Annotated in this window: 227 protein-coding genes, 13 tRNA genes, 3 rRNA genes and 1 pseudogene (2 of these 244 cut by a window edge); 126 read left to right on the forward strand and 118 right to left on the reverse strand. The window is 61.7% G+C overall.

Translation table 11 applies throughout. The features are described from left to right. Positions 1-594 carry the 5' portion of a formate/nitrite transporter family protein gene (locus tag MEMAR_RS07935; RefSeq protein ID WP_011844461.1) on the reverse strand. The gene continues 279 nt to the left of window position 1, outside the view, so 594 of the gene's 873 nt are visible here — the first part of the coding sequence; the start codon lies at positions 592-594; its stop codon lies beyond the left edge, outside the window. Between the two features lie 934 nt (positions 595-1,528). Between MEMAR_RS07935 and MEMAR_RS07940 the strand changes: the two genes are divergently transcribed. Next, positions 1,529-3,415 (forward strand): chloride channel protein, encoded by a 1,887-nt coding sequence (locus MEMAR_RS07940; RefSeq protein WP_143706365.1) that lies wholly within the window; start codon positions 1,529-1,531, stop codon positions 3,413-3,415. 14 nt (positions 3,416-3,429) lie between these two features. Here the strand turns inward: MEMAR_RS07940 and MEMAR_RS07945 are convergent, their stop codons facing one another. From MEMAR_RS07945 to MEMAR_RS07960, 4 genes are all read right to left on the reverse strand, one after another. Continuing rightward, on the reverse strand, positions 3,430-4,695 hold the full coding sequence (locus MEMAR_RS07945; RefSeq protein ID WP_011844463.1) for a Coenzyme F420 hydrogenase/dehydrogenase, beta subunit C-terminal domain: 1,266 nt from the start codon (positions 4,693-4,695) through the stop codon (positions 3,430-3,432). 2 nt (positions 4,696-4,697) lie between these two features. Then, positions 4,698-6,761 carry a formate dehydrogenase subunit alpha gene (gene fdhF / locus MEMAR_RS07950; RefSeq protein WP_011844464.1) on the reverse strand — a complete coding sequence of 688 codons (2,064 nt, stop codon included), beginning with the start codon at positions 6,759-6,761 and terminating at the stop codon, positions 4,698-4,700. 103 nt (positions 6,762-6,864) lie between these two features. After that, on the reverse strand, positions 6,865-8,100 hold the full coding sequence (locus MEMAR_RS07955) for a GntP family permease (protein WP_011844465.1): 1,236 nt from the start codon (positions 8,098-8,100) through the stop codon (positions 6,865-6,867). Positions 8,101-8,136: 36 nt separating this feature from the next. Next, on the reverse strand, positions 8,137-8,991 hold the full coding sequence (locus tag MEMAR_RS07960; protein ID WP_011844466.1) for a DNA-methyltransferase: 855 nt from the start codon (positions 8,989-8,991) through the stop codon (positions 8,137-8,139). A gap of 48 nt (positions 8,992-9,039) precedes the next feature. Here MEMAR_RS07960 and MEMAR_RS07965 point away from each other — a divergent pair, with 48 nt between their 5' ends. After that, positions 9,040-9,429, forward strand: coding sequence for a hypothetical protein (locus MEMAR_RS07965; RefSeq protein ID WP_011844467.1), 390 nt, complete (start codon positions 9,040-9,042; stop codon positions 9,427-9,429). Positions 9,430-9,499: 70 nt separating this feature from the next. On the opposite strand, the gene MEMAR_RS07970 is transcribed toward MEMAR_RS07965, so the two are convergent. Together MEMAR_RS07970 and MEMAR_RS07975 are read right to left on the reverse strand one after the other, a co-directional pair. After that, positions 9,500-10,309, reverse strand: coding sequence for a phosphoribosylformylglycinamidine synthase subunit PurQ (locus MEMAR_RS07970; RefSeq protein WP_011844468.1), 810 nt, complete (start codon positions 10,307-10,309; stop codon positions 9,500-9,502). Between the two features lie 2 nt (positions 10,310-10,311). Further along, entirely contained in the window at positions 10,312-13,251 is a 2,940-nt protein-coding gene (locus tag MEMAR_RS07975; protein WP_011844469.1) for a phosphoribosylformylglycinamidine synthase subunit PurL, read from the reverse strand. Between the two features lie 540 nt (positions 13,252-13,791). On the opposite strand from MEMAR_RS07975, the gene MEMAR_RS07980 reads away from it, so the two are divergent. Beyond that, a complete protein-coding gene (locus tag MEMAR_RS07980; RefSeq protein ID WP_011844470.1) occupies positions 13,792-14,442 on the forward strand; it encodes a hypothetical protein in 651 nt (216 codons plus the stop codon). A 289-nt stretch (positions 14,443-14,731) separates the two neighbouring features. Here MEMAR_RS07980 and MEMAR_RS07985 read toward each other — a convergent pair. Then, a tRNA-Thr gene (locus tag MEMAR_RS07985) sits at positions 14,732-14,804 on the reverse strand. A 264-nt stretch (positions 14,805-15,068) separates the two neighbouring features. Then, the gene (locus tag MEMAR_RS07990; RefSeq protein ID WP_011844471.1) at positions 15,069-15,320 is read right to left on the reverse strand and encodes a DUF504 domain-containing protein; all 252 of its coding nucleotides are present in this window, start codon (positions 15,318-15,320) and stop codon (positions 15,069-15,071) included. Between the two features lie 143 nt (positions 15,321-15,463). Here MEMAR_RS07990 and mmp10 point away from each other — a divergent pair, with 143 nt between their 5' ends. Further along, positions 15,464-16,690, forward strand: a complete 1,227-nt coding sequence (gene mmp10, locus MEMAR_RS07995) for a methyl coenzyme M reductase-arginine methyltransferase Mmp10 (protein WP_011844472.1) — start codon at positions 15,464-15,466, stop codon at positions 16,688-16,690. On the opposite strand, the gene MEMAR_RS08000 is transcribed toward mmp10, so the two are convergent. Next, entirely contained in the window at positions 16,678-17,247 is a 570-nt protein-coding gene (locus MEMAR_RS08000; protein ID WP_011844473.1) for a type 1 glutamine amidotransferase, read from the reverse strand. The two genes, mmp10 and MEMAR_RS08000, sit on opposite strands and share 13 nt — an antisense overlap. Continuing rightward, the gene (locus tag MEMAR_RS08005) at positions 17,244-17,924 is read right to left on the reverse strand and encodes a diphthine--ammonia ligase (protein ID WP_011844474.1); all 681 of its coding nucleotides are present in this window, start codon (positions 17,922-17,924) and stop codon (positions 17,244-17,246) included. Before MEMAR_RS08005 ends, MEMAR_RS08000 begins: the two co-directional genes overlap by 4 nt. Positions 17,925-18,129: 205 nt before the next feature. On the opposite strand from MEMAR_RS08005, the gene MEMAR_RS08010 reads away from it, so the two are divergent. Then, entirely contained in the window at positions 18,130-18,321 is a 192-nt protein-coding gene (locus MEMAR_RS08010) for a hypothetical protein (protein WP_011844475.1), read from the forward strand. A gap of 122 nt (positions 18,322-18,443) precedes the next feature. On the opposite strand, the gene MEMAR_RS08015 is transcribed toward MEMAR_RS08010, so the two are convergent. The 4 genes and pseudogenes from MEMAR_RS08015 to MEMAR_RS08030 all read right to left on the reverse strand — a co-directional run bounded on the left by MEMAR_RS08015 (position 18,444) and on the right by MEMAR_RS08030 (position 20,052). Next, positions 18,444-18,528 (reverse strand) — tRNA-Leu (locus MEMAR_RS08015). 247 nt (positions 18,529-18,775) lie between these two features. Beyond that, a pseudogene (locus tag MEMAR_RS13385) lies at positions 18,776-18,922 on the reverse strand (HepT-like ribonuclease domain-containing protein); the annotation flags it as partial. Between the two features lie 118 nt (positions 18,923-19,040). Beyond that, the gene (locus tag MEMAR_RS08020) at positions 19,041-19,361 is read right to left on the reverse strand and encodes a nucleotidyltransferase family protein (protein WP_011844476.1); all 321 of its coding nucleotides are present in this window, start codon (positions 19,359-19,361) and stop codon (positions 19,041-19,043) included. Positions 19,362-19,830: 469 nt separating this feature from the next. Further along, a complete protein-coding gene (locus MEMAR_RS08030) occupies positions 19,831-20,052 on the reverse strand; it encodes a hypothetical protein (protein WP_245526577.1) in 222 nt (73 codons plus the stop codon). A 317-nt stretch (positions 20,053-20,369) separates the two neighbouring features. Between MEMAR_RS08030 and MEMAR_RS13250 the strand changes: the two genes are divergently transcribed. Together MEMAR_RS13250 and MEMAR_RS12765 are read left to right on the forward strand one after the other, a co-directional pair. Further along, on the forward strand, positions 20,370-20,546 hold the full coding sequence (locus MEMAR_RS13250) for a hypothetical protein (protein ID WP_222702443.1): 177 nt from the start codon (positions 20,370-20,372) through the stop codon (positions 20,544-20,546). Between the two features lie 3 nt (positions 20,547-20,549). Further along, positions 20,550-20,948 carry a hypothetical protein gene (locus MEMAR_RS12765; RefSeq protein ID WP_011844479.1) on the forward strand — a complete coding sequence of 133 codons (399 nt, stop codon included), beginning with the start codon at positions 20,550-20,552 and terminating at the stop codon, positions 20,946-20,948. Between the two features lie 124 nt (positions 20,949-21,072). Here MEMAR_RS12765 and MEMAR_RS08040 read toward each other — a convergent pair. The 14 genes from MEMAR_RS08040 to MEMAR_RS08105 all read right to left on the reverse strand — a co-directional run bounded on the left by MEMAR_RS08040 (position 21,073) and on the right by MEMAR_RS08105 (position 31,701). Further along, positions 21,073-21,182 (reverse strand) — tRNA-Met (locus MEMAR_RS08040). A 73-nt stretch (positions 21,183-21,255) separates the two neighbouring features. Continuing rightward, complete coding sequence (locus MEMAR_RS08045; RefSeq protein ID WP_011844480.1) at positions 21,256-22,731, reverse strand: acetyl-CoA carboxylase biotin carboxylase subunit; 1,476 nt, start codon at positions 22,729-22,731, stop codon at positions 21,256-21,258. A gap of 16 nt (positions 22,732-22,747) precedes the next feature. Then, on the reverse strand, positions 22,748-24,496 hold the full coding sequence (gene oadA / locus MEMAR_RS08050) for a sodium-extruding oxaloacetate decarboxylase subunit alpha (protein WP_011844481.1): 1,749 nt from the start codon (positions 24,494-24,496) through the stop codon (positions 22,748-22,750). 53 nt (positions 24,497-24,549) lie between these two features. Beyond that, entirely contained in the window at positions 24,550-25,203 is a 654-nt protein-coding gene (locus MEMAR_RS08055) for a hypothetical protein (RefSeq protein WP_011844482.1), read from the reverse strand. Then, complete coding sequence (locus MEMAR_RS08060) at positions 25,185-25,883, reverse strand: ATP-binding cassette domain-containing protein (RefSeq protein ID WP_011844483.1); 699 nt, start codon at positions 25,881-25,883, stop codon at positions 25,185-25,187. Before MEMAR_RS08060 ends, MEMAR_RS08055 begins: the two co-directional genes overlap by 19 nt. Continuing rightward, positions 25,880-26,551: an ATP-binding cassette domain-containing protein gene (locus MEMAR_RS08065; protein WP_011844484.1), complete on the reverse strand. Its 672-nt coding sequence runs from the start codon at positions 26,549-26,551 to the stop codon at positions 25,880-25,882. The genes MEMAR_RS08060 and MEMAR_RS08065 overlap by 4 nt, the downstream gene beginning before the upstream one ends. Further along, positions 26,548-27,057 (reverse strand): biotin transporter BioY, encoded by a 510-nt coding sequence (locus MEMAR_RS08070; protein WP_011844485.1) that lies wholly within the window; start codon positions 27,055-27,057, stop codon positions 26,548-26,550. The genes MEMAR_RS08065 and MEMAR_RS08070 overlap by 4 nt, the downstream gene beginning before the upstream one ends. Before the next feature lie 133 nt (positions 27,058-27,190). Next, positions 27,191-28,171 carry a biotin--[acetyl-CoA-carboxylase] ligase gene (locus MEMAR_RS08075; RefSeq protein ID WP_011844486.1) on the reverse strand — a complete coding sequence of 327 codons (981 nt, stop codon included), beginning with the start codon at positions 28,169-28,171 and terminating at the stop codon, positions 27,191-27,193. Positions 28,172-28,176: 5 nt separating this feature from the next. Then, positions 28,177-28,611 (reverse strand): DUF2111 domain-containing protein, encoded by a 435-nt coding sequence (locus MEMAR_RS08080; RefSeq protein ID WP_011844487.1) that lies wholly within the window; start codon positions 28,609-28,611, stop codon positions 28,177-28,179. 19 nt (positions 28,612-28,630) lie between these two features. Beyond that, positions 28,631-29,209 carry a hypothetical protein gene (locus tag MEMAR_RS08085; protein ID WP_011844488.1) on the reverse strand — a complete coding sequence of 193 codons (579 nt, stop codon included), beginning with the start codon at positions 29,207-29,209 and terminating at the stop codon, positions 28,631-28,633. Further along, the gene (locus MEMAR_RS08090) at positions 29,206-30,642 is read right to left on the reverse strand and encodes an RtcB family protein (RefSeq protein ID WP_011844489.1); all 1,437 of its coding nucleotides are present in this window, start codon (positions 30,640-30,642) and stop codon (positions 29,206-29,208) included. The genes MEMAR_RS08085 and MEMAR_RS08090 overlap by 4 nt, the downstream gene beginning before the upstream one ends. Before the next feature lie 9 nt (positions 30,643-30,651). Continuing rightward, positions 30,652-31,059, reverse strand: coding sequence for an archease (locus MEMAR_RS08095; protein ID WP_011844490.1), 408 nt, complete (start codon positions 31,057-31,059; stop codon positions 30,652-30,654). Positions 31,060-31,062: 3 nt separating this feature from the next. Then, a complete protein-coding gene (locus tag MEMAR_RS13375; protein ID WP_319638626.1) occupies positions 31,063-31,236 on the reverse strand; it encodes a hypothetical protein in 174 nt (57 codons plus the stop codon). A 150-nt stretch (positions 31,237-31,386) separates the two neighbouring features. Beyond that, the gene (locus tag MEMAR_RS08105; protein WP_011844492.1) at positions 31,387-31,701 is read right to left on the reverse strand and encodes a DUF2551 domain-containing protein; all 315 of its coding nucleotides are present in this window, start codon (positions 31,699-31,701) and stop codon (positions 31,387-31,389) included. A 459-nt stretch (positions 31,702-32,160) separates the two neighbouring features. On the opposite strand from MEMAR_RS08105, the gene MEMAR_RS08110 reads away from it, so the two are divergent. From MEMAR_RS08110 to MEMAR_RS08135, 6 genes are all read left to right on the forward strand, one after another. After that, positions 32,161-33,015: a protein translocase subunit SecF gene (locus MEMAR_RS08110; protein WP_011844493.1), complete on the forward strand. Its 855-nt coding sequence runs from the start codon at positions 32,161-32,163 to the stop codon at positions 33,013-33,015. Then, positions 33,012-34,469 carry a preprotein translocase subunit SecD gene (locus MEMAR_RS08115; RefSeq protein WP_011844494.1) on the forward strand — a complete coding sequence of 486 codons (1,458 nt, stop codon included), beginning with the start codon at positions 33,012-33,014 and terminating at the stop codon, positions 34,467-34,469. Before MEMAR_RS08110 ends, MEMAR_RS08115 begins: the two co-directional genes overlap by 4 nt. A gap of 379 nt (positions 34,470-34,848) precedes the next feature. After that, positions 34,849-35,379, forward strand: coding sequence for a hypothetical protein (locus tag MEMAR_RS08120; RefSeq protein ID WP_011844495.1), 531 nt, complete (start codon positions 34,849-34,851; stop codon positions 35,377-35,379). A 660-nt stretch (positions 35,380-36,039) separates the two neighbouring features. Then, on the forward strand, positions 36,040-36,327 hold the full coding sequence (locus MEMAR_RS08125) for a thioredoxin family protein (RefSeq protein WP_011844496.1): 288 nt from the start codon (positions 36,040-36,042) through the stop codon (positions 36,325-36,327). Then, the gene (gene npdG, locus MEMAR_RS08130; RefSeq protein ID WP_011844497.1) at positions 36,324-36,974 is read left to right on the forward strand and encodes an NADPH-dependent F420 reductase; all 651 of its coding nucleotides are present in this window, start codon (positions 36,324-36,326) and stop codon (positions 36,972-36,974) included. Before MEMAR_RS08125 ends, npdG begins: the two co-directional genes overlap by 4 nt. A 708-nt stretch (positions 36,975-37,682) precedes the next feature. Next, on the forward strand, positions 37,683-38,225 hold the full coding sequence (locus MEMAR_RS08135) for an aldolase (RefSeq protein ID WP_011844499.1): 543 nt from the start codon (positions 37,683-37,685) through the stop codon (positions 38,223-38,225). On the opposite strand, the gene aglJ is transcribed toward MEMAR_RS08135, so the two are convergent. Next, entirely contained in the window at positions 38,196-39,122 is a 927-nt protein-coding gene (gene aglJ / locus MEMAR_RS08140; RefSeq protein ID WP_011844500.1) for an S-layer glycoprotein N-glycosyltransferase AglJ, read from the reverse strand. The two genes, MEMAR_RS08135 and aglJ, sit on opposite strands and share 30 nt — an antisense overlap. A 39-nt stretch (positions 39,123-39,161) precedes the next feature. On the opposite strand from aglJ, the gene MEMAR_RS08145 reads away from it, so the two are divergent. Beyond that, a complete protein-coding gene (locus MEMAR_RS08145; protein ID WP_011844501.1) occupies positions 39,162-39,755 on the forward strand; it encodes an endonuclease dU in 594 nt (197 codons plus the stop codon). Here MEMAR_RS08145 and MEMAR_RS08150 read toward each other — a convergent pair. The 3 genes from MEMAR_RS08150 to MEMAR_RS12480 form a co-directional block, all read right to left on the reverse strand. After that, the gene (locus tag MEMAR_RS08150; RefSeq protein WP_048063805.1) at positions 39,714-40,175 is read right to left on the reverse strand and encodes a universal stress protein; all 462 of its coding nucleotides are present in this window, start codon (positions 40,173-40,175) and stop codon (positions 39,714-39,716) included. The two genes, MEMAR_RS08145 and MEMAR_RS08150, sit on opposite strands and share 42 nt — an antisense overlap. Before the next feature lie 55 nt (positions 40,176-40,230). Next, on the reverse strand, positions 40,231-40,749 hold the full coding sequence (locus tag MEMAR_RS08155) for a type IV pilin (protein WP_187147915.1): 519 nt from the start codon (positions 40,747-40,749) through the stop codon (positions 40,231-40,233). Between the two features lie 61 nt (positions 40,750-40,810). Next, positions 40,811-41,728 (reverse strand): hypothetical protein, encoded by a 918-nt coding sequence (locus MEMAR_RS12480; RefSeq protein WP_011844504.1) that lies wholly within the window; start codon positions 41,726-41,728, stop codon positions 40,811-40,813. Between the two features lie 392 nt (positions 41,729-42,120). Between MEMAR_RS12480 and MEMAR_RS08165 the strand changes: the two genes are divergently transcribed. Together MEMAR_RS08165 and MEMAR_RS08170 are read left to right on the forward strand one after the other, a co-directional pair. Continuing rightward, on the forward strand, positions 42,121-43,059 hold the full coding sequence (locus tag MEMAR_RS08165) for a radical SAM protein (protein ID WP_011844505.1): 939 nt from the start codon (positions 42,121-42,123) through the stop codon (positions 43,057-43,059). Then, positions 43,056-43,847 carry a PP2C family protein-serine/threonine phosphatase gene (locus tag MEMAR_RS08170; protein WP_245526578.1) on the forward strand — a complete coding sequence of 264 codons (792 nt, stop codon included), beginning with the start codon at positions 43,056-43,058 and terminating at the stop codon, positions 43,845-43,847. Before MEMAR_RS08165 ends, MEMAR_RS08170 begins: the two co-directional genes overlap by 4 nt. A gap of 131 nt (positions 43,848-43,978) precedes the next feature. On the opposite strand, the gene MEMAR_RS08175 is transcribed toward MEMAR_RS08170, so the two are convergent. The 3 genes from MEMAR_RS08175 to MEMAR_RS08185 all read right to left on the reverse strand — a co-directional run bounded on the left by MEMAR_RS08175 (position 43,979) and on the right by MEMAR_RS08185 (position 45,171). Further along, positions 43,979-44,500: a HEAT repeat domain-containing protein gene (locus MEMAR_RS08175; protein ID WP_011844507.1), complete on the reverse strand. Its 522-nt coding sequence runs from the start codon at positions 44,498-44,500 to the stop codon at positions 43,979-43,981. Between the two features lie 473 nt (positions 44,501-44,973). Beyond that, positions 44,974-45,046: transfer RNA gene (locus tag MEMAR_RS08180), tRNA-Asp, on the reverse strand. Between the two features lie 18 nt (positions 45,047-45,064). After that, positions 45,065-45,171, reverse strand: a tRNA-Tyr gene (locus MEMAR_RS08185). A 147-nt stretch (positions 45,172-45,318) separates the two neighbouring features. Here MEMAR_RS08185 and MEMAR_RS08190 point away from each other — a divergent pair. Further along, a complete protein-coding gene (locus MEMAR_RS08190; RefSeq protein WP_048063806.1) occupies positions 45,319-46,857 on the forward strand; it encodes a 2-isopropylmalate synthase in 1,539 nt (512 codons plus the stop codon). 36 nt (positions 46,858-46,893) lie between these two features. Here the strand turns inward: MEMAR_RS08190 and MEMAR_RS08195 are convergent, their stop codons facing one another. The 12 genes from MEMAR_RS08195 to MEMAR_RS08245 all read right to left on the reverse strand — a co-directional run bounded on the left by MEMAR_RS08195 (position 46,894) and on the right by MEMAR_RS08245 (position 54,121). Next, on the reverse strand, positions 46,894-47,259 hold the full coding sequence (locus tag MEMAR_RS08195; protein ID WP_011844510.1) for a prefoldin subunit beta: 366 nt from the start codon (positions 47,257-47,259) through the stop codon (positions 46,894-46,896). A 152-nt stretch (positions 47,260-47,411) separates the two neighbouring features. Next, positions 47,412-47,666: a KEOPS complex subunit Pcc1 gene (locus MEMAR_RS08200; protein ID WP_011844511.1), complete on the reverse strand. Its 255-nt coding sequence runs from the start codon at positions 47,664-47,666 to the stop codon at positions 47,412-47,414. Continuing rightward, a complete protein-coding gene (locus MEMAR_RS08205) occupies positions 47,663-48,067 on the reverse strand; it encodes a Brix domain-containing protein (protein WP_011844512.1) in 405 nt (134 codons plus the stop codon). The genes MEMAR_RS08200 and MEMAR_RS08205 overlap by 4 nt, the downstream gene beginning before the upstream one ends. Further along, positions 48,064-48,195: a DNA-directed RNA polymerase subunit P gene (locus MEMAR_RS12770; RefSeq protein ID WP_011844513.1), complete on the reverse strand. Its 132-nt coding sequence runs from the start codon at positions 48,193-48,195 to the stop codon at positions 48,064-48,066. The genes MEMAR_RS08205 and MEMAR_RS12770 overlap by 4 nt, the downstream gene beginning before the upstream one ends. 6 nt (positions 48,196-48,201) lie before the next feature. Then, positions 48,202-48,492: a 50S ribosomal protein L37ae gene (locus tag MEMAR_RS08210; RefSeq protein ID WP_011844514.1), complete on the reverse strand. Its 291-nt coding sequence runs from the start codon at positions 48,490-48,492 to the stop codon at positions 48,202-48,204. Positions 48,493-48,547: 55 nt separating this feature from the next. Next, positions 48,548-49,249, reverse strand: coding sequence for a ribosome assembly factor SBDS (locus MEMAR_RS08215; RefSeq protein WP_011844515.1), 702 nt, complete (start codon positions 49,247-49,249; stop codon positions 48,548-48,550). 11 nt (positions 49,250-49,260) lie between these two features. After that, positions 49,261-49,983 (reverse strand): archaeal proteasome endopeptidase complex subunit alpha, encoded by a 723-nt coding sequence (psmA, locus tag MEMAR_RS08220; RefSeq protein WP_011844516.1) that lies wholly within the window; start codon positions 49,981-49,983, stop codon positions 49,261-49,263. Further along, positions 49,983-50,465: an Rpp14/Pop5 family protein gene (locus MEMAR_RS08225; RefSeq protein ID WP_011844517.1), complete on the reverse strand. Its 483-nt coding sequence runs from the start codon at positions 50,463-50,465 to the stop codon at positions 49,983-49,985. The genes psmA and MEMAR_RS08225 overlap by 1 nt, the downstream gene beginning before the upstream one ends. Then, positions 50,462-51,106 (reverse strand): RNase P subunit p30 family protein, encoded by a 645-nt coding sequence (locus MEMAR_RS08230; protein WP_011844518.1) that lies wholly within the window; start codon positions 51,104-51,106, stop codon positions 50,462-50,464. Before MEMAR_RS08230 ends, MEMAR_RS08225 begins: the two co-directional genes overlap by 4 nt. Before the next feature lie 30 nt (positions 51,107-51,136). Further along, positions 51,137-51,727 carry a 50S ribosomal protein L15e gene (locus MEMAR_RS08235; RefSeq protein ID WP_011844519.1) on the reverse strand — a complete coding sequence of 197 codons (591 nt, stop codon included), beginning with the start codon at positions 51,725-51,727 and terminating at the stop codon, positions 51,137-51,139. A gap of 437 nt (positions 51,728-52,164) precedes the next feature. After that, positions 52,165-52,659: a cyclic pyranopterin monophosphate synthase MoaC gene (moaC, locus tag MEMAR_RS08240; protein ID WP_011844520.1), complete on the reverse strand. Its 495-nt coding sequence runs from the start codon at positions 52,657-52,659 to the stop codon at positions 52,165-52,167. A gap of 58 nt (positions 52,660-52,717) precedes the next feature. Continuing rightward, positions 52,718-54,121 (reverse strand): bifunctional ADP-dependent NAD(P)H-hydrate dehydratase/NAD(P)H-hydrate epimerase, encoded by a 1,404-nt coding sequence (locus MEMAR_RS08245; RefSeq protein ID WP_011844521.1) that lies wholly within the window; start codon positions 54,119-54,121, stop codon positions 52,718-52,720. A gap of 811 nt (positions 54,122-54,932) precedes the next feature. Here MEMAR_RS08245 and MEMAR_RS08250 point away from each other — a divergent pair. The 4 genes from MEMAR_RS08250 to MEMAR_RS08265 are packed head-to-tail and all read left to right on the forward strand — an operon-like array spanning position 54,933 to position 57,817. Then, positions 54,933-56,330 carry a DHHA1 domain-containing protein gene (locus MEMAR_RS08250; protein WP_011844522.1) on the forward strand — a complete coding sequence of 466 codons (1,398 nt, stop codon included), beginning with the start codon at positions 54,933-54,935 and terminating at the stop codon, positions 56,328-56,330. Next, positions 56,272-56,772 carry a PUA domain-containing protein gene (locus tag MEMAR_RS08255; RefSeq protein WP_011844523.1) on the forward strand — a complete coding sequence of 167 codons (501 nt, stop codon included), beginning with the start codon at positions 56,272-56,274 and terminating at the stop codon, positions 56,770-56,772. The genes MEMAR_RS08250 and MEMAR_RS08255 overlap by 59 nt, the downstream gene beginning before the upstream one ends. Further along, entirely contained in the window at positions 56,754-57,095 is a 342-nt protein-coding gene (locus tag MEMAR_RS08260; RefSeq protein ID WP_011844524.1) for a nascent polypeptide-associated complex protein, read from the forward strand. The genes MEMAR_RS08255 and MEMAR_RS08260 overlap by 19 nt, the downstream gene beginning before the upstream one ends. Further along, entirely contained in the window at positions 57,092-57,817 is a 726-nt protein-coding gene (locus tag MEMAR_RS08265) for a methyltransferase domain-containing protein (protein ID WP_011844525.1), read from the forward strand. The genes MEMAR_RS08260 and MEMAR_RS08265 overlap by 4 nt, the downstream gene beginning before the upstream one ends. A gap of 2 nt (positions 57,818-57,819) precedes the next feature. On the opposite strand, the gene MEMAR_RS08270 is transcribed toward MEMAR_RS08265, so the two are convergent. After that, the gene (locus MEMAR_RS08270) at positions 57,820-58,008 is read right to left on the reverse strand and encodes a hypothetical protein (protein ID WP_011844526.1); all 189 of its coding nucleotides are present in this window, start codon (positions 58,006-58,008) and stop codon (positions 57,820-57,822) included. 185 nt (positions 58,009-58,193) lie between these two features. Here MEMAR_RS08270 and pyrB point away from each other — a divergent pair, with 185 nt between their 5' ends. Together pyrB and pyrI are read left to right on the forward strand one after the other, a co-directional pair. Continuing rightward, positions 58,194-59,090 carry an aspartate carbamoyltransferase gene (pyrB, locus tag MEMAR_RS08275; protein ID WP_011844527.1) on the forward strand — a complete coding sequence of 299 codons (897 nt, stop codon included), beginning with the start codon at positions 58,194-58,196 and terminating at the stop codon, positions 59,088-59,090. Then, positions 59,087-59,554 carry an aspartate carbamoyltransferase regulatory subunit gene (pyrI, locus tag MEMAR_RS08280; protein ID WP_011844528.1) on the forward strand — a complete coding sequence of 156 codons (468 nt, stop codon included), beginning with the start codon at positions 59,087-59,089 and terminating at the stop codon, positions 59,552-59,554. Before pyrB ends, pyrI begins: the two co-directional genes overlap by 4 nt. On the opposite strand, the gene MEMAR_RS08285 is transcribed toward pyrI, so the two are convergent. Then, complete coding sequence (locus MEMAR_RS08285) at positions 59,547-60,005, reverse strand: phosphopantetheine adenylyltransferase (protein WP_011844529.1); 459 nt, start codon at positions 60,003-60,005, stop codon at positions 59,547-59,549. The two genes, pyrI and MEMAR_RS08285, sit on opposite strands and share 8 nt — an antisense overlap. 770 nt (positions 60,006-60,775) lie before the next feature. Here MEMAR_RS08285 and MEMAR_RS08290 point away from each other — a divergent pair. From MEMAR_RS08290 to MEMAR_RS08305, 4 genes are read left to right on the forward strand one after another with little or no spacing between them, the layout of a single operon-like run. Continuing rightward, complete coding sequence (locus MEMAR_RS08290) at positions 60,776-61,267, forward strand: gamma carbonic anhydrase family protein (RefSeq protein ID WP_011844530.1); 492 nt, start codon at positions 60,776-60,778, stop codon at positions 61,265-61,267. Then, positions 61,260-62,534 (forward strand): CoB--CoM heterodisulfide reductase iron-sulfur subunit A family protein, encoded by a 1,275-nt coding sequence (locus MEMAR_RS08295; protein WP_011844531.1) that lies wholly within the window; start codon positions 61,260-61,262, stop codon positions 62,532-62,534. Before MEMAR_RS08290 ends, MEMAR_RS08295 begins: the two co-directional genes overlap by 8 nt. A 2-nt stretch (positions 62,535-62,536) precedes the next feature. Further along, entirely contained in the window at positions 62,537-63,598 is a 1,062-nt protein-coding gene (mtnA, locus tag MEMAR_RS08300) for an S-methyl-5-thioribose-1-phosphate isomerase (RefSeq protein ID WP_011844532.1), read from the forward strand. After that, on the forward strand, positions 63,595-64,299 hold the full coding sequence (locus tag MEMAR_RS08305) for a DUF116 domain-containing protein (protein WP_011844533.1): 705 nt from the start codon (positions 63,595-63,597) through the stop codon (positions 64,297-64,299). The genes mtnA and MEMAR_RS08305 overlap by 4 nt, the downstream gene beginning before the upstream one ends. Here MEMAR_RS08305 and MEMAR_RS08310 read toward each other — a convergent pair. Then, complete coding sequence (locus MEMAR_RS08310; protein WP_011844534.1) at positions 64,264-64,674, reverse strand: bactofilin family protein; 411 nt, start codon at positions 64,672-64,674, stop codon at positions 64,264-64,266. The two genes, MEMAR_RS08305 and MEMAR_RS08310, sit on opposite strands and share 36 nt — an antisense overlap. Positions 64,675-65,089: 415 nt before the next feature. Between MEMAR_RS08310 and MEMAR_RS08315 the strand changes: the two genes are divergently transcribed. Further along, positions 65,090-65,359 carry a hypothetical protein gene (locus MEMAR_RS08315; RefSeq protein ID WP_143706368.1) on the forward strand — a complete coding sequence of 90 codons (270 nt, stop codon included), beginning with the start codon at positions 65,090-65,092 and terminating at the stop codon, positions 65,357-65,359. Between the two features lie 264 nt (positions 65,360-65,623). Here MEMAR_RS08315 and MEMAR_RS08320 read toward each other — a convergent pair whose 3' ends face one another. Together MEMAR_RS08320 and MEMAR_RS08325 are read right to left on the reverse strand one after the other, a co-directional pair. After that, the gene (locus MEMAR_RS08320) at positions 65,624-66,463 is read right to left on the reverse strand and encodes a geranylgeranylglycerol-phosphate geranylgeranyltransferase (protein WP_011844535.1); all 840 of its coding nucleotides are present in this window, start codon (positions 66,461-66,463) and stop codon (positions 65,624-65,626) included. A 74-nt stretch (positions 66,464-66,537) separates the two neighbouring features. Next, positions 66,538-66,612: transfer RNA gene (locus MEMAR_RS08325), tRNA-Arg, on the reverse strand. Positions 66,613-66,681: 69 nt separating this feature from the next. Here MEMAR_RS08325 and MEMAR_RS08330 point away from each other — a divergent pair. Further along, entirely contained in the window at positions 66,682-67,797 is a 1,116-nt protein-coding gene (locus MEMAR_RS08330) for a tRNA (guanine(10)-N(2))-dimethyltransferase (RefSeq protein ID WP_011844536.1), read from the forward strand. Here the strand turns inward: MEMAR_RS08330 and MEMAR_RS08335 are convergent. Continuing rightward, the gene (locus MEMAR_RS08335) at positions 67,784-68,899 is read right to left on the reverse strand and encodes an OBG GTPase family GTP-binding protein (protein WP_011844537.1); all 1,116 of its coding nucleotides are present in this window, start codon (positions 68,897-68,899) and stop codon (positions 67,784-67,786) included. The genes MEMAR_RS08330 and MEMAR_RS08335 overlap by 14 nt on opposite strands. Positions 68,900-69,087: 188 nt before the next feature. On the opposite strand from MEMAR_RS08335, the gene MEMAR_RS08340 reads away from it, so the two are divergent. The 5 genes from MEMAR_RS08340 to MEMAR_RS08360 all read left to right on the forward strand — a co-directional run bounded on the left by MEMAR_RS08340 (position 69,088) and on the right by MEMAR_RS08360 (position 73,517). Continuing rightward, positions 69,088-69,162, forward strand: a tRNA-Glu gene (locus tag MEMAR_RS08340). A gap of 58 nt (positions 69,163-69,220) precedes the next feature. After that, positions 69,221-70,429 carry a Bcr/CflA family efflux MFS transporter gene (locus MEMAR_RS08345; protein ID WP_011844538.1) on the forward strand — a complete coding sequence of 403 codons (1,209 nt, stop codon included), beginning with the start codon at positions 69,221-69,223 and terminating at the stop codon, positions 70,427-70,429. Position 70,430: 1 nt separating this feature from the next. Then, positions 70,431-70,583, forward strand: a complete 153-nt coding sequence (locus tag MEMAR_RS13155; RefSeq protein ID WP_011844539.1) for a hypothetical protein — start codon at positions 70,431-70,433, stop codon at positions 70,581-70,583. Then, on the forward strand, positions 70,570-70,962 hold the full coding sequence (locus MEMAR_RS08355; RefSeq protein WP_011844540.1) for a type II toxin-antitoxin system VapC family toxin: 393 nt from the start codon (positions 70,570-70,572) through the stop codon (positions 70,960-70,962). Before MEMAR_RS13155 ends, MEMAR_RS08355 begins: the two co-directional genes overlap by 14 nt. 512 nt (positions 70,963-71,474) lie before the next feature. Then, positions 71,475-73,517: an acetate--CoA ligase family protein gene (locus tag MEMAR_RS08360; RefSeq protein ID WP_011844541.1), complete on the forward strand. Its 2,043-nt coding sequence runs from the start codon at positions 71,475-71,477 to the stop codon at positions 73,515-73,517. A gap of 51 nt (positions 73,518-73,568) precedes the next feature. Here the strand turns inward: MEMAR_RS08360 and MEMAR_RS08365 are convergent, their stop codons facing one another. Beyond that, complete coding sequence (locus MEMAR_RS08365) at positions 73,569-75,113, reverse strand: glycosyltransferase family 2 protein (RefSeq protein ID WP_011844542.1); 1,545 nt, start codon at positions 75,111-75,113, stop codon at positions 73,569-73,571. A gap of 370 nt (positions 75,114-75,483) precedes the next feature. On the opposite strand from MEMAR_RS08365, the gene MEMAR_RS08370 reads away from it, so the two are divergent. From MEMAR_RS08370 to MEMAR_RS08380, 3 genes are all read left to right on the forward strand, one after another. Further along, positions 75,484-76,125: a superoxide dismutase gene (locus MEMAR_RS08370; protein ID WP_143706369.1), complete on the forward strand. Its 642-nt coding sequence runs from the start codon at positions 75,484-75,486 to the stop codon at positions 76,123-76,125. 288 nt (positions 76,126-76,413) lie between these two features. Further along, the gene (locus MEMAR_RS08375) at positions 76,414-77,862 is read left to right on the forward strand and encodes a heterodisulfide reductase-related iron-sulfur binding cluster (protein WP_011844544.1); all 1,449 of its coding nucleotides are present in this window, start codon (positions 76,414-76,416) and stop codon (positions 77,860-77,862) included. Between the two features lie 360 nt (positions 77,863-78,222). Continuing rightward, the gene (locus tag MEMAR_RS08380; protein WP_187147916.1) at positions 78,223-79,707 is read left to right on the forward strand and encodes a sensor histidine kinase; all 1,485 of its coding nucleotides are present in this window, start codon (positions 78,223-78,225) and stop codon (positions 79,705-79,707) included. Between the two features lie 6 nt (positions 79,708-79,713). Here the strand turns inward: MEMAR_RS08380 and MEMAR_RS08385 are convergent, their stop codons facing one another. The 6 genes from MEMAR_RS08385 to MEMAR_RS08410 all read right to left on the reverse strand — a co-directional run bounded on the left by MEMAR_RS08385 (position 79,714) and on the right by MEMAR_RS08410 (position 85,167). Continuing rightward, positions 79,714-81,126, reverse strand: coding sequence for an MATE family efflux transporter (locus MEMAR_RS08385; RefSeq protein ID WP_011844546.1), 1,413 nt, complete (start codon positions 81,124-81,126; stop codon positions 79,714-79,716). Between the two features lie 355 nt (positions 81,127-81,481). Next, on the reverse strand, positions 81,482-81,790 hold the full coding sequence (locus MEMAR_RS08390; protein ID WP_011844547.1) for an ATP cone domain-containing protein: 309 nt from the start codon (positions 81,788-81,790) through the stop codon (positions 81,482-81,484). A gap of 31 nt (positions 81,791-81,821) precedes the next feature. Continuing rightward, positions 81,822-82,502 (reverse strand): ribonuclease III domain-containing protein, encoded by a 681-nt coding sequence (locus MEMAR_RS08395; protein ID WP_011844548.1) that lies wholly within the window; start codon positions 82,500-82,502, stop codon positions 81,822-81,824. Positions 82,503-82,513: 11 nt separating this feature from the next. Further along, positions 82,514-83,611, reverse strand: a complete 1,098-nt coding sequence (locus MEMAR_RS08400; RefSeq protein ID WP_011844549.1) for a geranylgeranyl reductase family protein — start codon at positions 83,609-83,611, stop codon at positions 82,514-82,516. 45 nt (positions 83,612-83,656) lie between these two features. Next, positions 83,657-83,902 carry a DUF3006 domain-containing protein gene (locus tag MEMAR_RS08405; RefSeq protein ID WP_011844550.1) on the reverse strand — a complete coding sequence of 82 codons (246 nt, stop codon included), beginning with the start codon at positions 83,900-83,902 and terminating at the stop codon, positions 83,657-83,659. Next, the gene (locus MEMAR_RS08410) at positions 83,902-85,167 is read right to left on the reverse strand and encodes an MBL fold metallo-hydrolase (RefSeq protein WP_011844551.1); all 1,266 of its coding nucleotides are present in this window, start codon (positions 85,165-85,167) and stop codon (positions 83,902-83,904) included. Before MEMAR_RS08410 ends, MEMAR_RS08405 begins: the two co-directional genes overlap by 1 nt. Positions 85,168-85,304: 137 nt before the next feature. Between MEMAR_RS08410 and MEMAR_RS08415 the strand changes: the two genes are divergently transcribed. The 8 genes from MEMAR_RS08415 to uvsE all read left to right on the forward strand — a co-directional run bounded on the left by MEMAR_RS08415 (position 85,305) and on the right by uvsE (position 97,386). Beyond that, positions 85,305-86,177, forward strand: a complete 873-nt coding sequence (locus MEMAR_RS08415) for a helix-turn-helix transcriptional regulator (protein WP_052291861.1) — start codon at positions 85,305-85,307, stop codon at positions 86,175-86,177. A gap of 369 nt (positions 86,178-86,546) precedes the next feature. Then, positions 86,547-87,353: a UbiA family prenyltransferase gene (locus tag MEMAR_RS08420; protein WP_048063808.1), complete on the forward strand. Its 807-nt coding sequence runs from the start codon at positions 86,547-86,549 to the stop codon at positions 87,351-87,353. A 471-nt stretch (positions 87,354-87,824) separates the two neighbouring features. Then, positions 87,825-88,721 (forward strand): hypothetical protein, encoded by an 897-nt coding sequence (locus MEMAR_RS08430; protein ID WP_011844555.1) that lies wholly within the window; start codon positions 87,825-87,827, stop codon positions 88,719-88,721. Between the two features lie 62 nt (positions 88,722-88,783). Next, positions 88,784-90,247 carry a thioredoxin-like domain-containing protein gene (locus MEMAR_RS08435; protein WP_011844556.1) on the forward strand — a complete coding sequence of 488 codons (1,464 nt, stop codon included), beginning with the start codon at positions 88,784-88,786 and terminating at the stop codon, positions 90,245-90,247. A 97-nt stretch (positions 90,248-90,344) separates the two neighbouring features. Further along, positions 90,345-90,950: a fasciclin domain-containing protein gene (locus tag MEMAR_RS08440; RefSeq protein WP_011844557.1), complete on the forward strand. Its 606-nt coding sequence runs from the start codon at positions 90,345-90,347 to the stop codon at positions 90,948-90,950. Between the two features lie 266 nt (positions 90,951-91,216). Next, positions 91,217-94,996 carry a bifunctional RecB family nuclease/DEAD/DEAH box helicase gene (locus tag MEMAR_RS08445; RefSeq protein WP_011844558.1) on the forward strand — a complete coding sequence of 1,260 codons (3,780 nt, stop codon included), beginning with the start codon at positions 91,217-91,219 and terminating at the stop codon, positions 94,994-94,996. A gap of 565 nt (positions 94,997-95,561) precedes the next feature. Next, positions 95,562-96,446 (forward strand): HhH-GPD family protein, encoded by an 885-nt coding sequence (locus MEMAR_RS08450; RefSeq protein ID WP_011844559.1) that lies wholly within the window; start codon positions 95,562-95,564, stop codon positions 96,444-96,446. Positions 96,447-96,480: 34 nt separating this feature from the next. Then, positions 96,481-97,386, forward strand: a complete 906-nt coding sequence (gene uvsE, locus MEMAR_RS08455) for a UV DNA damage repair endonuclease UvsE (protein WP_011844560.1) — start codon at positions 96,481-96,483, stop codon at positions 97,384-97,386. A gap of 6 nt (positions 97,387-97,392) precedes the next feature. On the opposite strand, the gene MEMAR_RS08460 is transcribed toward uvsE, so the two are convergent. The 8 genes from MEMAR_RS08460 to MEMAR_RS08495 all read right to left on the reverse strand — a co-directional run bounded on the left by MEMAR_RS08460 (position 97,393) and on the right by MEMAR_RS08495 (position 102,602). Beyond that, on the reverse strand, positions 97,393-97,818 hold the full coding sequence (locus MEMAR_RS08460) for a fasciclin domain-containing protein (RefSeq protein ID WP_011844561.1): 426 nt from the start codon (positions 97,816-97,818) through the stop codon (positions 97,393-97,395). Between the two features lie 39 nt (positions 97,819-97,857). Further along, a complete protein-coding gene (locus MEMAR_RS08465) occupies positions 97,858-98,289 on the reverse strand; it encodes a fasciclin domain-containing protein (RefSeq protein WP_011844562.1) in 432 nt (143 codons plus the stop codon). A gap of 111 nt (positions 98,290-98,400) precedes the next feature. Beyond that, positions 98,401-98,829 carry a fasciclin domain-containing protein gene (locus tag MEMAR_RS08470; protein ID WP_011844563.1) on the reverse strand — a complete coding sequence of 143 codons (429 nt, stop codon included), beginning with the start codon at positions 98,827-98,829 and terminating at the stop codon, positions 98,401-98,403. A gap of 186 nt (positions 98,830-99,015) precedes the next feature. Beyond that, positions 99,016-99,462, reverse strand: coding sequence for a fasciclin domain-containing protein (locus MEMAR_RS08475; RefSeq protein ID WP_011844564.1), 447 nt, complete (start codon positions 99,460-99,462; stop codon positions 99,016-99,018). A 156-nt stretch (positions 99,463-99,618) separates the two neighbouring features. Beyond that, the gene (locus MEMAR_RS08480) at positions 99,619-100,188 is read right to left on the reverse strand and encodes a DUF447 domain-containing protein (protein ID WP_052291876.1); all 570 of its coding nucleotides are present in this window, start codon (positions 100,186-100,188) and stop codon (positions 99,619-99,621) included. After that, complete coding sequence (locus MEMAR_RS08485) at positions 100,176-101,000, reverse strand: triphosphoribosyl-dephospho-CoA synthase (RefSeq protein ID WP_048063809.1); 825 nt, start codon at positions 100,998-101,000, stop codon at positions 100,176-100,178. The genes MEMAR_RS08480 and MEMAR_RS08485 overlap by 13 nt, the downstream gene beginning before the upstream one ends. Further along, complete coding sequence (locus MEMAR_RS08490; protein ID WP_048063810.1) at positions 100,969-102,108, reverse strand: methanogenesis marker 9 domain-containing protein; 1,140 nt, start codon at positions 102,106-102,108, stop codon at positions 100,969-100,971. Before MEMAR_RS08490 ends, MEMAR_RS08485 begins: the two co-directional genes overlap by 32 nt. Beyond that, positions 102,105-102,602 (reverse strand): PDDEXK family nuclease, encoded by a 498-nt coding sequence (locus tag MEMAR_RS08495; protein ID WP_011844568.1) that lies wholly within the window; start codon positions 102,600-102,602, stop codon positions 102,105-102,107. Before MEMAR_RS08495 ends, MEMAR_RS08490 begins: the two co-directional genes overlap by 4 nt. Positions 102,603-102,677: 75 nt before the next feature. On the opposite strand from MEMAR_RS08495, the gene cfbA reads away from it, so the two are divergent. From cfbA to MEMAR_RS08555, 12 genes are all read left to right on the forward strand, one after another. After that, entirely contained in the window at positions 102,678-103,085 is a 408-nt protein-coding gene (gene cfbA / locus MEMAR_RS08500; RefSeq protein ID WP_011844569.1) for a sirohydrochlorin nickelochelatase, read from the forward strand. A 5-nt stretch (positions 103,086-103,090) separates the two neighbouring features. Further along, a complete protein-coding gene (gene cfbE / locus MEMAR_RS08505; protein WP_011844570.1) occupies positions 103,091-104,248 on the forward strand; it encodes a coenzyme F430 synthase in 1,158 nt (385 codons plus the stop codon). Positions 104,249-104,250: 2 nt separating this feature from the next. Beyond that, the gene (gene cfbD, locus MEMAR_RS08510) at positions 104,251-105,315 is read left to right on the forward strand and encodes a Ni-sirohydrochlorin a,c-diamide reductive cyclase catalytic subunit (protein ID WP_011844571.1); all 1,065 of its coding nucleotides are present in this window, start codon (positions 104,251-104,253) and stop codon (positions 105,313-105,315) included. Continuing rightward, positions 105,312-106,679 (forward strand): Ni-sirohydrochlorin a,c-diamide synthase, encoded by a 1,368-nt coding sequence (cfbB, locus tag MEMAR_RS08515; protein WP_011844572.1) that lies wholly within the window; start codon positions 105,312-105,314, stop codon positions 106,677-106,679. Before cfbD ends, cfbB begins: the two co-directional genes overlap by 4 nt. A 478-nt stretch (positions 106,680-107,157) precedes the next feature. Further along, a complete protein-coding gene (ilvE, locus tag MEMAR_RS08520) occupies positions 107,158-108,027 on the forward strand; it encodes a branched-chain-amino-acid transaminase (protein ID WP_011844573.1) in 870 nt (289 codons plus the stop codon). Between the two features lie 98 nt (positions 108,028-108,125). Continuing rightward, positions 108,126-108,198, forward strand: a tRNA-Glu gene (locus MEMAR_RS08525). A 1,605-nt stretch (positions 108,199-109,803) separates the two neighbouring features. Further along, on the forward strand, positions 109,804-110,163 hold the full coding sequence (locus MEMAR_RS08530) for an IS5/IS1182 family transposase (protein WP_011844170.1): 360 nt from the start codon (positions 109,804-109,806) through the stop codon (positions 110,161-110,163). An 11-nt stretch (positions 110,164-110,174) separates the two neighbouring features. Next, positions 110,175-110,597: an IS5 family transposase gene (locus MEMAR_RS08535; protein WP_011844169.1), complete on the forward strand. Its 423-nt coding sequence runs from the start codon at positions 110,175-110,177 to the stop codon at positions 110,595-110,597. Positions 110,598-111,117: 520 nt separating this feature from the next. After that, positions 111,118-112,071 (forward strand): TIR domain-containing protein, encoded by a 954-nt coding sequence (locus tag MEMAR_RS08540; RefSeq protein ID WP_222702444.1) that lies wholly within the window; start codon positions 111,118-111,120, stop codon positions 112,069-112,071. A gap of 555 nt (positions 112,072-112,626) precedes the next feature. Beyond that, entirely contained in the window at positions 112,627-112,935 is a 309-nt protein-coding gene (locus MEMAR_RS08545; protein WP_011844578.1) for a hypothetical protein, read from the forward strand. Between the two features lie 135 nt (positions 112,936-113,070). Next, complete coding sequence (locus tag MEMAR_RS08550) at positions 113,071-113,571, forward strand: hypothetical protein (protein WP_011844579.1); 501 nt, start codon at positions 113,071-113,073, stop codon at positions 113,569-113,571. Positions 113,572-113,573: 2 nt separating this feature from the next. Next, positions 113,574-113,951: a DUF3467 domain-containing protein gene (locus tag MEMAR_RS08555; protein ID WP_011844580.1), complete on the forward strand. Its 378-nt coding sequence runs from the start codon at positions 113,574-113,576 to the stop codon at positions 113,949-113,951. 30 nt (positions 113,952-113,981) lie between these two features. Here MEMAR_RS08555 and MEMAR_RS08560 read toward each other — a convergent pair whose 3' ends face one another. Further along, a complete protein-coding gene (locus tag MEMAR_RS08560; protein ID WP_011844581.1) occupies positions 113,982-114,563 on the reverse strand; it encodes a MarR family winged helix-turn-helix transcriptional regulator in 582 nt (193 codons plus the stop codon). Between the two features lie 178 nt (positions 114,564-114,741). Between MEMAR_RS08560 and MEMAR_RS08565 the strand changes: the two genes are divergently transcribed. Next, positions 114,742-115,263: a hypothetical protein gene (locus MEMAR_RS08565; RefSeq protein ID WP_011844582.1), complete on the forward strand. Its 522-nt coding sequence runs from the start codon at positions 114,742-114,744 to the stop codon at positions 115,261-115,263. A gap of 133 nt (positions 115,264-115,396) precedes the next feature. Here MEMAR_RS08565 and MEMAR_RS08570 read toward each other — a convergent pair whose 3' ends face one another. The 9 genes from MEMAR_RS08570 to MEMAR_RS08610 all read right to left on the reverse strand — a co-directional run bounded on the left by MEMAR_RS08570 (position 115,397) and on the right by MEMAR_RS08610 (position 124,567). Next, positions 115,397-116,296 carry a DUF308 domain-containing protein gene (locus MEMAR_RS08570; RefSeq protein WP_011844583.1) on the reverse strand — a complete coding sequence of 300 codons (900 nt, stop codon included), beginning with the start codon at positions 116,294-116,296 and terminating at the stop codon, positions 115,397-115,399. A 68-nt stretch (positions 116,297-116,364) separates the two neighbouring features. Next, positions 116,365-116,817: a phosphate-starvation-inducible PsiE family protein gene (locus MEMAR_RS08575; protein ID WP_011844584.1), complete on the reverse strand. Its 453-nt coding sequence runs from the start codon at positions 116,815-116,817 to the stop codon at positions 116,365-116,367. Between the two features lie 220 nt (positions 116,818-117,037). Then, positions 117,038-117,343, reverse strand: a complete 306-nt coding sequence (locus tag MEMAR_RS13160) for a thiamine pyrophosphate-dependent enzyme (protein WP_187147917.1) — start codon at positions 117,341-117,343, stop codon at positions 117,038-117,040. A gap of 618 nt (positions 117,344-117,961) precedes the next feature. Then, positions 117,962-119,050 carry an outer membrane lipoprotein-sorting protein gene (locus tag MEMAR_RS08585; RefSeq protein ID WP_011844585.1) on the reverse strand — a complete coding sequence of 363 codons (1,089 nt, stop codon included), beginning with the start codon at positions 119,048-119,050 and terminating at the stop codon, positions 117,962-117,964. Continuing rightward, positions 119,047-119,589 carry a hypothetical protein gene (locus tag MEMAR_RS08590; protein ID WP_011844586.1) on the reverse strand — a complete coding sequence of 181 codons (543 nt, stop codon included), beginning with the start codon at positions 119,587-119,589 and terminating at the stop codon, positions 119,047-119,049. The genes MEMAR_RS08585 and MEMAR_RS08590 overlap by 4 nt, the downstream gene beginning before the upstream one ends. After that, positions 119,586-121,202: a hypothetical protein gene (locus tag MEMAR_RS08595; RefSeq protein WP_011844587.1), complete on the reverse strand. Its 1,617-nt coding sequence runs from the start codon at positions 121,200-121,202 to the stop codon at positions 119,586-119,588. Before MEMAR_RS08595 ends, MEMAR_RS08590 begins: the two co-directional genes overlap by 4 nt. Before the next feature lie 248 nt (positions 121,203-121,450). After that, positions 121,451-122,203: a peptidase associated/transthyretin-like domain-containing protein gene (locus MEMAR_RS08600; RefSeq protein ID WP_011844588.1), complete on the reverse strand. Its 753-nt coding sequence runs from the start codon at positions 122,201-122,203 to the stop codon at positions 121,451-121,453. Positions 122,204-122,240: 37 nt separating this feature from the next. Beyond that, positions 122,241-122,981 (reverse strand): hypothetical protein, encoded by a 741-nt coding sequence (locus tag MEMAR_RS08605; protein WP_011844589.1) that lies wholly within the window; start codon positions 122,979-122,981, stop codon positions 122,241-122,243. Continuing rightward, positions 122,978-124,567: a GumC domain-containing protein gene (locus MEMAR_RS08610; protein WP_011844590.1), complete on the reverse strand. Its 1,590-nt coding sequence runs from the start codon at positions 124,565-124,567 to the stop codon at positions 122,978-122,980. Before MEMAR_RS08610 ends, MEMAR_RS08605 begins: the two co-directional genes overlap by 4 nt. A gap of 138 nt (positions 124,568-124,705) precedes the next feature. Between MEMAR_RS08610 and MEMAR_RS13165 the strand changes: the two genes are divergently transcribed. The 3 genes from MEMAR_RS13165 (at position 124,706) to MEMAR_RS08625 (ending at position 126,920) form a co-directional block, all read left to right on the forward strand. After that, positions 124,706-125,509 carry a winged helix-turn-helix transcriptional regulator gene (locus MEMAR_RS13165; protein ID WP_011844591.1) on the forward strand — a complete coding sequence of 268 codons (804 nt, stop codon included), beginning with the start codon at positions 124,706-124,708 and terminating at the stop codon, positions 125,507-125,509. A 135-nt stretch (positions 125,510-125,644) separates the two neighbouring features. Next, the gene (locus tag MEMAR_RS12490) at positions 125,645-126,142 is read left to right on the forward strand and encodes a GNAT family N-acetyltransferase (RefSeq protein WP_081432607.1); all 498 of its coding nucleotides are present in this window, start codon (positions 125,645-125,647) and stop codon (positions 126,140-126,142) included. Between the two features lie 106 nt (positions 126,143-126,248). Continuing rightward, complete coding sequence (locus tag MEMAR_RS08625) at positions 126,249-126,920, forward strand: Hsp20/alpha crystallin family protein (RefSeq protein ID WP_011844593.1); 672 nt, start codon at positions 126,249-126,251, stop codon at positions 126,918-126,920. Positions 126,921-126,925: 5 nt separating this feature from the next. Here MEMAR_RS08625 and MEMAR_RS08630 read toward each other — a convergent pair whose 3' ends face one another. Then, a complete protein-coding gene (locus tag MEMAR_RS08630) occupies positions 126,926-127,648 on the reverse strand; it encodes a uracil-DNA glycosylase family protein (RefSeq protein ID WP_011844594.1) in 723 nt (240 codons plus the stop codon). 96 nt (positions 127,649-127,744) lie between these two features. Between MEMAR_RS08630 and MEMAR_RS08635 the strand changes: the two genes are divergently transcribed. Next, positions 127,745-129,328, forward strand: coding sequence for a DEAD/DEAH box helicase (locus MEMAR_RS08635; RefSeq protein ID WP_011844595.1), 1,584 nt, complete (start codon positions 127,745-127,747; stop codon positions 129,326-129,328). 630 nt (positions 129,329-129,958) lie between these two features. On the opposite strand, the gene MEMAR_RS08650 is transcribed toward MEMAR_RS08635, so the two are convergent. Further along, positions 129,959-131,218, reverse strand: a complete 1,260-nt coding sequence (locus MEMAR_RS08650) for a glycosyltransferase (RefSeq protein WP_011844598.1) — start codon at positions 131,216-131,218, stop codon at positions 129,959-129,961. A 315-nt stretch (positions 131,219-131,533) separates the two neighbouring features. Between MEMAR_RS08650 and MEMAR_RS08655 the strand changes: the two genes are divergently transcribed. Further along, on the forward strand, positions 131,534-132,175 hold the full coding sequence (locus MEMAR_RS08655; protein ID WP_011844599.1) for an FkbM family methyltransferase: 642 nt from the start codon (positions 131,534-131,536) through the stop codon (positions 132,173-132,175). A 147-nt stretch (positions 132,176-132,322) separates the two neighbouring features. Further along, positions 132,323-132,778: an FKBP-type peptidyl-prolyl cis-trans isomerase gene (locus MEMAR_RS08660; protein ID WP_011844600.1), complete on the forward strand. Its 456-nt coding sequence runs from the start codon at positions 132,323-132,325 to the stop codon at positions 132,776-132,778. Positions 132,779-132,782: 4 nt separating this feature from the next. Here MEMAR_RS08660 and polX read toward each other — a convergent pair whose 3' ends face one another. After that, on the reverse strand, positions 132,783-134,513 hold the full coding sequence (gene polX, locus MEMAR_RS08665) for a DNA polymerase/3'-5' exonuclease PolX (protein ID WP_011844601.1): 1,731 nt from the start codon (positions 134,511-134,513) through the stop codon (positions 132,783-132,785). Positions 134,514-134,671: 158 nt separating this feature from the next. Between polX and MEMAR_RS08670 the strand changes: the two genes are divergently transcribed. Next, positions 134,672-135,112 (forward strand): hypothetical protein, encoded by a 441-nt coding sequence (locus tag MEMAR_RS08670; RefSeq protein WP_245526579.1) that lies wholly within the window; start codon positions 134,672-134,674, stop codon positions 135,110-135,112. A gap of 7 nt (positions 135,113-135,119) precedes the next feature. Here the strand turns inward: MEMAR_RS08670 and MEMAR_RS08675 are convergent, their stop codons facing one another. Then, the gene (locus tag MEMAR_RS08675) at positions 135,120-135,386 is read right to left on the reverse strand and encodes a hypothetical protein (RefSeq protein ID WP_011844603.1); all 267 of its coding nucleotides are present in this window, start codon (positions 135,384-135,386) and stop codon (positions 135,120-135,122) included. Between the two features lie 140 nt (positions 135,387-135,526). Next, entirely contained in the window at positions 135,527-135,832 is a 306-nt protein-coding gene (locus tag MEMAR_RS08680) for a hypothetical protein (RefSeq protein WP_011844604.1), read from the reverse strand. A 133-nt stretch (positions 135,833-135,965) separates the two neighbouring features. Between MEMAR_RS08680 and MEMAR_RS08685 the strand changes: the two genes are divergently transcribed. The 5 genes from MEMAR_RS08685 (at position 135,966) to MEMAR_RS08705 (ending at position 140,361) form a co-directional block, all read left to right on the forward strand. Continuing rightward, entirely contained in the window at positions 135,966-136,763 is a 798-nt protein-coding gene (locus MEMAR_RS08685) for an FHA domain-containing protein (RefSeq protein WP_011844605.1), read from the forward strand. Continuing rightward, positions 136,753-138,030: a serine/threonine-protein kinase gene (locus MEMAR_RS08690; RefSeq protein WP_011844606.1), complete on the forward strand. Its 1,278-nt coding sequence runs from the start codon at positions 136,753-136,755 to the stop codon at positions 138,028-138,030. Before MEMAR_RS08685 ends, MEMAR_RS08690 begins: the two co-directional genes overlap by 11 nt. Beyond that, positions 138,027-138,704: a potassium channel family protein gene (locus tag MEMAR_RS08695; protein WP_245526580.1), complete on the forward strand. Its 678-nt coding sequence runs from the start codon at positions 138,027-138,029 to the stop codon at positions 138,702-138,704. The genes MEMAR_RS08690 and MEMAR_RS08695 overlap by 4 nt, the downstream gene beginning before the upstream one ends. A 121-nt stretch (positions 138,705-138,825) precedes the next feature. After that, a complete protein-coding gene (locus MEMAR_RS08700) occupies positions 138,826-139,563 on the forward strand; it encodes an SIMPL domain-containing protein (protein WP_011844608.1) in 738 nt (245 codons plus the stop codon). Between the two features lie 132 nt (positions 139,564-139,695). Beyond that, positions 139,696-140,361, forward strand: a complete 666-nt coding sequence (locus MEMAR_RS08705; protein WP_011844609.1) for an MBL fold metallo-hydrolase — start codon at positions 139,696-139,698, stop codon at positions 140,359-140,361. A gap of 7 nt (positions 140,362-140,368) precedes the next feature. On the opposite strand, the gene MEMAR_RS08710 is transcribed toward MEMAR_RS08705, so the two are convergent. Together MEMAR_RS08710 and MEMAR_RS08715 are read right to left on the reverse strand one after the other, a co-directional pair. Next, positions 140,369-141,220 (reverse strand): mechanosensitive ion channel family protein, encoded by an 852-nt coding sequence (locus tag MEMAR_RS08710; protein ID WP_011844610.1) that lies wholly within the window; start codon positions 141,218-141,220, stop codon positions 140,369-140,371. Next, positions 141,217-141,921: a DUF432 domain-containing protein gene (locus tag MEMAR_RS08715; RefSeq protein ID WP_011844611.1), complete on the reverse strand. Its 705-nt coding sequence runs from the start codon at positions 141,919-141,921 to the stop codon at positions 141,217-141,219. The genes MEMAR_RS08710 and MEMAR_RS08715 overlap by 4 nt, the downstream gene beginning before the upstream one ends. 390 nt (positions 141,922-142,311) lie before the next feature. Between MEMAR_RS08715 and MEMAR_RS08720 the strand changes: the two genes are divergently transcribed. From MEMAR_RS08720 to hisE, 3 genes are all read left to right on the forward strand, one after another. Next, the gene (locus MEMAR_RS08720) at positions 142,312-143,778 is read left to right on the forward strand and encodes a sensor histidine kinase (RefSeq protein WP_245526581.1); all 1,467 of its coding nucleotides are present in this window, start codon (positions 142,312-142,314) and stop codon (positions 143,776-143,778) included. An 89-nt stretch (positions 143,779-143,867) separates the two neighbouring features. Further along, positions 143,868-144,308, forward strand: a complete 441-nt coding sequence (locus tag MEMAR_RS08725; RefSeq protein WP_011844613.1) for a NusA-like transcription termination signal-binding factor — start codon at positions 143,868-143,870, stop codon at positions 144,306-144,308. Then, entirely contained in the window at positions 144,301-144,594 is a 294-nt protein-coding gene (gene hisE / locus MEMAR_RS08730) for a phosphoribosyl-ATP diphosphatase (RefSeq protein ID WP_011844614.1), read from the forward strand. Before MEMAR_RS08725 ends, hisE begins: the two co-directional genes overlap by 8 nt. Here hisE and MEMAR_RS08735 read toward each other — a convergent pair whose 3' ends face one another. From MEMAR_RS08735 to MEMAR_RS08760, 6 genes are all read right to left on the reverse strand, one after another. Then, positions 144,595-145,041: a bifunctional nuclease family protein gene (locus tag MEMAR_RS08735; RefSeq protein ID WP_011844615.1), complete on the reverse strand. Its 447-nt coding sequence runs from the start codon at positions 145,039-145,041 to the stop codon at positions 144,595-144,597. Between the two features lie 46 nt (positions 145,042-145,087). Then, a complete protein-coding gene (locus MEMAR_RS08740) occupies positions 145,088-146,128 on the reverse strand; it encodes a lysylphosphatidylglycerol synthase transmembrane domain-containing protein (protein WP_011844616.1) in 1,041 nt (346 codons plus the stop codon). 216 nt (positions 146,129-146,344) lie between these two features. Beyond that, positions 146,345-146,914 carry a DUF357 domain-containing protein gene (locus tag MEMAR_RS12495; protein ID WP_011844617.1) on the reverse strand — a complete coding sequence of 190 codons (570 nt, stop codon included), beginning with the start codon at positions 146,912-146,914 and terminating at the stop codon, positions 146,345-146,347. Next, positions 146,911-147,663, reverse strand: a complete 753-nt coding sequence (gene dph5 / locus MEMAR_RS08750) for a diphthine synthase (RefSeq protein WP_011844618.1) — start codon at positions 147,661-147,663, stop codon at positions 146,911-146,913. The genes MEMAR_RS12495 and dph5 overlap by 4 nt, the downstream gene beginning before the upstream one ends. Before the next feature lie 145 nt (positions 147,664-147,808). Next, the gene (feoB, locus tag MEMAR_RS08755) at positions 147,809-149,659 is read right to left on the reverse strand and encodes a ferrous iron transport protein B (protein WP_011844619.1); all 1,851 of its coding nucleotides are present in this window, start codon (positions 149,657-149,659) and stop codon (positions 147,809-147,811) included. Next, complete coding sequence (locus MEMAR_RS08760; protein ID WP_011844620.1) at positions 149,656-150,288, reverse strand: metal-dependent transcriptional regulator; 633 nt, start codon at positions 150,286-150,288, stop codon at positions 149,656-149,658. Before MEMAR_RS08760 ends, feoB begins: the two co-directional genes overlap by 4 nt. A 141-nt stretch (positions 150,289-150,429) precedes the next feature. Between MEMAR_RS08760 and MEMAR_RS08765 the strand changes: the two genes are divergently transcribed. Then, complete coding sequence (locus tag MEMAR_RS08765) at positions 150,430-152,112, forward strand: helix-hairpin-helix domain-containing protein (RefSeq protein WP_143706374.1); 1,683 nt, start codon at positions 150,430-150,432, stop codon at positions 152,110-152,112. Next, positions 152,109-152,699 (forward strand): undecaprenyl diphosphate synthase family protein, encoded by a 591-nt coding sequence (locus tag MEMAR_RS08770; protein WP_011844622.1) that lies wholly within the window; start codon positions 152,109-152,111, stop codon positions 152,697-152,699. Before MEMAR_RS08765 ends, MEMAR_RS08770 begins: the two co-directional genes overlap by 4 nt. 3 nt (positions 152,700-152,702) lie before the next feature. Here MEMAR_RS08770 and uppS read toward each other — a convergent pair whose 3' ends face one another. The 6 genes from uppS to MEMAR_RS08800 all read right to left on the reverse strand — a co-directional run bounded on the left by uppS (position 152,703) and on the right by MEMAR_RS08800 (position 157,508). After that, the gene (gene uppS / locus MEMAR_RS08775) at positions 152,703-153,482 is read right to left on the reverse strand and encodes a polyprenyl diphosphate synthase (protein WP_011844623.1); all 780 of its coding nucleotides are present in this window, start codon (positions 153,480-153,482) and stop codon (positions 152,703-152,705) included. Continuing rightward, on the reverse strand, positions 153,482-154,492 hold the full coding sequence (locus MEMAR_RS08780; RefSeq protein WP_048063814.1) for a radical SAM protein: 1,011 nt from the start codon (positions 154,490-154,492) through the stop codon (positions 153,482-153,484). The genes uppS and MEMAR_RS08780 overlap by 1 nt, the downstream gene beginning before the upstream one ends. 165 nt (positions 154,493-154,657) lie before the next feature. Beyond that, complete coding sequence (locus MEMAR_RS08785; RefSeq protein ID WP_011844625.1) at positions 154,658-155,818, reverse strand: KamA family radical SAM protein; 1,161 nt, start codon at positions 155,816-155,818, stop codon at positions 154,658-154,660. Positions 155,819-156,094: 276 nt separating this feature from the next. Next, the gene (locus tag MEMAR_RS08790; protein ID WP_011844626.1) at positions 156,095-156,472 is read right to left on the reverse strand and encodes a Zn-ribbon domain-containing protein; all 378 of its coding nucleotides are present in this window, start codon (positions 156,470-156,472) and stop codon (positions 156,095-156,097) included. A 20-nt stretch (positions 156,473-156,492) separates the two neighbouring features. After that, a complete protein-coding gene (locus MEMAR_RS08795; protein WP_011844627.1) occupies positions 156,493-156,861 on the reverse strand; it encodes a DUF2073 domain-containing protein in 369 nt (122 codons plus the stop codon). A 5-nt stretch (positions 156,862-156,866) separates the two neighbouring features. After that, positions 156,867-157,508 carry an Era-like GTP-binding protein gene (locus tag MEMAR_RS08800; protein WP_011844628.1) on the reverse strand — a complete coding sequence of 214 codons (642 nt, stop codon included), beginning with the start codon at positions 157,506-157,508 and terminating at the stop codon, positions 156,867-156,869. 210 nt (positions 157,509-157,718) lie between these two features. Between MEMAR_RS08800 and MEMAR_RS08805 the strand changes: the two genes are divergently transcribed. The 31 genes from MEMAR_RS08805 (at position 157,719) to MEMAR_RS08945 (ending at position 182,131) form a co-directional block, all read left to right on the forward strand. Continuing rightward, positions 157,719-158,282 (forward strand): CBS domain-containing protein, encoded by a 564-nt coding sequence (locus tag MEMAR_RS08805; protein ID WP_011844629.1) that lies wholly within the window; start codon positions 157,719-157,721, stop codon positions 158,280-158,282. After that, the gene (locus MEMAR_RS08810) at positions 158,279-159,034 is read left to right on the forward strand and encodes a CBS domain-containing protein (protein WP_011844630.1); all 756 of its coding nucleotides are present in this window, start codon (positions 158,279-158,281) and stop codon (positions 159,032-159,034) included. The genes MEMAR_RS08805 and MEMAR_RS08810 overlap by 4 nt, the downstream gene beginning before the upstream one ends. A 38-nt stretch (positions 159,035-159,072) precedes the next feature. Beyond that, a complete protein-coding gene (locus MEMAR_RS08815) occupies positions 159,073-160,020 on the forward strand; it encodes a CBS domain-containing protein (protein ID WP_011844631.1) in 948 nt (315 codons plus the stop codon). Between the two features lie 7 nt (positions 160,021-160,027). Further along, entirely contained in the window at positions 160,028-160,867 is an 840-nt protein-coding gene (locus MEMAR_RS08820; protein ID WP_011844632.1) for a CBS domain-containing protein, read from the forward strand. After that, positions 160,864-161,646, forward strand: a complete 783-nt coding sequence (locus tag MEMAR_RS08825; protein WP_011844633.1) for a CBS domain-containing protein — start codon at positions 160,864-160,866, stop codon at positions 161,644-161,646. The genes MEMAR_RS08820 and MEMAR_RS08825 overlap by 4 nt, the downstream gene beginning before the upstream one ends. Positions 161,647-162,582: 936 nt before the next feature. Continuing rightward, on the forward strand, positions 162,583-163,548 hold the full coding sequence (locus MEMAR_RS08830; protein ID WP_011844634.1) for a deoxyhypusine synthase: 966 nt from the start codon (positions 162,583-162,585) through the stop codon (positions 163,546-163,548). 115 nt (positions 163,549-163,663) lie between these two features. After that, a tRNA-Ser gene (locus MEMAR_RS08835) sits at positions 163,664-163,748 on the forward strand. A gap of 34 nt (positions 163,749-163,782) precedes the next feature. Continuing rightward, the gene (locus tag MEMAR_RS08840; RefSeq protein WP_011844635.1) at positions 163,783-164,232 is read left to right on the forward strand and encodes a 30S ribosomal protein S13; all 450 of its coding nucleotides are present in this window, start codon (positions 163,783-163,785) and stop codon (positions 164,230-164,232) included. A gap of 11 nt (positions 164,233-164,243) precedes the next feature. Next, entirely contained in the window at positions 164,244-164,792 is a 549-nt protein-coding gene (locus tag MEMAR_RS08845; protein WP_011844636.1) for a 30S ribosomal protein S4, read from the forward strand. A gap of 4 nt (positions 164,793-164,796) precedes the next feature. Next, the gene (locus MEMAR_RS08850; protein WP_011844637.1) at positions 164,797-165,186 is read left to right on the forward strand and encodes a 30S ribosomal protein S11; all 390 of its coding nucleotides are present in this window, start codon (positions 164,797-164,799) and stop codon (positions 165,184-165,186) included. Further along, entirely contained in the window at positions 165,186-166,016 is an 831-nt protein-coding gene (locus tag MEMAR_RS08855; RefSeq protein ID WP_011844638.1) for a DNA-directed RNA polymerase subunit D, read from the forward strand. Before MEMAR_RS08850 ends, MEMAR_RS08855 begins: the two co-directional genes overlap by 1 nt. Beyond that, on the forward strand, positions 166,013-166,381 hold the full coding sequence (locus tag MEMAR_RS08860) for a 50S ribosomal protein L18e (RefSeq protein ID WP_011844639.1): 369 nt from the start codon (positions 166,013-166,015) through the stop codon (positions 166,379-166,381). The genes MEMAR_RS08855 and MEMAR_RS08860 overlap by 4 nt, the downstream gene beginning before the upstream one ends. Positions 166,382-166,386: 5 nt before the next feature. Beyond that, a complete protein-coding gene (locus MEMAR_RS08865; RefSeq protein WP_011844640.1) occupies positions 166,387-166,809 on the forward strand; it encodes a 50S ribosomal protein L13 in 423 nt (140 codons plus the stop codon). Positions 166,810-166,822: 13 nt separating this feature from the next. Further along, complete coding sequence (locus MEMAR_RS08870; RefSeq protein WP_011844641.1) at positions 166,823-167,224, forward strand: 30S ribosomal protein S9; 402 nt, start codon at positions 166,823-166,825, stop codon at positions 167,222-167,224. 34 nt (positions 167,225-167,258) lie between these two features. Continuing rightward, on the forward strand, positions 167,259-167,447 hold the full coding sequence (locus tag MEMAR_RS12780) for a DNA-directed RNA polymerase subunit N (RefSeq protein ID WP_011844642.1): 189 nt from the start codon (positions 167,259-167,261) through the stop codon (positions 167,445-167,447). Then, positions 167,448-167,521 (forward strand) — tRNA-Pro (locus tag MEMAR_RS08875). Positions 167,522-167,551: 30 nt separating this feature from the next. After that, positions 167,552-167,719, forward strand: coding sequence for a DNA-directed RNA polymerase subunit K (locus MEMAR_RS12785; RefSeq protein ID WP_011844643.1), 168 nt, complete (start codon positions 167,552-167,554; stop codon positions 167,717-167,719). Between the two features lie 7 nt (positions 167,720-167,726). Next, a complete protein-coding gene (gene eno, locus MEMAR_RS08880; RefSeq protein WP_011844644.1) occupies positions 167,727-168,914 on the forward strand; it encodes a phosphopyruvate hydratase in 1,188 nt (395 codons plus the stop codon). A 1-nt stretch (position 168,915) separates the two neighbouring features. Next, positions 168,916-169,533, forward strand: coding sequence for a 30S ribosomal protein S2 (gene rpsB, locus MEMAR_RS08885; protein WP_011844645.1), 618 nt, complete (start codon positions 168,916-168,918; stop codon positions 169,531-169,533). A gap of 27 nt (positions 169,534-169,560) precedes the next feature. After that, positions 169,561-170,349: an AmmeMemoRadiSam system protein B gene (gene amrB, locus MEMAR_RS08890; protein ID WP_011844646.1), complete on the forward strand. Its 789-nt coding sequence runs from the start codon at positions 169,561-169,563 to the stop codon at positions 170,347-170,349. After that, positions 170,350-171,219 carry a mevalonate kinase gene (gene mvk, locus MEMAR_RS08895; protein ID WP_011844647.1) on the forward strand — a complete coding sequence of 290 codons (870 nt, stop codon included), beginning with the start codon at positions 170,350-170,352 and terminating at the stop codon, positions 171,217-171,219. Beyond that, positions 171,212-171,976: an isopentenyl phosphate kinase gene (locus tag MEMAR_RS08900; protein ID WP_011844648.1), complete on the forward strand. Its 765-nt coding sequence runs from the start codon at positions 171,212-171,214 to the stop codon at positions 171,974-171,976. Before mvk ends, MEMAR_RS08900 begins: the two co-directional genes overlap by 8 nt. Then, a complete protein-coding gene (gene fni / locus MEMAR_RS08905; RefSeq protein WP_011844649.1) occupies positions 171,973-173,025 on the forward strand; it encodes a type 2 isopentenyl-diphosphate Delta-isomerase in 1,053 nt (350 codons plus the stop codon). Before MEMAR_RS08900 ends, fni begins: the two co-directional genes overlap by 4 nt. 34 nt (positions 173,026-173,059) lie before the next feature. Beyond that, positions 173,060-174,397 (forward strand): RNase J family beta-CASP ribonuclease, encoded by a 1,338-nt coding sequence (locus tag MEMAR_RS08910; protein WP_011844650.1) that lies wholly within the window; start codon positions 173,060-173,062, stop codon positions 174,395-174,397. A gap of 10 nt (positions 174,398-174,407) precedes the next feature. Next, positions 174,408-175,373, forward strand: coding sequence for a polyprenyl synthetase family protein (locus MEMAR_RS08915; RefSeq protein WP_011844651.1), 966 nt, complete (start codon positions 174,408-174,410; stop codon positions 175,371-175,373). Positions 175,374-175,377: 4 nt separating this feature from the next. Next, on the forward strand, positions 175,378-177,063 hold the full coding sequence (locus MEMAR_RS08920) for a glutamate--tRNA ligase (RefSeq protein ID WP_011844652.1): 1,686 nt from the start codon (positions 175,378-175,380) through the stop codon (positions 177,061-177,063). A 725-nt stretch (positions 177,064-177,788) separates the two neighbouring features. Then, positions 177,789-178,319 carry a DUF2178 domain-containing protein gene (locus MEMAR_RS08925; protein ID WP_011844653.1) on the forward strand — a complete coding sequence of 177 codons (531 nt, stop codon included), beginning with the start codon at positions 177,789-177,791 and terminating at the stop codon, positions 178,317-178,319. Next, positions 178,303-178,512, forward strand: coding sequence for a helix-turn-helix transcriptional regulator (locus MEMAR_RS08930; protein ID WP_011844654.1), 210 nt, complete (start codon positions 178,303-178,305; stop codon positions 178,510-178,512). Before MEMAR_RS08925 ends, MEMAR_RS08930 begins: the two co-directional genes overlap by 17 nt. A gap of 453 nt (positions 178,513-178,965) precedes the next feature. Beyond that, positions 178,966-180,219, forward strand: coding sequence for a COG1361 S-layer family protein (locus MEMAR_RS08935; RefSeq protein WP_245526582.1), 1,254 nt, complete (start codon positions 178,966-178,968; stop codon positions 180,217-180,219). 17 nt (positions 180,220-180,236) lie between these two features. Then, on the forward strand, positions 180,237-180,908 hold the full coding sequence (locus MEMAR_RS08940) for an ABC transporter ATP-binding protein (protein ID WP_011844656.1): 672 nt from the start codon (positions 180,237-180,239) through the stop codon (positions 180,906-180,908). Next, positions 180,905-182,131 (forward strand): ABC transporter permease, encoded by a 1,227-nt coding sequence (locus tag MEMAR_RS08945; RefSeq protein WP_011844657.1) that lies wholly within the window; start codon positions 180,905-180,907, stop codon positions 182,129-182,131. Before MEMAR_RS08940 ends, MEMAR_RS08945 begins: the two co-directional genes overlap by 4 nt. A gap of 128 nt (positions 182,132-182,259) precedes the next feature. On the opposite strand, the gene MEMAR_RS08950 is transcribed toward MEMAR_RS08945, so the two are convergent. After that, complete coding sequence (locus MEMAR_RS08950) at positions 182,260-182,901, reverse strand: tetratricopeptide repeat protein (RefSeq protein ID WP_011844658.1); 642 nt, start codon at positions 182,899-182,901, stop codon at positions 182,260-182,262. Between the two features lie 84 nt (positions 182,902-182,985). Between MEMAR_RS08950 and MEMAR_RS08955 the strand changes: the two genes are divergently transcribed. Further along, the gene (locus MEMAR_RS08955) at positions 182,986-183,492 is read left to right on the forward strand and encodes a flavodoxin domain-containing protein (protein WP_011844659.1); all 507 of its coding nucleotides are present in this window, start codon (positions 182,986-182,988) and stop codon (positions 183,490-183,492) included. Between the two features lie 123 nt (positions 183,493-183,615). Further along, positions 183,616-185,133: an MBL fold metallo-hydrolase gene (locus tag MEMAR_RS08960; RefSeq protein WP_011844660.1), complete on the forward strand. Its 1,518-nt coding sequence runs from the start codon at positions 183,616-183,618 to the stop codon at positions 185,131-185,133. Here the strand turns inward: MEMAR_RS08960 and MEMAR_RS08965 are convergent. Beyond that, positions 185,130-186,440, reverse strand: a complete 1,311-nt coding sequence (locus MEMAR_RS08965; protein ID WP_011844661.1) for an APC family permease — start codon at positions 186,438-186,440, stop codon at positions 185,130-185,132. The genes MEMAR_RS08960 and MEMAR_RS08965 overlap by 4 nt on opposite strands. Positions 186,441-186,634: 194 nt before the next feature. Here MEMAR_RS08965 and MEMAR_RS08970 point away from each other — a divergent pair, with 194 nt between their 5' ends. The 3 genes from MEMAR_RS08970 to MEMAR_RS08980 all read left to right on the forward strand — a co-directional run bounded on the left by MEMAR_RS08970 (position 186,635) and on the right by MEMAR_RS08980 (position 189,535). Further along, positions 186,635-187,084: a hemerythrin domain-containing protein gene (locus MEMAR_RS08970; protein ID WP_011844662.1), complete on the forward strand. Its 450-nt coding sequence runs from the start codon at positions 186,635-186,637 to the stop codon at positions 187,082-187,084. 102 nt (positions 187,085-187,186) lie between these two features. Beyond that, positions 187,187-187,624 carry a hemerythrin domain-containing protein gene (locus MEMAR_RS08975; RefSeq protein ID WP_011844663.1) on the forward strand — a complete coding sequence of 146 codons (438 nt, stop codon included), beginning with the start codon at positions 187,187-187,189 and terminating at the stop codon, positions 187,622-187,624. Between the two features lie 147 nt (positions 187,625-187,771). After that, positions 187,772-189,535: a formylmethanofuran dehydrogenase subunit B gene (locus tag MEMAR_RS08980; protein WP_011844664.1), complete on the forward strand. Its 1,764-nt coding sequence runs from the start codon at positions 187,772-187,774 to the stop codon at positions 189,533-189,535. 399 nt (positions 189,536-189,934) lie between these two features. Here MEMAR_RS08980 and rrf read toward each other — a convergent pair. The 8 genes from rrf to MEMAR_RS09020 all read right to left on the reverse strand — a co-directional run bounded on the left by rrf (position 189,935) and on the right by MEMAR_RS09020 (position 200,846). Beyond that, positions 189,935-190,056, reverse strand: a 5S ribosomal RNA gene (gene rrf / locus MEMAR_RS08985). 89 nt (positions 190,057-190,145) lie between these two features. Next, positions 190,146-190,217: transfer RNA gene (locus MEMAR_RS08990), tRNA-Cys, on the reverse strand. Between the two features lie 108 nt (positions 190,218-190,325). After that, positions 190,326-193,254 (reverse strand): 23S ribosomal RNA (locus MEMAR_RS08995). A gap of 122 nt (positions 193,255-193,376) precedes the next feature. Next, positions 193,377-193,449, reverse strand: a tRNA-Ala gene (locus MEMAR_RS09000). 66 nt (positions 193,450-193,515) lie between these two features. Next, a 16S ribosomal RNA gene (locus tag MEMAR_RS09005) occupies positions 193,516-194,982 on the reverse strand. The 16S, 23S and 5S rRNA genes sit together here with 2 tRNA genes alongside, the layout of an rRNA operon. A gap of 1,036 nt (positions 194,983-196,018) precedes the next feature. Continuing rightward, positions 196,019-196,771 (reverse strand): segregation/condensation protein A, encoded by a 753-nt coding sequence (locus MEMAR_RS09010; RefSeq protein WP_011844665.1) that lies wholly within the window; start codon positions 196,769-196,771, stop codon positions 196,019-196,021. Beyond that, entirely contained in the window at positions 196,764-200,207 is a 3,444-nt protein-coding gene (smc, locus tag MEMAR_RS09015) for a chromosome segregation protein SMC (RefSeq protein ID WP_011844666.1), read from the reverse strand. Before smc ends, MEMAR_RS09010 begins: the two co-directional genes overlap by 8 nt. 18 nt (positions 200,208-200,225) lie before the next feature. Continuing rightward, positions 200,226-200,846: a DUF7518 family protein gene (locus MEMAR_RS09020; protein WP_011844667.1), complete on the reverse strand. Its 621-nt coding sequence runs from the start codon at positions 200,844-200,846 to the stop codon at positions 200,226-200,228. Positions 200,847-201,102: 256 nt separating this feature from the next. Here MEMAR_RS09020 and glyA point away from each other — a divergent pair, with 256 nt between their 5' ends. From glyA to cofE, 4 genes are read left to right on the forward strand one after another with little or no spacing between them, the layout of a single operon-like run. Further along, positions 201,103-202,374, forward strand: coding sequence for a serine hydroxymethyltransferase (gene glyA, locus MEMAR_RS09025; protein ID WP_011844668.1), 1,272 nt, complete (start codon positions 201,103-201,105; stop codon positions 202,372-202,374). Then, positions 202,371-203,222: a bifunctional methylenetetrahydrofolate dehydrogenase/methenyltetrahydrofolate cyclohydrolase FolD gene (folD, locus tag MEMAR_RS09030; protein WP_011844669.1), complete on the forward strand. Its 852-nt coding sequence runs from the start codon at positions 202,371-202,373 to the stop codon at positions 203,220-203,222. The genes glyA and folD overlap by 4 nt, the downstream gene beginning before the upstream one ends. Next, positions 203,198-204,013 (forward strand): dihydropteroate synthase, encoded by an 816-nt coding sequence (gene folP / locus MEMAR_RS09035; protein WP_048063815.1) that lies wholly within the window; start codon positions 203,198-203,200, stop codon positions 204,011-204,013. Before folD ends, folP begins: the two co-directional genes overlap by 25 nt. Next, a complete protein-coding gene (gene cofE, locus MEMAR_RS09040; protein WP_011844671.1) occupies positions 204,010-204,816 on the forward strand; it encodes a coenzyme F420-0:L-glutamate ligase in 807 nt (268 codons plus the stop codon). The genes folP and cofE overlap by 4 nt, the downstream gene beginning before the upstream one ends. Here cofE and cofC read toward each other — a convergent pair. Then, on the reverse strand, positions 204,742-205,389 hold the full coding sequence (gene cofC, locus MEMAR_RS09045; protein ID WP_011844672.1) for a 2-phospho-L-lactate guanylyltransferase: 648 nt from the start codon (positions 205,387-205,389) through the stop codon (positions 204,742-204,744). The genes cofE and cofC overlap by 75 nt on opposite strands. 275 nt (positions 205,390-205,664) lie before the next feature. Between cofC and cofG the strand changes: the two genes are divergently transcribed. From cofG to MEMAR_RS09070, 5 genes are read left to right on the forward strand one after another with little or no spacing between them, the layout of a single operon-like run. After that, positions 205,665-206,660 carry a 7,8-didemethyl-8-hydroxy-5-deazariboflavin synthase subunit CofG gene (gene cofG, locus MEMAR_RS09050; protein WP_011844673.1) on the forward strand — a complete coding sequence of 332 codons (996 nt, stop codon included), beginning with the start codon at positions 205,665-205,667 and terminating at the stop codon, positions 206,658-206,660. 43 nt (positions 206,661-206,703) lie between these two features. Then, complete coding sequence (gene purC, locus MEMAR_RS09055) at positions 206,704-207,429, forward strand: phosphoribosylaminoimidazolesuccinocarboxamide synthase (RefSeq protein WP_011844674.1); 726 nt, start codon at positions 206,704-206,706, stop codon at positions 207,427-207,429. Further along, the gene (purS, locus tag MEMAR_RS09060) at positions 207,426-207,668 is read left to right on the forward strand and encodes a phosphoribosylformylglycinamidine synthase subunit PurS (protein ID WP_011844675.1); all 243 of its coding nucleotides are present in this window, start codon (positions 207,426-207,428) and stop codon (positions 207,666-207,668) included. Before purC ends, purS begins: the two co-directional genes overlap by 4 nt. 15 nt (positions 207,669-207,683) lie before the next feature. Next, positions 207,684-208,040, forward strand: a complete 357-nt coding sequence (locus MEMAR_RS09065; RefSeq protein ID WP_052291863.1) for a phosphoribosylformylglycinamidine synthase subunit PurQ — start codon at positions 207,684-207,686, stop codon at positions 208,038-208,040. A gap of 10 nt (positions 208,041-208,050) precedes the next feature. Next, positions 208,051-208,329, forward strand: a complete 279-nt coding sequence (locus MEMAR_RS09070) for a ferredoxin-thioredoxin reductase catalytic domain-containing protein (protein ID WP_011844677.1) — start codon at positions 208,051-208,053, stop codon at positions 208,327-208,329. Between the two features lie 295 nt (positions 208,330-208,624). On the opposite strand, the gene MEMAR_RS09075 is transcribed toward MEMAR_RS09070, so the two are convergent. Genes MEMAR_RS09075 through ppsA form a run of 7 tightly spaced genes read right to left on the reverse strand, consistent with a single transcriptional unit; the run spans position 208,625 to position 216,954 of the window. Beyond that, positions 208,625-210,274: an ABC1 kinase family protein gene (locus tag MEMAR_RS09075; RefSeq protein WP_011844678.1), complete on the reverse strand. Its 1,650-nt coding sequence runs from the start codon at positions 210,272-210,274 to the stop codon at positions 208,625-208,627. Positions 210,275-210,317: 43 nt separating this feature from the next. Then, complete coding sequence (locus MEMAR_RS09080; protein ID WP_011844679.1) at positions 210,318-211,487, reverse strand: MFS transporter; 1,170 nt, start codon at positions 211,485-211,487, stop codon at positions 210,318-210,320. A gap of 5 nt (positions 211,488-211,492) precedes the next feature. Next, a complete protein-coding gene (locus MEMAR_RS09085) occupies positions 211,493-212,104 on the reverse strand; it encodes an METTL5 family protein (protein ID WP_011844680.1) in 612 nt (203 codons plus the stop codon). Then, entirely contained in the window at positions 212,101-213,048 is a 948-nt protein-coding gene (dph2, locus tag MEMAR_RS09090; protein ID WP_011844681.1) for a diphthamide biosynthesis enzyme Dph2, read from the reverse strand. The genes MEMAR_RS09085 and dph2 overlap by 4 nt, the downstream gene beginning before the upstream one ends. Beyond that, complete coding sequence (gene hpt, locus MEMAR_RS09095; protein WP_011844682.1) at positions 213,032-213,583, reverse strand: hypoxanthine/guanine phosphoribosyltransferase; 552 nt, start codon at positions 213,581-213,583, stop codon at positions 213,032-213,034. Before hpt ends, dph2 begins: the two co-directional genes overlap by 17 nt. Beyond that, positions 213,576-214,673, reverse strand: coding sequence for a tyrosine decarboxylase MfnA (gene mfnA, locus MEMAR_RS09100; protein ID WP_011844683.1), 1,098 nt, complete (start codon positions 214,671-214,673; stop codon positions 213,576-213,578). The genes hpt and mfnA overlap by 8 nt, the downstream gene beginning before the upstream one ends. After that, the gene (gene ppsA, locus MEMAR_RS09105) at positions 214,666-216,954 is read right to left on the reverse strand and encodes a phosphoenolpyruvate synthase (RefSeq protein WP_011844684.1); all 2,289 of its coding nucleotides are present in this window, start codon (positions 216,952-216,954) and stop codon (positions 214,666-214,668) included. Before ppsA ends, mfnA begins: the two co-directional genes overlap by 8 nt. Before the next feature lie 94 nt (positions 216,955-217,048). Here ppsA and serA point away from each other — a divergent pair, with 94 nt between their 5' ends. The 4 genes from serA (at position 217,049) to MEMAR_RS09125 (ending at position 220,595) form a co-directional block, all read left to right on the forward strand. Further along, the gene (gene serA / locus MEMAR_RS09110; protein ID WP_011844685.1) at positions 217,049-218,632 is read left to right on the forward strand and encodes a phosphoglycerate dehydrogenase; all 1,584 of its coding nucleotides are present in this window, start codon (positions 217,049-217,051) and stop codon (positions 218,630-218,632) included. A gap of 136 nt (positions 218,633-218,768) precedes the next feature. After that, positions 218,769-218,842 (forward strand) — tRNA-Val (locus tag MEMAR_RS09115). A gap of 1,086 nt (positions 218,843-219,928) precedes the next feature. Next, positions 219,929-220,168 carry a hypothetical protein gene (locus tag MEMAR_RS09120; protein ID WP_011844688.1) on the forward strand — a complete coding sequence of 80 codons (240 nt, stop codon included), beginning with the start codon at positions 219,929-219,931 and terminating at the stop codon, positions 220,166-220,168. After that, complete coding sequence (locus MEMAR_RS09125) at positions 220,158-220,595, forward strand: PIN domain-containing protein (RefSeq protein ID WP_011844689.1); 438 nt, start codon at positions 220,158-220,160, stop codon at positions 220,593-220,595. Before MEMAR_RS09120 ends, MEMAR_RS09125 begins: the two co-directional genes overlap by 11 nt. A gap of 51 nt (positions 220,596-220,646) precedes the next feature. Here MEMAR_RS09125 and MEMAR_RS09130 read toward each other — a convergent pair whose 3' ends face one another. Together MEMAR_RS09130 and MEMAR_RS09135 are read right to left on the reverse strand one after the other, a co-directional pair. Next, positions 220,647-221,177, reverse strand: a complete 531-nt coding sequence (locus MEMAR_RS09130; RefSeq protein WP_011844690.1) for an SRPBCC family protein — start codon at positions 221,175-221,177, stop codon at positions 220,647-220,649. A 90-nt stretch (positions 221,178-221,267) separates the two neighbouring features. Continuing rightward, entirely contained in the window at positions 221,268-222,395 is a 1,128-nt protein-coding gene (locus tag MEMAR_RS09135) for an acyltransferase (RefSeq protein WP_245526583.1), read from the reverse strand. 121 nt (positions 222,396-222,516) lie between these two features. Between MEMAR_RS09135 and MEMAR_RS09140 the strand changes: the two genes are divergently transcribed. Both MEMAR_RS09140 and MEMAR_RS09145 read left to right on the forward strand, forming a co-directional pair. Then, a complete protein-coding gene (locus MEMAR_RS09140; RefSeq protein WP_011844692.1) occupies positions 222,517-222,966 on the forward strand; it encodes a PPC domain-containing DNA-binding protein in 450 nt (149 codons plus the stop codon). Beyond that, positions 222,963-224,064, forward strand: the 5' portion of a protein-coding gene (locus tag MEMAR_RS09145) for a YgiQ family radical SAM protein (RefSeq protein ID WP_011844693.1). The gene runs 701 nt beyond the window's last position; 1,102 of the gene's 1,803 nt are visible here — the first part of the coding sequence; the start codon lies at positions 222,963-222,965; its stop codon lies off the right edge, out of view. The genes MEMAR_RS09140 and MEMAR_RS09145 overlap by 4 nt, the downstream gene beginning before the upstream one ends.

Genomic DNA, 224,064 nt, shown 5'->3' on the forward strand with positions numbered 1-224,064 from the left:
GCAGATACCGAGCAGGACAGCAAGGTTGACGAGCCAGTTACAGGCGATTCCCTTGAGGAAGACCGACCACAACGCCGCAGCGCCGACGTAACCCGTCTTTGCGGTCGCTATGCTTACTGCTCTCGCGCCGAACGCCGTGAGCGTCGCGGCTCCTGTGGCGTCGAAGCTGGCATACGGGCCGTATGCCACGATATACGCGAAGATAATCGACCCAACTAGGTTGCCGATATATACCCAGAGCCAGAGGTTGAGCACGCTTGCCCAGCTGACCTTGTGGACGAACGCTGCCATGGGGGCGAGCATCGCGTCGCCGGTGAAGAGCTCGGCACCGGTCATGATCGTGATGATAAGCCCAACAGGGAAGACAGCACCCAGAATGAGCTGGGAGACACCGGGACTCGCGGCACCAAACCGCATCGCAACGTCGGTTGCCTGGATACCGGTCGAACAGATCGTTGCCAGGGCTGCGCCCATCGCGATGAACGCTCCGGACAGGATACCACGCAGGAACATGTTCCAGGCAGGCAGTCCGACCTTGTACTTCCCGGCATCACCTGCTTTTGCTACGATAGCAACTGGAGGATGGAATACCATTTTTCATACACCTCTCTAAACGTCCTACCTATACCATCAAGTAATTCGAATGGATAGGTCTAGTTAATCAGTAATTTAAGAGTGCTATTAATAGGTTTCGAAATGATCGCTGTGCGCGGCGAAGATAACCAAAATTCAGGCGTTTATCCACGCTTTAAGTTAATTCCAGTCGTTAAACACTAAATATCAATAAACGATGCTTTTACTATTACATACGCGCCCACGCGGAATATATGGGGTTTGAAGCGAGTTTTTGGGCAGGTGTGCAGAGGCGGGCGCGCAGATCCCGCATTTTCCACGCGTGTTTATGCCGGGGTACCGGACGTGCGGCAAAATCGCCATAGATGTATGCGCGTCGGGATATGCTTCAAGAATGGGCGTGGAAATGGATTTTAAAGCGTTTTTTTGAGAAAATAGTTTATTTATCCGGTTTAACAGGCCACCCCTCTCCGGATCGTGCTTCCTTTTGAACAGCTCTGAAGATGCCGCGGCACCCATCCCCACCCGTGTGTGCGCTCCGTCTCTCCGGGGTCTGTCCCGATAGCCGCCACCGGGAATGGCGGACACGGGATCTTGTACTGACAGCCCTCAAGAACGGGACGAGCATCTGCCTCTCCCGGAGATGGGTACCTCCGATTATCCATCCGATGTCACGCTTCTCCCGGCGATACGGATATACCGGGCCTCCGCCGATTGTGGGTGCAGTCTGGGACCCCTCGCCCCGGACATCGCGTCTTATAGGGTCACTGTCGGGCTTCTGGTGGCAACCGGTACCCGGACACCCTCGCGGGAGGCCATCGGGCTGTCCGGGAGCGATGCCGATGAAGCAGGCGCACCGGGAAATCCGGCGGACGCACATAACGCTTTCCCATATACTATCGCACTAAGTCAATCAAATCACATAAATGTTGGGCTAACGTATTCACTGTATTCCATGCAGGTCGAGGAAACCGTCACTCCCTACAGGAGAGTTATACTTATCGCCGTCATCGTCGGGCTCATTGCCGGCCTCGGCGCTCTGTTCTTTTTCGAAGGGTTGAAACTGGGAACTGCATTCTTCATGGAAGGGATCGTAGGGTTTCAAATCCCTAAGGAAGGGCAGAACCTCCAGGATATTGCTCAATGGGCTCCTCCCGATAACCTCTGGATGATCCTCCCCGTCATCTGTTTCGGAGGGCTTCTCTCCGGTCTCCTGGTCTACACCTTCGCCCCGGAGGCGGAGGGGCACGGGACGGATGCAGCAATAAAGGCGTTTCATGGAGAGGGACGGGTACGCTGGCGCGTTCCCCTCGTCAAAGCAGTCACCGCCGTCCTGACCATCTCGACGGGAGGAAGCGCGGGGCGTGAAGGGCCGACCGCACAGATGTCGGCCGGCTTCGGCTCGATCGCCGCCGATCTTCTGGGCCTCTCCGCACGTGAGCGGAGGCTTGCTATCGCCACCGGTGTCGGCGCCGGAATCGGCACGATCTTTATGGCGCCTCTCGGGGGGGCGATCCTCGCTGCGGAGATCCTCTACAGGCAGGATTTCGAGACCGAAGCGATCGTTCCTGCGTTTCTGGCTTCTGTCATCGGTTACGCCATCTTCGGCCTGGTTGAAGGCTTTGAACCAGTCTTCGGCCCCGGGGTGACTTCCTGGAACGTTTCCCAGATCCCGTTCTTCATCCTCCTCGGCGTGGTCTCGACTGCAATAGGTCTGATCTACATAAACACATTCTATGGGACAAACAGGATTTTCAAAAAGGTATTCAGCCGCCTGAAGATCCCGAATCATTTCAAACCCCTCGCCGGGGCATTCCTCACCGGCACGTTCGTCCTCGCTCTTGCCGCCCTCTCTCCCGAAGCGGCAATCGTCGGGCTCGGGAGCCTCGGTACCGGATACGGCTTTGCGCAACTCGCGCTCTATAACATGCTCCCTGTCGGGGTGCTGCTCTTCCTCCCGTTTGCAAAGATCCTGACTACGTCGCTCACCATCGGTTCCGGGGGGAGCGGCGGCGTCTTTGCACCGGGGCTGGTGATCGGGGGGGCGACGGGAGGCGCCTTCGGTTCCCTGCTGCACCTCGCCCTTCCTGGGATCATACCCGCCGAATCAGTGCCGGTCTTCTTCATCGTCGGGATGATCGCTCTCTTCGGTGCGATCTCCCATGCACCCATCGCGGTCATGATCATGGTCGTGGAGATGACCGGCGACTTCTCCCTGCTCGTGCCGGCGATGGGCGCCGTATCTGTGGCGGTCATTCTCATCGGCCAGTCCACCATCTTCCGCGAACAGGTGTTGAACCGTTCACAGTCGCCCGCTCACCGCGACGAGTATATGATTGAGATCCTTCAGGATATTCACGTGGGCGATGTTATGGTGCCCCGTGACCGGATTGTGGCCGTTTCGCCCGATGATACCGCCGGACGGGTGCTTCACCTGATTGACAGGACGCTGCACACCGGATTTCCGGTGCTCGATAAGAAAGGGAGCCTCGTCGGCATGATCGCTCTCGACGATGTCAGAGACAACCGGATAAATGGCGAACATGACGAGCTGGTGGAGGATGCCATGAGTTCACGTGTATTCACCGTGCATCACGCCTGTACGCTCCGCGAGGCCCTGGATCTGATGACCGAGCGCGACATTCATCACCTGCCCGTCGTCCCGGCAGACGACCCAAGAGAACTCTCCGGGTTCATCACCCGGACGGATATTATGAAGGCCTATACCCAGAAGGCATCGCGGTCGGCAGGAAGGCGCCACCGTACCGGTTCCGTTACCCTGATCGAATCGGATACGGCAGCAGGAAAGAGTTCCGGCGGCAAAAAAAGGACGGAGGGTTGAGATTTCAGCCCGGGTCATCTGAAGATGTCGAAGATCTGGTCGCTTCCCGTCGCCTCGAGGCGCTTTCTCTCCGCGCTCTCCTCGACCAGAGCCAGCACCGGCGGGGTCATGTCCTCGCCCGGGTGGAACCCGAAGAGTTCCTCGAGATCGGTCTGGATGGCGTGCATGAAGACCGAGTTCGAGATCTCCACGGGGCAGAGTTCCTCGCACTGGCCGCAGTTGACGCAGGAGTCGGAGATGTGCGCGAACCGGATGAGGTGGAACATGAACGGCGGCGGGATCACGCCGGGTTCGACCAGGTAGTCTTTCCTCGTGCTGCACTCGACGCAGTAGCAGATCGGGCAGTTCTCGATGCAGGAGTAGCACTTGATGCACCGGCTCGTCTGCTCCCTGATCTTGTTCAGGCGTTCCGTTCCCTCGCCGAGCGCCCCGAAGTAGCGTGCCCGCCATTTGTCGCCGAGTTTCAGCATCGCGTTCTCGACCTTGCCGCGGATATCGATTCCTTTCGGGTTCGCGGGCTCGGTGGCGACCGCCCCGGTCTTCACGGCAGCGTTGAGGAGGTTTGCGCCCTTCTCGGAACAGACCTCGACGAAGGTGGCGTTCCCGGCTTTCTCCCCGATGACGCCCCAGTTGCCGCAGGCGAGATCCGCCTGGCGCGGGATCTTGATCTTGCACCGGCGGCAGTTGCTCCGGCGGCCGAGGCCCGGGTCCCCGAGGAGATCCTCCGCCCCCTCTTCGAGTTCGTCGATCGAGACGGAGGCGTGCTCGCCGTCTTTTGTGACGACGATGAACTTTCCTTTGTCGATCTCTTCCTTGACGACCGAATCGGGGTCAAGGCCGAGTTTCTCCCGAACGATGATCCGGGCCGTCTCCGGCCGGATGGTGCCGCCGCAGTTGAGGCCGATGATGATGATGTTGTCCAGGTTGACCTGGTTGCGCTTCGCCATCTCGTAGATTGCCTTGACGTCGCAGCCTTTAAGGACGGTTGCGATCCGCATATTCGGCTCGGTGGCAAGAAGGCACCGCCGCATCTGTTTGGGGAGGAGCAGGGTGCCGCAGTGAAGCGACCCGGCAATCCCCCCGATCTCGGCGGGGTCGGTGATGAGGGCCGGCAGCGCATCGTAGACGTCCGCGCCTTTCCTGACCGCAAAGACCGCGTCGACCATGCCGCTCTCGAGGGCGTGACGCAGCAGCGCGGTGACGGCTCCGCCGGTCTCCGCCTTCTCGCGAAGTTCGTCGTCCATCGTCCACGCATAGAGTAAATCGCCTTTTCCTGCCATCTTCAGGCCTCCTCGGTGATCTTCTCAACCTTCACGGCACAGGCCTTGTACTCGGGGATCTTCGCTACGGGGTCAAGCGCATTGTGGGTCAGCCTGTTCGCCGGGTGCTCCTTGTAATGGAACGGTATGAACATGACGCCTTTGATGATCTCGGGGGTGACCCGTGCGGGGATCTCGACCGAGCCCCGCCGGGTGCTCGCCCGGACGACCTCTTCATCCTCGATCCCGAGTTCCTTTGCGTCCTCGGGGTTGATCTCGATCCAGCCGATGGGCGCCTCTTTCTCGAGGCTCCACGACCGGCGGGTCATGGTGCCAGTGTGCCATTGCCAGAGTGTGCGGCCGGTCGTGAGCACGTAGGGGTACTCGGCGTCCGGCACCTCGGCAGGTGGCTTCCACTCGATCGGACTGAAGACCCCGAGCCCGTCGGGCATGGCGAACCTCTCCCTATGAAGGATCGGCGTTCCCGGGTGCTCCTCGGTCGGGCAGGGCCAGTGCAGACCGTCGGGGTCGAGGCGGGCGTAGGACATGCCGTGGTAGGACGGCGTGACGGCGGCGACCTCGTTGAAGATCGCTTCGGGACTTTCGAACGCAAACTGCTCGGGATAACCCATTTTGCTCCCGAGTTCGCAGATGATCTTCCAGTCTTCCTTCGCCTCCCCTGGCGGGTCCTGGGCCTTCTTCCAGCGCTGGACACGCCGCTCGGTGTTCGTCTGGGTGCCGTCCTTCTCGGCGTAGCAGGCGGCGGGGAGCACCACGTCGGCGAAGTTGCCCGTCTCGGTCAGGAAGATGTCCTGGACGACCAGGAACTCGAGGTTCTTGAGCCCTTCCTCGACGTGGTGGAGGTCGGGGTCGGAGAGCATCGGGTTCTCGCCCATGATGTACATCGCTTTGAGTTTGCCGGATTCGTCGGCGAGGACGTTGACCATCTCGGTGACGGTGTAGCCGACTCTGCCCTCGGCAAGCTCGTCGACGCCCCACATCTCCTTCATCTTCTTCTGCGCCGCCTCGTCGGTGACCTTCTGGTAGCCGGAGAAGACGTTCGGGAGGGCTCCCATGTCACAGGCGCCCTGGACGTTGTTCTGGCCGCGGAGCGGGTTGACGCCGCCACCGGGCCTGCCCATGTTGCCGGTGAGCATCATCAGGTTGGCGGTCGATTTGACATTGTCGACGCCGACGGTGTGCTGGGTGATGCCCATCGAGTAGATGAGCGTGGCGACGTCGGCGGTTGCGATCCACTCGGCCGCGGTCCTGAGACTCTCGACGGGGATACCGGAGGTCTTCGAGACGTTCTCAAGGCTGTAGTCGTCCTTCATGACGACCTCCTTGAGGTTCTCGAAGTCCTTCGTGCGGCTCGCGATGAACTCCTTATCCTCCCGGCCGTTTCTGATGATCTCCTGCATCAGGCCGTTTAAGATCGCGACGTCGGTGCCCGATATGAACGGCATGTAGAGGTCGGCCTGCTTCGCGGTGGGGGTGAGGCGCGGGTCGGCGACGATCACCTTCCCGCCGCCCTCTCTCGCACGGATGATGCTCCGCGCTATGAGCGGGTGCTGCTCGAATGTGTTGGACCCGAGGACGAAGACGCACTTCGACTCGGCGATGTCCGTGATCGAGTTGGTCATTGCCCCTGACCCGAAGACCGCCGCGAGGCCCGCGACGGTGGATGCATGGCAGAGCCGGGCGCAGTGGTCGATGTGCGGGGTCTTGAGAACCACCCGGGCGAACTTCTGCATCAGGTAGTTCTCCTCGTTCGATGTCCGGGCGGAGGAGAGGCAGGCTACCTCGTCGGGTTTGTAGGAACCGATCTTCTCCGCGATCAGGTCGTAGGCTTCGTCCCAGGTCGCCTCGACAAACCCGCCGTCCTTCTTGATCAGCGGTTTCGTGAGGCGGTCGGGGCTGTTTATGAATTCATGGGCATAGCGTCCTTTGGGGCAGAGTTTGCCCCCGTTGACGGGTGCGCGCTGCCAGTGCGCCACGTCAAAGACCTTGCCGTCCCGGACGACAAGGTTGAACCCGCACCCGGTGCCGCAGTACGGGCATGTCGTCGATACGTACTTGATTTCCATCATTCTCCCTCTGGCGGGGACTACATACCGCCTGGATTATATAATACGCATGGTCGTGGCCAATTTTTTGATGAATATCGGTGGCAGAATATAGGAGATCCCGTCATAAAACTGCCTGGACGACCAGCGCCGCCGCGAGCGTGACGAGCCCCGCCGCCGAGAGCGGAAGGGTGTAGTTTCGCACGACAGCGGAGAATTCGTCGCCGGTCGTCCGTTTGAGCAGCCAGAAGAAGGGGTCGCTGACGTAGGAGAACATGAACGCCCCCGCGGAGACCATGAGCACCAGGGCGAGCGGGTTTATCGCCGTGACGGCCGGGATCGTGGCAAGAATACTGCCGGTGACGGCCGCGGTCACGACCCTCGATCCCTGTGCCGCCTGCACCAGGGCGGCGATGACGAACGGGAGTATGGTTATGGGAAGGGTGCCGAGTACCAGCGCGGCCACGTCCGCGGGGAAGGTGCTTGCGGCGATGACGCCGCCGAGCGCCCCGGCACCGGCGAGGTCGAAGATGATGATCCCGGCGTTCTTGGTCCCCCGATGAAGCGCCCGCTCCCGGACGTCGCCCGGAACGGTGGCAAGGGCGGCGAAGAGCCCGGCAAGGAGCGCCAGGTTGATGTTCGCGAGGGCGTGGAGGTACGGGATTAACGACCCGATCGCGAGCATCCCGACGATGACGAGGAACGGCAGCCAGGGACGAACGTCCCGCCCGGCCGCCGGCTCTTCCGGAGGTTCGGCCGGGCGGGTGCGGCCCCGCAGGGCGAGGAGGAGTCCGGCGAGGAGAAGGAGGGAGAGGGGGAGGGCGACGAGGTCGATGTCCCAGGGCCGGCCGGAAAGAAGGTCGAGCGTCGTTATGGTGGAGTAGACGACGGGAGCGGGGTAGAGGAGCACGTAGGATATCATCCCGGCGACGCCGGCGCAGTAGAGGAGGGTCTTCGATGCCCGCCCATCGCGCTGGAGGTGCGTGAGGATGGGGGCGAGGATGACGAACGAGGTGATGCCGCACATCAGCGGGACGGAGAGGAGGTAGCCGGCCGTTCCCGCCGTGGCGAGGGGGCGGCGCACCAGTCCCCGGATGTCGGCGACGATATCCGCGATCCAGCCGCTCTCCCGGAGGATCTGGGCGATGCCGACCCCGCAGAAGATGACGACCGCGAGGATGGAGAATATTCTCCCGGCACCGCCGGTGATTGCCGCAATAACCGTCTCCGCAGGCATGCCGGCAAGGAAGCCGAAGAGGACGGATGCCCCGACCAGGGTGAGGAACGGGGGGAGGCGGTACCTGAGCGAGGCGACGGTGATCGCTGTGAGGGTGACGGCGAAGGCGATGAGGGTCTCCATCGGTCTCTCGTTGGGGGTTTGGGGATATAATATCCGTCAGTTCTGTTCTTTCTCGCGGCGCGCTCCGGCGATCCGGCTCTCCGCAATCTCCCGGTATTCCGGGTCGATCTCAAAGCCGATGTAGTCCGCACCGAGGGCGATCGCCGCAAGCGCCGTGCTCCCGATGCCCATGAAGGGGTCGAGGACGAGCATCCCGGGCCGGCAGCCGTGGAGCCGGATGCACATCTCGGGAAGTTTCTCCGGGAAACTGGTCGGGTGCGGCCGCGAGGAGCGGATCGTCCGGTAGGGGATGAACCAGGTGTTCCCCCGGTCGCGGAGGTCGCGCTCCGCCGCTTTCCAGCGGCCGATGTTGCTCTTGTCCTGGTAGGGCACGCCGACGCCGAGTTTGTCGAGCGCGACGTCGCCCCCTTTCGTGAAGTGGAAGATGTGCTCGTGGCACTGGCTCAGGTAGCGGGCGCTGTTCACCGGCTGGTAGTGACCGACGGCGATATCCCCGGTGATGTTCTCGTAGCCGCCCATGTCCGCCTTCTCGATCGCGATCGACTTGACCCAGTGAATGACGTTCTGCAGTTCGAAGTGGGGGCGGAACCGCTGGACGGCGTCGAAGGGGATCCAGGGGTCCCGGGGTTTGCCGCCGATGTTGAGGAAGAACGAGCCGTCGTCGGCGAGGACCCGCGCCGCTCCGGCGGCGAACTCCGCGAGCCAGCCGAGGTAGTCCTCGCGGGGCTTTCTGTCGTCGTAGGAGTTGTAGTCCTTCCCGATGTTGTAGGGCGGCGACGTGACGATGACGTCGACGGAGCCCGCCGGGAGGCGCCGCATGCCCTCGATGCAGTCCATGGTATGGATGGTGTTGACGGCAAGCCCGCCCACCCCTCTCTGCTGTTTTGTCACTCCGATCACGTATCGGTTCGCGGTCCAGGGCAAAAAGGTGAACGAAACATGCTGTCAGGCGCTGTCGTCGGCGAGAGCCTTCTGCCGCATCCGCTCGAGCGCGTCGACGAAGTCCTCGACCTCGTAGGGGTTGAGCCCCTCCGAGCCTTCGGGCTCGAGGCGTATGACCTCGAGGAGCGCGTCCTTGAGGATCTCGAGGCGGCTATCGGGAGGGAGGACGATCTCGAACCGGCGGAAGATGCGGTCGGGGATGCAGACGAAGTTCCCGTGGACGGAGGCGAACGAGAGGATCTCGTCTGCGGCAGGAACGTCGGCCTGGTCGACCTCGACCTCCAGAACCGTATCGGCACTCTCCTCTCCAAAACAGCGGCTGACCCTGATCTTCGTGGCTGCCCCTCCCCCGGTTTGGGCCGATATTCTCCCAGGGGAATGATATAGTTTTATGCCGGGGAAGGGGAGGTCTCCGTCGCGAGTGGAGTTCCGCCCTCCCCCTAAACATCGGGGATGCTTATTTGAAGGAATCGACGATGTTGCGGAAGAACCGCATGTTCATCGATTCGGTGGGCAGGGGTTTTTTCTCGCGCTTCAGCCGCTCTTTTCTCACCGGCCAGTCGTAGAGGTTCACGAACTCCATCGCCCGCTCGGGGTGCGGCATCAGCCCGAGAACCTTGCCGTCCGCCGACGTTACGCCGGCGATGTCCGCGAGCGCCCCGTTCGGGTTGTAGGGGTACTCCCCTCCCGCGGGGGAGAGGTCGTCACGGGAGTAGCGGAACGCGACCATCCCCTCCCGCTCGATCCGCTTTAAGGTCTCCTCCGAACAATAGAAGTTCCCCTCACCGTGGGAGACGGGGCAGTAGAGGTGCGAGATGCCCTTCGTCCAGAGGTTATCCGCAGCAGGCTTCAGGGTGACGAACCGGCACTCCAGCACGCCCTTCCTGTTCGGCATCAGGGCGATCTCGCGGGGACGGTCCCGGTCGAAGGCCGGAACCAGGCCGAGGTTCGCGAGGATCTGGAACCCGTTGCAGATCCCGAGGACGAGGTTGTCGCCCGCGAGGAACTCTTTTACGTCGCTCCAGAGGTTGTTTCGGACGCGGTTTGCGTAGGCGTTGCCGGCACCCGTGTCGTCGCCGTAGGAGAAACCGCCGGGGAAGACCATCAGCCGGTAGTCGGAGAGGGTCTTCTCCCCCGCGATGAGGTCGTTGATGTGGACGATATCGGACGCCATGCCCGCCCGCATCAGGGCTTCCTGCGTCTCCATCTCGGAGTTGATCCCGTAGCCGCTCATGATGAGGGCTCTTGGATTGTTTGCGCGAGCCATGCTCAGTACCCCCCGAAAGGCGCTTTATATGCAGTTTCCATTGCCGTCACCGGCTGTTCTATGAGCGTTTTTCCTGCCGACACCCGGAACGTTTCGCCGCCGACGCTGCCGAGGAGGTGCGCGTCGCCGCCGAAGATCTCCTCGAAGGCTTCGCGATCGCCGGGGGCGACCGTGACAATGAGCCGCCCGAGCGACTCCGAGAAGAGGTAGGTGTCCGGGCGCATCCCGCCGGTGATTGTCAGATCCATGCCGGCTCTCCCGGCGATCGCGACCTTTGCAAGGGCGACGAGGAGCCCCCCGTGGGTGACGGGGAAGGCGGAGGCGAGAAGGTTTTTCTCAATCGCGCCGGTCATCCGGCCGTAGCGCACCTTCGCCGTCTCGATATCGAGGGACGGAACCGTGCCCCCCTCGACACCGAGGTGCGCGAGGTACTCCGACCCGCCGAGTTCTTCCCCGGTCTCCCCCACGACGTAGACGAGGTCGCCGTCGAACTTCGCGTCCATCGATACCGCGGTCGTGACGTCGGGGTGGACGCCGATCGAGGTGATGAGGAGCGTCGGCGGCACGGAGACCTTCACGGGGTTCGAGTCGGCGTCATAGCCGGAGAAGTCGTTGAACATGCTGTCTTTCCCGGAGATATACGGCGTTGCGAACTCTACCGCGCCGTCATAGCACCCGAACGCGGCGCGCTTGAGCTGCCAGAGCCTCGCCGGTTCGTCGGAGGAGCACCAGCAGAAGTTGTCGAGGAGCGCGATGGTATCGAGCGGGACGCCGATTGCGATCAAACCCCGGACCGCCGCGTCGATCGCGGCGAGCGCCATCCGGTAGGGGTCGAGCTCGGAGTAGGACGGAAAGAGGCCCTGCGAGAGCCCGACGCCCTTCATCGAGCCGGGGACGACCTTCGTCAGGGTGGCCGTGGTCTGGACCCGCCCGGCTCCCTGCACCGGCCCGAGGACGTGCCCGCCCTGGACGGTATGGTCGTACCGGGTCGAGATGAACTCTTTGGAGCAGATGTTCTTTCGTGCGAGCATCGCGAGGAGGAGGTCGTCGAGCCGGTCGGGGCACGGGAAGTCTGGCTCGGGATACGCCGTCTCCACGGGCTCTGTCCGGAGGTGCTTCTTCGGGAGGCCGTCGTGGAGGAAGTCGAGGTCGACGTCCATGACGGTCTCTCCGCCGTACTCCACGACGCATCTCCCCGTATCGGTGAACGTCCCGATGACGGTGGCCTCGACCTCCCTCCTCTTCATCAGGTCCATGAACGCCTCGATCTTCTCTTCCGGGACGGCGAGGGTCATCCGCTCCTGCGACTCGGAGATCCAGATCTCCCACGGCGCCATGCCGGGGTACTTCAGCGGAACGCGGTCGAGGAGGACGTGGCACCCGCCCGACTCCCTCGCCATCTCGGCGACGGAGCAGGAGATTCCTCCCGCCCCGTTGTCGGTGATGCTCCGGTAGAGGTCGAGGTCGCGGGCCTCCTTGACGATGACGTCGGAGAACTTCTTCTGGGTGATCGGGTCGCCGATCTGGACCGCGGTCACGGGGCTCGCGGGGTCGAGGGCTTCTGAAGAGAAGGTGGCGCCGTGGATCCCGTCCTTGCCGACCCTGCCGCCGACCATGACGACGAGGTCGCCGGGCAGGGCCTGCTTCTCGTGGAGCAGTCTCCCGTTGTTGGCGCGCGGCATCACGCCGACGGTGCCGGCGAAGACGAGTGGTTTACCGACGTAGCGGTCGTGGAAGTAGCACCACCCCTGCGGCGTCGGGATGCCCGAGCAGTTGCCGCCGACGTCGATGCCGCGGACGACGCCCTCGAAGATCCGCCGGGGAGGGAGGATGGGGTTCGTCCGGTTCTTGCCGCGGAAGAGGGCCGGTTCTGTGTCGGGGTCGCCGACGCAGTAGCCGTAGATGTTGATGCAGGGCTTGGCGCCGAGGCCGAACCCGATGGTGTCGCGGTTCACCCCGACGATCCCGGTGAGGGCGCCGCCGAAGGGGTCGAGGGCCGAGGGGGAGTTGTGCGTCTCGACCTTGCAGGTCACCAGGTGCTCGTCGTCGAAGATGATGGCGCCGGAGTTGTCGGTGAAGACCGAGACGCAGATGTCGTCATCGCCCTTTGCCTCGCGGACGGTGTTGGTGGCCGCCTGGATGCAGGTCTTATAAAGCCCCCGGGGGACGTCGTCCATCGCCGAGGCAAAGATCGTGTGCTTGCAGTGCTCGCTCCAGGTCTGGGCGAGCGACTCGAGCTCGACGTCCGTCGGCTTCCGCCCGAGCCCCCGGAAGTAGTCGCGGATCGCGTGGAGCTGGGCGAGGTCGAGGGCGAGCGGCCCGCGCCGCTCCCCTGTTGCGGGGTCGAGGATACCCTCTTTTCCGATACGTGCGAGTTCCGCGTCGGGGAGGTCGAGGTCGACAGTCCCGGCGGCCTGCAGGTCGTGGAGGTGGACGAAGGGGGTGATTGCGTCCATTCCCTTCCCGGCGTACTCCTCGCGGCTCCTGACGTGCACCCGGTTGACGAGCGGGTTTGCGAGGGCGACGGTGAGCCGCTCCAGGGATTCGGGCGTGAGGTCGCCGGAGACGAGGTAGAGCTGCGACGAGAAGACCGCCTCCCCTTCGCCGAACCGGAACCCGAAGTAGTCCTCGATGGTCTGCTTTGCCGTCGTCCCGGCGTTGTCGGTGACCCCGGGCAGGAACCCGACCTCGATCGCGTAGTCGAACCCGGCCTCGGTCGGCCGGTCTACGGAGTACCGCTGGACGACGGGGTTGCTGAGCTGCGCGCCGATCTGCGAGAGCTCATCGGGGGAGAAGTCCCTCCGGGCGGTCGCTATGGTATAGACGTCGACGAGGTGCAGCTCGCGCAGGGGGAAACCCAGCGAGCGGAACCTCTCGGTACGCGTCGGCAGCCGTGGATCGCGGGTATATTGTACCTCTATCCGGTGGACGTACGAGGCCATGTATAAATATGGGTTGGATCTGGTGAAAAGGACTGCGATGGGGTGGGGGGTGTGGTCAGAGGATCTAAGTTGAGATCTTCATGGTGGCCCTTAGTGAAGCTAATTTGACCCGGTTGCAATAGATTGAGAGTGGATGTGGCATATGATGGGCTTTACTACGCTTATAGCCAGAATTTTTGATACTTCGTTATTTTCGACTGCAATCTCTTTTAAAAAAGTATATAAATTCTCTTGTGATAATGTGGAACAATGGCCCTACTAAGCTCTATGAAATCAGTCTATCAGCGTATCCTCAATAGACAATGTCCTGTTTGCAAAGGGCGCTATCCTTGGCTGAACAACGTTAAACATGGGCTTGTTCCTACAGCGGAGCATGGACAAATTCACAGGTCTACTTCGAGCCTCTAGCGGATCAGCGAAAACAGGAAAAGTGCTCTCAACAGGAAAGAGTAGTGCAAAACACTCCTCATCAAAATAGGGCTGTTATTCACAAGAAGTTTCTCATTTACACCGACAAAAACTCAATCAGGGAGAGTATGCATGGGAATATTTGACAAGTTATTCCGTACCGGGAATGCCTTTGGGGTGAAAGGAGTTAAGGTTCCCAAGGAACTTATCGATGTGGCGAACACGCATGACTTTTGTCACTACACAATAAACACACGGAATGCGGTGACCTCTCCACCTAACCTTGTAAGCACAGAGATCATTCAAAAGTTGCTACCCTTCCCAGATGACGAAGGGCACTTCCGTTTGAACATTCCTCAGTTCAATATGTTTGAGTTGCACTTGACACCGGATAATGATGTGATATTCTGTACGGTATATTCCCTTGACAAAGAAAAGGTTCCAGTGGTGACATTTGCCTCAATGTTGAGCGTGGCTGGCATGGATTATAGTGCGAAGATGATCGTCGATATGATCGCCAGTATGGCTCAAGATCCCGTTCTCGATGACTTCCTCGATGAGTGGATCACGAAGTATAAGTTAGACGAGGTAGACAACCTTTTCCAGGGAGTAAGTCCTCCTGCGTGCCTTGTGTGCCTTCATCCATTCATCACCTGCATCAATCGTGAAACAATGTTACAACTTGTTGATATAGAAAGGACGATCACAAGAGCTTGGTTCACACACTATGCCCTTCTCCATTGCAACCAGTATCAGATGATAGAAGAAATGGGTTTGGGTTGAGTGTATCCTTTCCCCTCACTTACCGAGGTCATCCCAATATTCTTCTGATCATGATACTACATGCCAAGTGAATCAATCCCATGAATGAGTGCTCATATCGCTCATATCAACAGGGAACGGGGGTGCAAGACATCCCTCACATAAGAGGTGATCAGCCCTCAACAAAACCCATGCTGCTTCTCTAAGTTCGTTGTCGGTGAACCATAGATGATGCACACCGAGAGCGCGGGCAGACAATCTCCAATTCCTTGACATATTTTAAAATTAGATTAAGAACCTAGGATCTTCAAGCCCCAGCCGAGATTTGAACTCGGGACCTGCTGATTACAAGTCAGCCGCTCTGCCAGCTAAGCCACTGGGGCATACCTTATATTGTAGGCGGTCTGCGGTAAAAAAGGTGGCGCCGGTTCTCCTCACGCTCCGCTCCTCGAAGACCTTCGGTCTTCTCAAACTCCTGTCCTGCGGACAGTCGTTCCTACCGGAGCGTCGTCACTCGCACCTAGCGGTGCTCGCGCTCCTGCCGCTCGTAGTCGCACCTTGCGGTGCTCAAACTCCGGACGTGCCGTCCGTCGCACTCCGCTCGCGCCAGTCGCGACTCGCACCTAGCGGTGCTCACGCTCCTGCCCTTACGGCCAGTCGCGTTCCCAAACAATTTCCCCATCATACAGTATCCTCCTGACCCGGTGATACGGAATACACGCCACGTGCGTCCCGGCGTCCACCTCCAGGTACTGCGCATCGAGCGCGACGACCCGGTCGCCGTGAACCGTCGAGCGGTCGCCGGGCGCCCCCCGGTCGGCATACTCGACCTCGATTCGGGAGAAGTCGTAGCCGGGGTCGTGATAGAACCGGAGCAGCAGCCGGTGGCTCGTCCGCATACCCTCTCCTCCACTGCAGCCTCGCGCCGTAGAATCATAAAGGTGCGGGATGCGCCGCCGGCCGGCCCGCCGGAGCGAATCGCAGGACGACGGGAACCGGGTCTGCAACGTTCATAACAGAAGAGCACAGAAGTACCATCAGAATGTCGCATCTCACCGTCGATCTCGGAGGCCGGCCCGGTCTCGACTGCCGGGGATTCTGTTCGTACTGCTACTTCAAACACGTCAAAGGAACGACGGCGTTCGGCTGCAGATACTGCCTCCCCTTCCAGAAGGGCTGCGACTACTGCACCCGGGGGGTGCGGGAAGGGTATGAGGCGTTCAAGAGCCTCCGGACGGTCGCCGACGAGACGCTCGCAAACCTCCAGGTGATGAGCGAGGACGTCGACCGGATCACCATCAGCGGCGGCGGCGACCCGAGCTGCTACCCGGAGTTCGCCGACCTCGTCGAACTGCTCGGCAGCATGGAGGTGCCGCTCCATATCGGCTACACCAGTGGGAAGGGGTTCGACGACCCTGCCATCGCCGACCACCTCATCGAGAACGGCCTTGCCGAGGTCTCCTACACGGTCTTCGCCGCCGACCCCGAACTCCGGCGGCAGTGGATGCACGACCCGACGCCGGAAGCCTCGCTCGCGGTCCTCGACCGGCTCTGCGGCGCAATCGACGTCTACGCCGCAACAGTCGTTCTTCCCGGCGTCAACGACGGCAAAGCTCTCGAAGATACCTGCGCCTGGCTGGAGGAGCGCGGCGCAAAAGGGCTGATCCTGATGCGGTTCGCGAACCGGACCGACCAGGGGCTCATCCTCGGCAACGCGCCCATCCTCGAGGGGCAGCGGGTTCACGCCGTCGACGAGTTCCACGAGATGGTGACGGACTTGAACGACCGGTTCTCGATGAAGATCAGCGGGACGCCGCTCGGCGACCCCTCGATCGGCTCGCCGTTCGCAATCCTCCACGAGCCCGACCTCCTCAAAAAACTCCCCCGCGTCCGGAAGCGTGCAACGGTGATCACCGGGAGCATCGCGGCCCCATTCCTCCAGCGGCTCCTCTCGATCCGCGGCTCGACCTCGAGGGTCGTCGCGGTCAAAAAGGAGATCGCCTGCCTCATCACCGCCGACGACCTCGCCGGGGTGAACCTATCGAAACTCGAAGACGTCGTAATCCTCCCCGGCAGGGCGTTCGTCCACGATGCCGAGGCTCAAAAGATCCTCTCCGCCGACGGCGTCGACCGCGAGGTGGTGCGCGGCCCCGAGTCGTTGACCGCCGACGCGGAGACGAGCATGGGCATGACCCGGATGGAAGTCCTCGATAAAGAGATGGAAGGGTTCGCGGCCCTGATCAACACGATCAACCGCTACGGGCTCTGACGGCCGGCCAGCCTAGAGAACCGCTCGACGATCCACTCGTTCCTGACCTCGGGGTGGAAGAGGAGCCCGTAGAGGGGGAGGGAACGGTGCCGGATCGCCTGGACGCACCGGTCCGAGGCGGCGAGCGCTACGAACTCCCCGGGAACCTGCACGGCGTAATCGTGCACCGTGTAGGCGGGAAAGCTCTCCTGCCCGGCAAAGAGGGGGTCGGGCGCGAGCATTTTTACGTCGGTCATGCCGATCTCGCGGCACGGCCCGGTGCCGCCGCCGGACGCCGCCGCGAGCGCCAGCATGCCGGAGGAGATCCCGAGCACCGGGCGCTCGAACGTAAGAAGCCACCGGAACAGTTCCGGGTGCTCCGTATAGCCGGTATCCATCAGCGCCGTGCCGCAGAGGATCGCCGCATCCGCGCTATCGAGGTCCGGTGCGCCGATTGCGGTGTAGTGGCGGGTGAGGAACGCCATCCCGATCCGGCAGAGGAGCCGTTCGACCGGCGCGACGAACTCGTCCCGGGAGAGCGAGCCGTCCCGGTAGCAGAGGTCGACGACCAGGATCATTTCGCCACCAGCCCCGCCCGCTCGATCCGCAGAACGCCGTTGTAGTTCCGGTAGACCTTCGAAGCTTCCTCGATCGCGATCTTCTGAGCGAAGAAGGGGGCGTCGACGACGAACGTCTCGAGTTCGCCCCCTTCGCCGGTGAGGGTGACCTGGTATTTTTGGGCGATCGCCCGGAGTTCGTCGAGGGTGCGGCGGTCGATCTCCCGCCCGAGCCAGGACTCGTCGAAGGGGGAGGAGAAGACGCCCGCGATGACGACCCTGAAGCCGGCATCGAGGAGTTCTTCCATGTATGCCTCCTGGTCGGCGAGCCAGAGCGGGTTGAACGACCAGAGGCCCAGCTCCCGGCAGACCCGCTGCACCCTCGTTGCCTGGTAGACGGAGAGGATCGCCCCGGTGACGACCCCCTCGATCCCGTACTGTTCCCTGGCGGCGAGGAGAGCCCGTTTCAGGTCGCGGAGTTCTTCCTCCTTCTCCCCCGCCGTCTCCACCTCCACGAGAGGGAGCCCCGCCGCTTCGGCCTGCAGTGCGGCGAGGCGGATGTTCGGGGTGTGGAACATGTAACTCTCGGGGTTTTGGGAGACGACCGTGATCAGGCAGACCACCTCCTCTTTCTGCATCGCCTTCCAGCAGGCGAAGAGGGAGTCTTTCCCACCGGAGAAGAGCACGCCGAGTCTCATGAGTGTTCCCGTACTCTTCTCCCCGGTGCACGATAACCCCTGCGGCGGCGGCACCGGAAGCGCCCGGGCGGCAAATGGCCGGATCCGGCATACCGTCCGGGCAAATCGGAGGATTTGCGGCCGCCTTCGCCGGAGGAGGATCAGAATTATATGCTGTCGAATCTCCATCCGGTGTGAGCACCGGAGTGTATCAGGAGGGCTCACTATGGCAGAAGTCGCCCAGCATCAGGAAGAACAGATCGAAGTGGTGGTTGATTGCGTCCTGGTAAACTACCGGGGTGATCCCGAGTTACGGGGCCGGATTGTCCACGCGATCCTCGAGTGGGCAGAGGAGCACCCCGAGGAGTGGGACAAACTGCAGGAGCGCTGCCAGCAATGTCACGAAGTCTTTGCGTAAACCCCCTGGACAGGGCATAGAATCTCTTTTCTCCCCCGATCTCCGGGGGCAACGACCGCTGCATATACTGCCTGAATTGACGGCAATAGAGGACGTAAATAAATTAATTCCGTAAAACCGAATGCGAGGGGTGAGATTCGAACTCACGAACTCCTACGAGACCAGGCCCTCAACCTGGCGCCTTTGACCTGGCTTGGCAACCCTCGCCCGAACGGAGACGGTAGACGCATCGATTGCGTTTTCATGCCCCGTTTACCTCATTTAATCTGTTGTCATACATAAAATACCTTTGTGCGGAGAGTGCGATGGGGGAGGGGCGGATGGTTGCACGCGACGTCGTTTCTGCAGGACGGCGGAGATCACGGGAGCAGAGCGGCGCCTCTTCTTCGGTGTTGATTCCGGGGTGGGAACCGTTGCCGTCACTCCTCATCCTTTTGTAAGACCAAGAACGTGTTTACGGCCGTATGACCGGGCACCTTACGCTGAAGTAACCATGGATCAGTCTGTCCCGCATCCTCGCCATGCCGTTCCAGGGGACATCGGGATACCGTGCCCTGACCCCGGGTGAGAGGTTCTTCGACGCCTCCCCGATGATCTCAAGGCTCCGGAGAACCGATCACTTCATCATCTCATCCTGGACGATCTCCTCGAAGGAACGGTCAGAGAAGTAGGTCTGGAGAAACTCCATCTCTTCAAGGATGTGGGCGAGGTACACGGAGTCACGCTTCACACCAGACCACCTCGCCCTCCACATCCTGCTGGATGAGTGGGTCGAGCCCGCCGACGGTGAGCAGGTCGACCTTCCGCCCGTAGAGTTCCTCCAGGAAATCTGCGAGCGCCATGAAGTTCCGGAACGTGAGGTGGTCCGGCGACAACTCGACCAGCACGTCCACATCGCTCTCCGGCCAGTCATCGCCCCGGGCGGTAGACCCGAAGATGCCGATCTTCGTCACACCGAACCGCTCCCGGAGCAGCGGGAGCACTGCCTCGAGCCGGGTGACAAAGATGCTCTTCTCCTCACACTGTGTCCGGGCCGCCATACGGGTTCTGCTCGCCTCCTGATCGTACCTGAGGGTGAGGAGATGATGAATGTTGCCGTTCCCGGGATGGATAGCTACGCGGTCGCCACCCCGGTACACTGGTCAACGGATACTCCGAAACATTCTCCAGGGAGTTGCGCTCAGTACCCGAACCGGCGATCGTAGCCGGTATGGTCCAGCCACTCGATGACGACCGCAATGATGTCACCGTCGCTGGTCACGGTATACATCAATCTCCAGGATCGAGATAGGTTGTATTTCCAGAGGTTCTTTACCGGAGGATCTCGCTGTCGATATACATCGGGGATCTGCCTCTTTGGAACCTGAACGCCGCAAAAAGCGTTGGCGGATATCGCCTCGAAGGCCCTGTTCAGGAGAGCGACCAGTTCCCGATCTTCTGTTCGGGTTGATGCCGACAGAGCCTCGAAGGCTTCTTTCACCTTCGTGTCGGCAAAGAAGATTGCCGCCCTCATCGGATCCGCAGGTCTTCGCGGGCCAGGTACCACCGGGTAAACTCCGGATCGTAGATCCAGCAGACCTTGCCCTGTGCATCGATGGCGATCTTACCCGACTCCAGGAGGTACTCGATGATCGTCTTGAACGTCTGGTACATAACCTTCCGCGGCAGGCGTTCCCAGAGCGCCCGACGGCGGTATTCGCCGCTGTGCTCCCGAATGAAGTCTTCGACCATTTTGATCGTGTCGAGTGTGGGAGAGTGAGCGGATCCGGCGCTTGCTGACATGATCTCAGGGTTGTTGTATGAATATATATAACAAGTTGATCCGGGTGTGGCTGAACGGCTGCGGCTGCCACGGGAACGGAGCGGTTCTTCCCGGCGACGATTCTCTCCCGTCCGTGATATTTCCAGCTTGAAAAAAAGTGTTTCCGGAGCGGGAACAACAACGAACCGTGGCTGAAGACAGACCCAGAGGACGGTATCACGTCGAGAGGAACGTCCTTTTCGGATCGTATGCCCGCGGGGGACAGGAGTAGGGCAGCGATATCGACGTGCTTGTCGAGTTCTGTTCCGGTGAGGACCCCTTCGACTTCTTCGGGCTGTCGCAGTACCTCGAGGAAAAACCCGGTTCCGGCGTGGATGTCGTGCCGGCAGCGGCACTCCGGCCCGAGATTCGCGGGCGGGTCACCGAGCAGCATAAGGTATTTCCGTTGCGCTTCATATTTTGATACATGGAGATATCAGAAGATGAAAGATTAGAGAGTATAAAGAAGAAAGAAGAGATTGCTGAGTTAACCGCTGAGATTTTTAAAATATATCGTCAACCCGAAAATGTAGCTGAACTTAAAGGCAAAATCCACACGATTTTATCAAAAGTTGCCGTAATATTGAGTTATTCAAGTTCGAAGAATGCAGGCGCTATCACTAGTTCCCTTACCAAGCGTGCAGTTATGATAGACCTGCTTATCGAAAGGGAAGGATGGGGGTGGGATATCGTAACAGGCGAGGTAAATCGGTTTTGCGCTGTAGCAAACGGGATTAGATTTGATTTTACTAAAAGCGGTTTGAATATACAATTACCAAGTATATCAAAGGTTGAAATCTCGCCATTTAAAACTGAATTTTCATGAACTATTTTCCTATAATCTGCACGGAACACACTACAACTGATCCTTTTTTCATGTAGTATGCGATGGTGTAATCTCAAAGAAAAACGTTTCTTTTCAAAATTGGAACACCAACCAACTGTAAGGATGCTGCGGGTGGGATCCGAACCCACGATTTCCAGATGTCCCAGGCTTGGACGCACCGTCTTCTCAAAAACCCTATGAGTCTGGCGCCCTAACCGACTAGGCCACCGCAGCGCACAAAGTGCAGTATAACAATGTTGTATTGCCAAATAAACCTTATGGCTCCCCGGAAAAATTGGATAAAGGGTTACTTCGAGTTTTTCCGGATATAGACGTCGACCGCCGCCGTGATCGCCGCCACGTGCTTCCCCTGGCGGAGCGAGGCGGCCAGCGTCTGCATACGCGCCTCCTCCTCGTGGAGATAGCGGCGCAGGCTCGTCGCGATGTGCTCCTCCTGCAGGAAGTGCGTGTGGGTGTCGCCGGCGATGAAGTGGGCGTTGTGCATGATCGCGTAGTGGAGCGGGAGCGTCGTCTTCACGCCCAGGATGACGTACTCGTAGATCGCCCGGCGCATCCGCTGGATCGCCTCCTCGCGGTCGGAGCCGAGCGCGCAGAGCTTCGAGATCATCGAGTCGTAGTGCGCCGGGATGGTGTAGCCCATGTGGATGCCGGAGTCGACCCGGATTCCCGGCCCGCCCGGGGAGCGGTAGCGGACGATCTTGCCCGGATCGGCGGCGAAGTTGTTCAGCGGGTCCTCCGCGTTGATCCGGCACTCGATCGCGTGCCCCCGGATGCCGATGTCGTCCTGGTCCATCGCGAGGTCTTCGCCCGCCGCGATCGCGATCTGCTGTTTCACCATATCGATCCCGGTGACGAACTCCGTGACCGTGTGCTCCACCTGCAGCCGGGTGTTCACCTCCATGAAGTAGTAGTTCCCGTTCGCGTAGAGGAACTCCACCGTGCCGGCGTTCTTGTAGTTCGCCGCCTTTGCCGCGGCGATGGCCGACACCGTCATCTGCTCCCGGAGGGCGGGCGTCATGATCGGGCAGGGCGCCTCCTCGAGCAGTTTCTGGTGCCGGCGCTGGATCGAGCACTCGCGGTCGTAGAGGTGGACGGTGTGCCCCTTCGCGTCGGCAAGAACCTGGATCTCGATGTGGCGCGGCTTCGTGAGGTACTTCTCCACGAAGATCGTCGGATCGCCGAAAGCGGACTGGGCAATCCGCATACCCGCATCGAGCGCCTCCTCGAGCTCGCCCTCGTTCTCGGCGATGTGCATCCCGATACCGCCGCCGCCCGCGCTCGCCTTCACGATCACCGGGTAGCCGATCTCGGCGGCGACCTTCTTCGCCTCCTCGACGCTCGTCACGCCCTCCGGCGTGCCCGGAAGGACCGGGACTCCGGCCTCGCGCATCATCTTCTTCGACCCGATCTTCGAGCCCAGCGCCTCGATCGTCTTCCACGACGGCCCGATGAACGTCAGGCCCTCCTCCTCGACCAGTTTTGCGAACCCGGCGTTCTCCGCGAGGAACCCGTAGCCCGGGTGGATCGCCTCGGCCCCGGTCTTCCTCGCCACGTCGCAGATCCGCTCCTTGTTGAGGTAACTCTTCGACGGGTGCGCCTCGCCGACACAGAACGCCTCGTCGGCGTACTTGACGTGGAGCGCATTACTGTCCGGCTCGGAGTAGATCGCGACCGTGTCGATGCCCAGTTCCCGGCAGGCACGCATGACCCGGATGGCAATCTCGCCGCGGTTGGCAATCAGGATCTTGTCAAAGTATTTCATCGCGCCAGCCAGCCTCTCACTCAATGACCATCAGCACGTCGCCGTTCTGCACGACGTCCCCGGCGTCCACGAAGATCTCCGAGACCGTGCCGTCGCGGGGGCTCGGGATGGGGTTCTCCATCTTCATCGCCTCGAGGACGATGAGCGTGTCGCCCTTCCTGACGGTGCTCCCGCGCTGGGCCATCACCTTCAGGACCATGCCCTGCATGTTGCTCTTGACACCGCCGGCGACATCCCCGCGGGGGGCCCCCGCCGACGCGGCGGCGGCCGACGCAGCCGCGACCGAGCCTCCCTCGACGGTGACGATCCTAACGGAGAAGATCTCGCCGTCCACCTCGACCTCCATGGAACGGGGGATCTCCGCAACCCCCGCCGGTCCGGCTGCCGCCTTCTCGGGGATCGCCTCGGGCTGGCGCTCGCCCCTGAGGAACGACGGCGCGACGCTCGGGTAGAGGATGTAGGTGAGGACGTCCTCATCCCGGGTAACCAGACCCTGCTCCTCCGCCTCCTTCTTCATCTGCTCGTAGATGGGTTCGAGGAGGTCCGCCGGGCGAACCGTGACCGGCTCCTCGTCGCCGATGATCGTTCTGCGGATCTCGGGGCTGATCGGGGCGGGAGAGCGTCCGTAGAGGCCGCGGACGTAGTCCTTCACCTCTTTCGTCACGTTCCGGTAGCGCTCCCCGTCCATCAGGACGTTGAAAACCGCCTGGGTGCCCACGATCTGGCTCGTCGGCGTAACGAGCGGCGGGTAGCCGAGATCCTCTCTCACACGGGGGATCTCGCGGAGCACCTCGTCCAGGCGGTCGAGCGCATCCTGCTCCTTGAGCTGCGAGACGAGGTTCGAGATCATCCCGCCCGGGAGCTGGTAGATCAGCACGTCCGAGTCGACCCGGTCGGCGATTGAGTTGAAGAGCGGCTCGTACTTACCCCGCATATCGCGGCAGATGTTCCTGACCTTCCGGAGCGGGAGAAGATCGATCCCGGTGTCGCGCGCCGTCCCGGCAACGCTGGCAACGACGCTCTCCGTCGGAGGCTGGGAGGTGCCGAGGGCGAACGGCGACATCGCCGTATCCAGGATATCCACGCCCGCATCGATCGCCGCCTGATAACTCAGGGGCGCGACGCCGCTCGTGCAGTGGGAGTGGAGGCAGACCCTGACGTCCGCCGTCTTCTTGATCCCCGTGATGAGGTCGCGGGCATCGTGCGGCATGATCAGGCCGGCCATGTCCTTGATGCAGATCGAGTCGCAGCCGAGCGTATAGAGTTCTTCCGCCATCTCGACAAACGTCGCGACGGAATGAACAGGGCTCGTCGTGTAGGAGATCGCGCCCTGCAGGTGCGCCCCGACGTTCTTGACCTCCTCCATCGCTTTCTTCATGTTCCGGATATCGTTCAACGCATCGAAGACCCGGAAGATGTCGACCCCGTTTCGCGCCGACGCCTCTACGAACTTCTCCACCACGTCATCGGGGTAGTGCCGGTAGCCCACGAGGTTCTGGCCCCGCAGGAGCATCTGGATAGGCGTGCGCCGGAGCTCTGCCTTCAGCACCCGGAGACGTTCCCAGGGATCGTCGTTGAGGAACCTGATGCAGCTGTCAAAGGTCGCCCCGCCCCAGGCCTCGACGGAGAAGAAACCCACGTCGTCGATGGCACGGGCAAGAGGGAGCATGTCCTCAGTCCGGAGGCGGGTGGCGATGAGCGACTGATGCGCGTCCCTAAGCGTGGTATCGGTGATATTGAGTGAATCTAATTTGGCAGCACACATCGAATTGTACACCTCGAAGGGCTGAGAAGATATCGATAAAGCCTCTCAAAAATTCATCCTACTAATATAAAAACGTCGCGAAGGGGGAGAGTCGATAAAAGGGCGGGTATTATAGCCATTATTGCGGCCGGGACGTCCAGGGGATCCGCCCTGAACCGGGGACAGATCCGCCCTCCGATCGTGTACCCCCGTACCACGAGCAGGCGCGCAACCTCGTCGGCCCGCCGGATCTCCGTGACGATGAGGGTGACGGCGAGCGGAACGATCGAGCGGATACCGGGCCGGATACCCTTCAGCGCCATCGCGATTCGCACCTGCTCGATCTCCCCGCGGAGCACGGAAATGCCGGAAATTCCCATCTCGGCGACGAGCCCGACCTCGAACCCCACCCGGTTCCCGAGAGCCCAGACCGCCACGGCAAGTACTTCTCCATCCTCCGTCTCAGCATACGCCCACGCGGCGAGGAGGAGGATCACGGTCATCCGGAAGAAGTAGGAGAGCCCCGCGCCGCCGCCCCATGCGGAGACGAGCGCCGTTGCGGCGACCATCGCAACGAGGGGCAGAAGCACCCCCGGCCGCGGGAGCGATCGTGTGCGCGGCGTAAACAGCAGCCACCAGACGAGGGCGGCGGCGGCTCCCGCGATGCTCGCAAACGCCGCGAGCGAGAGGACGGCGACGGAAAGAAGCCTCAGCCGCGGATCCTGCATAGCGCCTCCCGGGCGTCGGAGAGCCTGATGTTCGCAGGACGGGCCCCCTGGTCCAGTGCATACCGGAGATACGGCGGGGCGTGCCGCCAGGAGGGGATCGCATCGGGCACGCTGCCGCGGGCGGTCATGTCTCCGGCCTCCATTTCCCAGATTGCGTCCACCCGGGGAAGAACCGCGCGCTCGTGCGAGAAGACGATCGTGATGCCGGAATCGCGCTCCTCGAGCATCCCGCAGGCCTTCCTCTTCGCGGTGCAGTCAAGAGAACTGAACGGTTCGTCCAGCAGCAGCAGGTCAGGATCTCTCAGGAGCGCGCAGGCGAGGGTCAGCCGCTTGAGTTCGCCGCGGGAGAGGTGGAACGGGTCGTCGTCCGCACGCGCCGACAACTCCGCCAGCGCGAGCGCGTCCTCCGGCACAAGTCCCCAGGAAGCCGCCTCCCCGGCGATCGTCGGGGAGGTGATGTGGTGCTCGGGGAACTGCAGCAGGAGCTGCGTCGTCAGAACGCCGTGCCGCCGGACGGCCCCGCGTTCGGGCCGGAGGAGCCCCGCAAGCAGAAGAGCCAGCGTCGACTTCCCGCTCCCCACCGGCCCGCTGACCAGGTGCACGCCTTCGTCGAACGTGCCGCTACCCCGGAGGGTGAACGAATCCTGCGAAAAGACGAGATCCGCAAGTTCGACTCTCACCGGGACACCCTCCAGAGCGTGGGGTAAAAGCACGTCTCCTCGAGCGCGGAGAAGACCTCCTCCGGCGTGCCGTGGTGCCTGACGCGGCCGTTCTCCATAAAGAGAACGCAGTCCGCGGTAGCCGCAACGTCCATCGACTGCGTGCACCAGAGCACGTGGGCTGCGGCGCTCTCCCGCACCACGCGCTGGACGCGCTCCGCGGTCACGCCGTCCAGGTGCGAATCAGCCTCGTCCAGGACGAGCACCTCGGGGTCGCCGGCGCAGGCGGCGGCCAGCGCAACGAGCGCCTTCTCCCCCCCGGAGAGGGCCGCGACCTTCTTGCCGAGGAGGTGGCGGATGCCGACAACCTCCGCAACCGCCCGGACCGCCCTGTCCGTCTCGGGGCAGGGGCGGTGGCGGAACCGGGGCGTCGATGCGATCTCGTCGTAGACCCGGGAGAAGAGGAGCGTCCGGTCGGGGAACTCCCCCACCCACCCGACCTTCACGGCCGACGGCGGACGGTCGAGGAGCAGGACAGATCCTGCTTCGGGCTCCTCGATCCCGGAGCAGACCGAGAGCAACGTCGTCTTGCCGCTCCCGTTCGGCCCGATAACGGCGATATGGCGCGCGTCCACCGCAAGGCCGGGGATGTCGAGCAGCCGGTGCCGGAGATCGGCGATACGGATCATGCCACCCGCTTCCCTATGGCGTATGCGGCTGCAGCCTTCACGGCATCGCCGATGATAAACGGGGCGACGCCGAGCAGGACCGCCTGAAGAAGCGGGATCGAAGCCGAATATGAAAGCCATACGGCGCCAGCCAGGAGATAGATTGCACAGGCCGCGATCAGCCCTGTGATCCGCGATGCCGGCGATTCGTGTTCGTAGGCGATCCCGGCGACGAGGGCGGCGGGGATGAAGCCGATCAGGAACCCGCCCGTGGGGCCGAGAAGCACCCCGAGGCCCGCCGTGCCGTTGTGATAGACCGGGAGGCCCGCCGCCCCGAGGAGGACGTAGAGGGCGACGGGGATCGCCCCGTAGCGCTTCATGACGATCCCGGATAACAGGACGAAAAGCGTCTGGAGCGTGAGCGGTACCGGGGGGAGTGGGATGGAGATCCAGCTCCCGGCGGCGATCAGCGCGATGAACGTACCGCTGTAGGCGAGGATCCGGGCTCGGTGCATCATGTCAACCATTTTATTTTGGATGGTTGACAAGAAAAATCCTGCTGATGCCTGACGAACTGCATCACATAACCCCGGGAGATTTCCGTTCCGATGGGGAGACCTTCTCGCCGATCCAAAAAGTGTATGGGTGTTGACCGGCAGGTCAGAGCTGGAAACAGTCGCCGGCGATGACCCGCTCTATCTTTCCGTTGTCTTTCCGGATGATCAGGGCACCGTGCTCGTCGATATCGATGGCCTCTCCCGAGAAGGTCTTGTTGACGGTCTTGATGGCCACCCGGTGATCGAGCGTCCGGGAGAGGCTCTTCCACTCGCGGATGATGGAGTCGTACTCGCCGTCCTCGAGCTGCTGGTAGCGCAGTTCGAACTCCCGCAGAACCCGGGCAAGGAGCGCCACCCGGTCGACCTCGCGGCCGACCTCGGCCTGGAGCGTGGTCACGGTCTCCCGCAGGTTCGAGGAGAGGTCGTCGAGAGAGACGTTCGCATCGATCCCAAGCCCCAGGAGGGCGTAGTGCACGGTATCCGCCTCGGCAGCGAGTTCCAGGAGCAGACCGGCGACCTTCTTGTCTCCGATAAAGATGTCGTTGGGCCACTTGATGAGCGCACTGATGTCGTACTCCTTGCGGATGGCACGGGCAATCGCGACCGACCCGGCCATGGTGATCATGAAAAGGTGGTCGAGCGGGATCTTCGGTTTCAAAAGGATGGTGGCCCAGATGCCGCCGGCAGGAGAGACCCAGGCGCGTCCGAGCCGTCCCACCCCCCCGGTCTGCTCCTCGGCGATGATCACCATGCCGTGCAGGTTTTCAGGATCGGTCTCGGCGGCAAGCTTCTTCGCGACCCAGCCCGTGGAGGCGGTGCTGTCGAACTGACGGATCTGCCGCCCGATGACCCGGGTACGGAGCATCTTGTTGATCTCGTAGGGGAGGAGCCGGTCGGTCTTCGTCTCGAGGTGGTAACCTTCCACCCGGGACGACGATATCCCGTATCCCAGCCTCCGGAGTTCGCGTATCTGCTTCCAGACGGCCGACCGGGTGATGCCCAGCTGCTCCGCAATCCGTTCCCCTGATACCGGGCCGGGCGATTCTTCGAGAATCTTCAATACGTTGATTGCCGTATCCTTCATGTCCATTACCTTTTCGCTGCAGGCGACTCGCTCGGGAGCGGACACGGGTCCTCGCCGCAGACCTGCCTCCGGATCACCGTGTTCTGCTCCATGAAACCCGCGAGATCAAAGATGCCGGTCACATCGACGATGCCGATTGCGCCGATGGCTCTGCCTTCTTCGTCCCTTACCGGCGCCACCACCACCGGGATCCCTTTGTACGGGCCACTCGGGGGCCTGACCCTCAACGTAGCGTTCTCCTCGAGGACTTCCTCGAGGATGGGGCCCGTATAGCCCTCGTCGACGACCTTCCCGTCCTCGACCCTGACTCCGGGGTGGTCGCGGGACCGTGCCGTAACGGGCAACCGACCAAGCAGATCGTGGATACATACCACGATCGGGGCGAGATCGCGCGCGCTCGAAGACGCAGAGACGATATATTGATCCATGGCCGTATCCATACTGTTCATCACGGTTTATCTAAAATAATGTTTCCCTATCACCGCAGGAGAATTTCTTCAGGAATTCGCGCGACGGGTACTCATGGATGCTGGTCACCAGGATCATCCCGTCGCCGAGCGGCTTCCCGACGAGGAGCGCCTCCCCCCCGGGCGTGGCGGCAAGCGTCTCGCCGCCGTGTGACGGGAACGAGCCGTCGCACTCGACGGCGTCGAGATCATACCCCGAAAAAAGGGAGTTGAAGGTGCTCTCCCCGGCGAACCGGACGGCACGCGGCCCGTAGGCAAACGAGTAGGTCACCGGGAACGGGAGCCAGTCGTAGGCGTCCTCGCGCGAGCCTCCCGCGCCGAAGACCAGCAGCCGGCCGCCGTTCTCGACGAAACGCCGGATACGGCCCTCTGCAGCCCGGAGAGCGGGGAGAAGGTTCGAGTAGGCCGGGTTCGCAAACCCCGTCGGCACGATGACCGAGACGAACCTCCCGCGCCAGAAGGGAGACGCAAGCATGTTCGGGTTGACCGATTCGCAAGCGGCGCCGCAGTCCTCGATGAGCCGCGAGAACATGAGGGGGTTGTCCCAGAACAGCCCTATCCTGCCGGTCACCCCTTGATCACCCCGAGCGGCTCCAGCCGGGCGACGATATCCGAGAGGCCCGCTTCGTGCACCACACGCACCACTTCCCGGCTCGGCTTGTAGACTGCCGGAGCCTCCTCCGCGAGGGCGTTGTCACTGTGGGCACGCACCAGGATACCCTCTCCCGCGAGGCGTTCCCGGAGTTCCTTCCCGCGGACCTCTTTCTTCGCCTTCGACCGGCTGAGCACCCTCCCCGCCCCGTGGCAGGTGCTCCCCCACGTCTTCTCCATCGCGGTCGACGTGCCGTGGAGGAGGTAGGACGACGTCCCCATGCTCCCGGGGATGATCACCGGCTGCCCGATCCCGGCATACTCCCGGGGGACGCCCTCCGCTCCCGGGCCGAACGCTCGCGTCGCTCCTTTGCGGTGGACGCAGACCTCCGTCGAGACCCCGTCGACGTCGTGGCGCTCGAACTTGGCGACGTTATGCGCGACGTCGTAGACGAGCCGCATCTCGTCGTAATCGATCCCGAAGAGGTCCACGAAGACCTTCCTCGCTTCGTGCATGATGACCTGCCGGTTCGTCCAAGCGTAGTTCGCGGCCGAGACCATGCCACCGTAGTAGGCACGGCCTTCCGGAGAGTCGATCGGAGCGCAGGCGAGCTGCCGGTCGGGGAGGCGTATCCCGTACTTCGGAAGCGCGCCCTCGAGCGTCCGCAAATGATCGGTCGCGACCTGGTGGCCGAGGCCGCGTGAGCCGCAGTGGACCATGAAGCAGACCTGCCCTTCGGCGATCCCGAAGGCCTTTGCCGCTTCGGGGTCGACGATCTCCCTCGCCACCTGGACCTCCAGGAAGTGGTTTCCGGCGCCGAGCGTCCCGATCTGCGGCACGCCCCGCTGCCGCGCTTTGGCGCTGACCGCGTCGGGGTCGGCGCCCGGCATCGCCCCCTCGCCCTCGCACCGGACGAGGTCGGCTTCGGTGCCGAGCCCGCGCTCGACCGCCCACCGGGCGCCGTCGACCATGACCGCGGAGAGATCCTTGTTCGAGACCCGCAGGGAACTCTTCGCACCCACACCGGTCGGAACGGCGTCGAAGAGCCGCTCGATCAGTTCCCGTTTCCGGCGGGCGAGATCGGCCTCGGTCAGGGGCGTCGTGATCAGCCGGACGCCACAGTTGATGTCGAACCCGACCCCGCCGGGAGAGATGACCCCTTCGGTCATGTCGAACGCGGCGACGCCGCCGATGGGAAACCCGTATCCCCAGTGGATATCGGGCATGGCAAGCGAGTGTTTCACGATCCCCGGGAGCGTCGCGACGTTCGCGAGCTGGCGGACGGCTCCTTCTTCGAGCGTCTCCGCCAGTGTCCCGGAGAGGAAAAAGCGCCCCGGCACCCGCATATCGGGGACGTATCCGATAGGAACCTCCCATTCGAGGTCTCCGATCTTATTGATTCCGGCAAGCATGGCAACCTCTCAGATATCGAAGATGATCTCCACCACGTAACCCTCTTCTTCTTTAACGATTTCGAGCCCGAAGTAGGATATACCTTTGACAAGCGATCCCGCCGAGTGCCGTGCGGGTTCGAACGGCTCGCCCCTGAGGACGGCGGAGAGCCGGGTGCCCCGGAGATCGACGTTGAAGGTGCAGAAGACGGTGTTCTCGACCTCGGTGACGAAGAGCAGTTCAGAGAGGTAGTCGATCAGAAGCGATTCGAGGTTCTCCGCCTCGATCTCGATCTTCCGCTCGACTCCCCTCTCCTCGCAGGGCCCGTACATCACGTGGAACATCGCCCGGCCCGCCTCGCCAAAGAGCTCGTTCAAGGTCGCGCCCCGCACCCGCATGAGGACGTCGGCGGTGTGCTCCAGTTCTTCGAAACTCATGATCTAGAAGTCTTCATAGAATATAGGAATCATTCCCCTGTGGATGGAATCGATGTAGCGGGCCTGGTATTTCGAGATATAGACGGTGTAATCGCCGACCGGAACCTGCAGGTCGGTCGCCTTCGGCGGTTTGACCGATACCGGCAGGAGGATGGGTCCGCTACAGGATGTGCTCACTCGAAAGTCGCGTTTCCTCTGGAGGACATACGATCGGACGTCCTCCGTAACATAGATGCCCCGTGATCGACCTGGCTCCCCAACGTCGCTCTGCATAATAATCCCCTATATTGGTGCTGGGGCTAAAAAAAGAGGTATGGTTGGCGGGAACTATGTCGTCCCGAGGATCTTTGCCACCACGTCCACGTACTGGTCCTTCAGCTCGTAGATGGAGTTTGTCCCCTCCGCGTTCCGCCTCACGTGCAGGATGCCGATACGGGATGCGATGATGCCTACCATGGACGCAATGGAGTGGTAACTGATCGAGAACTGTTTTTGCAGCTTCTCGTAGATCTGGGGTATGGTGAAAGATTTTACCTTGACGAACAGGTTCAGCAGCTCATGCCGGATTCCATCCCGGTCACGTGAGAGATAACCTTTAAGTCGAGCTTCTATCTCTTTTTTGAGCTCACCGGGCGATCTCATATGTGCTTGTGATTCGGTATTTTATATATATCTTTTCTTTTCATTCATTTAATCGGGTATTCTGCCAGGAGGACGACAATTGTCTGACGAAATGCAATCATGCCGGATATGACGACACCGTTCTCCCAAAAAACGGACATTATAACCCTGATAAGGTTTTAAACGGACATAATCGCGATTCCGTGGCACACACGTTTCACATGCATCTCCACGGCGCGCATATGGATGGACGAGACGCCGAGAGCGTGAACACCGTCAGTGCGACCGCCGGGTGAGCATGCGCCGGAGCGAATCGCATGAGAGAACGCCCCGGGGAAGGAACCCCCTGCCGGCCCCGGACGGAACTCCTCCACACCGGGCAATTCCCGGGGTAGTTCAGCAATATCCGGGCGGATTCCGGGTTCAACCACACATCCATGAGCAACCCTTTAACCTTTCACCATCGTACACTAATACAGCATGGAATTTGCCAGATACGACGTCAACAAATACTCTCCGCGGCAGATGGTAGCGCTGCCCCTCGTTCTCCTCCTCCTTGCCGGGTTGCTGCTGGGCTACACCACGCTCGCCACCGGCCTGCCCATAACCCCGGGCATCGACTTTGCGGGAGGTACGGCGGTCACCGTCTTCACATCCGACAGCAGAGAGACGGTAGAGGCGACCTTTGCCGGGTATCCGGTGTTGTCGGTGGGTGAAGGGATCGGCAATGGAAAGTACATCCAGTTCGGCCCGATGGAAGACGCCCGGTACCAGAGTCTTGTTGGGCTCATCAACGAGAGGTATCCCGATGCGAAGATAGACCAGATCGGCGAGACGTTCGGAAAGACGCTCCAGGGTCAGGCCTTCCTCGCCCTGATCTTCTCGTTCATCGGCATGGCCGTCGTGGTCATGATTGCGTTCCGCAATCTCGTGCCGGCGGGTGCGGTCGTCCTCTCCGCCTTCGCCGACATCGCCATCACCGCCGGGATCATGCAGATCATCGGTATTCCGCTCTCCCTCGGGACGACGGCGGCCCTGCTGATGCTGATCGGTTACTCCGTCGACAGTGACATCCTGCTGACCACGCGCCTCCTGAAGCGCAAGGGGAAACTCGAAGAAAAACTCTCCGGTGCGTTCAGGACCGGGATCATCATGACGACCACGACGCTCATGGCCATCGCCGCGATGTGGGTCGTCGCTACGGCGGGACAGATTCAGATCATCGCCGAGATTGCAAGCGTCCTCATCATCGGCCTCTTTGTGGACATAATGAACACCTGGATGCTGAACGCCGGCATTCTGAAGGAGTACGTCCTCCGGGGGAACAAGAAATGAACGGCGAAACCATCAAGAATCTCGTCAAAGACTGGCGGATCGCCCTGGTGCTCCTGCTGGTCGTCGGCTCCCTTGTCGGTATCTACCTCGCTCCCCCGAGCCCGGAGAAGGGTATCGAGGGGAACCTCCAGTTCGGCCTCGATCTCGAGGGCGGTTCGTGGCTGCAGATGGAGTTCCAGTCCGTGGTCGTGGCATTCTCGACCGACGGATCGGTCGGAGACCTCATGGACGACCTGCGGACGGATCTCGAGACCGAGGTCATCCGCATCGACGAGAACCACCTCGAGATCCGAAAGAGCGTCACCCGTGCCGACCTCGAACCGATCTTTGCGGAATCGGGCGCCTCGATCGTAACCCACCAGAAGGGCGTATCCGCGTTCACCGCAGACGAGGTGAAGAGGATCCTGAACGAGAAGGTGAACGCTCTCGGGATGCAGGACGCGAGGATCAACCTGCTCACCCCGACCGGAAGCGAGTTCCCGCAGTACGTGCGGATAGAACTCGCCGGCGTGGATATGGCGACGGCGCAGGATATCGTCGGCCAGCAGGGCCTGTTCGAGATACGGGTCCAGACCACAGGGAACGAGACCGAGCACGTCCTCTACGGTGACCAGATCACCAGCGTCGGCGTGCCGCAGAGGGATTCCGACGGCACATGGAGCGTCGGGTTCTCGTTCACCGAGACGGGCGCAGAGGCCTTCCGTGAGGCCGCCATCGAATCCGGAGCGGTCGACAACCCGGACGCCCACCACCTCGTGATGATCCTCGACAACGAGACCGTCTACAGCGCCCCCCTCGCCGGAAACCTTGTGAGCGAGCTCCGGGCGGGCCCGGTCAGGTCGCTCTCCGCAAGCACCGGCACCGGCGACGCCGGGCTCGAGGATGCGATGACGCTCCAGATCCACCTGCGGGCCGGCGCACTGCCGGTGCAGGTGGATATCGTCGGGTCCGGTTCCGTCCCGGCGGCGCTTGGCGAACAGTTCAAGATGACGGTCGCCATCGCCGGGCTGCTCGCGCTGCTCACCGTAGCGGTCGTCGTCTACTACCGTTACCGCGAGCCCTCGATCGTGATCCCGATGGTCGCGATCAACCTTGCAGAGATCATCATCCTGCTCGGGATTGCCCGGTTCATCATCCAGCTCGACCTCGCCACCATCGCCGGTCTGATAGCGGTGGTGGGTACCGGCATCGACCAGCTCGTCATCATCACGGACGAGGTTCTCCACGAGGGGCGTGTCCCGTCGCCGAACCTCTACATGAAACGCTACGGGCGGGCGCTCGGTATCATCGCCGTCGCCGCCGCGACGGTCTTCATCGCCATGCTCCCGCTGGCGCTGATGGATCTCTCCACTCTTCGGGGCTTTGCAATCATCACCATACTCGGTGTCCTGATCGGCATCCTGGTCACGAGGCCCGCGTACGGAAAGATAATCATGGCGATCCTCTCAAAATAACATTTTTAGAACCCCATTCTTCGGGTTGTACCTCCCGATGGAGCAACTCTAATCCCGCGAAGCCCAGGATTACTTCTATTCCAATGACGTGAGCAATAATACAGTACTATTGTACCAATCCTGAGAGTGAGATAAAATTCCGCTCAATTGGATTATATAATAGTATCGCAAAAGAGAGCATGCGGCTGGGCTGCCTTTGAACCTATTGCTTCATTGCGAGGTTCCAAAGTGGTGCGGTCGCTCGAACCTGAAGATTTCATCAGATCCTCCACGATGCGATGAAATCTCCAGTACCCGTAGGCAGAATGAGCTTTGTACTTATTGGTAATTAACGTACTCCCTCTTCTGCCTCCTGAAACACTATTCGGAGGAATAGAGAATGAACCTAAACGTTGGAACACGAGCATGTCTCGTTCTTTTTGCAGCACTGCTTGCATTTGCAGCATGTGCATCGCCGGTGAGCGCCGCCTGGGTATATAAAGGCCAGTACACCGACACTTCCGGGGATAGTTATGGTGACTATGTGATTGTGATACAACAGACCACTAAATACTGGTATGACGCCGATCAGGATCTCTGGAAAGAAGAAATTACTGCCGTTGGTGAAGCCAAATATTACAACAACCTGTTTGATACCTGGCAGCCGGCATGGGGGTCGTATGGAGTATACGGTTATGAAGAGGGGTATTTTACGGTGTGGAGTCAATACGGTGACGAGAGTGTCACCTACACAAGTCCGATTGTCGAAAAGAAACAGATGTACGGATCTGGCACAATTTATTCTGGCATCAGGTACACAGAGACTAACGGAGACGGAGACGTAGGCGGGGATTATGTTGCCGTCGGTGTTGCCGGATCAGTTACTTCCTCTGTGGGTGCCCAGTGCTGGACAAGCTGTGGCACCTACTGATGAGTTGGTTGCTTCATCATCTGCTACCAATCACACTTTGGGTGCCGGGTTGCCGGACATGGACTTCGGAGTGAGGATAGAAACCTGATTTTCCGGAGCCATTCAACCCTCTCCTTTTTATCTTTACAGCAAATGTGCTGTGTTGCAGCATTTCCGGCCAGGGAGAATGATACCAAAGATATTGGTGAAACTAAATTATCATGCCATATTGGGTGCAGTGGCGAAATGAACGGAATGTGTATCGCAAAGTTTGGCAACGAAGCTCAGGCGGTGGCCCGCACCGCTTCCCCAAGAATGCATTTGTTGCCGGAAAAAGGACCTCCGATTTTCCAAATGTCAGCCCGTAGCCGGTTAACGGTGACCGTGTCTGCTAATCTCCATTCCACTCATTCTCTAACGCATTCGGCACGACTTGGTGATTCAGTGGGCCCGGCGAAACATCGTCCAGTGTCTTGATGCCGGGAGTATGAGCACGATCATGGGAACTGTCAGGACACGTCCAAACCAATAACCTCTTATCACAGTGATGCGTGTAATCCACATCGAAAACACGCCCTCTGAAGCCGGATTTCGAAATACAGCTGTTATGCCACGGTCGTCTGGTGGACAACAACCTTTATTGCCCCGTTCACACACAATGTTTGAACGGGGTACAGCCTTATGGGAAAACCGGTTTTAATGGACTTTTTCGCCGAGTGGTGCGGTCCGTGCCACCAGCAGACACCGATCATCGATGAGCTCAAAGCAAAGATGGGCGATCAGGTTGATATCCAGAAGATCGACGTCGGTGTCGACTCCGAAGAGACACGGCAATATGCCGCCAAATACGACATCCAGTTCGTACCTACGCTCGTCATCGAGAAAGACGGGCAACTCGTCCAGAAGCTGGTAGGCGTCCAGGACCTCGGCACGCTTGAAAGCATCTTAAAACCGCTGGTGGAGCAGTGAAGATCGGGATCGTCGGGGGAACCGGCGACATCGGGGAAGGCATGGCGCTCCGGCTCTCGCCGAAGTACGACGTGATCGTGGGATCTCGCGAGGAAGTAAAGGCGGTCGCAACCTGCGAGACCTGCCGGGAGACCCTGGAGGTGCAGGGAATGGAGTGCAGCCTCGCAGGCGTCACCAACCAGCGTGCGGTCGATGAGGCGGACGTCGTCGTCCTCGCGATACCCTTCAAGCACGTGACTCCCACCCTGAACACCCTGACCGGGTTCGAGGACAAGATCGTCGTCAGCCCCGTCAACCCGATCGAGCGGACGAACTACTTCTACTACGCCCCTCCGCCGGAGGGCTCGGCGGCGATGATGATCAAGGGGATGCTCCCCGAGAGCGCGACCGTATGTGCCGCGTTCAACAACATCGCCGCGAACAAGTGGAAGATGCTCGAAGAGGAACTGGACTACTCGGTCGCGGTCTGCTGCGACGACGACGGTGCGAAGCAGAAGGTCATGGAGATCGTCAACAACGTCTCGAACCTCCGCGCCTATGACGGGGGACCGCTTGCGGCCGCATCCATCGTCGAGAGCGTGACGCCCCTCCTCCTCAACATCGCCCGGTTCAATAAGATGCGGGACGTCGGCGTGAAGTTTGTATAATTTTTCCTTTTTTGCCCTAGGAGAGGGTTGGTGGCTCGGGATCCGTGCCTAACCCCAGAAGCCGAAGATCTTCGGCACTCGTATTCATTCTACGAAGATCATCTTAGAACTCGGGAGTTCTGTTTATCACGTTCCCGGGCACAGTTTTCCGGTAGACTGCGCACCTAGCGGTGCTCGAACACCTACCCTTGACCTAGAGGCTCACGCCCGTACACCGACTTCCAGTGGATATCGCCGAGAGGGGGGTGGGGACAGGGGAGTGCGAGCGCAGCGAGCTTGAGAAACCCGAAGGGTTTCGAGGGGGGAATACTCCCCCCTCCCCACCTGACGGTGGTCGAGCTCCGTTCCTCCGGAACGTCGCACTCCCCGTCAGCCCCTCCCCCAGGGGCGATATGCGACTGGCCGAAGGGCGGGAGCACGAGCACCGAAGGTGCGCAGCCACCACGGTCCACTGTACCGGGTTTGCTGCGTAAATACTTGGAGCGGAGTTCGAGTGCCGAAGGCTGCGAGTTGTGCAGTGCGACTGGCCAGAGGCCAGGAGTTCGAGTGCCGAGAACGATGCCTCCCAGGTTTGGCATTTCTACAACCCTTTCTTGATTCATACCTGACCGTCCAAACCCATACCGCCACCCCCCCCTCACCGTGCCCCAAGCGGCATGCACATATCCCCGAGCACGCCAAACCATTCTGTACGAAAGGGTGCCGAAAATGCTGGATCGGGAGTTCGAACGGATTGGAAAGAGGCTCTTTATGGAAGGGCTCGTCGGAGCGAATTTCGGGAACATGAGCGTTCGGGGCGAGGGCGGCTTTAACATCACCCGGTCCGGCGCGTACCTCGACGCGAGGGAGATGCCGGTCTTCGTGCCGGATGCGGGCGACGCCCCGCGCGAGGCCTCGAGCGAGTACCGGGTCCACCGGGCGGTCTACCGGGAGACGCCCCACTCTACGATCGTCCACGCCCACCCGGTCCACACCGTCGCCGCCTCGCTCGATACCGACCTCGTCCGGCCGGCCGACAGCGAGGGAGGGGTGCTCTGCCCCGAGATCCCGGTCGTCACCGGGGATCCGGGGACCGACGAGATCGCAGAGAACGTCGCCCGGGCGCTCCGGGACGGCCATATCGTCATCGTCCGGGGGCACGGGACGTTTGCCGCCGGAAAAACGCTCGACGAGGCGTACATCTACACCTCGATCGCCGAGTACGCCTGCCGGATCCTCTTCTTATCGGGGAGGCTTCGGGGGGTTCTGTAACTGCTCGATCTGGCGGGTTGTCTCGCGGTGAAACCCGAGCAGCATGTCGCTGATCACGCCGAACATGAAGATCTGAAAACCCATCGTGATCAAAAGGACCGTGAGGATGGTGAGCGGCAGGTGCTCGATGTTCTTGAGCCACTCGAGGACGACGTAGACGCCGATGGCGCCCCCCAGAAGCGATATGAAGAGACCGATGATCCCGAAGTAAAAGATCGGGTTGTTCATCTTCGCGAGCCGGTATATAGTCGAGAAGATTCTGAGGCCGTCCTGGAACGGGTTTAGTTTCGTGACGGTCCCGGGCCTCGCCAGGTACCGGACCGGGACGACCGTGACCCGCTGTCCGTTCCTCACCGCCTCGACCGCCATCTCCGTCTCGATCTCGAACCCCGCCTCTTTAAGCGTCATCTGCCGGATCGACTGGAGAGTGAAGGCGCGGTAGCCGGAGAGGATATCGCTGAGGGCTTTTCCGTGCGCTATCCGAAACATCACGTTGAGGAGCTGGTTGCCGAGGAGGTTCAACCGCGTGAACGCTCCCGCCTCGGGATTGACGAGGCGATCGCCGATGACGTGATCGAATCCCCGGCCGAGGGGTTCGAGCATCTTCTCCGCGTCGTCCGGCGAGTAGGTGCCGTCGCCGTCGAGCATGAGCACGTAGGGCTGGTCGATGATATCCACGGCCTCGATGATGGCGTTGCCCTTTCCCTTCCCCGTCTGGCTCCGGACGACCGCTCCCGCGGCCCGCGCGATATCGGGCGTCCCGTCGGTACTGTTCCCGTCCATGACAAGGATGTGGAGAAAACCGCGCTGCCGGAACCCCTCGACCAGTTCACCGATCGTCGGGGCCTCGTTTAACGTTGGGATGAAGATACAGACCTCATCTCGCTCGACGCTCATTGGTGTACTATATCCGATTGAGCAACATAAGGACTTCGCATGCACGTAGCCAAATCGGGGCTCCGTGCTCTCGGTATCGCCGAGAGTTATTCAGGGCGGGAGGAGTCCACCCTTGCCGGCGTCGTCATGCGAAAGGACCTCCGGATCGACGGAGCGGCCTTCGCCCGGGTGACCGTCGGCGGATCGGATGCCACCGATGCGGTCGTCCGGCTCTTCACCCGTCTCGCCCGGCGGGACATCAACCTCCTGATGATCGGCGGGAGCGTCATCGCCTGGTATAACATCATCGACCCGGCGGCGGTGCATGCCGCGACCGGTCTTCCCGTCATCGTCGCCACCTACGAGGAGTCGGAGGGGCTCGACGAGGATATCCGACGCCACTTCCCGGGCGACGTCAAGAGGCTCGCGGCATACCGGAGGCTCGGCGCCCGGCTCCCCGTCCGGCTGCGGTCGGGGTATACGCTTTTTGTCCGCTCATGCGGCATCTCCCCGGAAGACGCCGCACGGCTCTGCAACGACTTCACATACGAAGGAAGGGTGCCCGAACCCATCCGGGTGGCGCGGCTCGTCGCCCGCGGCGTCGTCCGGTCGTCAGGATGCGTCGGGTTCGCCCCTGACGACCATGACCGTTGACGCCGCGTGGTCGACGGCGTAGGAACTGGTGCTCCCGAGGAAGAAGCGGCCGAGCCGGCCCTTGCCGTGCGACCCGACCACGGTCAGGTCGGCGCCGAGTTCCCGCGCCAGCGCGATGATCTCCGCTCCCGGGTGTCCCCAGCGTTTGTGGACGGTGAGCGGGACACCGATGGCGGCAGCCTCTTGCTCCACGTCGGCGAGGATCTCGTCGGCCTCCCGGTCGAGCGCATCGAGAAGCGCCTGCTGGGCGATATCGGGAGGTTCGAGCTGGTTGAGGGTCAGCGAGGGATACGTGGCGGTCTGGACGACGTGTACGGCATGCACGGAGGCCTCCATGGCGCGGGCGACGGCCAGGGCCTCTTCGAGCGCCCGGTGACCGATCTCCGATCCGTCGACCGCCACGAGAACTGATTTGAACATAACAGTCATTAGAAGCGTTCCGGTACAAAAACATGGTCTTTGAGAACGATGCGCCTCAGGCCCGCACCGTGTGTTTCGAGATCACCTTCCCGCTACGTTTATCCACCACCTGCAGAGTGACCTCTGCGCCCGGGTAGAAGGTTCCGTCGGTGAGATCCGCCGTCATCGTCTCGCCCGGGTTCCAGAAGGGGGTGCAGCAGCCCTCGCCGCTGAGAGTCTTTACCCCGTAGTGGTGCGACGGGATGAGGAGATGGCCGTTCAAGGTATGGACGATGCAGGCCCTGTAGCCGTTCACGTAGAAGACCGCCCTCAGGCAATCGTTCTCGTATGTCGTGCTCCCGTTGTTCTTGAGGGTGACCCTGCTCGCATACGTCAGTGCTCCGGCACCTGTGTTGACGTGGGAGATCTCGGTGATGATGATCGATGGCTGCGGCGGTTCGTCCCACGAACCGGTGGGGAACATCGAAAGCAGCAATAACAGGAGAATAGCGGCGAGAATGACGGTGACCGCAACCATCAGGAACACGCCGTGCGTGTCCGAAAGAGCGGTCTCGCCCTTAGCGATCCGCCTCACCGGGGCTGCCGGTGAGCCGGAGGGATGCTCTCCCCTCCGCGCAGCACCTGATGATCGGCCCCTAATACGGCATTCCATATGTCTGAGCTAGATTCCGGTAACGCCCGTAGGAATATGAGTCCAGTTTGGGTCCCTCGCTCTGTACCTTGTCCCGTATCTTGTTCCACTCGACGGCATCGGTGTGCTCGCGCCAGATGCTCTCGAAGGAGTCTCCTTCGGCTATGACGAAGACTTTCGGCTTCGACGTCAGTTTCTTCCCGGAATCTCCGTACTCCCCACCGGCATCGGTCGGGATGGCCGGCACCGTGGTCTCGATGAACGCGTACCCCGTGTCCCGGTAGCAGTACTGGTCGGGTGCCCTGATGCCCACGGCCATATGGCTCTCCTGCTCGAACTCGAAGAGCGCGACGCCGTACCCCAGGTCACGAAGGATGTACGCAAGCAGGAGCGACTTCTCGTCGCAGTCCCCGTCCTGGTGGTAGAGCACGTGGTACGGGTACTTGGCCGCCGTATCGAACGAGTAATCGGCGTAAGGGATCTGCTGCACCATGCTGATCGCGGTACGCACCTGGTTGTCGGGCTCGGACTCGGCAGCCCGGATGTTGCCGGCAAGCTGGTGCAGGTATCGGTCCTGGACGCTCTCATTGATAAACTGGAGCCAGTATTCACGTTCGATACGGAACGGGGTAGGATGCCTCGTGGACAGATAGTCGTTGACACCCCGGTAGGCATCGAACCGGATCGAACCCGGCTTGCCGCGGAGAACATACGGATAGTTGATGGTCTTTGGTCCTTTCTCCAGGGTCTCGTTGGAGATCTCCGGTGAACTGAGGCCCGACGCTTCAAGCGTCCCGGTGACCGTCGTTCCTACCGACGAGACGATCTGCCCGCCCCAGATGGCGGCTATGCCGATGATGACAAGGATGACGATCACAGCCCCGAGAGGGAATTTGCGCGGATGGTAAGGGTCGCCGGACATACGATGATAAATTCATTACCGAATATATAAACATTTTCAAAATTATTCGATGCCGTGGAGAGAGGGCCGGAGGTTGTGAGGGGGGAGATCGGCGGTACGGGATTTACGCCGCATCTAAGAGAGCAGATGTAACAACACCGAAATTACAGGGGAAATCGGATCCCGGGGGATTTTCGGCGCCTGTGCCCTCTCAGGAAAAACGGAATCACCGTCCCTCGCGGGGACCGACCGGCCAGGAGTTAAAGCACCAGAGGTGCGTCCGGGGAGCGCAGAGCGCGGACATCGGACCCCCGGCACTCGGGTGACGCGGCCCCGGGATCCATCTCGACGGTTGTAACTCCGCAAGTTATTGCAGGGACAAACTTTCTTCTCCTCCGCACCCAGGGAGGATCATGGCCGAAGCAGAACGAACACAACTACCCGGATACGTGCGCCTATCCCGGAGCGGCGAACTGGAGGAGCGGGCACGGCGAGCGCACGAGGTGCTCCGCGACTGCGTCGTCTGCCCCCAGGAGTGCCGCGTGAACCGTATCGAGGACGAGGAAGGGTTCTGCCGGACAGGTCTTTCACCACGAGTCTCGAGTTACAGCCCGCATTTCGGCGAAGAGTCCCCGCTTGTCGGGAGGAACGGTTCGGGAACGATATTCTTCGCTGGCTGCAACATGCGGTGCGAGTTCTGCCAGAACTACGAGATCAGCCAGTGCGAGGTCGGCTACGCGGTCTCGTGCGAAGACCTCGCCGCGATCATGCTCCGCCTGCAGGAACGCGGGTGCCACAACGTCAACTTTGTCTCCCCCTCGCACGTCGTCCCCCAGATCCTCCGTGCGGTCGCCTTCGCCGCCCCCCGGGGCCTCGACATCCCGCTGGTCTACAACAGCGGCGGCTACGATTCCGTGGAGACCCTGCGGCTCCTCGACGGCATCGTCGACATCTACATGCCGGACGCGAAGTACGGGCGGGACGACGTGGCGCTGGAACTCTCCCACGCCCCCGGCTATACCGGCCGGATGCATGCCGCATTAAAAGAGATGCACCGGCAGGTCGGCGACCTCGAGGTCAGGGACGGCGTCGCGGTGCGGGGCATGATCATCAGGCACCTGGTGCTCCCGGGGAACCTTGCAAACAGCGAGATGGTGATGAAGTTCGTCGCAGAGGAGATATCGCGCGACTCCTACGTGAACGTCATGGCCCAGTACCACCCGGCATGGAAGGCATCCGAAGGAGGGAGGAGCCCGGTGCTTGCGGCACTGCAACGCCCGATAACGGCGCGGGAGTATGCCTACGCCGTCCGCTGCGCACAGGAGAACGGCCTCACCCGGGGGTTCCCGTGAAAAGTGAACGGGAGACCCCGCCACCAAAAGACTATCCGCTCGAACGAAGAGAGAACTCTGGAGTGCAGGTGAGAAGAGAGGCAGGACTCCGGTACGCGGCCCTGACCGATACCGGAAAGCGGGAGCAGAACGAGGACGCGTATTTCGCCGGCCGGATGAACGGGCACTACCTCTTCGCCGTCGCGGACGGTCTCGGGGGGCATGCCTGCGGAGAGGTTGCGAGCAGGATGGCGATCGAGATCCTCGCGGAGGCTGCAGACAGGGAACTCATGGAGAGCGAACCCGCCGAACTGCTCGGAAACGCGTTCCAGCGCATCAACGCCGCAATTCTTGCATATAACAGGAATAAGGGTCTGAACGCAGGCACAACGCTCTCGGCGACAGTCGTCGGGGAGTCGGGCAGGTGCTGGATCGGCACGGTGGGCGACAGCAGGACGCATATCGTCACGCCGGCCTCCGTCTGGCATACGCGCGACCAGACCTACGTCCAGGGCCTGGTGGAGGCGGGAACCATCTCCCCGACCGAGGCGATGCTCCACCCGCAAAAGAACGTCCTGACCCAGGCGCTCGGCCTCTCGGCCCGGGTACGGATCGGCCTCGACGAAAGGGATCTCGCCGGAGGGGTTCTCCTGATCAGTTCGGACGGGCTGCACGATTACGTCCCGGAGGGCGTCATCCGGGAGATCGTGCTCGAAAACGATCCCGATACGGCATGCCGGAGGCTGATCGGTGCCGCCCGGGACGCGGCAAGCACCGACAACACCACGGTGATCGTTGCTAGAGCATGACAGGGCCTTATATTCAGGGTTTACTGTCACAGCAACCAACCGTTCTTCGCGTTCTTCGAACCTGCGGTGCTCAAACTCCAGACTCGAAGCCTGACGGCTTCTCATGCTCCGGACGTCCCGTCCGTCGCACCCTACGGCCCGTCATTCCCTATATCGCGGAGCGCTTCAAGGATTGCCGCACGGACGCCGTCGGTCGCCTCACCCTCCAGGGCGGCACGCAGCGCCAGAACCGCCTCCTCGCCGCCGATCGTCCCGAGCGATCGGGCGACGCTCCGTCGGACGAACTCGTTCTCGTCGTTTCGCATCGGCCCGAGCCGCTCGACCGCCCGGGGATCGCCGAGCAGCCCGAGCCCTTTCGCCGCCATGTAGCGGACGTGATCCTTTTCATCGTCGAGGGCGGCGACGAGGGCCGCATACGCCTCGCCGTCGGCGAGCAGCCCGAGGGCCTCCGCCGCACGATAGCGCACCCTCCAGTCGCCGTCCGATAGCAGGGCGATGCAGGCGGGCACGGCATGTTTTCCAATCGCCACGAGCCCGTGCATCGCTTCCGCCCGCACCGTCTTGTTCGGGTTCGAGAGCCTTGCGATGAGAACCTGCAGGTCCCGGCTATTCGAACGATCGTCTCCCGGTTCAGGAGGTATACTCTGAGTCATGATTCCGTCACATCCGCGGCGTAAGCCGGGGCGTAGATAAACATTGAAGCGGCTGCGTAATAAGTTCTCAGGAGCGCCGGAGCTCGTTGCAGGCACCGAATCCCGGCGGCAACCCCTGCCGTCAGATCAGAGACCCGATGCGTAGAGGACCAGGCCTGCAAAGATAAGAATGAGGATACCGGTCCCGAAGATGAGCGTCCCCAGAATATCGAAAACGGGATCGCTCGCGATCCATTTCCCCAGAGCGTGCATGAGAGCGGATACTTCATCAAGGTATATATATTTTACCTTAAGAATAAAAATAACATTTAACATATAATGGTTTTCAAGAACCGATAATTCCAGAATTTCTGTCTCGCCGGATTATCGGCAAATTCAGGGAGCAATACGGATATTCCCGGCAGCACAAGAGGTTAGTGTTCCGCGGCCGGAGGAACGGCTCCGCTGAGGGCTGGAAAAATGAAAGAAAGTGACGCCCAGGACGGAATTCGAATCCGTGTCGACGGCGTGACAGGCCGTCATGATAGGCCACTACACTACCTGGGCACTCAATGTTCGAGGGGATCCCGCCTCCCGGATTCGAACCGGGGACATCGCGGTAGCCGCGCAGTTCGCCCGAGAGCGAAGACTATACTACAGCCGCGCACTCTACCAGTCTGAGTTAAGGCGGGTCTCTGCTCTAATAATGTTAGATCGAGTTGTTATTAAATATTTCGCAGGATTTGCGGGGAACGGTAGAACACAGACGTTATTCTATATATACAACTTCAGATAACGAGTAGGTATGAACCCTACAAACGCTGAAGCACCTAGGAACGCTGAAGCGTACTGTCTTCTTCACCGATAGCCGTGCGAACAAGAACGTCACTGTTTTCGACACCACACTGCGCGACGGTGAACAAACACCGGGCATCTCGTTCACGCTCGAAGAGAAGCTCGGTATTGCAGAACAGCTCTCCGGAATAGGAGTCCACGCCATCGAAGCGGGCTTTCCCGCATCCTCCGATGCCGAACGTGAGATAGTTCGGGCCATCAAAGGTCTCGATCTTTCGACGCAGGTCTGCGGCCTTGCGCGGTCGCTCCGGGCCGACGTAGATGCGTGCATCGACTGCGGCGTCGACATGGTTCACGTCTTCATCCCGACCTCCGACGTCCAGCGCGAGTACACCATCAGAAAGACCCGCGAGCAGGTCCTCGAGGCAACCGGGGATATCATCGCGTATGCACGCGACCACGTCGACCGGTGCATGTTCTCCGCGATGGACGCCACGAGAACCGACTGGGATTACCTGATAGAGGTATACCGCGTTGCGGTGGACGCCGGAGCGACGATCATCAACGTGCCCGACACGGTCGGCGTGATCACCCCGACGGCCATGAAGCACCTCATCGAGCGGATCGACCGCGAGGTGAACTGCCCGATCGACGTCCACTGCCACAACGACTTCGGGCTTGCGGTGGCGAACACCATCGCGGCGGTCGAGGCCGGCGCCTCCCAGGTGCAGGTGACGGTGAACGGCATCGGCGAACGGGCCGGAAACGCCGACCTCGCGCAGACGGTGATGGCGCTGTCGTCCATCTACGGGATCGATACCGGCATCCGGACGACGGGCCTCGTCGAGACTTCAAGGCTCGTCGCCCGCTACGCGGGGATGAGCATCCCGGCAACGTTCCCGATCGTCGGCGAGAACGCCTTTGCCCACGAGAGCGGGATCCACTCCCACGGCGTGATCACCCGGTCGGATACGTTCGAGCCGGGTATCATGACGCCGGAGATGGTCGGCCACCGGCGCAGGCTGAAACTCGGCAAACACGCCGGGAGGCATGCGGTCAAGCAGATGCTCGCCGACGTGCATATGGAGCCCGCCGACACGCAGCTCGACGAGATCGTCCTGCGGGTGAAGGCGATTGCCGGGAAGGGCAAGCGGGTGACGGACGCGGACCTCTACGAGATCGCGGAGAGCGTCATGCAACTCGCGCCCGACGAGAAGACCCTGGAGCTCCAGGACGTCGCCATCATGACCGGCAACCACGTCATCCCGACGGCGAGCGTCAGGGCGACCGTCGACGGAGTCGAGCACACCTTCTCGAGCATCGGCAACGGCCCGGTGGACGCGGCCGTGCGGGCGATCCTCGGGATCATCCCGGCCCCGGTGCAGCTCAAAGAGTTCAACATCGAGGCGATCTCCGGGGGCACCGATGCTCTCGGGCACGTCACCATCTCCGTCGAGGACGAGCGGGGCCGGGTCTTCGATGCCAGCGCCTCGAGCGACGACATCATCCTCGCATCGGTCGAGGCGGTGATCAACGCGATCAACCTCGTCTGCCGGACGCACAAACTCGACCGCGAGGAGTGAGCACTTCACTCCTTTTTTTACAAAAAAGTTCGGGGATCAGGCGGGGCCGGGAGGCTGCTGTTTACCTTCCAGCGCTCCCCTGATCTGCGAGGATAGCTGCTCGAACCTGCCCTGAAGCGCCTTCTCCTGCTTTTCGAGCGACTTGACGCGGAGTTCGAGCGTCTCGATACGCTCGTTTAAGGACGCGAGCACCTGCTCCTTGCTCTTCTGCATCATGACGCTGCCGACGTTCATGAAGACCGCCGCATCCTCGGGGACGTCGGCCAGATCCTCGACCGCGCGCCTGGCCTCGCGGATCGTCAGTTCATACTGCCCTTTCTGCGATACCACGGTCTGGAGCTGCTGCTGCATCTGCTGGAGCATCGCCAGCTGATTCTGTACTTTTGGCGGGATGTTTTCCATATTCATCTACTCCTCGAATGAGACGAAGATCGGTAACGATATTTCGGGTGGCGGACAGCGGCCTTCCCGGCACCCTGCCCTTTCTCTACATGATAGGGGCGTGAAGGCCTTTAAATGTAAGGGTTCAAAGGAGTGGTTCCCGTCTCGTCCCCCTACGGGGCCGCATCGGACGGGACGGCAAGCTCCCGCATCTCGACGGCTATGGTGACCAGTCGCAGCCAGGTGTTCAGGGCCGCCCGGAGCGCGGGTATATCGGAGGCGGTCACCTCGAGGACGAGCATATCGTCGTCTGCGAGCCTGACCCGGACGGACGACCGGTCACCCACGTCGCCCATCTCCTGGCAGACGGAGAGGTAGAGGGCACGGGCATCGGGGGTCGCGAACCGGAAACGAGCGGTATGCGTCATGAGGCCACCTTCAGGGTGTAGCGTCTCCGCTGCGTTCCGTCAAAGACGATCCGGTGTCCCGTAAGGGACTCCCCGGCAAACACGACGTCGACATGATCCTTGAGCGCCTCGTACACGGGGCGATCCGAGACGAAAAGCCCGCGGGCGATCGCGCCGGGCCGCTCTTCGACGGCAAACGACCTGACACGGATCTCCACCACAGGCTCTCCGCCGTCATATACCAAAATCAGAAAAAAAGGACCGGATTTCGAGACGACCAGAACCGATCCGGCAAGGGAAAAAAGGTCGCCCATGCCCGCTTTGCCGCGGGTGACGTACTCGGCGCCGATCGAGAACGCCAGATCCCGCGCAAGGGTGCGCACCTCGGGAACGGGTTTACGTGACGTCGTGACGACCGTCATCGAGCCTTCAAATCTTTTATTCCGGCTCCGCGTTCCTTGAAGAGAATGCGGTGCCCACAGTAGGGACAGCGTATATTGACGTCGATTTCTACTTTTTGTTTACAGCGAGCGCACTTATAGGCAGCCACGACCGATTAACCCTCCTTCTGCAGCGACCGCTCGATGCTCCGCGCGGCGACGCGCATCGCCGGCGTCTCCGGGACATAGCTGCCGCCTGCAAACTTGAACCCGCACTTGCGGCACGTCCAGATGCCTGTTCCCTCACGCTTGACCGCTTTCTGGTCGCAGCGGGGGCACGCATGGCTCGCGCGGGAGACCTTCTCGATCTGGTTGACTCTCTTCCGGATAAACCGGCCGTACCTCGGGCCGAAACGCCCGGAACTTCCGACTACCCTGCCCTTTGCACTCTGTTTGCGACTTGCCATTTCGCGTACCTCTTGTATGTCCTCTAATTTTTGTGCTGTCGATTAATATAGTTACTCACGACATCCGTTCGACGATCCGGGTCTCCGCATTCCCCTTGGAAACCTTGTTCACCAGGTCGTAGAACTCTTCCTGGATGCCCGCCGGAATTTTGACGACGGCGATCCAGGATCCGTCCTTCTGCCACTCTTCCCGCTCGAGCGATCCTGCGGTCGTGATCTCGTAGGCTCTCGCGGCATAATCCGCCGGGATCTTCACGGCGATCCGGATCTCCTCGAACCGGATGGGGAGGAGCGGGCGGAGCGCCTTGACCACCTCTTTGACCTGCTCCTCGACGGACTTGAAGGGGTCGATGCTCACCCGCGCCTCTTCCATCGCAAGCTCGATGCGCTGCGGGGGGTGAGGGAACCCGGACTGCGGGTTGACGGCGTTCCTCGCGATGAACGTGACGACCCGGTTCCGCTTCTCCGCGATGAGATGGCGGCGCTGTTCGGAGGTGAGGTGGATCTCGCCCTTCCGGATGATCCGGAGCGCCGCCTCTTCGAACTCGGTCGTCTTGAAGACCTTCAGGAGAGCCTCCTCGGAGGCCCGTTCGGCATGGGCAGCGTTCGAAAAGATGGAATCGGCGGCAACGACCTCCTCCAGGTCGACGTCTTCGCCCTGCCGGATGCGCATGGCCAGGTTGGGGTCGACAAGGACCTCGAACCGTTCTCCGTAACTTTCAAGCCGTGCTACTACTGCCTGGTCGAGAGGGATCATACAGATGACGCTCACTCTTCGAACTGGTCGACGTATGCCTTTACCTCATCCTTCTCCATCTTCCGGAACTCCCCGGTCTCGATGGAGACGACGCCGATCTCGATGGCGCTCACGTCGAGCTTGCCCTCCGTCGCGGCGTGCAGGGCCTTGATTCCGAGCCTGATGGCGCCGGAGAAATCCGCATCCTCCTGGTACTCGTCCTCGAAGGTCTTTATGACCGCAGGACGTCCGGTTCCGATCCCGGTCGCCTTGTACTCGAGCAGCGTGCCGCTCGGATCGGTCTCGAAGAGCCGTGCCTCCCCGTCGCTGACTCCTGCGATCAGGAGAGCGGTTCCGTAGGGGCGTGCACCGCCGAACTGGGTGTAGGTCTGCATGTGGTCGCAGAGTTTTTTCGCGAGAATCTCGACGTTGATCGGCTCGTTGTAGGAGACACGGTTGATCTGGGACTCAACTCGCGCCCGATCCACGAGAGACCGCGCATCGCCGACGAGGCCGGAGGACGCAACGCCGATATGCGCGTCGATCTTGAAGATCTTCTCGATAGAAACCGGTTCGAGGAGCCGGGACGTCACCCTTTTATCGACGATCAGCACGACGCCTTCGCTGCACTTGATTCCGACGGCCGTCGTGCCTCGTTTCACCGCTTCTCTGGCGTACTCGACCTGGTAAAGCCTTCCGTCCGGGCTGAACACCGTGATTGCCCGGTCATATCCCATCTGATATTGTGGTTGCATTATCGTTCCTCCAAATCGGCTTCGGTGAAAAACAATGACTTCTGATGCTTAATACCTTTTTCAACCAAATCAACCTTTTGACGCGGATAGCGATAGACCGCAAAATAAGTTTCCCCGATCTTCACTTCCTCGTCTCCGGGAAGCTGGCGGATCGATCTCATCCGGCGCCGCAGTGCGTGAATCGTCCCCGAGGTGGCGACCGTCCGGAGGGCGATCCGCTCATCGGCGACTGCGGTGACCGTCGAAAGCGCGACGGCGACATCCTTCTCGGTTCCCCGGCGGCACCGGACGACGACATATCCCCCTTCACAGAAGACCACCGCGGGCTGCGCAAGACCGGCAGCCGCATCGCCGAGGAGCGAGGTCGCGGCCTCGATGACCGCGAAGTACATCTGCTTCTGGTCTACCCGCGCCCTGTAGGGAAGGATCCGCGCCAGGATGTAGCGCCGCTTCGTCCGCATCGCCGGGGGTCTCGGTCTCATTCGACCACCCTCACGGGCCGGTGCGGCTCGATGAGCCGGCCGATGGACGAGAGCGCTTCGGTTACTTCCGCCCCGGTCATCTCGAAGAGTGCGCAGAGACCGTGGATCTCGCGAATAGATCGCTGCCCGAGTATCGAGCGGGCATCGGACGAAATCGTCAGCGGGAAGCCGTATCGCCGCTGCAATGAGAGGACGTCCGCATACCGCTGCAGCGCCCTCTGGCGCTTCGTCCCGCGAAGGTAGATGATGGGAGCCATCGAGATGTCCACCGCGACGCCCTGCTCGGCCGCCGTCCTTGCGGCGACGTGATCGAAGGCGTTTCTCCGGGTGGCGTGGATGCTCCTGACGACGCTCACCTCTCTGACGGAGACGACCGCCCGGTTGAAGGAGATATCCCCGGCGTCGACGTAGACGATATCGGCCCGCCGGACGGCGGGATCGCGCACCCTCTTCAGAACTTCCTTTACGGACGCGGCACCGATCACGGCACCCCGGAGAACCTCGACGCCGGATGACCGACAGGCGGCATCCCCGATAACGACGGCGCTGTCGAACCCGATTTCTGCCGCTTCGAGCGCCATCCGCGCAACCGTCGAGTCACCGGCAGGATAGGGATGTATACCGGCGTCTGTGATCTTCATCGTAGGTAGGCCGTATGAAAAAAAGGGTATTTATTTGCCGCGGTTCGCGTGGGAACGTATGCTCGGGCGCGTCTTCTCGGTTCCACGTCCGCGCGTCCGCATCCCGCGGCCCTTCATGCCGGCGGAGGTCTTGCCGCGTTCCGCCCGGCCCCGGTGAACCGGGTTCGCCAGCCACGCGAGGTTGCGGTCGCTCTTGATCGAAGGGTGGTGCCCGTCGACCAGGATGACCTCGAACCACTTGGAGCGGCCGTCCTCACCAACCCAGTAGGAGTTCAGGGCCTCCATGTTCGGGAACTTGCGGGATGCGCGCTCCTCGGCCATGCGCTGCAGGCTCTTTGCGGGAGTCAGCCGGCGCATACCCATGCGTGCGGATCTGCGCCCGCGGGTGTACCGGGGTTTCCTCCGGCCGCCGCGGCGGATCTTGACCCGCACGACGACGATTCCCTGCTTGGCCTTGTAGCCGAGCGACCGGGCCCGGTCGATCCGGGTCGGGTGCTCCACGCGCACGATACTCCCTTCGCGCCGCCAGGTCTGGAGCCGCTCCCAGAGGAGGGCTTTCACTTCCGACCGGTCGGGCCGCTTCCATGCCTCGCGTACGTAGGCATACATCGATTTTGCCATGTTTAGAATCACCTCAGGTTCAGCGTTTCCGCCACATTCCTTTTCGGGACGTATCCCGTGGTTCCTAACAGGTTGACGGGAGCGCAAATAAAGGATTCCCCCGGGGTCCCGCGCCCACCGGGGGCTCCGGTATATTGACCCTCCTTATTCTGGTATTTCACCTCACGCGAAGAGCGCGAAGCCGCGAAGTACGACTTTCCCGAAGGGAAAGGAGTTCGAGCACCGCCAGTGCGAAGTGCGACGTTCCGTAGGAACAGAGCTTGAGAAACCCGAAGGGTTTCGAAGTGCGATCTCCCCGTAGGGGAGGGAGGGTGAGAAGCATCAGACATCTCAGGGAATCCGCCAACAGCCAACCGATCTTCGCGTTCTTCGCGGCTTCGCGTGATGCCGGATCCTTCACACGAAGGGGCATGTGGGAAGATCGATCCCGCAGTGCCCTACACGCCCTTGCGTTTCTCCACGACGCGGATGGCATCCATCCGGGTGACCGGATACTGTCCGTTCTCGTCTTTCTCCGCCGACTTGACCATGTCCCAGACGGTGAGAAGGGCGACGGAGACGCCGGTGAGCGCTTCCATCTCGACGCCCGTCCGCCCGTAGGACCTGACACGGGCGGTCGCCTCGATGTAGCCGTCGCCCTCTTCGAAGTCGATGGTGATGCCCCCGAGCGGTATGGGGTGGCACATGGGGATGAGGCGCGGCGTGTCTTTCACCGCGAGGGTTGCCGCCACCCGTGCGGTCGCCAAAACGTTGCCCTTGACCGCGGTTCCTTCCCGGATGGCGCGGAGCGTCTCGCTCCGGAGGTAGATCCTGCCGCTCGCAACCGCTTCCCGGGTGACCTCGCTCTTTGCAGAGATGTCCACCATCTGTGCGCGGTCGTTCTCGATGTGGGTGAAGACCGGGGTCTTGCCGTGTTCGCCGGACTCGCTCATGTGTATCGCAGGAGATCTTCTCTCTTTTAAGGGATAAAAGAAGGCGGCTATCGGCAGTTCATTCGGGTGCGGGGTGCCGGAAGAGAATTTCCGGGATGTAGCCGGGCATATCGGTCGCGAGCATGCCTTCCCCGTGCTCCCCTGCGGCGAGCATGCCGGCCCTGCCGTTGACGTACGCGGCGATGCAGGCGGCCTCGAACGCGGGAATCCGGCAGAAGAGCGCGCCTGCGATGCCGGCTAGGAGGTCGCCCGTCCCGCCGGTGGTCATGGCGGGAGTTCCGGTCCGGTTGAACCTGACCCGCGACCCGTCGGATACGACATCGACCGGGCCCTTGAGCAGGATGGTCCCCGCCGTCGCGGCGGCCTTCGCGCACCGGCCGCGCGCCGCAAGGTCCGCCGGGGGCTCCGTCCCGGTTATCCGGGCGAACTCGCCCGCGTGCGGGGTGTAGATCGTCTCCCTCGCCGCCGGCAGGGGCAGGGCGAGCGCGTCGGCATCGAATACCGCCCGCTTCGCCGCCTCGGCGACGGCGAGCACGACGTCGTGGCTCTCCTTCCCAAGGCCCATCCCGCAGACGACCACGTCCGCCCGGTCGACGAGGGAGAGGATCGTTTCCAGGTGGTCGCCGGTGATCGCCTTCCCTTCCAGCCGCTCGTAGATCAGGTCGGGCATGGGGACGTAGGCGGGTGAGGCGACCCGCACGATGTCGGCCCCGGCGCGGAGCGCCCCCATCGCCGCGATGTAGGGCGCCCCCTGGTAGGGCCCGCCCCCGACGACGAGCACCTCGCCGCCGGCGCCTTTGTGAGCCCCCTCTGCCCGGGCCGGGACGAGCGTGAGGTCTCCGGGGCCGGTGAATATCTCCGCCTCGAGCGGGATGCCGATATCCGCGACGTCCGCGCCTTCCACCTTCGGCCGGTGGAACGAGAGAATCCGGCTCGCACGGATGCCGGGAGTGGGGACGTCGACGGCGATGACGGGCGAGCCGCTCGCGTTCGCCCGGGCAACGAGGGACGCGAGCGGCTCCCGCACCGCACCCGACGCCCCGGTGCCGAGCATGGCGTCAATGATGACATCGGCGTCGTCAAAGAGGCGGGAGAGCCCCTCGACATCTGCGGCGCACCGGACGGGGTGAAGAGATACGGAGCAGTGCCGGAGGAGAGCGAGCTGGGCGGCGGCAGAGGGAGTCGTCGAGCCGTAGTCGGGGTAGACGACGTCGACCGAATCAAGGTGCTGGAGGTAGCGGGCCGCCACCATCCCGTCGCCGCCGTTGTTCCCCCTCCCGCAGAGTACGAGGACGCGGGAGGGACCGCGGGCGAGGACGGCATCCGCGACCGCCCGGCCGGCGCTCTCCATCATCAAAAGCGACGGCTGGCCGAGCGCGACGGCGTTCCCTTCGACCGCTCTCATCCGGCCGGCGTCGATCGTGCCGGTCTCCAGAAATTCCCGCATATCGTTTGTCGCCATGTTCTGTACCTCCAGGAGCGTTGTCTGATCGGTGCTTGGCGTTTCTTTCTTAGATAGTTTTAGTTTCTGACCGGGGATGCGCCGGGGAGGCTGTTGGTTTAAAGCGGCGTCGACAGGCGACACCCACTGGTGCTTACGCTCATTCTCGGTTGCACGTGCCCATACACGGATTCCCACCGGATATCGCCATTGGGGGAACGACCGTCCGCAGGAGCGACAGTTCACTAGAACTGGAGCGTGAGCACCGAAGGTGCGAAGAACCGGCGCTCGACCACCGTCAGGTGCGAGGTGCGAACGGAGTGAGCATGAGAAGACCGAATGTCCTCGAGGGGGAGCATCCCCCCTCCCCTGTCTTTATCTCATAAAACTCTACTTGTGACCCCCACCGCCCGCGCTTCGCGCTCCTCCCGCCCCCAAGGGGGCGGGCAGTGCGTGGCGATACTCCCACGAAATCCGTAACCCCGGAGCGGGCCGGGACGCCGCACTTCCTCTAACATCTTCTCGGACGGTGGACCGTGGGGGTATCGCCGTTGGGGGTGGGGCTGACGGGGAGGGGGCAAGACCCCCTCCCCTGTCTCTACCCGCAAGACTGTACCTGTGCCCCCACTCGAAGGCCTCCGGCCTCCTCCCCCTTCCTGCTGGGCGGGGGCAGTTCCCGGGCGTTGCCGGTGGGAATCCGTGCACAGGTTTGCACGATCAAACGGGCTTGAGCCCCTCCCTCATGGGATCCTGCCTGCATCCACCTCTCGAACATCGTCAACCCCTCACACTCCCATGCATTATTGACCCTTCACCACCCACTACTATGGAGATGAGCCTCGAGAACGATGTGCGGAGAGCGGCGGATCTAATCTGCGATGCGGACTCGGTGACGATCGTCTCCCACATCGACGCCGACGGCATCAGCACGGAGGCGATCCTCGCGCAGGCGCTCACCCGCGAGAGCATGCCGGTCGAATCCGTCTTCGTCCGCCAGCTCGAGCCGATGGCGATGCGCCATGTCCCAAAGGACGGGTCCCTGAAACTCTTCGCCGACCTCGGCGCCGGGCAGCAGAACCTTCTCGAGGAACACGGCCTTTCCGCGGACGAAGTCCTGATCCTGGATCACCACGTCGGCCAGCCCTGCGGCACGGCCTACCCCCAGGTGAACAGCCTCGATCACGGCATCACCCGGATGAGCGCCGCCGGGATCGCGTACCTGGTCGCGAAGGCAATCGACCCGACAGGCATCGACCTCGCCAAACTCGCCGTCGTCGGGAACGTCGGGGACATGATGGCCCGCGAGAACTGCGGGCTGGTCGGCCCGGCACGCGAGATCGTCCAGGACGGCGTGGAGTACGGCAACATCGTCGTGCAGGACCATGACCTGAACTGCTACGGGACGTCCACCCGCCCGGTCCACGTCTGCCTCGGCTACTGCGACGACCCCTACATCGACGGGATCTCGAACAACGCGAACGCAGCACTCCGGTTCCTCGAGAGGCTCGGTGTCGAACTGAAGAACCCGCGGGGCGGGTGGCTCGTCTGGGAAGAACTCCCGTTCGATGACCGGCGCACGATCATCAGCGCCCTCGCCCAGCAGCTCATCGCCCACGGGAGGGATACCGACCGCCTGCTCGCCGAGACCTACATCTTCCCCGACGAGTCGGAACGGACGCCGCTCCGGAACGCCTCCGAGTATGCCACCCTCTTGAACGCCTGCGGCCGGTGGGCGAAACCGAAGGTTGGGAGCAGCATCTGCCGCGGGGAGCGCGGGGAGGCCTACCGCGACGCCGAGCACATGCTCGCCCACCACCGGACGGTCATCCGCGACCTGCTCCAGTACATCCTCGATGCCGGGGTGACCGAGCGGTCCCACCTCCAGTACATCCACACCGGCGACCGGTTCCCCGACACCATCGTCGGGATCGGGGCGGGGATGGCGCTCTCCAAACTGAACTGGAAGAAGCCCATGATGGTGCTCGCCGCGATGGTGGACGAGCCGGAGGTGATGAAAGTCTCGATGCGGACGAACGAGTGGGCGCTCGGCCATGGGGTCGATCTCTGCGAGGCGCTCGTCGAGGCGTCGGCGGCGGTGGGCGGCGCAGGAGGCGGGCACCGGATCGCCGCCGGGGCATTCATCCCCCACGATACAGAAGAGGAGTTTGTTGATGGTGTCAACCGAATACTCAAACGACAGTTCGCTTCGGCGGATCCGAACGATAGCTGACTTCCAGTTCGGTGCCGGGGCCGGGGTTGCGATCTTCCCCGACGAATGTACCTTCCAGTTCTCCACGACCGGGCGCATCCGCCAGGTGCGCCTCGGGAAGGAGAGACTTGCGACCGTTCGCGCACAGGACGGCCGCCTGACCCTCGGGATAACCGCAGCGGCGCTACTTTGCGCCCATCTCGCCCCCCCGGCCTACCGGGTGGCGGTGCAGGAGGACGTGGCGCCGTTCGTCGCAGACGGGAAGAACGCGATGGCAAAACACGTCGTCGCTGCCGACGAGGGCATCCGCGCAGGAGACGAGGTGCTGGTGGTGACCGGCGACGACGTGCTCCTCGCCACCGGGGCGGCCCTGCTCTCCGGGCGGGAGATGCTGGCATTTAATTACGGTGTAGCGGTAAAAGTACGGCAGGGGAGAGGATCCGAATGTTTCCAGGAAAAATAAACCCGAAAAAGATGAAGCAGATGATGAAGCAGATGGGCATGGAGATGGAGGAGCTCGAGGGCGTCGAGAAGGTCGTCATCTACACGCCCGCGGGAAACTACGTCTTTGACGAGGCTCAGGTCGTCGCGACCACCATGCAGGGGGCCACCACCTACCAGCTCACGGGGGAGGCCCGGTTCGAGGAGGCCGTCCCGGAGATCCCCGACGACGACGTCGTTCTCGTCGCATCCCAGACCGGGGCAACCGAGGAGGCCGCGAGGGCGGCGCTCGTCGAGACCCGCGGCGACATCGCCGAAGCGATCCTGAAACTCGCGCAGCAATGATCGAGACAGGCGAACGTCTTCTCCTCGTCGGCGAAGACCGCGAGTACTTCGTGACGGCGGGCGAGGGGCAGTTCTCCACCGACCGGGGGATGATCGATCTCGGGGCCCTCGCGGGCATGAACCCGGGAGACGAGGTCCGGACCCACCTCAACGTCCCGTTCACCGTGCTGCGCCCCCGGCCGACCGACTTCTTCGTCCACGCAAAACGGAGCGGAGCGCCCATGCTCCCCAAGGACATCGGAACGGTGATCGCCTACACGGGGATGAACCGCGAGGACCGCGTCCTCGACGCCGGAACCGGGAGCGGGGTCGCCGCGATCTACTTCGGGAATATTGCCCGCGAGGTGAAGACCTATGAGGTGCGCCCGGAGTTCGCCCGGATTGCCGAGAAGAACATCAGGAACGCCCGCCTCGAGAACGTCGAGGTGGTCGCGGCCGATATGCTCGAGGCGACCGGCGAGTTCGACGTCGTTCACCTCGACCTCACGATAACGCCCGCGCACGTGGAGCACGCCTTCTCGCTCCTCTCGCCCGGCGGCTATCTCTCCTGCTACACGCCGTTCCTCGAGCACACGTTCGTCGCGCTCGATGCCGCAACGCCGCTCTTCCGGGACGTCCACTGCTACGAGTGCATGGAACGGGAACTGACGCGCTCCGCCCGGGGGACCCGTCCGTCGACCAGGGTCGCGCACAGCGGCTACATCACGGTCGCGCGAAAATAGAGTTAGTATTCCTTCAGCGGGCGTTCCCACCCGGTGTAGCCGCAATAGATACAGCAGTCCCCGTCGCAGTGCCTGCACTTCTGCGCAGGCTGCGGCACCATCACGGTGCCTTGTTTGTTACAATACATGCACCCGATCCCCTCGCAGTGGCAGCAGACTTCAGGTGCGTACTCTACATTCTCTTCGGACATGCGTCTCTTCTCCTGAAAATAGTATGAAGCGGGCGAAGGTGACAAAGGTTGTCATGGAAGGTAGGGCACGCACCCGAAAAAAAGGTATTTAGTGGGTGCGCGGCGAACCACTATTCAGGAGAGAAGAGGGGCGGAACAATCCGGACGCCAGCGCCGGATGAAAAGCCCCGGAAGGTAGCCGCACGATGTACCACATTATCTCGATCCGCGATTTTGAAAGGAGCGATCTCGATTACCTGCTTGACCGGGCGCAGGAGTTCGATACCGGCAAGTACCGGCCCGGAATGCTTGACGACAAACTCGTGGCGCTTCTCTTCTTCGAGCCCAGCACCAGGACAAGGATGTCGTTTGCGACGGCCATGGCCCGGCTCGGCGGACGGTCGATCAGCGTCGATTCCGTGGAGGCGAGTTCCATCGTCAAGGGAGAGACGCTCGCGGACACCATCCGGGTGGTGAGCGGCTACGCGGACGCCATCGTGCTCCGCCACCCGAAGGAGGGGGCGGCACGGCTCGCAAGCGAGTTCGCCACGGTGCCGGTCATCAACGCCGGCGACGGCGCGGGGCAGCACCCGAGCCAGACGCTGCTCGACCTCTACACCATCAGGCAGTCGATGCCGGTCGATGGGATCGACGTCGGACTTTTGGGGGATCTCCGCTACGGCAGGACTGCGCACTCGCTGGCGCTCGCCCTCTCCCTCTACGGCGTCACGCTGCATACCATCGCGCCCGTGGGGCTCGAGATGCCGGCAAACATCGCCCTCGAACTCAGGGAGCGCGGCATGGAGGTCGTCGAGCACCCGAACGTCGAGGAGGCGATCCGGGAACTCGACGTCCTCTACGTGACGAGAATCCAGCGCGAACGGTTCCCGGACTCGGCATCCTACTACAACGTCGCGTCCAGTTACCGGATCACGACCGACCTTCTCGACGGCGTGAAGGAGCGGCTGATGATCCTCCACCCGCTCCCGCGCGCAGGTGAGATCGACCCCGCGGTGGACCGCACGCCGTACGCGCGCTACTTCGAGCAGGCGAGGAACGGCGTGCCCATCAGGATGGCGCTCCTCCACGAGGTGATGAAATGAGCGCGAAAGACCCGTCACGGGGGCTGCTCGTCAGCCCCATCAAGAACGGAACCGTCATCGACCATATCACGGCCGGCGAGGCGCTGAACGTCCTGCGGATCCTCGGTATCACCGGGTCGACCCGGGAATGCCTGAGCATCGCGACGAACGTCGAGAGCAAACGGATGGGGAAGAAGGATATCGTCAAGATAGAGAACCGCGAGCTCCGCACGGAGGAGGTCGACCGGATCGCCCTGCTTGCGCCGCAGGCGAAGATCAACATCATCAGGAACTACAAGGTCGTGGAGAAGAAGGGCGTGGAGATCCCGGAGGTCATCAGGGGCGTGGTCCGGTGCCCGAACCCCGGCTGCATCACGAACACGGACGAGCCTGTCGCGAGCACGTTCGAAGTGCTCGATAAAGGGCTGCATTGCCTCTATTGCGACTGGCTGATCAAGGACGATATCGCGAACCACATCATCTGATCAGGCGGCCGTGCCGGTCGATCTCCCCCCGGCAGATCCGGGTGCTCGAGATCCGCCGGCCGTCCTCGGCGAGGACGCACGAGATCTCGTGAAGATCCACTTTTCTTTTCCCGCGCTCGCGCCGGCGTTCGTTAATCTCCACGGCGACCGGGAAGGTCTCCTCGGAGACGACGAGGATATCGAAGTCGGCGTCGAGGGCGCTGCCGTAGCGGTCGACGAGCGGTTCGACCTTCCACGCTGCGGTGTAGCCGTGTTCGCGGATGAACGACGTGATGTTCTCAAGCCGTTTCTCAAAGTTGTGGACGGGATGCACCTTTGCACCGGCAAACTCGTCGGTCGTCAACCCGATGGTCACCTCTCCGTCGGGCCCGGCGAGTTCGAAGGAACGGGCGAGGAGTTTCCGGTGCCCGGCATGCAGGGGATCGAACGTCCCCCCGACCATCACTTTCATCCAGAGGCGTTTGCCGCGAGGGGTTTTATGGGTAGTGATCGGGTGGTGGAGGAGGGTGAGGGGTTTCAGGTAGGCGGACGAGGAACCGCAGGACTAGGCACCTGGCATCTCCGGTGCTCGTGTTCCTGCCCTTCAAATCTGCTAATTCCTTGTGGTTACACATAGCACGGTTTCCGTGGGAGTATCACCATAGGGGGGAGGGGACAAAGGGGAGTGCGAGCGCAGCGAGCATGAGAAACTCGAAGAGTTTCGAGGGGGGGATGCTCCCCCCTCCCCACCTGACGGTGGTCGAGCTCCGTTCCTTCGCACCTTACGGTGCTCACGCTCCGGTTCTAACGAACCGTCGCGTATCGGAACATCGCACTCCCCGTCAGCCCCACCTCGCACCTTCGGTGCTCGAACTCCGCTCCTCAAAGACCTTCGGTCTTCTCGAACTCCTGTCCGAAACCCTTCGGGTTTCTCAAGCTCCGGCCCTGCACCTTCGGTGCTCCTGCTCCGTTCCGTCGGAACGTCGCACCCTGCGGGCCCTCGCATCCTGCGGACAGTCGTTCTCCGGAGCGTCGTTCCCCCAGTCGCGATATCCCCTCGAAATCCGTGGATGGTTGTGAGCGACTGTCCAAAATACAGGAACGTGAGCACCCCCATGCCGGGTCCCGACAATCAATCTCCCGGTCTGCCTCCTCGCCTCCCGTCCCTCACCAAACCCACCCGCCCCTCCCCCACATCGATGGAGAACATTTTGTATCGCCGCAACCAATAGTAGACTCACTATGGAGAGCGGAACGGTTGTGGGGAACCGCGTCTTTATCGCAGAGAACGCAACAGTCATCGGAGACGTGAGCCTCGGCGACGACGTGAGCGTCTGGTTCGGCGCCGTGGTCCGGGGGGATCGGGATACGATCACGGTCGGAGCGGGCTCGAATATTCAGGACAACGCCGTCGTCCACACCACGCCCGGGTTTCCGGTCACCATCGGTGCGGAGGTCTCGGTCGGCCACGGCGCCATCCTGCACGGCTGCACCATTCGCGACCGGGTGCTCGTCGGGATGGGCGCCGTCGTCCTGAACTGCGCGGTGGTGGGCGAGGGTTCCATCATCGGCGCCGGCGCGGTGGTGACGGAGGGAAAGGAGATCCCGCAAAACTCGCTCGTCCTCGGCGTGCCCGGCAAAGTGGTCAGGGAGACGACGCCCGAGCAGCAGGAGAGCATCCTCCACAACGCGCGTGAATACGTCAAACTCGCAGGGAGGTACCGCCATGACTGAGGTCGCCGTCATCGGCGCCGGGGTCGCGGGCATCCAGGCGGCGCTCGACCTCGCCGACCACGACATCCACGTCCACCTCATCGAGCGCGAACCGACCATCGGGGGGCATATGGCCCAGCTCGACAAGACGTTCCCCACCAACGACTGCTCGATGTGCATCCTCTCCCCGAAGATGGTCGAGGTGGCCCGGCACCCGAATGTCACCATCCACACCTGCTCCGAGGTCGAGGGGATCGAGGGCGAGGTGGGGAACTTCCTCATCAGGGTCAGAAAGCATCCGCGCTACATCCTCGAGGACGAATGCAACGGCTGCGGGGACTGCATCGCGATCTGTCCGGTGGAAGTCTACAACCGGTTCGACGCCGGCATCGGGGTCCGGAAAGCAATCTACAAGCCCCATGCACAGGCGGTGCCCGACATCGTCGTCAAGGATAATGAGCACTGCATCGAGTGCGGACTCTGCTACGACGTCTGCGGAAAAGAGGCAATCCTCCGCGAGGACGAAGAGCGTCTGCTTGAGATAGAGGCGGCAAGCATCGTCGTCGCGACCGGTTATGCGACGTTCGATGCCAGAAACAAGACGCAATTCCGCTACCTCATTATCCCCGACGTCATCACGAGCCTGGAGTTCGAGCGGATGATCAACGCAAGCGGCCCGACGGGGGGCAAACTCAAGAGGCTCTCAAACGGCAAGCCGCCCCGGAGCGTGGCGTTCGTCCAGTGCGTCGGCTCCCGCGACATCTCCGTCGGCCGGCCCTACTGCTCCGGGGTCTGCTGTATGTATGCGATGAAGAACGCCATGCTCATCAGGGAGAAGAACCCCGACGTCGAGGTCACCGTCTTCTACAACGATATCCGCGCATACGGCAAGGGTTACGAGGAATATTACGAGCGGGCGAGGAGCCTCGGGGTCAGATTCGTCCGCGGGTTCCCCGGCGAGGTGCTCGAGGAGAACGATCACCTGACGATGGTCGCGGAGAACACCGAGACCGGCGAGGTGGAGACGTTCCACCCGGACCTGGTCGTGCTCTCCGTCGGGCTCGAACCTGCCACAGAAGCGGATGAGGTGGCCCGGATGCTCGGCATCCCGCGGGACGAGTCCGGGTTCTTCGGGGTCGCCGACCAGAAAGTCGGCCCCGTGCTCACGGTGAAGCCCGGGATTTACGTGGCGGGAACCGCCACCGCGCCGAGGGACATCCCCGATTCGGTTGCCATGGGCGGCGCGGCGGCGATGCGGGCGTATCTTGACACGATCAGGGTGGGATGAGCATGCCGGAAGGGGAAGAGCCCTACACCATCGTGTGGGATACAGAGAACGAGTGCATCCTCTACATCGACCAGACCCTGCTTCCCGGCCGGTACGAGCAGATGCGGTGTGCGACCGTCGACGACCTCGCCCGGGCGATCCGGAGGCTCGAGATCCGGGGAGCCCCGGCGCTCGGGATTGCCGGCGCGATGGGCGTGGCGCTCGCCGCCGTCCGGAGCAGAGAGACAGATCTCGAGCGGTTCCTCGACGAGGTCGGCCGGGCGGGGGACCTCCTCAAGGGCACCCGCCCGACCGCGGTCAACCTCGCATGGGGGATCGACCGCGTGCAGCGGAAGATGGCGCTGACCGCATCGGTCGCGGAGGCGAAGTCCATAGCGGTCGCCGAGGCGAACGCCATCGCAGAGGAGGACGAACTGACCTGCCGGAGGCTCGGCGGGTTCGGCGAAGAACTCTTCCCGGAGAAATGCACGGTGCTCACGCACTGCAACGCGGGAGCGCTCGCCTGCCGCTGCTGGGGGACGGCGCTCGGGACGATCCGGTCGGCGATTGCCGCCGGAAAAGACGTGCGGGTGATCGCCTGCGAGACCCGACCGCTCAACCAGGGCTCAAGGCTCACCTGCTGGGAACTTGCCCGGGACGGGGTCGACGTGACCCTCATCCCCGACTCGTCGGCGGCGTACCTGATGCGAAAGGGCAAGATCGACCTCGTCGTCGTCGGCGCCGACAGGATCACGCAGGACGCGGTCTTCAACAAGATCGGGACGTATATGCACGCCGTTACCGCTCATCACCACCGGATCCCGTTCTACGTCGCGGCGCCGGCCTCCACGTTCGACCTCTCCCGCAGGGAAGCGGATGTCACCGTTGAGGAGCGGGACCGCTCCGAGCTCGCATACTGCGGCGACGTGCAACTCGTGCCCGACGACGTAAACGTGCTCAACTACGCCTTCGACGCCACGCCGCTCGGCCTCGTCGATGCGATCGTCACCGAGATCGGGGTGCTGCGGCCGCCGTATACGGAGTCCTTCCGGCTGCTCGGGAAAAATAGGGAGAACCGACCATGAGTCTCTTCGATTCCGAGATCTGGATCCAGTTGATGACCCTCATCGGGGAGGTCACGTTCTTCTTCATCCTCGGGATGGTGCTTGCCGCAATAGCCCTCGCGATCATCGCCGCCGCCTCGATCACCAGGGGCAAGTTCTACCTGCCGAGGATCCTGATACCCGGCATGGTCCTTCTTGAGGGGCTCGTGAAGGCGTTCTGCAAACTCCTCGGGCTGGACGACAAGGATCTCATCACGTTCTTCATAACGCTCCGGAACACCATGAACACGAAGGCCTTCTCCGAGACACCCATCGAGCAGCGGGCGGTCTTCCTGCCCCAATGCCTGCGGTCGGCGCAATGTCCGGCGCACCTGACGCCGGAAGGCCTCAAATGCCGCAACTGCGGCCGTTGTTCGGTCGGGGAGAACGCGGAGTGGCTTGAGAAACTCGGGTACCGGGTATTCATCGTCCCGGGCTCGACGTTCATCAAACGGATGGTCAAGAAGTATCACCCGCGGGCGATCATCGGCGTCGGCTGCCTCATGGAAGTAAAAGACGGGATCGATATGTCCGATCGGATAGGGATCATCGCTATCGGCGTCGTGAACGTAAAAGACGGGTGCGTGGAGACGATAGCGGACTGGACCGCGGTGAGAGATACCGCCCTGCTCGGCATCAAACCCCCGTCAGGTTCCGTAGACTTTCACGGCCCTGCCGAATAGACGCTCGCTCGTGACCTTGCCGTAGACGAAGATCGTCTCGTCGCTGTTCACGGCACCGACATCGACCCCGGGTCGGAGGGTGACGTTGCCCCCCGCCTTGATCGAATGGAGGCTCGCGTTGTCGCAGATGGTGGCGGTCTCCAGAACCCTGACTGGCCCTTTTATCTTGGCGTCATGGCCGACGACGATGCTCTCGGCCTCGACGAACCCGCCGACCGTCGAGCCGGGTCCGAGTTCGAGGCGGCCGGCAACGACCATGTTGCCCCAGATGTGCGTCTCGGGAGGGGTGATGAAATTCCCATCTATCTTCACGTTTCCGTCAAAAAAGGAACCTTTCGGTGCTATATACGTGTCCCCGTGCCGGTAAACTTTCATGAAGATCTCCTGAATAACAGCTCGGCCCGTAACCAGATAAAATTATCAGTGCACAATTCTGGACATTGGAAGGGAGGATATTTTTTTTGCCGGTTCCTATCCGCCGGACACTACTCACCCCGCCGGCCAGGGCCGGAGGCAATGCGTGGCGATAGCCAGGGGAAAGCCGTCCCGGGGGAGCGGGCCGGGACTCCACCCTTTTCCAGTGCCTTCCCATCCAGTGGACCGTGATGGACATCGCCATTGGGGGAGGGGCCGACAGGGAGTGCGATGTTCCGACAGGAACGGAGCTCGACCACCGTCAGGTGGGGAGGGGGAGCATCCCCCTCCCCTGTCTCTATCGCGTAAGGCTCTATCGATAGCCCCCACCCCGCCCGGCCTTCGGCCTCCTCCCCCGCCCCAAGGGGCGGGGGCAGTGCGTGAGGATATCCACAGAAAGCCGTGTACGGTTCTTCCCCAGGTTCTCCCCGTGCAGTGGACCGTGATGGACATCGCCATTGGGGAGTGCGACTGGTCGAAGGGTGCGACGGACAACGTCCGGAGCTTAAGAAGACGCGGAAGCGTCTTCGAGCAGGAGCATGAGAAGAACGAAGTTCTTCGAGAGGCCGACGCGGAGTGCGATGTTCCGACAGGAACGGAGCACGAGAAGCCGTTAGGCTTTGAGGTGCGAGCGAAGCGAGCGTGAGCACCGTTAGGTGCGATTTGCGACGTTCCGAAGCGCGATGGTTCGTAAGAACCGGAGCGTGAGCACCGCAGGTGCGATTTGCGACGTTCCGAAGCGCGATGGTTCGTAAGAACCGGAGCGTGAGCACCGCAGGTGCGAAGGAACGGAGCTCGACCACCGTCAGGTGGGGGGCACCATCCCCCCTCCCCTGTTTCTATCCATCCCGGATATCAATAGTCCCCAATCCAGCCGGATGAAAATATTGAAATACTGAAGTTCCCCCGATCATATCACCGCGGCAATCGCAAAGACCGCAAGCGCGGCGAACATACCTGCTCGCAGGATCGACGTCGCATTTGACTCCCGGACGCAGCCCGGCGTCGTGCATGAAAGACCCCGGAAGGCCCCGAAGAGGATGACGAGATCCACGACCGCGATGCCAGCGAGATAAAAGAGGCCCCACCAGTCGCCGAAGGGGAGAAGGCTTGCCGCAACGGCGCCGCAGGCGCAGGCGAACGCGAATATTCCCGTCTTCCGGACGCCGACGATCATGGGAAGGGTGCGTGCGCCTCCCGCCGCATCCCCGTCGACGTCTTCCGCATCCTTTAGAAGTTCCCGTGCGATGGTCGCGAGGAACGTGATCGCCGCGAGCGAGAGGTTCCGGACGAGCCCCTCGATGCCCGCAAACGCTCCGCCGAAGAGGAAGACGCTCCCCGCCAGGTAGGCGACAGCCACGTTGCCGAGGACGGGGGTGCGCTTCAGCCGGACAGCGTATACGATGAGGATGACTGAATTTATGATGGCGATCGCAAGGCAGAGGGTCGTCGTCAGGGTGGCAATCGCGATGCCCCCGACAAAGAGCGCCGCTGCATACGCCCTTGCACCGGCAAGGCTGATATCTCCTGCCGGTATGGGACGGTCGGGGCGGTTGATCCGGTCGATCTCAACGTCGCGGACATCGTTGATGACGTTCCCGCCGGCGGTGATGAGCGCGACGATCACGGCGAGCAGGAGCGACGGCGGCGTGAGCGTCCCGGTGGCGATGAGATAGCCGATGAGCGCGGTAAGGCCGGCAACGACGGCGTTGTGCGGACGGGTAATCCGGATGAATGCGGAGACACTCATTCTCGAAGAGTTAGGTTCTCGGGGGGAGGATAAATAACCAGAGGATTCGTCCGGAGCAGAATTGAGAGAAACAGCGGGCTTGGGGGGATTTGAACCCCCGGCATTCAGCTTAGGAGGCTGACGCCATGTCCGGGCTAGGCCACAAGCCCATACTTCGGAGTAAAAGTATTGCTCATGAGAAGGTATAAGGGTATCGAGCATCCACCTTTTCGGGAAGCATGGACGTTGTCGAGGTTACCGAAGGGAGAACCAGGTTTTTCGTATCCAGACAGGATCCTCACCTCCAGTTCCCGCCGGGAAGCGGCCAGGTCTTTTACAACTCGCGCATGGAGATGAACCGGGACGCCACCGTCCTCCTGCTCTCCGTTCTGCGCCCGGAGAGTTACCTCGACGCGATGGGCGCATCCGGCGTGCGGGGGCTAAGGGTGGCGCACGAGGTCGGGATACCGGTGACGATCAACGACTGGAACGCGAAAGCGGTCGATCTTGCCCGGCAGAACGTGGAGGCGCTGGGTCTCGTCGCCGAGGTGACCCACGGGGATGCGAACGTGCTGATGAGCGGGAGAACGTTCGATGCCGTCGACCTCGATCCATTCGGGACGCCGGCGCCGTTCGTCGACTCCGCGGCACGGAGCGCCGGGAATTACCTCTTCGTCACCGCCACCGACACCGCGCCGCTCTGCGGGGCGCACCTGAAGGCAGGCATGCGCCGCTACTTCTCCCGGCCCCGGAACACCGAGTACCACGCCGAGGTCGGCCTCCGGACGCTGATGGGATTCGTGGTGCGCGAGGTGATCAAGTACGACCGCGGGGTGGAACCGCTCTTCTGCTACGCGCACGAGCACTTCCACCGCCTGCATCTCCGGCTCCGCTACGGGGCGGCGGCGGCCGACCGGGCGCTTGCGCGGATCGGCTACGTGATGCAGTGTCCAAACTGCCTCTACCGCTCGGAACAGACCGGAATGCTCCCCGAACCGGAAGAGTGCCCGCTCTGCAGCGCGGCCCTCGTGCCGGTCGGCCCGCTCTGGACGGGGGGGATCAACGACGATGCGACGCTTGCCGCGATGCAGGAAGCCCTGCCGTCGGTCACGGCCGGAACCGGAGCGCGGATCGGCCGGCTGCTCGCGACCTGCCGGCAGGAACTCGATACGTCGAGCCACTACGACTACCACGTCATTGCAAAACGCCTGCGGGTTTCTCCCGGCAGGATCGAGACGGTCATCGAGCGGCTTGTAGCCCTCGGCTACCGGGCGAGTCGCGCGCACTACTCCGGCACCGCCCTCAAGACCGATGCGCCGCTCCCGGTCCTCGAAAAAGTGGTCAGCGGCGGGTGACGACGGTGAGGACGTCCCCGTCCGCGAGTTTGTGGGTGAGGCCGACACGCTGCGCGTCGTGTTTGGCCGATTCGCCCCAGACCTTCGCGTAGCGGAACTTGTCCGCAAAGTCCCGGTGAAGGCGATTGCAGACGTCCTCGACCGTTGCCGGGCTCCGGATGATCAGCGGCTCGTCCATATCCGCGGGGCCGCCGACCGGCTTTAAGTAGACCCGCATGAACCCCAGGTTATCGAAGATGGCGTCTTTTAAGTCTTCGATGCGGTAGCCGCTGTGCGCCGAGACCATGATGGGGGGCTCGCCGAACCGTTCGGTCAGTTCTTCCTCGATACCCGCCCGGGTCTTTTCGTCCACGAGATCGACCTTGTTGACCGCGATGAAGGCCGGGACGTAGACCCGGTTCCCGATCATCGCGTCAATGAAGTCGTCCTGGCTGACTTCGTTCCGTATCAGGACATCGGCGTTGACGATCTTGTTCTCCGCGAGGATCGAGCGGATCTCCTCGACATCAAGGTCGACGGCGCCGACGGTGTTCAGCCGGATACCGCCGTTCCCGGCCTTCTTGATGGTGATATCGGGTTTAGGGCGGTTGATCCGGATACCGGCGTCGTGGAGCTCGCGGAGAAGGACGTCCGTATGCTTCTCGTTGAAGACGTCGACCAGAACAAGGATCAGGTCGGCGCTCCGGACGACGGCGATGACCTCTTTCCCGCGGCCCTTGCCCATGGCGGCGCCGGCGATCAGGCCGGGGATATCCAGGACCTGGATCTTCGCGCCCCGGTGCTCCATCGAGCCCGGGATGACGGAGACAGTCGTGAAGGCATAGGCCGCCGTCGCGCTGATATCATCACCGGTAAGCCTGTTGAGCAGCGTACTCTTTCCGACGGACGGGAAGCCGACCAGGACAACGGTAGCGTCCCCCGACTTCTTCACGGAGTAGCCCTCGCCCCCTCCGGCGGAGGCCATGGCCCGGGCTACTGCATCGTCACGGATCTTCGCGAGTTTCGCCTTGAGGCGGCCGATATGCTTGGAGGTCGCCTTGTTGTACGGGGTATTCTTGAGTTCGTCCTCTATTTCCCGTATCTGCTCTTCGACACTGCTCATTGCTGCCGATACACGTATGCTGGGAAGCTACTTATGGGTGTCTGTGATGAAAATCACGAAGCGTTGGGAAAATTCCGGCCCGTACAGGGTTTAGATTGTCCGGCCGCCGGCATGACCGGAGAAGGCGGAGCGCAAGACATGTTTAAATATGATAAAGGTCAATAATTTAGAGCACGTTGGTGCAATGCGCTGCTATAGTGTAGACCGGCCAATCATGCAGGACTCTCACTCCTGCGACTGGGGTTCGAATCCCCATAGCAGCATACTGTTCTAAGGGCAAACGCCCACTTCTGCACCACTACCCGAGATAGAGACGATTCCATGCACCACTCCCCCGCCAGTGACCGGCCGACCCAGCAATACCTCGGGGACCGCGGTCTCATCGTCCTGATTGCTCTCCTCTCCGCCTTCGTCCCGCTCTCGACCGATCTCTACCTCCCCGCCTTGCCCGGCATGGGAGACTACTTCGGCGTCTCCGCCACCCTCACCAACCTGACCCTGATCCTCTTCTTTCTCTTCTTCAGCCTCGGGCTGCTCTTCTGGGGGCCGCTCTCCGACAGGTACGGGCGACGGCCCGTCCTGCTCGTCGGACTGGCCCTCTACATCGCCGCAAGCGCCGGTTGCGCGGTATCGTGGGAGATCTGGCATCTCATCGCCTTCCGCATCCTCCAGGCCGTCGGCGGCAGCGCCGCCTCCGCGGTCGCTATGGCAATGGTCAAGGACGTCTACGACGGGCGAAAGAGGGAGTCGGTGCTCGCGCTCGTCCAGTCCATGGTCGTCATCTCGCCCGCCGTCGCTCCGGTCCTCGGGGCGTTCATGCTTCCCTACACATCGTGGCGGGGCCTCTTCGTGGCGCTCGCCATCATCGGCGTCGTCTCGATGGCCGGCGGCCTCCTCCTCCGGGAGACCATACCCTCGCGGTATAACGGCACCATGGCGCAGTCCGTCCGCCGGCTCGGGGTCGTGCTCAAAAACCCCGGTTTCACCTCGCTCCTCGTCGTATTCTCGCTCGTGAGCACCGCATCGCTCGCGTTCGTCTCCGCCTCGTCGTATATCTACCAGGACGCGTTCGGCCTCTCGGAGCAGTGGTACAGCTTCTACTTCGCCCTCAACGCCGTCGGCCTGATAGCGGGGCCGTTCCTCTACCTCTGGCTCTCCCGGCACGCGAGCCGCCGCTCGATCGTCGCGTCGGGGTTCGTCGTCATGATCGGTGCAGGCCTGCTCGTCTGCCTCTTCGGGGGTCTTGGCCCCCTGGCCTTTGCCCTTGCCCTCTTCCCGGCCTCGCTGATGGGGAGCGCCGTGCGGCCCGGAGGTGCGTTCCTGATGCTCGACCAGCAGAAGGAGGATACCGGCTCCGCATCCGCCCTGATCAACTGCGCGGGCCTCGTCTTCGGCAGCGCCGGGATGGTTCTCGTCTTCCTCTTCGGGAACAGCCTGGTCTTCGGCCTCGGAGCGATCAACGTGGCGGCCGGGGTTGCGTGTCTTTTAGGGTGGGCGGCGATCGGGAAGCGGGGGCTGGTGAGGTTCTGAAATGATCCTGAAGTACACCCCACCGAAGAAGAAACTCTCTGAGATCCTCAAAGAATTCGGGCCGAACCCCGCGCTGGCCGCCTCGGTCGCGGAAGCCTCGCGTGAGATGAGAAGGTCTTCGATGCGAAAGGTCGACTTCGATGCCGACGCTTGACACCTCCCTGCTCGTCGACCTGATCCGGCACGACCCGGAGGCGATGAGAACACTCGCGGCGATGGAGCGGGAAGGGCTGCCGCTTGCAACCACGGCAATCAACGCCCTCGAACTCTACCGCGGCGCGTTCCTCTCGGCATCGGTGCAGGAGAACCTCCGGGGAGTCGAAGCGATCATGAAGGCGCTGATCGAACTCCCGATCACCGACGAGACCTACCGGATCCTCGGTGCACTCGCTGCCGAACTTCAGGGAAGAGGCAGCCGAATCGGGGATTTCGACGAGGTGATCGATGCAATCACGCTCGCGGGCGACGGCGAGATCGTCACCCGGGACGATCACTTCACCCGCGTTCCGGGGCTGAAGGTCAGGACGTATTAGAGTCGGGCCGGGCATTATCTCCCCTTCACCGCCCCAGGCGCCTCCCGGGCAGCCCTTCCACACCTCCGAATCCCGGTCTTGAGCACCGGATGGGTGCCCTATGGATCAACGCTTCGATCCGCTCTATCACAACCGACGGAACCTGTCCCGAACAAGAGACCTGATGAAGGAACAGGTGTCCCGGCCCATTCCGGTCATCCACACCCTGCGTTAAATGTTACTCGGACAGGTACGCCCCCGCCGGAACCTGCTGGAGATCCGGGAAGAATCTCCCTCCAATCCAGGCATTCCAGGAGCGTAACAGCGGTATCCTGAAGGCGGACAGAACCCCCAATCCCATTTGTCATGTAGAATCATTACAAAACCTATAAAACAGATATGATACCACGCTGTAAGGTTCATACCGACCTATTGGTTTAGTTTTCCGGGAGACGGTTCATCTGTCAGGGAACACGAACTGCAAGATCATAGTGATGTTCGAGTAAAGATACTCAAGAGGTGAGGAGACAACCATGGCAAAAAGAATGCTGAGCGAGTTCGAATCGTACGATCTCCTGAAACAGTACGGCGTACCGGTGCCCGAACATGCGATCGTCAAGACTGTTGCAGAAGCAGGCAAGATGGCAGATAAGATCGGTTTTCCGGTCGTCATGAAGATCCACTCGCCCCAGATCGTCCACAAAAGCGATGCGGGGGGCGTTATCGTCAGTATATCCTCAAAGCAGGCTGCAGAAGAGGCGTTCAACAAGATCGTCGCAAACGCGAAGGCCTACAACCCCGAAGCCGAGATCAAGGGCGTCATCGTCGAGCAGCAGGCGGCGCCGGGACTTGAACTGATCATCGGCGGGAAGACCGACCCGGCGTTTGGGAAGGTGCTCACCTTCGGTATGGGGGGCACCCTCGTCGAGCTGATGAAGGACGTCACCCTGCGGATCCTGCCCGTCTCCGAAGAGGAGATCCGGGTGATGGTCAGGGAGATCCACGGCTACCCGATGATCCAGGGCTATCGGGGGTCAAAGCCCCGGGACGAGGAGACCCTCGTTCAGGTCATGTGGGCGATCAACCGCTTCTTCGCCGAGAACACCAACGTCGTGGAGTTCGATATCAACCCGGTCAGGCTCTACGAGTCCGGAGCCTGCATCGTCGACGCCCGGATCTTCATCGATGACGAAGCCGTCGAGAAGACGGCTAAGGAGCGGCCGTTCGTCCCGATCGAGTACTTCACCCCCCGGTCGATCGCGGTCATCGGCGCCTCGTCCGAACCAAAGAAGATGGGCTACGCCGTGATGCACAACCTCCTCCACTTCCCGGGGCAGCTCTACCCGGTGAACAACAAGCGCCCGGAGGTCCAGGGTCTCAAAGCGTATCCCTCCATCCTCGATATCCCGAACCCCGTCGACATGGCGGTCATCACCGTCCCGGCAAAACACGTCCCGAGCGTGATCGAGGAGTGCGGGCAGAAGGGAGTCTCCATGGTGGTCATCATCACAGCCGGATTCAAGGAGATGGGCGAGGGAGGAAAGGCCCTGGAAGACCGGGTTCTCGAGATCGCAAAAGGCTACGGCACGCGGATCGTCGGCCCGAACTGCCTCGGGCTGATCGTCCCCCCGAAGGGCATCGACACCACCTACGTTCACGAATCCCCGAAACCCGGCAACATCGCCTTCATCTCCCAGAGCGGCGCCATCGTCAACACAGTGGTTGACTGGAGCATCCGGCAGGACATCGGGTTCTCCGCCGTCATCTCGGTCGGCAACCAGGCCGACCTCAACTTCATCGACTTCCTCAGGTTCGTGGAGCGTGACCCGAAGACCAAAGGCATCATCCTCTACATCGAGGAGATCCAGGACGGCAAGACCTTCATGAAAGTGGTCAGCGAGGTCTCGAAGACCAAGCCCGTCGTGGCGATCAAGTCCGGTTCCTCCGCGAAAGGCCAGGCAGCGGCCTCGTCCCACACGGGTTCGCTCTCCGGATCCTACGACGTCTACATGGAAGCCTTCCGCGAGTCCGGCGTTATCCCCGTCCACACCCTGACCGGCACGTTCCAGGTCGCGGAGATGCTCTCGCTCCCGAAGGGCTACCCCCGCGGCAAGCGAGCGGTCGTGATCACGAACGCCGGCGGGTTCGCCGTCCTCTCCTCCGACTACGCAGAACGCTACGGGATCGACCTGATCAACCTCCCGCCGAAGGTCCTCAAGGAGTTGAACGACCTCCTCCCCGACTTCTGGAACAAAAACAACCCGATCGACCTCCTCGGCGACGCCAACGAAAAGCGGTTCGAACAGACGTTCAGCGTGCTCGCCAAGCACCAGGACTGCTGGGACATCGCGTTCGTCGTCGGGTTCCCGAACCTCGTCATCGGCTCAGAGCAGCTCGCAAACCAGATCATCCGGTTCTCGGAGAAGACCGAGAACATGATCGTCTCGACGCTTCTTGGCGGGGGATCCATGGACCGGGGCCGCAAGGTTCTCAAGGAGAACGGCATCCCGCTCTTCGACGAACTCGACTTCACCTTCCGGGTGATGGGGAGAATCCTCTGGCAGAGGTTCCGGTAAGGATATCTCCCGAAACTGTTCTTTTTTGTCGGTTCCGGAATGCCGGAACGCTCAGTCGATACCGCCTCCCGCCACAAGCCTGCCGTCTCTTTGCCAGACCACCAGAAACGACGAGAGGACGGCGAGCGTGTAGCAGGCCCAGAAGAGCGGGATCGCCGTGCCGGCATCCGAACCCAGGGAGACCGTCCGCATGATGCCGACGGCCATCGACACCAGGACGGCCGCGATCACGAGGAGAACCGGGGCTATCCGGACACGGGAACGGGAAGAGGGGCCAGGCGCAACCTTCGGCGTCACGACGAACGGCAGGTGCCTTCCGGAGACGGCGTACCAGATTGCCCGGGCGTATACGAAGGCGAGCGTATTGAAGATCGCCTGCGAGAACGCGAGGTCGTACAGGGAGTACTGCCGCTCACGAACGCTGACGATGACCTGGATCGCGATCACCACGACGAGCACCACGGCGAACGTCGGGGGAACCCATACGGGGAGGATCGGAATACCGAAGATCAGCGTGGCGACGGGAAGGAGGAAGAGCACCACGTTCACCCCTCCGAGCAGGTAGATCGAGACCGTGACGAGGAACTCAAGCCAGTGCGTCGCGGTCATGCTCCGGGGCTGCGCCACGAGCTGCCGGAGAATCGTCCCGAGAAGCTGGGTGTTCCCGTATGCCCAGCGGAGTTGCTGCGTGAAGTATGCGGCGAGGTTCGGCGGCCCGACGCCCTCCGCATACACGGCATCGAGAAAGACCCCCCGCCGGCCCTTGAGGTGGAACGTAAACGAAGTGGCGATGTCTTCGGCGATGCACGCCTCGTCCATCCCTCCGATGGCGGCGAGATGGCTCACCCGGAAGATGCAGTTCGAACCCGTCAGCATGGCGGTATTGTTGACGGAGAGCCCCCTGCAGACGTGCTTGTTGTAGATGTGCTGCTGGTAGGAGAATGTGACGCTTATCGGGTCGTGGGGCTCCGAACGGAAGAACTGCGGGGTCTGGATGAAGGATACGGCCGGGTCGGCCTCGAGGATGGGGACGAGATCAGCAAGGATCTCCGGTTTCACTCTCTGGTCGGCGTCGATGACCAGGAGGTACGGCGTATCGCCGCCGAGATGCGAGAGGGCGTGATTGATCGCTCCCGCCTTGAACCCGCGCCTGTGGTCGCGGTGGAGATAACGGAGACCGTACCTCCTGCATATCCCCTGCATCGCCGTGCGTTTCCGCGTATCCGTGGAGTCGTCGAGGAGGAAGATACGGAGGTCGGGGTAGGCGATAGCCGCGCACGCCCGGACACAGAATTCGACCACGTCCGGCTCCTCGTTGTAGACCGGGATGAAGACCGCGACGGGAGAGGTCGGGGCACCCGACCCCTGCGGTGCCGTGGGACGGTAGGCATAGATCGACCGGAGGAGGTGATCGGCATAGCTCACGAACTGGATCACCCCGAATGCCGTGACGGCGACGAGAAAGAGCGAGAGAATCCTCGCAAACAGGCTCCACCCGGCTCCGGTCAGTATGAGGTGCAGGTCACGGAGGAAGACGGCCGCGAGCAGCACCATGAGCGTGGCGGTAAAGAATGAAATGTGTGCTGCCGTTGTCATGAAAATCCACCGCAGTCTGGCTGATATCATGCAGAGACGCCTCGAAGCCGTACTGGCACCCGGAGACCGGCAACCCGGATTCGGTCAGGGTGCAACGGAAAGCGCGAGGCGGCCCGGATACCATCCATCATACCGGCGTACTTAAAGGTTTCGGGGCCGGCCGAACCGCAGCCTCCAGACCCCGGAGTTGCCTTTTCCGCTCTTTTGCCACTACGGCGAGGTGCAGGTGCCGACCCTCCCGGGGATGTATGGCCGGGACGGGACAGGAGCACCGCGGCCGCACACGACGGGAAAAGGCACGGGCAGGCACCATCTCCGGCAGGATCGATGAGCACCGACACAATGAAATAGATCCCTTCCCTTCTGACGAATGATTACTATGGCTGTACAGAAGATGGCACCTGCATCGTTGAAGAAGTACGAGCTGCCGCCGCTGCCGTATGCGCCCGACGCTCTCGAACCCCATATCTCGAAGGAACAACTCTCCCTGCACCACGATAAGCACCACCAGGCTTACGTGACCGGGGCGAACGCCGACCTCGAGAAACTGGAGAAGGCGCGGCAGGAAGGCACCGAAGTGGATATGAAGGCGCTCTTAAAGGAACTCTCGTTCAACATCGGCGGCCATGTCCTGCACACCCTCTTCTGGCCGACCATGGCCCCGGCCGGAAAGGGCGGCGGCGGAACCCCGGGCGGCGCACTTGCAGACCTGATAGACCGGGAGTGGGGTTCCTTTGACCGGTTCAAAGCCGAGTTCACGAAGGCGGCCGCGAGCGTCGAGGGGTCCGGATGGGCAGCACTGGCGTACTGCACCATGACCGACCGTCCCATGATCATGCAGATCGAGAAGCACAACAACCACATCTACCCATCGTTCCGCATCCTGATGGTGCTCGACGCCTGGGAGCACGCCTATTACATCGATTACCGGAACAACCGGGGCCAGTTCATCGACGCGTTCTGGAACGTCGTGAACTGGGACACGGTGAACAAGCGACTCGAGAACCTCTAATCACCATTTTTTCCCAATCCGGGGCGGCTTACCGGAACGGCGAACCGGCTGCACCTCCTGATACACTACGGCAGCCGTCGGCACCCGTTTACCCCGGAAGCGCCGTGCGGCGGCCTCCTATCCAAACCATTAAGTAGTCATCGCAAGAGGTATCGGCGACGTCATCGGTGGGGGAAGGAATGGATCGATACCGCAGACGATATAGTCTAAACTGTGCTCACTCTCCTGGGGAAGGAACGACCGCCCGTTCAGATATGCGTAGAGCAGGGGCGTTCGCAGGGATCGGCCATGCTCGGTAGGGCCATCCCCGAACCGGATCGGGAGGTGATCCGGGACGCGATCACGGACGGGGCCATACGCCACCTGCTCCACGAAGAAGACCCGCGGCTCCGGAACTTCCGGCTCTGCAACGCATGCGGTTCCTGCACGCCGTACTGCCCGGCACGGATCAACGATCCCGGAGCGAACGGAGACCCGGGCTACCTTGCACGAAAGGTGACCGCGGCCCTCCAGGCGGGCAGACGCCCCGGGCTCGATCTTGCCGACTGCGTCCAGTGCTACTCCTGCGAGACCGTCTGCCCGCGCTCCGTCAGCATCGGCGGGATCATCAACGCCGTCTACGAGACAGAACGCCTGCAGCCGGTCTTTAGAAGGATGCTCCTCGACCGGGGGGGCCTTCCACCCCAGGCGTTTCTTCCGCTTTACACCGGCAGGGGCCGCTTCCGGAAGTTCATCGTAAAGGCCGTCCGACACCCGTATCCGGTGGACGGCAGGGCGATCGACGAGGTCAGGCGGCTGCTGCTCCATCCGGTCGACGCGTCGGCCTTCTCGGCCCCCGGACACCCCGCGCAGAGGCGGCCGCTCGCCCGTCCCGACCGGGTCTTTCACCTCAACTCCTGCTGCGCCTTCAACTACCCCGGCGCGGACCTCTCGCAGAAGACGATCCTTGCCGCCCTCGGCGTCCGTTACGAGACCTCCCCGATGCAGACCTGCTGCGGGGGTGCCCCGCACTACATGGGCGGGGCAGGTTTTGCCGACCGGCTGCTCCTCACCGCACGGAACCTCAGCGTCATCCGCGACGCGTTCGAACCCGGCGGCGAGATCGCCGTTACCGGCATATGCCCGACCTGCAGCGACTCGTATGCTGCCGCACTCGACATGCTCTCGCTGAAGGGCAACAGGGAGGTGGTGAACGAAGCGCTGGCGAGGATCGGCCGGGAAGTGAACGATCCGGGGGCGTTTACGGTGGCAAACGTTCTCGACCTCTATCCCCTCTATCTCGAGGAACTGCGGCGGCTCGTCGAGACACGGCTCACCGGGCTCGCCGTCGGGGTGCATGTCAGCTGCCACTACCGGAAGATGAACGGCAGCCTTGCCGTCCCGCCGGGACTGCAGGATCTTGCGGCGGTGACGGGAGCGAGGATCACGAGAAGCGTGATGGAGCACTACTGCTGCGGCGGGGTCAAGAACCTCTTCGACCGGCACCGGAAAGGCCGCCCGGGGGAACTCTCACGGCTGAACCGGCTCGTCCGCCAGGACTTTATGAACCATCGCCTGGACGTGATGGTCGTCGACTGTCCGGGGTGCGAACTGGTCTACGACCACATGGGGGTGCCGGTGCTCCATATCACCGAGCTCCTGGCACTCGCAATGGGCGCCGACCCGAGGGAGACGATCCGCATCCAGGGTCACATGACCTCGCTTTCGGGGGAAATCGGCCGGATAGGGATTCTTTAAGGGGAGACGGATACCGGTGGAGGGTGCGCGATCCCCGTCACGAAGAGCGGCACGGGGCACGGCACCAAACGGCCGGGTGCGGTCTTCGGCATGGCCGCAGCCATGTTTGCGCAACCGCCCGAGACCGCAGGCGGTCCGGCACCTGCCGGGCTGCCACCGTAAATCACTTATTACCGGGGATGTGATTTGTTTATATAATTTTTACAGGATAAAACATCAAGGGGGCAGAACACCCGTATGAATAGAGCGGATTCGATATCAACCATATCTCAAGAGGCGTTTCGGATTCTCGACGAGCCCGGCGCAGGTATTCTCGTGCTCGATCGGAAGATGCAGGTGTTCTGGGCAAATGCATTTGCCATGGATATTCTCTGTGCACGCGAAGAGGAGATCCTCGGATTCGACGCCCGCCGGATCCTCGACGCACGTCTGGCGCCGCTTCTGCAGGAGAGGGACGTTGCCAGGAGACTCCTCGCCACGATGAACAACGGAACCGAGATGTCCGGTCTCGACCTCTCGGTGCAGGACTCACGGGGGGAAGAGCGACGGATCGTCTACTCCAGCCGAAAGATTGAGCAGGGGACGTTCGCAGGGATGTGGGTGCTCTGCATGCGGGACGTCACCGACCGGAGGCCGGCAAACGAAGGGCTGCTCTCTTCGAACAGACAACTCCTGGTCCTGAACCAGATCATGGGAGTATCCGCGTCGTCCCTCTCGCTGGACGAACTGCTCGAAGCGTCGCTCTCGAAGACCCTCGATCTGCTCGGGTTCGACCTGGGGCTGACCTACCTCTTGAACCCGGAGCGGACGATAGCGCTCACGCGCTACCACCGCGGCGTCCCGGAGAACTACCTCGCCCGGAACAGGGCCATCAAAGTTCACCACTGGCCCTGGAACTTTGTATTTGTCGCCGGACAGCCGCGTTACCTCGATCTGCAGGGGGAAGGGGGCACGATCGAGGAGGAGATCCTCGCCTCGCTCGGGATTTCCACCCTCGCCTGCATCCCGATCCTTGCGGAATCGGTCGTGGTCGGCGCGCTCTTCCTCGGGAGCAGGAAGGCCGAGGGGTTCCGGGACGAGGAGCGCCGCCTCCTCGAGGCGATCGGGCAGGAGATCGGTTCGGGTGTTCTGCGGAGCATGCTCCACAAGCGGCTGGAGGCGGCCCACCGCGAGACGAACCTCTACCTGGACGTCATGACCCACGACATCAAGAACGCGGAGAACGTCGCGAACCTCTACTGCGACCTCCTGCTCGATATTCTGGAGGGCGACGCCGCCCAGTATGCACGGAAACTCAAGGGAAGTATCCGCAAAAGCAGCGGCATCCTCCAGAACGTCTCGACCATCCGGCGCATTCACCAGGAACCGCCCGACGTAAAACCGGTCCATCTCGGCCGCGTGATCCGGGCGGGGATCGAGCGCACCCCGGAAGCAGCCATCTCTTTTGACGGCACCACGGCGGAGGTCTGGGCCGACGACCTGCTCCCCGAGGTCTTTACGAACCTCATCGGCAACGCCGTGAAGTTCGGCGGACCGGACGCCGGGATCGCGATCCGCGTGGAGGACTGCCTCGAGGAGGACCACGCGGTGGTGGTGACCGTGGAGGACACCGGCCCCGGCATCCCCGACGAGATGAAGGAGACGATCTTCGACCGGTTCAGGCATGGCAGGAGCCGGGGATGCGGGGAAGGGCTCGGCCTCTACATCGTCGGGATGCTTGTCGAGCGCTACGGCGGCCGGATCTGGGTCGAGGACAGGGTGGAAAGCAGGCCCGACCTCGGGGCGTCGTTTAAGTTCACATTGCGCGAAGTGGTGCACGGCGAGGCCGGCGAGTATGAGGAGTGAGATCCCTCACGCCGCCGTCGCTCCGGCCTGCCTGATCTGGAGCCCTGCCGAGTACCGGCGCGCCCAGGCATACCCGAGCGCCGCGCCGATCGCGTTCCCTGCGGCAACTCCCCACCAGATGCCGGAGAGGCCGAGCCCGAGACCGGCTGCAAATATCCAGGCGAAGAGGATGGACAGGACGACGTTCTGCAGAACCGTGATCGTTAGAGACCGTGCGCCAAGCCCCGTCCCCTGGAAGAACGACGCCGAGAAGAGCCCGAACCCGACCATGGGGTAGACGAGACTCATGACCTGGAGGTAGGTCGTCAGCTCGGGAGCAATCCCGGCGGTGTCGCCCGCCGTGAAGAGTGCGGCAATCCGGGGGGCGAAGGCGAACGTGGCCACGGCAAGCCCGAGACCGATCCCGAGACCAAGCCGTGCGGCGAACCGGAGTGCGGTCTCCATCCGTGCGTACGCCCGTGCCCCGTAGGTGGCGCCAGTGACCGCGACCACCGCCGAGGATATGGCGAGGATCGGCGTCAGACCGATGCTCACGACCCGCCACCCGACCGAGTATACGGCGACGCCGTCGGTGCTCGCTATGAGGACGATGACGCCGTTTAAGATCAGGGCCATCAGGGCGAGTGCCAGTTGCTCGGCTGCGGCGGGGAGACCAACCCCCAGGACGTTCCGTGCGACTGCAGCGTCCGGGGAGAACTCCCGGAAGCGGAGCGAGATGTAGGTATCTCTCTTCACGAAGAGCCAGTAGACCATCGGGACGGCGGCGATGACCTCCGCGAGGATGGTCGCCCACGCTGCGCCGCCGATCCCCATATCGAGCCCGTAGATCAGGATCGGGTCGAGGGCGATGTTCGCCACCGCTCCCGCCGCCATGGCGTACATCGTCCGCTTTGCATCTCCTTCACCGTGCATGAGCGCGTAGGCGACCTCGCCGAAGAGGAGGGCAAACGTCCCCATAAAGAGGATTCGCGCATACTCGGTGGCTAGACCGACGGCGTCGCCCGCTCCCATGAGGACGAAGATATCGTGGGCAAAGAGGTAGAGCGGGATGGTGACGGCGACGGCGAGCACGGTCATCAGGAGAAGGGTGTGCATCGCAACACTGCTCGCACCGGCCCTGTCGCGAGCACCGATCGTCCGCGCGAGCGCCGCTTCCCCGCCGGTTCCAAGGCCGCTCGCTAACCCGATGGTTATGATGAAGAGCGGGAATGCGAACCCGACAGCGGCAAGAGCGTCTGCACCGAGACCCGCGACCCAGAACGCGTCGACGACGTTGTAGAGGGTCATGAGGGTCATCGCGATCATCATCGGCAGGGAGAGCCGGAGGATCGCGGTCTTCGGATCGGCGAGGAGTATCTTTGTTCCTTCTGTTTGGTTACTACTTGCGGGTGTATCGTCTTCCGAGTCACTTGTCGGCATACATATCGCCTGCTGGCGTGCCCACGCCGCGGGCTCCCGGAGAAAACGGGAACCTCATATTATGCGGATTGGGCATCGTGCCAATCTGTGGATTTTGATTGCCGGATGCACCGGGTAAACGTGACAGAACAGAAAGCGGCCGATTAATAGCCGCCCCAATTCTCCAATTTCCTGGCGCCATCGAGCAATACAAGACAAATATGGGCGCGGATCAGTAGATATACCTTCGCACCCGGCGGATCGAAACGGGCTGTCGAACGTTCGTTTCCGGCGGGTACGCCCCCGGTTCGACGGGTATCCGGGCTCCCGGACAGCCCGGCTGATGAACACCGCGGGATCTTGATGAGAAAAAAAATCAGCGGGCAGGCAACCCCACGGCCGCCGCACCGCGTTTCTTGACGGCGCGGTCGTAAATGCGCCAGTTTTCCTCCCACTCCGGGTTCCGGTCATGGAGCTGCTCGAGCACCCGGCGCCGGATCTCGCCGGAAGGCATTCCGTCGTAGGCGATCCGTTCGACGGCTTCGCCGATCGCCCTTGCCTCCTCCGGCGGCGCTCCCGATTTCAGCGCGCTCACGGTCACTTTCTCCCGCACGAACGGCTCTCTCCTGCCGTCGGCCTTGACAACATCGACCAGTTCAATCACCTCGAGGAAGACGGAGGGCACCCGGGAATCATAACCGTTCCGGTTATCCCCGTCACGGGGCAGGCGGCCTGAGAAGTTCCGTTGCGGATGCAACTCCTTTCAGCCCCTCCCTGAGAAAGAGAATCCCGAAGACCGATTCGACCAGCGTCCCCTTGACGTGGTCGACCTTCCGTGTGCTTCGCGGGGTGTCGGGGTCGAAGTGGATCCGGTGCTCATACAGCCCCCAGCGATCGCAGAGCCGGGCGAGGTTCGAGTTCCGGTCGTATGCCTTCCGGTTCCCGGTCAGGACTCCGGCTTTCGCGATATCGGGATCCCAGATTGCCGGAAGAAGACCGATCTTTAGAGCGGCGTCACCGATCCACGCGAGCGCCCCCGCCACTTCGTGGAGCCCCGCGAGTTCCCGCAGGTTCGCATCGGTGAGGGTGCACCAGCAGCCGCTCTGAGCGTGCTCCGCTATCTCGTCGAAGAGGTTGCGGGTGCTCGGGCGGAACATGGCAATGACGAACTGCTCGCGATCCCCGAGCGGGTAGCCGAGATCCGCCTCGACCTCCGGCTGCACCGTCCCCGAGATCACGGCTGCCTTCGCGAAGATCGTCTCGATGTCCAGGACCCAGCGCCGGAACTTTTCGGCGTCTCCCATAGAGAGCGCCGGGGTCTCCCGCACGAAGTCGTCCCTGAGCGTTGTGAGCCGCCCCTCGATTCCCGGCAGGTCCCACGTAAGCGAGCGGTGCATCCCACTGCCCGTCACTCCCGTGGGGCATGAGCCTTTCGGAGACCGCCGTGAATGATGACGTCTGCAATGCCGCGGCCCCCGAGGAGACGCATCGTCCGCTCGAGGAGGAAGTCCGAGCCGAGAATCCGGTCGGCCATCCTCTTCGTCCTTGCGGCGGCGAGAAGTTCACGGCCTATCGCCGAACGCCACTCCCACTCGTAGGCCGCGAGGGGCTCGCCGCGGAGCAGGTGATTCGCCGCCGCAAGCCCGGCAAGCCGTCCGCAGATCATCGCGGGCGCAATACCCCCTCCGTTGGACGCGACGACGTGGCCCGCGGCGTCGCCTACGGCGAGGACGTTTTCGCGGACGGTCTCACGGATAGGGCCGGAGACGGGCACGAACCCGGCCTGGACGTCGCGGGCGGAGAACCCCTGGCTCGCGAGGAACGCTCTCAGGAGAACCGGAACCGGGACATCTCTCTTCTGCACGCCGAGCCCGGCGTTTGCACACCCCCGTTTCGGGAAGACCCATGCGTAGCCTCCCGGGGCGATACGGTTCCCGAAGAAGAACTTCAGGCGGTCGCCGAACTCCCCGTCGACCCGGCAGGTTATGGCGGGGGCGAGCACGGCGCTCCGCTCCATCCCGGCCGAGCGGCATACGCGGGAAAGCGGGCCGTCCGCGGCGACGACGACGCGAGCCTCGACCTCGCCCCGGGTGGTCGTTACCCGGCTGCCTTCCCGGCCGAGGAACTTCGTATCCGGCAGGAGCTCGGCACCCTCACGAACGGCCGCATCCGCGAGATGCCGGTCGAATGCATCCCTGTCGACGGTGTAGCCGGGGAGCTCGAACTCGTACTCCCGGCCGCCGGGAGAGACGGCGACGGCGCCCCGGATCTCCCGCCGGATCAGCCCGGGGTCGACGGGGAAGAGTTCGTCGAGCCCGGAGGCGTTCGGGAGCACGCTCGCGAGGACCTCCGATGACGCGTTGAACTCCCCGCAGCAGACGGGGACGCCGATCGTTCTCCGCTTATCGATCAGAAGGACGTCGAGCCCCGTTTTTGCCGCGTAGCGCGCGGCGGTGCTGCCCGCGGGGCCCGCACCGACGACGACTACGTCGCACCGGTTTTGCATCGGTGCTCTCGTAAGGAGGGATAGGGTATAAAAAAGAGTGGGACGTTACTCCGCGCTTCGCTTCCGCAGCCGCTCGATCCTCTCCGCCACCCGCCGCCTCGCCGCCTCCGTCTCCGCGACGTCCCGGCGGAACGCGACCTCCAGGATATCGCCCTCCCGGGCACCGGGCGGAAGGAGGGAGCGGGGGAGCGTGAGCCGGATCGACTCGTCCTCGCGGAGGAGGAGGACGGCAAGGCCCTCCTCGACGCGATCGAGGCTCACCCGGAAGGCCGACTCATCCTCCGCCATCATCACCGCTCCATGGTGCTGACGACGGTCCCGTTCGCGTCGGCAAGCGTGGCGAGGTCGCCGTCGTTGTTCCAGACCGCGCTTCCCCGGCCCCAGTAGAGGTCGGTCGCGGTATCGTTGCCCGCCCCGGAGTGGACGGTGACGTCGGCGCCCGGATCGAGCGTGTAGACCGGGAAGGTGTAGGTGTTGCGCGTCCCTTCGTCGGTGATCGTCCAGCCGGTGAGGTTGACCGCCGTTTCGTCCGCGTTCGCGACGGCGATCCACTCCTCCTGGAGGCCGAGGTCGCTGATGTATACGCCGGATGAGGGAGCGGGCGTCGCCGTCGCTGTCGGGGTCGCCGTTGCGGCCGCGGTCGTTGCCCCGGCCGTCACGGTGGCGGCGGGTGCCCCGCCGGCGGCAACGGTGAGCGCCGTTCCGTCGGTGGCGACGATGACGGTTCCGTCAAGGTCGGTCCGGTAGATGCGCGAGCCGGTCGCCTCGAGGCGTTCGACCGCTTCCTCATGGGGGTGGCCGTAGTCGTTCCCCTCGCCGACCTCGATGACGCTGATCGCGGGGCTGACCGAGGAGAGGAACTCCGCCGAAGAGGCGTACCGGCTCGCGTGATGGCCGACTTTCAGGACGTCGGCATCGAGGTCGAGCCCGGCCTCCGCCATGCTCTCCTCTGCCGGGGTCCCGGCATCGCCCGTGAAGAGGTACGAGATCTCTCCATACGTCACCATCAGGACGACGGAGTCCTCGTTTATGTCGCCGAGCGGCTCTGCGCCCGGGTTCAGGATCAGGATCTCGAGGTCGGGATCGAGGGCGACCGACTGCCCGCGCTCCGCCGCGGTGTAGGGTATCCCCAGGTCTTCGACCAGGACGAGCAGGTTCTCGTAGGTCGCGGTCGGGTGCGGCTGCGCGGCATCGACGAACCTGCCGACCGGGTAGGCGGAGATGACGTCGGAAAGGCCTCCGATGTGATCGGAGTGCGCATGGGTCGCCACGACCACGTCGAGTGTCTCGACGTTCCTCTCATCGAGGTATGCAATGACGCGCTCCCCCATCCCGCGTTCGCCGGCATCGATGAGCATGGTCTTATCGCGGAACTCGATCAGGATCGAATCGCCCTGCCCGACGTCGATGAAATGGACGACGAGATCGCCGGATAGGTCGGAGCCGATCTCCGGCTGCTGCCCGGAAGGGTTGGAACAGCCTGCGGTGACGAGGCAGGCAACGGTGCATGCACAGAGTGCTATGCAGATCAGGTATCGTGCAGGTATGGACGACATTGCTCTCTACACAAGTAGAGGGCGCCAGGGCTATAAGTGTGCTGAGGTCGGGCATCGGCACCGTACCCGGCGTTCCGGGCATGTGCTCGATCCGCCGGCGGAAGGGAGGGAACAGGGGATGGTGGAAGCGCGCAGGAATGGAAAGGATGATATGCGTCGACCGTCACCCCTTATCAGTAAGGACGATGAAGGAAGTATCACCCCTTGAGATCTATAACGAGTACCACGACGACGTTCAGGCAATTTTCCGGTCGAGACTGCTGACGCAGGTGATGATTGCCCTCGGCAGCGGGAGCAAACCGCTTTCGACCCTTCGCGACATCACAGGGAGTTCGTCGCAGGCGCTTATCCCGAAGATCCGGTACCTTGAGGGCCTGCATTACGTCGAATCGGTGAAGGGAGACTACGCGCTCACCCCCATGGGCAGACTCGTCGAACCGAAGATCGAGCGGGTGGTTATGCTCATGGGAGTGCTCCAGAAGCACAGGAACTTCTGGATTGAACACGATATCGAGGGCATACCCCCGGAATTCCTGGATGAACTTGAACACCTGTACAATATAGAGCTCGTAAAGGATGTTGAGGAGAACATCTTCGCCGTATACACGGTCTTTCAATCCATACTCAGGAAAGCATCGTGGATCCACGGCGTATCATCGATTATGAGCCCGGTTCATGTAGAGGCAATTAAAGAAGCGGCTATAGGCAGCACACCGATCGAACTCGTCGTCTCCGAAGAAATCGCCCGGGGACTGGTCTCCGGGCCATACAACACGGTACTGGAAACCCTGAAGAGATGCAAAAAATTCAGAATTTACGTCGCTCCTTCGCCAATCCACCTCGGGATGACAGTAACGGACGGATATCTCTCGTTAGGTCTGTACAGGCGCGATACCGACAAATATGATACCACTACCGATCTCATCAGCACCGACGCTGCGGCGGTCTCCTGGGGCGAGAGACTCTTCCAGCACTACAAAGCAGACGCCAGACCGCTGAAACTGTCCTGATAGCCTCTTTTTTAGGACCCAATCGCCCGGTGCCCGATAGGACACCCGGCAAAACGCCGTTCCACGGTCCGGGGGATATACTATCGTTCAGGGTTCGGACAATTTTCTCTTCGCGTTCGTTGAGCGGAACGGAGAGGGGGCGAATGCACCGCTCCGGCCTGCTCATTTCTTTGCTGAAATAACGTGTTTAAATACCGCAACGCATCGAAGTGATGAATCTTCGTCGGAGTAATAAATATTCACCTGTTCTCTGAAAAACACTCCATGTTCGGATTTGCAAATAATACCAACCCGATCCAACCAACCCGACAGATCGTCGTCCAACTTTTCGTGTACAGTTCCCTGTATCTATCTATAGCAGGAGTGGCGATGGTGTATATCTCGTGCCTCCTGCACGGCCTCCCCTTCGACCCGGTTGCGGCGGCAATACTGATGCTCGTCGTATTCGCCGTCTACAACCTCAACCGCAAGACCGACGAGGACGAGGACGCCATAAATCACACGGAACGGTATGCTTTCACAAAGGAGTACGAGGTCATCCTCTTCCTTTCCGCAGTCGGCGCTTACATCAGTGCCCTCTGCCTCTCCTTCATTCAGGGCATCGACAGCCTCTTCGTCACGACCGTGCCCCTGGTCGCCGGGATCGTTTATAGTGTACCGCTCTTTCCCGCCCGGCTCGGGTTTCGGCGATTGAAAGAGGTGCCTCTGATGAAGAGCCTTATCGTGGCGTTCTCCTGGGCCGTCCCTCCGGCGCTCCTGCCGGTCCTCCACGCCGGCCTTCCCGCAGGTTTCGCCACCGGCATCGTCGCCGCCTTCTTCTTCTTCCTGGTCTTCATCAACACCGTGGTCTTTGACATACGGGATGTGGAAGGCGACATGGCGTCGGGCGTCAAAACGCTCCCGACGATCCTCGGCCCCCGGAGGACGCTCCTCCTCCTCACGGGGATGAACCTGGCAGCCGGAGCCGCGCTGGTGCTCGTCGGCGGGTTCCTGTCGGGTGTCTATCCGGCACTGTTGCTGGCTGCGGGGATAGGCTACGTTCAGGGTTACCTCCTGTGCTTCCATCGGCTTGTGAAGGAAAAACTCCTCTTTGAACTGTTTGCCGACGGACAGTTCATCCTGCTGGCCATCATCCTCTACCTCCTCACCCTTGCAGTTCAGTATCTCCCGGTATGAACAGCCGTGAAGATTCATTGAAGAGGTGAAAATTCATCGACACAATAAATGTCTGGCAGCCGGAGAGCATCTTAGGGTACGACATGAGATCTCCCCGCGGCAGCGATCCGCTGAAGAGTAACCCCGATGCTCAATACCCCGAGGCACAGGAGCGGGGGATGCATACGTTGCACGATGCAGAAACGGGAGGGCTCTTGCTGCAGAAAGAGGAGAAGCCGCAACTATGGGGATGCACTTCATGCATGTATTATGATCCCGGGTGCGCCTACTGCGCCTACATCCACGCTCCCGTGGACATACTGTTCGTCTGTCCGCAGGTTCTCGACAGGCGCAGGCAGCCCCCGGGGCCTGCACAGTAAGGTTGCGCCGTTCGTCAGGCAATATCTCCAGAGACCGCTCCCGCCGGGCGGAAGGGAGGAGGGATCGGGATCCCCAACGTTTTTGTGGTCCCCCCGCTATAGCCGGACTGTCATGCCGGGTGCGGACTACATCTACCCGAACGTCACGGAGGTGACCCAACGGGGCGGGCTCCTCGAGCGCTGGCGCCTCGCCGAGCCGCTCGGGTGTGCGTATATCGAGATCCCTGCCGACTTCGTCAAGAACAAAACGGAGGTGGAGCGGACGGGGCAGGAGATCGGGTCGATCCTCAACCGATCGTCCGTCGAACTCCTTTACGAGCAGGATACGGCCCTTCCGGGCAACCTCAGATACCTCCTGCACACCGAACCGGCCATCCCCAGGAGAGACCCGCACGGCAGGCAGACGACGGCAAACCTGCGGTGGCGCGACCCCGGCTGGGTGGCTGATTTCGGGGATATGCTCCTTGAGATCGAGGACTTTCTGGGTATCCCCCCGGAGATAATCGAGATTCACCCCGGCGACCGGAGGAACACCCACGCCGATATCGTCACGGCGATGCACGCCCTGATCGCCGCCCACTGGAACGCCTTCGGGACGGAACCGCTGGTGCTGCTCGAGCACCATAAGGACCAGAGCATCTCCACGGGTAGCCAGATACGGTCGTTCTGGGCGACACTCAAAGATATCCATCCCGAGATCGCCGGGCTGGCCGGGATAGCACTCGATCCCTGGCACCTCCACGCCGCCGCGAAAGAGGACTTTCCCGGATCTCTTGGCGAGGTTCCGCCCGATTCCCTGCGGGCGTTTCATATCCACAACGATCTCCGGCCTCCGTCGCCGGAAGACAGGGTGCCCTGGCCGCAGGTCTTTGGGATGATCGCCGACGTCTCAAAGACGCCCCGCATAAAACCCGTGGTCTACCAGAAGAGCAGGGTTCCCGCGGCGATTAACTTCTGCAGAGAGATGCTCGCCGCGCCGCGGGCGGCATACGCCGGGCCGCCTGCATGACGGTTCGGCCCGACCCCGATCCTCGCCAACATTCATAACCTCAAACTGCCACAGGGTGTCGCATGACACCGATAGCCGCGCCTGATTTCCCCCCCGGTCTCGAGTGGCTCAACATCGACCGTCCCCTCTCCGTCCGCGATCTCTCGGGCAGGGTAGTGCTGCTCTCGTTTGCGACGTTCACCTGTTCGAACTGCATGCGGCTGGCACCGGACATCCGGCGGCTCGAGGAGAGGTATCCCGAGCTGGTGGTCGTCGAAGTTCATTATCCCGGGTTTGAATCCGCCGCGGTCGGCGGGAACTTCCGGGAGGCCGTGCGCCGTGCCGGACTGGAGCACCCCGTCGCCATCGACCGCAATCGCCTGCTCTGGCAGACCTTCGGCATCAGGGACTGGCCGACCTTCGTCCTCATCGACCCGGAGGGGAACATGGTCGGGAAGACCGGCGGTGAAGGACTCTACGGGAGGCTCAATCCGAAGATCGACCGTTTAACGACGGAGTTCGGGCAGCGGGGCATGCTTGAGAAAGGACGGCTGTCGCCGGGAACCGCCCCGGAGACGGCGAGGGAAACGAGCCTATATCGTCCCGGCAAAGTCGCGGCGGACAACGCCGGGATGCGCCTCTTCATAAGCGATACCGGGCATCACCGGATCGTCGTCGCCGGCGGGGACGGAAAGATCCTGGAGACGATCGGCTCCGGGGCTGCCGGAAACGCCGACGGACCGTTCGACGAAGCCGCATTCTACCTGCCGGAGGGCCTTGCGTTCGACGAAGAGGCGGGTATCCTCTACGTTGCGGATACCGGGAACCACACGATCCGCCGGGTCTCCTTTACTGAGCGGAGGGTCGCGACGAACGCCGGGACGGGCCTTGCCGCCCCGTCTTTTGGCGAAGGCGGACCGGGCACCGGAACCGCGCTGAACGCGCCGCGGGATCTCGCGCTGCTGGGCGGCCACCTCTATATCGCAATGGCGGGGGCAAACCAGATCTGGCGGATGGATCTCGCCACCTATGAGGTGGAGCCATATGCCGGTTCCGGTCGGGAGGGGCTGGTCGACGGGGCGCTCGACAAGGCCGCCTTCGCCGGGCCTACCGGGATCGTCACCGACGGCGAGGCACTCTTTGTCGCCGACAGCGGGGCTTCGGCAATCCGCCGCATCAAGCGGGGAATGGTCGAGACCCGTATCGGACACTCCCCTGAAGATTTCGGCGATCTCGACACCATCGCCCGGATGGCGCGTATCCACCGACCGACGGGCATCGCTTACAGGGACGGATCGCTCTACATCGCCGACACGGGCAACCACAAGATCAAGCAGTTCGACCCGGAGACCGGGTGGGTCCTCACCCGGGCAGGAGACGGCGACCGTGGTTACCGGGACGGACTCTCGGGAGAAGCGAGGCTGAACGAGCCGGGCGGTCTGGTCGACTTCGGGGGACTCTGGTATATCGCCGACACCGGCAACCATATCGTCAGGGTCTACGATCCCGTCCGTCACATCGTCTCGACCCTGGCGCTCTGGAAGTAGAGTTACCCGTGACCCGAACGCCGGATGCCCGAGACCAGTACTTTATGTAGGAGCAACGAGAGAGGAGGGGCGGAACATACAGTCCCCAGGAGGAACCATGCAAACCAATTGCGCGTTGTTCATAACCGTTCTGGCTATCGGAGCGGCGGTTCTCATCTGCGGCTGCACGGGCCTGCCGGGAGACGACGTCCAGAACCAGACGAACGAAACACCTTCCGAAACGCCGGCCGGCGCAAATCTGACAATCGCCAAGATGCTGGCCCGGGACGGCAACTTCTCGGCGTTCAACCGCGCGCTCGGTGCCGCCGGACTCAAGGGGACGCTCGCCGGGCCGGGCCCCTACACCGTCTTTGCGCCGACGGACGAGGCCTTTGACCTGATTCCGGAGACCATGATGGAAGAACTCTTCGACGATCCGAAGGGCAACCTCGCGGAGACCCTGCTCTACCACATGGCTCCGGGGAGTTATACGGCGGCCGAGATCGCCGCAAGCGACACCGTTCCAACCGTTCAGGGCAATCCAATCACCGTCGACGCCGCCGGTGAGAGCGTGACGGTGGACGGTGCACGGATGATCCGGGCAGATATTCCGGCCGCGAACGGCGTCATCCACGCCATCGATGCGGTCATGATCCCGCCGGACGTGACCCTGTCGCCGACGAACGAGACCCCCGCAAACGTGACGGCGAACACGACCGGGTGAGGGCAAGGCGATCACCCTCTTCCCGGGGGTGCGACAAGGCGTATACGTTGGTATACGGAATGTGCTCGTACCTGCAGGCTTGTTCCTTCAAAGGCGCGGGCGCATTCCCGGAACCACCCCGGGAACATCGGGCGGGATAACCGGTCGAGGTCGATCCGTCGCGAACCTCCATTGTAGCGGATCGTTAAAGAAACCACGAATAACAACTGTTTTCCCACGACCGCACAAACAGAGAATCGCAAAGAGGGTCATCCCAGAGTTCGTCCATGCCACGCTTCAACCTCAGCCCGTCGCTCATCGGCCGGTTCTTCTACCACGACTGCGAACGCCACCTCCGCTACCACGCGACCCCGGAGCAGGAGCGCGCCGGAGCCGGCATCCCGGCGGCCGCGATCGACACGAGCCCGGTGACGCGAGCCCTCCTCGATGCCGGCATCCGGTGGGAGGAGGAGGTGATCCGGACGAAACTCGCGGGCAGGGTCCGGCTCCCGGACGGGGCCGGGCCGATTTCGGGGCGGTCGTTCTCCATCGAAGAGAGTTTTAACCTCTTCCCCGGGCTCTCGCCGGGTGAGGCAATCTACCAGACGACCATCCCGGTCTCGATCCACTTCCTGAAGAGCTACGATCTTGACCCCAGGATGCACCGGTTCTCCCCCTGCCGCCCGGATCTCGTCAGGGTCGATGAAGAAGGTCGCCTGCAGATCATCGACATCAAGGCAAGCGAAGAACTCAGCGTCAGCCACCGGATCCAGGCGACGCTGTATGCCCTGATCCTCGAGCACGCCCTGGACCTGCTCGGGCTCGATCTCCGGGTCGACCGGAACCGGGCGGGGATCTGGCTTTACGGGGAGGACGAACCGGAACCCTTCGATCTAAACCTCAACATACGGGTGATCGAGGACTTCTTCCGCCACCGCCTCCCGGGTATCCTCACCGCCCCACCGGGGGACGTGCCCTGGCACCTCACCTCGCGGTGCGAGTCCTGCGAGTTCTACCACCATTGCCGCGCAGAGGCGGAAGATTCCTCCTCGGTCTCGCAGATCCCGGGGCTCTCGCCCATCGGGCGGCGCTACCTGCGGGAGGCGCCTTGGGACGGCGGGCTCTCGATCAATGCGCTCTCCGACCTGGAGGCGTTCCTCCGTGACCCGGAGAGCGACGGCTGCCTTGACAACTGCGGGTCGCTCGCCGGCCAGGGCGACCGCCTGCGGGCGACCGTCCGGGCACTCACCACAGGGGAAGTCGTTTCGCTCGCCGCGACCTCGCTCGCACTCCCCGTCTACGAGGATATCGCCGTCGTCCTGACGCTCCAGAAAGACCCCGTATCCGGCCGGATATACGCCCTCGGGTTCCGGCGGAGCAGAGGCAAAGCCGTCTACGGGACGCCCTCGCACGAAGAAATCTTCGTCGCGGCGGATCCCGGCGACTGCACCCGGGTGCGCCGGGAGTTCGTCCGGGCGCTCGCCGCGGAACTCGAGGCCGTCGACGAATACAACCGGGGCCGCGACTGGGCCGAACAGGAGTCGGTGCAGACCTACGTCTACGACACCTACGAGGAGGAACTCTTCACCCGGCTGCTCGAAGAGGCGCTCGACGACCCCGTGACCGCCGAGGACGCTCTCCGGTTGCGGTTCTACTACCAGGATCCCGGCATCGCTCTCGGGTCGAGCCACCCGAGCACGTCCGTCCCCTTCCCGGTCGTCGTCCTGACACGGGAGATCCGGCGACTGCTCGCGCTTCCCGTCCCGTTCACGCTCCGCCTGCCCGAGGTTCTCGCGGCAATCCCCTCCTCCCGGTTCGCGTACCGGCTCGACCCAAGCTCCCTCTTCTGGAACGAGCACGGCAACGCCATGAAGAGCGACGCCATCATCATGGCCTGGCACGGGAAACGGCCGGAGGCTACGGACTGGATCCGGCAGGAGGTCTCGCGCCGCCTGCTCGCCGCGGGGAGCGTCCTCGACGGACTCCGCGAACGAACGAAGGAGAGACTCGTGCGGTGGGCGGAGAAGTTCCGGTTCCCGGGTTCGTGGGACGCCGCGACGCCCGAGATATCCCGCCTTCTCTTCATCGCGGAGTACGAGTCGACCATGGGCGCCCGTCGGGTGCAGGAGCTGCGGAGCAGGCCGTGGGCTGCAAGGGTCCGTGACGGCATCAGCATCCCCCTCAAGAAGAGCGAGGGGAACTTCTGGAAGGTGCTCGCCCCCCTGGATCTCTCGCTCTTTGAGCAGTCGCGGGCGTTCAGTCACCTCCTCGTGCCGGACGGCGAGGCGGGCGAGGAGGCGGAACGGGCGTTCGACGACCTCCGCTACCGGAGCAGCCCAAACCCCGGGAACAGCGGGGTCTGCTTCGCAAGAGTCCGCGACACCATCGTCGACCGGACGGCCGGGGAGGTCAGGGGGCTCGTGCTGGAGGTGACCCACCCCCGCGACCACGCACCCTTCTCCGAGGGCGATCTCGCGGTGCTGCACCCCCGGTTCACGGACTTCACCGTCCCGCGCTACGTCGACCGCCTCCTCGCCCTGGACGAGCAGCCGGAGAACGCCTTCATCCGCCTCCTCCGCGACCCGCGGGGGTTCGCCGCACCGATCCCCGAGCCCGGAGAGGTCGTCACCGACGCCGGACGGCTCGCCCGCGATGCCGGGTTCACGAGAAGCCAGAATGCAGCGTTCTCCCACGTGACGGAGAACCGCCTGACCCTGGTCTGGGGGCCGCCCGGGACAGGGAAGACGCATTTCCTCGCGACGGCGATCCTCTCGCTCGTCAAAGCCCGGCGGGCGCACGGGGAGCGGATCCGGGTGGGGGTTGCGGCGTTCACCCACGCGGCCGTCGAGAACCTGCTCGTCAAGGTGCAGGCGTCGGTCGACGCGTTCGGCCTTACTGCAGGCCTTCCGATCTACAAACTGAGGGATATCCGGACGGCCGGCGGGGAGCGGAGCCTCGAGGTGCTGCCCCACGACCGGGCCGAGACCGTCGTCGGCTACCCGGCCCTCCTCCTCGGCGGGACGGTGCACGGTTTCGCAAAACTCGAGAAGTCCCTCCCGTCCCTCGATCTCCTGATCGTCGACGAAGCGTCGCAGATGCGGGCGGCGGAACTCGCGATGGTGCTCCCGATGCTCGGCCAGGGCGGAAGGCTCGTCCTCGCGGGAGACGACCTCCAGCTCCCGCCGGTCGTCCAGGGGGCGTATCCGGCACCGGTTGACGGTCTCCCCGGGCTCGAAGACTCCGTCTTCGCCTACCTCCGGCACCGCGACGACCCCGGCCGCCCCGTCTACACCTGCCAGCTCCAGGAGAACTGGCGGATGAACCGCACCCTCTCGCGGTTCCCGGCGGAGACGCTCTACGGAACCGGGTACGCTTCCGCGACCGACGCGATCGCAGCGCAGCAGCTCGCCCTCGCCCCCGGTTCGCCACTGGAGGAGTGGATGGAATGGGTCCTCGATCCGGCATACCCGCTCGTGCTCTGCGTTCTCGAGGGCGTCCGGACGACCGTGGAGAACCGGGTCGAGGCGGCGCTGGCCGCCCGGCTGGCCGGGACACTCCGGGAGAGGCTCCTCGACCCCGGCTCGGGAGAACGTTACCCGGCGACGGAGGACGGAGATTACCGCTTCTGGCGGCACGGGCTCTTCATCGTCAGTCCGCACCACGCACAGATAGGCGCCATCAAGAACAGTCTCGCCGGGGTGCGGGACTGGAAGTATCCGCCGTTCGTGGACACCGTCGACAAGATGCAGGGGCAGGAGGCGGAGAGCGCGATCATCAGTTACGGCGTGAGCGACGTCGAGACCGCCCTTCGCGAGGCCGAGTTCATCTACAGCAGGAACCGCCTGAACGTATCGCTGACCCGGAGCCGGGCGAAGTGCGTGGTCTTCCTGCCCCGGCCGCTCCTTGAGCCGCCGCTTGATCTGGTGCAGAACGAGAAGGCGGCGGAGGGGCTCCGGCAGATGCTCGACCTCCAGGAGTTCTGCCGGGCGCACGGCGATACGCGGACATTCGACCTCGACGGCGAGGAGGGCGTCCGGCTCACGGTGATGCGGGCGCGGGTGGAGTGAGGGGGTTCGTCGGGTCCCGCTGTGAGAATAAGAGCGTTCTAACGGCTTCCTGCCCGAAAGGATAACTCTTCGCATCGGTAGGCGTAAATCCTGAGCTTGATCAATGAAATTGGTGTCGAGTCTGTAGAAAATCCATACACGGCTTTCCACCTGATATCGCCATTGGGGGAGTGCGACTGGCTGAAGGGCAGGAGCACGAGCACCGTTAGGTGCGAGGGGCTGACGGGGAGGGGGGCTTGCCCCTCTTCCCCTGTCTCCTACTTGCATATCCGGTGCTTTGGATCTGATTGAGGGGCCGTTCCCTTCGTCCCCCACCCCGCCCGGCCTTCGGCCTCCTCCTCCGCACCTTCGGTGCTCATGCTCCGGCCCTATGGCCCCGTCGCACCCCGCCCCGGGGGGCGGGGGCAGTGCGTGGCGATACCCGATGGAAAAGCCGCGGATGAGCGAGCAACTGACCCGAGTTCAACACCCGGGTTTTCATCAATCAAGCCTCCTATTGAGTTTGAGGATAACTCACCCCCCCGGGGGCCCAACCTATTTGCCCCCGTCAGACAGATAACATACCGTGATCGGCAGCCTGGACCCCGAACAGAACGAGCGCGAACGCCGGCTCCTCGACGCCGTCCGGGAGCAGGGGGCGACACCGGAGACCATCGACCTCTTCCGCGACCTCATCCTCTCCTACTTCCGGGCCCACGGCCGCGACCTCCCCTGGCGGCACACCACCGATCCCTACCGGATCCTGGTCTCCGAGATCATGCTCCAGCAGACGCAGGTCGAGCGGGTCGTCGTGAGATACCGTGAGTTCCTCGACCGGTTCCCCGACTTCGCGAGCCTCGCCCGTGCGCCGAGAAGCGAGGTGCTCCTCGCCTGGCAGGGGATGGGCTACAACCGCCGGGCAATCGCGCTCCAGGAGACCGCACGGCGCGTCGTGGAGGAATACAGCGGCGACCTTCCCGCCGACGTCGAGACGCTCGCGACCTTCCCCGGGATCGGGAACGCGACCGCGTCGGCGATCTGCGCGTACGCATTCAACTTGCCGGTCGTTTATGTCGAGACGAACATCCGGCGGATCTTCATCCACTTCTTCTTCCAGGACCGGGAGGGCGTCCGGGACGACGAGATCCTCCCGCTCGTGGAGAGGACGCTTTACCGTGAGAACCCGCGGGAGTGGTACAGCTCATTGATGGATTACGGCACGGTCTTGAAGAAACGGACGGCGAACCCGAACCGGCGGAGCGCCTCCTACTCCCGGCAGAGCCGGTTCGAGGGGTCCGACAGGCAGATCAGGGGACGGATCCTCGCGCTCGTCCTCGAGGAGGGGACGGTCACGGAGAAGGAGGTGATCCTTCGGCTCTGCGAAGAGCCCGGACGGGTGAAGAAGATCCTCGGCGACCTCGCGCGAGAGGGGTTCGTCGCCGAGAGCAAGGGTGCGTACACCTGTAGGTAAGGTTGATGCCCGTACGGGATCACCCGGGAGAGCCATGAAGATCGGCTACCCGTGCATCAACCGGAGCATCGGCTGCTCCTCGGGCCGCACGTTCAGGCTCTCCTCCTACTCCGACGAACGGCTGGAGGAGACCGTCCGGGAGAACCTCCGCTGTCTTTGTGAGATCCTCCGCTTCAACCGGAGAGAATGCATCCTCTTCTTCCGGATCGGATCCGGCCTCGTGCCGTTCGCGTCGCATCCGGTCTGCACCGCCCCGTGGGAGGAGACCTTCGCGGAGACGTTTCGCGGGATCGGCCGGTTCGTCCGCGAGCACGGGATACGAATCTCCATGCACCCCGACCAGTTCGTCGTCATCAACGCGAAAGACCCCGGTATCGTTGAGAAGAGCGTCGCGGAACTCCGCTACCACGCCGCCCTTCTCGATGCCATGCGCCTTGATAGAACCGCGAAAGTCCAGATCCACGTCGGCGGGGTCTACGGCGATAAGAAGGCGAGCATGGAACGGTTTGCGAGCGTATACTCCCGCCTCGACGAGAGCGTCCTCCGCCGGCTGGTCGTCGAGAACGACGACTCGCGCTACACCCTGGCCGACTGCCTCCGCGTCCACGAGGAGACCGGCATCCCGGTGCTCTTCGATGTCTTCCACCACCAACTCAACCCCTCGGGCACCGGGGTGGCCGAAGCGGTCGAACTCTCCGGCGCGACCTGGCAGCCTCACGACGGCATTCCGATGATCGATTACAGCACCCCGATGCCCGGCGGCCGGAAGGGCCGGCACGCGGAAACCCTTGATATCGCCGACTTCGAGCGGTTCCTCGCCGGGACCGTGCCGACGGACATGGATATCATGCTCGAGATCAAGGATAAAGAGAAGAGCGCTCTTGCCGCCGTCGGGATGGCCCGCCGGGACGGGCGGTTCCTCCCGGCACGAGAGCGGTAAGTCCGGTCAGGGAGTGACGATCTCCAGCGTCGGCGGGACGAGCGCCGCGCTGATGGCGTGGCAGATGCCGTTCGTGCAGAACGCATCTGTCTCGACGATGGGGACGCTGTTGACGGTGATACCCCGGTCAGACGACCGTAGGACGAGATCCGTCCCGAGGCTCGACCTGACGGCGCCGATACTCCGGAGATCCTCCGAGGTCAACTGCCCCGGCACGACGTGGTAACTCACGATCAGGAGGAGTTTGTCCGCATCCTGGCGGATCTCGTCCATCCGATCCCTGGGAACCCTCGAAAACGCCTCGTCCGTCGGGACGAAGACCGTGTACGGCCCCCTCTCGCGGAGCATCGGTTCCATGCCGGCAATCCGGACCAGATCGAGAAACACGCTGAGGCTCTCGGAGTCCTCCAGGGTATCGATGATGTTCTTCATGCTGCTCTCTCCCCGCACCGGATTACTTATACGTTCCGGCTACCCGTGTACGGCAACGGCTCTTGCAACGGGCGGCAGGAGCAGTGCGGAGACCGCATGGCAGATCCCGTTGGTGCACCACGCATCGGCCTCCACGACCGCCACGTCGTTGACCAGCACCCCCTCCGGCGCAACCTCCACGGCCAGGTCACCTCCCTGGAGCGACCGGAGCGTCCGTATGCCGAGCAGATCAATCATGGAATGTACGCCGGGGACGATATGGTAGTTCAGGGTATCGCCGAGCCGGTCGGCGTTCCGGCGAATAGCCTCGAGTTCGGGCCGGGAGATCTCATGGAACGCATCGTCGTCCGGGACGAAGAGCGTATAGGGACCTTCGGTGCTCAACCGCTCCTCCATGCCGGCCGTCCGTACGAGGTCAAGAAAAACGTCAAACGATCCCGATTCACGCAGAGTCGCAAGGATACTCTTCATTTGAACCAACTCCCGGCGGGAGTTGAAGGGGCATGAGTATATATAACTACGGATAATTCCGCACTGCTCGGGGAACCGGTCTCCTGCCGGTCTTCGCCGCCGGACAGGAACCTACCGCTTCACCCGCGCCTCGACCGCCCGCGGCAGGAGCACCCTGTCGATGACATGGTAGATACCGTTCGTGCACTCGATGTCGGGCTGGATAACGGCGGCATCGTTCAGCCGTATCGCGCCGGGAGTGCCCGTGATATCCAGGTGATCCCCCTGTAGCGTCCTGATCGCCTCCATCCGCGAGAGCTCGTGCGTGGTGAGTTTGCCCTGGATCACGTGATACCTGATCATCTCCGTGAGCCGATCCAGGTCGGCCGCGACGGCGTCCAGCACCTCCCGGGAAAACACGGAGTACGCCTCGTTCGTCGGAAACAATGCCGTATACTCCCCCCTTTCCAGGAGCGTCTCCGCCATCCCTCCGGCCTGCAGCATCGCAACGGAGGTGCTCAACCGGCCATCTTCCCGGGCCGTCTCAAAGATACTCTTCATGGGTAACTCCCCGGATCATTTGGCCAAATATATAAAATTACGGACATGGTTGCGCGGGCCCGGGGAGAGGGCATCGGCTGAGAAAAGCGCCGTATATTGCTATCATCTCCCGCCGGGAGGAGTCGGAGTACGCCCCATACCCGAAAAAGGGGTTTTCGGCCGGACGGTGCGGTCCCCCGCCCGGACTCACTCGCTCACGGCCATGTAGGCCTCGTAAGCCTGCGAGAGCGTCGTGAAAGGAACGCTGTCGAGGGCATGGATGATGCCGTTCTCCGCCTCGATGTCGCCCTCGAGCACGACGGCCTCGTCCACCTGCGTGCCCCGCTCGGTACTCCTGACCATGAGAGTATTCCCTTCGACGGTCTGCACGACGTTCTTTGAGAGGAGCGATTCAAGCGTGCATTTATGATTGCCGATCGTGAAGAAGTCAATCAGGTGCGAGAGCATCTGCTTGTCGTTCAAGATCATCGCCCGGTTCGGCTCGGGGATCGCATCCCATGCCGAGTCGACCGGAGCAAAAAACGTCATCGGCCCCTCGCCCTGCAGCATCTTCTCTTCGCCGAGGGTCTGGATGATCTCGACGAGCCGGCCGAACCTGCCGTCGTTCTGCAACGTATCAAAGATCTTCGCCATTACCAGGTACCTCCCTGTGGGGCGGTTCGTGGTATGTTCTCATATATAGGGATTATTATATGCCCAATACCATAGAATTCCGGAGAGATACCCGCCTCCCGGGAAGAACAGGGAGTTCCGGCTGTCTCGGCAGTTCGAGCCGGGCATAAAAAAACGTCACTCGCGGGTCAGGTCGGCGATATACCCCTCGAGGAGTTCGAGCGCCTCCCGTTCCCGGGCGCCGCCGCACTTCCGGGCGAGGCCGCTGTGGTGCTCGATCAGCCGCCCAAGCCACGGGTCGCGGTTCCTGACGTAGCGGGTGGCATGGACGGTAGCCTCCACGATGCTCGCAAACCCCCGGTTCACCGGGTGGAGACGGAGACCGAGCACCTCCTCTTTCAAGGGGCTGAGCCGCACGACGATCGACTCGTCGCCCGACCGCTCCACATCGGCGGCAAACGCGGCCCAGGCCTCCGCGTCGCGAAGTCGGAAGACGGCCGTCCCGTCGATATCTTCGGAGACGAATGCGTCGAATGGAAGGTCGCCGAACGCGGTTTTGACGTAGATCACGGGATCGAAGACGAAGTTCGCCACCACCCGGCGATCCCGGGCGATATTCCGGGCGGTGTGGCTGCCCCGGAAGAGAACCATGTGCAGGGAGCCGTTCCGGTTGATGATCCCCATGGGAGCGGCGTTGTGGTCGGTTGTCGCGATCACCTCGTTGATCCCCTCGGTCAGCAGTCCCACTGCCATCCCTCCCCGAGCGCCACGTATATCCCGGCGATGGTGATGTCGGCGATCGAGCCCGGGTTGATCCCGGCCAGGACGCATTCTGCATCGAAGGCGGCAAGGTCGCGCTTCCCGTCGAGCACCTCGGCCGCAGACCGCATCGTCCTCTCCGCCACGGCCTCCCCGTGCTTCTTCGCGATGAAGGTGTCCGGCTCTGTGGCGAGGAGGTCGAGGAACGCCGCGACGACCGACTCCCTGCCGCACCCGTGCGCATGAAGCAGGTCGGCGCACCGGCGGGTCAGGGCAAATCCGTTCGTCCACTCCCGTGCGACCATGTCCCGGGGCGCCGAGTAGGCCATGACGTCGGCAAGCGTCATGCCGCGCTCCCGGATGGCGGCGACCGAGGCCGGGTCGTTCACGTCCAGGTCGTCGCTCTCCGCCATCCGGACGCTCGTGAGGCCGAACGCCGCGTAGAACTCGACCGCGTCCTCGACGTCGGTCGCGGCGACAACTGCCCGCGCCCCGTCGATATCTCCGCCGAGGACGAGGGGGATGAGGAGGAGAAACGCCCCGAAGTGGGTGTTCCCCCCGGAATGGCCGTTCGTGCACTGAACCGCCTCCCGGATGAGGGTCCCGACACGGCCGCCTGTCTTCTCGGCCGCATCGAAGACAGGACGGGCAAGAATGGCCGAAGCGAGGAAATGCTCGAGACGGGTATCCGGATAGTCGTGGCACCTATCCACATTCCCGGGCTTCGGGTAGGCGCAGACCTCGAGCATCATCGCCATCTGCGCATGTTCAGCTCGATTCATCGGCAGATTCTTCTTCATCGAATATCCTGTGCATGATCTTCTCGGAGAGGTGGTGCTTGCACCGCATGTACTCCCGCGCGGAGAGACCTTTCTTCTCGAGCGTCATGTTGCGGAACATACAGGGAGAACTGATCTTGCAGCACCAGGCAAGGCTCCCGAAACAGGTGCTCTTCCCGTCTTCGAGCGGGGTTCCCTTCACCGCCTCCTGCTTGAACTTCAGGTAGTCGTCGCGGGAGAGCCCGACCTTATCGAGGGCCGGGAGGAGCGGGCAGGCCTTCACCGGCATGCAGCAGAAGGTGAGCGCCCTGATGTCCCCGCCGCGGCAGAGCTGTTTCGGGGCGTTGTACCAGCCGCCCTCCTCTGCCGACCGGGTGATGGCGGCATCGAGGCCGGCGAGCGTCCAGGTATCGGACTGCCGGGCAAGCGAGACGAGGTCCGCCCCGTGGGAGAAAGCGTCCATCGCTTTATCGAAGGTGGTGATGGAGTTGTTCGCGATCAGCGTCAAAGGGGAGGCGTTACGGATCTGGCGGACCTTGTTATGCCCGAAGTCCATCAGGTCGACGTGGAGGATATCCGCCCCCGCCTTCCAGACGGTGCGGGCGAGAACTGCGTCGTCGGCAGCGACACCGGCACGGATCTTCACCGAGACGGTCACGTCCTCGGCTTTCAAAGCCCGGATGATCTCGGCGAGTTTTGCCGGGTTTCGGAGGAGATGCTCGCCGCACCCGGCCTCGAGCATCGCCGGCTGCCTGCAGTGGGCGTCGATCTCGTAGACCACGGCGTCCTCGAACGCCCGGGCGACCTCGGCGTAGGAGGCAGGGGTGCTCCCGCGAAGGTTGATGCCCATGACGACGTCACTCTCTTTCAGGGCGTCGATCTCGCGGCCCAGCGCTTCGAGCGGGTCGTCGTACAAAAACTCTTTGCGACCCTCCTCTGCCATCCGCCGGCTTGCCTCGATGGTGGGGGCGTCGATCGAGTAGCCCCCGATGAAAGCCGCCCCGACATGGTCGGCCCGCTCGAGAACGTATGCCGCATCCACGATCCCGGCCATGGATGCTATTGCCACCGGTGTTTTCACGATCCGATCGTTTATGAGGAGTTCAAAACGATCATATGCTTCCATCATACTTCTCCATCAGTTGGCGGTGAGAGAGGATATTGATTTGTGTCGAGTCCCGGCAGGTCGTACTCCTCACCGGAGCGGTCGAGCGCGCAGCAGAGCCGGAAATCGTCTATCGAGATGCCGGGGACGTTGCCGTAATACCGGAGCACCACGTCCCAGGGCATGAGGTATGCCTCCTTCGCCCTCCCCGCACCGAACCGGAACTCCACGGCAAGGAACCCCCGGCGACCGGTTTTTTTTATGAAGTCGCTGATCGCGTCGACCTGGTGGACGTTGTTTTTGTCGGAGTGGAAGTGCTGGGAGAAGTAGAGTTTCTTGCCCGATATCGACTTGCACTCGATGGCCAGGTAGTAGCGGGGGTCGAGGGAGTCCACGAGGACATCGACGTACTGGGTATTGAATTTGCTCTGCTTGAGCCGGTAGGCGAACCCGTGAATCTGCCGGTGAGTGAAGAATCGGTTGATGCAATAGGTGATCTCCCGTTCGAAGTTTGCCATCAGATAAGTTTTGGATCGGGGCCTTAAAAACAATCGGTAATTATTTTAATATAGCATCGTAGTACCTTGTAATATATGGCACTTAAAGGCATGTTACTGGTCGGACACGGGAGCAAGCTCCCCTACAATAAGGAACTTATCGAGACCACCGCCAGGCTCATCGCCGAAAAGACGGGCGATTACATCATAAAACCCGGATTCATGAGCCTCAACACCCCTACGGTGGAGGAGCAGCTCGAAGCGTTCCGGCGTGAGGATATCGAGATGCTGGTTGTCGTCCCGCTCTTCCTCGCAAAAGGCGTCCACATCAACCAGGACATTCCCGAACTCCTCGGCCTCCCGAAAGGAGAGCGGTGCGGAACGTTCCAGCTGAACGGAAAGGCGGTGCCGCTCGTCTACGCGAACCCCATCGGCAGCGACCCGCTCCTTGCCGAACTGATGCTGAAGAACGCGTCCGACGCGATCGCCGAACTGAAACCCTGAACAATATGCGAATCCTGGTGCTGGATACCATCCACGGCGGGGCGGAGCTCGCCGGGGCACTCCGTGGTGCCGGCCACCAGGTGGACGAGGTGGACGTCTACCGGGGGCTGGCCGGCATCTCCATCGAGGAGGCGCTCGTCCGGACCTACGATCTCGTCACCGCACCGGTCCATCTCGATCCCGATCACCCTCTTCTCCGGCGGCACGGCCCCGCAGTCTCGCACCATGAGGCGGTGAAGAGGATTCTCGACGACGACCGGCTCCCACACCCCTTCATCGAGATCACCGGAGCGCGGGGGAAGACCACGACCGCCCACGCCCTCGCAATGCTGCTGCCGGGGCCCGGAATCCTGCACACCTCGACCGGAACCTACCGCTACCCGGAGCGGGAACTGCTCTGGAAGAAGAGCATCACGCCTGCCTCCCTCATCCCGGCGGGGCGCGAGGCCGAACGGATCGGCGGCTGGCTGGTCGCCGAGGAGTCGCTCGGAGTCGCCGCCGCCGGGGACGTGGCGGTGCTGACCTCGCCGGACGACTATCCGGTCGCGGCGAGAAAGAAGCACGCGATCGCGGAGAAGTGCCGGCTGCTCTCCCGGGCGCGGACGGTCGTGCTCCCGCCGGGGATCGACCTCCCCGGAGCGGTCGCGGCCGACAGTATGGTATCCTTCGAGGGGCAGACCTGCCGCTACTCCGGGAACGGGATCGCCGGATCGTTTGAGAACCCGCTCTGCACCCTTCCGGGCTACCGGATGCCGCTCGCGCTCGCGACCGCGACCGCATGCGTGCTCGGGGTCGACCCTTCCCCGCTCGGGGGGTTTGCCGCCCTGCCCGGCCGGATGGCGGCCCGGCGGGAGGGAGGTATCCTGATCGTCGACAATGCAAACAGCGGGACGAACATGATGAACACCATTGAAGCCGCCCGCTACGCAAGGGAACTCTCCGGGAACGCACCCCTGACCATAGTCATCGGCGAGGAGGGCAGGGCGGTCTGCGAGGGGTTCTCCAGGAACGAGATCCTGCGGACGGTATCGACCGTCGCTCCTGCGGAGACGGTCTACGTCGGGGAAGGGCACCCAGCGGCGACGCTTGAGGAGGGGCTCGATGCCGCCAGAGAGATCACCCCGACGGGCGCGATCGTCCTCGCGGTAAAGACGTGGAGATAAGTATGGACTACATTCAACCAAGACCGAGTTCTATCGTCGCGGCGCTGTATACCGCCCGCGACCTGGGGGTGGACGTGGCGATCCTCCACGGCCCGTCGGGATGCTCGTTCAAGCACGCCCGTCTCCTCGAAGAGGACGGCATGCGGGTGCTGACGACGTCGCTTGCCGACAACGAGTTCATCTTCGGCGGGCACGATCCGCTGATGCGGGTGCTCCGCTACGCGGAGGAGATGTTCTCGCCCCGCCGGATGGCGGTCGTCGGGACGTGTGTCTCGATGATCATCGGCGAGGATCTCCAGTCGGCGATCCACGACGCGGGGGTAGCGACCCCGGCGATCGCCGTCGACATCCATGCCGGGTTCCGGGAGAACATCGACGGGGTGCTTGCGACGCTCGAGCCCGCCGCTGCCGCAGGCTGGATCAGCGCCGACGAACTGGAACGCCAGCGATACCTTTTAGCGAAGGCAAACGAGGTGGAGCGGCTGCGGGGAGCGGCATCCCGGGCCTACATCGAGCCGTCCCGCGGCGACCTCAAGCACGTCGCAGCAGAGCGGCTCGTCGAACTCGCCGACTCGGGTGCTACCGGGGTTGCGGTCATGAACGCGAAGAAAGAGACCGCCTACATGTTCGCCGACGAGCTCATCGCGCTCCATGACGCCTGCCCGGACACCGCGGTCACCTACGTCGCGAATCTCGAAGACCGCGGCCTCCCGAAGGTCAGGGAGGACGCCGGGCGGATCCTCGCCGGGATGCGGGAGCGCGGGGTCGATCCCGAACTCCTCGGGGCGCTCGACGAGTACGGGGCAAACGGCCCTGCGATCGGGGAGCGGCTCCGGGAGATTGCTCCGGACTTCGCCCTCATGGTCGGGGTTCCGCACGCCGTTCCGCCGGAGTACACGGAAGGCATCGAGGTCTTCTCGATCACGAACGGCCCCCGGCAGGTGGCGCCGCTCCGGGAGATGGGGCACCGGCACGTCATGGTCGAGATCGACCTGCACCCGAAGACCCTCGGCGTCCGGGATATCGTCGCAAGCGAGTTCGGGGAAGTCCTCCGGAGCATGCGATGAAGTCCTTCCTCGTCGCCGGCGACCGTTCCGGGAGCGGGAAGACGAGCATCACGCTCGCGCTCTCGGCCCTCCTCTCGACCGACCGGGCCGTCCAGACCTTCAAGGTGGGGATGGACTACATCGACCCTTCCTACCTTGCCGGGGTGACCGGGCGGCCCTGCCGGAACCTGGACGGCTACGTGATGAGCCAAGAAGAGGTCCGGGCGGTCTTTGCGCACGGGTGCCGGGGAGCGGATGTCGCCGTCGTCGAGGGAGTGCGGGGGCTCTTCGAGGGCGCAGAAGCGCTCACCGACCTCGGGAGCACGGCCGCTATCGCGAAACAACTCGACCTGCCGGTCGTTTTAGTCGTCAACGCCCGGAGCATCACCCGGAGCGCGGCGGCGATCGTGAAGGGCTTTTTGGCCTTCGACCCGGACGTCGACATCCGGGGGGTCATCTTAAACAACGTCACCGGAACCCGGCACCGGGAGAAGGCTGTCCGTGCGATCGAGCACTACTGCGGTATCCCCGTCGTCGGGGTCATCCCCCGCACGGAGGAGATGGAACTTGCCATGCGCCACCTCGGCCTCGTCCCCTACCGCGAAGGGCAGGAGCACGGGGAGTTCCTCACCCGGATCGAGACGGTGAAGCGGATGATCGCCGATCACGTCGATGCGGACGCCCTGCTCGCGCTCGCCCGGGAGGGCGAGCCGCCGGCGGTGGAAGGTTCCGTCTACGCGGCGGCCGACCCGGATGTCAGGATCGGCGTCGCGCTCGACGAAGCGTTCAACTTCTACTACGCCGATCTCTTCGATATCCTTGCGTCATGCGGGGCCGAAACGGTTCCGTTCTCCCCGATCCACGATCCATTGCCGGAGGCCGACGGCTACGTCCTCGGCGGCGGCTACCCGGAACTCTTCGGCGCGGAACTCGAGGCGAACACCGCGATGCGGGAGGGGCTCAGGGAGGTCTCCCGGAACGGCACGCCGATCTACGCGGAGTGCGGGGGGCTGATCTACCTCACCGACCGGATGGTTCTTGCTCCCGGCTTCATGGACGCGGGCGAGGAGCGATCTTACGACCTCGCCGGAGTCTTTGCCGGCGAGACCCGGATGCCCGCACGCCGGATGCTCGGCTATGTCGTCGGGACGAGCGCGGCAGGGAGCCCGATGGGCGAGGCGGCGTTCCGCGGCCACGAATTCCACTACAGCAGCGTCGACCTCGCGCCGGAGACGCGGTTCGCCTACCGGCTGAGCCGGGGGAGCGGGATCCGGGGGGGGTTCGACGGTGCGGTCCGGGACCGGACGATCGGGAGTTACACGCACCTCCACCCGGTGGCGAGCAGGGGGATGCTCGCGCACTTCACGGACTGCTGCCGGGGCTGACGGGCCGCAGGCGATATTTTTTTGAGACTTCGCATTCTTCGTGGCTCGCACCTTCGGTGCTCATGCTCGCTTCACTCGCACACCGCGTGAGTTTTTCGGTACAGAGGGGCAGTACAACCTCACGCGAAGAGCGCGAAGCCGCGAAGTGCGACCTCCCCCGCGGGGAGGGAGCATGAGCACCGTCAGGTGCGAAGTGCGAGTTTAGCGAGCATGAGAAGCCATCAGGCTTCGAAGGAGAGTTCCTCTCGGATAACCGATCTTCGCGTCCTTCGCGGCTCGCACCTTCAGTGCTCAAGCTCGCTACGCTCGCACTTCGCGTGAACTAGCGGGTGCGGATAGCGATGCAGTAGTCGCACGCGAAATGCAACGTTCCATAGTAACCGAGTTCAAGGGACATCACGCCTCCGGCCATCACGGTCGTCGCCGGACGGTGCACGAAACGCAAAACATACAAGCAAATCGATACTACACTACCCCCATGATAATTTACCTTGACGGCAGATTCGTCCCGGAGGAGGAGGCGAAGGTTTCGGTCTTCGACCACGGGCTTCTCTACGGCGACGGCGTTTTCGAGGGGATACGGGCCTACAACGGCAGGGTCTTCCGTCTCGACGAGCACATCGCACGGCTCTACGACTCGGCGAAGGCAATCGACCTTGCCGTCCCGATCACGAGGGAGGAGATGGCCGAGGCGATCAAGGAGACGCTCCGGAAGAACAACTTGAAGGACGCCTACATCCGCCCGATCGTGACGAGGGGCGTCGGCGACCTCGGTCTCGACCCCCGGAAGTGCGAAAAGCCGACCGTCATCGTCATCGCCGTCACCTGGGGCGCGATGTACGGCGACCTCTACGAGAAGGGGCTCCGGGCGGTCTGCGTCTCGGTCCGCCGCACCCCGCCGGAGTCGATGCCGCCGAACGTCAAGAGCCTGAACTACTTAAACAACATCCTCGCGAAGATCGAGGCGAACTACCGCGGCGTCGACGAGGCGATCTTCTTCGACACCAAGGGCTACATCGCCGAGGGCTCGGGGGACAACATCTTCGTCGTCAAGGACGGCGCCATCGTCACCCCGCCGACTTTAAACAACCTGCGCGGCATCACCCGGGCGGTCGTCCTCGAGATCGCGGAGTCGATGGGCATCACCCTCCTCGAGCGGAACCTCGGCTACTTCGACCTCTACACCGCCGACGAGGTCTTCGTCACCGGAACCGCGGCGGAAGTCGGCCCGATCCGCGAGATCGACGGCCGCGTCATCGGGAACGGCAAGCCCGGCCCCGTCACCCGGCAGCTGATGGCGGCCTTCAAGACCGTCACCCAGAAGGAAGGAAGCCCGATCGGCGAGTGAGGAGAACCGGCCCGCCGACCGGGCCGGCCGGGATTCTCCAGACATAACTTTTTTATCCGCTCACGCCCAAGTTGTATAGCACTTCGGTGCATAGATTCGCTGCTATAGTGTAGGGGCCAATCATGTCGGCCTTTCACGCCGACGACAGGGGTTCGAATCCCCTTAGCAGCATACTGTTCTGACGAGAGAGCGATAAACTTAAAATAATTTCTATTTGGTGGATTGACAGAAATATTGCTCAAGCGCATTAAGGAATGACATGAACGATTTGCTTACCTTTTAAGAATTCTTTGAGCGCATTAATCGACAGACAGTCACAGCGGTCACATCCTGTAGTGGATCTTTGAACAGTACAGTAGGAGTTGTTTACATTGTATGTATTGTAGTTACTAACCACAGTAATATTTGAAGGATCCTGGCTGTTCTCTTTAGAATCCTGAACATAGATGAAAGCAATACTCATAAAAATGATGTAAATTGCCAAAATGAATAGCGTGATTTTTTGAGGAGTGCGATAATTTTCCCCTGAGAATAGATTGCTTGTACTTGCAGACGTGCCATTGTTTTGCGAAAGATTATGGTAGTATGCACTAATCCATCAATTTCCAAGTAGCGACGTGATTATTGCGACGACAACAGCGGCAAAAAAAAGGAATGCTCCTTCTGGTGAAAAGGTCATAATAATTTATGGCATCAACCCCATGTAAATTCTTTCTCATCTTCATGAAACCGTTTTTAGTCTAGAAAGGGAATACAATAGTTTAGATTGTAGATTTAGTCCTTTTGGATATATTATTTTCACAACGCGCGGATCCAGCATATATACTCGGCCGAATTAAATAGAGATTATTTCAGTAATAAGAGGCAAAAATGAAATTCCAAGGATCCATAATCAAAGAGCAAGGGGTGACCTTTGCTATCGTTATTGTAAAGAGACACATTGTTGATAACAGACACGAAGCCGAAAAAGTTATTGCGAGTTTTCAGCCCATCTTTCCAGGAATGCCCATTATACTCATGGCACAAGATTCAAGAGGAAGGCCCACGTATTTCGGGAGACACGACATTGCAAAATTCATGTCGAAAGTCCCTCTTCACGCAGTGCCGTGGAAGGAATATACACTCCATTAACCCCATTTTGTGAGAGTATTCATATACGCCATAAAAATATTCAAATGCGAGCACAGGGACCGCAGGAACCACGCCCCCGCTAACGTCTCAGGGTTCAAAGCAATTCCATATCTTTAGCTCTCCCTCTCGTTTGCAAGCAGATAAAACGCCTCAGAATAAACTCGTCCCTGCACCAGCCTCAGACAGTCTGGTGGTAACGTTCAACATAAAAGGCGTTCTTATACTTGGGAAGCGCTCCAAAGTGGGGTTCACCTTAAAGATTATTAAAAGAGTATATTAAATGCTGTTAGGACGGCCAAGTAAGATGATCACTTTGATAGAATTGCCCTTTCCTTAAACCCAGTCCACAAGTATACTTTTTTCCGGAGAGTCACCATGAGACAGAATAGAGCGATCACTAGCAGGATAACAGTCCACAATAATCCGCTTAAAGCGACATCTTCAGCGTTAAAAGTCAGAATATCTAGGGGTTTAACGTAGGTCAAACCAGAAGCCACGAGTGTTGTGACAACGGAGAGTGCAACAAACCCGAAGCCAAGGACGACGCTAACATCTGTTAAAAGAGTTGTATATAAATTAATTCTATTATCACATATCTCGAGGTGATCCTATAATTATAAGTCTTCTCAGATAAAATTAGAGATCATGGCGTTCCGGGAAATTGACGATGATCTCTGGGACATTGTCCAGAAACACCTCCCCCCAACGAAGCCGCACATCGGTCGACCTCGCTGTGATCCCCGCGGGCTGATCAACGGCGTCCTGTACGTTCTGACCACCGGATGCTCCTGGCTCGATGTACCGGCTAAATACGGCACCAAATCGACGGTTCACCGGTACCACCTCGAACTCTGCGAGAAAGGCGTGTACCAGGCGATCTTCCTCGACCTGCTCCGGTCGGGGTACGAGATCAAAAAAATCGATCTCTCGCACTGTTCCACCGATACTAAGGCTATTCCCGCTAAAAAAGGGGATCAACCGGCTATGATGGCTATAAAAAGGTAAACGGGAACAAAATGAGTGCTCTGGTCGATCGGAACGGTCTCCCGCTTGCCTGCACGGTTGTACCGGCAAATACCCATGATTCCCGACTCTACGAGCCAACCCTTGAAGGATTTGAGATTCCGGAGGTGTCGGTTCGTCCCACGATCATCTCCGCAGATGCGGCCTATGATGCCCGGGAGATTCGTCAGTACAACCGGAACCGGGGAATTAAGAGCAACATCCCGGTCAACCAGAGATCGCGGAAACAGCCGAAACGAGGGAGGCCATTCTGGTTTGATCCAGAACTCTACAAAAAGCGCAGTGCGGTAGAGCGGTTCTTCAGCTGGATTGAAGCGTTTAAGAAGATTGTTCCAAGATACGAGCGGTATGAGCACTCATTCCTCGGCCTGATCCACCTGGCATGCAGCGTCATGATTGCGAGAGTATTGGGATGAGCTCCTCAATAAACTGCTTTAATTCATCTGGATCATAGGTTTTCCTCGAAAAAGTGTCATCGATATGTCGATGAACTTTGGAGAAATCAAGATCGAAACTCCAAAAGAACATGCGAAAAGGCTTTTTTGCTAAAGAATCACAGTCTTTAACCAGATCGTAGACCTTGGACATAGTCAAGCACTGTAACAAAAATCGGTAACGCGGTATATATGTGTTTGTGAAAATAGGTCCGAACAAAAACTGGAAAATTGGTAAACAATCCAGTATTATAACAGTCTTACGAATACTATCACAGTAACTCCCATCGCTCACGCTCTACATACCGATGCAAAGTATATCTCCAATGTGGCTAAGAGTAAAACTGTAAGCAAATATACCCCCTAGAATCACCGCAGTACTCAACATATCGTTTTGAATTGCCGATACAGGAGCCAACCTGTTTCGACAGATTTATTTCAACTGGAAAGTTATGATTTGTAACTAACGAAAGAAGCAATCCAAGAAGAGAATTTATACCAGTTGATTTTCGATCTTAAAGAATTAGTTGCTGATAAAGGGAACAGAATGGCTGATAGCAGAAAGTTTTCATCAGAGGAACTAAGAGCGCTATCGGAGAATTTGAGGGAGCAAAGAAACACAGCTGAAAAACTGTTAAAGGATAGACATGGTGAAGACTTTAATCGACCCCTTGCAAAACAATTTGTTCGTGATTTATTTGGAGGAGCAACCTGCGGAATAGAGGACGCAGAGGTACGCGAGTGGTACAATGAGACACTAGCATTAGTGGACCACGTATTTGGTACGCAAAATTTGTATGTTCGAAGATTCATCAAACTCCAAAAGGAGCATGATGTTGATATTTTCGGTTTTAATTCGTTTTCTACAGGCCGATTACTTAAAGACTCATTCAATATTTTAGAGGATTGCATTAAGCAACTAGAAATGAAGATAAATATAACGAGTAAGCCGAAAAAGCAAGATAGGCGAGTTTTCATCGTTCACGGACATAATGAGCAAACAAAAGACGAAGTAGAAAAATTTCTCACTAAATATTCATTAGAGCCGATAATATTGCACAAACAGGCAAATCTAGGCAAAACAATTATTGAGAAAGTCGAGCACTATAGCAATTCGGTGCGTTTTGCAATAATATTATTGACCGGAGATGATATCGGCGCAAAGAAAAACACACCTCACAATCCCCCAAGTTTCCAAACTAAAAAAGGTACACTCATTGCAAATGACCAATGGAAAAATGCGATCCTAGACAATTTAAAGAAAAGAGCAAGACAGAATGTTATTTTTGAATTCGGCTATTTCGTTGGATTGTTAGGTCGGGAAAACGTAATCATCCTTTATGAGGATGGCGTTGAACTTCCATCAGATACTCAGGGCCTCTTGTACATATCATTGAACAGTGATTGGCAAAACCAACTCGTGAATGAGATTAAAGCTGTTGGAATAGATTGCTAATCGCACCATTATCTGTATAGCTACCTAGATCAATTAAATTAGGATGACCACTTCTCTACTTGAAAACAATACCGATACACGTAATTTTTCTGCGCCAAGCAGGAGATCATGACACCAGGAGAGCATCCGAGATCGAGTTTTGAGAAGACAGTCTTCAAATCGATCTACAGTTGTCGCTTGAACAATCCAAATTACCTTACTCTATTCCTCCCAAGCCTCCTGTTCGACTCCCCTTCGTTACACCCCGGGGTCTACCCACAACCAAAGCCTTCCTCGATGCCGCGATCCTTGGGCCGCCCAACGCGCCTCCACCGTATCCCCGGCTCCGCAACACTCCCCGGTGTTGTCACCCCAGGTTCCCGCGCGTAACTTCCCCGGACTCCCGTATCCCGTCTCGTCCCCATGCCGGCAGCCGATCCCGCCTCTACCCCAACCCGCGACTCCCGAAGCCCCTGTCCCCCGGGAATGCAACGTCGTTCAGCACCCGAAATAGCCGGAGCCCCAAATAGAACATTGATAAAACCATAACGTCAATATCCCATACGGTGCCGCCCAATGAGAGAACGCAACCATCCTACGCCGGAGGGGCCTGACCCGGAAGAGAGAGGAGCTACCTTCCTTGGATGGTTAAAGAAACGCGGCGGCATGAGGAAGGTGCAGGACTGCCAGCGGAAGTGCAGAGAGAACGGCTTTGAGGCGAAATATTTTGTCGATTCAATGGGATCGGATTACATTCGCCTCTACCGTGCCGGCGGAGGGGACAAAGTCATCAAACTTGAAAAGCCCGTGTGGGCGGACCAATGGATGACCTACTACGATCTCGAAGTGCCTCACCACCGGCACTGGACCAAACTGAAAGAATAGATCCTGTATCAGAATATTTTTTTACTATTACTGGCCATTACTCACCACGGGCTACTACGTACTCCCGGTTAGAGTACCAGTAGTGACACGATCGTGGTAGAAATGCAGATACCATAGTTACGCGGAGGAATGATTATGTCAGGACAAGAACTGCCGGAGCTTCCTGGAGAACTCGAAGAATTCCTGGACAAACCCTATGGTGGTCTATTCGGGAATACCGTTCTCGCTCAGGTTGTTGAAGAGATCGTCGCCGATCCGACGATGGATTATCGGCCCGGGTACCTTGAGGAGATGACGGGCAAAAAGGCCCCCAGCATCAGAGAGGCGCTCAAGACGCTCGTCAAACTCGGACTGATCGAGAACGTATCAAGTGACGTCCAGCATCCGGTCTATCGAGTTGTCGTCGAGTCGAAGAAGTTCATTGCGCTCTCTCTGCTGGCCTATGCCGTGCTCGACGACCGGGACGGGACGGACTGCATGAACACGGCAATCCTGGATTACTACAATAGATCGCTCAGAGCAAAAGTGGAGCCGCTTGCAGTCGCGACGAACTATGCCGGCGAATGGACTACCGGAGAAGATTGCTCTGCACGGGAAGCAGAGTCAGAATATTCGATCTTCTCTGTGGGGGCGTAACCATGGAGGAGGAGCAGAAAGAGAAGAAAGATGGAGCAATAGCCGTCGATCTCCGCAAACTCTATCGGTTCGAGCCGGGGGAACTGCAGCTGGATATCGCGCACAGTTCCTACTCAAACCTTGCGTACGTGCAGGTAGCGCACAGAGATGTCTGCATCGACTTTCTGGAGATGCCCGGCGTCCGCCGGGACGGTAGAGCGCGAATAAACGGAACACGCGTCTACATGTCGCACGCCGCCGCACAGAAACTCGCTGAAGCACTCAGTGGAATTCTTGAGAGGGTGCATACGGAGGAAGGCATGGAGAAGTACGTCCCCGGAGGTCTGAGGAGACGACCCTCAACAGAAGTTGAGCGGGAGCAAGAAGACAGACCCGTATAGAGTTCCCACATGCTGCCGATTGGTTGCGGTTCACACTCGATCGCGTAGAAGCCTCCTGTCCCGGCCCCGCTTCACTGCTTCCCGGGGTCTACCACCCGCCGAAGCCTTCCTCGATGCCGCAATCCTCGGCCGCCCCACACGCCTCCACCGTATTCCCGGTTCTGCAACACTTCGCGATGTCATCTCCGGTTCCCTTGGGTAACTTCCCCGGACTTCCGTATCCCTTCCCGTGCCGGCAGCCGATCCCGCGTCCACCGCGACGCGCGATCCCCGGGGCGCCCGTCCCCCGGGAATGGCGACATCGTTCAGAACCCGAAATAACCTCAGACCCAGAGCGGTCGGCTCGTAGAACACCTTCCGCTTATCGGCAAAATCCTCGAGTTTGGCGATCCTCCTTGCCACAAGCCCGCCGTCGACAAGACCTTTCAGAACCGGGCCGATGGTGTTCGGGTTCGCTTTGAACTCCTCTTTAATCTCATTGAAGTACTTCCTGCCCTCGAGCACCAGGGCAATGTACACGGCCCACCGGAGATCGCTATTCAGTTCCGTCACGGCAGCCCGGGCCTCGTAGGGGACTTCGTTCAGGAATTCTTCAACGACTGCCTGCTCCATACCACACCTCAACACGGACATCGGTTACATCCGACTAACTGTTATTAATCCTACCGCCAATATAAGTTAGCATTCTGTAACTAATAGTTATAATATCGCGATGATAATACTTTCTTAATGGCACTCCCGGGGGGGACGCTCGACCAGAGAGAATACAACTCGCATTCGTTTCGAGAGATTGAAGCGAGAACTCCCCATCGGCATTTACGGCTCGTTTTACCGGGAAAGAAAGAACGACCTGCTCAGACTGAAGGATGCTGTCAGGCAGTATGGTTACCACAATGCATGCATATCGGAAGATTTAGACGACAGACCTCAAGAAGCGCGAGATCCACCTGACCCCATCTATGATCGTCACTTGAGCGTACAACTGATCGATCGGAGTGTGGCTCATATCTTCGTCCTCGCAATGCCCGGGGACAGCGAACCGGCTAACCTGATACAATCCGTCTCGATGGAACTGGAACGACTCACCGCTCTCATGGACCATGGAATAAAAGACCATCAGGAGGTCATGCTTCTTGTCCAGAAAGGGCTTATGGACTGCATCGCAGGGAGCGCCGGAAACGTGTGCAAAGGACTGATTGCCGAAAAGGAGTACGAATGGGATATCGAATACTATACACAAATAGATACCACCTTCAAACCGACGATCAACTTCTGTTATCGGTGTATTGAAGAGCGATGGGACCGATTATAGCGAACCCATCCGGGATGATCTGAGGGGCGTTGACGAGGCCAAGGCCCGCCGCGTAGCAGGCCTTCAAACCCTCCGGTTACCGATGCTATCGACTGGTGGAACAGGACGGCCCCCCGACCGGAGAAGACAATCTTTAAGCAAAACCCCCCTCTTCCATCAGCCGGGCGGCATTCCTCAACCCGTACGCGTCCAGAATCATGAAAGCGCCTGCCATGAGCACGATCCCGGCGAGCAGAATGACGAGGAGATCGACCAGTTCCTCAGGCAGGGTAACGGCGAGAATCCCGAGAACCAGCGAACTCAGGCCCAGCCCGAGTGTATACCAGAAGCCGTTCGGTAAATTCCCTCTCTCCCGAAACACCCGGAGCAACGTGACGATGGCACTGGAAAAGAACCAGATCACGAGTGCGAGCAGAATGAGAACGAGATACAGTTCCCAGAAGACGAATAAAACGATCCCTGCGCCCGCCACGAGACTCCCCCGGATTACGTCCTTGTTCGCATGCTCCTGCCTCTTCCTCTGCCGGAGGCCCCTGACGATCGTGAGGAAGCCGAGAAAGAGAACAAGGGAGGGCAGGATCACGGCGAAGACGGATGTAACGTCGTAGAACGCCAGGATGAGAAGGATCGTGGCTATCGCCCACAGGAGCGCTCCAAAGCCCATCCGGAGCTTCCAGCTCATATGCTGATCCGCAAGACGTTGCAGAGGGTCTTTCCGTGTTGCGTCTTTCGCCGTTACGAGAATGGTATCCATAGTCTCGTAAACCATGAGCACCAGGGGGGCATCGTCGATCAGGTGCATGAGAGGGTTCTTCTCGGGATCGTACCGGTCCATGTGGACACGGTACTCCGATACCGTCTCGTGGGCATGGTACTGCCCTCTCCGGTAACTCGCGAGGGTCCCGGGGCTCGGCACGTTGATGGCCGACCGTTTCCAGTCCGGTTCGAGCGGCTCGGTCACCACGGCCTTCGGAACGACTACCTGGTAAACCCCCTGGTGCAGTGCATCGAGATACGACTCAAGCGTGCTCAACCCCTCTCCCCCTCACCACCCCGTCCCGATGACGACACCGGAGCAGCAGTGATCCGGGTAACTCCGAATCACGGCTCCTCCGTGTCCCGGGATGGGGGCGTGCAGTTGTCCGACAGGAAAGAATGCGGCCTTCCTGCCCGGCGTATAAGGTAGTAACCGCAACAAAGAGCGATGATGATCAGCGCGATACCGATGAGCTCGCCTGCAGTCGACGTATCGAGGAGGATGACTTTCCTTGCGATGGCGATGATCGCGACAAGGAGGATGACTTCGACGTGGAACTCTCTCCTGTCCAAGTATGCTTTTATCGTCTCCAGGAGTTCCAGGCCAATGAGAACCAGGAGGAAGTACCCCAGAAGGTTGAACAACTCGTGGCTGCCCAGCCGGTAAACGGACTCCTCGAACAGCCCTGTGGAGACCGTCCACCCCAATTCGACGAGGGTAAAGAACAGCAGCACGATCAGGAATATAATGAGCACGATATAGGTGAAATGCTCAAACCGCCCCACGAAACGGCGCATGAATAGAATTTCATGCGGTTCTGTATAAATAAATGTCGGAGATAGCGCTGTTTCATCCAGACCCAGAGCAGTTAGCCCTAATTGCTTATATTCGGTTCAGGCGGGCCGGTTCTGTCCGGAATACCGGGCCAGGTTCTGCACCCGGATGACCCGAAAGCCGGGATCGCGATGGAAAAAGGGGTTATACTAGACATCCTTTCTCACCCCGCACCGGGATCGATCATCGCATCGATCGCCGCGCCGGGAGGGCCATGGGGAAGACGGCCTCCTCCCGCTCGATCCTGAAATCGGCGAGATATGGGCCGGAGTGCTCGAGTGCGTTCGAGAGCGCACTTCTCACGTCCTCGCCGGCCAGAACGGTCTCGCCCTCGATACCGTAGGCCCGGGCAATTGCCCGTGGAACGGTGCAAAGAACCATCGTCACGCTATCCAGGATCAGGCCCGCTGTTCCCGAACGATCGAGATGCCTGCCCCGCCACCTCCATCCTAAAGGAATGCCGAAGCCGATAAGGATAGCCGTGAACACGGCCTGTTCTGCCGTCGACGCGTCGTGGTTTCCAGGGGTGCCGCTGCTGGTGCCGAAAAACCGCCATCCGCCATTGATAACCGCACAATATTACCATTTATCGCAAAAACGGCGATATCTTCAAAATGACAAATAGAAAAGATTATTGTTAGGCAGGTCAGAGTGTTGTTGGCCTGTAGGCACGGTGTTCACTGTTAGACCGGGTAACGTCCATTAACATTCTCATCGCGGCCCTTCAGGCGATCATTGCAAACTTACCTAATAACAATATCAGATCATGTCTCATTCCATCATAGAACTGGTGTCCAATTACTAATTCGGTTCAATCCACAACGTTACCCCATTTTTAACCTTGCGGGGGGCGGAGCAGGATCTCACCGGTCTCCAGGGCAGGGGACGACACGGCACAATCCAAAAGGTTGTGCCTGACAGGAAGATGTTTCACATCTTCCGTGCCGTGGAGACAGGTTCTCTACATCACGGCGATGCAGGTTGTCAGGCAGGAAGCCATGCCCTTCGTGCGGTAGTCCACACTTCCGTAGCAGCCGCGCCGGATACATCGCTGCCCCGCGATTGAGAAGAAGCGGCCGCCGGGATCATGCCGGAGCCGGCGCAGCCCTACACCCCCACCGATTCCGCCATCCGCACGAGTTCATCTTTGCCGAGCATGTCGGCCGTGAGTAGGCAGGTGTATCCCCCGGCACTCCAGCAGAACTGATCCCGCCCATCGGCGGAGAGGTATTCGGCCTCCCGCCCATCGGCGAGGAGGACGGGCTCGGGCGTGCCAGGCAGCCCCGCTTCCTCCCGGTAGGGGTCGTGCAGCCGCCGCTCAAACGTAAGTTCATTGCTCCCGTCCGTGAACCGGAGTGTAGTATAGGCCCCGGGAAGATGCACCCCTTCTTTGAAGACATAACCTTCCGGGAGGTAGGACGGCATCTCCACACCATAGCGCCGGGCGTCTTGGATGCTCCAGAGGAAGAGCGGTGTGATCGCGGCCGTCGGCATCGGCCGGACCTCGACGCCTGCCGGCGGGTCGAAGACGAAGATGTCGTCCGGGAGCCCGGTGTTCGCCGAGGGATCGGTGTATTCGGCAGAGAGGATCAGGTTCCCCTCGTTGCCGTACATCTCCAGGCCGAGGAGGAGCCAGGTTTCGGCGTCGATCCATACCCTGAAGCGGTGAACCGCCTCCCGGTAGCGGGTGGGCGCCTCGAAGATCTTCGAGTCACCCGTGACCTCAAGGATATAGGCGGTCCGGCCGCCTATGGTCTCGCTGCCCAGGTAGGAGGCGTTCTGCTCGGAAAGCGATCCGGCGACCGTCTCCGCATACCCCCGGACCCCCTCCGCCCAGCCGGGGTAGGGCGGCCCGGAGAAGGCAGCATTCATATACGGCCCCGCGACCGTCAGCGCCGTCCGGGTTGCCGGGTCGTAGCGCCACTTCCGGGTGCCGTTCGAGACGACGACCGTCCCCGCGAGGTCCGCGGGCTCGAGGAACTCCAGCCGGTAGTTCTCGGGGGCTTTCCGGAACAGCCTGACGGTGACGTTCTCGGAACCGGCCGTTACCGCCACGGTGGCGGTGAAGTCCGTCGCCTGCTCCTCTGCCGCGATGAACCGGGCGGCAATCTCGTCCGCCGGCGGCGGATCCGCAGCGGTGTCGAGGCACCCGGCGGTGCAGGCGAGGAGGAGGAGCACGAGTGCTAAATGCTTCATTTACAGGCCGCCCCCGTCACGATGAAGAGCAGTCCGACGAGCGGCATGAGGAGGAGGGTATACAAGACCGCGGCAACCGCCATGAAACCCGGCACAGGTGTCCCGGGAACAAGGGCGCAGAACGCGTTAGCGGCCAGGATGAGAGACAGGACGCTGACAAGGGCGGAGACGGCGATCGGCATCCGCACCCCGTTCCGGCAGTCATCCGGGAAAGAGTAGAAGAACAATGCTGCCGCCGGAGGAAGCAGGAATAGGAATACATGGTTCCCGATATCAGGAACCGTCACGACCCACCTGGTGATTCCCGTCCAGAGCGCAAGAGCGGTGCAGACGGCCGCGAACGGGATGCCCCAGAACCACCGGGGCGACTCGTGCCGCATCGCCCGCAGGAACTGAACCGACCCGGCGAGCGAGACGAGCGAGAGCAGAATTATCACACTCCCGGAACCGATGGATCCATGGGATGCGAGCGTCACCGGCATGACTGCCCAGAGGAAGAAGAAGACCGCGCTCGCGGCGATGAGCGGGGCGAGTTTCATCCCCGCCTCACCCCCCGGCGCAGGAGCGCGATACCGCAGGCGGCCGTCGCCGCGAGCGCCCCGAACCCCGGAGCGCGGGCGGGCGCCGTCCACCCGTTCTCCCCGAACGACCGGGTCGTCCCGGCAAGGACGTAACCGCCGTCGGCCGTCGCAGCGAGGGCCGAGATATCGTCGGTCGCATCGCCGCCGAAGGAACGGGCGGCGGTGACGTCACCCCTATGGTCCACGAGCACCAGCCACCCGTCGTGCGGCCCCCCGGCGTAGACCGTGCCGGTGAAGGCATACTCCCCCGGAGACGGTGCGACCGCCGACGTGATCGGGAAGACGCCGGGAATCTCGGGCGTCACGGCCCAGGCGACATCCCCGGTCCCGCCGAGTCTGGTGAGACAGGGGCCGGGGAGATCGCTTCCGGGGCAGAACGCCCCGCCGGCGACGAGGTAACCGACGGCACCTCCGCCGAGCGGCTCAAGAAGAGTCGCGCCGGTGCCGCCGTCCATCTCATCAAGCGTCTTCGTCCAGAGAACCTCCCCCGTCGGATCGGTCTTGAACAGTCGGATGGTCGCGGCGGTTCCGGAACGTGCCGCTTCCCAGGGGTTCCTCACCGCGGCGAGGTAGCCCCCGTCGACCGGGGTCGATATGACGCTGTCCACAATCCCGGAGTCGTTGCCGCCGATGGTTCGGTTCCACTCCTCTCTCCCGTCGCGGTCGACCCGGACCAGCCAGGCGTTGTTGGTCCCGGTATTCCTCTTCCCGCCGAGGATGAACCCGCCGTCACCGGTCAGGTCGACCGTCGTGAAGAGTCCGTCCCCCGGGAACGTCCGGCTCCAGACCTCCCGGCCGTCCGGCGTGACCTTGAAGAGCCAGGCACTCCGCGTATCCTTCTCCGGCGTCCAGCCGGTGCTCCCGGCGACGACGTAGTTTCCATCACCGGTCGCGACCACGGCACGCACGGTATCCCAGTCCGGCCCGCCGTAGGTCTTCCTCCAGACCTCGTTGCCGTCGGCATCCGTCCTGAGCAGCAGGGCGTCCCGGAACCCCGTGTTCGCGGCGATCAGGTATCCCCCGTCGTCCGCCTGGAGCACCGACGCGACGTCCGCACTATCCCCGCCGGGGTAGGTCCGGTTCCAGGCCTCGTTCCCCTGCCCGTCCGTCTTGACGAGCCAGATGGAGAGGTCGTACCAGGTTGCCTGCGTGCCCGTGGCCGGGGTGGCGAACTCCTCCGCCATCGCCCGGGAGATATCAGCGAGGACGGTGTTCTCCTCGTCGGTCAGGACCGGGTTCTCCCCCGCCGCCGGGTCGAACGCGATCCGGGTCACCGCACCCTCGGTCTCGTGCACCACCGGGTATTTTTCCCAGATCTCGCGGAGAGACTCCTTTAATGCCTTCTTCTCTTCGTTGGAGCGGGGAGAGCGGTCGATGTAGCCGAGCAGGTTTTCCTGCTCGTCATCGGTTCCGACGAGCATGACGTAGTGGGGCGATGCCTGCTTCACCGCATCGTCGATCTCAAGCCGGTCGACGGGGGCCTCCACCGGGCTCTCGGCCGGGCGGGGGGTTTCGGCAGCCGCCGGGAGGATGAGCAGGCAGAGGATGAGAATAACGTGAAGATACTTCATGGGAACACTCCGGCCTCCCGATTTCGTCAAACATCGGTCCGGCACGTCTGCCGGCAGAACGGAAGGCCTATTAATGAGCGATGGGGGAGGGCGCTATATATCTTTTCTGTGCGGATCGTCTATCGTATAGAGCAGCGGTCAGACTTCGAATCTGTGCCGGGCCTCGTAGCGGCGCCACGGGAAACCCATCTCCGAAAGCCCCGCCGCAACGACTGCCAGAGCAGCCGCGCCGAAGAGGTGTGCGCGGTTCACCTCTCCCGCCCTCGTGCCGCTCGAACAGCGAGCAGCCCTCCCGCGAGCGCAAGGATGCCCATCGCGGCGGAGAACCCGGGCGCGGTCCGGGCCTGCGGCGGCCCCGGCTCCAGTTCCAGGTCGAGCTGGTTGGTGGTGTTCTCAAAGACGACATCCCGGTGCAGGGGGAGGTAGCCCTCCTTCTCGACCGATATGTTCTGGGCGTAACCGAACGCGTTCTCGATCAGGTAGCCGCCGTCGCCGGCGGTTTCGGTCGTCACGGGATGGGGTCCCCAGGCGAGCGGGAGGACTGACTCGAACTTCACCGTTGCGTCCGGGACCGGACGGCCGTCGATGTCCCTCACCGTCCCGATCACGTAGATCCGGGGCGGCGGCGGGATATCGACGTTGACGCAGACGTGCAGCACCGCACTCGATCTCGTCCCCAGGCTGTCGATCAGGGTCACGGTGATCGTCTCGTTGCCCTCCGCGACCGGGACGGTGCAGGCGAAATTGGTTGCGTTCCCGCACGAGACCATACCTGCGCTGCTCTCGACCACCACGTCCCGTATCCCGTTCGAGGCCTCGGCCCTGCCGGTGACCGTGACCTCGGGCGGGACAAGATCGCTCCATACCGTCTCGTACTGCTTCGGTGAGATGACCGAGAGGAACGTCGAGGTCTCGACCGGTTCCTCCCCGGCGCTCGCCGGGGCTATAGCCGCAGAAAACAGCACGAGAATACTAAAGATCGTCAGAAGGGTTCGTCTCATTGCCTCGCTCCTTGAAAGAGCGATTGGGGAGGGGGGTTTATATCCTTTCTGTGCCGACCGTCTCCACGTACACAACCCTCTCCGCCAGGGCGATCTCCCGCGGGGCAAAGATGACCAGCGCTTCCGGGATTTCGTCGATCCGGCGAGAAGTCCGGTTATCGTTCGGATCGATCTCCGCAGGCTCGGGGAACGGGTAGATCTCGACGGTGTGCCAGACCTCGGGGGTTGCAAAGGAGATCTCCTTCAAGGGGCGGAGCGTGCCGTCGAGGGCGGCGTAGATGTTCCCGTAGGTGTCGTTGTAGGTCCGGTTCTCCTCGTGACAGAAGATATTCAGGTTCACCCCCCTCTTGCCGTAGGGGACCTCGTCGAACGGGATGCTGTCGACGGCAGTGAGAGCCCCCAGCGGGTGCGGACCGGAAGCGGAGAAATCGATCCGCTGCGATGAGAGGTAGGTGCTCCCGTTTCTGAGGACGAACGCGGAGTGAGCCCAGGGTTCCCCCTCCATATCGGCGGTGAAACTGAACTGGATCACGTTGAGCGACCCATTTGCGTCAAAGCGCATATCAAACAGCATCAACCTCGCCGTTTGGTTATCGAACGGGATCTGCTCTTCCATCGCCTCCCAGATCTCTATGAGCGGGGGGCTGTACTGTTCCACCGGAAGGACGGGGACGGTCTCGTACTTGATCGTCTCGTAGCCGGGCGGGACGTAGGAGGCACGCCAGAGGACGAACACCACCACGATAACGATGCCGAGGATAAGCCACCGGTCTCTCATGCGATCGTGCTCCCGGCAATGAGGTAGCCGCCGTCCGCCGTGCCGATGCCCCGGAACGAGTAGAGGTCGATCGGCTGCGCCTGCCGCCAGACCTCGCTGCCCGCAATGTCCCTGCCGACGAGCGTGACACCCTCATCTGCTGGGGCTACCGAGAGGTAACCGTTCTGCGACGCGACCACAGCACCGCCGTCGTCATCGACGGTATGGTAGTCCGTCACCTCCCCGTTCTCGTCGAGCGTAAAGAGGTAGCCGTGGTTGACCCGTTCGACACCGCCCCAGAAGTTTTCGGGGAAGGTCGTCGACCGGTAGAGGACGGCGAACCGTCCCGGAGCCGTCTCCCGGACACCCAGGAGTTCGTCGAGCCCGTCGCTGCCGAAGTCCCGCTTCCAGAGGACGGTGCCGTTCTCGTCCAGGCGGACAGCCTGCAGGTAGGTCTCGAAGTGATCCCCGGAGAAGACGTGCTGCCCCTCCGCAAAGACAAGGACGCCGCCCTCAGGGGCCGGGTAGATCGGGTGGTACTCGATGCCGCCCGCGGGGTCGAGCGAGGTCTGCCAGAGCCGGGTGCCGTTCGCGCCGAAGCAGGCGACCCTGTCCTCCCACGCCGCGACGTAGCAACCATTTTGAGCAATCAGGGAGACCGGCACCATTCCCCGGCTCTCGTCGACGAACGGCCGTTCCCAGAGCACCTCCCCCCCGGCACCGACCCGGACGAGCCCGGGGGTCTCCGTTGCCGCGAGGAACTCCCCGCCGGACGCCGGGACGAGCGCGGTCACGCGCCCATATCCGGCTTCGGCGATCACCCGGCCGCGGGCGTCCCCGTCTTCATCGTAGGTGAGGATATGCGCCGTGCTCCCTTCCCGGCCGTAATCCGTGACGGCGAGAGCGTAGCCGCCCGGGAGTTCGGCGAGGACGTCGGGACGGTCGTAGGCGGCGATATCCGCCCGCGCCTCCCACTCGACATCCCCGGAGGCGGAGATCTTGAGGACCAGGATATCGGTCTCCGGCGCGGGCTCGCCGCCGGAGTAGGGCGCAGGGGGGATGGCGCCCGCAGCGATTCCGGCCGTCGCAAGGAGCGGCGGGGCGACGATGAACGCGACGGCAACCGCCGCAACCGGGAGAAGGTCGCGGTACGGCCGCTCCGGATCGAGGAGCGACGCAACCAGCCCCCCGAGACCGGCGACCAGCATCGCGCCGCCGACGAGGAGGAGAACCTGCCCCGGGGCCGCGACGAGCGACTGGACGAGATAGGCAGGATCGCCCGCGAACAGCAGCGTCCGGGCGACGATTCCGGCGACCGCACCGGTAAGGAGGGCGGAGAGGAGCCGGGTGCGGCGCGAGGCGGTGCCGCTCGCGCACGCCGTAAGATACCCGGCAAAGAAGAGAACCAGCAGGATCGAGACGAACGTCTGCGTGATCCCCACCCCCAGGAGACCCTGGTTGTAGGCGGAAGGAGAACTCCAGCAGCGCGAGAGCGCCTCCACCACCCCGAGGAAGGCCGCCCCGGCAAGGAGCCCGATGCCGACCGAGACGGCGGCGATCCGTCGCCGCGGCACCGGCGCAGGCGTTTCTTCTCCCGGATCCATCATAATGGGATCTGGGACGCTAAATTATATACGGTTTCTGTGCCGGCCGTCTATTCGCAAGCCCCGGTTTCCCTGAAGCCGGGTAGGAAAGGCTGCCGTCAAAGCGCAAAGGTCAAGAGCCCGCACCCCTATTCCTGTAGCATGCGACGCCGGACGGCTGCCGTACTCCTGATCATCCTTCTCGCCGCTCTCCCCGCCTCTGCGGCCGCAACGGGGTATACGGTCAGCCCTGCCGGGAATTACGTACCCGACCGTCCGCCACAGGATATGACGCCCATCGAGTGGTGGCAGGTTCCGCCTCAGATCCTGATCTCTGAATTCCTCATCGGAACCGCCCCCGAACTCCTGGTCGTCGTCAACGTCCTCTTTCTCTTAAACGTCTGGCTCTTCTTCGGCTACCGCCGGATTGCAAAACGCGCCGCACTCGAACACGAGACCCGGACGGCGATCTACGACCACATCCGCGCCCACCCGGGCATCCGGCTCGGCACCCTCGCCGAGGACCTCGGGATAAACCGGGGAACGCTGCGATACCACCTCGGGAAACTGCAGGAGTTCGGGATGATCGCCAGCACCGCCGTCGGAGGGCAGACTGGATACTTCGAGAACCGGCAGAAGTACTCCCCCCTCGAAGAGAAGGTGCTCATCCACCTCAAAAACCCGAACACGCGGGAGATCCTCTTCACGCTGCTGGAGAGCCCGGAAGCGTCGCGGCCGGAACTTGCCGAACGGCTCGGGATAACCGCGTCGTCGGTCTCGTGGCACCTCCGAAGGCTGAAGAACGACGGGGTCGTGCTCCGGGAGAAGGAGAGAGGAGACGTCCGGTATACCCTCTCGGGAGAGGCTGCGGCGTTTTTCGGGGAGCGGACGGGGGGCGGGGCGGCGAAGTCCGGGGATTGCCGGGACACCAGGCATGAGGGAGCGGGTGCCGGGAGCGGTGGATGAAGGACGGAGAAGCTGTTTTTTTTACCGCATCTGCTGCCACCTTATTTTTAATCAAAACACATTCATGGCAGTGACCCCGATGAACCCCACCGCATCCGCACCGAACGCCTCGACCTGACCCCTGCCACGCTCGAGATCCTCGAGGCCGACCGGGACGACCGTCAAAAACTCGCCCGCCTCCTCTCCGCCGCCGTCCCGGGTTCGTGGCCGCCGCCGCTGCTCGACGACGAGACACTCGGGGAGTTCATCCGGATAACGGCAGAGAACACCGACCCCTGCTTCATAACCTGGTACTGGGTGCGGGACGACCCCGCCGAGGGCGGCCGGGTTCTCGTCGGCAGCGGCGGGCTTGCCTCGTCACCGCTTACCGGTACGGTCTTCATCGGCTACTCGGTGCTCGAGGAGTTCCAGTGCCGCGGGTATGCGACCGAGGCGGTTCGCCACATCATCCCCGCGGCCTTCTCCCTCCCCGGCGTCCGGCGGATCATGGCGACGACCTACCCGGGACTCATTGCATCCATCCGGGTGCTCGAGAAGAACGGGTTTGTCTACGCCGGCGAGGGACCCGCCGGCAGAGGGTTCGAAGAAGGAACCGTCGCCTACGTGCTGGAGAAGCCCGGCGCATCTCTCTGAGGGCAGAGAGAGCGTAGCTGCCGTCCCGCACAGGAACGTATATGATGTGCTCGCACCCTGTGAGCCTGCCGATACCGACAGAAGCGTGAGGCAGGAAGTGGGAACCATGGCATGGAGAAGACCGTCGCGCGAGATCTGGGGCGAATTCGACCAGATGATAGGGGATATGCAGAAACAGTTTTCCGAGGTGATGGAGCGGCTCTCGGGAGCCGCACAGCAGGTGCCTGGAGGAGCCGGAACGGTGGTCGACGTCCTGGAGCACGATACGGACGTCGTGGTCGTTGCCGACCTCCCCGGCGTCGCGAGGGAGGGGATATCCGTCCGGCTCCTTGATGCGAGAACGCTCAGGATCACCGCCCGGCGGGAGGAGGCAAAGGAGGAAAGGCAGGCCGGCTACCACGTGCGGGAGCGGAGGTTCGGCGCGATCTCCCGGACGGTCTCCCTCCCCACCGACGTCCGCGACGAGGGGGCGACCGCCACGTTCAAGAACGGCGTCCTCGAGGTGCGGCTGAAGAAGGTGGCCGAGACCCGCGGAAAAGAGATCTCGGTGAGCGAAGAGGCCGCGAAGCAGCACAGAGAACAGGTGGAGGAAGGATACCGGGAGGCGCGGGAGAGGATCGAGCCGTCCGGGTACCCGCGATCCCGGGACGTGATGGAAGCGGCGGAGGGGATCGAACTCGAGGAGCGAGGGACCCCCAAAGAACAGGAGACGGCCGCGAAGCTCCGCAAGCAGAAGGAGAAACTCTACGAGGAGGGGAAGAGGAAACTCGAGGAGTAAACCGGTCATCCCGTGAGATCCCGGAGGAGCTCGAACCCCGACTCGATGACATCCAGGTACCGCCGGTTGCGTCCGCCCGGGTAGGGCAGACAGAGAAGCCGGCTCTCTTCGAAGATCGCCTCCCGGGAGAGCCCGGTGATCGTTCCGGCACCGGAAAGAACGCTCGCGTAGGGCTCGATATGGCGGAGGCCGGCCAGCGCCGTATTCCCTAGGGCGACAACGAATTCCGGGGCGAGGGCGGCGAGCTCGGGCGCGAGGGTCTTTCTGGCGCTCATCCGGATGAGATCGGCCGGGATGACCGGTTTGCGGTTCTTCCGAAAGACGCACCTGACCGTATCGACGAGGAAGAGACCCTTCGCCGCAAAGATGTCCAGGTTCTCCCGGCGCGAGTTGCCGTCGAGCCCGAGCAGCGAGAAGAGGTTCTCCGCGAGCCCTCGGGAGAGGGGCGCGGCGTCGGGACGGCACGGCGCGTCGTAGCGGTCGTTCCAGAAGTAGGGGTAGCCGGGGCTCCGGCAGTCGGCCGGTTCCGCGACCTCCCGCCGCCCGGCGGTCCAGGGCGGGGACTCGGCGACGAAGAGCACCTTCACGCGGCCGGGTCGCCGGGATGCGGCGTCGCAGGCGTCGTGGGGCAGGAGCCCCGGCAGGAGGATGCCGCACAGATCCGGGCGATCGAGCGCGTAGCGGCGGTAAGCCTCCCGCATCGCCGCTGGAGCATGTCGGGGATCCATCACTGCAGGTTCGCCGCGATGACGGATATGTTTCGCGGGCGGATCCCGGCATGAGATGCGACATATAAAGAGGTCTCGGAACCAAGAATTGGAAGAATGGAGAAGAATATTACCTTCCAGGAACTCAATATCTCGCCAAAGACACTCCGCGCAATAGAAGATATGGGATTTGAAGAGCCCACGCCCATCCAGGTCAGCACCATACCGGCGATACTCGACGGACGCGACGTGACCGGCCAGGCACAGACAGGAACAGGGAAGACAGCGGCGTTCGGCGTCCCGGCGATCGAGCGCGTCGACACCGGCAGCCGGGAGACGCAGGTGCTCGTCCTCTCCCCCACCCGGGAACTCGCCATCCAGACTGCTGAAGAGTTTTCCCGTCTGGCGAAACACCACCAGGGCATCAACATCCTCCCGATCTACGGCGGCCAGCCGATCGACCGGCAGTTCCGGGCGCTGCAACGCGGCGTCCAGATCGTCGTCGGGACGCCCGGCCGGGTGCTCGACCACCTCGACCGGGGGACGCTCTCGTTTGGCGCGGTGAAGGTCGTCGTCCTCGATGAGGCCGACCAGATGCTGGATATGGGATTCCGGGAAGACATCGAAAAGATCCTCGACGATACCCCGCGGGACCGCCAGACGATTCTCTTCTCGGCAACCCTCCCAAAACCCATCCTCGAGATCTCGAAAAAGTTCCAGAAAAACCCCGAGTTCATCTCGGTCGCGCGCAAGGAAGTGACCGTCCCGCAGATCGAGCAGCTCTACCTCGAGGTGCGCAGCAGGGACAGGCTCGAGATCCTCACCCGGCTGCTCGACATGTACGATCCCGACCTGACCCTGATCTTCTCGAACACCAAGAGGGGTGTCGACGACCTGACCACTCACCTTCAGGCCCGCGGCTACTTCGCCGAAGGGCTTCACGGGGACATGAAGCAGACCCTGCGCGACCGGGTGATGGCGAAATTCCGGGCGGGGTCGATCGATATCCTGGTTGCGACGGACGTCGCCGCACGGGGCATCGATGTCGAGGACGTCGACCTGGTCATCAATTACGACGTCCCGCAGGATATCGAGTACTACATCCACCGTATCGGCAGGACGGCACGAGCCGGGCGCACCGGGCGGGCCGTCACGTTCGTGGGCCCCAAGGAGTATTTCAAGCTCCGGACGATCCAGAACTATACAAAAATTAAGATCGCCCGGATCCCGCTCCCGACCCAGGGAGACGTCGAGGAGAGCCGGACGCGCAAACTCATCGACCGGGTACACCAGACCATCGACGAGGGCAATCTTGACCAGTACGCGAACCTCGTCGAGCGGATCATCGCCGAGGATTATACCTCGCTCGAGGTCGCCGCCGCCCTCCTGAAACTGGAACTCGGCGGGGTCGGCCAGGGCCAGCCGCAGGATATCAGGCCTGCCCAGGGGCAGGCTCTTCTCAGGATCCCGGTCGGAAGAGAGCACCAGATCAGGCCGAAGGATATCGTCGGAGCGCTCGCGGGCGAGACCGGGATTCCCGGCAGCGCCATCGGCGCGATCAACATCTACGACACCTACTCCACCGTCGACGTGCCCCTTGACGCCGCCGAGCGGGTCATCGAGGGGATGAAAGGAAAAACCATCGCACGGGTCCGGCTGACCCGGCCGATCGAGATCGTCGAGGCGGCCGGCGGGCGGTAAGAATGCATGGGCCGGCGGCGTGCGGATCCGGAATCCAGAAAACCTTTTTTTCTACCGGGCAGGCGCAGCACGCCGGCATGCTTGAGGCGCACCGGAAGACCTGCAGAGCAGAATGGTCATCGACCCGGAACGTTTTTCCCGAAGCCGAAGCATCGTCCGGTATGAACCGGCGGGATCACCGCATGGCAACCCGGAGGTGCGGGGGGATTCTCCGGGGTAGCGGCACCGGTCCCGTCCGGGGAAACGATTATATATCCTGATGCGTATTCTAGACCGTCTGGGGGGTGGTGGCGTCAATAGGTACGGTACAATCTCTTATCTTCCGGAGTCTCATCGCCATCGAAATAATCGAGAATTATCTGCCCTAAGACCCGCATATTAGTAAATAGCATATTTGCAAGATGGTGTGCTGCAAACTCCTGCTCGGGTTCGGCCGGCCATCTCTGCCACCTGCCCTGCATCGGGGAGCGCAACGGGCCGGGTTGCCCGTCGCGCCCCCTCCGGAAAAATCGGATCCCCGGAAAATTCCACACGAATCTGCCGGACGGGAGCGGTCGTGGAACCGCTTTCACGGCCCGCCCGCCCATAGGTGTATTGGGGGATTGAATTCTTTTTTACGTCCCCCTGCCTTCAGGTATTCAGAACGCCAAGTTCCGTGTTCAGCATGTCCAGATAGTCTGAGAGGAGGCGGGTGATCAGGAAGTTCTGCCGGACGTGCTCCTTGCCGGCCCGGCCGAGCCGCTCCCCGAGTTCCGGGTTCTCGAGGACCTGCCGGATCCTCCAGGCAAACCCATCGGTATCGGTCGGGTCGAGGAGGAAACCGGTCTCGCCATCCTCGATCTGGAGCGGTATGCCCCCGATCCGGGACGCGATGACCGGCCGCCCCTTCCAGAGCCCTTCGGTGACGGTCAGGCCGAACCCTTCGCGGAGCGACTTCTGGAGGATGACGCATGAAACCCGTTGCAGGGCGTTGACCAGCAGGTGGTCTTCGGCGGTGATCAGGATGACGTCACCGGCATCGATGAACTCCCGCGCCTTCTCCTCGACACGGCGGTAGATCGCCCAGCCTTCTGGGTCGTCGGGGGCCATGCTCCCGCAGAGCACCAGTCTGCAGTCGACGTGCTCGCGCACCCGGGCAAAGACGTCGATGACGCCTTCGGGGTCCTTCCACTTGTCGAACCGCGAAATCTGGGTGATCAGCGGCTTGTCGATCGGCACGCCGTACTTCTCAAGAAGGCCTGCGATCTCCGCGTCGGTGAGATCGCGGTTCTTCTCCGAAAGGGGATCGATCGCCGGACGGCAGATCCACTGCTCCATCGACATCCCTTTGCGGTGGTACTCCTCGTGCGAGATAACCATCCGGTCGTAATCAAGAATGAAGTCCTTGAGGAACTCCCAGAGTTCCGTATCAGGGTTCGAGAGATCGACGTGGCACCGCCAGACCCAGGGCTGGGTCTTTTCGTAGAACCGGATAAGGGGCAGGGGCTGCGGGTCGTGGATGACCACCAGGTCGTGGTCGATCTTCATCTGCCCGGAGAAGCATTCGTTCGTCCGGAGATAGAGCCCTTTCTCGTCGTCCGAGAACGATATCGTCTGCCCCTGCAGTGCGTTGTGGAAGTTCTTGGTGATGGTGAAGAAATCACCCTCGCCATTCAGGATATTCCACTGCGTCCTGACCCCGACGTCGTTCATGAGCGGAACGAGCGAGAGGATCATCTCCGCTACGCCGCCGCTCTGGTATGTCGAGTTCACGTGAAGGACCCGCTTCCCCTGGAGGGCCGCCGCCTTGCGGTAGATCCCGGAGATGACATCGTCGCCGACGATGGGCCGGTGGTCCTCGAGCGTCCGGCCGTTGTCGCAGATGCAGGTTATTCCGTCCATATAGGCCATCGCAAATCTCCCCCTCAAAGACAGTCCAGAGACTTATTGCACACAGCATCTGTGCCCTTGGATTAATAAACATATGCATGTGAAAATAATCCATTTTAAGCCATATTTTACCGATAACATGTATCATAGTGACAAAATATGAATTTACGTGATGCAAAACAATGACAACCAGGACGAAAAAAGTTAATAAGGTGAAAAATTTCGGGCCCCGGAACGATGCGGATCTGAAGAGCGCAAGGATCGGGTGGAGCGGCGCGCCACCAAAAAAAAGAAGAAATACCCATATAGAGAGGATTCCCAACACTATACGGTGCGATGTATCGAAAGCACGTCGGGAAAAACGGCATTGAACCCGGGCACACGCCCCTCTTTACCACCTCCGACGGCGTGACCTTCAGGAGGATGGCACACGGGGCCGACGCCGTCTACGTCGTCGGCGAGTACCGCTTCGACGACATCCGGCCGGACGACATCGTCCTCGATATCGGGGCCAACGTGGGCGCCTTCTGCATCCGGGCCGCCCGCCGCTCGAGACACGTGCTGGCCGTCGAACCCATCCTTACGGAGGCACTCCGGGAGAACGTCGAGAGAAACGGCGGAGGGGTCACCGTGGTCGACGGGGCGCTCGGCACGGGGGAGAGCGTCCGGATCGCCTGGGGGGAGAGAACACTCGCCGTGGCGACCCGCACTCTCGGTGAGTTTGCCGCCATGGCCGGAGGATGCGACTTCTTAAAGTGCGACTGCGAGGGGGCGGAATGGTCCATCAGGCCACGAGACCTCGATGGGGTGCACCGGATCGAGATGGAACTCCACATGCCCCCGATCGGGGGGCCGGTGAACAGGACGCTTCTCGACTACATCGGGGAGCATTACGATTTCGAGATAGAGCGGACACCCGGCTACGACGTGAAGGGCGTGATAGGGGTTCTGCACGCCGTCCGGAAGAACGGCAGGTGAATGTCCGGCGGCCGTCGCGGGACGGGAAGATTCAGGTAATCCCGGCCGGGATAAAAGGGCAGGTAAATTCCCCGAGATTCGGCTAACCGCGACCCACCGGCATGCATAAATAGGGATCGGCAACAACGCTCCCGGTGGTGATGCAGTATGGCGCAGGCTAAAGAAGGCGACACCGTAAAGGTGCATTATACAGGAAAACTGGAAGACGGGACGGTCTTTGATACCTCCGAAGAGCGGGCCCCACTGGAGTTCACCATCGGCAGCGGTCAGATCATCCCGGGGTTCGAGCGCGCCGTGGTCGGCATGGAGCCGGGAGAGGCAAAGACAGCCACGATCCCGCCCGAAGAGGCATACGGTCCCCGCCGTGATGAGATGACCATTACGGTGGACAGGGAACAGTTTCCCGAGGATATCAATCCCGAACCGGGCCAGCAACTCCAGGTTCAGCAGCCGGACGGCAGGGCGGCCATCGTCGTCGTCAGCGACGTCTCGGAGTCGAGCGTGACGCTGGACGCGAACCACCCGCTGGCCGGACAACCCCTGACATTCGATATCGAACTCGTGGATATCATCAGCGCTGCGCAGGAGCAGGTAGTCGGGTAACTCCCTACCGCAGCAACCTTCTTAACTCCGGAAGCGGCCGGGTGTTGGCGATATCTTCCGCCGAGAGCCATCCACGGCGGGCGGTCGCGACACCCAGCTCCATATACCGGAGATTCTCCCGGCGATGGGCGTCCGAGGCGAGCGAGAACCGGACGCCTGCCCCGCGGGCCGAACGGGCGTTGACGTCGGAGAGGTCCAGCCGGGCCGGGAACGCGTTGATCTCCATAAGAACCCCGAGCGCTGCTGCGGCATCGAAGACCGCGGCGAGGTCGATCCGGTAGGGTTCGCGGGAGAGAAGTATCCGTCCCGTCGGGTGGCCGATGATCTTGACGTGATCGTTGTGCATCGCCGTGAGCACCCGTTCCGTCATCTCTTTCTCGGACTGCTTGAACCCCGAGTGGACGCTCGCCACCACCACGTCGAGGTCGGCGAGGGTACCATCCGGGAGATCGATCGTGCCGTCCATGCCGATGTTGCACTCGGTACCGGAGAGGAGAGTGAATTCGCCGTCGCTCTCCCGGTTGATCCGCTCGATATCGCGTATCTGATCGGCAAGACGCCCGGGAGAGAGGCCGCGGGCGATACGGAGTCCCTCCGCATGGTCGCAGATGGCGACGTACTCGTAGCCGAGCGTCCGGGCAGCTTTTGCCATCTCCTCTATGGAATGAGCGCCCTCGCTCCAGCGGGTGTGGACGTGGAGGTCGCCTCTGATCGCATCGTAGCCGACGAGGTCGGGCAGTGTCCCGGCCCGGGCGGCCTCGATCTCGCCCCGGTCCTCCCGGAGTTCCGGCTCGATCCAGGCGAGACCGAGGGCACGGTAGATCCCGGCCTCGTCCTCTCCCGCGACCGTCCGGCCGGTTGCAAGATCGGCGAGCCCGTACTCGTTCAGCCGCCAGTTCCTCGCGATCGCGAGCTTCCGCAGGGTGATGTTGTGCTCTTTCGAACCCGTGAAGTACTGGAGGGCGGCCCCGAAATGCCCGTCCTCCACGACCCGGAGGTCGACCTGGATCCCGGTCGAGAGCACCACCGAGGTCTTCGTCATCCCCCGAACGAGGACACGCTCGACCCCCGGGAGGGTGGCGAAGACCTCCATCACCTCCTCCGGACGTGTTGAGGTCGCGAGGATGTCGACGTCCCCGATCGTCTCTTTTCTCCGGCGGATCGACCCGGCGAGGCTCACCTGCCGGACCGAGGCGAGCGAGGCAAGCCGCCGCTCGATCTCCCGGGCGACGGGAAGGATCTGCCCGAGAAGGCGGCGCTCCGTTGCCGTCCGGCTCGCCCGGACGCTCGCGAGGATGTTCGCTTCGGTCTTCTCCCCGAATCCGGGGAGGTCGCGGATCCGGCCGGCCAACGCCTTCGCCTCCAGGTCGTCGACGGTCCGGATGCCGAGTTCCCGGGAGAGGGCGATCGCCTTCTTCGGCCCAATCCCCTCGAGCCGGGTAAGGTGCTGCACGCCCTCCGGGAGTTCTTCGCGGAGAGAGGAGAGGTACCCGAGGCTCCCGGTCTCGAGGATCTCGCGGATCTTTTTGGCGATCCCCTTGCCCACCCCGGGGATCTCGTCGAGATCGCCTTCCCGTGCGACGTCGGCGACATTCTCCGGCAGGGTCTCGATCGCCAGCGCCGCCCGCCGGTACGCCTGCGGCTTGAACCGGACGCCCTTGAGTTCCAGGAGATCGGCGACCTCGTGGAGGATCGTTGCGACCTCGATGTTCGTCACCCGCAAATGGTTCTCCATGACGCTCACCGGAAGGCAGAGATTACGCACTCTGCGATTCAGAATTTATTCATCGCCGGTGCCTACATGAAGGTTGCGGTCTCCGGGCGGTGGAAGAAGTCCCGGCCGGTAAATCCATATGGTCGGAAGGTCTTCCCTTCTCCAGGGATCGGATGGATATGCACAGGAAGGGATCGGTCGCCGAAGTCCTCTTCTCAGGAGTCATCGGGATCGTCGTCTTCCTGATCGTGCTCGGGGTACTCAATATCCTCGCGGACGCCTACGTCCGGATACCGATCTTCCTGCAGGTCGTCGAGTTCCTCAACGCCAACCTCGGGCTGCTCATCATGATATCGGTCCTCTTCCTCGTCGGCGACCTCTTCGGGGCCCTTCCATTCCCCCTGAACCTCCCCGGCCCGATCTTCGGCGCATTCGGTGCCGTATTCCTGATCATGTTCCTCCTTCGGCTCTTTACGCTCGTCGGCGAGATCACCGGCGTCGGGCTTTTCTCAGTCTTCGAGAGGGCGCTTGCGCTCCCGATCTATCTGATCGTCTTCATCATCGCGCTCATCGCAGGGTATATCGGGCTCTTTGCGGACCCGCCGCCAGGCCGGGCATGATCCGGGACTACTCGAACCCTTCCGTCTCCTCGAAGGTGCTCACCATGTGGTCCCGCAGCCTGCCGGTCTTCGGATCGATATGAACCAGCACAAGGAGTTCGTGCTCGCCGTTTTCCCAGAGAGCAAGGGCAGGCCTGTCCTCCTTTGCCCGGAACCCGAGCGCCTCGAGGGCCTCACGAACTTCGGCGTAGGCGGGGTTTGCGGCGAGCGTCTCCCTGATCCGGGCCTTCATGGCCTCCTGCGCATCCCGGTCGATGGGTACCTGTTCCGGCATACAGGACCCATACCGCGTACCCCCGGATAAATCTGACGCGGCGGAGGCGATCGGAACAGCCGGGTTTCGAAGGGTGGACTCCTTTACCAGGCAGTGAAGCCGGCAGACTCTCCTCGCACCTAACGGTGCTCAAACTCCTGTCATTCTGGCAGTCGCACTTCACGGCCTTCCAGGCCGTCGTAGGCGGCCACCCGGTAGCCTGCGTACCCGCCCCCGAGATTCATCTGCAGGAGGACGAAGATCCCGAGATCGGGCTGCACCCATATCGCGACGTCGGCATCGTCCTGCTCCGGTATGAAGTTCAACGAACGAAGCGCCTCCCTGACATCGGTATAATCGGGCGTCGACTGGATTATCTCCTCGATCTCCACCATCACGGCCCGTCGCTGCAGATTCTCGATCTCTCCAAGCATGCCGCCCTCGATCGCCCCCCTCGTATAAAACATGATCCGGGGTACGGTCGCGCATCGGGGTGTGTCGTTGCGGATGTGCCGGCACGGTGCGCCGCCCGTTGAGGGGCACAACCTTCATCAGAGACCTCGTTAAAACATACAGCAACGGAGTCCCGCACGAGAGCCTATGACCGACGAAGACTCAAGGACGCTTATCCTCGATATCGACAACGACGACCTGCAGGAACTCTCCGAATACCTGGACGTGCTGAGCAGCAGCACGCGTTTGAAGATCCTGAAAGTCATCGAACGAAGCCCGAAAGACGTCCGGCAGATATCGGCCGCGATCGAGACGAGTTACGAGAACACGAAAAAGCACCTCGACAAACTGATGAGCATCGGGGTCGTCCGCAAAGAGGCAGGTCTCTCGCGCCCGACCGCAAAGGGAGTACACCCGGTCTGGAAATACTCGCTCGTACCCGGCGGACTCGAAGCGATCACGAGGAGCCTCGGGCTCTTCTCGAACCTGAAACTGACCCTCACGGACTCCGTGCTCGCGAAAAAACTCGCCGGCGTCCGGGAGACGTTCTCGGGAGAGTTCTCCGGGCAGCCCCCGGTCGTCATCCTCCTCGGGGGCGCGGAGGACGGCAGAGTCTTTGCGCTCGCCGGGGACAGCATAGCCGTAGGCCGGGCGGATCCGGGAGTTCCCGGGCGGGCCGCGCAGGCAATCGTCCTCGGCGAGGAGTACGCAGCGGTCACCCGCGTCTCGAAGCCGCACGCCCGGCTCACCCACCGCCGGGACGGCGCCTGGTTCATCGAGGACTGCGGCAGCACGGGCGGCACCTTCGTGAACGGCACGCCGCTTGAAGCGGGCACGCGGCGGGAACTTCACGACGGGGACCTCATCGAACTCGCGAAAGGCGCGCCGGGGGCAACCCTCGTCTTCGTCGTTCCCGGGGGGGTGCCGGTGTCGGATGCCGCCTGACCGGGCCGGGCGGGCTGCCGTCCTGCTCCTCGTCGCCGCGCTCCTTCTCGCAGCCGTCGCTCCAATCGTCTCGGGCGCCGGAGGGCCGCCCGAGCACGCAAACGCCTCCCCCCAGGGCATCGAATCCGCCGGAAAGAACCCGGACGAGGATAAGGATGCCGGCCCAGGTCAGAACAAGGGCAAGGCTACGCCGGAAGAGACCGTCACGCCCGAAAATACCCCGACGGTGGCGACGCCGGGTGCAACGGCAACCCCGACCGCCGGGGGTATGCCCGAAGAGAAGAACAACGCGACCGACGCCGACCCGTTCCCCTGGGCCATTCTGGTTCTCGTCCTCCTCGCAGGGGCCGTCGTTTTCGGCGCCCGGTACCTGACGGGACCGCCCAGAAAGGAGGCGGAGCCCGCCGCGACCATCCTTGCCGATGCATACCAGACAGTGCTCTCCCGCCCGGCAGGGTTCCCGCCCGAACTTGCGGAGCGCTACGACCGGATTGCCTTTGTCGGAAGAGGAGGGCTCGGGCAGGTCTTTTCGGCGGTCAGACGCGATGACCGTCGAACCGTAGCGGTGAAGATCCCGGCCGCCTACGACGAGGCGACGGGAAAGACCTTCATGAAGGAGATGCGGTTCTGGGAAGATCTGGCTCACCCGAACATCGTGACGGTTCACTCGGTCAATATCCTCCCGGTACCGTTCGTTGAGATGGAGTACCTCCCCCGGACGCTGGATGACCTTGAAAAACCCCTCCCGGTGGAGACCGCCGCCCGCATCGCCGCGGGCATCGCCGCCGGGCTTGCCTACGCCCACGAAAAGGGCGTGATTCACCGGGACATCAAGCCGAGGAACATCCTTCTCGACGACGGCCTGACGCCGAAGATCACCGACTGGGGGATGAGCACGACAGTGGCGGCGAGCGGGGATACCGGTGTCGCCGGATTCACCCTCGCCTACGCGGCCCCGGAGCAGATCGCCCCGGAACGGTTCGGCAGGGCCGATGCACGGACGGACATCTACCAGCTCGGCGCCGTCTTCTACGAACTGGTGACGGGGAAGGCGCCCTTTGCCCGCGAGAGTCTCGCCGGGCTGGCCGAAGCGGTCATCCGCGAGCAGCCCGCCCCTCCCTCAGAGATAGACCCCACGCTTGCAGCACTCGACCCGATCATCCTCCGGTGCCTTGCAAAAGACCCTGCCGACCGCTACCAGTCCGCCGGAGAAGTGCTCGAGGCGATCGAGGCCGTGTTCGGCGACGCGGAAGAGGGGAGAGCGTGAAGAACCTTCTCGCCCGGTACCTTGCTCGCGCCAGGGCGATGCAGTTCCACTACCTGCTCGCGTCGCTCGTCCTCCTGCTCGCCGTCTACCCCTACGTGAGTGCAGGGCCGACCGGACCGGCCGCCCTGAAGGTGCTCTCGTCCTTCGTCCTGATCACCGGCGTCTACGCCGTGAGCAACCGGCGGCGGCAGGTCGTGATCGCCGTCCTCCTTGCAGTGCCCGCCTTCGGCCTCGGCTGGCTCCACATCATCACCGGCGACCCGGCACTCGGCAGCGCCGAGAGCGTCTTCACGCTCCTCTTCTACGCCTTCACCGCGCTTGTCGGCCTGTCAAGGGTGCTCGGGACGCGCCGGATCACCACCGACACCATCTACGGCGCGGTCTCCGTCTACCTCCTCATGGGCCTCACCTGGGCGACGGCCTACAACCTTGTCGAGGGTATCACTCCCGGATCGTTCTCGGCAGAGTCAGGAGCGGGTTTCACCTTTCCTGCGTTCATCTACTTCAGTTTCGTCACCCTTGCAACGCTCGGCTACGGCGACATCACGCCGGTCACCGACCAGGCCAGATCACTCGCCCTGCTCGAGACCGTGAGCGGGACACTCTACATCGCCGTCCTGATCGCCCGCCTGGTGGCGGCCGCCGGATGGCGAACCGATGCCGCAGACGAGTGACCGGTGCAGGAATTCCAGAGATAAATGCCGGGTTTCTCGATCCGTCCGGTTAAAGCTACGAAAAATCTCGTAGCTAAAGCAAGATATTTATTTTGACCCAATCAAGAGATGATTGATACTTATGCGAGGAAAAGCAGCACTTCTGGGGATCGCTCTCATGGTCCTCTGCGCCGCGGTGATCGGCAACGTCACCGCACAGTTGCCGGAGGAATCAAAAGACAAGCTGATCCACGTGTCCGGGACGGGCAAGGTGACGACCACGCCTGATGAGGCCGTCGTCGTCTTCGCGGTCGAGACCGAGAACACCGACGTCAAGACAGCACAGCAGCAGAACGCAGAGAGAATGGACGCCGTGGTCAACGCACTGAAGAGGGCCGGCATTCCGGAGAAGGACATCAGGACCGCCGGCTACAACATCATCCCGATAACCGAGACCGACAGCAGGGGCCTGACAACCGCCAGGGTCAAGTACTACCGGGTCATCAATAGCCTCGAGGTCACGTTAAACGACGTGAACCGTGCAGGCGAGATCGTCGATCTCGCGGTAGAGAACGGTGCGAACAAGGTCAACCGGTTCTCGTTCACCTTGAGCGACGCGAAGCAGCAGGAGTTCCGGTCGCAGGCCCTGACCGCCGCGGTGGCGCAGGCACGGGGCGACGCTGATGCCGTCGCCGCAGCCATCGGCAAGACCATCGTCGACGTCAAAGAGGTCAACGTCGGGAACAGCTACATCCCGCTGGTCTACGACAGCCGCCTCATGGGCATGGAGAAGGCAGCCAGCGGAGCGGCCCCGACCCCGCTCGAGGTCGGCGAGATTGATGTGACCGCCACCGTCTCCATCTCGTACATCATCTCGTAACCACACCTCTACCACCTCTTTTCGTCTGCACGTCCGGGGGCTCCGAACCCCGGACCATCACCTCACCTCCCGGTCTGCCTCATCGGGAAGCATAATCTTCGGGGAAGAGAGACCGGAATACCGGAGTCTCTCATGCTTACGATAACCGAAGTCTACAACAACATCCCCTGCCGGGAAGGGCTCACGACGGATTGGGGGTTCTCCTGCCAGATAGAGGAGGCGGGGCTGCTTTTTGATACCGGAGAACGCGGCGACGTCCTTCTTGCAAACATGCAGGCGCTCGGCATCGATCCTCTGTCCATCAGGCATCTCGTCCTCTCCCACGACCACCACGACCATATCGGCGGCATCGCGGCGATCCTGGCCCGAAATCCATCGATGGAAGTATTCGTCCACGACGCCTTCTCCGTGCATACGCTCGCGCTGATCCGGGAATACACCGAACCGCGGATTATCGGGGAATGGACGGAGGTCACGGACGGCATCGCCGTGACCGGCCCGCTCGGGACCGATATCCGGGAGCAGGCGCTCGCGATAACCGTTCCGGACGGCTACCTGGTCGTCACCGGGTGCGCACATCCCCACATCGGCCGGATCGTCGAGAGGGTATCCCGGGAAGGCAGGGTATGGGGCGTTATCGGCGGGTTCCATACCGTCTCCGGCGAAGATATCGACGCCCTTGCCGCGGTGGCGTACCTCTCGGCGTCGCACTGCACCGATAAGATAGCGGAACTCAGAGAGCGCTACCCGGGCTCGTTCCGGCCGGGAGGCGTCGGGAAGGTGCACAGGATAGGCTAAAAAAAAGTTATTCTTTCCTCTCTCCAGAGCCGCCCTTCACCTCGAGCCCGTCCGCAAACCAGACAGTGCGCTGCGGGAAGGGTATCTCGATGCCGTTCTCTTCGAGCGCCCGCTTGATCTTCCAGAGGAGATCCGTCCGGACCTCCCACCAGTTCCGGGCCGGCGCCCAGATGTAGGCGGTCAGGTTGACGCTGTTGTCTCCCAGATTATCGACGAAGACCGACGGCGCCGGGCTCTTGAGCGCGAAGGGGTGGGTCTCGATGACCTCCTTTGCGATCCGGATCGCCTCGTTCGCGTCATCCTGATGCCGGATACGGATCTCGTATGTGAACCTCCGGGCCGCGTTGTGGACGTAGTTCGTGATGTTCGAGGTGAAGACCTTCTCGTTCGGGATCCGGATGTAGATCCCGTCGTAGGTCTTGATGACGGTCGAGAGGACACGGATATCCTCGACACTCCCGCTGACATCGGCGACGTTGATATTGTCGCCGATCCGGATCGGGTGTTCGAACATCAGGAAGAGCCCGGAGATCAGGTTCGAGACGACACTCTGGCTCGCAAAACCGATGACGAGACCGGCGATTCCCCCGGCCACCAGGAGACCGGAGAGGTCGAATTCGAGCTGCGGGAGAGCGACGACGAACGCCCAGATAATGATGGCGTAGTAGACCAGTTTCGCGAGCAGTTCGCGCTCGTTCACGGGCAACCGTTCCGAGAGAGCCCTCCGGACGTTCGTCGCGACAACCTTCGCGAATATAACGCCGACCGTGAGGATAACGGCGAAGTACAGGAGGCGCTCGACGGTGATATCGCCGACGCCGAGGGGTATCTCCAGGACCTCCGTCACGTTGAACGTCATGAGAAACCCCACTCCATCAGGTATCCGCGGTCGATAGCCGGGATCTTGCGGGCCGTGTAGAGCTCGATGGATTTTACCATCCCGGGTCGGAGCGGTGCGTCGACGAAGTCCGTCTCCGCCATAGTCTTGGTGAGAAGTTTCATCGTGGCGGTGGCCGCCACGAAGTCACCGTAGTAGATCTTCATATCGGTACTCTCAAAGACAACCCGGGACACCTCCACCCATTCGCGGCAGGTATTGTGGATGGAGAGTTCCATCACCCCCTCACGGAAGGGATCGACCTGAGGGATCTCCGGGTAGACCGCGCTCTCGTAGTACCGGGCGATGACCCCATTCGTCGGCGAACCGTAGAGCGTGTACTTCTGGGTGCCGAAAGCAAAGACGTCCAGCACCTCGATATCCCGCGCAGACTCCACGAAAACACCGATCTCGACGGGGAACTTCAGGTAGACCGTCCGGGAGGCGCCGGGCTCGATCATCATCGGTGAGAACTCCACCAGCAGGAAGTCCGTGATCTCCTTGGGAAGGTTGACCGGCTCAACCGGATTGATGACCACCTCGCCCGTATTCGAGACCAGGATCCGCTCGAACGTCTGACCTGCGCACCTGCGCCGGTAGGTCACGAGACCGTCGACACTCTCGGCTTCTACCAGAATATCACCGCATTCACGGCGAAAAGTGCCCCTGTAACGTCCGAACATCAACTATGATCTGCAAATACTCAAATATTAACCTACGCGATAGACACGATCCGCCGGGTTCGCGTCCCGGCGCCAGATCCCTGAAGACGAACCAATACGGGCATTTATGCAGATGCTCAAACGAAATAGAGTCGTTGTGGGAAACCGGTCAGATTTAAAAGGGAACGGACTGGGAAAGTATAAATAATAAATCTCTTCGAAAGTATATATCGCAGGAGATAAATGGACACTCTTTTAAGCGGCCGCCCCAGACCTTTTTCCTGTGCGTTCGCCCCAATGGTACTAAGCAGGGGGCATCGTATCGGCCGGCACGAAGGACCAGCCCGGAGATCCGGGTGAGAGGGCCTTCTCGCGGCATTGCGGGACGAGAACCGTTCCCGGGTGATGCGTGTGAAAACAGAGCAGAAACGAGTCAGGGAGTCCATGAATCGCAGCCAGATACCCATGAGCATCTTCAACCACCTCCAGCAGCCGGCGCTCATCCTCGACTGCGAGGGACGGGTGATCGTCTGGAACGACAGCATGGAGCGGTACACCGGCGTTCCGGCAGAAGAGGTCGTTGGAAAAGGCGAGTATGCCCATGGAAAAGCGCTGTTCGGCGAGTTGTGTCCCACACTGGCAAACTGTATCCTGACTCACGGCAAAGCCGGGAGCGGCCATTACCGCCTGCTGCACCACGAAGGCGAAGAGTTACTCGCCGAGTCGCACATCCCAACGAGATCCGGGAGAACGGTCGTCTGCATGGCTGCCCCCCTCTACGATACCGGCGGCCGACAGATCGGTGCGGTCGAGACCATCCGCGACGTCCCATCGGAGAGGACAGCCGAGGAGTCCGGTGGAGTGCCGGAGGAGCAGGTGCGGATCCTGGCGAACTCTCTTCCCGACATGATCTTCACGCTCGATAGGGACGGCATCTTCACCCAGTTTTTCTGGACCGGCGGCTGGAATCAGGGCGTAAACCCGGAAGAAGTCGTGGGCAGGACACCTCACGTTCTATTGCCGCAGGAGGAGGCCGACTTCCTGGCCGGGACCGCACAACGGGTCATCGAGACGGGGGAGGCCATATCGGAGACCCGGTCGTTCCCGTGGCACGGTGAGAAGCGGTCGTTCCAGGTCGCCATCCACCCCCTGCACAACGTTTCCGGGAGGATCGTGGCCGCGACCGGGGTTAGCCGGGAGATCACCCGGGACATCGCCTGCGAACAGGTCAGCCGGCTCTCCAGCCTCTACCTCGACCTGCTCGGCACCGATATCTACAACACCAGCATGGTTGCGGCAACGATCATCGAGATGCTCCGCGACCGCCTCTCCGGCGAGGAGGCAGAACTCGCTCAGAGGGTCAAGATCACGATCGAGCAGGGGATCAACGTCATCAAGAACGTCGAACTTCTGACCGCGCTCAACAAACACAGCATCCGCCTGGAACCAGCCGACCTCTCCGCCGCCATTCGCGACCAGATGCAGCGGTACGCAGGCATCGACATCCGATATGAAGGGGGAACCTGCATGGTCTGGGCGAACCCCCTTCTTGAGCATATCATATCCAACCTGATCAGCAACAGCATCAAGTTCGGCGGCATGAAGGTCAGGATCGACGTATCCGTCATGGAGACCGCAGATACCGTGGTGCTCTCCGTAGCCGATACCGGCATCGGCATACCGGATCACCTAAAGCCGAACATCTTCGATCGTTTCAGCAGTGAGGGCAGCAAAACCGCCTCCGGAAGCAGGGGTCTCGGCCTTCACATCGTCAAGACCCTCGTGAACCGGTACGGCGGACGCGTCTGGGCGGCCGACCGGGTTCCCGGCAAGCCGGAGGAAGGTGTGGCAATAAAGATTATCCTGCAGAAGTGCTAGACTCCCCTCCCCAACGCCCACGGGTACTCAGGTATATATCCCGCGAGCGACTATATCATACCGCATCATTCCCATTGGGGACCGCTTCAATGATACGAACCATATGCTTTAAAGAACGAAGATATATCGAAGAGTTGAGAATTCTAACCCGGGCGACCGCGCTGGACTGCATCATCGACGAGCGCTTCGACCGCATAGTATACCTCATAAAAGAAGGAGACATGGGTCTCGCCATCGGTCGGAAGGGAAGCAATATCCGGAAGATGCAGAGGGTTCTCGGAAAACGCATCGAGATGGTCGAATATTCCCCCCAGATCGAGCAATTCGCGAAGAACGTCTTCAAGCCTGCCGACGTCGTCGGCGTCGCGAAAGGAGACAACGGGAAACTCGCAGTATATATTAACCAGAACGACCTCGGCATCGCCATAGGGAAAGGCGGATGCACCATCGAGAAGGCGCGGCTCTTCCTTGCCCGGTACTTCGATACCGAACTCGGCGAGGTGCTCGCAGGAGTTGATACCCATGCGTGATTGGAACATCCTCGAAGAAGTCTGGCAGGTCATCCAGGAGCGGGCGGAGCATCCGTCTGCCGGGAGTTACGTCAGTTCCGTCCTGACTCACCGGAAAGGAATCGACAAATCCCTCGAAAAGGTCGGTGAAGAGGCGGTCGAGTTCATCCTTGCCGCCAAGAACCAGGTGCCGGAGAGGACGGTCTCCGAAGCCGCCGATCTCCTCTTCCACCTTCTGGTAGCGCTCCAGGCATCGGGCACCGATGTCGGGGACGTGCTCGATGAACTCGCAGCACGCCGGAAGTAATCAGAGGTACTCCTTCAGGTCGACCATCCTCGGGAGATCGTCCTTCTTTACCGCCGCCGTCTCCACGACCGCATCCTCGATCATGATCGGCGCACGGTAGCGCAGAGCGATGGCTATCCCGTCGCTCGGCCGGCAGTCCATGATCTCCGTTCGCGATCCCTGCCGCAGAAGGAGTTTGGCGTAGAAGACCCCCTCCTCCAGGGAATCGATGTGCAGGGCATCGAGAGCGATATCAAAATTCCGAAACACCTCGACGATGAGGTCGTGGGTGATGGGGCGGGGAAGCATTTCACTATTGAGCGCGTTGCTGATCGAGATCGCTTCCCAGAGTCCGACATAGATGGGTATCGTGCTGTCGCTCCCGGCATCCAGGACAACCGTTGGTGCTGCTCCCATCTCGCTCACCGACATGAACACACCCTGCACCCTGCAACTTTGCGCCGTCATGTGATCACCTGACATCAGCCTTCTGATTTTTAAACCTTGGGGTGTATCACCGCTGCTTTTTGACGCGGGCGAGAAACTCACGCCGGACAATGACAAGACTCGAAAGAAGACCGAGAAGGATGTTCAGGTAGTAGAAGATCAGCCGCCAGAGGAGGACGAAAACACCCACGATCGCAGACGGGACGAAGAGGCTGTAGAGCGACGTGGCGCCGATCTCCGCAACGCCCGAGCCCCCGGGGGTGAGCGGGATCATCATGATGATGGCGATGACGAGCTGGACGACGAACGACTCGATGAGATGCGGAGGCTGCCCGAGGCCCACGAGGAGCAGCGATGCAATGACGAACTCCGATATCCAGAAGAGCAGGGTGAAGAGCATCCCCCACACGAGGCCGCTTTTGCCGTGGTTCACGAACTTGACGAGCCCCCGGTTGAAGTTGTCCACCTCGCGGTCGATCGTCTCCAGCAGGTTTTCGAGCCGCTTTAAGTGCCAGCGGCGGTCAATCCACCGCGAGACCCATTTGAGCACCCGCTTGAGATGGTCCGGGTTCCTGACGGAGTAGACGAAGACCAGTACGAAGAAGGTGACGAAGATCCAGGCGACGTACATCATGACGCTCACCCCGCTGAACCCCGAGGTGAGGCTGCTCCAGTAGTTGCCGAGGAAGAGCATGGCGAAGGCCCCGAGTGCCCCGAGAACGATCCCGTCGAGGATCCGCTCCATAATGACGACGGCGGTGGCGTCCCCGACCGGAACGCCCGCCCGGTAGAGTTCATGAACTCTGACCGGTTCCCCGCCCGCCTGGGACGGAGTTACCGCCGCAACGAGCATGTTCGCCAGTACCAGGTTCAGGCAGTGCCGCAGGCGCACCCGGTACCCGAGCGACGCCGACATCTTCTGGATGCGGAGCGCCCAGAACCCGAGCGAGAGGATGTGTAAGAGGACGGCAAGAACCAGGTAGAACGGGTTTATCCGGCTGAGGTACTCGATCGTCGACTCGTCGACGGTGAAATACAGAACGCCCGCCATGACAAGAGCGCTAAAACTTAACGAGACGATCAGCCACTTCCACTGAGACCTCTTCATCCTCTACACTCCCGGGCACGAGGGCGGCACGCAGACAGTCCACCTCACCCCCTGTTGCCGCAGCCGTTTGCGCTCGGCCGGGCAACACGGGGGAGAAACACCCGAATTTTTATTAATAAAATATCGTGCGGCTACTATTTAACGATGGGTTTATCGAAAAATCGATAGAAGCGGGAATCCACGCGATACAGACCAATGGAGCGGGATAACCGGATCCTAGACGGTGAAGAGACCCCGTTCCCCGGTTATCCGAAACAGCCCCGCGCGGATGCCGGCATCGAGCCAGGCATAGCCGTAACTGAACCGGGCGAGGGCGGCGGCAAAGTCGCCCGCATCGAGGTATTCCGTGCCTTCCGCATACCAGGTGCGTGCCGCCGAATAGAACTCCCCCGCCCCTGCGTGAAGCGGGCTCGCCTCGTCCGCTGCCGCCTCGACCATCCCGAGGGCCGCATCGAGCATCCGCCGGTAGCGGTGCGTTTTCTCGTCCAGGTGGGCAGCCTGCGATTCCGGTATGCACGCATCCAATCCAACCGGAGGGTGGGCGATAGAGGGGTCGAGCAGCCCGAGGCACGAGCCCGCGTCGAGCCAGCCGAGCCCGTAGGCAAACGCGGCGAGCGCGTTGACCGGGTCGCCCCCCCGGAGAAACGCGAGCCCGTCGCTGTGGTAGGCGATAGCCATCTCGATCACCTCCCGGGCCGCCCGGTGGAGGAGGGTGCCCTCCGGGACGGCGGTCCTGACCGGGGAAAGGGCCTCTCCACAGAGAGCGCCGTAATCGTCGAGGTTCATAGGCCGGCGAAGGTCTCCAGGTACTCGCGCTCCATCGGGTGGAGGTCCGCCGGAACGGCGAGGATATGGAGCGGAGGACCGAAATCCATCTCTTTGAGGTTCGCACCGGCCCCGGCGGCAACCACCGGGCGCTCCGAACCCGCCCGGGCGATCCCCACGTAGAGCGCAGGCGGTTCGATGCCGCGTTTCTCCGCCATCTCCTCAAGAACGGCGATCGCCTCCGGGACGCGCATGTAGCGGTCGTTCTGGATATCGAGGAAGACAAGCGTATGGAGGTTGAGCGCAAGATTCGCCGCGATCGTCTCGATGGGAGCCGTCGGGAACCAGCCCTTCGCGGGGAACGGCACCGAGCAGGACCTCCCGAACCGGTAGTTCTGCAGGCCCGAGAGACCCGAGACCGCGCTCGATATGGATGAAGCGTGGATGATGGAGGTCTCGATCCCGGCGGCGGCCGCCCGCATCCGGAGATCGGCATGCGTCGTCGAGACCATGGGATCTCCCCCGGTCAGGAACGCCACCCGGCCGGCAGCGGCACACTCGAGGATCTCGCGGGGGGTCTGCTCGACGTCCTCCCGGCCGAGAACCCGGATATCCTTCTCAAAGAACGCTTCCATCGCGGCGGTATCCGTTCCCATCAGCCGCGAAGTATACGCTTCAAGGAAAACGGTATCGGCGTTTCTGACGTACTCGAGGCCTTTGACCGATATATCTCCGAGATCGTAGAGCCCGAGGCCCACGAACGTCAGCATGGGTAACTCACTCCAGGGACAGGGGGCACGGCGCAGCCGCGATACCTCTGCAGAAGTCGCATCGTCATCTCTCAACTATCGGTGCTCCCCCCTCGTAGAGGTAACGGATCGGGGTGAGGCGCCGCTCCCTCCGGGATCCGGCTCCCTACCCCAGAAGATGGAAGAGAAGGCTCCCGATCAGGAGACCGAGGGCAACCGTGTAGGCCGTGATCGCGAGCGTGATCTTTGAACCGACCTCGCGCAGGAGGACCGTGATCGTCGCGAGGCAGGGGACGAAGAGGACGGTCACGACCGCGAATATGTAGAGCTGGAGCGACGAGAGCACCGCCCCGAGGTCGGCGGTGCCCGCGAGGATGGCAAGGGTCTCGAACGCCATCTCTTTACGGAGGATCCCGAAGGCGAGCGCCGTCGCCGAGTAGCCGGGAAGGCCAAGGAGGGCCATGGTATACGGCTCCACGAGCCCCTCGAAGAACGTCATGACGCCGAAGAATTCCAGGAGCCCGAGGACGACACTTCCCGCGAGGAGCAGGGGCATCGCAATGAAGAGGAACTCCGAGAGGCGCGACCATGCCTTCTTCATCACCAGTTTCGGGTCGGGCCAGCGGAGCGGAACCATCTCCATGATCATCCCGAACCGCTCGCCGGGCGTCACGCGGGAGAGGACGAGCCCCGTCGCAAGGATCAGGAGAAAGACGATGGCGTATACACTGAACGCCGCCGCGATGCCGACGAAACTCGCCACGATCCCGGCGATGATGACCGTCCGGGCCGAGCAGGGGACCATCGTGACCAGGAACGAGGCGATGATCCGCTCACGCCGGGAGCGCAGGAGCCGGATGCTCATGATGGCCGGCACGTTGCACCCGAACGCCAAGGTGAGAGGGATGACCGCACCGCCGTGCATCCCGACCCGGTGCATCGCGTTGTCGGCGAGGAATGCCGCCCGGGTCATGTATCCGGAGTCCTCGAGGACGGAGATGATGATGTAGAAGAGGAAGACGTACGGGAACGCTATCCCGAGACCCGCCTGAAGCGCGAGCAGGACGGATACCCCCAGTTCTTCGGCGAGCGGGGGCAGCCCGAGCGCGACGAACGGCTGCATCGCATACACCTCGAAGAACCCCACGATCATCTCTTCAAGAAACGATCCCGCGATGAAGACGAAGAGGAGCATCCCGACGAGGATACCGATGAGGATCGGCATCCCGGGGATGAGCCGCGTCAGGATGCTGTCCGGATCGGTCTGGGGGAGTTCCGTCTCCTCTTTTACGGTGAGGTCGGCGATCTTGTGCGCGAAGTTGTGCCGGTTGGCCGCGATGATCTGGGCGACCGTCATCCGGTGCCGGGACTCGATCTCGTCGGAGATCGTCCGCGCCGCCTCGAGCTGTTCCGGGTTATCGCCGAACCCGAGGAGCGCACGGACGCTCTCCTTCCGATCGACATCGAACATCTTCCCGAGGCTCCGGACGGCCGCCTCGATGTGGTGGTCGTACGGGATCTCGACCATCGACGGGCTCGAGGCGGCGAGCGCCGCCGGGATGATCCGGTCGATGTTCTTCCCCAGCGACGCCGCCGTCAGGATCACCTCGACACCGAGAAGGTCCCGGATCGGGCCGGGATCGATCTCAAGCCCCCGTTTTGCGGCTTCGTCGGCCATGTTCAGCACGACGACCATCGGGAGGCCGTACTCCGCCACCTGGAGGAGAAGGTAGAGGTTGCGTTCAAGGCGGGTGACGTTCGCCACCACGATGACCGCATCGACGTCCTGCTGCTCCAGGAACCGGCGGACCAGGCCTTCCTCGTCCGAATTTCCTTCCAGCGAGTAGACGCCGGGCAGGTCCACGAGTTCGAAGATCTCCCGCTGGAAACAGGTGTTGCCCCGCTGCAGCTCGACGGTGGTTCCGGGGTAGTTGCTCACCTCCACCCCGAGGCCGGTGAGCTGGTTGAAGATCAGCGATTTGCCGACGCTGGGGTTGCCGATCAGCGCGAACCTCATGGACACGACTCCACGACGATTGATCTCGCGATCTCGGGGCTGATGGCAATATCGCAGCCTTTCACCCTGACGACGACCGACTCGTTCGGGAGCTTGCGCCGGATCTGCACGATCTCGCCGGGGAAGATGCCGAGGTCGAGCAGCCTCCGGTGCCGCCGATGACCGCGCATCATCGCCACCCGGACAGTATCGCCTTCCTTGCAGTCGAGCAGCGTGCAGACATCGTGCCCCCGGCAACGTCCCATACGTCCCGGCGGGGACTGGGCGCCGTCCATGTAGGAGGAGAGCCGCTCGATGGTCTCGTCGGATATCCCGTGCTCGAGCGTGCAGGCCTCCCTGCTTGCCGCGTCCTCATCGACGCCGAGCATCTCCGTCAAAAAACACTGGAGAACGCGGTGTTTCCGCGCCACCACCGACGCCACCGACGCACCCTTCCCGGTAAGCCTGACAGCGTCTCCGTCCGCCCGCTCCAGGTATCCTTCCTCGACCAGAGCGGCGACGGTCGTCCCGGCGGCCTCCTTCCCGGTATCGAGGGCTGCCGTTATCTCGTCCAGCGTCGCCGACTGCCCGCCGTTTTCCGTGATCGTGAGGATCGCTTCGAGGTAATCCTCAAACGTGGAAGGAAGCATGCTACATTTTCTTTTACTTCTACAAGTTTATGGATTTGGGTTGTGCTATCGGGATCGGGGTGCAATAAGAAGGAGAACCACGCCACCGCGTGACGGAGACCGGGACCCAGGACAGTGCTTCGCGCGGCGGATATCCTGCACATGTACCCGCCGAGCATCAACGCCTATATGGTTCGGGGACGATCGGTGATCATGGAACCCCCGCAGAGCCAGATCACGAACAGGGATGTTGCCGAACGGCTCGCGTTCATGGCCCGCCTGCTCGGGATCGCGGGGGAGGATCGGTACCGGATCGCTGCCTACGAACGGGCGGCGCGGCAGATCGACCGTCTTTCTTTCCCGGTCGCCGGGCTCGACGAGGAAGAACTCACCCGTATCCCGGGGATCGGAGACCGGATTGCCGGACAGATCCGGGAGATCGCCGCCACCGGAACGTTTGGAGAATTAAAAGACCTCCAGGCGACCATACCAGGATCGGTCGTCGAAATGCTCGGCGTTGCCGGATTGGGGCCCAGGACATTGCACATCCTCTACAAGAGGCTCGGCATCCGGAGCCTGGACGACCTGGAGCGGGCGGTGAAGGGGCACCGGCTCAGGGTGCTCTCCGGATTCGGATCAAAGAAGGAGGAGGCGATCAAGAGAGGCATCGCGCAGTTCCGGCAGAGGTCGAACCGGATGACCCGCCCGCAGGCAGAAGCCGTGCTCGCGTACGTGGCGGCCGCCCTGCCGGATGGCCGGTACACGGTTGCGGGGAGTTACCGGCGGGGGTCGAGCACCGTGGGCAGGCTTGAGATCGTCGTTGCCGGGAATGGAAGCGCCGTCGCTGACCGCATACCCCCCGACGCCGGAGTGAACGTCCGGTCCACCGGAAAAGACCGGTACGGCACGGCGCTCCTCTGCGCCACCGGCTCGGCCGGGTTCCTGGCCGGGCTCGGGCATGTGGCGGCCGCACGCGGCTACCGGCTCACGCCCGACGGCCTCACGGACTCGGCGAACGGGCGGCTGCAGGAGTTCGCAAGCGAGGAGGAGGTCTTTTCGTTCCTCGGGATGGAGACGGTTCCGCCGGAACTGCGCGAGAACAGGGGCGAGATCGAACTCGCCCTCCGGCACGCCCTCCCCGATCTCGTCGATCTATCCGACGTGCGGGGCGACCTCCACGCCCACACCACGTGGAGCGACGGCCGCCAGTCGCTCGAAGACGTGGCGGAGGCGGGGGACAGAAGGGGCTACGAGTACATCGTGATCACCGACCACTCCTCGAAGGTGCGGGCCGAGGCCCTTGCAAAGCAGCAGGCCGAGATCGAGCGTATCAACCGGCGGCACGACTGCCGGCTCCTTGCCGGGAGCGAGGTGGATATCAGGAGCGACGGCACCCTCGGGTACGAGAACAGAATCCTTGCCGACCTCGACCTGGTCATCGCCTCGGTCCACTCGGGGTTCTCCCAGGACCGGGACGTCCTGACCCGGCGCATCCTCACCGCGATGGAGAACGAGCACGTCGATATCATCGGCCACCCCACCGGCCGCCTGCTCGGCCGCAGACCGGCGTATGCCGTCGACCTCGAGCGGATTATAGCGCATGCGGCGGCGACGGGGACGGCCCTCGAGATCAACGCATCGCCCCACAGGCTCGACCTTGAGGATATTTATATCTGGCATGCCAAGAAGGAAGGAGTGAAACTGGCTGCAGGAACGGATGCCCATAGAATCGGCGAATTTGCAAACATGCGCAACGGAATTCAACTGGCGCGCCGGGGCTGGTGCGCTCCGGACGACATCTTAAACACCCTCTCTCTATCCGCGCTGCTGGAGTGGACGTCATGATCTACCGGTTCTACGAGAAGATCCTCCTTCGAGACCTCCAGACGCTGCCGGAGCATATCTGTTTCATGATCACCGGGCAGGATATGCTCGACGCCCCGGGCAACCTCTACCGTGCCGCCCAGTGGTGCCGCGACCTCGGGATCAAAAGTGCCATGTTCCACATCAGCACCCCCGACCCCGCCCGGCTGGAGCGGTGCCTCCCCCGGATCCGCGAGGTCGCCTCGATCGCGCACCTGACCCTGCACTACCGCGACGAAAAGGAGGTCGGCGGCGAAGGCATGGACGTGACGGTGGCGATCGGCAAGAGCGGCAGGGAGGAGATCGCCGGGTGCGTGAGAAGGATGGCCGAGGACGGGGTGGACCCGGAACTGGTCGACGAAGACCTGCTGGAGTCATACCTCACCTTCAACTACGAGCCCGATCTCGTCATCAAGACCGGCGGCGACCACCTGACCGACTTCCTCATCTGGCAGTCGGTCTACTCCGAGCTCTTCTTCCTCGACGTCAACTGGGCGCTGCTCAGGAAAGTGGATTTCCTCCGGGCGCTCAGGGACTTCCAGTCGAGAGCCCGGCGGTTCGGACGGTAACCCTCACGAACCCCGGGCCACGCGCTCTTTCAGGCGCATGCGCTGGTCGTAGACTCGCATCGCCCGCAACAGATCGATCTTCCTGAACGCCGGCCAGAAGGGGGCGCAGAAGTAGACGGCCGACTCGTGACCGTTCGCGAGCCAGGGGAGGAAGTTCGAGGTCCGGTAATCGTTGCCGGTACGGATGATCAGGTCGACGGGGGGTATGGGCGCTCCCCGGTTGAGGTGGGCTTCAACGGTCGCGGGATCGATGGCCGCCGGGTCGATGGCGCCCTGCCTGACCTCATCGAGGATCGACCGGGCGGCGTGGACGATCTCGTTCCGGCCGCCGTAGGCGAGCGCGATGTTGATAAAGTAATCGCTGTAGTCCCGGGTCGCCTCCTCCGCCGCATCGATGGTCGTGAGAAGTTCATCGGGGAGAAGGGATCGATCGCCGATCATCTGTACCCGGATACGGTTTCTATGCACCCGCTTGTCTCTCAGGATCGCCGCGAACTTCTCCCGGAAGAGGAGAAAGAGCGACTCGAGCTCGGCGCTGTCCCTCCGGAAGTTCTCGGTGGAGAAGGTGTAGAGCGTGATGTGCTGCACGCCGAGCTCGCACGCCCAGTCGAGAACCTGTTCCGTGGCGTCCGCCCCGAGCCGGTGGCCGATCGCCGTATCGAGCCCCTGCTCCCGGGCAAACCGGCGGTTTCCATCCTGGATCACCGCGACGTGCCGGGGAACGTGTTTCACCTGCCATTTCAGGTAACGCTCGTAAAGAGGCTCAACTCCCGATCGCAGCATCAGAGCGGTGTCACCTCGACCACCATGCCGCCGTTCGGGTAACGCTCGACGACGTACTTCCTGCCCGGCAACCCGGCACCGTGCTCGGCAAGCACCCACCACGCCATCTCGATCCGCCCCTCAGAGACTGCATACTCATCGTCATCTAAACCCTCCAGGAATCCGTCGGCGGCACCTTCCGGCTCGAGCACCCCGTATACGACGGTTCCGTCATCCGTCACCTCCTCGAACGGACGCGCAGTATTGGCAGCGATCCGCTTTAACCGTTCCCGTAGCTGGACAGAGTCCTTGAAGACCGACGAACAGAAGTGGACTTTCGGGTCGCCGGCAAGTTTCTCCGCCCACTGGCGGGCGCCCTTCACGGCGTTGTGCAGCCCGTCGTCGAGCTCGAGCCCGCGTTCGCGCATGGCGGCGGCGCAGGTCTCGCCCCACTCCAGCTCGTTGATGTTGAGGAAGTCGAGGAGCGGGAGGGCGGCGGCAAGATCCTCGATCCCCGGGAGCGCCGGCACCTCGATGCCGATCAGAAAGCCCAGCCGTCGGGCGAGGACGGCGGAGCGGGCGAAATCGGTCTCGAGGATCTGCGGCCAGACCTCATGAGGCGGGTGCAGCCGGAGCTCGTCGACCAGCCCCTGCAGGCGCCGGAGCGCGGCTTCGTCCGGCGCAAGGCCGGTGTAGAGGTGGATCTGGTGATCCGGGCCGAAGTGCTCCTTGAGAGCCCTGCAATAGTCCACCACCCGCTCGATCTCAAGCAGCGGTTCGCCGCCGGTGACGCCGGTCCCGAGAGCGCTCATGCTCTCCGCAACCTCGATGGCTTCGGACGGCGACGAAACCTGCCGTTCGTTTGCAAACACCACGTCCCGGCCTTTTCGCTCACGCGAGAGCGGGCAGTACCAGCAGGTGCGGCGACACCGGCCGGTCACGAAAAGGACCATCTTTGCTCCCTGGTGGCAGAGGACGCACCCCGGAGAGAGGAACGGCCCGCCGGAGGATACTCCCGACTCCTGCGACATACCTGTAGTATTCATAGGATGGCGGAAGTGAAAAGGTTTGATGGTGACGCCGGGGACGGGAAGAGGCGTAGATGGCGGCAAAAGAGATTGCAGGATCCGCCGTAAAGAGAGGGGATGGCAGGGCAGGCGGTAACAGGGAAGAACAGGGTCGCTCCGAAATCCTGCCTACGCCAGGTCCTGTGGCCCCCTCACCCTTCCTTCGTCCACCAGTTCCGTGTAGTCGTCGAACCAGTAGGCCTCCGGGTTGCTCTTATAGACCATGAACCGCCCGAGGTCCTCCGGGTTTGTCGCCTGGTTATACTTGAAGTAGGTGTACCTGTCCGTCTTCCCGAGCACCTCGATCTTCCCCGTCGCATGGGATATCACGAACCGGGCCCGCTTCGCAAGCCCCGAGCAGATCGACCGGGCTTGCTCGAATATCCGGTAGGACTCCTCCACCGGCACCGCGAACGTCCTGTTGCCGATCGCCGGACGGCACTGGAAGACGTAGTAGGGGTTCGCGCCGATGAACGAGAGTTTGTCGAAGAGCGCGGCAAGCACCTCGGGGTCGTCGTTGATGCCGCGGATCAGGGGCGTCTGGTTCATGACGACCGCTCCGGCCTCCTGCAGGAGAGCGACCGCCCGGCATGCGGCATCGGTCAGTTCCCTCGGGTGGTTGAACTGCGCCATGATGTAGATACGCTTCTCGTCCATACTGTAGTCCCGGATCATGTCGAGCAGCGCCGGATCGTTGATGATCCGGAACGGATTGTATGCAGGCATCTTCGTGCCGATCCGGATGATCCCGACGTGCTCGATCTCGCGGACCTGCCGGACGATGTCGAGCACCCGGCCGGTCTCGAGGAACAGGGGATCACCCCCGGTAAGCAGGACGTTCGTGATCTCCGGATGATCCCGGATGTAGGCAAGCCCCGCGGAGATGTCCTTATTCACCTCGCGTGCCTCCTCGATGAAGAGGCGCTTGCGGAAACAGTAGCGGCAGAGACCGCCGCAGAGGTCGCTGACCAGCAGGAGAGCGGTTTCACGGTATTTATGCTGCAGCCCCGGAGCCCGGGTATACCGGTGCTCCGACGACGGGTCGAGATGTCCCCAGGGCTCAAGCTCCTCAACGGTCGGCACGATCAGCCGACGGATAGGGTCGGCCGGGTCGTCCCAGTCGATCAGCGAGAGGTAGTAGTCGTTCGCACGGAACGCGAAGAGGTCGGTCACCTCTGCGAGGCGGGCGCGCTCCTCCGGATCGATACCGGGTACCGAATCGAGCGATGAAACATAAATCGGCTTTTTGGTGCTCCCGATCGTTTTTCGGATATCGTATGTCGTGTTCATGGAGTACCTCCCAGACGACACTCTCCAGTGCAGGATACAATCCGCTAACTGCCGGGGACAGGTGCATGAGAGATCGAGAATGAAATCCGATCTGCGCAAAGGGTTCATGAGAGTTTCATGTTCTCATGCAGGAAACCGTCGCTCCGACATGCGTCATTGAGTGTCGGATTACGTATTGTACCTCAAAAGGGTCCTAAGGATATTTATATCTTCGGTTGGGGGCGCAATGCTGCAAAAGCAGCGACCGCCCCCTTATTTAAAGCAATGGATATCGGATCACTTCTTTTTCTTGACCATGGAGAGGATATCCACAACGTATTTTCCTTCCTTTTCCAGTCCGACGACGACCTCGTCCGACCGGGCCAGCTTCTCGATATTCAGTTCGTACGATCCGGGACCGAGGATACGGATGCTCTCTATACGCTCGAAGACCTCGATCTCCTCGGTTTTCCGTCGATCCTGCTGGACCTCAAGCACTTCCTCGCCCGTCTCCCGGGCGATCTCGTCGATGGTCTTCTCCTTCAGCACGTCGTCGTGCCGTTCAGCCTCACGGATGTAGAGAAACTTCTTCCCGCCGCAGCTCGGGCATCCTTTCAGTATCTTCGTCGAACCGTCTTCGAACTCTCTGCCGCATTGTGTACACTTGTGAGGCATATATCACCTCTGATACCCGTTCATCTCGACGAGGAGACCCATGCGCTGATGAGATCCTTCTCCTTCTTGAGTGTCTTGAGCTGGTTGGCGGGCCCAATCACGGTCAACCGGGTCTCGGAGCGTTTCCCCCCGAGAAGTTTCGCCAGGAACCCATTCTGGGCATCCCTGATCGGATAGGTCTCCATCTCGATCCCGGAGAATCCGTCCGGCGCGATCTCCCGCATCGTGATCTCGATGAGCTTGCTCTGCTCGTCCGGCGCGAGCCCCTTCTCCAGGATAACGATGTTTCCTTCCATGACGTCATCGAGGATCAGGCGGATCTTCTCCATCGCGGTGAGACGCTCGAGACGTTCCGCAGAAATCAGGTCGATTTGTACACCCTGTATCATCTCCATCACCCGAAATATGACGTCATCTGCTCGTATAACTCTTCCACGTTGTTTCCTTCGAGACCGGATATGGCAATCACGGGGTGCTGGGGAAACGCACTCTTGATCCGCGCGGGAGACGCGTCGGGAAGATCGTTTTTGTTTGCAACGATCAGGACCGGGAGTTTCCGGCTCTCGATGATACCGACAAGCATGATGTTCACCTGCTGGAACGGGTCCAGCGTGGAGTCGAGCATGTAGATGACGCCATCGATATCCTCGCGGAGCCAGTGCATCGCCTCGGCAACACCCTCGGTCGCCTCCCGTGCCCGCTTGACCGCTTCCTCCTTATCGATGCCGTACTCGACGAACTCATTGTAGTCGATCTTGGTCGTCACGCCCGGCGTATCGACGATGTCGATGGTGATCGAACTGCCGTTCTGGCCCGTGATGGTGATATCCTCTTTGCGCCGGACACGCCGGGTTTCGTGAGGCACCTCACTGACCGGGCCGACCGCATCGCCGACCCAATCCCGCACAATCCGGTTCGCAAGCGTTGTCTTGCCGGCATTGGGAGGGCCGTAGATCCCGATGCGGCAGGTCCGCTTCTTAAAGAGCACCTTCAATAGCCCCGAGATCTTTCTTTTCGTACGAACTAAGAATGTCATTAAGCTCCCTCAGATAGGCCAATTTGCCTATACGTAAGTGAGTTGTGGCACTCACAAATAAATATAATTATATGTTCCGTCCGGCACATTCTCCTCATTTTGAAGACAAACAACATTCCCGGAGTGAGAGAATTCTTTTATACTGCTGAAACCTAGATAGACTTGCACCTGGAGAATTGGCTCTAATTGCGGCCAGATTAGGAGAATCCCATGATGAATAATAGCGATGCCATCCGTTTCGAGACACGCATACCAGTCAGGGAGGTCATGCAGAGCCATCCGACAACAATCGATGTTGGTGAGACTGTCGCCCGGGCGGCGCAGATCATGTGCCGCGATGAGGTCGGCAGCTGCATTGTGCTGCAGAACAACCTGCCCACCGGGATCGTCACGGAGGAGGATATCAACTGCAAAGTCGTGGCTAAAGACTTGAAACCGGGTGATATTCGCGTCAGCGAGATCATGAGCACCCCCCTGATCACGATCGGTGCCGACAAGCTCGTCGGGGACGCCGCGGCAATGATGGTGAAACACCGTGTCCGCAGACTCCCCGTCGTTGAAGATCAGATGGTCATCGGGATCGTGACTGTTCGGGACATCCTCACCGTCGCGGCCGAAGTGAACGAGCTGCTGGCGGATCTCATAGAAATCAACCGCGAAGAGGAGTATGCCATGGGGGTCTGCGACCGGTGCGGGAACATCTCCGACGACTTATCAAGGGTCGACAACCTTATGCTCTGCCCCGCCTGTCGGGAAGAGGAGCAGTTGCTATGAAGGTGGCCTCAAACCTGATGGTGGAGATTCCCACCCTGCGCTACGACGATTACGTCACGAAAGCACGGAGCATCCTCCGGGACGACGTCTTTCGCGAACTCTACATCGTGGACGAAAAGAACCGTCTGAGAGGGTATCTCGACATCTCCGACGTCCTGCGAGTCATGGACACCAAGTCGAACGTCACGATCAAAGGGTTTGTTCGGGAGGCGGCCCGGGTCTCCCGGGACACCCCCCTTGCAGAGGCAGGCGTCGCTATAATGAACGCCCGTACAAACAGCGCTGCGGTAGTCAACGAAGACGGTGTATACCAGGGAGGGGTGCTCTTCTCCGAACTCTTCCCCGTCCTGATCTCCCGTCGCACCATCCCCGGCAGGGTCGAGGACGCCATGTCGCGAGAACCCGTCACCAGCACGCCGGACGAACCCGTACACCGCATTTACAGCCTGATCGTCGCGAGCGGGTTTACCGCGTTTCCGGTGGTGCAGAAGAAAGAGACTATCGGCATAGTCTCCCGCCGGGATCTCCTGCGCGCCGGAAGTGTCCGCACATCGGTGAAGAACCAGGCGGACACCACCGTTGAGCGGGTGATGACGACACCCGTCATCTCGGTGACGCCTGGCGACACGATAGCAACGGCGAGCCGGCTGATGGTCGAACACGACGTCAGCATGCTCCCGGTCATCGACGAGAAAAAGCAGCTCGTCGGCGTTATCGACCGTCATGACGTCCTCAGTGGCCGCTTGCCCTGAGGAAGACTCCAAATACCACAATTTCAAAGGAGGATAGGATGCAACCCAACTCGAATAACTCGGATAAGAAACCGGCCGACAGGCTCCTGAAGATGCCGGGCACACGCGAACGCGGGCCGGTCGACTTCAAGACAAAGATCGCCGGGTATGAAGGCGAGATCATGGCAATCGCCACGAGAGACGTTGTTGTGGCGCAGCAGACGACCACGATCATCCAGGCAGTCGGGATCATGACCCGGGAAGGATTCCGCAGGCTGCCGGTCGTCGACGCGGGGACGCGCCATCTCCGGGGGATCGTGACCGTCGGCGACATCATCGACTTCATGGGCGGCGGCGACAAGTTCAACCTTGTTCAGGTGAAGCATGGAGGGAACTTCCTCGCGGCCATCAACGAGGGGCTCCGCGAGATCATGACTCCGCACCTGGTCACCATGCCCATAACCGGAGCCATCGCCGACGCGGTCGAGATCATTGTCAACAAAAATATCGGCGGAATCCCCATCACCGACGCCGAAGGGGAACTGAAGGGCATCGTGACCGAGCGAGACGTGATGAAGGTGCTCGCCACCGAGCACTCGGGCCGCAAGGCGGAAGATATCATGAACGCTTCGGTACGCGTCACCGGTCCCGACACACCGATCGGCAATGTCTGCCGGGAGATGGTGAGATGCCGGTTCAGGCGCCTTCCGGTCGTCGCCGACGACGTTCTCTGCGGGATCGTTACCGCTACCGATATTATGAGTTATCTCGGGAAGGGCAAGGCGTTCGAGCAGTTGACGACCGGGGACTCCGCCGAGGTCATGGGGGCGCCGGTGCGGTCGCTTCTCTCCGGGGAGTTACACACCATCACACCCGACCGGAACATCCACGACATCGCTCTCGAGATGATCCGGCGGCGTGTCGGGGCGCTCCCGGTCATAGAAGACTCGCACCTTGTCGGACTCGTGACGGAATACGACCTTGTAAAAGCATTTTCTGGGGAGTGATGTGAAGATGCGTGCCATTGATGTGATGGCATCTCCGGTGTACGTCGTTGCACCGGAGGATAACGTCGCCTATGCGCGAAACCTCATGCTCAAACACCGGGTGTCGAGGCTGCCCGTCATGGAAGGGGACGAACTCCGGGGCATCCTCACCAAGAAGGATATCGCTTACCGGCTCAGGCAGACGGAACCGATGTGGCGGCGGCGCCCGATCGACCGGATTCCGGTCAGCATCCTGATGGCGCTGGAGCCGATCACGATCGCACCGGAGACCGGCATCCGCGATATCGCGGCTATCATGCTCGATCGAGACATCTCGGGGCTTCCGGTGGTCAACGAAGGCAAGGTGAGCGGCATCGTCACCAAACTGGATCTGATGCGTTCGGCCCATATCCGGGGACTCACCGCACAGGTCAGCGAGATCATGGAGGATGCGGCCACGGTCAACCGGTATCACTCGCTCGACCACGTCATCGACACGATAAAGGGAAAAAACGATAAACTTATTGTCGTTAACGACAATGGAAGCCTTGCCGGCATAATTACGGAGAGTAACCTCGCATTTTACGAGTATCTGGACGAGCGGATGAACCTGCCCAAAAAGGATGTTACTCACCTCAGGAAAGAGGGGCCGGCGGGGCAGAAACGCTTCAGATACGTCGTCGAGGTATCGGCAGTTGCGGAAGACATCATGAGCCGCCCGGTCATCACCGTGTCCCCCGATGCATCCCTCCAGGATGCCGTCGGGCTGATGCTGGACCACCAGATCAACAGCCTCGTCGTCGTGAAGGACGGTGATATCCGCGGTATGCTCAAGAGAGATGATATCATCAAGGAAGTGGCAAAATGAGCGACAGATTTCAGGTACTCGTCAAAGACGTGATGGCAAAACCGATCACCATCGCGAAGTCCGCCTTTGTCAGCGAAGCGCTCGATAAGATGCTTGGCGAAGGCGTCGATCCGCTTATCGTGACCAACAACGGCACGGTCATCGGAACGACGTCCCGCGCGGCAATCGCTGAGACGCTCGGGAGCAGGAAGACCCAGGCGCTGAAGGCCACATCCATTCATGTCGCGAACACGGTCGAGGAAGACTTCACCTCCGCGTATCCCGACCAGAGCATCGACATTCTGGTGCCGCTGCTCCAGCACTACAAGCTGGTCGTGGTCTTCGATGCCGAGCACCGCCTGATCGGGCAGGTGACGGCGGGCGACATCCTGAAGGTGCTCCGCCCGGCGGGCGGCATCCTCGACGTCATGGAGCCGGCGCACACCATTCAGGGCGAGGAACGCGCCGTCCACCTCCGCCGCAGGATGCTTGACGGCGAGATCGACCGGTTCATCGTCGAGGACGGCGACAGAGTCCTCGGCATCGTCACGGAGACCGATGTCGCAAAAGCGCTCCATGCGTTCAAGGATCTCGTGGAGGGGACGCACCAGGACTACCGGATCAGGAACCTCCTCGTGCGTGACATCATGACCGCGCCCCTGATCTCGATGGACGCGGATACGGATGTCTCCGACGTCATCGACCTGATGCTCAAGAAGAACATCAGTTCCGTCCCGATCAAACAGAACGGCAAGATCACGGGCGTCGCGACCCGGAACTCACTCATCCAGGCCCTGTGAAGGAACCTGAAACCAACTCTTTTTCGGCGGGGAGCTTGATGCTCCGGGTTTAAATCTCAAAGTGTAGACTTGCGGGAACTCATTGAAGGGCGACTCATTGGATGTCCTTCAGACCATCGCTCATCGCGTACACGGATTCCCATCGGATATCGCCACGCACTGCCCCCGCCCCAAAGGGGCGGGGTGCGACTGCTGGAACAGCAGGAGTTTGAGCACCGTCAGGTGTGAGTTGCGACGGGCCACGGGGCCGGAGCATGAGCACCGAAGGTGCGATTGAGGAGCGCGAAGCGCGGGTGGGGTGGGGGGTTACAGGTATTGTTGTATCTGGTGGAGACAGGGGAGGGGGACAAGCCCCCCTCCCCGTCAGCCCCACCTCGCACCTTCGGTGCTCGAACTCCTGTCCGAAACCCTTTCGGGTTTCTCAAGCTCCGGCCCTGCGGGCCCTCGCATCCTGCGGACAGTCGTTCTTCGGAGCGTCGTTCCCCCAATGGCGATAGCCCCACGGTCCAGCGTACGGGGCTTTGTCCTTACATCTTGAATATCCCTGCTTCTGCAAGACCATAACCACCTCTCATGCTCTCGCCGCGACCCGCCCCCTCCCCATCCTCACATAATGCTAGTGCCGAAATCTCCATCCGCCCCGTTCGCTCGCACCTGACGGTGCTCGAACTCCTGCCGTTCGTAGGCGCATCTCCGGTGCTCCTGCTCCGCTCCTCGCACCTAACGGTGCTTACGTTCGCTATCGCTCACGCCTCGCACGTAACGGTGCTCACGCTCACTACGTTCGCGCCTCGCACGTAACGGTGCTCACGCTCACTACGTTCGCGCCTCGAAGACCTTCGGTCTTCTCGAACTCCTGCTCTACGGGCAGTCGTTCCGTCCCCCCGGTGCCAATTATTAATACACCATAGCCAGAAACGGTATCTCGATATTTCCATGAAACCAACGCAGCCAGTCAAACCAAACAGCAATATAACGGCCCTCTTAGAGTCCATGAGCAGGACCGGTTTTCAGGGGAGAAAACTCGGGGAGTCGCTCGGCATCTGGACCAGGATGGTCAACGATCCCGACTGCACGATATTCATGGGACTGTCGGGCGCGATGATCCCGGCAGGTATGCAGAACGTGCTCATCGAACTCGTCAAACATCGCTACGTCGACGTCATCGTCTCGACGGGCGCGAACATCTTCCACGACACCTGCGAGCACCTCGGGGTCCGGCACTACCTCGGCCACCACCACGCGGACGACGAGGCGCTCTTTGCGGAAGGGATCGACCGCATCTATGACGTCTTTGCCTACGAGGAGGAGTTCCGCAGCATCGACGCGGAGATTTCGCGGTTCGCCGACACCATGGCGCCGTTCCAGGGTTCGTCGCGGGAGTTCATCCGGCTCCTCGGCAACTGGCTCCGCGAGCAGAAGCCACAAGGTCGGTCGCTCATCGCCACCTGCGCCGAGTACGGCGTCCCGATCTTCATCCCCGCCCTCTGCGACTCGTCGATCGGGATCGGTCTCGTGATGGCCCGCCGGCGCGGGGTCGACGTCGATGTCGACCAGCTCGCCGATACTGACGAGATCACCCGTATGGTCGAGGAAGCGAAGAAGACCGGCGTCATCTACGTCGGCGGCGGCGTCCCGAAGAACTTCATCCAGCAGACCCAGGTCATCGCGTCGATCCACGATCAGAACCTCGGCGGGCACGCCTACGCGATCCAGTACACCACCGACGCCCCCCACTGGGGCGGCCTCTCCGGGTGCACGTTTGAAGAGGCGATCAGCTGGGGCAAGGAAGCGCCGGCGTGCCCGCGGGTCCAGTGCTTCTGCGATGCCACGATCGCGCTTCCCATCGTCGCATCGGGGCTGATCGGGAGCGGTATCGAGCGCGCTCGCCGGTCACCCTGACCACCACAATCATTATTAGGCCATCATACCAAAATTAGTAGGCACAAGTCATAGAATGCTGTGTCTGGAGCAACACCATTGCGTGTTGCGAGTATCGAAAGATGCGAAGTTCTATGTTGAGGTAGCCAAGCCTGGTATGGCGCAGGTTTGCTAAACCTGTGTCCCCCTGGGACTCGAGGGTTCAAATCCCTCCCTCAGCGCTTTCACCGACAAGGTCGATGATGAGGCGATCACATGGATGAAGAAGAGATAAAGTACTTTGTTCGAGTCAGAAACACTGATCTCGACGGCACCAAGGCAGTGCACATCGCACTGACCGGGATCAAGGGCATCGGTCCGCACACGTCGCGCACCATCACCGCCCTTGCCGCCGTGGACCCGCATGCCATACTCGGCAAGCTGGACGACGAATCCGTCGGACGGATCGCAAACGCCGTCGACACCTACACCGAACAGGTGCCCGACTGGATGGTAAACCGCCAAAAAGACGTCTACACCGGAGAGGTCCGCCACCTCCTCGGAACCGATCTCACCATGATGAACGACGACGACGTCAACCGCATGAGAAAGATGCGGAGTTACCGCGGCATCAGGCACGAGACCGGGCAGAAGGTCCGCGGCCAGCGCACCAAGTCCACCGGAAGAACGGGCACGACCGTCGGCGTCAAGAGGAAGAAAGACTGAACGGTGATTGAATGGGATATCCAGGAAAAAACCATAAACAGTACGCGACGCCCAAGCGGCGGTTCGAGAAGACCAGACTTGAGGACGAAAAGCGGCTCATCATCGATTACGGCCTGCGGAACAAGCGCGAACTCTGGAAAGCCCAGAGCGTGCTACGGAAATACCGCGCCGGCGCCCGTGAACTGGTGGCGCTGCGCTCGGGTGGGCTCAGCACGGAGGACTACCTGAAGAAGAGAGACCAGCTCGTCAACCACCTGTACCGCTACGGTCTCGTCGGCGAGAACGCCGATGTCGGTGACGTTCTCGCGCTCAAAGTCGAGCAGCAGCTCGACCGCCGGCTTCAGACGCTGGTTCTCCGCAGAGGGTTCGCACGATCCCCCAAGCAGGCGCGCCAGTTCATCACCCACGGCCACATCGCGATTAAAGGTCGCCGCGTGACCATCCCTGGTTACCGGGTCGAGAGAGCCGAAGAGGCCGAGATCAGTTACTACGGCCCCTCCCCGCTCACGAACGAGGTTCATCCCGAGAGAAGCCGCATCGCCCGCGCAGGAGTGAGGTAAAACCATGGCAGAAGAGAAATGGGGCATCGCGCACATCTTTGCCTCCTTTAACAACACCATCATCACCGTCACCGATCTCTCCGGAGCGGAGACTGTCACCAAGAGCAGCGGCGGAATGGTCGTAAAGCAGGACAGAAACGAGAGCTCGCCGTACGCAGCCATGCAGATGGCGATCCAGGTCGCGCAGAACGCACGGGACAAAGGGATCACCGGCGTCCACGTGAAAGTCCGCGCACCCGGCCGCGGCAAACAGCGGAGCCCGGGGCCCGGAGCCCAGGCAGCGATCCGCGCCCTTGCCCGTGCAGGGATGAGGATCGGCCGCATCGAAGACGTCACCCCGGTGCCTCACGACAGCATCCGCGGCAAAGGCGGCCGGAGAGGAAGGAGAGTGTAATGGAGATAGCGTTTTCTCGACTGGACGAGAGAGTCGCCAAATTCACCCTGAGCGGCGTTTCGATGTCGTTTGCCAATATGTTACGGCGAGCGATGATCAGCGAAGTGCCGACACTCGCCATCGAAGATGTCCGCATCTACGACAATACAAGCGTTCTCTTCGATGAGATGCTGGCGCACCGCCTGGGGCTCATACCACTCCGAACCGACCTGAAACGCTATAAGCCGCGCAGCGAATGCACCTGCGAAGACGCAGGATGCCCGGTCTGCACTGCGACCTATACGCTCTCCGTCGAGGGGCCGAAGACCGTCTACTCAAGCGACCTGATTCCGCAGGATCCCGACGCCGCACCGGCGGATGAGAAGATCCCCATCATCGAACTCGCGCGGGACCAGAAGCTCGTGCTCGAAGCGCAGGCAATCGTCGGCACCGGAAAAGAGCATGCCAAATGGCAGGCGACGACCGCCTGCGGTTACAAGAACTACCCGGTGATCGCCATCGATGAACGGTGCGACGGGTGCGGCATGTGCATCGACGAGTGCCCGAGGAGCGTGCTTGAGACCGCACAGGGAAAAATCCGGGTCGTCGAAGAGCGGCAGGAACTCTGTTCCCTCTGCAGGCTCTGCGAGCGGGCATGCCTTGCCGGCGGCATCGGCACCGAGCCGGCCATCCATATCGGTACCGATGCGGAGAGATTCATCTTCGTGGTGGAAGGCGACGGCTCGATACCCGTCCGCGAGATCATCGAGAGAGCGCTACAATACATCCAGAAATCATCAGACGACCTGGTAGACGTGATGAACGAGATAACGGGAGAGGGGACTGAATGAAGAAGACAACCGAGAATAAATCGAACCCCCGGCTGACCGCCCTCATCGTGACGCTCAAAAATGCGTCACGCGCACATGAGGCGAACATCTGGCGCGAGATTGCAAAGAGGCTGGATGCACCCCGGAAGAACTACGCCGAGGTGAACCTCAGCAAGATCAACCGGTACGCGAATGAGGACGAGACGATTCTGGTGCCGGGCAAGGTGCTCGGCAGCGGCGCGCTCAGCCTGCCGGTGAAGATCGCTGCACTGGACTTCTCCGAGGCGGCGGTGAGCAAGATCACCGGCGCAAACGGGACGTGCATGACTATCGAGGACCTCGTTCGGGACAACCCGAAGGGGAGCAGGGTACGGATCCTCAGGTGAGACGAATGGTTACAGTTATCGACGCAGACGGATTACTGCTCGGAAGGATGGCCAGCATCGTCGCGCAGCGTGCGCTTGCCGGCGAGGAGATCGCCATCGTGAACGTGGAAAAGGCGATCGTCTCCGGAAGCAGGGCGCAGGTGCTCGCGAACTACACCACAAAGCGCGAGCGCGGATCCCGCGAGGGCGGCCCGTTCTTCCCGCGCAGGCCCGACCATATCGTCAAGCGCACCATCCGCGGGATGCTCCCGTACAAACGCGAGCGCGGTATCGCGGCATTCAAGCGGATCAAGACCTACGTCGGCGTTCCGATGGAGTTCGCCGGGATGGAGACGGAGACGCTCGAAGCGGCCCACATCGATCGGCTGGGCAACACGAGATACGTGACGATCGGGGCAATAAGCACCAACCTCGGAGCAAAATACTAAATGAGGTGATGAAATGGCAAAGATCATCAATTCAAGCGGTAAGAGAAAGACGGCAATCGCCCGCGCGACCTTAAAGCCCGGCAGCGGTCGGGTCCGCATCAACTCCGTGCCCCTGGAGATCTACGGGACGGAGTTGCTCCGCCTGAAGATCGCCGAGCCGCTGCTGCTCGTTCCGAACGCGCTCGACGGCGTCGACGCAGCGATCGACGTCTCCGGCGGCGGGACGATGGGACAGGCAGAAGCGGTCCGGACGGCGCTCGCGCGCGGCATCGTGGAGTGGCACAACGACCCTCAGATCAAGGACGCATTCCTTGCATACGACCGGACACTGCTCGTAAACGACTCGCGGCAGAAAGAGAGCAAGAAACCGCACGGCCCCGGTGCACGGGCGAAGTTCCAGAAGTCCTACCGGTGAGCAAAAGAGATATAAGGGATACTGGACCATTATTATGATACCCGTACGATGTTTTACATGCGGTAAGGTCGTCTCTACAGCCTGGAAGGAGTTCAAGGAGCGACGGGATGCAGGCGAGGATCCAAAACGGATCCTCGACGATCTCGGTCTGGAGCGTTACTGTTGCAGGCGGATGCTGCTGACGCACAAGGAAACAGTGGAGGACCTGAATCCGTACCAATGAGGGGTCGTGGGGTAGCCTGGCCATCCTATGGCGTTCGGGATGCTGTGACCTGAGTTCAAATCTCAGCGACCCCATTTTATCATTAATGATTTTGAGGCTGCACGATGGAATCATATACCCGGTATGAACGGGCGCGAATTATAGGGGCTCGTGCTCTCCAGATCTCGATGGGTGCGCCTGTTCTGGTCAAAACACCAAAAACAGAGCCGCTCGAGATCGCACTTGAAGAGTACGATCAAGACATGATCCCTATAACGGTGAAGAGAAAGTAGTGATCAGATGACGACCATCGAACAGATTATCCTGAGAACGATCCTGGATAGCCGCGGAAACGAGACCGTCGAGGCTGAAATCTACACAGATTGCGGCTTCGGACGGGCTGCGGCACCCAGTGGTGCCAGCACCGGAACCTATGAAGCAAAGGTGCGGCCGCCGCGCGAGGCTGTCGAGGACGCGCGGAAAAACCTGATTCCATCGCTCATCGGTGAAGACACCCGTGATCAGATCACGTTCGACGCACTGCTCAGAGAAAATGACGGAACACCCGACTTCAGTTCGATCGGCGCAAACGTTGCCGTAGCGCTCTCGCTTGCATGTGCAAAGGCGGCGGCGGCGTCTCTCGACCTCGAACTCTTCCGCTACCTCGGGGGCACATTTGCCGCCGATACGCCCCTGCCGCTCGGCAACGTCATCGGCGGAGGCGCGCACGCCCCGAACGCCACCTCCATCCAGGAGTTCCTGGTGGTTCCCACCGGGGCTTGTGGCGCGACGGAAGGCGTCTTCGTGAACGCTGCCGTTCACAAGACCGTGAAAAAGATGCTGCAGGAGCAGGGCAAACTCTCCGGGAAAGGAGATGAAGGCGCCTGGGCACCTGCCGTCTCCGACATTGAGGCGTTCGAGATCATCGGCGAGGCAATCGACACCGTCTCCGACGAGACGAACGTCGAGATCAGGATGGGGATCGACGTAGCGGCAAGCGAACTCTGGAACGGCGAGCAGTACCGCTACAAGGACGCGAAACGGAGCCGGGAGGACCAGGTCGCGTACATGGCGGATCTCGTCGACCGCTACAACCTCATCTACATCGAGGACCCCCTCTTCGAGGAGGACTTCGAGGCGTTTGCCGACCTCACCGAACAGGTCGGAGACCGTTGCCTGATCTGCGGCGACGACCTCTTCGTGACCAACGTCGAGCGGATCATGAAGGGGACCGAGACAGGCGCGGCAAACTGCGTCCTGATCAAACCAAACCAGATAGGGACACTCACCGACACCTTCGAGGCGATACGCCTCGCCCAGGAGAACGGTATGGAGACCGTCATGAGCCACCGTTCCGGAGAGACGACCGACGCGACGATAGCACACCTTGCAACCGCGTTCGGGTGCATCTTCCTCAAGACCGGCGTGGTCGGCGGTGAACGGATAGCCAAACTGAATGAACTGATTCGCATAGAGGAGCTGATCTAACTTGACAGGAAACGAACTTGAGATTGAACTGAAAGAACCGCTGTTGCCCGTTGAGGAATACCTCGCGGCAGGTGTGCACATCGGCACCCAGCAGAAGAGCAAGGACATGATGAAGTTTATCTACCGCGTGCGCGGAGACGGACTCTATATCCTGGACATCCAGGCCACCGACGAACGGATCAAGACTGCTGCGAAGTTCCTTTCGCAGTACGAGCCTTCGAAGATCCTGGTCGTCACGTCCCGGCAGTACGGCCAGTACCCGGCAAAGAAGTTCGCCGATGCGATCGGCGGCATGGCGGTCGTCGGCCGCTTCATCCCCGGGATGCTCACTAACCAGCGCTTACATGGCTTAAATAAGTACATCGAGCCCGACGTCGTCGTGGTGACCGACCCCATCGGCGACTCCCAGACGATCGCCGAGGCTGTCCAGGTGGGTATCCCGATCGTCGCTCTCTGTGACACCAACAACATGACGAAATACGTCGATGTGGTCATCCCGACGAACAACAAGGGCCGGAAAGCCCTCTCGGTGATCTACTATCTCCTGACAAAGGAACTGCTCCGCCTGCGCGGCGTGGCCACATCGCTCACGCCCGAAGACTTTGAGACAGAGTTATAAGATCCGAAGCACAAGAGCTCAACCTTGATGGATATGCGCCCATGCAGTGTAGCGGGAATGTTCTATCCTGCCGAGCCCAGGCATCTGGAGCAACTGCTGGAGACATTCTTCCGGAAGAGGGGACCGGGGATAACATCCCGGGGCATCGTCTCTCCCCATGCAGGATACGTATACTCGGGGGAGACCGGAGCCTGTGCATTCTCTACCATACCACCTGATTTTGACGGCACATTTCTGGTCATCGGCCCGAGTCACCGTGGGTACATGACCTCTGCCTCCGCCGTACCGTGGGAGACGCCGCTCGGGATCGTCGATGTCGATACGGAATTCATCGACGCGATGGATATCGAGATAGACGAGGCATCGCACCAAAGCGAGCACTCGATCGAGGTGCAGATGCCGTTCATAAAATACCGGTTCCCGAGAGCAAGGGCCGCACCCGTTCTCATGGGAGAACAGAGTTACGAAGCGGCAGAAAGCCTCGCGGAGCACCTGCTCCAGGCAGTCGAGCACACGAAACGGGACGTTCGGATCGTCGCCTCGAGCGACTTCTCCCATTACGTCCCGGACGAGGTGGCCCGCAAACAGGACCTCTACGCGATCGAGGCGCTCAAAACCCTGGACCTACCCGAGTTTTACCGGCGGCTCCAGGAGACACGTGCCACGGTCTGCGGCTACGGCCCGATCGCGACCATGTGCATCGCATGCCGGTCGCTCGGTGCGACGAGAGGGGAACTCTTGCGGTATACGACCAGCGGCGATGTGACGGAGGATTACAATCAGGTAGTGGGGTATGCGGCGATAGCGGTGGTGTGATTGGCAACGTGGAGCGCGCCGGGCAAAGTATTCCTGTTCGGCGAGCATGCAGTGGTCTACGGAAAACCGGGGGTCGCGATGGCGATCAAACCCCGTGTCTTCGTCACGGTGAGGAAATCCCGCAACCCGACCCGCCCGAAGTCGCCTTACATCGACGAGTGTTTCAGGATGATGGGTGTCCGGGGCAGTGTCTACGTCCACTCCCAACTCCAGAGTTCGTCGGGGCTCGGGTCGTCGGCCGCGGTGACGGTGGCGACGCTCTCTGCGATCAACGATGAGTTCAACCTCGGGCACGCCCGCGAGTACATCGCCGAGACCGCGTTCGCCATCGAAAAGAAGGTCCAGAAAGGGCGGGCAAGCCCCACCGATACCTACGTCTGTGCAAACGGTGGAATGGTGCTCATCACAGGGAACTCCAAGCGGAGACTGCCCCCCGAGAACCTGCAGGTCGTCGTGGGGAACACCCTGGTGTCGCACAGCACCGCAAAGATGGTGGAGCAGGTCGGGAACCTGCGGCGGAAGCATCCCGAAGTTGCGAACCCGATCCTGGATGCCATCGGGGCGCTGACACTTGCAGCTCTCCATAACATCGGCAATCCGAAGGAACTCGGGCAGTATATGGACATGAACCACGCCCTCCTGGAAGCGCTCGGCGTGGGGCACCCGGCGAGCAGTAAACTCGTGCTTGCGGCACGGGCAAGCGGCGCGTACGGCGCGAAGATAACAGGGGCCGGAGGCGGCGGATGCATCATCGCCCTCTGCCCGCGTCGTGCGAAAAGCCGGGTTGCCGGGGCCATCGAGGCCTGCGAAGGAAGAGCAATCATCACGACGATAGATACGGACGGCGCGAGAAAAGAGAAGCATGACTGAGAGAGTGGTACTGAAACTGGGGGGGAGCGTAATCACCGACAAGTCGGGAGAGTGCGCCATCGATCACGCCCGCCTGCGCGATATTGCGGAGGTACTCGCCGCAAATAGGGATACCGCCCTCGTGCTCGTCCACGGTGCGGGGTCGTGCGGGCATCCCGAGGCCCGGCGCTACCGCATCAACGACGGGCTCACTAACGATAACGTCCCCGGTGTCTACGAGACGCATACTGCCGTCTCGAGCCTGAACACGGCGGTCGTCGACGCCCTGCGGGACGCGGGGGTCGAAGCGATCGGCATCCACCCCCTCCACCTCGGCCTCGCCGAAGACGGACGTCTGGCCTCGTTCGAGACCCGCCACATCGCCGAAATGACGGAACACGGCATTGTACCCGTGCTGCACGGCGACGTGGTGATGGACCGTCTTCGTGGCTCCTGCATCGTCTCGGGCGACCAGCTCGTGACCCGTCTTGCCGCCGCTCTCGGGAGCCGGCGCGTGGGCCTTGCAACGGATGTGGCCGGGGTCCTGCAGAACGGCGCGGTCGTCCCGCGTATCGACCGGAGCACGATAGAATCGCTCGATGTCGGCGGATCGGGAAACACCGACGTGACCGGGGGCATGCGTGGCAAGCTTGCGGAGCTCCTGGCACTGGCCGATGCAGGCATCGACTCGCACATCTTCCATGTCTCGAAGATCGGCCGGTTCCTGGACGGCACCGGGCATGGCGGAACAACGATAACCGCAAGGAGTAAACCATGACAGAAGAGACCGCCACGTCCTCGAGAAAACGGGATCACCTGCAGATATGCTGCGAGCAGCCCGTCGAGGCCGGCAACGCCGGATTCGGGGACGTGCGCCTGGTTCATAACGCTCTTCCCGAGTGCGATATGGACGCGATCGAGACGAAGACGCGGTTCCTCGACAGAGCGCTTGGCTCTCCCCTCTTCATTGCAGCGATGACCGGAGGACATCCGGATACCCTCGAGGTGAACCGGCGGCTGGCACGTGCCGCCGAACGGTATAACCTCGGCATGGGTGTCGGTTCTCAGCGAGCGGCACTGGAAAAGCCCGAACTGGAGGGAAGTTTCACCGTCGTGCGGGAGGAAGCGCCACATGCGTTCCTCTGCGCGAACCTTGGAATCATCCAGCTCCGCGACCACGGCATCGAGTGGGCGGAGCGGGCTGTCGAGATGATCGATGCACAGGCGATCGCCATCCACGTCAATTCGCTTCAGGAAGCGATTCAGCCGGAAGGCGATCACAACGCAGAGGGGTGCATCGAAGCGCTGCGTGACCTCTGCAAAGAGTTCTCCTACCCCGTCATCGTGAAGGAGACAGGTTCCGGCATATCAGCCGGGACCGCAAGGGTTATCCGGGGCGCGGGAGCAAGCGCCATCGATATCGGCGGCTACGGAGGCACGTCGTGGGCGAAGATAGAACGCCTGCGGGCGAGCGGCTCCGAACTCGCCGATCTCGGGGAGGCATTCCTCTCGTGGGGCATACCGACGGTGGTGAGCCTCCGTGAGGTGCGGACGGCAGGAGGCCCGATCATCGCGACGGGCGGACTGCGGTCGGGGATCGATATCGCGAAAGCCGTTGCTCTCGGGGCGGACCTCGGGGGCATGGCGCTCCCCCTCTTAAAACCGGCCATGGAGAGCGATGATGCTCTCTCTCTGGCCGTCGAGGCGATGCACCGCGAACTTCGCGTGGCGATGTTCCTGACGGGATCCCGATCCATTGCGGATCTCCGGCACGCCAGAACGTATATAACCGGCCTGACCCGGCAAATGATTGAAAACAGCGACTAACAATGGAAAAAAAACAATTCTACAAGGTGACTACATGGATATTGAAATCATAGCAGTGGGCGGATATAACGAAGTCGGCAGAAATATGACTGCCGTCCGCTGCGGAAAAGAGATTGTCATCTTTGACATGGGCCTGCGGCTCGACCAGGTGATGATCCACGAGGATGCTGATATCGAGAATATGCATTCCCTGGACCTGATCGAGATGAAGGCCATTCCTGATGACACCATCATGAATGCAGTCGAAGGGAGCGTCAAGGCTATCGTCTGTTCGCACGGGCATCTTGACCATATCGGCGCGATACCGAAACTGGCGCACCGCTACAACGCCCCGATCATCAGCACTCCCTACACCACGGAACTGATCAGACAGCAGATTGCAGGCGAACAGAAGTTCGGAGTGAACAATAAGCTCTTCGCCCTGAAAGCCGGACAGCGCTACACCATCTCCCCGCACCTCACGCTCGAGTTCGTGCAGAGCCAGCACTCGATCATCGACACCGTCTTTCCGGTCCTGCATACGCCGCGGGGCGCGGTCGTCTACGCGAACGACTTCAAACTCGACCGGACGCCGGTGCTCGGGGCGCCCCCGGACTTCGCCCGGCTACGGCAGATCGGGAAGGAGGGTGTCATTGCTCTCATCACGGAGAGTGTCAACATCGCCGATAACGGACGGTGCCCGAGCGAGCGGATCGCGCGGGACCTTGTCCGGGACACCATCACCAGTTACGAGGACGACAAGAACGCTCTCTTTGTCTCGACGTTCTCCTCGCACATATCCCGTGTCAAGGCCATCGCCGAATGCGCCCACGAGATCGGCAGAAAACCGGTTCTCCTCGGGCGCTCGATGGAGCGCTACAGCTCGGCGGCCGAACAACTCAAACTGGTCGGATTCCCCGAGTCGCTCTCGATGTTCGGCAACCGGCGGACCGTTGATAGGACGCTCCGGCGGATCATGAAGACCGGGAAGGACAAGTTCCTCCCGATCGTCACCGGCCACCAGGGGGAGTCGGGCGCCATCCTGACGAGGATCGTGATGGGGGATACCCCCTACAAACTCGAGAAGGGCGACAAGATCCTCTTCTCGGCGAAGGTGATCCCGAACCCGATGAACTTCGGGCAGCGCTACCTGGTCGAGGCCCGGGCGAAGATGGCGGGCGTGCGGATCTTCGACGAGCTGCACGTCTCGGGCCACGCTTACCGGGAGGATCACTACGAGTTCCTGCACCTCTTGAACCCGCAGCATGTCATCCCGTCCCACGGCGATATCGGCATGACCGGCGGCTACGCGAAGTTCGCGGAGGAGATGGGATATACCCTCGGCAACGACCTCCATATCCTCCGGAACGGAAATAACGTCCTGATAAAGTAGGAGAGAGTGCATGACGACGCTTGAAGACTACCTGGAGATGAACGCTGAGCGGATCGACAAGGTGCTCCACCGTTACTTCGGAGACGTCCACGGCGACCTCTTCCGGGCGAGCGCCCACCTGCTGCTTGCAGGCGGCAAACGCCTCCGCCCGGCGGTCGTCATACTCGCCGCGGATGCGGTGAGGAAGGGCAGCTCCGACGACCTGATCCCGGCGGCTCTTTCGCTCGAACTGACCCACAACTTCACCCTCATCCACGACGACATCATGGACGGCGACGCCGCCCGGCGCGGCGTGCCGACGGTGCACACGATCTGGGACGAGCCGACGGCGATTCTTGCCGGGGACGTCCTGTATGCGAAAGCGTTCGAGTTCATCTGCTTCTCGGAAGCCGCGGATGCCGCCAAGATCCGGGCGGTGAAGATGCTTGCCCGGACATGCACTGATATCTGCGAGGGGCAGAGCATGGACATGGCGTTCGAGAAGCGCCACGACGTCTCGGAGGTGGAGTACCTGGAGATGGTCAGCAAGAAGACCGGCGTGCTCTACGGGGCATCCGCCGCCATCGGTGGAATCCTTGCCGGGGCGAGTCCCGTCCAGGCCGACGCCCTCTATCAGTACGGGGTGAACAGCGGCATCGCCTTCCAGATACAGGACGACCTCATCGATCTCCTTGCGAGCAGTGAAGCGAGCGGCAAGGACCGGGCGTCGGATATCCGGGAAGGGAAGCAGACCCTGATTGCTATCCGGGCGCGGGAGAAGGGGATCGATCTCGCCCCGTACCGGAGAGAACTCTCCGGCGCCGAGATCGACGACCTGATCGCCCGGCTCCGGGAGGCCGGGGTCATCGACCAGGTCAGGGCGGTCGCCGTCGAGCGGGCCGGCATCGCGAAACAGGCGCTCTCGATCCTCCCGGACTCGGAGGAGAGGCGGCTTCTTGAGGAGATCGCCGATTTCTTCATTGCTCGAGGCAACTGATACCATGGACGGCGATATCGAGCACCTGCTCTTTATCTACGCTCTGCAGAACGCAGTGAAACACGATAGCGCCCCGAAGAGCGGGACGGTCATCGGCACGGTGCTCGGCAAGCACCCCGAGTTCCGGAGCCGTGCGCGGGAACTCGGCCCTCTTGCAGGGAAGGCGGTCGCACAGGTGGGGAAGATGAGCGCGGCGGATAGGAAGAGCCGGCTCGAAGCACTCGCGCCCGAACTTCTCGCGGAGCTCACCGAGACGCACGAACACGTCCGGAAACTCCCCGATCTCGAGGGTGCCGAGAACGGCGTGGTGATGCGGTTCGCGCCGAATCCGAGCGGGCCGCTGCACCTCGGGCATGCCCGCGCCTCCATCTTAAACGACTACTATGTCAGGAGATACGGCGGCCGGTACGTCCTCCGCGTCGAGGATACCGATCCGAAAAGGGTCGATCCCGATGCATACGCGATGGTGCTCGAGGACGTCGAGTGGCTGGGGCTCGGGATCACCGATATCGTCTACCAGAGCGACCGCCTCGATATCTACTATGACTGGTGCAGGAAACTCATCGAACTCGGCGGCGCTTACGTCTGCGTCTGTGACTCCGAACGCTTCCGCGAACTCAAACTCAAGGGGAAGGCATGCCCCTGCCGGGAGTTGACGGTGGAGGAGAACCTGGAACTCTGGCAGCAGATGCTTGACGGTGAGTTCTACGAGGGCGACGTGACCGTCCGGGTGAAGACGGATCTTGCCCACCCCGACCCGGCGATGCGGGACTACTCCGCGATGCGGATCGTGAACGCACCTCTCCACCCGCGGGTGGACGCCACGGTCTTTCCGCTGATGAACTTCTCGGTCGCGGTGGACGACCACCTGCTCGGGATCACCCACGTCATCCGCGGCAAAGACCATATCGCGAACACGCGCAGGCAGCGCTACATATTCGACTACTTCGGCTGGAAGCCGCCGGTCTACCGCCACTACGGTCGGATGGGGATATCGGGTGTCGTCCTCTCTACGTCGGGGATGCGCGAGGGGATCAACAGCGGTCTCTACACCGGCTGGGACGATATCCATCTCGGGACTATGCGGGCGATCGCGCGTCGCGGCATCGAGCCCGAGGCTGTCCGGAACGCCATGGTCGATATCGGGATCGGGGAGACCGACATATCGTTCTCGTGGGAGAACCTCTACTCCCGGAACAAGGAACTCGTCGACCCGAAGGCGAACCGCTACTTCTTCGTCCCCGACCCGGTCGAGGTGACCGTCGAGGGCGCCCCGCGCCGCGAGGCCCACGCGGCCCTCCATCCGAACGATCCCTCCCGGGGGGTCCGCACCCTCGTCGCGGAGGAAGCGATCCTCCTCCCGCGGGCGGATATCGAAGGGAAGAGCATGGTCCGGTTAAAAGACCTCTACAACGTGAAGATCGCGTGGGACGGCGATACGCCGCGGGTATCCTACGCGGGCGACTCGCTCGAAGAGGCCCGGCACGAGAAGGCGCCGATCATCCAGTGGCTGCCGGCAGACGCGAAACTCCCCTGCACTCTCCTCCGGCAGGACGGGAGCCTCGAAGGGTTCTGCGAGCCGCTGGTCGCGGGAGAGACCGACCGCGTCGTCCAGTTCGAGCGGATCGGGTTTGCCCGGATCGATTCGGCGGACGGCGGCCGGGTAAGCGCGTATTTTGCGCACCGGTGAAGCGGGTTCGCCGAAGCCGAGGGAGGGAGGGAGGGAGGGGGGCCTCCCCTTCACGTGATCTTTTTTGGGACGGCCTATGAAGGCCGACTCCGTAGCCCTTCTGCCTTGTTGGAACCCTTCTCTGGATAGTAGTCCCTGGAACAGGCCCGCACTTCAGATCGACCCTTGTCACGATTGCAATGAATCTATAGGGTGCGAGTGCTGACTGGCCGGGAGAGAAGCACTCGGCATGGACGATGAAAAAGCCCAGTACAGTGGACCATGGGGATATCGCCACGGGGAGTGGGGACAGGGGAGGGGGGATGCTCCCCCCTCGAAACTCTTCGAGTTTCTCAAGCTCCGTTCCTGTCGGAACGTCGCACCTCGCACCTAACGGGGGTCGAACTCCGGTTCTTCGCACCTTCGGTGCTCACGCTCCGGTTCTAACGAACCGTCGCGCTTCGAACCATCGCACCTCGCACCTAACGGTGCTCAAGCTCGCTTCGCTCGCACTCCCCGTCAGCCCCTCCTCGCACCTGACGGTGCTCACACTCCTGCCGTCCCGGCAGTCGCACTCCGGAGCGTCGTTCCCCCAATGGCGATATCCCCACGAAATCCGAGCCAGATGTGACCGGAGGTCATTGCCGGACGCAAGGGTTCGGGAGCGTACGTTATCAGCACAGGGGGGAGCGTGAGCACCGTCAGGTGCGAAATGCCGTTCACCGGGGTAACCCATTAATAACAAAATGTTCAAGATCGTATACAAAGGCAGCAGTATGAAGCGAAACACGTTCTATCTTCTGGCCGGGATCGTTGCGCTCGCCGAAGTCGGCATCTTCTGGCTCGCGGTGCAGGTCGAGAGGCCGATCCTGATCCAGGTTGCGTTCGTCCTCGGCATCCTCCTGCTCTATCTCGCGCGGCGGAGGGTGGACGAGACGATAGAGGATGAACGGACGGCGATGATCACCCAGAAGGCAGCGCTCCGGACGCTGGAGGTCTCCTGGGTGGTTTTCTTCGTGATCAGCCTGGGGGGCGCGGTTGCTGCGTTCTCAAGGCCGCTCGGGCTGCGCCCGCCCCATCCGCCGGACCCGAACGTCACGCACATGGTGGTGATACGGCTGCAGGATCATCCCGACTTCCTTTCCTTCGACCTCTTCGGCAGATTTGCCATCGGCCAACTGGTACTCCTCTGCCTGATGATCTTCTTGTACGTCGGGTTCAGGATGTATTACGCCCGCAAGTACGGAGAATGGGATACCGATGAAGAACAGGATTAAGGTCTACCGGGCGATGCACGACCTGACCCAGGAAGGGCTCGCAAACGAGCTCGGGGTCACCCGGCAGACCATCCTCGCCATCGAGAAGGGGAAGTACGATCCGTCGCTCGAACTCGCCTTCAAGATCGCCGGGTTCTTCGGCGTCACGATCGAGGACATCTTCCTCTACGGCGATGCGGCAGAGCGGAAGTAATCCCAACCGGGGCCGCTGCCGCAGGCGTTTCCGGCCTCAGCTTCGACTCGCCATACCCCATAAAACGTCCTGCCGCCCGCCCATCACCTTCACTCTTCTATCCAGTATTTCGTGCGTCGTTTGATCGCTGATCCTGCATGGCCCACCATGCCGGTGCACGATCCGCGGGCACCGGTGGTCCGCGAGACGTACCCGTAGGCCGGAATCCTTTCACGGCAGATGTCCAGTCAACCCACCATTTTGTTCAAAAATCACGCCAATTAGTAAGAAATAAATAACAATATGTAAAATCTACCTTACATTGTCGCACAGCCCTTCCCACAGTTTCCGGGGAGGGCGCGACATCAGAGCAGCAGAACCAGAGCGAAGTGAAAAGATCATGGAAACTGCCAGAACACTACCGGAACAGCACCGATGCCATGGAGGAGCCTCCATGCGACGGAGGCAGAGACGATGATGAAACACAACCTTTGCATCGTGCTTCTCCTCCTGTCGGCAATCGTGGGTGCCGCCGCCGCGGCCAATACGTCGTTGGAGGAACAGATTGCGGTCACCGGGGTCACCGTCAATCCCGACGCGCTCATGCGCGGAGATACGGGCACGGTGACGGTCGAGATCAAGAACACCGGGGAGACGGGCGTCGCCATCAGCAGGGCCGAACTTTATCCCAACGGCATCTCCGTCGTCAACGACAAGACCTACGATTCGGTGGGCACCATCGGCCCCGGGAACACCATGTCGTTCACGTTCACCGTGCGGGCCGATGCCTCGGACGGCATCTACTACCCGATCTTCTACCTGGACCTCAGGGACAGCGGGAGCATCCGCTACTCCGTCCCGGTGACGGTCGAAAGTACCGAGATCCAGGTCAATATCGTCGACGCCCCGAAAACCTTCCCGGCAAACAGCGAAGACACCATCGTTCTTTCCGTCGGTAACCCCCGCGGGAACAGCGTGAACGGCGTAACGGTCACCCCGACCGGCGAGGGCGTCGCAAGCACCCAGACAGCCGTCTTCCTTGGAGCCCTCTCGCCGGACGAGGAGAAGAACGCCTCGTTTCGGATCCAGGCATCGCAGTCGACCAAACTCACCTTCGACGTCTCCTACAGGAACGGTCTCAACGAACACCACGCCACCCTGACCATCCCCGTCGAGATCGGCGAGCGGGCGGTCGAACCGGAAATGGTGGTCAACAACATCGAAGTCGCCCGGAGCGGCAGTACGGTCACGCTGACCGGCGACGTGACCAACGCCGGCCTGAAAGATGCCTACTCCGTCAAGGTCACCGTCGACGACCCCGCGACCCCGACCGACCCCTACCCGGTCTACGTCGTCGGCGGACTGGAGTCCGATGACTTCTCGAGTTTCGAGATCACGTGCCTCGCCCAGGGCGCATCTTCGATCCCGCTTCTTGTCCAGTACAAAGACGAGGACGGTGAAACCCACAGCGAGACCGTGACCGTCTCCCTATCCTCCACAGAGCAGACAGGTGCGGGCAACCAGGTCCAGACCGGCGGCTCGGGAGTGATTACACGGAGCGGCCCCCAGACAGTGACCAGATCCGGGGGCATGGGCATGTCGTTCGGCGGCGGGTTTGCGCAGGTCCCGCTCCTTGAGATCGGCCTCGTGGCCGTCGGGGGCGTGGCCGTCGCCGTCGCGTGGCGGAAGGGTTACTTCGGGAAGATCCGTGACCGGATCCGGAAGTAACCCCGGGAGGACGATGCATGAGCATACCGGTTATCGAACTCGACGACGTCACGAAGGTCTATCCCCTCCCTGCAGGCGACGTCACGGCCCTCTCCGGGATATCTATCAGGATCGACGAGGGGGAGTTCGTCGCCATCATGGGGCCGTCGGGGTCGGGAAAATCAACCCTCCTCAACCAGATCGGGTGCCTCGACCGCCCCACCTCGGGCGACCTCTTCCTCGCAGGGAAGAACACCCGGGAGATGGACGACCGGGAGCTGACCAGTCTCCGGCTCTCGTCCATCGGCTACATCTTCCAGAAATTCAACCTCATCCCGCTTCTCTCCGCCTACGAGAACGTCGAATACCCCTACATCATGAAGCACCGCAAAAACGACGACACCGGGAGGGTGCGGGACCTTCTCGCCCTGGTCGGAATCGACGAAAGCCTCTCGACCCATAAGCCGAACGAACTCTCCGGCGGTCAGCAGCAGCGCGTTGCAATCGCCCGGGCGCTCGTGAACGACCCGGCGATCCTCCTCTGCGACGAGCCGACCGGAAACCTGGACTCGCAGACCGGCACCCAGATCATGGAGGCGCTCTCGGAACTCCACAAAAAAGGCCGGACGATCGTCATGGTGACCCATGAATCCGAGATCGCGGCATATGCAGAACGGACGATCGTCATCCGGGACGGGAGGGTGGCATGATCGGAAACGACATCATCCTCGCACTCTCGGTAAGAAGCGTCCGGCTTCACTTCCTGCGATCGGTCCTCGCCGCCCTCGGCATCGTCATCGGCGTCGTCGCCATCGCCTCGATCGGGATGATGGGGACGAACATGACGCTCTCGGTCACGGAAGAACTCTCTGATATGGCAAACAAACTCACCGTCACCCCCTACACCGGCGGCGGGGGCGTGACGATGGGCGGACCGGGGATCAGGATCGCCGCTGGCGGCTCCTCCGACGACGACGATTTCATCGCCGAAGATCAATTCCGGGATATCGAACGGATCGTCGCGAAGTACGGGACCGCCTATACCGTCAGGTCCGAGTCCGACCGGATCGAGGTAGGATCGGAGACAGGGAGGGCGACGATCTACGGTCTCGACCCCGATATCATCCGCGAGCTCCTCGTCGTCGAGGAAGGGGAGTACCCCAAGAGCACGACCTCGGTGGTCATCGGGCCGACGCTTGCGGAAAGGCTCGACCTCAAGGTCGGGAGCAAGATCGATATCGGCGACCCCGATGAAGGGCCCACCACGACCGTCCGGGTCGTCGGGGTCCTCGAAGAGCGGGGGATGTCGATGGATCTCTCCACGGATATGGCGATCATCGGCACGGATAAACTCTTCACCGGGATCTATGGCGGCGAGGGGGAGTACGACCAGGTCAACGTCGTCGTGAACGACATCAACAACGCTGATGCGGTCAAGACGGCGATCGAAGACGAACTCAACAGGAAGGAGGACACCGTCACCGTCCAGGACAGCAGCCGCATGATGGAGAGCATCACCTCGTCGCTCTCCACGATGACGACGTTCGTGATGGCGATTGCCGCGATCTCGCTCCTGGTTGCCGCGGTCTCGATCTTCAACGTGATGATGATGTCGGTGAACGAACGGGTGCGGGAGATCGGGATCCTCCGCTCCATCGGAACGCAGCGAACCGAGATCCTGCGAATGTTCATCTACGAAGCGGGGATCCTCGGGCTCGTCGGGGCGATCATCGGTGCCGTCGCGAGCCTCATCATCGGCTACATCGTCGTGCTCGGCATGGTCGGCACCGCCGAATACTTCTTCGCACCGGCAAGTATCGTCTACGTCCCGATGGCCATGGCCGTCGGCGCCGCGATATGCATCGTCACCGGGGTCTACCCGGCGTGGCGGGCCTCGAACCTCGACCCGATCGAGGCGTTGAGGGCGGAGTAAAGTCTGTCGCGAAGTGCGACGGATGGGACATCCGGAGCTTGAGCACCGTCAGGGGCGAAGTGCGACGGATGGGACACCCGGAGCTTAAGAGGCAGGTAGAAGGTAGATCCCGGAGGGACCGGCCGCGCTCATCGCCGCGGGACTGCCGCCCTCTCCACCCGGCGGGCGAGTTCCCGGAGCACCGCCCGCGCGAGATCCACATTGCCGTAGTCACGCTCCCGGGCGACGTCGCGGATGCAGGCCGGCACCTCAATGACGCGCCCGGCCTCCCGGATCTCGGACACGAGCGCTTCGATGTCCCTTCTCTCCCGCATCCGGTCCCGGTGCCAGGCCGCCGATCCCCGCTCCGGGTCGATCGAGAGAACCGCCTCGTAGCACTCTGCCGCCTCATCGTAGCGGCACATGGCCCCGAGCACCCAGCCCCGGCTCTGCCAGGCGAGGATATGCTCCGGATCCAGCATGAGCGCCCGGTCACAGCAGGCGACGGCGCTATCGTGCTCCCCGAGGTGCGCGAGAACGTAGCCCTTTCTCTGCCATGCCGTCGCGTCTTCGGGGTCGAGCGCGAGCGCCCGGTCAAAAGAGGCGACCGCCTCCTCGTAGCGGCCGGCCCTGATAAGAGCAAACCCCCTCCTCCGCCAGAGAACGGGGTCGTCGGGGGATAGTTCAAGTGCCTTATCGTAACAGACGACCGCCTCGTTGAAACAGCTGGTGGTGCAGAGACCCTGACCTCTGTGATACCATCTTCCGGGATTCTCATCTCTAGTCGCCATCGGAACCTAAGAGGGAACCAAACCCATAAGAACGTAACCTTGACCCGCAACGAATAAGACCGGTCGAGCGAGAAGTAACTGCTTATGGCAGAGAGGATTCTTGTTGCCTACGCCACCCGCTACGGCTCTACCGCAGAAGTGGCGGAGGCGATCGGCGACGAACTCCGGAAGGTCGGCGCAGAGGTCGATGTAAGGCCGGTGGACGAAATCCGGGATCTCTCCCCGTACCGGGCCGCCGTCATCGGAAGCCCGATATACATGGGGAAATGGCTCCCGGAACCGCAGGTCTTCATCGAGAAGAACCAGCAGCGCCTGCGCACCATCCCGGTCGCCTACTTCTCCGTGGGGCTCACGGTCACGGACAGAAGCCCCGAGATCCTCAGGAAAGCGGAAGCATCGATGGACGCGGTCAGGATGCTCGTTAATCCGGTGGAAGTCGGGATCTTTCCGGGTAAACTGGAGAGCAGCGGCCTGTCCTTCACCGACCGCACCATCGTCAAGATGATCCGGGCCAAGACGGGAGACTTCCGCGACTGGGAGATCGTACGTTCCTGGGCGCAGGCAGTGCACCGGAAGCTCACAGCGGCGTGACCGGCCGCGACGTGACGGTGTGCAGGCACAGGAACCGCCTCATTTCTCGTTCAGGCTGCCGCAACGCACGAAAAAGTGCTTATAGGACGGCCGCGCACCTATAAAAATCACAAGGTGAACCGGGTGAACAAATACTCTTTCGTAGCCAGAATGCCCGACAAACCGGGCGCGCTGCACCGCGCGGCCGAGATCGTCAAGTCATATTCGGGCAACATCATCCGCATCCAGTACGACCGCCGGATCGATCCCGCCACGGTCTTCTTCGAGGTGACCGCAGCACAGGAGAGTTACTCCCGGATGAAGGAAGACCTTCACGCGATCGGCTACCTCCAGGAGTCGCTGCCCACGCTCGGGTTTCTCAAATTCTCCGTATACCTCCCTCACGAACCCGGATCCCTCTTCGAACTCCTCACCTACATCACCGGTGCGGGGGCGAACATCGCCTACATCGACTTCGACGACCGGAGGCCGGACCCCGGGAGAGTCACGATCAGCCTGAACGTCGAAGAGACCGCGATCGTCGAGAGCCTGCTCGACCGGCTGAAGTCCCGCTACCGTCTCGAGATCCTGGAGTACGACACCACCGGTGAGAGACTCGACGACACCGTCTTCTACGTCCGATTCGCCCAGGCGGTGCGCGGGCTGATCGGGACGGCCGAGGACGAGTTCCTGCTCTCGCTCCTGCAGGACGTCAACCATATCGTCCAGGAACTCAACAGCCTCGGGCAGGACCCGAGAGAGGTCTTCGAGTCCATCCTGCTCACGGGCCGGACACTCCGGGACACCACCGGCGACCGGTTTTACGCGGACGTCCAGCGCATCAGCCTCACCGACGACGTCGAGGTCTTCTGCTTCCAGATGCCGGGCGGTGGGAACATCTTCCTGCTCCGGGCCCCGGGCGAGATCGTGATGATCGATACTGGATACGGGATATACCACGAGGATGCCGTGCGGATGTTCCGGCACTACGGGCTCGGGGATCCCGGGAATATCCGGAGGATCTACATCACCCATGCCGATGCCGACCACTGCGGGGCGGGCGGGCTTTTCGAGGCGAAAGCGTATACGCACACCGGGTCGCTCGAGATCATCCGCCGGGCGAACCGAGCATACGGGTCGCGCAGCGAGTCCTCGATCCTCGAAGAGGTCTACACGACCGTCATCAACCTCTTCTCGCACTTCACCCCACCCGGGGACCTCGAGGTCTTTCCGGCGAAGGAGATCGGCATGCGCTCGATCTTTCCTGTCCTCGCGCGCTTTACGGTCCACGACCTCGAGTTCGAGGTGCTGGAATCTCTCGGCGGGCACATGCACGGCCAGGTCTACTTCTTCTGCCCCACGCACGGGATCATCTTCACCGCCGATACGCTGATCAACTTCGGGAGCCTCGATGAAGAGCGGAAACGCTACAATTCGCTCGCCGACTTCCTGGTGACCTCGGTCAACGTCGACAGCGACCGCGCCCGCAGGGAAAGGACGGCGCTGCTCGAACTGATCCAGAACCTGGACAAGGAACTCGCCCCGTCAGGCCGCCGGTGCCTGGTCGCGTGCGGTCACGGCGCCATATCCGCCCTCTCGAACGGGAGACTGGAAGCGGTCGGGCGGATCGAACGCTACCGGGCAAAAGAGGGGCAGGATTAGGCGGCGGCCGACCGCCGCTCCCCGACCAGGGCGATCGCCGCACCGACAACGACCACGATCCCGCCGACCAGCAGCACCAGAGACTCAAGCTGGGCGAGGAGAAGGAGCGTCGAGGCGATGCCGACGGCCGGGATGACCGGGAACCTGCCGATGCTGCCTGGTATCCGGAACGGCCGGGGCGCATCCGGCGCACGGTAGCGAAGCAGAATAACGGACGCGTTGATGACGGCGAACGTCACGAAGAGCGTGAAGTTCGTGACGTTTGCGACGAAGTCGATCTTGCCTGCAAAGAGGAACGCGATGGAGGCAAGCGCAACGGCGACGATGGCCGTCCATGGCGTCCGTGTCCGGGGGTGGACCCGGGCGAGGATAGGCGGGAGCGAGAAGGAGGATGCCATCCCGTACATGATCCGGGACGACGCCATCATCATCAGGAGAGCGGTGTTTGCCGTGGCAAAGAGGGCGATGATGGAGATGAGAGTGAACGCCGCAGGGCCGAGAGCGACGGCCGCGACGTCGGCGAAAGGCGCCCGGGATGCGGCGAGCTGCTCCCACCCGACGACCGACACGGCGGCGAGAGAGACCAGGATATAGAGGATGACGGAGACGGCAAGCGCGATCATCAGGGCTATGGGGATGGTTCGTTCCGGGTTTCTGGTCTCCTCCGAGAGTTTCACCATCTCCTCGAATCCCATATAGGCAAAAAAGACGAGTGCGGATGCCTGCAGGAGGCCCGGAACCCCGAGGGGCATATCGAAGTAATCCACCCGCCCGAGGTGCGGAAGACCGATCAGGATGACCATGACGATCCCTCCTACCTCGATGAGGGTCATGGCGATGGCGGCCCGGGCGGTCTCCTTGATGCCGTAGAAAAGGATCCCGGCAAGGACGAGGATGATCAGGACGGCGGAGGGGACGCGCGGGAAGCCGACGAGATCCGAGAAGTAGCCGGCAAACCCGAGCGAGACGGTTGCGGCCCCGAGGATGCCGGAGAAGATGATCAGCCACCCGACGACGAACGCAAGCCTCCTCCCGAAGGCGTTTCTGACATACTCGAACTCGGCGCTCGCACGGGGGTACATCGACGAGAGTTCGGCGTAACCTAGTGCGCTGAACCCGGCGATGGCGGCGGCGACGGCGAACGTCAGCCAGACGGCGTTGCCGGCCATGCCGGCCGCTTCCCCGAGCAGGGCATAGATTCCTGCCCCGAGAATGATCCCGACGCCCGAGAGGGTGACTGCGGGAAGGCCCAGCTCGCGCCGGAGTTTCGTTCCGGGAGTCGGGGCGTCCCGATCCTCGTTCGCCATGTACAATCCTATGTGCCTGCAGCATTTATGGATATCCGGCGGCTACTATCGGGCATCGGCACGATACGCCACACAGCCGGATGCATCGTTGCCGGGGGGACAGGCAAGGCTACGGGACGGAACTGCGCATAACGTATATATAGCAGTCTCGCCCCTCATGGCTTCTTCCCTGCAGAGCGGGGGGAAGTGATCAGATGGCACAGAACGTTATCGACATCCTGAAGCAGGAGCACGAAATGGTGCTCTCGCAACTCTCGGAACTCTCGAGCAAGGGCACGAGCAACCGGGAGCAGAAATATAACTCCTTGAAAGAGAACCTCATGCCGCACATGATCGGGGAGGAACAGGCCGTATACCCAAAACTCATGGATGCAGGGATGCAGGAGATGGCCCTTGAGTCGATCGAGGAGCACAACGCGGTCAAGACACTGCTATCCCAGCTCGACAGTGCGTCCACGTCAAAAGAGGACGTCTGGGTGGCGAAGATAACGGTGATCAAGGAGAACGTGGAACACCACATCAGCGAGGAGGAGGAACATATCTTCCCCGAGATGCAGCAGAAGATGAGCAGCGACGAACTCTCGAGTCTCGGCAACAGCTACGAGGAGGCAAAGAAGAGCGCGATGCCGGTTGCGGCACGCTGAGCGATCGGACGGAGGCACCGACGCTCCTTTTTTTTGTCAGGTTCGCCCGGGCGAAACCGTTAAGTTCCTCATCCCCTATTCTCCCCCGGACGGAGGACGCGCATGCCGCAAATTCTTGAATTGATCCGGGAGGACCACGATCTCATCAGGGCCCTATTCGACGAACTCGAGAGCAACCCCGAGACACGGGACGTCCGGTGTATCACGCTTCGCCGGGAGCTGCCGGGGCACATGTACGCGGAGGAGGCGACACTGTATGCGCACCTCCGGGAAAGGGTTCCGGAGGAGATACGGCGGTCGCTCGACGAACATACCGAGGTCAGGGAGACGCTCGCACGCTTCGAGACCATCCCCCAGAGGGACGACGCCTGGATGCCGGCGCTCGTCGATCTCCGGGAGCGGGTCGAGGCTCATTTCGCCTCGGAAGAGGGCGAGGTCTTCGCCCGGGCGGAGGAGCATCTCGGCAGGAGTGACCTGTTCGCGCTCGGCGAAACGTTTGGGCGGGAGAAGGTGGCGGCGGCGCGGTACATTGCGGTGTGATGGGCGCTGTCCGCATTACCGGGGTGCCCGGCACCCCTTCTGTTCTCGCAAATGCCACCCACCACATAAAATAAACCCCCTTAATTTTTACCATCAGTAAACATGGGAACGTAAACATTATCGGTGCGGAAGTCAGACAGACCATTAATGCACGTTCTCATCACGAGCGGGAGGACAATCGCCCAGGGCAGGCAACTCTACTACAAAGACATGCCCGGATATTCCTATGAAACGGCACGCTGTTTCGTCAACCCGTTCGATCTCCTGGAACTCGGGGCCTCGGCAGGAGACTATCTTCTTCTCTCGACCGGGACAGGAGAAGAGGTGTTTGTCGCCACACCCTGCGACGATCTCGTCTCCGGAACCGTATTCATCCCCTGCGGACCGCACGCGAACGCAATCCTGCACGCGACCACGCGGGGAACCGGTGCTCCGGACTACAAATGGCTGGAAGGGACGGTGACGCGAACCGATCTCTCCCCACGATCAGGCTGGGCGATCCTCATCGAGGAAGGCGGCGGCGCATGCCCTCCGGTGCCGGTGCCCTGCGGGGAAGACGGCGGCGGTCCCGTAACCATCCGCGATGTTGCCTGCCCTCTCTGCGGGTGCCTCTGCGACGACCTGGTCGTGAAGGTCGAGGGCGGGGCGGTCACGTCGGTCGATAACGCATGCTCGCTCGGCTCGGAGAAGTTCCTGTCGCAGAGCCGCCTCAGATCGCCAATCCTGAGGGATGATAACCAGTCATGGAGCCCGATCGGGTTCGCGGAGGGTATCCGGTATGCCGCAGAAATGCTCGCCGACGCCGAACGGCCACTCCTCTTTGGATGGAGCGGGACGTCCGCGGAAGCGCAGTGCATCGGCATCCAGATCGCCGAGACGATCGGGGGCGTGATCGACAACTGTTCGTCGATCTGTCACGGCCCCTCGATCATGGGCATCCAGGAGGCGGGCCACCCGGGGTGCACGCTCGGTGCGGTGAAGAACCGGGCCGACGTCGTGATCTACTGGGGCTCGAACCCCATAGAGTCGCACCCGCGCCACCTCTCCCGGTATACGACGTTCGTCAACGGGAAGTACCGGGAGAACGGGCATCACGACCGGACTCTCGTCGTCGTGGACATCAGGATGACCGATACCGCAAAGATTGCCGACGAGTTCATACGGATCAAGCCGGGTGGGGATTACGCCGTTTTTTCAGCCCTGCGGGCAATCATCAGGGGCCACGCGGATACCCTTCCTGCAAGCATCGGAGGGGTCCCGCGGGAGAGGCTGATCTGGCTGGCGGACCTCTGCAGGAACGCCCGGTTCGGCGCGCTCTTCACAGGGATCGGCCTGACGCAGTCTCGGGGCAGGTACAAAAACGTCAGGAACGCCATCCAGCTCGTCGATGAACTCAACCGGCATACGAAGTTCACCCTGACACCCATGCGCGGGCACTGGAACGTCAACGGCACCAACCAGACGTTTTCATTCCTCACGGGCTACCCGTACGGCGTCGATTTTTCGCGCGGCACTCCGTATTACAACCCCGGCGAGACGACGGCGGTCGACCTGCTCGGCCGGGGAGAGGCCGATGCATGCCTCATCATCGGCGCCGATCCGGGGGCTCATCTGCCGAGGAGGTGCAACGAACACCTCGCGACGATCCCGACCATCGTCATCGATCCATTCGTCTCGCTCAGCACCTCCTTTGCGGATATCCATATCCCGGTCGCATGCGTGGGCATCGACTGCGAGGGAACGGGTTACAGGATGGATTCCGTCCCGATCCGGATGAAGAAGGTTCTCTCCTCGGGTCTCCCGACCGACGAGGAGGTGCTGTCGCAGATACTCCACCTGATACAAGGACGCCGGCCTTACGGTGTAAACGTCCCAAAGGCACTATCCCCGGAGGCACCGCCGGTAGCATGAGAGGGGCGCAGCCCCCCGAGGTAAATGAGATAAGGTCGACAAGAAACAAAAGTTAAATAAACAATATCATCAACAGATAGAATGGTGCCACCGCAACGGCGGCGCATCATTGAGATCCAATCGTTAAAGCCTCAATTCCATCAACCCAAACCGCGGAACACCCGCAACTCCAGGAACGGGAAGGGGACGAACCGGGCGTCGTGCCGGATGTCCCGGGTTTCAGCGGGGCGACAGAGATCGCTCCCCCCTTTCCGACCGGGTTCTGTTGTATCGAGGATATTTTCAGGATAATATCGATGTAAAAACCTGCGCTACAGAGAAGAAGGAACTATCGAAGATACATTACTAACGTTCGCACAGTAAAACACGAGAAGAACAGTTTTTCAGATTAAAGGGAGGTAATAGCAGCGAGCCGTGCTTCCCGAGGGCTCGCGCACCTCAGTACCACATGGCACGTGAGAGGGCTTAACTGCTGGGTTCGGAATGGGTCCAGGTGTTTCCCCTCTGCTATGGCCGCTATTACCAGTTACGACCGGGTGTGATGCGTTTGGATGGAGTCAAAAATCCTTACGGATTTTCTCCCCGCCCAGCCGCTTCGCGCCCGGTCGGAAGCCAAGGCCCGGACTTGAACCGGGGTGTAGTTGATCTGCAGTCAACCGCGTGGCCGCTCCGCCACCTTGGCAAGCTGTGTTGCCTTACTATGTTGTCGCCCAATCTATTTAAGGGTTACACCCTCATCAGATTCGGCCGCAAGGCGTTTTTCGGTGCGTACTCTGGATTTCGTCTGAGTTCAACGGAAGGCATCGGACGTTAGTATCCGCGGACTGAACACGTCGTTGCCTTCGTGCTTACATCCCGGACCTATCAAGCGGGTCTTTTACCCGTGTCCTCAACGGAGTCTCTTTTCGGGTCAGGTTTCAAGCTTAGATGCTTTCAGCTTTTATCCCTTATCGCGTAGCTGCTCGGCACTGCCCTGTCGGACAACCGATCGACCAGAGGCGACGACGGAAAGTTCCTCTCGTACTATTTCCATCTTACCTTCAGACTCCTTACACTCCAGATAGATAGTAACCGACCTGTCTCACGACGGTCTAAACCCAGCTCACGATCCCCTTTAATAGGCGAACAACCTCACCCTTGGCCGCTGCTGCACGGCCAGGATGGAAAGAACCGACATCGAGGTAGCAAGCCGCCGGGTCGATATGTGCTCTTGCCGGCGACGACTCTGTTATCCCCGGGGTAGCTTTTCTGTCGTCAATGGCCCTCATCAATAAGGCTCATTGGTTCGTTAGACCCGAGTTTCCTCTCGCGATTTCTTGCTATGCGAAATCGCGTCAGGCCAACTTATGCTCTTGACACTCTCCTGTGAGTTTCTGACTCACATGAGTTGACCATAGGGCACCCTTGATATTTTTTCGAGGGTGTGGCGCCCCACCCAAACTGCCTACCTATCGTTGTCCTCAGGTTTGAGTTAGTGTTACAGTAAACCAAGGATGGTGTCTCATTGTTGGCTCCCCACCCCCCGGAAGGGGTGGATCGACGCCTCCCATCTACGCTGCGCAAGGAATACCGTAACACAGCGACAGGCTGCAGTAAAGCTCCACGGGGTCTTCACTTCCCATCTGGAGTCCCTAGTCTCTGCACTAGGATAAAATGTTCAACGGCTTCGTGTTAGGGACAGTAGGGCTCTCGTTAATCCATTCATGCAAGTCGCCAATTAAGCGACAAGGTACTACGCTACCTTAAGAGGGTCATAGTTACCCCCGCCGTTTACGAGTCCTTCGTCCGGTTGAACCCGGTGTTCAGATACTCGCACTGGGCAGGAATCAGTGACTATACTAGTCGTTTCCGAGTTGCAGTCACCTATGTTGTTATTAGACAGTCAGAGCCCCCTGGTCACTGCGACCTGCCTGATCGCCAGGCAGGCACCCCTTATCCCAAAGTTACGGGGCCAATTTGCCGAGTTCCCTTAACACGATTAAACCGACACGCCTTAGCCTTTTCAGCTAGGGGCACCTGTGTCAGATCTCGGTACGGACATTCATCCCCCTTTTCACGGGCTCCAGGAATTTGCCGAATTACTCCATCACGCCTTCACTCGCTTCTCACCATGGCGGTACTCCACGAGCTTGAACGCTTGGACAGGGCGACGACCCTGCCCGGCATATCCCGAAGCGTCAGGGCAGTAAACTGCTACGGATGAATGGTACAGGAATATTAACCTGTTTCCCTGTTGACGTGCTCGAATTACGACACATCTTAGGACCGACTAACCCTCGGCTGACGAACATTGCCGAGGAAACCTAGCCCCTCCGGCGGTTGGGATTCTCACCCAACTTTGCTTCTACTAATGCCAGAATTCTCAATACTACCCGGTCCACAGGAGCTCACGCCCCTGCTTCTGCCCAGGCAGCACGCCTCTCTACGCCATCACACGAAAGTGTGGTCCGTGGTATCTGTAGTAGGCTTTAGCCCCGTCCATTTTCAGTGCCCCAAACCTCGACTGGTAAGCTGTTACGCACTTTTTAAAGGATAGCTGCTTCTGAGCTCACCTTCCAGTTGTCTTTGGCCTGGGACGCCTTTCAGTGTTGACACTTAGCCTACATTGAGGGACATTAACCACGGTCTGGGTTGTCTCCCTTACGGACTACAAGCTTACCCCGTAGTCCGGACTGCCAGCCTTCTTCGACGACGGGGAATTTGGAGTTTGACAGGAGGGTGAGGGATTTCTCCCCCAGCTCCCCCAATCAGTGCTCTACCTCACCGTCTATCTCCAGCCAGGTCATGCTACGGCATGTTTCGAGAGGAACCAGCGGATGCCCAGCTCGATTAATCTTTCACTCCTATACGCAGGTCACACGAATGATTTGCATATCAAAACCGCTTGCGGTCCTCCACGCGCCTTTCGGCACGCTTCAACCTGCCCACGCATAGATCGCTAGGCTTCGGGTCTTATCCTGCAGACTCCACGCACTTTTAATACGCCGTCCCATGCCCGAAGGCTACGGACCTGTTGGTTTCCCTTCGGCTCCCCTTTTGGGTTAACCTTCGCCTACAGAATAAACTCTCTGGCCCGTTCTTCAAAACGTACGTTACGACACCGGCAACCACGCCCGTACTACCGCCTCGCGACGGGTTCCTTCACGTGGAAGATCCTTTCGCGCCGTAACTCACTATCACCTATCAGTTTCAGGCGCTTTTAACCACCTTTCAAGGGTTACTTTTCAGCCTTCGCTCACGCTACTAATACGCTATCGGTTTCGAGTAGTATTTAGTTTTGGAGGTTGATGACCCCCAGATTCCCGCGAGAATTCCGACCCGCGGTACTCAAGACACTACCAGGACACCTCAGCTTGCACGTACGGGGCTATCACCCTCTTTGGCACCTCATTCCAGAGGATTTCCGTTTGACCTTGGCATCCAGATGGTAGGCTTACTACACCACATCTCCCTTGCGGGATTCAGTTTGAACTCTGTCGTGTTCGATCGCCTCTACTAACGACATCTCGGTTGATTTCTTTTCCTCCCCCTACTAAGATGTTTCAATTCGGGGGGTTCCCGATCCTTACGGATCAACACCGAAGTGTTAAGAAGTCTCATTAGGGAATCTCCGGATCGTAGACTCCATGCGTCTTCCCGGAGCTTATCGCAGCTTGGCACGCCCTTCTTCGGCACTCGAACCGAGCCATCCACTGATAGGCATATCGCCATTCCGTTGAACTCATTTAACGTCCAGAGTACGCACCTATACACAGCTTCCTCAGGTCAAAGACCTTCAGCCCTTCCCCGGTGATTCACATCTCCGGGTGCATTTTCGGCAGGACTGTTTAGTCCTGTCGAGTGGACTCAGGGGGATTTGAACCCCCGGCCTCCGCCTCGCAAAGGCGGCGCTCTTCCAACTGAGCTATGAGCCCGAATCTCCCGTTGACATCGGCAATTTTACGTTTTGTTCAGCAACCGCTGACCCAAGTAATTTCTTTAGGAGGTGATCCAGCCGCAGATTCCCCTACGGCTACCTTGTTACGACTTAACCCCCCTTGCGGAACCTAGATTCGACTGCGGCAACGACCGCAGCCTCATCCAAACCCCACTCGGGTGGTTTGACGGGCGGTGTGTGCAAGGAGCAGGGACACATTCACCGCGTTATTTTGAAACGCGATTACTACAGATTCCAGCTTCATGTGGGCGAGTTACAGCCCACAATCCGAACTACGGACAGGTTTAGGAGATTGCCTCCACCTTTCGGTGTCGATACCCATTGTCCTGCCCATTGTAGCCCGCGTGTAGCCCGGATAATTCGGGGCATGCTGACCTACCGTTGCCCATTCCTTCCTCCTCTTTAGCAGAGGCGGTCCCAACAGTGTCCCCATCAATCCGGAGATCATGCTGGCAACTGTTGGCGTGGGTCTCGCTCGTTGCCTGACTTAACAGGATGCTTCACAGTACGAACTGACGACGGCCATGCACCTCCTCTCAGCTAGTCATGCAGAGTCTTCAGCCCGGCAATCATTCCGCTGTCTTATCCGGTGAGATTCCCGGCGTTGAGTCCAATTAAACCGCAGGCTCCACCTGTTGTGGTGCTCCCCCGCCAATTCCTTTAAGTTTCAGCCTTGCGACCGTACTTCCCAGGCGGTACGTTTCACGGTTTCCCTTCGGCACCTCGACGACTCGTGGTCGTCGATACACCTAACGCACATCGTTTACGGCTGGGACTACCCGGGTATCTAATCCGGTTTGCTCCCCCAGCTTTCGTCCCTCACTGTCGAAGCCGTTCTGGTGAGGCGCCTTCGCCACAGGTGGTCCCTCGAGGATTACAGGATTTCACTCCTACCCCCGAAGTACCCCTCACCTCTCCCGGTTCCAAGACTGCCAGTATCTCTTAGACGCCCGACGGTTGAGCCGCCGGATTTCCCAAGAGACTTAACAACCCAGCTACGAACGCTTTAAGCCCAATAAAAGTGGCCACCACTCGAGCCGCCGGTATTACCGCGGCGGCTGGCACCGGTCTTGCCCGGCCCTTTCTTCAGGTGTGTTTTAGACACCTGGACAGCCTGCATATACAGGCACTCGAGGTTCCCTTATCACGGTTGCCCGCATTGTAAAGTTTTCGCGCCTGCTGCGCCCCGTAGGGCCTGGATTCGTGTCTCAGAATCCAACTCCGGGCTCTTGCTCCCACAACCCGTACCGATTACTGGCTTGTTGGGCCGTTACCCCAACAACAACCTAATCGGCCGCAGATCCATCCTAAGGCGCCTGAACTTTGAGTTACAGAGCATTCCAGCATCTGTAACCTATAGGGTATTATTCCCAGTTTCCCGGGGTTATCCCCTTCCTTAGGGCAGGTTATCCACGTGTTACTGAGCAGTACGCCGAGGGCCGAACCCTCTCGACTCGCATGGCTTAATCGAACCCCGATAGCAGTGACCTCTGGCAGGATCAACCAGAATTTGGAAGTAATGCACACTACTAAACTTGGGAGGAATTAGCGGTTACTGAACAAATTTCCGCATTGCCAATGCCAACGTCAGAATCAACCCGCTCAATGGCGGTCGTGTTGATTCCCCATCACCAGGAGAACAATGTTTATTTTACAACTATTTAAACATGTTTTCCTGCATCGGATTCGAGAATGTTCTCGAATCTTCATGTCCTTTTTGAATACAGGGAACGTGACCCGAATCGGGTCGAGAACTTCACCTGCGCGGAGATTAATGTTTGTGCTTCAACACATATAAACATTTTCACCCCGCGCTGGGATCCGCGCCGGAGATCCAGAGAGAATCTCCGGCTCGATCGAGGAAATCGCCCGGAATTTTACGTCCCGGACGCCCTGATACTTCACCTGTGCAGGAACTTATGTTTGTGAGTTATCACATATAAACATTTGTTCCCACCCGAGTTTCGAGCCGGAAATCAAACACATATTCCCGACCCGGACGCCCCGATTCATCCGCATTGCGGATGTTTGAGGAGGCCTTGTGAGAATACATATTGAATCCCCAGACATATAAACATTGTCACCCTGCATCAGACCCGAACGAATGTTCGGGCCCTCACAGCGGTTGAAGAGACACGGAATCAGACCACCCACGAAGGGCTGCACGATCCGACGTCCTGACAACACAGCCTTACTATGTTATCATCAATGCCATATAAGCATTTCCCTGCTCCGTCGGATCCAAGCGCACGGCTTTGACCCCCATAAACGTTGAGATCTCCCGGCATCCTGCACACATCGTGCAGGATTCACGCGGAATTCGCTCCCAACTTGACTATTACATGTTGATACCGGAGATATTTAAACATTTACCCAGAACCCATTCAAAAAAGTGGAATCACGTTGCAAAATCACCCCGATTTGCCACTAAAAGGCTTCACCGGGTATCCGGAGCGCAGGCGAAGACCCATGCGCGCAGCGCCACCGATCCCGAATCCCACAGGAATTTCACGGGAACAGAACGATCGGTGTCATATGGTCGAGTATCACGCATCCTCGCCGGCCCCATCGGGACCGTCCTCGGGGATCTGCTCGCCGACATAGATCTCGCCGAAGAACTCGTCCTGCCAGAGCGCGAGTTTCCCCTCGAGCATCAGGAAGAGGAGCGGGATGTAGACCTCGCGGCGACTTCGCCCCATGGCACCGGAGAGGTCGCCCAGCGTCAGGATATCACCGTTCCGGGCAGCGCGCTGGAACTCCGTCATGACGACCGCAACCGCACCCTGGTATCCTTCGTCATGCGCCACCGCCACCACGTCTCCGGCGCTGAGGTTGAGATCCGGCTCCCTGGGCACAGAGACCCTTTTGCGCTGCCTGCGACGCTGCTCCTTCTCCGCCGTCTTCAACTGCTTGATGAGTTCGTAGAGCGTGACCGGCGGACGTTTCCGCAGGTTCTTTCGCCCCAGACGACGCTGGATCTCCCGCTCCAGGCGCCCCATCGGCTCGACCTCTCCGGCCGACTCGTAATCGAACCCGAGATCCTCAAACGACTCGTCCTCATCGTCGGCAAACGAATCTTCGTCTTCTTCTTCGCCCCAGCCGTCGAGATAATCCGACTTCAGGCGCAGCAGGCACGCGGCATAAAAGAGCGTCCTCCCCGAGATCCGCAGGTCGAGCTCCTTCCTCCGGTCGAGTTCGGCGAGGAACCGATCGGTCACGTCCACGATATCGATGTTCCAGGGATCGACCTCTCCCCGCTCGGCCATGCCGGCCAGGATCTCGACAGGTTCCTCATCCATTGTTCTGCACACCGGTCACGTAGGTGCTCTTGTCGGCACGGATCGTCACGCCCACGATGCGGTCGGCGCGCTCGATCATCGGCTTTCGGAGCGAAACGATGATCGACTGCGCGCTCCCCGAGAGCTCGCTCATCATGGCGGCAATGCGGCCGACGTTGTTCCCGTCGAGGAACATATCCACCTCATCGAGCGCGTAGAACGGCGCGGGCATGAACTGCTGGATGGAGAAGATGAACGCGAGCGTGGTCAGCGACTTCTCGCCCCCGGAGAGCGAAGAGAGGAGGTGAACCTTCTTGTCGCGCGGCTGAACCGCGAACGTCATGCCGCCGGCGAAGGGATCCTCTTCGTTATCGAGGATCAGCCTCCCGGTCCCGTCGGTCAGGCGCGCGAAGATGTCGCGGAAGTTCCCATCGATCGCGGTGAAAGCGGTCATGAAGGCGTCGTACTTCAACTTCTCGTACTTCTCGATCCGCTCAAGGAGCATCATCCGCTCCCGCGAGAGCACCTCTTTCTTCTCCGTCCGCTCCTCGACGCGGGCAGCGACACGGTCGCACTCCTCGATCGCGAGCATGTTCACCGCACCGATCTTCTTTAGCGCCCGCTCGGCCTCCGCGATCCCGGCGTCGATGGCGGCGATGTCGAGATCCGTCTCCACGTCGCCGGCCTGCTCCCGGAGCACCGCGAGTTCCGCGAGGAGCGACCGTTCCCGCTCCTCGAGGGCGCTGATCTGCATCCGGATGCGCTCCATCGCACCCGAGAGTTCGAGAGCCCGCTGGTCGAGCACCCGGATCTCCTCGAGGATCCGGTCGCGCTTCTCGTGCAGGCCTGCAAGTTCGTCGGAGAACTCCTTCTGGCGCGCCTCGAACTGCACGATCAGGCGGCGCTGATCCTCGATCTGCTCCTCCGTTGCGGTGATCTCACCGTCGATCTCCTGGTTCTTCGTCTCCAGGCGGCTCCGTTCCGCGGCAAGTTCCTCGATACGGTTTGCGAAATGCTGCCGCTCGCGTTTGGCGTCGGTGATGTCGGCGTCCTTGTTCCGGAGCCGCCGCTCGATATCCTCCACCGCCTTACGGATGCTCTCGTACCGCTCGGTGAGCACGGGAACCTCGGTGTCGTCGAGCTTCTTCTTGAGGTCGTCGACCTCCGCCGATACCTGCGCGATCTCGCCGGTTATCCGCTCGAGATCGGCCTCGAGCCGCGCAAGTTCCTCGCCGCCGGTCTTCGCGGCATCGAGCATCTCATGCAGGCTCTCTTCGAGCGTCCGTTTCTCGCCGGAAAGCACCTCGATCCGCTTCTGGAACTCGTCCACCAGCATGCGGTAGCGCGCAACCTGCTCGTCGATCGAACTCCGCTCCGCCCGCTTTGCCTCCGCGGCCACGGCAAAGCGGCCGATGGACGCTTCGATCTCGCCCGCTTCCGCCTCGAGTTCGGCGAGCTTCGCGCGGACCCGCGCGACCTCGTCGTCGACGGCCACCCCGAACCCGCGGATCTTCTTCCCCTGTGATCCGCCGGTCATGGCGCCGCTCCTCTCGACGAAATCGCCCTCCAGGGTGACCATCTTGTACCGGCCCATCAGCCGCCGCGCCCGCTCGAGGGTATCCACCACCACCGTCGCGCCGAAGACGACACGGAACGCGCGGTCGAACGCCGGGTCGAACTCCAGGAGATCGACCGCGTAGCCGACGATGCCCGGATCGGCCTCGAGCGGCGAGAGGATCGGGGGCCGGAGTTTGTTGAGCGGCAGGAACGTGACCCGCCCGAGCCGGTTCTCTTTTAAGTAGCGGATCGCATCGGACGCAACCGCGTCGGTATCGACGATGGCCCACCTGAGCCGGCCCATCGCCGCCACGTCGAGCGCGGTCGCGTACTCCGGCGGCGCCCGCCCGAGCTGCGCAACGGTGCCGTGGACACCTTCCATGCCGAGAACGACGTCCATCGCCTTCCCGCCGGCATCGCCGTGCGCCTGCTGCTGCGCCTCCAGGCGCATCAGGTTCTGCTCGTTCTCCCGGATCTCTTTCTTCAGCCGATCGAGCGCCGACCGCCGCGCAAAGAGCGTGCTTTCCGCCTCGGAGAGAGCCCGCTCGATCTGGCGTTTCTGTTCCTCGCAGTCGGCCATGCAGGAGGAGTACTCCGCGACCTGCTCCTGCTTGTTCGTGAGTTCCTCCTCGATCTGGGCGATACGCGCGTCCAGGCGTTCCCGTTCCGACGTCCGCATCCGGCTCTTCTCGATGAAGATATCCTGCTCGCGGAGGATCTTCGACCGGAGCTCCTTTTTGCTCTCGAGATCCTCCATCCTCTCGAAGAGCTGGTCTTTTACCCCTTCGACCTCTTTGCTCTCGCTTGCGATACGCTCCTCGACCGTTTTCATCTCGTCGCGCTGCGTCGCGAGCTCCATGGCAAGATTCGCCCGGTCTATCGAGAGGTTGCGGATCTGCGTGGCGCACTCCTCGACTTTCGCCTCGGCGCGTTTGCCATCAAGGTAGATCCGCTGGACCGCCTCGGCATTCTCTTCCCGGTTGACCTTCAGCCGTTCGATGGTCTTCTCGCCGAGCTTGATCGCGCTTCGCGCCTCTTCGAGCCGTCCGACGAGTTCGAGATACTCGGGGCCGCTTTTGTGGTTTATCTCCTCTTCGACGGCATGCTGGCGTTCGCGCGCCTCCTCGATCTCTTTTTTGACGGCCTCGCCCTCACCCTCGGTGCGTGCGATTGCCGCCTGCTGGTCGTGCGCGAGATCGTGAAGGGTGCCGATCTCCTGCTCTTTCTGCCGGACGAGCGCCGCTCCCCGGCACTGCCCGAGGTGTTCCAGCTCGCCCTGCCACCGCCGGTACTCCACCGCCTGCTCGCGCTCGTGCTGGAGCGCATCCAGCCGCGCCACGAGCTCGTTCAAGAGAAGCTCCTCGCGCTCGAGCCGCTCCCGCACCACCTCGAGTTCCGAGAACGCCTGTCCGCGCTTGTGGTCGAACTCAGCGACACCTGCTATCTCGTCGATAATCTTCCGCCGTTCGCCGTCGGTCATCTCCATGATGCGGGTGATGTCACCCTGCATCACGACGTTGTAGCCCTCCGGCTTGATCCCGATCTTTGCGAGGAACTCGATGACGTCGCCCTGCTTGCAGAGACGGTTGTTCAAGTAGTTGTAACTGTAGTATCCCGTCGGCGTCCGCTTGATCCGGCGGCGGATCGTCGTGCCGTCCGAGAACGTGGCCGTCACCTCAGCGGTGTTCTTCCCGGAATTGACGTTGATGAGATCGGTCAGCTTCTCGGCCCGCAGCCCCCGCGCACCCGAAAGGGCCAGGACGAAGAGGAGGCTGTCGATAATATTGCTCTTTCCGGAACCATTCGGGCCTGAGACGACTGTAAATCCTTCGAAAAAAGGAATTTTCGTCTTTCTGGCGAAAGACTTGAAGTTGTCGATCTCAAGCTGCGTGATGTACAAAGACGGGGCTCCCTTTACCTATCGATCGAGGTCGACGGTGTCGTCCTCTTCGGCCTGGATGACATCGTCGACCGGACGTTCCTTCTGCTCGACGAAGAGCTTGCGTTCGGACGGCTTGCCGCCTTTCCCCCGGCCCTTTGCCGGGACGCCCCGGGAACCGGTGCTGGCGACGATGTACTCGGAGGACCTCCTTGGCTCCGGCTTCAGCGTCCCGTCGTTCTGCATGATAAGATCGAGATCGCTGTCGTCATCCGGAACAGGCGCGGGCGGCCGCTGTTCAACCTGGCGCGCGGGGGTCTTTCGCTCCGCGGCACGCGCGGGCCGGGGAACGGCCGCGGCGCGTGGTTCCGCCTGGAGCGTAACCTCGACCTTCTTCTTCTCGGCCGGCACCGGCGCTTTCCGGCGCTCATCCACGTCCCGGGAGAGTTTCATCGCCACGGACTTGACGTCCAGGATCTCTTCCGTCAGGCCTTTCACCACGGCCTCGAGCTCCCGCACTTTCCGCTCGAGGTCACGCAGGCGCTCGTCTCCCGCCTCTGATACGGGCGGCTGTTCTCGCTCTCTCATTGTCTCCATCTCCTTCTCGCGCTCCGCAAGTTCCCGCTCAAGAAACCGTATCCTCGCATCTTTCTGCGCCATTATCTCCCTCAAACTAATCCTTGATAATGATTACGTAATAATATTACTATAGATTCCCCAAATGAAGAAGTATTACATTTAATCCGGGGTGCAGTCGGGAAAATCCCGGCAGCCGTTGCGAATGGCTCTACAACCACCTCCCCCCGGACCCATGCCCGCGTCTCTGAAAGCCGTACAAAGAACGCCTCTTAGGCAGCCGTAAACAGCTCCGTATAAAAGAAAGCATATTACCTCAACGGAGCAACCCTTTTTCTGCATGTCTAGTCTGGCAAACGTCGATCCAGAAGTCGCAGGTCTCATCGAGGAAGAGCGCCTGCGTCAGGTCAATGGGTTGGAACTGATCGCCTCCGAGAACGTCGTGAGCAAAGCGGTTCTCGAGGCGATGGGTTCTATCATGACCAATAAATATGCCGAGGGTTACCCCGGCAAGCGTTATTACGGCGGCTGCGAATTCCACGATGTCGTGGAGAACCTGGCGCGCGACCGCCTCTGCAAACTCTTCGGGGCCGAGCACGCGAACGTCCAGCCCCACTCGGGGAGCCAGGCGAACCAGGCAGTCTATTTCGCCTACCTCGGCTACAAGGACAGGATCATGAGCCAGAGCCTCACTCAGGGCGGCCATCTCTCTCACGGCTCGCCGGTCAACATCACCGGGCGCTGGTACTCCATCTTCCACTACGGCGTCGATCACGAGAGCGAGACGCTCGACTACGCGGCGATCGAGGACCTGGCACGGACAGTGAAACCGCAGATGATCATCTGCGGCGCGAGCGCCTACCCGCGCGAGATCGACTTCAAAGCCTTCCAGGAAGTCGCCGATGCCGTCGGCGCGAGGTGCATGGCCGACATCGCCCACATCGCCGGACTCTGCGCGACCGGATACCACAACTCCCCGGTGGGGGTCGTCGACATCGTGACGACGACAACGCACAAGACCCTGCGCGGCCCCCGCGGCGGCGCCATCATGTGCAGCAAGGAGGATGCCCAGGCAATCGACAAGTCCATCTTCCCGGGGATGCAGGGCGGCCCGCTGATGCACACCATCGCGGCAAAGGCGGTCTGCTTCAAGGAAGCCCTGACCCCCGCGTATAAGGACTACTGCGGACAGGTCGTCAAGAACGCGAAGACGCTGGCCGATGTCCTCAGCCAGGAGGGGCTCGACCTCGTCTCCGGCGGCACCGACAACCACCTCATACTGCTCGACCTGACCGGGGTCTCCACGAACGGCGAGCACCTCACGGGTCTTGCGGCCGAGGTCGCGCTCGGAGAAGCCGGCATCACCGTGAACAAGAACACTATCCCCCGCGAACAGCTCAGCCCCTTCGTGACGAGCGGTCTACGAATCGGCACGCCCGCCGTCACCTCGCGCGGCATGAAAGAGGAGGAGATGAAGCAGATCGCCCACTGGATTGCCCGGGTCGTCAAGGACATCGCGAAGGACAAGACCTCGAAGAAGGCGATCACCGAAGTGAGAGAAGAGGTTATTGCCCTCGCGAGCAAGTATCCCCTCTACCCTGAAGTAGCATGATACTCGACGGCAAAGCGGTCTCGGAGAAGAGGCTTGAACTCCTCAAGGAGGAGATAGAAGAGTCCGGGCTCTACCCGCGGCTCGCGACCGTCATCGTAGGCGAAGACCCCGCGTCGCAGATGTACGTCCGCATGAAACACCGGGCGTGCGAGCGCGTCGGGATCGGGTCGATCGGGATCGAGCTCCCGGCGGATGCCTCCACCGAACAGGTGCTCGAAGCGGTCGCGCGCCTCAACAACGACCCGGACATCAACGGCATCCTCGTCCAGCTCCCGCTCCCGGGCGGGGTGGACACCACCCGCGTCATCGACGCGGTCGCACCCGAAAAGGACGTGGACGGGTTCCATCCCTGCAGCCTAGGCAGGCTGTTTTCCGGAACCCCGGTCTTTGCGCCCTGCACTCCGCAGGGGATCATGACGATCCTCGATGAATACAGGATCCCGATCCGCGGCAAGCGGGCGGTCGTCGTCGGCCGGAGCATCGACGTCGGCCGGCCCATGGCCGCCCTGCTCCTGAACGCCGACGCGACCGTCACCATCTGCCACTCGAAGACCGAGAACCTTGAAGACGAGATGCGGAGAGCCGACATCCTGGTCAGCGCGATTGGGAAGGCGAAGTTTGTCGGGCCGGAGATGGTGAAGGAGGGCGCGACGGTCATCGACGTCGGGATCAACCAGGACGAGCAGGGCAAACTCTGCGGCGACGTCGATTTCGACGCGGTGAAAGACCGTGCGGGGGCGATAACCCCGGTTCCCGGAGGCGTCGGCCCCATGACCATCGCGACGCTGATGGAGAACACGTTCAGGGCAGCCAAGTTGAGGACATGCGGCAACAACACTGTACGGTAAACCGTCTCCGGATCGGCGGCGACGCCCCAGTCCGCCTGATGGGCGTCATCAACTGCAGCCCCGAATCGTTCTACCGGGGCTCCTACATCCCGGCCGGAAAAGTATACGATCGCGCCCTCGCCATGGTGGCGGCGGGCGCCGATATGATCGATCTCGGGGCGCGGAGCACGGCCCCGGGCTCTTCTCCAATAACCGTAGCCGAAGAGGCGGCACGGGTGGACGCGGCCCTCTCGGAACTCGACGGGACCGGGATCACCCTCTCGGTGGACACCCGGCACCCGGAGGTGCTCGAGGTCTGCCTCCGCCACGACGTCCATGCGGTGAACGACATCTCCGGGCTTGCCGAAGAGCGCTACGCGCGGGCGGTCGCCGACTCCGGGCTGCCGGTCTTCGCGATGGCGAGTTGCCGGGAGCCCGGCGACGCCGCCGGGCTTGCCGCCACGCGGGATGCCCTCGAAGCAGTCGTGAAGAGGTGCGCGCTTCTCGGGATCGAGGAGTATGTCCTCGATCCCGCCGTCGGGCGATGGGTCCCCGGGCGGACGAGCGAGGACGACTGGGAGCTCTGCCGGAACTTTACCTCGTTCCTGGAGTTCGGCCGCCCGGTGCTTGCCGCGGTCTCGAGGAAGACGTTCATCGGCGACCTGCTCGGCCGCCAGCCCGAAGACCGGCTCGCGGGCACGCTCGCGGTCACGACGATGCTCGTCTCGGCGGGAGCAGCCGTCGTGCGGAGCCACGACGTCGCCGAGACCGCCGATCTCCTGCGGGTCCATGCAACGATGAGGCAGACATGACGACACCTTCATTCTCGGTATACGGTCTTGCGACTCCCCTGCTCCGCCCCGGTGACGACGTCGCGACGCACCTTCTCTCGTCCGTCGAACGCTCGCCCGCCCGGAACTTCGAGGCGGGCGACGTCGTGGTCGTTGCGGAGTCCGCGCTCGCCACCGCCGAAGGCCGGGTCGTGAAGCTCGGCGATATCGAGCCGTCGGCAAAAGCCCTCCGGCTCGCCGAAGAATATCATATGGATCCCCGGCACGCCGAGGTGGTGCTCCGGGAGAGCGACCGGATCGTCGGTGGTATTCCCGGGTTCCTGCTCTGCATGAAGAACGGGACGCTCCTCCCGAACGCCGGGATCGACGCCTCGAACGCCCCGGAAGGGTCGCTCGTCCTCCTCCCCCTCGACCCGGACGCATCCGCGGCACGTATTCGTGCCGCGATCGCAGAGCGGTCGGGTGCGGACGTCGCGGTCATCGTCGTCGATTCCCGGACGCACGCGATGCGCCTCGGGTGCTCCGGGGTCGCCATCGGCTGTTCGGGCATCCCCTCGGTGATCGACGAGCGCGGGAAAAAAGATCTCTTCGGCCGCGAACTCGAGGTCACGAAGCGGGCGGTGGCGGACTGCATCGCGTCCGCCGCCGAACTCGTGATGGGAGAGGCGGGCGAGTGCGTCCCCGCGGCGGTGGTGCGGGGGATCGGGCTTCCCGTCGGCGACTACGCCGGGGTCGCCACGATCGACGCTTCAGAGTGCCTCTTCATGGGGGTCGCGCTGCACGCCGACCCGTCCCTTCTCGTCAAGGGCGATAGAGAATCCTGAGTTCTCCAGGTACTCCCTGCTCCTTCTCCCTTTTCCGTGGATGAGGATCTCGACCAGGTCTTCCTTCTCGTCGATATCGGTCGACATCCTGAATGAATCGATCACCTCGACGGAGAAGCCGCACTCTTCTGCAATCCGCATGTGGTCGAGGAAACTCGCGCCGTAGTAGTCGGCACGGAAGCACCGCGGTTTTTTGAGGAATATGATATTCGTCCCGCCGCCCCGGCCCGGCACGATGGACATGTCCTTCTCCGTCCGGATCAGCCGCTGGATGTCCCCGGCCGTCACCAGAGGGATGTCGCCCATGATGATGAGCGCCGGGCAGTGGAACTGGCCGAGCGCCCAGTTAATGGCGTCGTTGAGCGGTTCCGTCCGGACGGCGACGAGGGCGTTCTCGTGTTTGAAGGAGTGGGTGCAGAGCAGGGTGGCGCTGCACCCGGACTTCTGCACGGCGGCGATCACGTCTTCAAGCATCGCCCGGGCAAACGCTTCCCGCTCCTCCTGGTTGAGGATACAGGAGAGGCGCGTCTTGGGGTTCACCGGCTTGAAGGGGATGAGCGCGTGGAAGTACATCGAGAAACGGTTGTCGGGGCTGCATCAAAAAGGCATCGTTTCCAGTGCGGCGGGAAAAGGCCGGGCCGGGCTAAATCGAAAACTTCGGGTCCCACCTATGGGGTGCTCACGCTCCGAATCTGCGGGGAGGCCGCACCTGCCGCTACCTTGATGCTCAACTCACGCGAAGACGCGAAGTCCAGTATAGTTGCCTAAAAATCCCTTCGCGTTCTTCGCGCGAGGGAACGTCGCCCTCACGACCGAAAGTTCATGTGAGACGATGCCGACATGTACCCATGCACCGGCGCGTGATCACCTTCTCAAAGAACGCGTTTCTTCCCCTGACGACGGTCTGCCAGAACCGCTGCGGCTACTGCTGTTTCCGCACTCCCGTGCGGGAAGGGTGCGTCATGGCACCCACTGAAGCAATCCGGACGCTGGAAGCGAGCGCGGCCCTCGGGTGCACGGAAGCGCTCTTCACCTTCGGGGAGCGGCCCGGCGCGGTGCCGGGCTTTAACGAGATGCTCGGGCGGCTCGGCTACGCGGATATCCTCGACTACGTCTACCACCTCTCCCTCGCGGCCATCGAGCGCGATCTGCTGCCGCACACCAACGCCGGCATCCTCACCTACGCCGAACTCGACCGCCTCCGCGAGGTGAACGCAAGCATGGGGCTGATGCTCGAGACGACCGCGGACGTTCCGGCGCACAGGAACTCTCCAGGGAAGGACCCGGCGGTCAGGATAGAGATGATCGAGAACGCCGGGAAGCTCTCGATACCGTTCACGACCGGCATCCTGCTCGGGATCGGCGAGACAGAGGACGACCGCGAGGAGTCGCTCCGGGTCATCGCCGACCTCCACCGGCGGTACGGCCATATCCAGGAGGTGATCGTCCAGAATTTCTGCCCGAAACCCGGGACCGCAATGGAGGGTGCGGCGGTTCCCGGCCCCGACGAGATCGGCGCGGCGATCAGCCTCGCACGCGAGATCCTTCCGGCAGACGTGGCTGTGCAGATACCCCCGAACCTTGCGGACGCATCCCGCCTCATCGGGTGCGGCGTCAACGACCTCGGCGGGGTCTCCCCGCTCACCATCGATTACGTCAACCCGGAGCACCCCTGGCCGCAGCTCGATGAACTCCGGCGGATCGCCGGCGATGCCGAACTCCGCGAACGGCTCTGCATCTACCCGCAGTACATCGAGAAGGGCCGGTACTCCCCCCTGCTCGAACCCCTCATCCGGCGGCTCGCGGAGAGGATTGCCGCACCCGGCCGGGACGCGGGTGCATAACCTCATGACAAATCCCGGACAACACATATCAGGAGATCTGGCCATGAAACAGGTTGACCTCCTCTACACGGGGAAGGCTAAATCCGTCTACCGCACCGACGACCCGGAAGTATACATCATGAAGTTCCGGGACGACATCACGGCGTTCGACGGCGAGAAGAAAGACACCCTGGAAGGGAAAGGGAGATACAACGCGGAAGTTTCGACCTTCATCTTCAGGTACCTGGAAGAGCACGGGATCCGGACGCATTACCTCGCGAGCATCGAGTCCGGCGTCATTGCCGTGCGGAACCTTACGATGATCCCGCTCGAGGTGATCGTGAGAAACGTCGCGGCCGGCTCGATCGTGCGCAACTACCCGTTCCGGGAAGGAGAGCCGCTCGACCCGCCGTTGATCGTCATCGACTACAAGAGCGACGCTCACCATGACCCGATGCTGAACGACGAACTGATCTACGCTCTCGGTCTCGCCACGCCTGAGGAACTCGACCAGATCAAGGCCATGGCGCTCGCGATAAACGAGTTGCTCTCGGATTACCTCGACCTGCGCGGCATCACCCTGGTCGATTTCAAGATGGAGTTCGGCCGGTACAACGGCGAGATTGTCGTCGGCGACGAGATCAGCATGGACTCGATGCGGCTCTGGGACAAAGAGACCGGGACGTCTCTCGATAAGGACGTTTACCGGTTCGGCAAAGGGGACGTCATGGAGACCTATGCCGGCGTCGCGAAACGAATCCTCTCCCCACCCTGGGGCGAGCCTGCATGAAATATACCGTAGCCATCACCATTGGACTCAAAGAGGGGATGCTCGACCCCGAGGCGCGTGCCATCCGGCACGCCCTCGCGAACCTGATGTTCCCGACCGATGACCTGACTACGGCGCGGCTGGTTCGGATCACGCTCGATGCACCGGATGCTGTGGCGGCACGGGAGGAGGCGGCACGGATGTGCGAGCTGCTCCTCGCGAACCCGATCATCCACGACTACACGATCGAGGTCGAGTGAGGTATGAGGTTCGCTATGCTACAGTTCGGCGGCAGCAACTGCGACCGGGACACCCACCACGTCCTCGCGGACGTCTGCGGGGTCGATACGGATCGGGTCCGGTATAAGGACGGACTTTCACGCCTGAACCGCGAAGGAAGGGTCGCGTTTCGGTTCTGCGACGAGCACGGCAACGTAACGCCGGAGAGCAACCCGAACGGGTCGGCGGAGAAAATCGCCGGTCTCCTCTCGGAGGGCAACAACGTGCTCGCGATGATGCCGCACCCCGAGCGGGCGAGCGTGCCCGTGCTCGGGTTGGATGACGGAGTCAAAATATTTAACTCGATGATACCCTATATCGAAGAGTACGGGCGCCAGCGAGTTGTACAATAGGAGTTTTATTATGAGTGAAGAAGGGATCGAAGAGGCGCGGACCAGGGCAAAAGAGTACGCGAAAGAGAAGGGCTACATTTTAAACGTCGACGAGAAGCAGCTCGGGGCGGTTCTCCGCGGGCTCGCCCGGAACAAGGAGCGGTTCGGGGAGGCATACTGCCCCTGCAGGCTCCGGAGCGGCGACCCCGAGAAGGACCGGATCATCGTCTGCCCCTGCATCTACCACGAGAAAGAGATCGAGGAGCAGGGCACCTGCCACTGCCGGCTGTTCTTCAAGAAGGGCGAATAACTTTTTTTCACGGCCCGGCAGCCGTACTGCGCAAATCCGGCCGAGCGGGGCTCGAGCTCCGGTTCTTCGCACCTGAAGGTGCTCACGCTCCGGTTCTTCGCACCTGAAGGTGCTCACGCTCCGGTTCTTCGCACCTGAAGGTGCTCACGCTCCGGTTCTTCGCACCTGAAGGTGCTCACGCTCCGGTTCTTCGCACCTGAAGGTGCTCACGCTCCGGTTCTTACGAACCATCGCGTTACGAACCATCGCGCTACGAACCGTGGCGTTACGAACCGTCGCTCCCGCGCCCCGTCATTCATCGCCGAAGCCCCCGGCTGTGCCTGAAGACGATATAGACCGCGTAGAACCCGACGATCACCGCGAAGACGTAACCCAGCGTCGCGAGAACGGAGACGTAGCCGGGGACCGGGAGATCGGCTATCCGGAGTATCAGCGACGAGCCCACGACGACAGCGGCAACCACCAGCCCGACGATGATCTTGTCGCTCGTCCGGTCGATGACGCCGACGATCCGGTCGAGGTCGTGGTTCTCGAGCTCGAGCGTGACGGTGCCCTCCGAGAGGGTCTTTAACGTCTCGTTCACGTTTCCGGGGATGGCAAGCAGGCCTTCCGCCGCGTCCACGATCGACCGCACCGCGCCCGTCACGTTATCCGGGGAAAGACGCTGTTGCGCGGCAATCTCCAGCAGGTACGGCCGGACCCTCTGGTCGAAGTTGAACGCGGGATCGAGCCGGGTGCCGACGTCCATAACCATGACGATCACCTTCATCATCAGCATCAGGGTGGACGGCACCCGGATATGGTACCGCCGGAGGGTGTCGGTCAGGCCGCGGATCGCGACGGCGAAGTTCACCCGCTCGAGTTTCATCTCCCGGTAATCCAGCATGACGAGGTAGAGGTCGTCCTTTACGGCGTCGAGGTCCGCCGGGTTGATATGCACGTCGAGTTTTCCGAGCGCGGCGATCACGCCTGCGACGTCCTTGCGGGTCATGGCGAGGAGGAAGTCGACAAAGACCCGCCTTCTCTCCAGGCGGAGGACGCCCACGATGCCGTAGTCGAGGAAGACGATCTCCCCGAGTTCGGTCACCAGAAGGTTTCCCGGGTGAGGATCGCCGTGAAAGAAACCGTCGACGAAGATCTGCTGGACGTAGGCGGCAAACCCGGTGTCGGCGATATCTTCCGGGAAGAGGCCGAGGGCCCGGATCGCCTCCACGTCGTCGATCCGCACGCCTTCGACGTAGTCCATGGCCAGCAGACGGGGACCGGAGATTTCCCAGTAAACCCGGGGAATCTTCACGCATTCCAGATCCTGCAGGTTCCGCCTGAGGCGCTCCGCGTTCGCCCCGTCCTGGGTAAAGTCCAGTTCCCGCCGGATCTGGGCCGAGAACTCGTCCATCATACCCTGCAGGTTGTATACCCGCATGTCCGGGAAGATCGACTCCACCCGGGTCACGAGCGACTGCAGGATCAGAAGATCGGTCTCGATGAGGTCGACGATCCCCGGGCGCTGCACCTTGAGTGCGACGACATGGCCGTCCCTCGTCACCGCACGGTGCACCTGCGAGAGGGAGGCCGCCGCGACCGGCTCCTCCTCGATGATGTCGAAACACTCCTCGAGGTTCGGACAGTACTCCATGATCACCGGCCGGATCTCTTCAAACGGAACCGGGGCAACCCGGTCCTGGAGTTTCTGCAGTTCCTCGATCAGATCGGGCGGCAGGAGCTCTCGCCGGGTGCTCATGATCTGGCCGAACTTGATGTAGGTCGGCCCCAGTTCCTCGATCGCAAGCCGGATCCGTTCGTATACCGATCGTTTCTCTTCGGGAGGTCTCCTGAATACCCGCAGCCGTTCGGCCCCGGGAATGACCTCCTCGACGAGAACTCCGAAACCATACTTGACCAGCACATCTGCTATCTGGCGGTAGCGCCGGAGCCGGGTGACCATCGGGGATGAATCCGCACTCCCGGTACTTAAGGGATGGGGCGGATCATCCCCGGGAGGGGAGCCGGCCCCGGACGAGGGATTTCCAGGGGTAGGGGACGAGGAGGAAGAGCGGCACGGCAAGGACGATCGCGAGCGGGATCGTTGCGAGCCCGAGCGTCAGCGTGGTCATATCGGCGATCCAGCCGGTGACCGAGACACCCATCCCGCCCACGCCGACCGCGAGCCCGAGCATCAGGCCGGAGACGAGCCCGACGTTGCCCGGGGCAATCTCGTGGGCCATGGCAACGGTGACGGCGAAGGTCGACCAGAGGATGAACCCGAAGACCATCAGCGCGGCGAGCGAGAGAATGCCGCCGGTGGTGAGGAATATGACGAACGGCGGGATAGCGGTAACGAGCCCGATGATCGTAAACTCTTTGCGGCCGTAGCGGTCGGAGAGCACGCCGCCGACCACCTGCCCCACGACCCCGGCGATGAGCATGCCCGAGACCAGGATATTCGCGGTCACGAGATCGATCCCCCGCATGGTGAGGATGGTGGGGAGGAAGGCGACCGAGCCGAAGATCGCCCATGCTCGCAGGCCCGAGGCCGCGATCAGGAGGACGATCGCCCGGTAAGAGGGTTTGGCGGCGGGGGCGGGCATCTTCGGGACGGCTGCGCGGTCGGGGGCGGGGAGGATACGCCTGAGTACCACCGCCATCACGAGACCGGGGACGGCGAGGACGACGAGACCCGGAAGGCCCATCAGCCCGACGGCGACCCCGGCGCAGATGGGGCCGATCGCGTAGCCGAGGTTGCCGCCGATGACGAAGTAAGAGGTGATCCGGCCCCGGATAGAGTCACTGGCCAGACGGCTGACGGTGCCGAGCGCGCTCGGGTGGAAGAAAGCGTGCCCCAGCGCCGCAACGGCGACGGATGCGAGGACGAGGAAGTAGTTGTCCAGGAGCCCGACGATGGATATGAAGATCGCGCTTATGGCCACGCTCGTGCCGACGTGGACGGCAAACCCCCGGGTATCGAAGACCCAGCCGACGAGCGGCTGCACGAACGACGACGTGAGGTTGTAGACCGTGACGATCAGCCCGGCGAGGAAGAACGAGTAGCCCTGCTCTGCGATGAGGAGCGGCAGGATTGCAGGAAGAACGGGTGAATAGAGGTCAGTTACCAGATGGGCAGCGGAGAGCCCCCAGACGGGTTTGGTATCAACAGTCACGAGTGTCAGATCCTCTTTAACCGTACGACCTCAACCGTGATATCCACTCGGTCTTTGCGGTGGTGCGCAAACGTCCGCCGCATGGGAAACGCGCACCGGATCACCTCCTCGATCGTCGCCCGGCCTTCCGTATAGGCGGCGACGAACGGGGTCGAGCCCTCGTTGAAGATGCCGTAGACCTCCCCCGCGAGTTCGAGCCCGAGATCGATGAACGGCCGGTCGGCGTGCGCCTTCTGCGCCCCGAACGGCGGGTTCATCACGACGGTGTCGCAGGCAAGCGCCTCCCGGTCGAGATCGGGGTCCCGGACGTCGGCGACCTGGAACTCGACGGTGACGCCGAGCAGTTCCGCGTTTCTCCGGGCGACGGCTATCGCGGCCGGGTCGATGTCTATCCCGGTCACGGCCGATGCCCCGAGGAGGGCCGCGCCGCAGGCGAGGATTCCGGTCCCGCACCCGAGGTCGCAGACTGCTCGCCCCTCGATCGCGCCCTGCATCGCGGCATGGTGGAGGAGCCGGGCCGCCACCGGCGCAGGGGTCTGGTACTGTTCGAGCCGGGCCGTCGGCCGCTCGAATCCCTCCAGGCGTTCGAGCCGCATCTCAAGGTGCCGCAGGTTCATGGCGCGAGGTACTCGTCGATGGTGTAGTCGTCCCAGTCCCGGGCCCCGCAGAGGATCTCGAACTCCGGCGGGGTCAGCACCGGGACGGGGAACCGGATCTGGTCGTCGTAGGCGAGCCGGGGGCAGGCGGTGTTCACATAAGCCCCGAATCCGAGGTCGAGCATCTCGGCGGGCGAGACCTCGCGCATCGCGACAAGGAACGCCCGATCCGAGAGAGAAGCGAGCCGCCGGGCAAGGTCCATCCGCTGCTGCCCGCTCTTGGTGCTGACGATGATCCCGTAGTTCGCGGCGTCACGCGCCTTTTCCATCACCGCGGCGCGGCGGCGGACCAGGCGGTCGGCATCCACCTCCTGCGCCTCGCGGGTGTAGGGGTCGAGCGCCACCACACGGGCCCGGGTTGCGAGCCGGATGCCGATGGGGTGGAAGACCCCCGTCCCGACGAAGAGGATCTCATCCGCCCCCGTCGCCCGTGCGGCGGCGAAGTTGCACCCGAGCACCTGCCCGGGGATCGGTGTCCGGCCGTCGCCGGGCGCAACGACCGCCTCGATGCCGTGGTCACGGAGGAACGCCGCCATCGCGCCGAGCAGGTGAACGTGCTGAACGGTGGTGACGAGGCCGACGCGCAGGCCGGTGAGAAGAGGAAGGGCCTTCTCCAGCACGGTTACGTCGAAGTCGAACCGGACGGGCTCGTAGATGACGTTGGGGCGCTCCTCGACCGGCGCGTGGCCGAAGTGGACCAGCACGTCCGCATATAGGAGTGCGTCGAGCGCGAGGTCGCAGCCCCCGTAGCAGGGGTCGCCGCTGACGACCACCTCGAACCCCGCGTCGCGGAGGGCGGCGGCCGTCCCCGGCGCCTGCCGGGCGAGCCCGGCGGGGAACTGAAGGGCGACCGACCGTGCCCCGCGCTCGCGGAGCCTTTCGATGAGATCAGAGACAGGTATCAACAACACGCACCTGCGTCTCGGAGACCTCGATCCTGACCAGGGTCTTGAGCGGGCGGCCGATATCCGCATCGCCCCGGCCGATGACCACGCAGATGTCGGCGATCTCGGCACCAACCTGTTCGATCGCGCTGATGAGAGCACGGAGCGTCCCCCCGGTGCTGCAGACGTCGTCGATGATCACGACCCGGTCGCCCGCGGCGACGCCGTTTAAGTAGAGTTCGCCCTTCGAGTAGCCCGTCGCCTGGTGCACCGCGACCTCCCCGGGGAGATCGTAGGGGCGTTTCCGGACGACCACGAGGGGTATGTCGGTCATCATCGAGAAGGCGACGCCGATGTGAATGCCCATCGCCTCGCAGACGACGATCTTGTCGATCTTCGCAAGATCGAGGTTCCGCACCATGGCGCACCCGATCTCGCGGAGGAGCGCGGGCTCAAGGAGCGGCACCCCGTCGGTGATCGGGTTGATGAAGTAGTTGTACTCTCCCCGCTTCATGACGGGGGAGGTTTCCAGCGAATGAATCAGGCGTTCAAGCATCTGTATCACCCATATCTACAAGGAACTGCTCGACCACGTCGCGGGTGACGTGAGGCATGCAGACGATCCGCATATGCCCGTTCCGGGTCGTCGAGACCCGCCACCCGACGGGTGCACGCTCGCAGGAGAACGTCGCCACGTTGACGTCCGGGGTCACCGCCCTCGGGTAACCGAGCGTCTCCATCCCCTCGATCAGCCGGCGACAGTTCTCCATGCACCCGGCGACCACCGCCCGCATGCCGTCCATCCCCAGGTACTCGAGGACGGCGATCGCCGCGGCCACCGACGCGCCCGGCCGGGTGCCGGCGAGGGTGCACTCCCGCTTCACCGTCAGGTAAGGGGTGTCGACGTTGAGGCACGAGAACCATTCCGCGCTCCGTGTGAGGAGGCAGCCTGCCGGGATGGTGCTCATCCCCATCTTGTGAGGGTCGACGGAGATGGAGGAGACGCCGGGGAGGCTGAAATCGAACGGGACGGGCCGGTCGAGGAACGGGACCACCATCCCGCCGAACGCGGCGTCGACGTGAAGGAAGACGTTCCGGTCGAGGGCGATCTCCGAGAGCCGGCTGATCGGGTCGACCATGCCGTACTCCGTCGTCCCGACCACCCCGACGAGAGCGACCGTGTTATGATCTATGAGGCCGTCGACCGCCTCCGTCTCCATCCGGAACCCGGCATCGAGCGGCACCGTCCTCATCTCGAGCCCGAGGATGTCGCAGGCCTTCGTGAACGAAAAATGGCTCGACGCCGGAACCACCACGTTCGGGGACTTCGCGGATTTGAGTTTCTTTGCGATCCGGAACGCCTGGATGTTCGATTCCGTTCCGCCGCTCGTCGCGTACCCCCCGGCGTCAGGAAGGTGCATCAGGGTGCCGAGCCTCCGGACGAGGAGATCCTCGAGCGCTGCCGTCCCGGGGAAGAGCCCTGGGTCGCCGAGGTTGGTCTCGAGGAACATCGCGTGCGCCCGCGCCGCGACCGGGTGGGGCGGCGTGCACATCGAACTCAGGATATTCCGGTAGCCGAGATCCTCCCGCCGTTTCGACGAGAGGAAGGAGAAAAGGTCTTCCTCAGGGCAACCAACTTCACGCATTTCTTCTCGCCGCATCAAGAAGGATCTGCTGCTCTTTCCGCGCTACGGCCTCGCGGATGCGGGGGACCGCATCGATATTCGCCGAAACGCTGGAGATGCCGTGCTCGACGAGCCACGTGACCATGTCGGGGTCCGAGCCGGCCTGGCCGCAGATGGAGCACTCGACGCCGTTCTCCCTGCAGACGCCGATCGCGTAGTCAATCAGCCGGAGCACGGCAGGGTGCTTGGGCTGGTACATGTCGGCGACGTGCTCGTTGTTCCGGTCGATGGCGAGCGTGTACTGGATGAGGTCGTTCGTCCCGAAGGAGGCGAACCGGATCCCGGCCCGGATGAAGTCCTCGATCAGGATTGCGCTGCTCGGGATCTCGATCATGACCCCGAGGGTCGCGTTCTCCACGTCGACTCCCCATTCCTTCATCATCGCCCGGGCTTTGACGAACTCGTTCGGGTGGTTGACCATGGGGAACATCAAGCCGAGGTTATTGTAGCCCGCGGCCCAGAGCCTCTTGAAGGCCTCCACCTGCAGGCGGAACTGGTCGGGGCTCCGGAGATCCCGGCGGATGCCGCGCCAACCGAGCATCGGGTTGTGCTCGATCGGCTCGTTCTCGCCGCCTTCCATGTTGCGGAACTCGTCGGTCGGGGCGTCGAGCGTCCTGACCCAGACGGGTTTCCCCGGGAAAGCGTCGAGCACTGTCTTGATCCCGCCGTAGAGTTCAGCGATGAACGTCTCTTCCTCACCGTTCTCGATGTACCAGCCGGGAGTCTTCGCGAGGCCGAGGATGAGGTGCTCGATCCGCAGAAGGCCGACGCCGTCCGCTCCGGTTGCGGCGGCCCGCTGTGCTGCCTCGGGGAGAGAGACGTTCACCTTGACGAGCGTGCCGGTGATGACCGGGGCGGCCGCTGCCGCCGCCGGTGCAACTGCCGGGGCCGCAGGTGCCGGCGCCTGAACCGCGCCGTCGTAGATGAGGCCTTTCTCACCGTCGACGGTGACGATCTGGCCGTCCTTGAGCAACTTCGTCGCCTTCTTGGTTCCGACGACTGCGGGCGTCCCGAGCTCGCGGCTCACGATGGCCGCGTGGCAGGTCATGCCGCCTTCATCGGTGACGATGGCGCTGACCCGGCGCATCGCCGGCACCATGTCGGGATTGGTCATCTTGGTGACCAGGATGTCGCCGTCCTTGACGGCGCTCGTGTCCTTGACGTCGCGCACAATCACGACCCGGCCGCTCGCGACGCCGGGGGAAGCCCCCTGGCCTTCGACCAGCACCACGCCGAGCACGCCTTTCTGTTGCCCTGCGGCCCCGCCGTGCGGGATCTCCGGGCGCTTGATCGTCGTTATCGGCCGGGACTGGAGGATGAAGACATCGTCGCCGACGATCGCCCACTCGACGTCCTGCGGGATGTCGTAGTGGTCCTCGGCGATCTTGCCGAGCGTTGCGAGGCGCGCCACCTCCGCGTCGGAGAGCACCGGGGCGGTGCGCTGTTTCGCAGAGAGGTTGACGGTCTTCGTCCCGTGCCTGCCCTCGGGAATGATCATGATCTCCTTCTCGGCGATCAGGCGGTCGACGACCCGCCCGGAGCGCAGGTCGAATACGTAGTTGTCGGGGGAGACACTCCCCGAGACGACGGCTTCCCCGAGACCCCAGGAGCCTTCGACGATCGTCAGGGGCTCGCCGGTGACGGGGTGGGAGGTGAACATGACGCCGGACTTCTCCGAACCGATGAGTTCCTGCACGACGACGGCGATGTTCACGCTCCGGTCGTCGAACCCCTGTTTTGCCCGGTAGTAGATAGCGCGCGCGCCGTACAGCGAGGCCCAGCACCGCTGGACCGCGTCAAGGAGGTCGGTTTCCCCGAGGATATTGAGAAACGTCTCCTGCTGGCCGGCAAAACTGGCATCCGGCAGGTCTTCGGCGGTGGCGCTCGAACGGACGGCGACGACGGTTCCGTCAGCCCCCATCCGGGCGTATGCTTCGACGATCTCCTGTCGGATCTGGTCGGGCATCTCGGCGGCGAGGACGATGTCCTGCACCTCCCGGGAGACCGATTCGAGCGCTCCGTTGTCGTCTACGTCCAGACGCTCCAGCCTGCGGAAGAGTTCTTCTTCGATCCCGGTCTCGATAAGAAATCTTCGGAACGCCTGGGCGGTCACCACAAACGCCTTCGGCACGGGCAGGCCGATAGCCGTCATCTCGCCCAATGAGGCCCCCTTTCCACCTACAGAAATGATATCTTCCTTTTTTATTTCTTCGAGCCACAGAACGTTGGGCATTTCCTTCATGCTCGCACCACACATATACTTCTCACCATCACATAAAAGATTTCGGAGGAAAAAGCATCAATACATATGATGTTGAATTAGTATGGGTTGAACCGTGAAATATAGAGTGCTGGTCAGCGACCCGCTGGCAGAGGAAGGGATCGACATCCTGAGAGAATTCTGCGATGTGGATGTCAACACCGGGCTGACCGAGGATCAGCTTGTTGCTATTATCGGAGACTACGATGGTCTGCTGGTGCGCTCGGGAACAGAAGTGACGGCGCAGGTCATCGACGCGGGAGCAAAACTCAAGTTCATCGGCCGTGCCGGCGCCGGGGTCGACAATATCGATACGGATGCGGCGACGAGGAGAGGCATCATCGTTGCGAACGCTCCCGAGGGAAACACTCTCGCGGCCACGGAGCACACGATGGCGATGATGCTCTCGCTCGCGCGCAATATCCCCCAGGCGACGGCATCCTTAAAGAAAGGCGAGTGGAAACGTTCGAAGTTCATGGGGGTCGAACTGAACGACAAGATCCTCGGGATAATGGGATTCGGGCGTATCGGGCGCGAGGTGGCGAAGCGCGCACAGGCAATGCAGATGAAGTGCATCGCCTACGATCCGTTCATCACCCAGGAGCGGGCCGCAAGCCTCGGCGTGGAGATGGTGCCGCTCGACGAGCTCTTCCGGAGGGCGGATGTGATCACGGTCCACACACCGCTGATCAAGGAGACGCGCCACGTCATCAACGCCGAGACGATTGCGACGATGAGGGACGGGGTCCGGCTGATCAACTGCGCCCGCGGCGGGATCATCGACGAGAAGGCGCTCGCGGACGCGGTTGCGAGCGGCAAGGTCGCCGGTGCGGCGCTGGACGTCTTCGAGAACGAGCCGCCGACGGACTCCCCGCTCCTCGGGCTCGATAAGGTGATCGTCACCCCGCACCTCGGGGCGAGCACGGTCGAGGCGCAGAAGAACGTCGCGGTCTCGGTCGCAAACCAGTGCATCAGCGTGCTTTCAGGCGGCTCTGCAAAGTACGTGGTGAACGCGCCGATGATCCCGGCGGAGCAGCAGGCGCTGGTCGAGCCCTACGCGATGCTCGCGCAGAAGATGGGCAGCCTCCTCATCCAGCTCGTCGAAGGAAGGCTCGAGTCGCTCGAGATCACCTACGGGGGCGAGGCTGCGGGGCTTCCGAACACGAAGTTCGTCACCCGCGTCATCCTGAAAGGCATGCTCGACCCGATCCTGCAGGTGCCGGCCAATATCGTGAACGCGGAGTTCGTGGCAAAGGAACGCGGCATCCGGATGAGCGAGACGACGACGGAGGAAGCGCAGGGGTTCAAGAACATCATCACCATCACCGCGAAGACCGACAGGATGACGGAGACGGTGAGCGGGAGCGTCTCCGGCCCGAACCGCGCGCGGATCGTGAGCATCGGCGGCTACATGACCGACCTGACCCCGACCGGCCACGTGGTCATCTCCCGCCACACCGACAAGCCGGGCGTCATCGGCAAGGCCGCGACGATCCTCGGAAGCGTGAACGTGAACATCGCGGGGATGCAGGTCGGCCGCAACAAGCCCGGCGAAGAGGCCCTGATGGTCCTCACCGTCGATTCTGCGGTGCCGGCCGACGCGATGGACGAGATCAAGAAGATCGACGGCATCCACACGGCAAAGCACGCCGAGATCTGATCGGCCGGATCATCACCACCCCCATTTTCACCGCGTGCCGGCCCCCGATGCGGCGGAGCCGGGACGGGGCGATTTTTGGCGCGTGGCAATAATTTTATACCCGGAGCACCAACCTTATGGATCGTCGGGCAGACACGGGCTCGTGGTCTAGCTGGTTATGACGTCGCCTTGACATGGCGGAGGTCCTGAGTTCGAATCTCAGCGAGCCCATCACCGTTTTTGCGAAACTTTGCTTTTATAAGGTTCTTTCCGGAGAGGATATTCCGGACGAGGCTATCGATGAATCGGGAGATGTTTCTCGCGTTTTCATGCAGGCAATCGTATACTTCCCGTGAGATTGTGATGTGCAATATCAGGCTATCGCGTTTATTTTTCGATTTACTCTTCATAATATCACCTCTGCCCTTGCCCCATGGGGTGTCCGGACACTCGCACCGGAATACAGACATCCTGGTTCGCTGGTGATATTGTAGCACGGGCTAAATATGATGACAGCCTGAGCCACTTAGCCAGAAGGCAAGGGATCTACTCGCACCCTCGATGTTCCAAAAAGGGTATTAAAAGAATGTTATTTCGTGTGCAGTTTTCTATGGCAGTTGGGGCATACAACAAGTAGATTCACTTTTCGATTATCTGCCGGATCCCGATTTTTATGGTGAATGTCGGGTTTCAGACCCTTCAAAGAGGTATGGCATTTCTCACATTTCCCCTTGCACCTAAGCAGAATTTCCGTTTTAATACTTTGAGGGATAGGTACGCGTTTTTTCTTCTCATCGAATTGATCAATGGTGTTTAATCCTGTAAAACCCAAGCCCTCCCAGGTGATCTTTGGCAACACCGGCTCTTTAATCTTCGGAGTTTTCGGCAAGGTGAGTTTAGGTAACTTAATTGGTTCTAAGTCAAAGGGATCCTTTTTCCTTCGAGTAGCCATGCCAACACCTAGTCCTTATGGTATCTACCCATAATCTGCCCTTTTTTTCCCTTATTGGTAGTCCTTTGCCGAATGCGGAAATCTGCATGTGTTTTTGGGTTGTTAATCCTTTCCTTTGCCATAATTATTCCACCAGACAATGAGCAATAACCCATTCGAGTATATAAAAATAGACACCTGAACTTTTTGAGTGAATATTCCATTTTACTATAAGCAAACAAAATCAGAATAGATGTCAACGAATAGCATAAGCACTCACTCCTGGGACTAATTCATCTGGCATGCAACACCAGATTCATCCCCCGGCCAGCATATCCACATACATCTCTCAAACATTTAAATATTTCAACTATCTATGTATACCCATGGGCACGATCACCCTGAGCATCGATGACGGAACGGAGCAGGACTTCCGGAGGCTGGTCGAGAAGATCCTCGGGAAGCGGAAGGGAGCGCTCGGCGAAGCGGCGACCGAAGCGATGAAGATCTGGATCCGGGAGAAGACGCAGGAGGAGGTTGCACAGGACGCTCTCGAACTGACCGAAAAGGCGTACCATCTTGGGGCACGGAAGTATACGTCGAGGAAGGACCTGTATGACCGGTAACCCGCCGCTCATCGACACGAACATCCTCGTCTACCTCTTCGACGCGGACGCACCTGAGAAGCGGCCCATATCGAGGGATCTCGTTACGGCGTGCTGGGAGTCGGAGATGCGCTACTCGGTCTCGGTACAGAACCTCGCGGAGTTCTCGGTGGTCGTGACCGAGAAGGTCGAGAACCCGATGCCGACGGAAGACGTGCAACGATTCATCCGGGACATCCAGGACTTCGAAGGCTGGAATGTTGTCGGCTACGGCAGCGAGACTATCCTCTCCGCCCACGAGATCCGTGATAGGCACAACGTCCACTTCTGGGATGCGCTCCTCGTCGCAACGATGATCGAGTCCCGGATCGGCACGATAATCACCGAAGACGCGCACCTCCAGCGCATCCCCGGAATCACAGTCGTCAACCCGTACCGGGAAGGGTGAGCGGACCGCAGGTGTACCTCCTGCCGTTCATCCCCGTCGCACCCGACAACCCTACTTCTGCAGCCTCTCCAGGAGTTCGTCCAGCCGTGAATAGGAATCCTTCGTGCCTGCCTCCATATCGGACTCCATCATCCCGTCGCGGTCTTCAACCGAGAGGAAGACCGACTGGCCGGTAAACTTCGTCCGGTTGCCGGGCAGTTCCTCGAACTTCGCCACATCCAGGGCGACGTGCCCGGACTCCGGGAGCCCCTCGAACTCGAAGGTCTGGATGATCCGCTCGGGCGGCGTCAGATCGTGGTTCACCCCATGGAACCCGTACTCGTTCCCCTCCTCGTCCGTCTGGACGTACCTCCAGCGGCCCCCGTTCCGCGGCTCGAACGTGTCTATCCTCGTAGTGAGACCCCGCGGGCCGATCCACTGCTTGAAGAGTTCCGGATCGGTGTGGGCCCGGAAGACCAGTTCTCGCGGGGCGTCGAACTCCCGGACGACGAACATATCCTGCTTTCCCGGTTCTGCCGTGATCCGGGTGGGGTTCCGCTCTTCCCGGGCCGGCTCTTCGCTCTTCTGGAGTTCCTGTGCCATTCTGTTCATCTCCTTTTGCACCCCCTGGGGGCTTCATCTTGTTTATAGATTGTCGGCCGTCCCGACGGTGTCGGATTAACGGCACACTCTTCATTGCAGCGGTTCTCGCCGCACCCGCGACTCCCCGAGCACCCACCCGGCGTACGGAACGCCGGAGAGGAGCCGCACGCCCGCATAACTCCCGAGCACCGCCGCGATGAAGACCGCCGGGTAGGTCGGCCAGTCCGCCCACGCGAGCCCCGTGAGCGAGGCCCAGAGACTCGCAGCGGCGGCGATGACGAGCGGGTGGACGAGGTAGATCCCGTAGGAGTGCTCCCCGAATGACCGGGTGGCAGCCGCCGGGCGGCCGGCCGTCTCCTCCAGCCGCCAGGCCGCGAGGACGAGCACCGCGATGACCGGGACGTAGTAGAGCGGCTCCAGGATCCGGTAGATGCAGAAGACCGCGAGCGTCGTGCCCGCGAGGCTCCCGTAATGGATCACGCTCGCGATCCAGATCCCGCCGAGGAGGAGAGCGCCCGCACCGGCCGCGGCGAGAACCCATCCCGGCGGGATCGACCGGAGGGCCGAGCGGCAGTCATCGGTATGCCGGGCGGCGTGGATACCGAGGACGAAGTAGAGGAGGTGCGACGGAAAGAGGCGGATCAGGGCTGTGTACCACTCCGGACCCGCGAACGCTCCCGCGAGGTGGGCGCCCGCGTTCCAGAGGATCTGGACGATGAAGAGAGCGAGGAGGAGGAAGAGGGACGCACCGAACCGGTCGATCCGGTCGTAGCCCCGCACGATGAGCGGGAAGAGAAGGTAGAGCTGGATGATCAGCACGAAGAACCAGAGGTGGTAGGCCGCGTTCCCGAGGAGGAGGGCTTCTGCCACCCTCTCCGGAGAAGGCACCCCCGCGAACCCGATCGTCCCCTCGACCGCGACCAGGAGGTAGAACGCGGTGAAGAAGAGGTAGGGGGGAAGGATCGTCTTCGCCCGGCGGCGGTAGAACTCACCGACCGAGTAGTCCCCCGCATACCGCGCCGCGAGCACCCACCCGGAGACGAAGATGAAGACGGGCACGGCAAAATGGGCGGCGATATAGATGAAGACGTCGAGGAGGGCGAGCGGGTTCACGGCGGGGATCCGGGTGTAGTTCATCGAGACATGGACGGCGATCACGGCGAGGGCGGCAAACCCCCGCATGTACTCGACCTCCCGGAACCAGACCACCGCTGCCACACCTCTCTATCGCCCGCAGGACACTGGATCATCGCAGGCCGGGTATATAACTGCCCGTATACGCAGCGGGTCAGGCACTAATAATATCAGGCGACACCATCATATCAGGAGAGTTGAGTCCATGCAGTACTCGGAAGGACAGGTCGGCAGGGTCTTCACCGTCCGGATCGACGACGGGGAGGACTTTCTTCGGGAGATCCAGCGGTTCGTCACGGCGATGAACATCAGGTGCGGCACGATCCAGTTCCTCGGCGCCGTCCGGTCGGCAACGATCGTGACGGGGCCGAAAGAGCCGGTCATCCCGCCGGCACCGCGGGGCGAAGAGATATTCGGGGGCTGGGAACTCGTCGGGTTCGCGACCATCTACCCCGGGGAGGACGGGCCGTCCATCCACCTCCATACGGCGGCAGGGAAGGGGATACGGTCGCTTGCCGGGTGCCTCCGGGAGAAGGCGGAGGTCTACCTGGTGATCGAAGCGATCGTCACGGAGTTCGTCGGCATCACCGCAAAACGGCTCCCCGACGAGAAGACCGGCGTCAACCTCCCGGTCTTCGACCGGACGCTCCCATGACCGGGCAGCCGGAATACCTCCCGATGACGGTCGCGGAGGCGGAACGGCTCGGCATCGACCAGTTCGACATCATCCTCGTCACCGGCGACGCCTACGTCGACCATCCCTCCTTCGGGACGGCGCTCCTTGGCCGGGTTCTCGTCGACGCCGGCTACACGGTCGGCGTCATCGCCCAGCCCGACTGGAAGAGCGGCGACGACCTCCGACGTCTCGGCGAGCCCCGGCTCTTCTTCTCGGTCTCGGCGGGAAACGTCGACTCACTGGTGAACGCCTTCACGCCGAACCTCAAGCGCCGGCACTCGGACGTCTACTCGCCGGGGGGGAGGCTTCTCCGGCCCGACCGGGCGACCCTGGTCTATACCGACCGCATCCACGCCCTCTTCCCGGAGACACCGATCGTCATCGGCGGGATCGAGGCGAGCCTCCGGCGGTTCGCCCACTACGACTACTGGTCAGACGCCGTCCGGCAGTCCATCCTCGCCGACGCCCCCGCCGACCTCCTGGTCTTCGGGATGGGCGAGCGCCAGGTGGTCGCGATCGCCGACCGCCTCGCGGCCGGAGAGACCGCAAGAGCCCTCACCGAGGTCCCCGGCACCGCCTACCGCGTCGAGAAGAAGGTCTGGCGGGGGATGGATCAGTCCGGCTACGTCGTCCTCCCCGGCTACCCAGAGGTGAAAGATGACCGGTATGCTTACGCAAAGGCGTTTGCGATGCACTACGCCGAGCAGGATCCTCTCCGGGGCAGGCCCGTGGCCCAGCCGCACCCAAAGACCGTCGTCGTCCAGAACCCGCCGGCGATGCCGCTCTCGGGCGACGAACTCGACCGGGTCTACGAACTCCCCTACACGCGGAGAGCCCACCCCTCCTACACCGAACCCATACCCGCCCTCGAACCCGTCAGGTTCTCGGTCGTCACCCACCGGGGGTGTTTCGGCGCCTGCTCGTTCTGCGCCCTCACCCACCACCAGGGCCGGATCATCCAGAGCCGGAGCGCGGACTCGATCGTCCGCGAGGTGGAGCGGATGGCAAAGATGCCGGAGTTCACCGGGGTCGTCCAGGACGTCGGGGGGCCGACTGCGAACATGTACGGCATCCACT

It is taken from the genome of Methanoculleus marisnigri JR1, assembly GCF_000015825.1.
Classification (GTDB): Archaea; Halobacteriota; Methanomicrobia; order Methanomicrobiales; family Methanoculleaceae; genus Methanoculleus; species Methanoculleus marisnigri.

Excerpts from the sequence above, each read along its gene's own strand:
- MEMAR_RS07940 (WP_143706365.1), top strand. The coding sequence starts at position 1,529 with ATGCAGGTCGAGGAAACCGTCACTCCCTACAGGAGAGTTATACTTATC.
- MEMAR_RS07945 (WP_011844463.1), bottom strand. The coding sequence starts at position 4,695 with ATGGCAGGAAAAGGCGATTTACTCTATGCGTGGACGATGGACGACGAA.
- fdhF (WP_011844464.1), bottom strand. The coding sequence starts at position 6,761 with ATGGAAATCAAGTACGTATCGACGACATGCCCGTACTGCGGCACCGGG.
- MEMAR_RS07955 (WP_011844465.1), bottom strand. The coding sequence starts at position 8,100 with ATGGAGACCCTCATCGCCTTCGCCGTCACCCTCACAGCGATCACCGTC.
- MEMAR_RS07965 (WP_011844467.1), top strand. The coding sequence starts at position 9,040 with ATGCTGTCAGGCGCTGTCGTCGGCGAGAGCCTTCTGCCGCATCCGCTC.
- MEMAR_RS07970 (WP_011844468.1), bottom strand. The coding sequence starts at position 10,309 with ATGGCTCGCGCAAACAATCCAAGAGCCCTCATCATGAGCGGCTACGGG.
- MEMAR_RS07975 (WP_011844469.1), bottom strand. The coding sequence starts at position 13,251 with ATGGCCTCGTACGTCCACCGGATAGAGGTACAATATACCCGCGATCCA.
- MEMAR_RS07980 (WP_011844470.1), top strand. The coding sequence starts at position 13,792 with ATGGGAATATTTGACAAGTTATTCCGTACCGGGAATGCCTTTGGGGTG.
- MEMAR_RS07990 (WP_011844471.1), bottom strand. The coding sequence starts at position 15,320 with ATGCGGACGAGCCACCGGCTGCTGCTCCGGTTCTATCACGACCCCGGC.
- mmp10 (WP_011844472.1), top strand. The coding sequence starts at position 15,464 with ATGTCGCATCTCACCGTCGATCTCGGAGGCCGGCCCGGTCTCGACTGC.
- MEMAR_RS08000 (WP_011844473.1), bottom strand. The coding sequence starts at position 17,247 with ATGATCCTGGTCGTCGACCTCTGCTACCGGGACGGCTCGCTCTCCCGG.
- MEMAR_RS08005 (WP_011844474.1), bottom strand. The coding sequence starts at position 17,924 with ATGAGACTCGGCGTGCTCTTCTCCGGTGGGAAAGACTCCCTCTTCGCC.
- MEMAR_RS08010 (WP_011844475.1), top strand. The coding sequence starts at position 18,130 with ATGGCAGAAGTCGCCCAGCATCAGGAAGAACAGATCGAAGTGGTGGTT.
- MEMAR_RS08020 (WP_011844476.1), bottom strand. The coding sequence starts at position 19,361 with ATGGCGGCCCGGACACAGTGTGAGGAGAAGAGCATCTTTGTCACCCGG.
- MEMAR_RS08030 (WP_245526577.1), bottom strand. The coding sequence starts at position 20,052 with ATGGTCGAAGACTTCATTCGGGAGCACAGCGGCGAATACCGCCGTCGG.
- MEMAR_RS12765 (WP_011844479.1), top strand. The coding sequence starts at position 20,550 with ATGGAGATATCAGAAGATGAAAGATTAGAGAGTATAAAGAAGAAAGAA.
- MEMAR_RS08045 (WP_011844480.1), bottom strand. The coding sequence starts at position 22,731 with ATGAAATACTTTGACAAGATCCTGATTGCCAACCGCGGCGAGATTGCC.
- oadA (WP_011844481.1), bottom strand. The coding sequence starts at position 24,496 with ATGTGTGCTGCCAAATTAGATTCACTCAATATCACCGATACCACGCTT.
- MEMAR_RS08055 (WP_011844482.1), bottom strand. The coding sequence starts at position 25,203 with ATGCAGGATCCGCGGCTGAGGCTTCTTTCCGTCGCCGTCCTCTCGCTC.
- MEMAR_RS08065 (WP_011844484.1), bottom strand. The coding sequence starts at position 26,551 with ATGATCCGTATCGCCGATCTCCGGCACCGGCTGCTCGACATCCCCGGC.
- MEMAR_RS08070 (WP_011844485.1), bottom strand. The coding sequence starts at position 27,057 with ATGGTTGACATGATGCACCGAGCCCGGATCCTCGCCTACAGCGGTACG.
- MEMAR_RS08075 (WP_011844486.1), bottom strand. The coding sequence starts at position 28,171 with ATGAAGGATACGGCAATCAACGTATTGAAGATTCTCGAAGAATCGCCC.
- MEMAR_RS08080 (WP_011844487.1), bottom strand. The coding sequence starts at position 28,611 with ATGGATACGGCCATGGATCAATATATCGTCTCTGCGTCTTCGAGCGCG.
- MEMAR_RS08090 (WP_011844489.1), bottom strand. The coding sequence starts at position 30,642 with ATGCTTGCCGGAATCAATAAGATCGGAGACCTCGAATGGGAGGTTCCT.
- MEMAR_RS08095 (WP_011844490.1), bottom strand. The coding sequence starts at position 31,059 with ATGAGTTTCGAAGAACTGGAGCACACCGCCGACGTCCTCATGCGGGTG.
- MEMAR_RS08105 (WP_011844492.1), bottom strand. The coding sequence starts at position 31,701 with ATGAGATCGCCCGGTGAGCTCAAAAAAGAGATAGAAGCTCGACTTAAA.
- MEMAR_RS08110 (WP_011844493.1), top strand. The coding sequence starts at position 32,161 with ATGGAATTTGCCAGATACGACGTCAACAAATACTCTCCGCGGCAGATG.
- MEMAR_RS08115 (WP_011844494.1), top strand. The coding sequence starts at position 33,012 with ATGAACGGCGAAACCATCAAGAATCTCGTCAAAGACTGGCGGATCGCC.
- MEMAR_RS08120 (WP_011844495.1), top strand. The coding sequence starts at position 34,849 with ATGAACCTAAACGTTGGAACACGAGCATGTCTCGTTCTTTTTGCAGCA.
- MEMAR_RS08125 (WP_011844496.1), top strand. The coding sequence starts at position 36,040 with ATGGGAAAACCGGTTTTAATGGACTTTTTCGCCGAGTGGTGCGGTCCG.
- MEMAR_RS08135 (WP_011844499.1), top strand. The coding sequence starts at position 37,683 with ATGCTGGATCGGGAGTTCGAACGGATTGGAAAGAGGCTCTTTATGGAA.
- aglJ (WP_011844500.1), bottom strand. The coding sequence starts at position 39,122 with ATGAGCGTCGAGCGAGATGAGGTCTGTATCTTCATCCCAACGTTAAAC.
- MEMAR_RS08145 (WP_011844501.1), top strand. The coding sequence starts at position 39,162 with ATGCACGTAGCCAAATCGGGGCTCCGTGCTCTCGGTATCGCCGAGAGT.
- MEMAR_RS08150 (WP_048063805.1), bottom strand. The coding sequence starts at position 40,175 with ATGTTCAAATCAGTTCTCGTGGCGGTCGACGGATCGGAGATCGGTCAC.
- MEMAR_RS12480 (WP_011844504.1), bottom strand. The coding sequence starts at position 41,728 with ATGTCCGGCGACCCTTACCATCCGCGCAAATTCCCTCTCGGGGCTGTG.
- MEMAR_RS08165 (WP_011844505.1), top strand. The coding sequence starts at position 42,121 with ATGGCCGAAGCAGAACGAACACAACTACCCGGATACGTGCGCCTATCC.
- MEMAR_RS08175 (WP_011844507.1), bottom strand. The coding sequence starts at position 44,500 with ATGACTCAGAGTATACCTCCTGAACCGGGAGACGATCGTTCGAATAGC.
- MEMAR_RS08195 (WP_011844510.1), bottom strand. The coding sequence starts at position 47,259 with ATGGAAAACATCCCGCCAAAAGTACAGAATCAGCTGGCGATGCTCCAG.
- MEMAR_RS08200 (WP_011844511.1), bottom strand. The coding sequence starts at position 47,666 with ATGACGCATACCGCTCGTTTCCGGTTCGCGACCCCCGATGCCCGTGCC.
- MEMAR_RS08205 (WP_011844512.1), bottom strand. The coding sequence starts at position 48,067 with ATGACGGTCGTCACGACGTCACGTAAACCCGTTCCCGAGGTGCGCACC.
- MEMAR_RS08210 (WP_011844514.1), bottom strand. The coding sequence starts at position 48,492 with ATGGCAAGTCGCAAACAGAGTGCAAAGGGCAGGGTAGTCGGAAGTTCC.
- MEMAR_RS08215 (WP_011844515.1), bottom strand. The coding sequence starts at position 49,249 with ATGATCCCTCTCGACCAGGCAGTAGTAGCACGGCTTGAAAGTTACGGA.
- psmA (WP_011844516.1), bottom strand. The coding sequence starts at position 49,983 with ATGCAACCACAATATCAGATGGGATATGACCGGGCAATCACGGTGTTC.
- MEMAR_RS08225 (WP_011844517.1), bottom strand. The coding sequence starts at position 50,465 with ATGAGACCGAGACCCCCGGCGATGCGGACGAAGCGGCGCTACATCCTG.
- MEMAR_RS08230 (WP_011844518.1), bottom strand. The coding sequence starts at position 51,106 with ATGAAGATCACAGACGCCGGTATACATCCCTATCCTGCCGGTGACTCG.
- MEMAR_RS08235 (WP_011844519.1), bottom strand. The coding sequence starts at position 51,727 with ATGGCAAAATCGATGTATGCCTACGTACGCGAGGCATGGAAGCGGCCC.
- moaC (WP_011844520.1), bottom strand. The coding sequence starts at position 52,659 with ATGAGCGAGTCCGGCGAACACGGCAAGACCCCGGTCTTCACCCACATC.
- MEMAR_RS08245 (WP_011844521.1), bottom strand. The coding sequence starts at position 54,121 with ATGGCGACAAACGATATGCGGGAATTTCTGGAGACCGGCACGATCGAC.
- MEMAR_RS08250 (WP_011844522.1), top strand. The coding sequence starts at position 54,933 with ATGAGCCTCGAGAACGATGTGCGGAGAGCGGCGGATCTAATCTGCGAT.
- MEMAR_RS08255 (WP_011844523.1), top strand. The coding sequence starts at position 56,272 with ATGGTGTCAACCGAATACTCAAACGACAGTTCGCTTCGGCGGATCCGA.
- MEMAR_RS08260 (WP_011844524.1), top strand. The coding sequence starts at position 56,754 with ATGTTTCCAGGAAAAATAAACCCGAAAAAGATGAAGCAGATGATGAAG.
- MEMAR_RS08265 (WP_011844525.1), top strand. The coding sequence starts at position 57,092 with ATGATCGAGACAGGCGAACGTCTTCTCCTCGTCGGCGAAGACCGCGAG.
- MEMAR_RS08270 (WP_011844526.1), bottom strand. The coding sequence starts at position 58,008 with ATGTCCGAAGAGAATGTAGAGTACGCACCTGAAGTCTGCTGCCACTGC.
- pyrB (WP_011844527.1), top strand. The coding sequence starts at position 58,194 with ATGTACCACATTATCTCGATCCGCGATTTTGAAAGGAGCGATCTCGAT.
- pyrI (WP_011844528.1), top strand. The coding sequence starts at position 59,087 with ATGAGCGCGAAAGACCCGTCACGGGGGCTGCTCGTCAGCCCCATCAAG.
- MEMAR_RS08285 (WP_011844529.1), bottom strand. The coding sequence starts at position 60,005 with ATGAAAGTGATGGTCGGGGGGACGTTCGATCCCCTGCATGCCGGGCAC.
- MEMAR_RS08290 (WP_011844530.1), top strand. The coding sequence starts at position 60,776 with ATGGAGAGCGGAACGGTTGTGGGGAACCGCGTCTTTATCGCAGAGAAC.
- MEMAR_RS08295 (WP_011844531.1), top strand. The coding sequence starts at position 61,260 with ATGACTGAGGTCGCCGTCATCGGCGCCGGGGTCGCGGGCATCCAGGCG.
- mtnA (WP_011844532.1), top strand. The coding sequence starts at position 62,537 with ATGCCGGAAGGGGAAGAGCCCTACACCATCGTGTGGGATACAGAGAAC.
- MEMAR_RS08305 (WP_011844533.1), top strand. The coding sequence starts at position 63,595 with ATGAGTCTCTTCGATTCCGAGATCTGGATCCAGTTGATGACCCTCATC.
- MEMAR_RS08310 (WP_011844534.1), bottom strand. The coding sequence starts at position 64,674 with ATGAAAGTTTACCGGCACGGGGACACGTATATAGCACCGAAAGGTTCC.
- MEMAR_RS08320 (WP_011844535.1), bottom strand. The coding sequence starts at position 66,463 with ATGAGTGTCTCCGCATTCATCCGGATTACCCGTCCGCACAACGCCGTC.
- MEMAR_RS08330 (WP_011844536.1), top strand. The coding sequence starts at position 66,682 with ATGGACGTTGTCGAGGTTACCGAAGGGAGAACCAGGTTTTTCGTATCC.
- MEMAR_RS08335 (WP_011844537.1), bottom strand. The coding sequence starts at position 68,899 with ATGAGCAGTGTCGAAGAGCAGATACGGGAAATAGAGGACGAACTCAAG.
- MEMAR_RS08345 (WP_011844538.1), top strand. The coding sequence starts at position 69,221 with ATGCACCACTCCCCCGCCAGTGACCGGCCGACCCAGCAATACCTCGGG.
- MEMAR_RS13155 (WP_011844539.1), top strand. The coding sequence starts at position 70,431 with ATGATCCTGAAGTACACCCCACCGAAGAAGAAACTCTCTGAGATCCTC.
- MEMAR_RS08355 (WP_011844540.1), top strand. The coding sequence starts at position 70,570 with ATGCCGACGCTTGACACCTCCCTGCTCGTCGACCTGATCCGGCACGAC.
- MEMAR_RS08360 (WP_011844541.1), top strand. The coding sequence starts at position 71,475 with ATGGCAAAAAGAATGCTGAGCGAGTTCGAATCGTACGATCTCCTGAAA.
- MEMAR_RS08365 (WP_011844542.1), bottom strand. The coding sequence starts at position 75,113 with ATGACAACGGCAGCACACATTTCATTCTTTACCGCCACGCTCATGGTG.
- MEMAR_RS08370 (WP_143706369.1), top strand. The coding sequence starts at position 75,484 with ATGATTACTATGGCTGTACAGAAGATGGCACCTGCATCGTTGAAGAAG.
- MEMAR_RS08375 (WP_011844544.1), top strand. The coding sequence starts at position 76,414 with ATGCTCGGTAGGGCCATCCCCGAACCGGATCGGGAGGTGATCCGGGAC.
- MEMAR_RS08380 (WP_187147916.1), top strand. The coding sequence starts at position 78,223 with ATGGATATTCTCTGTGCACGCGAAGAGGAGATCCTCGGATTCGACGCC.
- MEMAR_RS08385 (WP_011844546.1), bottom strand. The coding sequence starts at position 81,126 with ATGCCGACAAGTGACTCGGAAGACGATACACCCGCAAGTAGTAACCAA.
- MEMAR_RS08395 (WP_011844548.1), bottom strand. The coding sequence starts at position 82,502 with ATGCACCGCTCGCTTACGTGGGACCTGCCGGGAATCGAGGGGCGGCTC.
- MEMAR_RS08400 (WP_011844549.1), bottom strand. The coding sequence starts at position 83,611 with ATGCAAAACCGGTGCGACGTAGTCGTCGTCGGTGCGGGCCCCGCGGGC.
- MEMAR_RS08405 (WP_011844550.1), bottom strand. The coding sequence starts at position 83,902 with ATGATGGCGGAGGATGAGTCGGCCTTCCGGGTGAGCCTCGATCGCGTC.
- MEMAR_RS08410 (WP_011844551.1), bottom strand. The coding sequence starts at position 85,167 with ATGTCGTCCATACCTGCACGATACCTGATCTGCATAGCACTCTGTGCA.
- MEMAR_RS08415 (WP_052291861.1), top strand. The coding sequence starts at position 85,305 with ATGGAAAGGATGATATGCGTCGACCGTCACCCCTTATCAGTAAGGACG.
- MEMAR_RS08420 (WP_048063808.1), top strand. The coding sequence starts at position 86,547 with ATGGTGTATATCTCGTGCCTCCTGCACGGCCTCCCCTTCGACCCGGTT.
- MEMAR_RS08430 (WP_011844555.1), top strand. The coding sequence starts at position 87,825 with ATGCCGGGTGCGGACTACATCTACCCGAACGTCACGGAGGTGACCCAA.
- MEMAR_RS08435 (WP_011844556.1), top strand. The coding sequence starts at position 88,784 with ATGACACCGATAGCCGCGCCTGATTTCCCCCCCGGTCTCGAGTGGCTC.
- MEMAR_RS08440 (WP_011844557.1), top strand. The coding sequence starts at position 90,345 with ATGCAAACCAATTGCGCGTTGTTCATAACCGTTCTGGCTATCGGAGCG.
- MEMAR_RS08445 (WP_011844558.1), top strand. The coding sequence starts at position 91,217 with ATGCCACGCTTCAACCTCAGCCCGTCGCTCATCGGCCGGTTCTTCTAC.
- uvsE (WP_011844560.1), top strand. The coding sequence starts at position 96,481 with ATGAAGATCGGCTACCCGTGCATCAACCGGAGCATCGGCTGCTCCTCG.
- MEMAR_RS08460 (WP_011844561.1), bottom strand. The coding sequence starts at position 97,818 with ATGAAGAACATCATCGATACCCTGGAGGACTCCGAGAGCCTCAGCGTG.
- MEMAR_RS08465 (WP_011844562.1), bottom strand. The coding sequence starts at position 98,289 with ATGAAGAGTATCCTTGCGACTCTGCGTGAATCGGGATCGTTTGACGTT.
- MEMAR_RS08470 (WP_011844563.1), bottom strand. The coding sequence starts at position 98,829 with ATGAAGAGTATCTTTGAGACGGCCCGGGAAGATGGCCGGTTGAGCACC.
- MEMAR_RS08475 (WP_011844564.1), bottom strand. The coding sequence starts at position 99,462 with ATGGCGAAGATCTTTGATACGTTGCAGAACGACGGCAGGTTCGGCCGG.
- MEMAR_RS08485 (WP_048063809.1), bottom strand. The coding sequence starts at position 101,000 with ATGAAGAAGAATCTGCCGATGAATCGAGCTGAACATGCGCAGATGGCG.
- MEMAR_RS08490 (WP_048063810.1), bottom strand. The coding sequence starts at position 102,108 with ATGATGGAAGCATATGATCGTTTTGAACTCCTCATAAACGATCGGATC.
- MEMAR_RS08495 (WP_011844568.1), bottom strand. The coding sequence starts at position 102,602 with ATGGCAAACTTCGAACGGGAGATCACCTATTGCATCAACCGATTCTTC.
- cfbA (WP_011844569.1), top strand. The coding sequence starts at position 102,678 with ATGGCACTTAAAGGCATGTTACTGGTCGGACACGGGAGCAAGCTCCCC.
- cfbE (WP_011844570.1), top strand. The coding sequence starts at position 103,091 with ATGCGAATCCTGGTGCTGGATACCATCCACGGCGGGGCGGAGCTCGCC.
- cfbD (WP_011844571.1), top strand. The coding sequence starts at position 104,251 with ATGGACTACATTCAACCAAGACCGAGTTCTATCGTCGCGGCGCTGTAT.
- cfbB (WP_011844572.1), top strand. The coding sequence starts at position 105,312 with ATGAAGTCCTTCCTCGTCGCCGGCGACCGTTCCGGGAGCGGGAAGACG.
- ilvE (WP_011844573.1), top strand. The coding sequence starts at position 107,158 with ATGATAATTTACCTTGACGGCAGATTCGTCCCGGAGGAGGAGGCGAAG.
- MEMAR_RS08530 (WP_011844170.1), top strand. The coding sequence starts at position 109,804 with ATGGCGTTCCGGGAAATTGACGATGATCTCTGGGACATTGTCCAGAAA.
- MEMAR_RS08535 (WP_011844169.1), top strand. The coding sequence starts at position 110,175 with ATGAGTGCTCTGGTCGATCGGAACGGTCTCCCGCTTGCCTGCACGGTT.
- MEMAR_RS08545 (WP_011844578.1), top strand. The coding sequence starts at position 112,627 with ATGAGAGAACGCAACCATCCTACGCCGGAGGGGCCTGACCCGGAAGAG.
- MEMAR_RS08550 (WP_011844579.1), top strand. The coding sequence starts at position 113,071 with ATGTCAGGACAAGAACTGCCGGAGCTTCCTGGAGAACTCGAAGAATTC.
- MEMAR_RS08555 (WP_011844580.1), top strand. The coding sequence starts at position 113,574 with ATGGAGGAGGAGCAGAAAGAGAAGAAAGATGGAGCAATAGCCGTCGAT.
- MEMAR_RS08560 (WP_011844581.1), bottom strand. The coding sequence starts at position 114,563 with ATGGAGCAGGCAGTCGTTGAAGAATTCCTGAACGAAGTCCCCTACGAG.
- MEMAR_RS08575 (WP_011844584.1), bottom strand. The coding sequence starts at position 116,817 with ATGCGCCGTTTCGTGGGGCGGTTTGAGCATTTCACCTATATCGTGCTC.
- MEMAR_RS08585 (WP_011844585.1), bottom strand. The coding sequence starts at position 119,050 with ATGAAGCATTTAGCACTCGTGCTCCTCCTCCTCGCCTGCACCGCCGGG.
- MEMAR_RS08590 (WP_011844586.1), bottom strand. The coding sequence starts at position 119,589 with ATGAAACTCGCCCCGCTCATCGCCGCGAGCGCGGTCTTCTTCTTCCTC.
- MEMAR_RS08595 (WP_011844587.1), bottom strand. The coding sequence starts at position 121,202 with ATGAAGTATCTTCACGTTATTCTCATCCTCTGCCTGCTCATCCTCCCG.
- MEMAR_RS08600 (WP_011844588.1), bottom strand. The coding sequence starts at position 122,203 with ATGAGACGAACCCTTCTGACGATCTTTAGTATTCTCGTGCTGTTTTCT.
- MEMAR_RS08605 (WP_011844589.1), bottom strand. The coding sequence starts at position 122,981 with ATGAGAGACCGGTGGCTTATCCTCGGCATCGTTATCGTGGTGGTGTTC.
- MEMAR_RS08610 (WP_011844590.1), bottom strand. The coding sequence starts at position 124,567 with ATGATGGATCCGGGAGAAGAAACGCCTGCGCCGGTGCCGCGGCGACGG.
- MEMAR_RS13165 (WP_011844591.1), top strand. The coding sequence starts at position 124,706 with ATGCGACGCCGGACGGCTGCCGTACTCCTGATCATCCTTCTCGCCGCT.
- MEMAR_RS08625 (WP_011844593.1), top strand. The coding sequence starts at position 126,249 with ATGGCATGGAGAAGACCGTCGCGCGAGATCTGGGGCGAATTCGACCAG.
- MEMAR_RS08630 (WP_011844594.1), bottom strand. The coding sequence starts at position 127,648 with ATGGATCCCCGACATGCTCCAGCGGCGATGCGGGAGGCTTACCGCCGC.
- MEMAR_RS08635 (WP_011844595.1), top strand. The coding sequence starts at position 127,745 with ATGGAGAAGAATATTACCTTCCAGGAACTCAATATCTCGCCAAAGACA.
- MEMAR_RS08650 (WP_011844598.1), bottom strand. The coding sequence starts at position 131,218 with ATGGCCTATATGGACGGAATAACCTGCATCTGCGACAACGGCCGGACG.
- MEMAR_RS08655 (WP_011844599.1), top strand. The coding sequence starts at position 131,534 with ATGTATCGAAAGCACGTCGGGAAAAACGGCATTGAACCCGGGCACACG.
- MEMAR_RS08660 (WP_011844600.1), top strand. The coding sequence starts at position 132,323 with ATGGCGCAGGCTAAAGAAGGCGACACCGTAAAGGTGCATTATACAGGA.
- polX (WP_011844601.1), bottom strand. The coding sequence starts at position 134,513 with ATGGAGAACCATTTGCGGGTGACGAACATCGAGGTCGCAACGATCCTC.
- MEMAR_RS08670 (WP_245526579.1), top strand. The coding sequence starts at position 134,672 with ATGCACAGGAAGGGATCGGTCGCCGAAGTCCTCTTCTCAGGAGTCATC.
- MEMAR_RS08675 (WP_011844603.1), bottom strand. The coding sequence starts at position 135,386 with ATGCCGGAACAGGTACCCATCGACCGGGATGCGCAGGAGGCCATGAAG.
- MEMAR_RS08680 (WP_011844604.1), bottom strand. The coding sequence starts at position 135,832 with ATGTTTTATACGAGGGGGGCGATCGAGGGCGGCATGCTTGGAGAGATC.
- MEMAR_RS08685 (WP_011844605.1), top strand. The coding sequence starts at position 135,966 with ATGACCGACGAAGACTCAAGGACGCTTATCCTCGATATCGACAACGAC.
- MEMAR_RS08690 (WP_011844606.1), top strand. The coding sequence starts at position 136,753 with ATGCCGCCTGACCGGGCCGGGCGGGCTGCCGTCCTGCTCCTCGTCGCC.
- MEMAR_RS08700 (WP_011844608.1), top strand. The coding sequence starts at position 138,826 with ATGCGAGGAAAAGCAGCACTTCTGGGGATCGCTCTCATGGTCCTCTGC.
- MEMAR_RS08705 (WP_011844609.1), top strand. The coding sequence starts at position 139,696 with ATGCTTACGATAACCGAAGTCTACAACAACATCCCCTGCCGGGAAGGG.
- MEMAR_RS08710 (WP_011844610.1), bottom strand. The coding sequence starts at position 141,220 with ATGACGTTCAACGTGACGGAGGTCCTGGAGATACCCCTCGGCGTCGGC.
- MEMAR_RS08715 (WP_011844611.1), bottom strand. The coding sequence starts at position 141,921 with ATGTTCGGACGTTACAGGGGCACTTTTCGCCGTGAATGCGGTGATATT.
- MEMAR_RS08725 (WP_011844613.1), top strand. The coding sequence starts at position 143,868 with ATGATACGAACCATATGCTTTAAAGAACGAAGATATATCGAAGAGTTG.
- hisE (WP_011844614.1), top strand. The coding sequence starts at position 144,301 with ATGCGTGATTGGAACATCCTCGAAGAAGTCTGGCAGGTCATCCAGGAG.
- MEMAR_RS08735 (WP_011844615.1), bottom strand. The coding sequence starts at position 145,041 with ATGACGGCGCAAAGTTGCAGGGTGCAGGGTGTGTTCATGTCGGTGAGC.
- MEMAR_RS08740 (WP_011844616.1), bottom strand. The coding sequence starts at position 146,128 with ATGAAGAGGTCTCAGTGGAAGTGGCTGATCGTCTCGTTAAGTTTTAGC.
- MEMAR_RS12495 (WP_011844617.1), bottom strand. The coding sequence starts at position 146,914 with ATGAACCTCGACGATTACGGCGCTCTCTGTGGAGAGGCCCTTTCCCCG.
- dph5 (WP_011844618.1), bottom strand. The coding sequence starts at position 147,663 with ATGCTGACGTTCGTGGGCCTCGGGCTCTACGATCTCGGAGATATATCG.
- feoB (WP_011844619.1), bottom strand. The coding sequence starts at position 149,659 with ATGAGGTTCGCGCTGATCGGCAACCCCAGCGTCGGCAAATCGCTGATC.
- MEMAR_RS08760 (WP_011844620.1), bottom strand. The coding sequence starts at position 150,288 with ATGCTTCCTTCCACGTTTGAGGATTACCTCGAAGCGATCCTCACGATC.
- MEMAR_RS08765 (WP_143706374.1), top strand. The coding sequence starts at position 150,430 with ATGTACCCGCCGAGCATCAACGCCTATATGGTTCGGGGACGATCGGTG.
- MEMAR_RS08770 (WP_011844622.1), top strand. The coding sequence starts at position 152,109 with ATGATCTACCGGTTCTACGAGAAGATCCTCCTTCGAGACCTCCAGACG.
- uppS (WP_011844623.1), bottom strand. The coding sequence starts at position 153,482 with ATGCTGCGATCGGGAGTTGAGCCTCTTTACGAGCGTTACCTGAAATGG.
- MEMAR_RS08780 (WP_048063814.1), bottom strand. The coding sequence starts at position 154,492 with ATGTCGCAGGAGTCGGGAGTATCCTCCGGCGGGCCGTTCCTCTCTCCG.
- MEMAR_RS08785 (WP_011844625.1), bottom strand. The coding sequence starts at position 155,818 with ATGAACACGACATACGATATCCGAAAAACGATCGGGAGCACCAAAAAG.
- MEMAR_RS08790 (WP_011844626.1), bottom strand. The coding sequence starts at position 156,472 with ATGCCTCACAAGTGTACACAATGCGGCAGAGAGTTCGAAGACGGTTCG.
- MEMAR_RS08795 (WP_011844627.1), bottom strand. The coding sequence starts at position 156,861 with ATGATACAGGGTGTACAAATCGACCTGATTTCTGCGGAACGTCTCGAG.
- MEMAR_RS08800 (WP_011844628.1), bottom strand. The coding sequence starts at position 157,508 with ATGACATTCTTAGTTCGTACGAAAAGAAAGATCTCGGGGCTATTGAAG.
- MEMAR_RS08805 (WP_011844629.1), top strand. The coding sequence starts at position 157,719 with ATGATGAATAATAGCGATGCCATCCGTTTCGAGACACGCATACCAGTC.
- MEMAR_RS08810 (WP_011844630.1), top strand. The coding sequence starts at position 158,279 with ATGAAGGTGGCCTCAAACCTGATGGTGGAGATTCCCACCCTGCGCTAC.
- MEMAR_RS08815 (WP_011844631.1), top strand. The coding sequence starts at position 159,073 with ATGCAACCCAACTCGAATAACTCGGATAAGAAACCGGCCGACAGGCTC.
- MEMAR_RS08820 (WP_011844632.1), top strand. The coding sequence starts at position 160,028 with ATGCGTGCCATTGATGTGATGGCATCTCCGGTGTACGTCGTTGCACCG.
- MEMAR_RS08825 (WP_011844633.1), top strand. The coding sequence starts at position 160,864 with ATGAGCGACAGATTTCAGGTACTCGTCAAAGACGTGATGGCAAAACCG.
- MEMAR_RS08830 (WP_011844634.1), top strand. The coding sequence starts at position 162,583 with ATGAAACCAACGCAGCCAGTCAAACCAAACAGCAATATAACGGCCCTC.
- MEMAR_RS08840 (WP_011844635.1), top strand. The coding sequence starts at position 163,783 with ATGGATGAAGAAGAGATAAAGTACTTTGTTCGAGTCAGAAACACTGAT.
- MEMAR_RS08845 (WP_011844636.1), top strand. The coding sequence starts at position 164,244 with ATGGGATATCCAGGAAAAAACCATAAACAGTACGCGACGCCCAAGCGG.
- MEMAR_RS08850 (WP_011844637.1), top strand. The coding sequence starts at position 164,797 with ATGGCAGAAGAGAAATGGGGCATCGCGCACATCTTTGCCTCCTTTAAC.
- MEMAR_RS08855 (WP_011844638.1), top strand. The coding sequence starts at position 165,186 with ATGGAGATAGCGTTTTCTCGACTGGACGAGAGAGTCGCCAAATTCACC.
- MEMAR_RS08860 (WP_011844639.1), top strand. The coding sequence starts at position 166,013 with ATGAAGAAGACAACCGAGAATAAATCGAACCCCCGGCTGACCGCCCTC.
- MEMAR_RS08865 (WP_011844640.1), top strand. The coding sequence starts at position 166,387 with ATGGTTACAGTTATCGACGCAGACGGATTACTGCTCGGAAGGATGGCC.
- MEMAR_RS08870 (WP_011844641.1), top strand. The coding sequence starts at position 166,823 with ATGGCAAAGATCATCAATTCAAGCGGTAAGAGAAAGACGGCAATCGCC.
- MEMAR_RS12780 (WP_011844642.1), top strand. The coding sequence starts at position 167,259 with ATGATACCCGTACGATGTTTTACATGCGGTAAGGTCGTCTCTACAGCC.
- MEMAR_RS12785 (WP_011844643.1), top strand. The coding sequence starts at position 167,552 with ATGGAATCATATACCCGGTATGAACGGGCGCGAATTATAGGGGCTCGT.
- eno (WP_011844644.1), top strand. The coding sequence starts at position 167,727 with ATGACGACCATCGAACAGATTATCCTGAGAACGATCCTGGATAGCCGC.
- amrB (WP_011844646.1), top strand. The coding sequence starts at position 169,561 with ATGGATATGCGCCCATGCAGTGTAGCGGGAATGTTCTATCCTGCCGAG.
- MEMAR_RS08900 (WP_011844648.1), top strand. The coding sequence starts at position 171,212 with ATGACTGAGAGAGTGGTACTGAAACTGGGGGGGAGCGTAATCACCGAC.
- fni (WP_011844649.1), top strand. The coding sequence starts at position 171,973 with ATGACAGAAGAGACCGCCACGTCCTCGAGAAAACGGGATCACCTGCAG.
- MEMAR_RS08910 (WP_011844650.1), top strand. The coding sequence starts at position 173,060 with ATGGATATTGAAATCATAGCAGTGGGCGGATATAACGAAGTCGGCAGA.
- MEMAR_RS08915 (WP_011844651.1), top strand. The coding sequence starts at position 174,408 with ATGACGACGCTTGAAGACTACCTGGAGATGAACGCTGAGCGGATCGAC.
- MEMAR_RS08920 (WP_011844652.1), top strand. The coding sequence starts at position 175,378 with ATGGACGGCGATATCGAGCACCTGCTCTTTATCTACGCTCTGCAGAAC.
- MEMAR_RS08925 (WP_011844653.1), top strand. The coding sequence starts at position 177,789 with ATGTTCAAGATCGTATACAAAGGCAGCAGTATGAAGCGAAACACGTTC.
- MEMAR_RS08930 (WP_011844654.1), top strand. The coding sequence starts at position 178,303 with ATGAAGAACAGGATTAAGGTCTACCGGGCGATGCACGACCTGACCCAG.
- MEMAR_RS08935 (WP_245526582.1), top strand. The coding sequence starts at position 178,966 with ATGATGAAACACAACCTTTGCATCGTGCTTCTCCTCCTGTCGGCAATC.
- MEMAR_RS08940 (WP_011844656.1), top strand. The coding sequence starts at position 180,237 with ATGAGCATACCGGTTATCGAACTCGACGACGTCACGAAGGTCTATCCC.
- MEMAR_RS08945 (WP_011844657.1), top strand. The coding sequence starts at position 180,905 with ATGATCGGAAACGACATCATCCTCGCACTCTCGGTAAGAAGCGTCCGG.
- MEMAR_RS08950 (WP_011844658.1), bottom strand. The coding sequence starts at position 182,901 with ATGGCGACTAGAGATGAGAATCCCGGAAGATGGTATCACAGAGGTCAG.
- MEMAR_RS08955 (WP_011844659.1), top strand. The coding sequence starts at position 182,986 with ATGGCAGAGAGGATTCTTGTTGCCTACGCCACCCGCTACGGCTCTACC.
- MEMAR_RS08965 (WP_011844661.1), bottom strand. The coding sequence starts at position 186,440 with ATGGCGAACGAGGATCGGGACGCCCCGACTCCCGGAACGAAACTCCGG.
- MEMAR_RS08970 (WP_011844662.1), top strand. The coding sequence starts at position 186,635 with ATGGCACAGAACGTTATCGACATCCTGAAGCAGGAGCACGAAATGGTG.
- MEMAR_RS08975 (WP_011844663.1), top strand. The coding sequence starts at position 187,187 with ATGCCGCAAATTCTTGAATTGATCCGGGAGGACCACGATCTCATCAGG.
- MEMAR_RS08980 (WP_011844664.1), top strand. The coding sequence starts at position 187,772 with ATGCACGTTCTCATCACGAGCGGGAGGACAATCGCCCAGGGCAGGCAA.
- MEMAR_RS09010 (WP_011844665.1), bottom strand. The coding sequence starts at position 196,771 with ATGGATGAGGAACCTGTCGAGATCCTGGCCGGCATGGCCGAGCGGGGA.
- MEMAR_RS09020 (WP_011844667.1), bottom strand. The coding sequence starts at position 200,846 with ATGGCGCAGAAAGATGCGAGGATACGGTTTCTTGAGCGGGAACTTGCG.
- glyA (WP_011844668.1), top strand. The coding sequence starts at position 201,103 with ATGTCTAGTCTGGCAAACGTCGATCCAGAAGTCGCAGGTCTCATCGAG.
- folD (WP_011844669.1), top strand. The coding sequence starts at position 202,371 with ATGATACTCGACGGCAAAGCGGTCTCGGAGAAGAGGCTTGAACTCCTC.
- folP (WP_048063815.1), top strand. The coding sequence starts at position 203,198 with ATGCGGCAACAACACTGTACGGTAAACCGTCTCCGGATCGGCGGCGAC.
- cofE (WP_011844671.1), top strand. The coding sequence starts at position 204,010 with ATGACGACACCTTCATTCTCGGTATACGGTCTTGCGACTCCCCTGCTC.
- cofC (WP_011844672.1), bottom strand. The coding sequence starts at position 205,389 with ATGTACTTCCACGCGCTCATCCCCTTCAAGCCGGTGAACCCCAAGACG.
- cofG (WP_011844673.1), top strand. The coding sequence starts at position 205,665 with ATGCACCGGCGCGTGATCACCTTCTCAAAGAACGCGTTTCTTCCCCTG.
- purC (WP_011844674.1), top strand. The coding sequence starts at position 206,704 with ATGAAACAGGTTGACCTCCTCTACACGGGGAAGGCTAAATCCGTCTAC.
- purS (WP_011844675.1), top strand. The coding sequence starts at position 207,426 with ATGAAATATACCGTAGCCATCACCATTGGACTCAAAGAGGGGATGCTC.
- MEMAR_RS09065 (WP_052291863.1), top strand. The coding sequence starts at position 207,684 with ATGCTACAGTTCGGCGGCAGCAACTGCGACCGGGACACCCACCACGTC.
- MEMAR_RS09070 (WP_011844677.1), top strand. The coding sequence starts at position 208,051 with ATGAGTGAAGAAGGGATCGAAGAGGCGCGGACCAGGGCAAAAGAGTAC.
- MEMAR_RS09075 (WP_011844678.1), bottom strand. The coding sequence starts at position 210,274 with ATGGTCACCCGGCTCCGGCGCTACCGCCAGATAGCAGATGTGCTGGTC.
- MEMAR_RS09085 (WP_011844680.1), bottom strand. The coding sequence starts at position 212,104 with ATGAACCTGCGGCACCTTGAGATGCGGCTCGAACGCCTGGAGGGATTC.
- hpt (WP_011844682.1), bottom strand. The coding sequence starts at position 213,583 with ATGCTTGAACGCCTGATTCATTCGCTGGAAACCTCCCCCGTCATGAAG.
- mfnA (WP_011844683.1), bottom strand. The coding sequence starts at position 214,673 with ATGCGTGAAGTTGGTTGCCCTGAGGAAGACCTTTTCTCCTTCCTCTCG.
- ppsA (WP_011844684.1), bottom strand. The coding sequence starts at position 216,954 with ATGAAGGAAATGCCCAACGTTCTGTGGCTCGAAGAAATAAAAAAGGAA.
- MEMAR_RS09120 (WP_011844688.1), top strand. The coding sequence starts at position 219,929 with ATGGGCACGATCACCCTGAGCATCGATGACGGAACGGAGCAGGACTTC.
- MEMAR_RS09125 (WP_011844689.1), top strand. The coding sequence starts at position 220,158 with ATGACCGGTAACCCGCCGCTCATCGACACGAACATCCTCGTCTACCTC.
- MEMAR_RS09130 (WP_011844690.1), bottom strand. The coding sequence starts at position 221,177 with ATGGCACAGGAACTCCAGAAGAGCGAAGAGCCGGCCCGGGAAGAGCGG.
- MEMAR_RS09140 (WP_011844692.1), top strand. The coding sequence starts at position 222,517 with ATGCAGTACTCGGAAGGACAGGTCGGCAGGGTCTTCACCGTCCGGATC.